Below are 221,743 nucleotides of genomic sequence, written 5' to 3' on the forward strand. Positions count from 1 at the left end.
TTGCGCGCGCAGCCAGGCCATAAACTCACTGGTTTCCTGCTCGACAATGGTTTCCGCCTGCACCGCCGCCGCTTTACGCTGCGCGAGGTTGTGCGAAATGATGCTTTGCAGGTCATCTACGCTGTAAAGATAGGCGTTAGCCAGCTTGCCGACTTCTGGCTCAACGTCGCGCGGGACGGCGATATCCACCAGCAGCATCGGCTGATTACGGCGGGACTTCAGCGCACGCTCCACCATCCCTTTGCCGATAATCGGCAGCGGGCTGGCGGTCGAACTGATAATAATGTCCGCCTCCTTCAGGCGTTCATCGATGTCGCTCAGGGCAACCACCTCTGCCCCCACTTCATCCGCCAGCACCTGCGCGCGTTCGCGGGTGCGGTTAGCGATAATCATCTTTTTCACTTTATGCTCGCGCAGATGGCGCGCCACAAGTTCGATGGTTTCGCCCGCGCCCACCAGCATCACGGTGACGGTAGAAAGGGATTCAAAGATTTGGCGTGCAAGGGTGCAGGCCGCGAAAGCAACAGAAACCGCACTGGCACCAATGTCGGTTTCGGTTCGCACACGCTTCGCCACGGAGAATGACTTCTGGAACATGCGCTCCAGCTCACTGGCCTTCAGATGCCCTTTTTGCGAATCCGCAAAGGCTTTTTTCACCTGACCGAGAATTTGCGGCTCGCCCAGAACCAGCGAATCCAGCCCGCTGGCCACGCGCATCAGATGGCTGACGGCATCGATGTCCTGATGCCAGTACAGGCTGTTGCGCAGCTCGTCTTCATTGAGATTGTGGTAGTCGCATAACCAGCGGATCAGCGCGTCGTGCAGGTTGTCCTGCTCTTCCACGCTTAAATAGAGCTCGGTACGGTTGCACGTGGAGAGCACCACGCCACCCTGCACCATCGGCTGTGCAAGCAGGCTATCCAGCGCCAGGTCGAGCGTATCTGGCGAAAACGTTACGCGTTCTCGCAGCGAAACCGGGGCTGTTTTGTGGTTGATACCGAGTGCTAATAGGGTCATGTTGAGCGGGAGTAGTACCAGCGTTAATAAGGTTAGCAGAACGCATCATACAGGATGCGCGAGATCAATAAAAGAGACAGCCCCCTTTCGGAGTAATAGGTTACACAACGCTTTGAGATAATTTGAACGTAGACGGTAGCCCCCTTCGACGCTAGCATTAACAGTTATAACTGCAACGTATCTCAAGGATTTGTCCTCATTATGACCCGACTGATTCGCCTGCTGCCCCTGGCGGCACTGGTTCTGACCGCGTGTACCGTCACCCAACCAAAAGGCCCGGGCAAAAGCCCTGATTCACCCCAGTGGCGTCAGCACCAGCAGGACGTCCGTAATTTGAGCCAGTACCAGACCCGCGGCGCCTTCGCCTATCTCTCTGATGAGCAAAAAGTGTATGCCCGTTTCTTCTGGCAGCAGACGGGTCAGGACAACTATCGCCTGCTGCTGCTGAACCCGCTGGGCAGCACCGAGCTGGAGCTTATCGCGAAACCGGGCGAAGCGCAGATCACCGATAACAAAGGCCAGCACTACACCGCAACCGATGCCGAAGAGATGATTGGCAAGCTGACCGGAATGCCTATCCCGCTCAACAGCCTGCGCCAGTGGATCCTTGGCCTGCCGGGTGACGCCACCGACTATACGCTTGACGATCAGTATCGTCTGAGCCAGGTGAACTACACCCAGAACGGCAAGACCTGGAAAGTGGTGTACAGCGACTATGACAGCAAGAGTAAACCGTCGCTGCCATCCAACATGGAACTGACCCAGGGCAGCCAGCGCATCAAGCTGAAAATGGACAACTGGATCGTTAAATGATGACCCACTGGCCCTCTCCGGCAAAACTGAATCTGTTTTTATACATTACCGGCCAGCGCGCTGACGGCTATCACACCCTGCAGACGCTGTTTCAGTTTATTGACTATGGCGACACAATTTCTATCGAACTGCGCCAGGACGGGCAGATTTGCCTCCTGACGCCGGTCGACGGCGTGGCGCATGAGGACAACCTGATTGTGCGCGCTGCGCGTCTGCTGATGAACGCTGCAGCGGAATCGGGTCGTCTGCCTGCGGGAAGCGGTGCGGACATCCATATCGAGAAGCGTCTGCCGATGGGCGGCGGCCTGGGCGGCGGCTCATCCAACGCCGCTACCGTGCTGGTTGCCCTGAACCACCTTTGGGGCTGCGGGCTGTCGCAGGACGAACTGGCCGTCTTAGGCTTGAGGCTGGGTGCGGATGTCCCGGTGTTTGTGCGCGGTCATGCGGCCTTTGCTGAGGGCGTGGGCGAAATCCTCTCCCCGGTCAACCCGCCGGAAAAATGGTATCTGGTTGCTCACCCCGGCGTGAGCATTCCGACCCCGGTCATCTTTAAAGATCCTGACCTGAAAAGAAATACCCCGATTCGGTCAATAGAAACGTTATTAAATTGTGAATTCAGCAACGATTGCGAGGATATCGCAAGAAAACGTTTTCGCGAGGTTGATGCGGTGCTTTCCTGGCTGTTAGAATACGCGCCGTCGCGCCTGACTGGTACAGGGGCCTGTGTCTTTGCTGAATTTGACACCGAATCCGCCGCTCGTCAGGTGCTTGAGCAAGCGCCGGTTTGGCTGCATGGTTTTGTAGCGCGTGGGATGAACATTTCCCCCCTACAGCAGGCCATTCTGGCGCAGACTGAGTTTCGGTGACAACGTCACCCTGTTCCAGACGTTGCATCGCGCTCTTTAATACACCGCCTGGATAGCCTTTGCCTGGCCCGCACAGTTTACGGCGAACGCTATCCACCACTGGACGCATGCCTGAGGTTCTTCTCGTGCCTGATATGAAGCTTTTTGCTGGTAACGCCACCCCGGAACTAGCACAACGTATTGCCAACCGCCTGTACACTTCCCTCGGCGACGCCGCTGTAGGTCGCTTTAGCGACGGCGAAGTCAGCGTACAAATTAACGAAAATGTACGCGGTGGTGATATTTTCATCATCCAGTCCACCTGTGCTCCAACGAACGACAACCTGATGGAACTGGTTGTTATGGTCGACGCCCTGCGTCGCGCTTCCGCAGGCCGTATCACTGCTGTAATCCCTTACTTCGGCTATGCCCGCCAGGACCGTCGCGTCCGTTCCGCGCGTGTGCCAATTACCGCGAAAGTTGTCGCTGACTTCCTGTCCAGCGTTGGCGTTGACCGCGTACTGACCGTTGACCTGCACGCAGAGCAGATCCAGGGCTTCTTCGACGTCCCGGTTGATAACGTATTCGGCAGCCCAATCCTGCTGGAAGACATGCTGCAGCTGAACCTGGATAACCCAATCGTGGTTTCTCCGGACATCGGCGGCGTGGTACGTGCCCGTGCTATCGCTAAGCTGCTGAACGACACCGACATGGCGATCATCGACAAACGTCGTCCGCGCGCTAACGTTTCTCAGGTGATGCACATCATCGGTGACGTGGCTGGCCGCGACTGCGTGCTGGTTGACGATATGATCGATACCGGCGGTACGCTGTGTAAAGCGGCTGAAGCGCTGAAAGAGCGTGGTGCCAAGCGCGTATTCGCTTACGCGACCCACCCGATCTTCTCCGGCAATGCCGTAAACAACCTGCGCAACTCCGTCATTGACGAAGTTGTAGTATGCGATACCATCCCACTGAGCGACGAGATCAAGGCACTGCCAAACGTGCGTACCCTGACCCTGTCCGGGATGCTGGCCGAAGCGATTCGTCGTATCAGCAACGAAGAATCCATCTCTGCAATGTTCGAACACTAATCGAACACGGCCGAAAAACCCGCTGCGGCGGGTTTTTTTGTTTCTGGGTTTTATTTGTATGATTAATGCCTCCTTCACCTGCCATTCACATAACAGATGATGCGCATACGGATGATAGATAATTGTGAAAAACGTAGCCTCCTCACATGTTCTGCCCTTTCGCGCCCTCATCGACGCCTGCTGGAAAGAGAAGTACACCTCGTCACGTTTTATCCGTGACCTGATTGCCGGGATCACCGTCGGCATTATCGCGATTCCGCTGGCGATGGCGCTGGCGATTGGCAGCGGCGTTGCGCCGCAGTACGGCCTGTACACCTCAGCCGTGGCCGGGATCGTCATCGCTCTGACCGGCGGCTCGCGCTTCAGCGTCTCCGGCCCGACTGCCGCCTTTGTGGTGATCCTCTACCCGGTTTCACAGCAGTTTGGTCTGGCAGGCCTGCTGGTCGCCACCCTGATGTCCGGCGTCTTTTTGATTCTGTTTGGTCTGGCCCGCTTTGGGCGGCTGATTGAGTACATCCCCCTTTCCGTCACGCTGGGGTTCACCTCGGGGATTGGGATCACCATCGGAACCATGCAGATCAAGGATTTCCTCGGCCTGCAAATGCCCCATGTTCCGGAGCACTATTTACAGAAAGTGGGTGCGCTGTTTATGGCGCTTCCGACGGCCAACCTGGGCGATGCCGCCATCGGGATTGTGACGCTGGGCACGCTGATCGTCTGGCCTCGTCTGGGCATTCGACTGCCGGGCCATCTGCCCGCGCTGCTGCTGGGCTGTGCGGTGATGGCCATCGTCAATATGTTCGGCGGCCATGTCGCCACTATCGGCTCGCAGTTCCACTATGTTCTGGCGGACGGTTCGCAGGGGAGCGGCATTCCGCAGCTGCTGCCGCAGCTGGTGCTGCCGTGGGATATGCCCGGATCCAGCTTTACCTTAAGCTGGGATTCCCTGCGCGCCCTGCTGCCCGCCGCGTTCTCGATGGCGATGCTGGGGGCGATTGAATCCCTGCTCTGCGCCGTCGTTCTGGACGGGATGACCGGCACCAAGCACAAAGCCAACAGCGAACTGGTTGGTCAGGGGTTAGGCAACCTCATCGCGCCATTCTTTGGCGGTATTACCGCCACGGCAGCCATCGCCCGTTCTGCGGCCAACGTGCGCGCGGGGGCAACGTCACCCGTTTCGGCAGTTATCCATTCCCTGCTGGTGATACTCGCCCTGCTGATCCTCGCCCCACTGCTCTCCTGGCTACCGCTTTCCGCCATGGCCGCCCTGCTGCTGATGGTGGCCTGGAACATGAGTGAGGCACACAAGGTGGTAAACCTGCTGCGTCGGGCGCCGAAAGACGACATCATCGTGATGCTGATCTGCATGTCGCTGACCGTGCTGTTCGATATGGTTATCGCCATCAGCGTCGGGATCGTGCTGGCTTCCCTGCTGTTTATGCGCCGTATTGCGCAAATGACGCGCCTCTCCCCAGTTAACGTGGAGGTGCCTGACGATGTGCTGGTTCTGCGCGTGATTGGCCCGCTGTTCTTCGCCGCGGCGGAAGGTCTGTTCAGCGACCTGGAGTCTCGCATCGCGGGCAAACGGGTTGTGGTGCTGAAATGGGATGCCGTACCGGTGCTGGATGCGGGCGGCCTGGACGCCTTCCAGCGCTTTGTGAAACGTCTGCCTGAAGGCTGTGAGCTTCGGGTGAGTAACCTCGAATTCCAGCCCCTGCGCACCATGGCGCGTGCAGGCGTGCAGCCGATCCCTGGCCGCCTTGCTTTTTATCCTAACCGTGAAGCCGCGTTAGCGGATCTGTGAATTGCCTGATGCAGAGAAACGTCTCTGCATCATCACCCCGATCGCCTGCTGGAGCCATGCAAGCACGGCAGGCGTCATCCAGGTTCCCTTCATCAGATGCGGCTCCTGCTGCATGGCAGTGCGAAACTTTTGCTGGGTCTCCGGGTTGGTGCCCGCGTACGACTGGAACAGCGCCAGCCAGTTTTCGGCAAGCTTTTGGGCATTGTCAGAGGCGGGGTCGAGATTTTCCCGCTGCGCCTGATGCAGCTTCGCCACCAGCGGCGGCCACTCCATCATGCGATCAAAGTAGTGCTTCCGCGTAAAGGCCATCTCTTCGGGAGTAAGGTACTTCTCCCATATGCTGAGCTTGGATTCCGCAAACGCGCGCGTAATGTAATCCGTCATCTCCGGCGTGATGCCGGTTTGCGCCTGCATCTGTGGCTCTAAGCTGTGCATCTCGTTCAGCCGGGTAAGAAACTCCGGTTTGCCCGCCGTGTCCTGCTCCAGGCGCTCCATCCAGCGCATCGCCAGGTTCTTCGCCCTCTCGTCCGTAACGGGTATATGGTGCTCCAGCAGCGCATTGGCCTCTGCCACCAGCCCTGACCAGATGGCCGCCAGCGCATCCTTCTGCACCGCAAACGGCAGCTGCTGTAACTCTTCTTTGCTAAACCAGCGATCGTACATATTCATTAACTCCAGAGTCTGTAGCCAGGATTCCAGGTCCGGCGTCGCATCGTCGAGAAGCCCGGTACGCAGTTCGACCAGCCGGTCGCGCAGCGTATGTATGCTGCGCAGCTGTTTATCCAGCAACGTGATTTGCGCATCGAGTAACTCGGTTAACGACAGCGACTCCTGTTCCAGGAAATCCCTGATTTCAGCAAGTTCCAGCCCCGCTTTTGCCAGCGCCTGGATCATATGCAGGCGCTGAACATCCGCCAGGTTGTAAAGCCGGTAACCTGCCGCGCTTCTGGCAGAAGGCAGCAACACTCCTGTTTGCTCATAGTGATGCAATGTGCGTACGGTGATACCGGCCCGTTTCGCCAGTTCACCCACCTGAATCAACATAACTGCTCCTTTTCTTTGCCAGTGCCGCCACTCTGGCGCCTTACGTTACGTGAGGGTCAACCCTTGATGCAAAAAAAAAACGACTCCCAGGGAGTCGTTTCGGTATTCTTTCGTCATGGCACTAGCTGTGCTTATGCTGATCTCGACGGCAGCGTTTATCGTAGTGGCGCACCCACCAGTATTTATCGCAGACTTCCTCATGTCCGCTCACGCGCGCCCCGGCGAGCCACAATACCGCACCGAGGAAGATGCTCAGTACCGCGCCATGCGCGAAGTATTGCGGAAGATCAAGCTGCGGCAGCTGGTTTAATATGGAATAACCTACGCCGACGACCATCACAAACAGCCCCAAACCCATCAGCACGTTACCGAGTAGCGAAGCGTTTTTGCGTTTCATGTGTCACCTCCGGAACTTTGGGTTGTCAGGGGAAAAGCCCCTAATCCTTGTGTGTAAAGTATAGACAACGCTCCTTTTATGAGTTGCGTGAATGATCACAATTACAGATAACGCCCAAACAAAAGTTTACAAATAACACGTTGAACAGCTTGAAATTCTAATTGTTCAGGTAAGTAATTATTCGTATTTCGCTGCGACGATCGCAGAATTTTGTCAAGCGGCGCGCCAGACAGTAAACTACGCGCCAGATCTGGAACCCATTAGGAATTGAATCGTGACGATTAAACTGATTGTCGGCCTCGCCAACCCGGGCGCAGAATATGCGGCTACCCGCCACAATGCCGGGGCATGGTACGTCGATCTGCTGGCCGAGCGGTTACGTGCTCCCCTGCGTGAAGAACCTAAATTCTTCGGGTATACCTCACGTATCAACTTTGCTGGCGCGGATGTTCGCCTGCTGGTCCCCACCACCTTTATGAATCTGAGTGGTAAAGCCGTGGCGGCGATGGCAACGTTTTATCGCATCAATCCGGATGAAATTCTGGTCGCCCACGATGAGCTGGATCTTCCCCCTGGCGTGGCAAAATTCAAGCTGGGCGGCGGGCACGGCGGCCACAACGGTCTTAAAGACATCATCAGCAAGCTGGGCAATAACCCGAATTTCCACCGTTTGCGCGTGGGAATCGGCCATCCGGGCGATAAAAACAAAGTTGTCGGTTTCGTGCTCGGTAAGCCACCGGTTTCTGAGCAGAAACTGATTGATGAGGCGGTAGACGAAGCGGCGCGCTGCACGGAAATCTGGCTGCAAGACGGCTTAACCAAAGCGACAAACCGCTTACACGCTTTCAAAGCGCAATAATCCGCCCGATACGGCTTTTTTACCGCGCGTCATGCGGGTTACGTGTATAATAGGCGTAGTTATTTACTTTTCATCAATCGGTTATCGTTAACGGATTGATTATCAAGATATTAAGGTGATTTAGAAATGGGATTCAAATGCGGTATCGTCGGTCTGCCAAACGTGGGCAAATCCACCCTGTTTAACGCGCTTACCAAAGCGGGTATCGAAGCGGCGAACTTCCCGTTCTGTACCATCGAACCGAACACCGGCGTGGTGCCAATGCCGGACCCGCGTCTGGACCAGCTCGCGGAAATCGTGAAGCCGCAGCGCATTCTGCCAACCACCATGGAATTCGTGGACATCGCGGGCCTGGTAAAAGGCGCATCCAAAGGCGAAGGTCTGGGTAACCAGTTCCTGACCAACATTCGTGAAACCGAAGCGATCGGCCACGTTGTGCGCTGCTTCGAGAACGACAACATCATTCACATAGCGGGTAAAGTAAATCCGGCTGAAGATATTGATGTCATCAACACCGAGCTGGCGCTGTCGGATCTTGATACCTGCGAGCGTGCGATCCACCGTATCTCCAAGAAAGCCAAAGGTGGCGATAAAGATGCCAAAGCCGAGTTGGCAGTGCTGGAAAAATGTCTGCCACAGCTGGAAAACGCGGGCATGCTGCGCTCTCTGGATCTGAGCAAAGACGAGAAAGAGCTCATCCGCTACCTGAGCTTCCTGACGCTGAAGCCAACCATGTACATTGCCAACGTGAACGAAGATGGTTTTGAAAATAACCCGTACCTCGATCAGGTGCGTGCTATCGCCGAGAAAGAAGGTTCTGTCGTGGTTCCGGTTTGTGCCGCAGTAGAAGCCGATATCGCCGAACTGGATGACGAAGAGCGTGACGAGTTTATGGCAGAACTGGGCCTGGAAGAGCCGGGGCTGAATCGCGTTATCCGTGCTGGTTATGCCCTGCTCAACCTGCAGACTTACTTCACCGCTGGCGTGAAAGAAGTGCGTGCCTGGACCATCCCTGTGGGTGCGACAGCGCCTCAGGCTGCGGGTAAAATCCACACTGACTTCGAGAAAGGCTTTATTCGTGCGCAGACCATCGCGTTTGAAGATTTCATCACCTACAAGGGTGAGCAAGGCGCGAAAGAAGCCGGCAAGATGCGTGCGGAAGGGAAAGAATACATCGTTAAAGATGGCGATGTGATGAACTTCCTGTTCAACGTCTGAGTCGTCTTGAATGAAAAAAAACCACGCCCTGGCGTGGTTTTTTTATTGCGGGGTCAAAACACATTGTCTAAGAGTTCTGTTTTCATGCTGGGTTCAAAAGGAATGATTTCAGCCGTCGCGAGCTTTAACCTCTGAAAAGGATCCTCGCGTAATCGCTCTTCAAGAGAGGCAAGACTCTCACATTTCGCGAGAATGACCCCACCGTTTCTCGGCACCCGTCTTCCGGATGCGAGGAAAATCTCCTCTGCATACCCTTTTTTTAGCCACTCGACATGCGCTGGTATTGCTGCGTCAATCTCTTCGAGTGGTTTCATATAGGTTAAAATGACAATATAAACCGTGCTCATCCTTTGCCTCTCAGCTGTGTTTTTAGCCGTTTGTTGGAATTGCTTATGCAGTTCCTCTGTTGCCATCGGGTATCGTTATCATTTTGGGCACATTTGATCTTAATATGCAGGGCCCGATCGAGACAACGCGTTATTCTTCATATTCCACGAATAGAACCAGTCATGCCAACCGTTTTGCTTTTCCACATAGCTACAGGCCACAACCACTTCCTTTGATTGGTTGAAAGTTAAGTAATAGAAAATAGCGCCTTCGGGAGATGCAGACCAAAATAGTTTTTCGCCCTGAGCATTGAAGATGCTCAAAACGGTTGGTAATGGCTTTGGTTCGCTTAACGCAAAGACTAACTGGCGTGTTGAGTCGACCATTGCAGAGTCTAAAAATGGCATACTAACCCGTATGTTACTTTCACCACACGCCCACTGAAGCAGGTCATTTTCTTTAATACAAATGAGATTTTCAATCATCGGTAAACCTCAACTTTTAAAGTTCGATCTGTTTCAAATCACCTTCAAAAAGCCCCACAAGATATACCCGGTATCGGGCTGGCTGCACTTCTTTATACGTTAATACAGTAGAAAACGCCTTTACACACTTTGAACATGTGTTTTTCGAAACATATAATTGGCTTTCATCGTAGATATACTTCTTAGGTTCACTAACAAACTTCACACCTCTCATTTTCTTAACCAAAAAGTCTTTTACCTCTTCAGAGAGCGAGTCAAATTCATATGAGTTTACGATAGAATAGATTATTACTCCCACGCATTCAGGGCATGCTATTTCTTCGCCAGAATCTAAAAAGTCATTATCTATGCCATCCAGGACTAGTACCTTCTTTTTCAGTCGATTAGTTATTTTCATTTTCTATAACCTTTTAATTTTATTAATGAATAAGATAAGAACCGAATGAGCGATTTTATTAATCAATAATGTAATTCAGTCAAACATTCCATTCGATATAAATTCCACAGTCGAAGCTTCTTTCATTAGACTGTACAATAATGCTTCCCCACTCATGATGCCACTGAGTTCCGTATGGAGGCGTGCTAATTTTAAGTTTAGGGCGTGAGGTTATTTCACTCTCTACCCATGCTGTCAAGCGCTGTTCTTCTTCAGATAAATTACGCAAATTGGCTCTTTTATCCCAATCCCATAAAGTTTTATAAAAATTTCCATTCTTACTGGTAAGGAATATGGAGGGAGAAAAAGAAAACACAGAAGGCCTCAGTTCTAATATGAAAGTTTGATCTTTCCACTCGATATTATCAATAGAGAAATAATAAGAGCCTATTGTATTTAACGGAGAGAATAGCGTGTAAAATTCGGAATTTTTAAAAGTCTCAACATCCTTTAACTCGAGGGGGTAATTGTTAATAGCGACAAAGCCACTATTAACATCAAAATTCATTTCTAACATATCTAAATCACCTTGTCTGGAAGTAAGTACATTATATTCCAGGCTAAATATATCCCATGATTAAATGATTTTATCTCATATGAGACAGAAACCCGCCCCCATTCAAAGCGCCACCTAATCATGTCTGTTTCCGTGGTATCAGGCGTGTCCAGATTGAGTGATTCTTTTAGCCAATCAGACAAGCTTTTCACTGATTCATTTTGCATGTGAATATTAGTTCGCGCATTCCAGTCATTTAATGCGTAATAATACTGACTGTTTTTATCAACAAGATGAAGCATAAAAGGAAAACCATAGCACACCGGGCGTATAGTAACTTGAAATTCTTTGTCGAAAAACGCTACTGAGTCAACAAGGTAGTGATTCGCATGGTTTTATTTACAGCTTTTCGCTTGATTAATTTGTGGTATAAACCACTCTTACAAAAGCCTTCTTCAGTATCAATTCCCAAAGGAAGATCATCAAATGTCCGATCACCGGTAATCAGATTTAAATTGAATTCAATCATGTTCCCCTGCTTTACTTTTGACTGTCTAACAAGATCTTAATGATATAGTCGACTTAACATGATAACAACCATATGACGATAATTTTCCGTGTAAAATTACATTTGTTATAACATTTACAATAATATCCACATAGCAATAAAGTCTTATTGCCAATGGTGCAATAAGTCAATCCACATTTCTTTTTCCCCAGCGATAACTTTTATGCCATCTTTATTTTGTTTTACATACTGCATGTATGTTTCATAAATAGCTCTTATCATCACCGTTTTTTCAGAGCGAGATCCTTCAATCAAAGTCATTATTTTTTCTAAATAAATTGATGAATTCACTCTTTCGTTGAAAAAAACAATGAGGTAATCGAGTACTTCATTATATGAATCGTAATTCATGACAGGCTTCTCTGAGCTCTTATTTCGATTAGTTTAGCACATCCAATATTAGCTTTAAATTTAAAAAACACCTTCTTTAAGAGGAAGATTTTTTATTCCACCCCAGGGATCGTCTAGCAAAAACTTAGCTGCTACAGTTTCTTTTGTCGGTACGAGCGTGAAATTATAATAAATTTCATCTCCTTCACAAACTTCATAAAACAGTGAATAAATTTTATCATTTAATCCTAAGCTTAAATCAAATTTTTCAGTTGCTGAAGCTATTTGTAATTTATGTTGTTCCGTAACATAAAATGGCACAACGATGCAGCGCTGAGAATTCTCATCTAAATTGAAAGATTGTTCTACTTTAATATTCACGTTTGCGCCGAATGCATCATCTGGCAATGGATCAAATATTACATAATCCTTATGAAGTACAGCACCTTGTGAAATATTTCCTTTCCCCCACTGACTCAGTTTCTCATCATAGTCTCGGGATCGTAACAATATTTGACTATGCGAAATCAGTAGATTAACTATTTGTATGTTTTTATTGTTCATTACCTTACCTCGATTTTTATTCTCGTTACACCTGACTGCTCTGATAAAAACGTTACCAATATTACACCCTGCACCACAGTTACTGCTCTTTGATATCCGTCATCTCTTGCCAGTTTTGCTTATAAAAATTTATTGCCATATATTGAACAACTGCCTCCATATCTCCTGTTCCTCATGAGCAAGGACTCTATAATCTTGAGTCTTTCGTCTATATACCATAAAGCATGAGTCTATAGATCGAATAGAAACCGTTTTTTCTTTTCGACAACCCTCTAAAATAGATTGCATATCCTGGAGGCAATTATAATCAAGAATATATTTTTGAAAGAATAATTCCAGAAAATCCAATGCTTCATTATAAGATTGCAAATTTATCATAGTTCCTCTGAGAAAATATCAATCTTGTCGTAATTAATAACTCTATTTTCAGCATGCAGCTGTTGAACACTACCCTAGTCGTATTCAGGGTATGAACTGTGAAGCTACAGACAACATTTACTTCCTTTGACTTTTTCAATTTTAAGTAAAAAAAAGCCTTCAGCCGGTAAAACAAAAGTATTTTTTCTTCCTGTACTTTGAAGATTATCAAAATGGTTGATTAGTGCTCTCCAGGATTTATTTTATGAGGGATTATCTTTCCTCTATATGGTATGTATTTCTATTACTCCAGTAAATAATTTTATATTTACCAAATTTGATGTTTTGTTCTTTATAATACTCTATTACTTCAGATGGATACCAACCATGTCCAAATAAAAAAAGAGCACCTTCGTCAACTAACAGTCTTATTATTCTTTGTTTATTCTGTTCGTCAATTACAGGTATAACCATAAACTCATCTTTTAATGAAAAACCTATCGCCTGCATTTTGTTAATTAAACCACTTCCCGAAACACGTATTTTTACACTAGTCCCAGCCACATCAAAAACAACAATTGAATTATCTGGCATCTTATTCAACTTGTATTTATCCTTACTAATTGTAGTGAATACATTGCTAACATTTAATGGCGTCTTAAGAAAGAGCTTCTTCTGTTACCAATCCATTAACAAAGTTGGAAAATGAATTTGTCAGATATCTTTGAAGTTTTATGTGACTCTCTTGCACAGTCAAATACTCATCAAAAGAATCTGTAGCAAAGTATACAATTGAGTAATTATCTAAATCCAGACAGAAGAAATTCCCTCCCCAATCATTTGCGAAGGGAAAAAGGTTTTTTGGGATCACTTGCCTATCCAACATGCTGACATAGCAACCATCAATTAAAGATCTAGGGTCATCATTTGTCTGACTATTATAAATAAACGGTTTAAACCCAGCCACATCTACTGGTTCTAAATCTTCATCATCGGCCCACCAACTTTTCTCAGGAGTGCCACCATTAAATTGCAGATAATGTGAAATGAAATCATCAGGAAGAATAATAGATAATTCTTCTTCATTTTTAGCAATATCTGCACGTCCAATCTTTTTTTCACAGTTACTGAAATGATTCATATATTATTTGGCCAGATGATCAAAAAAATCGCGAATTTATTTAAGGTGCTTATGAGCTGTTGCTGTATGAAAATTAGCTTAGGAAGCCCGCCTCCCCTGAAGATCAAATATTTATCAGAACATTGTCGACAAGCTCAAAGCCTGAAACCCCCATTATTGTGTAATTTGGATATTCAGCAACAGATAAACGCCTGATTTCGACCTCCCCATCATATAAGCCGCCAGCATAATTAAATATTTTTAATTCTTTTTTTTCTTCAGTAAGATTAGCGTGGCCAATAATTTTCCAAATGCCTTTGCTAATATTCTGATTGCCAGTGAAAACAACCTTCATCTCTTTGCCAAACTTTTCAAAAGATAAAGGTCTCAGTGAACTGTTATCTTCAAGCTCCTCCGTATTCTGTATTGATATAATGCAGAAACCTATTGCTTGCTTAAACTTTTCTTTTGGAGCAAATACAATCTGGCAAATAGCAAATTTCCCATTACTCATCGGAATGACAAAGATGTCACCCTCTTTGTATTTTACTTTCATAAGCTATTACCTTTCAGAATTGATAACGCATCTTTCAATACTTTTCCACCCCAATCACTGTTATGACCCGCAATATCATATGTGCCAGCATTTAGGTTATAAGGACTATATGATCTGATTTTATTTATGAGATTTGTTAAGGAGATCATTGATTTAGCTCCACCATTAAGAACCATAATCCTTTGTACCAGGAATTTAATTTCGCTTTGGTCAAATTATTATCAAATATAGACAACTGTTCCAAATGTGATTTACCCGGTGTATTCGCATGGCTATTCAAACGTGCTGGAGCTTCCCCACGTCCTCCAAAGATAATATTCTTTTCATCGTGAAGGGTTATCGTCCCGCTCTTCCCACCCCAGGTTATTGCGGCAATCGTAATCCAGGCAGAGAGACCAGCGGTGGAGCGCTGGTGTGGAAGGGGAAGATTATATCATTAAAAATTGCGATGTGATGAACTACTTTTTAATATTTGATTTGTTTTGAAAAAAATTCACGATTTGACGTGGATTTTTCAATGTTCTGAACTAGATGATTAATAAATCAAACATTATAGCCTAAATATGCTATTACTTTCTTTATCCATGTCCAGACTTCCTAACGCTCCAAGATCTAAAGAATAAATCTCATCAGTACCTTTACGCAAATTCAAAAAGTATCCCAAATCACCATCTTGACCAATCAATAAAACGTCAGGCTCCACCGATTCAATTGTGTATGTATTATTTCTTTCAAGCAAGTCAAAACAATTGAAAACATAAAGCTGGCCACCATTTGCTCGTTGAATTTCATAAGAGTAGCTATCTTTGACGTTCTCAATCATAAAGCGCTTATATTCAGAAGGTAAAGACGTGTGTATAATCTTTTCAACTTCATTTAACTGATCAATTAAATCTTGCTTTTCCATATCGGCTTACCTATAAATGAATAAATCCTATATTAAGATAAATATTATCTCCATTAGGTTCGCATTTATTGATGAATTAGTTGTAATTATTAATAAGGGCAATTATTGTTTCTTTCCTGAAACTAACCAGCCATTAATTGCATAATAAAAAATGGAATAAAAACCCAATTTTTCTTATCAATGCTCTATATATTCAGCGCAATGGTTAAAGATTGATAGAATCTTTATTTATAAACACCAAGCTCTTCAGATCTTGAAATTAATTCATCTTGTAAGGAGCCTTGTATTTCATCGCCGTCATATTCAAGCTTAAAATCCCCATCAATATTTGGAGGGAAACGTGAACCATCGATTGTTCCGAGAACAGTAGAAGTTGTATCTACAATGACCAACCTAAGGAAATTGAAAATTTTCTCCTGTTCTTCTGGGGATAGTTTATGAATTACACTTCTTGCCCGCGAATAAGGTTCTTCATCACCATTTGACTTGGATAAATCAGATAGATTATCAATATAATAATTTAGCGTATCGCCTAAAAGCTCGGCAAGTAATGATCTCACAACTAACTCATCTTTATTCACATTATCTCCTACAATTAGTTTTACCTTTAGGTTTTGATTTTCTCATTTCAGAATACATTGCTTTATTTTTTGCGAGTAATTCCTAAAAAAACGCTGTTTGCAATGTCTTGATAAACTCGCCTCAATTCTAGGATGTCTCTAGCAAGCAGTTCCCTCGCATTAGCAAATGGTTTGCCAGTTGAAGGATTAATTTTCTTCGTGAAACAATACCGACACCTTCTTTTGATATAGTATGGCTTTCTTAAGGTACTAAAATTGACGGGCCAGTTTTAGGGTCATAACCTTCTACAAGATCTTTCATAGTAGCTTTTTGCCCCGCTTGATGAGCATCAAGTCCTGTGTTACCTCGCTAAACTATATCTCTCAAATCTGTGTAGACGTAGGTCAGCGGCACGTCTCCATGCAGTTCCTGCAGCAGGCTGAACCCTTCCCAGATAAACCAGGTGGTCACCGGCTTACAGGTGGGCTGTCCGCCCAGCACCTGGCGGCTCGTTGCCGGGTAAAACATCCCGACAATGCAGAAGCCCGAGGAGGTCGTACTCGCTGCGGGTGGTCAGCAAGTACGGGGACTATCCTGAGGTTGGGGTTATTCGTCGCAAGTATAATAACCGATTATTGAGGTTAAGAGTAAGCAAAGTGCAAAAAAGCAAGCAATGTGCGTGCAGAAGGAAAAAGAAAATTGTTAAAAATGACTATGTGATGAACTACTTGTATTATTCTATTTTTTCATTCAAAGATAAACTCCCTCTTCTAATGAGTTTTCAGTAATCGTTGCTTTTGCAAAGGAAATTAGAATATTTGAATCTTGCTTTTTATATTTAACTTCGTAACTGCCAGGTTCTAAAGTAATAAACTCACCTGAAATGGCATCTGAGTCGTCAGGCTCAAGATCTCCGCCAGTGACATCTTCTCCCGCCCCAATGAAAACCTTTCCAGAAGGTACGTTTAAAAATAGCGACCCGGTACATTCATCAACATCTCTTTTAATATGGACTTTATAGGTTCCATCATCTCCAAGATTGAGAAATAACACATTACCTTTATTTATTTCTTCAACTTCATCTTCTGGAAGGCTCCACCAATCTACATCATCGTTAAGTCTATGTTTTAGTGACATTAAATCATAAATCACAATTGTTGCTGTATTTATTTGGACATGTATTATTGCATGCATAATTTTCAATACTTAATCTTTTATGAAATAATTAAAAACACTATTATGTCAAGTTATAATCTGTAGTATCAATCCCAACTCACATTTCAGCGTTATATTTTTTGAGGATTCCAGTCAGAGTAATCAGCTACACGGATTTCATTAAGAACGAGATCCAGTGGAACATGTGCAATGCTATCTGCGATTTCATCATAAGGCGCTGGCAACTCAAATGAAAAACCAAAGTCGTCATTTATAATAATGAAACCATTAAAAATGCGTTGTTTATTAGTCAAGTCGATTATTTGCCTCATCGTTTGACCTGTTTGTAATATGTTATTATACCTCCCCTTATAGCTTACATTACAACCAATCGAAATGATCGTTCCATCTTCAAGGGTAGCGATTGTGATAGTGTCATCTACAATATATGCAAGCCTTTTCTCATCATCAGGCAAAAAATAATCAAAGTAATTTACCTTAAACCCGGTATATAACTCATTCATATATTTACTTATATTTTCACCCAAAAAAACGTTACCTAGCGCTCTCCCTGATAAAATATCAGCATTAAAATCAATCATTTACACCCTTCCATTCGGAAAAAGAATTAAATTATAGTAAATTCCATCTCCTTCACAATTCAGCACAATGGTTAAAGATTAACATGATGCATCTACCATTGCACACTCAAAAAAAATGGTATGTTGGAAATATATTTTTACCCTTTAGAGATTACAATGCTCCTATGATCTGTCTCATTTTTTATCCATAACATTTCATCTTGAGGTAACGATCCATCACTACAGAAATCAACAAGTTCACCTTGCCAATCATCAGGAACATATTTGTGATAATGCATACTTTCGAGATATTGGGAATATAGTCTTTTATTATCAAAGTCTATAAACAAATCTGGCATTAGATCATATATATCCCACCAGGTGGTTTTTTGCGAAAGCCTATTATAAAACTCCGCAGCTATATCATCTTTATTATATAAATAAGCATCTTTAATTAAACCATCAATGAATATCTTTGCGTTTTCTTCATTTACAACTGGTATGTTATATCTTTCCTTATGGATATCCTGTAGGTTTATTTCCATCCCACTTTTCACAAAATCTTCTACCCATTTTGCTCTGTCTAAAACCCACATTTCTTTAAAGGCCACGAACCAATAAAATCTTCCTTCGTTCTTTATTATCACAAGGAGTTCTTCATCTTTATTAATATTCATATTATAACCTATTTTACACTCCCCGAGACTGGAATCGCTACTTCTTCAAGCCATTCAGCCCATATTGATGGTAATTCATACGATCTAACTGGCGTTGTCGGCTCCACACGCTTAGGAGTTAATCTCCCTTGATGTAACGGATTAGTACGATAACCAACCAGAGGTATTACACTTCCTTCTTTTAAATCCGCCATCCGCTTAGGGACTTTAAAGGAGAAGATATTTGCCTCGCTCATGTAGATATTTTTAAAAGTTACAATATGACCCTTTTACCACATGAATTATCCGTAATACTTGGCGGAAATAACAAATTATTTTTTCCAATAAAGTATCCTCTGGTTAAGAAAATAATCCGCATGATTAATAGAGGCATCCGCCAAGGTACGGTATGAGAGATACCAAGTTTTCAACTTACAACGAGCAAACCGTAAATCTATTGTCCTGCCATAGTTTTGCCTTTAAGAATCGAGTGCTCTACAGCGGTTTGAAAATCCAAACCTAATGCCCCCGACAGTGATCTAACATTAATGCCTTAAATCGAATATATTAAATTAAAACGCATTCGAGCTTCATTTTTTCAAGGCTGATGTCATATTCATTGCCAACCACCTTAAATATCTCGTCTTCATTCACAAAAAAACCTCTGTACACTATAGAGGAAATTATTTGTCTAAACATATCTGAAGAAACATGTCTTCTTAAACTTTTTAGATCTGTCAAATTATTTCTAACAATATAATACGAATAATTCATTAGAATGAAATTTGATATTAGTAAATTCTTCGTGGATTGATACTTGTCAAAACACTGTTCCAAGGCTCTATAAATTGTTTTTTTAGATTTCTCATAAGTATTAATAAAACTATCAGGATCGCAAAGGTAGCAGTTTTTATCATTAAAAGACAGGTGATTTCTATCGTTGTTCGCAACAAACAAAAAATTCAACACTGATGATTGATAATGTTTTATAGACTTAATATCTTCAAAGTTTTTCTTTTTTTTAAATTGTACATAAAATTGCTCAAGCAAAGACAATATTGAGACATTACCATGCTGAGAAGTATTTATACAAATCCCATCTTTAGTAATGCATAGCAAATTATAAGAGTCATCATCCATGCCCATTTCAAAACACAAAAATCTTAAAAAAAAGCTTTTTGCTTTTATAGCGTAATCTTCTTCGTTATCTTTTAAAGAAAATAGTTGATAGATATAAAACAAGATAAAGATATCTTTATCTATACGCTGTCGGTTATCTATTTGAAAAAGATAACCTAATCGAGAAAGGAAAACTTCAAATGCATACTTACCATCTTCACTTAGGCCTAACTTGTTTAACGCACGCTGAAACATAACTTTAGGAAAGCAAGTTTGCCAACGACTCAACTCTACATGCTTCCCATTTACTTTTTTAAAACAAACGGGGAAAAGGTCCGGTTCATCCTGAAAATAGATATATTTTCCAAAACTTTCAATCTCTGCTCTCGCATTAGTGAAGTGTTCAATTTTATGTATAAACATTTCAAAAATCATTACGTAATCCTCTTACCACATTTCTTCCAATTACCTTTAGCATCTTTCTTTTCAATCTGGAATGAAGTGATTTTATCATTAAAACGAGGAAGGATATTTTTAACCAGGGTTAAATCCTGGTCGGCTATCATGATTAACCCATATGGCTTTATCACCTCGATTATTTGGGACCAATCCACCTTTACCACCGCGCTCAGAAGCTGATGCAATCGCTTCATCTTTACTCGTATAGCGTATAACTTCCTCTTGTTTTAATCCCAGAAGGTCTATTCGCGTAAGACTATTTGCACCATACAGGTAAAGATTTTTCTCCCCCGCCAGCCCTATCGGGTCCTTCTGCGCAAACCGTCCGCAGTCCGGGTCGTAATACCGGAACAGATTGTCGTGCAACCATCTCACAATGCAGGTGTTGACCCTGCATCCGCAGGTTCTGGGAATATCCTGATCCCTGCGTCTCGCTTTCCCGCAACAGCTTGCCCCAGGCGCTGTTCACCCCTTCCCAGCGCACCTGCCCTTCGATATCCGTCATCCGCTCTGGCGTGCCGTTGGACTGGCAGTGGAACCAGAAGATCTCCGGCGCTTCCACGCCGTCAATTCGCGCCAGCGGGTCGTAGCTGTCCTGGTCGCTGTAGACATAGGTCAGAGGCACATCTCCGTGCAGCTCCTGCAGCAGACGGAACCCTTCCCAGACAAACCGGCTTGCCGGTTAGCTGTCCGCCTTGCATTTGGCGTCGCATTTTGCTGATGCGTGGTCCGAGCGGGTCGTAGCGGAAGCTGACCTGCATCTGCGACCTGTTGCGATCCCGCGGCTGGCTGATAACCTCCGTCAGGCGGTGTTCGCCGTCGTACCGGTAGTGCCAGCGGATCTGGCCGTTATCCTTCTCTACGGTACGGCCGTGGATGTCATAGCGCGAGCGAATACCGTTCAGTTGCGTGACCCGGTTATGGGCAATCTTCTCTCCAGCGCCCTCTAACGGATTACCAGCCGCATCCCAGCGCCACTGCTCCTGACCGGGCAGCGTGCCGTCCTTAACGAGCAGGCGACCGGCGCTGTCGTACTGCCAGCGATACCAGTTAAACGGGTTATCGTCCCGTACTTCCCGCACCAGGTTATTACGATAATCGTACTCCAAGCGGCGAGACCAGCGGCGCGGCGACGGGCGCTGGGCATTGCCGGTAAAGTTGTCCCATCGATAAAGATAACATCGTTAAAGATGGCGACGTAATGAACTTATTGTTTAACGTTTGATTTGTTTTGAATGAAAAAAAACCAAGCTTTGGGATGGTTTTTTTCAATATGGGGGACTCATTACGCCCCCCGAATACTACTTATAATTGAAGTAGTTTATAACTTATAATTTTATCCGCAATTTCTTCTGCGCTAAGTTCTTCATAATAAATATAATTAGCTGCCTGAGGATCTGCGACACTTCTACAAAGGAGGTCGATGTCATTATCAGCTTCTTCTTCTGTCCCTTCGCTGTGTTGGATTTTCCTTATTAGCTCGATAAGCACTTGTCTTTGCATATTATACCTCAAAAATGATAAGCACGATCTTAAATGTCAAGGTGATATCTTGTTGTAACGATTACTTGATTATCAATCCCGCCTCCATGTTGGATAGGGGTTCTCTGGTGTATGACATAAGATCTATTTTTCCCGCTCCACTGTGTATCATGCGCTACTGGAGCTTTTCCGCCCCGCATTCCAGAAACGACAGAGCGTGGGCTTTTGTCAAGGCATTTCGAATTGGTTGCTTAATTAAGCGAACTGCTCATCATTATTAAAATCATGTTCTATATATGTCATTTTCCCTATAATAATTTACTTCATCGATAAACCATTTATTCCCATGACCTCCACTATTTTTATTCTTCACAATATAGTTCAAAGAACTGACTAACATCCATCCTTTCAAAGAAAAAGTTTCTACTGCTAAAGGCATTTCCAGATCCTCTTCATCAAGATATATTTCGTCATTCTCCAAACTTTGGATATAATCCCAAGGAATATAAAAGAAGTGAGTACCTTCAGGCCGTGCTTCCCATGTGTTTATATTAGTATAAATCCATTCACCAGGCTCTAACTGAGAAAGACTTGCTATTAATTCATCTATAGATGTATATGTATTCATTATACCCTCACAATTATCTGCATCGAGAACCACCCTCCCCAAGTTTTTCTTCCACCATATACTTTCGGGTGATAATCCAGATGCTTAGAGTTATGATCTGGCCCATTAACCAATTGTAACAACCCACCAACTCGCTCATGATGATGCCAAGTTGTTTCCCAACCAGAACCTGTTGGAGCTGTTCTTAGGAACGCGCCACGCTTACCTGTCGAAACCTTTTCAAATATTCCCGGGAATTTTTCCTCAAGGGAAGCTCTATATGATGGGTCATTATTCATTTTATAATATAATTGTCTGTTCGCTTCCTGGAAGTGTTTTCCGTCACTCATTCTAAACATGTTTTTAGGTAAATTTTTTTAATATTGACTTTATAGGTGCCATCATCCCCAAGATTGAGAAATAATACATTCCCTTTATTTACCTCTTCTACTTCATCTTCTGGAAGACTCCACCAATCTACGTCTTCATTAATTCTATGCTTTAATGACATCAAATCATAAATAACTAAAGTGGTAGTATCTGTTTGTATGCTTATGATTTTTCTCATTGCGTTAGCAAAGGCCAGAAATACCTTCCCGGACTAGCCTATTAGTTAACAAAGCTTTCTATAGATTTTATAATGCTTTTACAGAATTGAATCGACTCTTCACCGACTGGTATATTCTCAGTCGGCGATTCAATTGGCACTCCATGCTGATCATATATTTTATTTCTGACAGGATTTTTAAAATAATGCTGTGGTAAAATATCCACTTCGCTCGTTTCGATAGTTTTAAACGTTACTAAATAACCGTTTTTCCAACATGAATTATCAGTAATAATTGGTGGCAATAGCAAATTATCTTTTGCCAATACAGCATCTTCTTGAAGCGAAGATGTAAAATAGTCATATATATATATAACTATAGCATTTTTGAATGGGCCAACATCTATTTTACCCAGGGCGACCATACCATAGCCTAATCGACCATCATTTAACTGAAAGTAAAAAACATCGCCTTCTTTTGGCCACTTTTTTTGCTTTTCATTTCCTGACACTACTGTAAGTCTGTCGGCCATTTTACATTAACCCCATTGTTTTTAAGCCAGTTTCCACCCCACAAAACAGCATCCGAGTATAACTTTCTTGTAGGACTTATGCCTATTGATAGAATATTCAAAATGGGAATTATTGTGAATAACTGCTTATTCTATGCTCCGTGCATGACCGCGATTTAGCGGTTCTTCAGTGATTCTAAATCCTAAATACACATGGGTATTATTCCCACCTTTTGCCTTTCTTTTAATCCAGTCAGCAAATGACATGTTTCTCACTGACCGTTTAGGGCTTCCATTTTTGCAAGCGGTTAAACCTATAGGATTCCCCCAGCGCATTCGGCGCATACTGGTTAAGATTTATCCCCCCGCCAGCCCTATCGGGTCCTGATGCGTAAACCGTCCGCAGTCCAGGTCGTAATACCTGAACAGATTGTCGTGCAACTCTCTCACAATGCAGGTGTTGCCCCTGCATCCGCTCGTTCTGGGAATATCCTGATCCCTGCATCTCGCTCTCCCGGAGCAGCTTGCCCCAGGCGGTGTTCGCCATCGTACTGGTAGTGCCGGATCTGGCCGTTATCCTTCTCCACGGTACGGCCGTGGATGTCATAGCGCCAGCGAATACCGTTCAGTTGCGTGACCCGGTTATGGGCAATCTTCTCTCCAGCGACCTCTAACGGGTTACCAGCCGCATCCCAGCGCACCTGCCCTTCGATATCCGTCATCCCCTCCGGCGTGCCGCTGGGCTGGCAGTGGAACCAGAAGATCTCCGGGACATCAACGCCGTCAATACGCGCCAGCGGGTCGTAGCTGTCATGGTCGCTTTAGACGTAAATCACCGGCACGTCTCCATGCAGCTCATGCAGCAGGCGGAACCCTTCCCAGAAAAACCGGGTAGTGAGGGGCTTGCCGATTTGCTGTCCGCCCAGCCTCTGCTGGCGCGTTTTGCTAATGCAGCGTCCGAGCGGGTCGTAGCGGATACTGACCTGCGTCTGCGGCCTGTTGCGATTCCGCGGCTGGCTGATCACTTCCTTCAGGCGGTTGTACGTGACCTTCTCTGCAGATCCTTCAAGCAGGCAACCGTCCCGCTCTTACCGTGCCAGGTTATTGCGGTAGTCGTATTACAGGTAACTTTAATACCCACGGGAGGGTTAACTTCGCTGATCATAAACATTGTACATTGTAGAGAGAGATGCCTCGACGATACGGTAAATCAGGAAAGCCGTAATCGCTGTGACCATACTGAATATCCCCCCTCTGTCGTAGTTGGATTGCTTCAACTCGCGGTCATCTCGCTGCGTAAATGACTAACAATTGCAGTGGGGATAATACTTTACTAAAAGTTGATAACTCACACGTAAAAAAATCAATAATAAAAATTCAAATGGCGTGCATAAAACATATATGCATTTATTAGCTCTACATCTTTATTCTCGTCAATCCCAACGCTCGTCCAGATAAGGTGTGATACCTTCAATTGTAAGAAAGTTTGATTGACAATGGAAATTTAATTTTTCATCTGTTATAGATATTTTACTATAATTTTCTGTTGAAATAATTACAGGAGAGCAAACAAAACCCACCTTCATTCCTTTAACATCAAGTTCAACTACATCCCCAAATGTCAACACAATACAAAGGGTATTGAATTCACTCTCTTCCCATTTTTTTGGGTAGCAAGATGGGATTTTTCTTGTAAAAAATCGACATGAAATATCAGAAAACCTTTCGAAGGTAAAACCATCGAACTCGACTAATTCCATGCTTAACTCCCCATCAAACATGAAATTAATTTTTTCTTTCCCTATTGCGTTGTCAAACCACATTTATTAACTCTCGAAATTATAATGACCATGACTACCCGGAACGCTACCTGTATTCAAATTTTGTGGCGGCCTAACAGTGAAATGAGGTTCAGCACCATGACCTGAGGTTGCTTTATCATGCCCTAAACTATGTTCCTGGATAAAAACAGGCTTGTTATTTGAGTCCCTAAATTCATATTGTCGAGTTTTTATCGGTAAACCTTTTGTATTTAGTATTTTGTTGCCTTCCCCATCTAACAGATCTGGTCTGGAATGGGCATTCTTCTCTCCAACGCCCTCTAACGGGTTACCGGCCGTATCCCAGCGCATTGCTCCTGGCCCGGCAGCGTGCCGTCCTGAACCAGAAGACGCCCGGCATTGACGATGAAGACATCCAGGCGATGCAGGCGGCCGAGACGGTCGTACTCGCTGCGGGTGGTCAGCAGTCATAGGGGCGACAGTTCTCACGGGGGAGTTCGTCGCTGTTATACTGACAGTCTGTCGAGAACATGGTGAACAAGGAACGAAGGAAGCAGGAAAATGCGTGCCAGAGAAGAAGATTACATAGTGAATGGGACGTAATGCTTCACTTCTTATTTAACGTTTGATTTGTTTTGAATGGTATAAATTACTGTTCTTACGCCTTCTTACGCAGATAGAACTCAAGATATTTTTTAGGTCTATCCTGAAAAGCACGCTCTTTGCCGTAGTTATAAGCATCGTTAAAATATTTATACGCTTCATCGAATTGATTCAACTCGTAACAGACCATACCCAAGTCGATTAACGGTGCAGTGTCTATATCCGATCCACGTGTCCGTAAAGCCGTCTCTCCCCATTTCTTTGCCTCAACGTAATCCGCAAGATCAAAATATGCGCTGTACATGCATGCAGAGATCCAGTTGGCAAATTCTGATTCGGACTTTGGTTCAGGAAGAGCTTGCCAGGCCTTTTGGTATTGTTCTAAAGCCTCGGCGTATTTTTGGCTGTCGTGTAACTCGTTTCCTTTTTCAATAGTATTTGTTATAGATATTTTCATACTCAAGCGCCTGTCCTTTTAATTAAAAATCCTTTTCTAAGCAACAATCGAATTCAATAAAATGCATTGCTAAATTATCATTTTATATTATGAAATTATTACATTGCAATCGATCATCTTATAGCAAATCTTTTTAAGTATCAATGACTCTATAACATCCCAATCACCTCCACCGAGGCCAGCGCCTATTCTTGGCATTTGTACTGAAAGGCGATTTACTAAAGCAAAGTCAGATAACTTTTCAAGACAAACTTCCAGGGATGCATAACATACGTATTGATTTTTGTCATTGACATTTTTCTTAATACCATCTTGTGCATACATATTAGCAATAAATATCTGTTCTTTAGCATCAACCAAGACAAAATCAACCGTACCTAATTCTGGGATGTTATTTCCATTGAAGCTATTGAGATAGTATTCCTTTGCAGAAGGATATTTATTTGAAAGAGACAGAACAAAGCCTTTACCCCATTTCCCTTTATTATTCACAATGTGAGCAATAACTATGGATTTTTTCAAAGGTTCCACAGCATTTCCAGACAAGAGCTTTATTTGTTTTTTTTCTTGCAATGAACTCGTTGATGTTTTCCAGAAAGTTTCAAATTCCTCATTCGAAATTTCTTCAGTATCACTTAAGTCCAGATCGTTTTTTTTACCATCATACAGCAGAAAACCAACTTTCTCGTTTTTATCTAGCAAAGAGGAAGATGCATAACAATCGCCATCTATAATATTTATTTGCCGTGTGGCCACCTCCCCTATGAATTCATTGAGAATAATTCCTTCACCTGCAATAAAATCAACGTTACCTTTATAGTATTTTTTCACATCAACCACAACTCCTCGCACTTTTAACAATTCTTTCGGAGACATCAAGATCTTTTGTGTTTAAGATAAAGAATGTATTTTTCCGGGGTTCAATTACATCCAGGCCAGTAACATCTAGGTCAACAAAATGGCTTATACATTTTTATTTTCTCGCTTAGGATGGCAACTGTCCAATTTATATTGGAAACACTATAATATAGTCATATAAGTAACTTCAATTGAATCATATATTTTACCAGTTCTCCACTTACAATTCATGAGGGTCTAAGCAATAGTGGCAGAGAATTGTTCCTGTTAGGTTATGAGGGTCATAAGCAGCATCAACATGTCCCCACTCCCTTGATACAGGAAGAACAATAGTAGATTTAGTTTTGAACCATTCCCTTAAACATCGGGTGACTTTCCCTTCGGGTCTATTCTGTTTTCCCATCAATAATTTTTCTGGGGCGAAGCGCCAACTACGAATTATTGAGTTAGGATCATTGGGAACCAAGAAGTCAATTATTAGATATATATCTCCGAACTCATGGTCACCTTTAAGGATAGTTCTGTATGAGACTGTTTTATTGTCTTTTTTTTCAGGCCACCCCTCCCACCTTACATTTGTATTATTAAACAACTCTGTCTTAGTAACTCTTGGTCCTAATAGAACCCTTTTATTAAATTTAAGAACACCAGTTTCTGCGTCAAAATTCATTTTACATCCCAATATCAAATGGAAGACCAATAGGTCCCAGAACTTTTTTATAATTCGAAAGGAAGAATTGGGTACCGCCACCGCTTCCTAACATTTCAGTATCTGGTGACAAAGCTTGTCCCGTACCAGCAATAGCATCTCGTTTGACTCTATACATCTGAATCTTACTTCTAAACCCATATTTTTCATGAGGTAGAACTTGTAAACTTTCCCATAATTTTTGTCGACTACCATTAGCAGCTTCTAAAGTGGTTTTGTCGAAATAAAATCCTGACTGCCCAGGTGCTCCACCATAAACAATATCGCCTTCTTTAAGCATTGTGTTTGACCAAGAATAACGGCCTTGATAAATCCCTCTTCCTTGCCACTGCCTACCAAATGCCGCCTGGTTATGGTCATTTTATCGAGTCGGTGCACACTTCGCTTTCAATCCTAATGGATCAACCCAATTCAACGGATTAGTGGCGTAAACGTAAGTATTTATATCGCCATTAAAACCTATCGGGTCATCGGAACGATTCGGACGCCATCATACTTTTTAACACGTTAAATAATAAAAAGCCGGGAAGATTTGATGCTCTTCCCGCCCAATTATTATTGAATATTATTCATAAACTCTTGCAGCCATTAAAATATCTGCAATAAATGTCCAGTTAACATTTTCTGGAACAGGTAATTTTTGATTTAAATAATATCCATCCATATCTTCAACCCAAGATGCCATCGATTCAAAATATGAGGGTAAGTCTTTGCTCTCCCACTCACTTAGATTATTTCTGGAATTTGAAGATAAATTCTCAAGAAATTTAATAAAATCGTCTCTAGTATTTATTCCTTTAGTATTCATAACAATATTACTCCAGTACTTTTTTATTCCATCACCCAATTTGAGAATAATCGACTTACCATCTGTTTTTGTTGTCATTTTCCACATCAGATCAGCAACTTCACTAGGTGAGGCCCATTTAAATGGAACTCGTTTCCTTTTTCTACAAGAGATGTAACTTTTTCATCAAATTTATCGAAACCGTTTTTCATATGCTTATTCATTATCAATCGAAAAGAGACCTCCTTGCCTATATAAAAGTGGTTTTAAGCGAAAAATGTTGTCAGAAGTAAGGAGGGTTCTAAAAGTGTTAGTTTTTATTATTAACCTAGCCAAAAAAGAATTGCTTAAAAACTTCTGCCTCAACATCCTTAAGCTTGCTTTTTAGCATTAAATCGATATCTTCCAGAAAGTCCTCTCTGAAATTAAAATCATCATCTGTAGCATCACCATCATATTTACTTTGTTCTATCTCAATGGCAGAACAAAAAGCATCCAAAAAGTCGGCTAACGAATTGGAAATAAAAAAATTTCTTTTTTGAATACTACCATAAACAGGAGATGTGATATTTTGGGTATCACAAAAAAGAACATCTCCATTTCGTTCAGCAAAGATTATATATTCATCGCGCCAGGTCGTGTCATTTTGAACTCGCCAGCCTGATAACATTTTATTAAGCTCTTGGGGCTCAACAATCTGTATAATGAATGCACCATCAAATGTTGGGTGGTCATTTAAAATCAAATGGCTATAAAAAAAATCGAATTTCACCATTTAAATTTACAGGAAAAGAAGTTTCATTTTCATCGTCTGCATAGTCTATCTCTCCCATATTTAAATCATTCATTTTGAATTTGTTGACAAAGTCATGGATAGTATTTTTTATACGCATTATTCCTCTTTAAGAGTTAACATTATTGGCTACTCTGAAAATTACTATATCCATAGTTGAAAATGTACTCATAATCCAAAGAAGTTCTTCGCGCCATTAAAAAAGAAAAACAAAGAATCAATAATGTCACGACACCCTTCAATATTAAGGTAGTTTATTGCCCTTTCTTTTACGATTTGAGTCTATTTCGTAGAAATAATCTTCACAGAAAACGTCTAAAGCATTTTCCAGTGGAACAAGTTTCAACCCCCGGAATCCTTTACTGTCCATAACTTCCTTGACCTCTTGTTTAACAATGATAAAACCACCTAACAATGTGTCGTTCAACGAAAGTATATCATTTTCTAGCGCATCATCCTTGAATTCTATTTTAAAAGGTATGGTATCTCCGAACTTATCCTCTTCGAGAATAGATTTATCCTTATCTATAACATCGCCGCTTGGAAAATATACATATTTAAAATCATCCCGAAGAACTTGACCATTCCCAATCGAAACTGGTGTTATATCTCGGCCAAAAAAAACATTGTGCTTATAATTTTCAAAAATTGAAAATAAAGACTTATCCATCAAGTGTCCAAAGTCTTTTTTATAATAGTCAAATTTCAAAGCCCCAACATTTTTATTGCACAACAAATAAATATGGTCTGGGCATGCATCGTCTGTTATTCGATAAGGGAAGGAAAAGGCAGAGCCTTCTATTTCCCAGTTTTCATTAACCTGTAATCTTTCATCAACCATGCCCTGTAAATTTCTTGGCATGAGTGATGATTCAAAGTCATTCATGATCACATAATAGGACATTAATTCATTCCACTGATTTTTTTGTGGGAACATGACCCATCCAAATTTTATTCTTCATATCAATCTAGCCCCGCCTTATAACTATCCTCGCCCCTTTAGCATCTAATCTTCCAGAAATATATCGTTACTCAACACGAGCAATGCGCCGACGGAGAATGTCACTATAGTTATGATGATTACTGCTATGGAAGATATCCATACCTTTCCCTGCATCTTGTTTCATCGCTGATGCGCTACCTGGAAAATTAATACCATTAAACGCAGAGTTCATGTCTTTTCCGATGCCAATATCATTGAAGAATGATTGCTCCTCTTTCCACACCTCAACGGGTATAACATGGTGAGCAGAATTCGCTCCGGCGTGCCGTTCGGCTGGAAGTGGAACCAGAAAATCTCCGGGGCATCAACGCCGTCAATACGCGCCAGCGGGTCGTAGCTGTCCTGATCGCTGTAAACGTAGGTCAGCGGCACATCCCCGTGCACTTCCTGCAGCAGCCGGAACCCTTCCCAGACAAACCGGGTGGTAACCGGCTTACCGGTTGGCTGTCCGCCCAGCATCTGGCGGCGCGTTTTGCTGATGCGGCGACCGAGCGGATCGTAGCGGAAACTGGCCTGCGTCTGCGGTTTGTTGCGGTCCCGCGGCTGGCTGATGACTTCCGTCAGGCGGTGTTCGCCATCGTACCGGTAGTGCCGGATCTGGCCGTTATCCTTCTCTACGGTACGGCCGTGGATGTCATAGCGCCAGCGAATACCGTTCAGTTGCGTGACCCGGTTATGGGCAATCTTCTCTCCAGCGCCCTCTAACGGGTTACCAGCCGCATCCCAGCGCCACTGCTCTTGACCGGGCAGCATGCCGTACTTAACGAGCAGGCGCCCGGCTCTGTCGTACTGCCAGCGGTACCAGTTAAACGGGTTACCGTTCCGTACTTCCCGCACCAGGTTATTACGGTAGTCGTAATCCCAGCGGCGGGACCAGCGGCGCGGCGACGGGCATTGGGCATTGCCGGTAAAGATGTCCCGTCGATAAAGATTACATCGTTAAAGATGGCGACGTGATGAACTTCCTGTTCAACGTCTGAGTCGTCTTGAATGAAAAAAACCACGCCCTGGGGTGTTTTTTTTATTGCGGGGTCAAAACACATTGTCTAAGAGTTCTGTCTTCATACTGGGTTCAAAGGGAATGATCTCAACAGTCGCAAGCTTTAATCTCTGAAAAGGATCCTCGCGTAAGAGCTCTTCAAGAGAAGCAAGACTCTCGCATTTAGCGAGAATGACACTACCGTTTCTTGGGATCCCTCTACCGGATGTCAGGAAAATCCCCTCTGCGTACCCCTTTTTAAGCCACTCCACATGAGCAAGTATCGCTTCGTCGATTTCTTCGAGTGGTTTTATATAGGGCTAAAATAACTTCGTAAACTGTGCTCATCCTTTGCCTCTCAGTTTGTCTTATCGCAAGTAATAATTAAATCTTCCGTTGGTTTTACAGAGATGAATCCACTTATAGCATATGATTACATTATAATTCTTAGCGGAGCTTTAAGTCTTAAAAAGGGATCACTACGAGATATTACTATATGCCTCAACATAATAATACCATAACATACAATAAAACTGACAAGATATTACTTCTTAAATTTTTTTATTTAACTTAATCACTAAAAATAAAGTTATCTTCTGCCAGATTATTTTTTTTTCTGTATTCTTTTTCCCACTCAAAGTATCCGTCAGGTTCATCTGGAGAAACTCCCTTTGTCCAATATTGATCACCATAAGCAATTAACATTGCCCAATGATACTCACTTTCATGACTGCGCAAAGCGACAGACATGTAATCATTTTCCTTAATACGAACAAGTGGAGAGGCTAATACTATACGTTCAGCCTCACTCTCTGTTTTATTCGCATATTTAACAATAATCGCTTTAATCAACTCAACCCAACTATAGTAATTAAAAATAACACTTTCATTAGAATTACTGAATTGGATACCATCGATAATATTCATTGACCTTTACACCTTTTTTTTACTTTATAACGATCAAACACGGCTGCTGCTTTATTTGAGAAAATAGCAAGCTGTGAACCTATGGGCTTAGCCTTTCCTCCTTTTTTTACAGTACCTGGGTTTGCTAACATTGGTCCACTTACAGCATCATAACTATGTGCAAGTGTGTTGGCTCTACCCTGAGTTACAAATTTAGCCCATTCATTATCAGCAGACTCAAATACTTTTATATTTAGTTTATCGAGTTCTGAATTCGGTATATCAAATTGCGTTATAGTTGGATGTCCTCTCAGCTCTGCCCATTTAATAGCCTGTGATTTATCAGTAGTTACGTAAAAACCACCTTGATTAGAAGGATTAAAATCTAATCCATGCCTCCCCATAGAAGGATTAATCTCGCCCCGAATATCACCAGCATGATAGAAAGTCGTTGATGATAAGCCAAGAGGATCAATATATTTCAGCGCATTCGGCGCATACTGGTAAAGGTTTATCCCCCCCGCCAGCCCTATCGGGTCCTGCTGCGTAAACCGTCCGCAGTCCGGGTCGTAATACCGGAACAGATTGTAGTGCAGCCCTGTCTCACGGTCCAGGTATTGCCCCTGCATGCGCAGGTTCTGAGAATATCCTGATATCTGCGTCTCGCTTTCCCGCAGCAGCTTGCCCCAGGCGCCGTTCACCCCTTCCCAGCGCACCTGCCCTTCGATATCCGTCATCCGCTCCGGCGTGCCGTTCGGCTGGCAGTGGAACCAGAAAATCTCCGGAGCATCAACGCCGTCAATACGCGCCAGCGGGTCGTAGCTGTCCTGGTCGCTGTAGACGTAGGTCAGCGGTACGTCTCCGTGCAGTTCCTGCAGCAGGCGGAACCCTTCCCAGACAAACCGGGTGGTCACCGGTTTGCCGGTTGGCTGACCGCCCAGCATCTGCTGGCGCGTTTTGCTGATGCGGCGTCCGAGCGGGTCGTAGCGGAAGCTGACCTGCATCTGCGGCCTGTTGCGATCCCGCGGCTGGCTGATAACCTCCGTCAGGCGGTGTTCGCCGTCGTACCGGTAGTGCCAGCGCGTCTGGCCGTTATCCTTCTCCACGGTGCGGCCGTGGATGTCATAACGCCAGCGAATGCCGTTCAGCTGCGTCAGGCGGTTGTGCGTGACCTTCTCAGCAGAACCTTCCAGCGGGTTACCGGCTGCATCCCAGCGCCACTGCTCCTGGCCAGGCAGCGTGCCGTCCTGAACGAGCAGGCGCCCGGCGCTGTCGTACTGCCAGCGGTACCAGCTGAACGGGTTATCGTCCCGCTCTTCTCGCACCAGGTTATTGCGGTAGTCGTAATCCCAGCGGCGGGACCAGCGGCGCGGCGACGGGCGCTGGGCATTTCCGGTAAAGACGTCCCGGCGGTGCAGTCGGCCGAGGCGGTCGTACTCGCTGCGGGTGGTCAACAGCCCCTGGGTGCGGCTGGTCTCACGGTGGAGTTCGTCGCGAGTAAAATCGGAGACCGACAGCTTGTCGAGAGCAATGCTGAGCAGATGCCCGCTACCGTAGTAGAACTGCTTCAGCTCGCGGCCATCGGGCAGCGTGACGGAGGTGCGGTTGCCCAGCGCGTCATACTCCCACGCCAGCTCACCGTGCTCGCCCGCTTCGCGCGTCACGCGACCGAGCGCGTCATACTCAAAGGCAAGCTCCTGCTCTGCCTCGGTGGTCCACACGTCGGCTGAAAGCGCAGGATGCAGCCCAATCCGGCTTAACAGCCCGGACGGAGTGTAGTGGTAGCGGGTCTGCCCTTCCGGCGTGGTGCGGGCGACCAGCTGGCCGCTCGCGCTCCAGGCGAAGGCGTGGGTGATAGCCTCCGGATGACCGGCTGCAAAGGTGCGAGCAATCGTGCGCCCGCAGGCATCATAGCGATACTGCGAGGCCACGCCATCGAGCCCCACCTCTTCCAGCAGCAGCGAGTCTGGCCCCCAGCGGAACTGATACGCTTCGCCGTTCTCGTTTTCCAGGGCAATCAGACGCCCGCGGCTGTCCCAGCTGCGGCGCACCTCTTCACCCTGCGTATTTCGGGTGGCGGTTAAGCGCCCCGCCTCGTCGTATCTGAACTCACTTTCTTTCCCGTCGGCGCCCGCATGCTTCACCGGCAGGCCACGTTCGTTCCATTTGAGCGATTCCGTCCAGCCTTCCGGGCGGTCGAGCTGTACCGGACGCCCTGCGGCGTCGTAGCGGTAGCGCGTCTCTTCACCGTCGGCGGCTGTCTCAGCCACCAGCCAGCCCAGCGGATGATAGCGATAGCGGGTAATACGCCCGGAACAGTCCGTCGAACGGACAATCTGCCCGGCCTCGTTGTACTCCTGGTAGCGGCTGTTGCCAGCGGCATCGACCTCTTCCACGACCTGGCCGAACGCGTCCCGGCGCAGCTGCGTCGTCTGCCCCATCGGGTTCACCACGCGCTTGAGCCCGTGATGTTCGTCGTACCAGAACCGGGTGGCGCTGCCGTCGGCTTCGATAATGGCCGCGGGAAGCGCGCGGTGCTCCAGCCAGGTGGTGGTGCGGGTATTGCCGTCGGCATCGGTCTCCTGCACCCGGTTGCCCATCTCGTCGTAGACGAAGGTGACGGCGTTGCCGAGCGGATCGATGCGACGCGTGAGAAGCTCGTTATCATCCCACTCGTAGCGCCAGTTTTCACCGCGCTCGTCTACGTAGCGGACAATCAGATTCTGCGCGTTCCAGTAGTGGCGGCGCGTCTGACCGTCGTAGTGCTCGACGGTCGTCAGCCCGGCGGCTAAATCATAGCTAAAGCGGCAGCCGTCGCCGGTGCTGGTGCGGTTTTCCACCACGCGCCAGTGGTCGAATTTTTGCCAGCGGTATTCGCTCTCCAGCCCGCCCGGCATCCGGTGCCAGACCATCAGGCCGTGGTCGTTATAGCGGTATTCACGCGTCACCACGCCGGAGGCATCCGTCGCGCTCGCCAGCTGGCCGCGCGCGTCGTAGCCCCACAGCATCAGCGGCCAGGTCTGGTTGCCGTCGAAATGGCTGGCTGCGGTCACGCGCTGCGGGAAACGTTCATCGTCATAGCGCAGGGTGACGTCGATGGCCCGCGGCTCATCATGGATACCAACCAGCCTGCCGTGCTCGTCCCACGCCGTCAGCAGCGCGTTGCCGTATTCATCGCTAAGGGAGGCCAGACGCAGGATAGAAGGATTCATGCGGGTCGGTTTGTACAGACGCCACACCGCGCCGTCATCGTCGGCAATCGCCACGTCGCCGCTCTCATTGCGGCGGATAATGATGCCTTCGCTGATGCTGTAAAACGCGCGGTCGACAGGCGGCAGTTCGAAGCTCAGCTCGCGCCCGGTTTCGTCGAACCAGGTGGCGTTGTCTTCTTCCAGCGCCAGATAGCTGTCAAAGGTGGTTGCCCAGCCCAGACCGAACAGCCCTTCGCGGGTGGTCAGGCTGTTGTAGCTGCGCTGCCAGCGAAGCGGGAAGCGCCCCGGCAGCGAGAAATCGAGTTCGTCGTCATCGTTCAGCACCTTCACGCCGGTGGCGGCGTGGACCGGGTGCGAGGAGCCAAACACGGCGTTGACCGCCATATCCGCCAGCATCCCGCCGCCGGCCGCGGCCAGCGCGCAGGGCATGTTTTTCAGGATCTTGCCCGGACGCCCGCGCAGCAGGGAGAGCGCAATCATCCCCAGCGCCAGACCCGGCGTTTTACCGCTTTTGATATCGCGGACCGTGAGCGTGTCCCCGCCGATGATCACGTTCGGGGAGACGTCGTCGGAAACGGTGCCTTCGCAGGTGGTGCGATCTTTCGCACGCACCGCGGGCTGGCCATTGATGAAGACGCTTTTGGAGCCTTCCGCCAGATACTGTGGCCCGGAGTGCTTTTCACACGCCACCTTGTCTTCTTCCAGCGGCGAGGTTCCCGCGGCGGCAGAGGCGACACTCGGCTGCCACATTTCGCTGCCAAACTGTCCGGCGGCGGAAAGCAACATGCCCGCGTAATCGGCAAAGCTGCCCGGTGACTGCGGCTCAGGGGACGGGGTATCGGCGGGCGTGAGCGTGCCTGCCGCGCGTGCGGCGGGGATTGCGTTGGTCAGAACGTTATTTGAACCGGTGGTGATTTTACCCGCAGGCGACGGCGGGAAAAGCGCATTGCCTAACCCTTCCGCGGCGTTGCTGATATCGTCGGTGATCCCCGCCACGTTCGCCAGCACGCCGCCAACGATGCCGCTTAACAGACAGCTGGACCCAATCGCCGCCACGCCCGCTGCGGCGGCTCCGGCACCGAGGAGTGGCGCGGCGGCCGTAGCCGCCAGCCCCACTGCCGCACCGATCACCGCATAGGCGGCACCTTCCGCCACAATGCTGGTGATATCAGCAAAAATGCTGGAGTGAATAATCTCGTCGCCCTTACGGGCCGCGTTGTTATCGCTCATGCCTTACACATTCCGGTTGTCGTTTAGCGTCAAACTCTGCTTAAGCGCGCTCCAGCGCACCTCGTCCTCTTCGGTAAAGGCTCTTAATGCCGAGAGGGTAAAAATCATCAATACCGGTTTGCTCGGCGTCTGCACGGCCAGCTGTTTTTGCCACAGGCGCTGTCCGTTACGGTCAAAGGTGGTCTCGACTTCCAGTCCGCTAATTTTTCCGTCAGGCCCGGCGTTTACGTTCCGGAATTCGCTCTGGGCGATCTCACCCATCTGAGGACGCAACACATCCCACTGGCGGTGAAACTCTTGTTCGTAGTCGCTGCCATCGGGAATCACGCCGCGGCTGACCACCACGGACAGCCCGCTTTCGTCATCGCGAATAATGTTCATGCTGTTATCCTGCCAGGCAGCAGGAAAAAGGGAAAATGAACCTTCCTGGAGGGTGTATTTCATAAGTGAACTCGGGATGATTAATATTGAGAGAAACAAAAAGGCCAATCCATGTTGGCCCTTTGGCTGGCTGTTTTATTATTTACGCCATTGACCTGATTGTTCGACTAAAACATGGCTGCCTTTGCTGACAACCAATTTCACGGGTGCATACGTCACGGTATAAGCGATCTCGCCATTCTTGTAGGTTGAGCCGATTATTTTACCTGCGGGGTCGTGTAACGTTTTCCCCTTTAAGGAGATCGTACTGTTATCGCTTTTGCGCACGCCGAGATAGACCATCTGATCACATTCGCTATCAAAATGACCGCACTTATTTATAAGAGAAATAGCGAACCTTTCGGTGTCCAGTTTTCTGGTTTCAGCGTTTTGAACCGAAGCGGCTTTACGTAACGTATAACGCTGCGGAGCATAATAATTTCCTTTTTGAGGAGGAGTAACTAAACGCCATTCCATCTCACTCCCCTTTATTTCCATAACAGCCCGTCCGCCTGCGCCGCCAAACGATGAGTTGAACTCAACGTTCGCACGGTTTCCCGCGATCGTACCGCTAAGATTTCGCTCATCATCTTCCGGGCAGTCGATGCGGTTTCCTCTCTGGGAGATATAGCAATAAGACCCGGTGATACGGTTGCCTGATTCAGCTAACTGCAGGGTTAACGTCGAGTCGTTGCCAACCCCGCCTGCCCAAACCCCGTCAAACGCAGGTCTCGATTGGCTGTTCGCTGCAAACTGCATCGTATTGAACCTGGCGGCCCATTGCTGAATATCGGCATTAATCGGCTGACTATTATCAGAGGACTGGTAATGGATAACGTTTGATTCTGGAACCACCCAGGCCGCGAAGATTTTGCCGTCAGGATTGATAACCAGCGCTGAGGCATTTTCCTGGTAGAGATCCTTTAGCCAGCCCTCAACAAACAATCCTCCACCTGGAGTGGTATGCGGTTCACCGAAGACATCAAAGTTATCAATAAAGGCCTGGTAATGATTTCCCAGCGTTTTCCTGAGAATGTCCGTCACTTCGCTATCATTAACGATGCGACTTACCGTATCGAGCTTATTGTACTGCGATAATTCAAGTGCCGTAGAGGTTTCAACGACGCCAGCCAATAAAGCCGCGCACAATGCGGATGCTAAAAGTTTATTGGGCATAATTTACTCTGAAGAACCATTATCGTAATTCATTGTTATTTTCACAACGTTGCCGCCATTCATCTCAAAAGAGAGTACTTTTTTACCCAACGCATAGGAAACCCACTGGGTCCCGGAATCATTTTCAACAAGGCCATTGCCGTATGCGTTGTTCAGCTCTCTGGTTGTTGAACCCACATGGACACCCCGCGGCGTTGCGAAGTCTTCGGCAGTCAGCGTAATCTGCGACACGATATAATCATCAACGCTTCGTTCAGCTTTATCCCACCAGAGATTTGAACTGAATATTTCTAACCCAGCCCTTTGATGCTGGTAGAATTTATAGTTCGTTCCGTCAAAAGGAACCTCACCGACAAAGTTGCCTTCCCACGGCACATCAATTTTACCGGCACTATCAGGAGACCATCGGTCGCCCAATGCGACAGGCTGGTCTTTGATCTGCACAGAAAAATCCCGTTTTGTCAGAACGGGAGGAATCACCTGAGCCAAAACCACATTGCTGCCGAGACAGGTAAACATCAGGGCAGAAAAAAGAAATGTCGGCGTGTGTTTTTTCACGTTAATCGTCATTTATTGAATGTGTATTGCAATTATCATCCAGAAGAAACCGCCAGGACAGGAGTGCAGTATTTCTTAGTCTGCGCTAATGACGACAGAACCCAGACAGTGAGGATTTTTCACGGTGAAACTGAAGCTCACCTTTTGTCCATTCATATCTTTTCGGGCTGTATAGCTGGTCACTTCGTTCTCCGAACGGCCGCGCGGATAATCAGTTAACCTCAACTGCGGATAGCGCTTTTTAACGGTATCAAGCGTTATGCATTGACCTGAGGAGGGTGAAAAATTCAGTAAAGGCGCCATGCCGTCGTTATCTTTGCTTAAACGTAACTCAATTGCGGTTATGTTCGTCCCATCAGCGAGTTTGATATCGTCGGCATTGTAGAAATTGATATATTCATTTTGCCTGGTCATCTTAAACGATAACGGCGCATTACTAAGGGTTGTAACGGATAAAGTCTTAAGCGATGCACTCATCCCGGAAATGAACATCCAAAGATCCTTTTTCTGAGCGTCTCCTTCAGCCATTCCCGTCGTTAATAATGCGATAAGTACCGCACCGGCCTTACTCATCTTTTGGCGTAAATTTCGCCTGCACCGCCGCATCAATATCCCCTTTATGCCCCGATCCCGGCGCCGTCGTGCCCGGCTTGGTTCCCGACGTGTTCAGATGCAGCTTACCGCCCGTGGTGATATAACCATCCCCTTCGACAAAGAAGTTAAACTCTTTGCCGATTAGGTTAATCTTGCCGTTCGCGTTGAGTTCAATGGCGCTCTCACCAGAGACCAGCCGCAGCTTCGTCCCGGAAGCAATGACGTACTGCTCCACCGCCGCATCCAGCTTGCCTTTCCCCGTCAGGATCTCGGTGCCACCTTTCACAGCCTGGGTCTGATTCGCTTCCACGCGATGCAGTTCATTTTTCTTCACGTAATGGCTGCGCGCTCCGCCGACGCTGTGCGTTTCATCATTTTTAACGCTGGTGTCCATGTTACGCTCGGCCTGGATCCATACCTGCTCTGCGCCAGCCTTGTCCTCAAACCGCAGGGCGTTGGCATTGTCCACGGAACCGTCTTTTGTGCGGCTCATAAAGCCCATCTGCGTCGCCGCAGCCGGCAGCGCCCACGGCGGCATGCTCGCGTCGTTGTACACGCGCCCGGTAATGATCGGACGGTCCGGGTCGCCGTTGATAAAGTCCACCACCACCTCATCGCCCACGCGCGGGATTTGCACCCCGCCGTAGCCCTGGCCCGCCCACGCGCTCGACACGCGCACCCAGCAGGAACTGGTGTCATCGCCCTTCGCCAGACGGTCCCAGTGGAACTTCACCTTCACCCGGCCGTATTTGTCCGTCCAGATACTCTCGCCCTTCGGCCCCACCACTTTCGCCGTCTGCGGGCCGTAGGTGCGCGGCCACGCCGTGCTCTGCGCCGGACGGTAGGCCACCGACGCAGGAATGACCGTGAAATCGGTCCGGTGAATGGTCTCCCCCTCGCCGCTGGCATAGCGGTTCTCTTCGAGGTGGTAACCCGCGGCAGTGACCAGATACTCTCCGTTGTCGCTGAAGAACGGCGCGTTGGTTAAGGTGAAGGTGTGCCCGGGCGCAATCCCCGCCGCCGTCGCGGTGGCCTGAATCTGCTGATGCTCCACCTGCCAGCGCTCCTGACGGATACGGGCATAGAACTCCCCGTGCCCCTTGTCCACAAAGCGACCCGGCCAGTCGTACACGTCGATGCTGCCTGGCTTCGGCGACGCCGGGTTCTGCTGGGCCTGGAACAGCCACGCGTTCGGCTTGCGGAAGTCATAGTCGTCGAGGCTGTAAATCCCCGGCGTCACGCTGTCCTCCAGCGCCCACTGGCTGATGCCCTCTTCATCCGTACTGCCGCCGGACGGCGTCTGGTGGTAAGGAATAACCTCATAGCCGCTGAACGGCTGGTACTGCGTGGCGGCGTCGGTGAGCACCAGGGTGTGCTTGTCCGCATCGTGTCTGAAGTGATAGGCGATCCCCTCCAGCTCCATCAGGCGGCTGATGAAGTCCAGGCTCGACTCCTGATACTGCACGCAGTAGTCCCACACCCGGTAGCTGCCGGTGAGTTTGTCCTCAACGTTGACCTGATGCTCACCCAGCAGGGTTTTCACAATCTGCGGCACCGTCTGCCCCTGGAAGATACGCAGGTTGCGGTCGCGCTTCATTGGCCACAGGTCCGGCTCCACCGTCAGCTGGTACACCGCATAGCGGGTCCCCGTCAGCTCAACGGCGCTGACCGCCACCCGGGTAATCTTGCCGTTTATATAGCGGGGCGTCAGCAGGCTCTGCGTCGGGATGGTCACCGTGACCGGCTGGCCCAGCAGCTTACTGCGGTCAATGCGCGCGTCCGTGCCGAGCACGGTCAGCGTCAGCGCGAACGACTCGGACATCGCCTCGCGGCCCGTCAGTTTCCAGAACAGAAGCCCCTCCACCGGGAGCTGAACGGTAATTCGGTTGAGCATAATCTTTATTCCACTATGGACTAATCTCGGTGTTCATTGAGATATTTTTTAAATCGTGCTTATTTAAGCCATAAACCTGAAAACATAAGGACGCTCCCCAGGGAAACTACGCTTTTAGCAACGATAAGTAAGCAAGGCGCAACGACGCGTGTTATAGACGATATTGCTTCATAATTTTCAGCATTGTATTTTTTGTGCCCTCCTGTAATCCCGGAAAAGATCGTGCAGAGCAGCACAACGGTAACTTTTAGTCCCCATACGCACAGGAAAGACATGGAAAAGATAATCGAATAGTGTTTCGCCGTTGCGACGGAGAATAATGACATTGACTGAGCGAGCCATTTCAACGTAAAACCAATAACAACCGTAACCACTAGCACCAGAACGAACATCAACCCAGCAAGGAACCATTGTTTTTTACTGAATAAGTCTTTTCCATTCCAGATATAAACCAAAGTGATGAAAATGAAAAATATACAACCAATCCATTTCACCTTTCATTCTCCACTATTTTTATTTGTGACCATACAAACAGTAAAACAAATCAACCAGGACCTGGATGTTCACATCTTATCAGATATAAAAACAAAAAATTAATCAATTGCGATATCTTTTTTGTCTTTTCAAATACTCCAAATCTTGTTCATGCGGAAGAATAATCTTTAATCCTTGTCCCATCTGCGAAGCTATATAATTAGCATTAGATAAATGTTCAGCAAGTTCGGCATCTGTTGTATCAAATTCTTTGGACGCGAGTGCTCCTAAGTTCAATGCATGTAATTTACTTTTATCTTTTTCAGCACCGATTAAAAGAGATTTAATATAATCCAACTGACACTTCACCATAACATATAGTGAAAAATCAGGTTTTATTTCCAATCGTTGATTGATTATATCAATGGCATCATTAATGTAATCCAGACCGGTATAGCTTTCTTTATTCTTGTGCAATCTTACACCGATTTCATCTTGAAAAATACTCTATCCTTCCATCTTTTTGCTGGCGAGGTCGTTTTTTAACCGAAAATATAGGGTGCGAGAAAACAACATTACCTAATAGTTGTATTTTATTGCTGAGCAATTCAATATATTTTCAGTGCTGGCTAGGTGAGTTTTTTCTCACATATAACTTCACATTAACACAACATTTTCTGTTCAACTGAATGGCACGCTACAATAGCCGTGCCATAGGAATTATTCAATTATAATAAATTGTCCTCAGGTGCTCTATCGAATAACTCACCTGCCATTGTGGCGATACGTTCGTGTTGCACGAGTTTATCTTTCCAGTCCTGCGGAATACCGGAATAACCATATAATGCCCCCGCGATTTGACCCGCCGTCGCTGCAACGCTGTCAGCATCATCGGCAAGGTTAGCTGCCAGTAGAATGGCATCACGGAAATTATCAGTATTCCATACGGACCACATCGCGGCCTCAAGCGTATCGATAACATAACCACTTGAACGAATCTGATTGCGAGTTTTTTGCTTATATTCACCCGCGTTGATAATCATTACGCGTGGCTGAAGCGGCATAACGTGCGGAGAAAAAACAAAATCTTTATTGCTACCGTTAATCATATGCACAAGCAAATAACTTAAATACTGTGTGCTATTTATTGCTTCCGCGGCACCGTGTGTTGCGATACTCTGTTTTTTAGCTTCATAAAACGCTTTGCTTAATGACTTTCTAAAAAAAATAGAGACAGGGGCTTGTCTGATAATGGAAGCATTACCTGCAGTTTCTGCCGCAGTATTGCCGCTCCATCCCGGGCCAATTGTTAAATATTGCTCTAAAGCAAATCGCGTTGTATTACCTATATCAAAACAGACGCCATTAGAACTGTTATAACCATGCTGATACCATGCCAAAAGCTTATTCCTGAAGCAGGTAGTATCAGCATCACCTTTCTCAAGAAGCGTTTCCGCAAGACATAATGCCATGGATGTATCATCCGTCCATTCACCTGCGCGGAGTCGAAATGGCCCACCACCTATCATATCTTTGACATGTGCTTTGTCACGAGGTAAAAATTCGAGCGTCGTACCTACAGCATCTCCAACAGCAAGACCTATAAGCGCACCGACAGCACGATCCCGTGATTCCGCGAGTGAGATGTTACATTGTGGTGTTAAGTCCCATTGTTTTTGTGCATCGCAATCAAAAGATGATTCTAATAGTTTATCATTATATTTATACTGCATCTTCTGCTGGACTGAAAGACTGCTAACAGGTAAGTACTTACGATATATATCTACATATTTTAACAATACATTCAAATTAGCATGTAAGTCTATCACCATTCACCCATAATAAAATATTTTTAATATCAAACCCTAAAATTCACCAGGATATTTCATTTTAAGATTATGTTGTTTCATTTTGTAATTGGCATCAACCTCATGCGGCAGTCTAACCTTTAACCCTCGGCGGATTTGATCCACAATAAACCAGGCATCCGACAACCTTTCAAAAAACAACTCATCAGAATTATCAAACTCCTTTGCTGCATACATACCGAAAGTCATTTTCCATAATTTTGCTTTATCCTTTTCCTTGCCTTCGATTAAATCCCGTAGAAATATTAATTGTTGTACAATAGAATCGTACATTTGTAAAAGTGGGGAGTGGGGGTTGAGATGTTTTACCTCAGCATATCTCTTTTCTGCTAAAGTTAATGCTTTTTCAACATAATTTAGAGCTGTCATGTTATTCATTATATGGAGTCCAAATATCACGCTTAGTGGTAAACCATTGTATCCCACCGCCTTCTGTCTGGAAAGGTTTGTCTGGTACAGACCAGGTGTCCAAGGCTGGTGTGGCACTACTTCGAAGCATCTCAACTTTTTGTTGCGCTTGATAAGCTTTTACTTCTTTAGGAACAATTAACCCCGTATCCCTGACCTGTCCCTCTGGGTTAATGCCTAGTTTTGTGGCAGGGGTCGATTCGTCAAGAGAATACCAGTTTCCTTGCCAATTCCCTGGGGATTGATTCTGATAAGCTATTTTGCCTTTATTGATTGTTTCAATTGTCACTCTCTGTTCAAGATCTATACCGCTGCGATAAGCTGGTATTTTACTTTCTTCAACACCCTGAGAACGCATAAAATCATCAACAATTTTTTGATTTGCACGGATATTAATATCTCTATTAAGATCGCCCGTGCGTCCAAATTTTTCATTAAGTTCAGCTCTTCGGGCCGAAATATTTGGCTTAACCGGTTCGAGAACAGGCTTACCAGCCCGCCACGCATCAAACCTTGCCCCGCCTTTCATGCCAGCCCCGCCGCCAATAACCGAGCCGATCAGCATCCCCCATTTCTGACCGTCGCTACCTTCGCCAAACAGCATTCCCCCCGCATAACTACCGACTGTCCCACCGCCCATCGCACCGAGGGTACTCAGAAGTGCGATTGCCGGACTGGCCAGCACCGCCATGGCTCCGGCACCAACGGCGAGCATCGTCCAGTTCACCCATTCCGGGATTTCAGGACTTATTTCATCGGTCTGAACTTTGTTTCCACCGATAATAACATTACGCGATCCCTGACTAATCTCAGCGCTGCATGTCAATTTATCGCCTGTGCGAGAGGCGGGAAAGTTGTTGATGTAAACTTTTATCGAACCTTCCGCAACCCGTTGCAGGCTACCGCTGTGCTCATCACACTCTCCGGCTGACAGGTGAGCGCGGATCGCCTTTCGGCTGTTGATAAAAACATTGGGTGAACCTTCTTTTAGCGTACCGGTAGTATGGCGTGGAGCCCATGACATACTGCCGAGGAGCTCACCCAACCCACCCGCAGCGCATGCCCCAGCCGCAACGGCAGAAACAGCAACCAGCGCGGTCCCTCCGGTGACGACAACGGCAGCTGCGCCCAGAATGGCCCCGCCCACCAATCCTGCAATCATCCAGCCTTTTGAGGCTGTATGTGCAATCTCATCATCTACGCGAGCAGCCTGACATTCGGACATGGCTATTCGGCTCGCTGTGCCATCAGATACTTACGGATCCGGTCGGCTGTATCAAGCGGGTCAGAACCAGACACCTGGCGGCATACGGAAAGCTGTGAAAGTAGGTGATGTGATTTGTCTGCGAAAGTCGTCCACAGCGCGTAACGAAGGGGTTGGCTCCCCGGAACGGGTGCAATACTGAGTGGTTTACCCTGTTTTTCAAAAAGCAAATATTGCCCCTCTTTCGCCCGCTGAAGCGAAAGATGTCCATACAGTTCCTGAATGTTTTCAAAGACACTCAATTCCTTACTCTCACTATCAAGCGCAAAAAATGGCCCCTGGCTGTCGGCAGCGAGCATTTCTCTAGTTTCAGTCTGAGCCGGTTTGTGGAACTTAATACTGCGGATAATTTCCTGATATTGATTATGATAATAATCGCTAAACTCGCCCGGGCAAGTACCGATATAACACACCATCTTTTGGCCGCCAGGATGGTCACCGAGCAAAATAACGGTCTGCCTCTGGAAAATGATCGCATTATCATTTTTGAATTGATAAAAAAGCTCAACTGCCGGGAGACCATCAACAGAGGTCATCTGCGAGGATTCGAGACGAAAGTCGGGCACCGTAATTTCCAGTTCACGTACCAAACGAGTTGCCGCATCATGGACTTTATCTTCGTTTTTAGCACTCGCACGAGAAACAACAAAAGTAAACTCGCTGGCTCCGTTATCACTCAGGGTAAATAAATTCATGGTTCTGTCTTTAAATACATCGGGTAAGGCAAGGGATGCTTCCTGAAGAATATATTCAGCCATTCGGGTTACTCTTATTTATTGCCATTAATAACAAAAAAACTATCCACTTCCTGCTGGATTTCACCCTGAAGGGATGCGCCAGGCGGATCGATGACATTTTGTCCATCATCAGGGTTCAAATGTAATTCGCCGGAAAGCGTATTAATTTGCGCGTTCTGTTTCGCAGTAAAGTTAAAATTATTACCAATGATATGGACGCTGCCGTCTTTTGATAGCTCGATGGCGCTTTCACCACATTCCAGTCTCAGCGTATTTCCTGCGGAAAGTATAAAATTATTAACGACTTTATCGTTTCGACTGTTCCCCGTCAGGCATACCACATCGCCTTTAATCCCTGATTTCTGATTTTTCGCTACCCGTAAGGTTTCATCTTCGCCAACGAACTGGGTTCGATTTTTTTCAGTAGAATGTGTTTCGTCGTTTTTGACGTTAATATCCAGATTGCGCTCGGCCTGGATCCACACCTGCTCTGCACCCGCTTTATCCTCAAACCGCAGGGCGTTGGCATTGTCCACGGAACCGTCTTTTGTGCGGCTCATAAAGCCCATCTGCGTCGCCGCAGCCGGCAGCGCCCACGGCGGCATGCTCGCGTCGTTGTACACGCGCCCGGTAATAATCGGCCGGTCCGGGTCGCCGTTGATAAAGTCCACCACCACCTCATCGCCGACGCGCGGGATTTGCACCCCGCCGTAGCCCTGGCCCGCCCACGCGCTCGACACGCGCACCCAGCAGGAACTGGTGTCATCGCCCTTCGCCAGACGGTCCCAGTGGAACTTCACCTTCACCCGGCCGTATTTGTCCGTCCAGATACTCTCGCCCTTCGGCCCCACCACTTTCGCCGTCTGCGGGCCGTAGGTGCGCGGCCACGCCGTGGTCTGCGCCGGACGGTAGGCCACTGACGCAGGAATGACCGTAAAATCGGTCCGGTGAATGGTCTCCCCCTCGCCGCTGGCATAGCGGTTCTCTTCGAGGTGGTAACCCGCGGCCGTGACCAGATACTCGCCGTTGTCGCTGAAGAATGGCGCGTTGGTTAACGTGAAGGTGTGCCCCGGCGCAATCCCCGCCGCCGTGGCGGTGGCCTGAATCTGCTGATGCTCCACCTGCCAGCGCTCCTGACGGATACGGGCATAGAACTCCCCGTGCCCCTTGTCCACAAAGCGACCCGGCCAGTCGTACACGTCGATGCTGCCCGGCTTCGGCGATGCCGGGTTCTGCTGGGCCTGGAACAGCCACGCGTTCGGCTTGCGGAAGTCATAGTCGTCGAGGCTGTAAATCCCCGGCGTCACGCTGTCCTCCAGCGCCCACTGGCTGATGCCCTCTTCGTCCGTACTGCCGCCGGACGGCGTCTGGTGGTAAGGAATAACCTCATAGCCGCTGAACGGCTGGTATTGCGTGGCGGCATCGGTCAGCACCAGGGTGTGCTTGTCCGCCTCATGGCGGAAGTGATACGCAATCCCCTCCAGCTCCATCAGGCGGCTGATGAAGTCCAGGCTCGACTCCTGATACTGCACGCAGTAGTCCCACACCCGGTAGCTGCCGGTGAGTTTGTCCTCAACGTTGACCTGATGCTCACCCAGCAGGGTTTTCACAATCTGCGGCACCGTCTGGCCCTGGAAAATACGCAGGTTGCGGTCGCGCTTCATTGGCCACAGGTCCGGCTCCACCGTCAGCTGGTACACCGCATAGCGGGTGCCCGTCAGCTCAACGGCGCTGACCGCCACCCGGGTAATCTTGCCGTTAATATAGCGGGACGTCAGCAGATTCTGCGTCGGGATGGTCACCGTGACCGGCTGGCCCAGCAGCTTACTGCGGTCAATGCGCGCGTCCGTGCCGAGCACGGTCAGCGTCAGCGCAAACGACTCGGACATCGCCTCGCGGCCCGTCAGTTTCCAGAACAGAAGCCCCTCCACCGGGAGCTGAACGGTAATTCGGTTGAGCATAATCTTTATTCCATCTAGCTTATGCGATGCAGAAAAGGGGTTCGCATCTGTGATAAAGCGTCATTCAAGAAAGGGGCTTTTCCCTCTTGATCATCCAAAAAACAAGAGAGTAGATTTTCAGTGACTCTGATGTGACAAATAAACCTACATTCAACCAGATGTTTGAAAAATCAAACATACTTACTAAAAGAGGGAACAATGAGACCGAACATCTGAATGAAATCAAGCGAAATAATTCCTGAGCGAGGGCAAGTTTAACCGCTCCGATCTTTCGCTTGAAGAATAAACAGGCCGAAGTACACAAAGAGAGTAATAAAAGTAAGTCAAGCACAAAAAAAAGCATGACCAAAATGCTGAAACCATCACCTGCATAATAATGCAACGAATCACTAAACGCTTTTGCGTCAGAAATGAATGGAATTCTGTGCTGGCGAACTGAATTCACGCAATAAAGCAATATTGCGAGAAGATCCATACCTCCCCAGAAATACCATAGATGGCTATTTAAATGAGCGAGCTTGTTTTGTGTACGCCCGTTATTGTTATTTAAAAAAATGGGGGAGCACATATTGGCTTCAACTCAACCCTCCGGGTTAGGAATAAATTCAAAACGCACAAACAGGAGAGACAATCTTCTCGTACTCCTTTGAATGAAGCCTAAGACTTCGAAGATCGCACACTTCCATAGTCTCCCCTGTTTATATTCCTACGGATTCACCAGCCAGGTGCCCGGCTTGGTAATATCCAGCGTCTGGCCACGCGTTCTTCCGTTGCCCTGCAGTTCAATCTTCGCCTCACCGGCCGGCAGCTTGAGCGATGCATAGCCGTTGGTTCCCGGGCGCAGCGCTTTTGGCTCGCCGTTCACTTTCAGCGTTTCGCCGTCGAGGATGCGGATATAGACCAACGCAACAGGGCTCGCGGCAGGCGGTGGCGTCTGCTGTGCCGTCGCCGGTTCGCTCACCTTCGCCGTTTCTGGCTTCACGTCTGGGGCGTTCGCGGCGGTTTCGGTTGGACGCGTCTCTGCTGGTGCCTGCGCAGCCTGCTCTGGCGCATCTTTGCCGCTGCTGAACAGCATCGCGCCAGCGACAACGCCGACCAGCACGCCTGCGGCAACCATGCCCGGGATCCTGTAGCGACGCCAGTCGAGCAGCGACGCCGGCTGTTCTTCCTCCACCGGTACCAGCATGGTGCCGGGCTTTTTCGCCGTCAGCACATCGTTAATCCCGGCGACCGGCATCTCTATCAGCGCGGCGAACTCGTCGATTGACTGCGGACGATCCTCCATGTGCAGCGCCAGCGCGCGGTCAATGGCCTGCAGCAGCGGAATGGAATAGCCCTGCGGCATGATTTCCACCAGCGGTTTGCAGGTATCCTGAATAGAACGCACCACGCTGACCGGCGGCGGAGAACCCACAATCAGGGTACGCAGCACGGCGCCGAGGGCGTAAATGTCCGTCCACGGGCCCTGCTCGCTTTCGTTGTCATCGGTGTACTGCTCAATCGGCGCAAAGCCCGGACGCAGCATTGTTTCCGTTTCGTCGGAAAGGTTACCGATGGTGCGGCGCGCGGAGCCGAAATCGAGCAGCACCGGCAGGCCGTTATCCTGGATCTGGATGTTATCCAGAGAGATGTCGCGGTGCAGGTAGCCTTCGTCGTGGATGGTCTTGATCGCGCCAAACAGCATCGGCAGCGTGCGGCGGATCCAGGCTTCGTTGATCAGCTCCGGCTTTTCTTCACGCAGGCGCGAAAGCGTGGTGCCGCTGTAAAACAGCGTCCCCATGTAGGCCGTGTCGTTTTGCACCCAGAAGCGCAGGACGTGCAGCAGGTTCGGGTGGTTAAAACGCGCCAGCAGACGCGCTTCCTGAATAAAGCTGTTCAGGCCCGCGGAAAATGCTTTGCCAAAGCGCTCGCTGCGCAGCACCAGGGTCATGTCGTCGCCGCGTACGGCGAGCGAGGAAGGCATAAATTCTTTGATAGCGATAGTGCGTTCGAGCTGGTGATCCCACGCGCGATAGACAATGCCAAAACCGCCGCCGCCGATCACCTCTTTGATTTCAAACTCGTTGAAGCGGTACCCGACCGGGAGCGCGTTTGGGACAGTCCGATTGTTATCATTATCCGTCATCTTTTACAGTTCTCTTGATGATTATTACGCGGCAAACTGACAGTGAAACTCGCCCTGCTCGCAGGTGACGTGCAGACGTCGGTACTGTTCGTCGCTGCGGCTGGCGGTAAGTAAGATCTGGCTCATCTGAGGCAGCAGGGTGTTGGTCAGAATAGCATCCACCATGCGGCCGCCGGACTCCACCTCGGTGCAGCGCTGAACAATCTGTTCCACCACGCTGTCGTCAAACTCAGAAATAATGCTGTGATTCTCCTCCAGACGACGCTGAATACGCTTAAGCTGCAGGCGAACAATCTGCCCCAGCATCTCGTCGCTGAGCGGGTAGTACGGCACCACCAGCAGACGGCCCAGCAGCGCCGGTGGGAACACCTCCAGCAGCGGCTGGCGCAGCGCGCCGCTTAAGGCCTCAGGCTCCGGCATGAGGTCCGGATCGGCGCACATGGCGCTAATCAGCTCGGTGCCGACGTTGGAGGTCAGAATAATAATGGTGTTGCGGAAATCAATATGGCGCCCCTCGCCGTCTTCCATCCAGCCTTTGTCAAAGACCTGGAAGAAGATCTCGTGGACGTCCGGGTGCGCTTTCTCAATTTCGTCCAGCAGCACGACGCTGTATGGACGGCGGCGGACGGCCTCGGTTAATACCCCGCCTTCACCATACCCTACGTACCCCGGAGGCGCACCTTTTAAGGTGGAGACGGTGTGCGCTTCCTGGAACTCGCTCATGTTGATGGTGATGACGTTCTGCTCGCCGCCGTACAGAGATTCGGCGAGCGCCAGCGCGGTTTCGGTTTTACCGACGCCGGACGGACCGCACAGCATAAAGACGCCCACCGGCTTGTTCGGGTCGTCCAGCTTCGCCCGCGAGGTTTTCACGCGGCGGGCAATCAGGTCCAGACCGTGACGCTGGCCGATAACGCGCTGGTTCAGCGTGTCGGCAAGGTTGAGTACCGCGTCGATCTCGTTTTTCACCATCCGGCCCAGCGGGATCCCGGTCCAGTCAGAGACCACCGCGGCAACCACGTTTTCATCCACAGCTGCAAACAGCAGCGGTTCATCGCCCTGAAGGGCGTTCAGCGCCTGCTGCTGCTCCGCCAGCTGGCCGCGCAGCTCGGCGCTATCTTCATCACCCGCCGCGAACAGCGCCGCGCGCAGGCGAATAATTTCCTGCACCAGGCTGCGTTCTTCTTCCCAGCGCAGGGCCAGGGCTTCGCGTTTTGTTTCATACGCGTCGCGTTCGGCGCGTAACGTCGTCACGCGCTCGGCGTCACCGGCCCCCACGCGCGCTTCGCGTTCAGCAATCTCAATTTCCACGTCCAGCGCGGCAAGGTGGCGCAGGCAGTCTTCCAGCTGCGCAGGCGGCGCGCTCTGGCTCACCGCGACGCGGGCGCAGGCGGTGTCGAGCAGGGCCACGGCTTTGTCCGGCAGCTGACGCGCCGGGATGTAGCGGTGGGACAGCTTCACCGCCGCGCTGACCGCTTCGTCGAGCAGCAACACCTGGTGGTGCGTCTCCAGCGGCGACACGGTGCTGCGCAGCATCAGAATGGCTTTCGCTTCGTCCGGCTCGTGAACCTGCACCGTCTGGAAACGACGGGTCAGCGCCGGATCTTTCTCAATGTACTTTTTGTATTCTGCCCAGGTGGTGGCGCCGATGGTGCGCAGCTGGCCGCGCGCCAGGGCTGGCTTCAGCAGGTTCGCCGCATCGCCGGTCCCCTGCTGGCCGCCTGCGCCAATCAGGGTGTGGATCTCATCGATAAACAAAATGATCGGCGTGGCGCTGGACTGGACTTCGTTAATGAGCGCCTGCAGACGGGCTTCAAACTCGCCTTTCATGCCTGCACCGGCCTGAAGCATGCCGATATCCAGCAGCCACAGCTGAATGTTCTGCAGCGGCTCCGGCACGTCGCCGTCGGCGATACGCAGCGCCAGCCCTTCCACCACCGCCGTTTTCCCGACTCCGGCCTCCCCGGTCAGCAGCGGGTTGTTCTGACGACGGCGCATCAGGATATCGACCATCTGGCGGATCTCCTCGTCGCGCCCGACAACCGGGTCAATCTTCCCGTCGCGGGCGCGGGCGGTCAGGTCCTGACCGTACTGGGCCAGCGTCCCCTGTGCAGCCGGTACCGCACCCGCCGGTGCGTCGACGGCTGCAGCGGCCTGCTGTGTTTCTTTACTGTTGGCGCAGATGGTATCGAACTGCTCAATCAATACCTCGACGTTAAGGCGGGTAAACTGCGCCGAAATGCTTTTCAGCACGTTAGCCAGATTCCAGGTTTTCAGCATGCCGATCAGCAAATGGCCGCCGCGAATGCGGCTGACGCCAAACTTCAGCGAGCCGAAGACCCAGGCGCGCTCCACGGCGCTGTCGATATGCTCGGAGAGATCGGAAACGGAACTCGCCCCGCGCGGAAGCACATCCAGCGCGGCAACGATATCGCGCGTCAGCTGCTGCTCGTCGAGGGCAAAGTGGCGGATGACCTGCTGCAGATCGCCATCCTGCTGCTGCATCAGCTGATGCAGCCAGTGCACCAGCTCAACATAGGGGTTGCCGCGCAGCTTGCAGAACGCAGTGGCGCTTTCCAGAGAGGTAAATAACAGCGTATCCAGTTTGCCGAAAAGCACGGCACGGCTAATTTCTGACATGTTAGTTTCCATTAACAATGATTCGGTATACGGAAGGATTACCGCTCTGCGCGATACACCAGATCGCCGCGCGGGACAGGCTGCGGCTGAAGGCCCAGCCAGGTGTTATAGCCTAATCGCCCATGACTGCCGAGCGTGGCGCCCTGCACCGCGTCTTTGCGCAGGATCACCCGCGTTTCCCATTCAAACTCCACTCCAGCGTACTGACGCACCCAGTCGCGCAGCTCGGTGACCCACGCTTCACCCGGCAGAAAGCGGTTGTACTCCTCCGCGCTCAGCGGGCCAATCTCGATGCGAAACTTATGCTGCACGTCGCGGACGGCGACGCCGAGAAAGGCGGACTCACCCATGCGCGGCATGCGGCGTCCTGCTCCCAGCTGCGCCTGCTCGCGCGTGGAGAGCGGCATCCACTGCGGCACGTTGCTGACCAGTTTGACCGGCGCCTTAAAATAGCTGCGCAGGATCTTCTCCAGCCCTTCCGGATCCCGCCCGTGACGGGTCAGGTGCCCGGCGTGGGTAAAGCGCGCGTGTGAGCTCAGGCTGCCGTTGTCCATCTGACCCGGCTGGCCCATACCAATCAGCGACGCCAGATAGCCCTCAAAGCGCTTGTTATCGGCGCGGTCCAGCGAGACGGTGGGCTGCGCATCCGCCCAGGCGCGGTAAAACAGCAGCGCCAGACGATGGTGGAACAGATCGGCAAACGCGCTCAGGCTGGTGTCCTGATGATGATAAATACGCTCGCGGGCGTACTCGGTCATGTGGACCGGCAGCGGGCCGTTCGGGCCAAACAGGCCGAAGCTGAGGATAGAGACCTCATGCAGCCCGCTCTCTTCCCGCTGACGCACCCTGGCCAGCGTCGACGGGGCAAAACTCATCGACGGCTGCTGGCCGATGCGCAGCGGTTCAAATTTTGGCAGCGGCGCGCGGCCCAGCGGATAGCGCTCGCCGCCCTGGGCATCAATGCGCCTTAACAGCTGAAACAGATCGTAGCGCCAGGGCGTCTCGCGGACGCCGTGCCAGAACGCGTCCGGCAGCTTCGTCAGGCGATGCACGCGCAGCGGTGCAGTGGCGGCGTCACTCATATCAGCGCCCTTTTACCCATGCGCGGCGCCCAGTAGCCAATCTCGCCGCGCTGCTGACTCTTCAGGGTGAACTCGGTGAAGCTGTTGATGGAGACCAGACGGGCAAAGAGGCGCTCCATCACGCTGCCGAAGAGCCACGGACTGGCCCCCGAAAAGGCTCGCTCATCCACCGTCAGGGTAATGCCGATCCCGCGGGCGAACACCACCGGGCCGGGTTCAGGCACGCGGCGGTGAACCGGCTCCAGCACGCAGTGGCGAACGCCCTCCACCTGACGCGCCACGGGCGTTTCGGCCAGGTTGGCGTACAGTCCTAACAGCTGGCGCAGCGCGGCAGCCCCCTCCTCATTGTTACTGTCCATCAGGCTGAGGTAGTTCATCTGCAGCTGGCTGATAAGCCGCCAGGTGCTGAACCCTTCCGCCAGCGCCGGACGCGGCGGCGTCGGCCCTTTACGCAGGGTGAGGGATTTCACCGGCATGGAGTCCGCCATAATGAACTCCCCGAGCTCCTGCTGCAGCATCAGCGGCAGGTCACGGCTGGTGCAGAGCACCTCGGCAGAGATATAGCGCAGATTTTCCTGCCACGGCGCGTGCTGTTCATCCACCAGCGAGACGAAGACCTCCGAGCCGATATAGCCGGTACGGGTGCCGTAGCGCAGGGCGTGCTCGGACAGCACGCGCTGCTCGCGTCGCAGGGAAAAATAGGCCCCGTAGTTGCCCGCATCGCCGCTCCAGGTGCTCCAGAACGGACGAAACGTCTGGTCATCACGCTGGCCGTCCGCGCTGCCATAGATTTTTTTTACCGCGTAGATTTCATAATCCAGCGGACGGATGTTATCGACCACCAGATGGTATTCATGCTGGCCGTCATTTAGCTTCTGCCGCGCCGCAACTTTCGGGAACAGGTTGATGACCGGCGTGCAGTGCAGCGCCAGATGGCTGGCATCGACCACGCGCTCCAGCTGTTCATCCGACTTATCCAGCAGGATGAAGATGTCGAAGGCTTTTTCACCTTCACAGCGCTGGATGAGCGTGCTCAGACCGCTGAGGCTAATGAAGCGGAAACGGGCCGGAAACGCGAAATACTCCTGCAGCAGGCGATAGCCGTCAAAGTTGCGCAGATCGTCCGGAAGCAGCGCCTGGTCAGGCTCGAATCCCTCCTGGCGCAGCGCATCCGTCGCCAGCAGCTGTCGCTGCGGCTGCGGGCTGACCGTCTGACAGACGACCCCGGCGTGGTGCTCCATCACCAGTTCCAGCAGCTTCAGCGCCTCGATATCCGGACCGGCGAGGAAAAACTCAAGACGGTCAAAATCCAGATGCCCGAGATGTTGCGGGCCGTCGCAGGCGATGCGGATCCGCAGGGCGCTGCCGATCCCCCGCTGGCTCAGACCCAGCTGTGCGAGCGGCAAATCGGCGGGGACTCCGCCCAGCTCGACCTTGTCGATTTTCAGCGGCAGCAGGTTGACCTCGTGCGCCGTGGTATAGCTGCAGGTCACGCCGGTTTTTTTCAGCGCCAGGCTGTCCATCATGGTGCCGCGCGGCACGATGAAGCCCTTGCTCAGGTCGCCCCGGCTGCTGTCGGGCTGAATCTCCGCAATCGCCATCGACGGCGTGGGCGCAAGATAGTTCGGCGCAATCATCTCCAGCAGACGCTGGGAGAAGCGCGGAAACTCCGCGTCCATTTTCATCTGCACGCGGGAGGTCAGGAAGGCGAACCCTTCCATCAGACGTTCGGTATACGGGTCCGCCACGTCGATGCCGCGCATGCCCAGCCGTCCGGCGACTTTCGGGTAGCGTTCGGCAAACTCGGCCCCCATTTCGCGCAGGTAGGCCAGCTCGCGGTTGTAGTATTCGAGCAGTTTACTTTCCATGATTACCCCGCATCTTTCAGTTCAAAATGGCCGTTTTCCAGATCGACATCGGTGCGAAACAGAAACTCCAGCGGGTACGGCACGCACCATAAACGCCCTTTGATCTCGATGGAGAGCACGTTGTGCAGATCCAGCGAGGAGGTATCCGACACGCAGCGGACCTGCAGCCCCTGCGGCAAAATGCGTGGTTCAAAATTGATGATGGCCTCGGTGAGCTTGCGCTGAATGTCGTGCCATTCGATGTCCGACATTCTTTTCCCGGCCAGGGGCGCGACGCCGAAGTTAACCACCGAGCGGCTCACGTGCGGTAGCGCGCTTAAATCGCCGGAGGCATCGTGGTTGATGGTATTAAACAGCCACTGCAAATCGCGCAGCACATTGCGGCGCAGTGCGGCGTGGGTGATCAGATTGCTGTTGGCCGACTCACGCTTTTTTTCCGGGTCGTTATCAGTGAGGCGATCGAGCAGCGAGGGCTGCATTTTGTCGCGCGCCCCCACCTTCTCCTGCTTGCTGCGGGCTTGCCAGCCGCTGCGCAGCAGATCGCCTTCGCCAGCGGGATTACTCATCGGCTCCATCCGTCGCAAACGTCACGAGGCTTAAGGACAGCAGCGGGCTTTCGCTTTGCTCGCTCAGCCAGGCCTTCTGGCCCTGGCCTTCATAGAGCGTGCCGTCAGTATCGAGCGGGTGCCAGTCGGTGGTCCGCCCGAGTTTAACCGCGTCAGAGGCATCGGCCGCAAACGGGTAACGCGCCGGGATCTGGCACACCTGCTCCGTCCCGTCCGTCAGGCGCACCAGCGCGTGACGCCAGACCAGGTCGGTCACGCTGGCAGGCGCCTGGAAACGGATCTCCGCGATAGCGTTAAACGGCAGCCAGAAATAGCGCCCGTTGACGATGGTTTCGCACACCGGGCCGAGACGGGCATCGCCGTCCATCAGCCAGTCAAAGGCCTGCGTCTCCTCGTTTTCGAGGGTAATCTGGCCGGGGGTGGCCTGCGCCTGTTCAAGGGCTTCCAGACGCAGCGCCTGCGCGCGCTCGCCCTCCTCGCTCAGCGCCGCCGCAAGGGTGGTTAGCCACGACCACTGGGTTTCAGGCATCGCCGGACGCGCCTGTCCCGCCATCACCTGCGCGCGCTGCAGCTCGCCCTGAATGGACTGCTCCAGCAGCGTGACGGTGGGTTTCGCCTGTGGCTTCAGCGCCAGCCAGCTTTTCAGCTGGGTCAGTGCGCGCGTCCAGTTGCCGCTAAGGGTTAAAAACTGCACGAACGCGGCGCGGAGGTCGGCATCCGCCGGACGAGCTTTGATGTCTGCTTCCAGACGCGCGAGCGCGTCGTTGAGCGACTCACCCGCCAGGTGTTGATAGAGCGTATTCATCGCCATTCCTTAATTTGCCGCGCGCCATGCGCCAACGGCCGGATCGCGCAGCTGAGGACGCAGGGTGTCAATCAGCACGATATTCAGCGGGGTGCCGGGTGCCACCCAGGCGCTCCAGGTTTTTTTCACCGCCGCGATACGCGCCTGCAGTTTTGCATCGTCGCTGGCGGTTTCACGGGAGATCTCCACCGCGACGGTGCCGTTGCTCTTCCAGCTGTTCAGGGCGCTGTCGTAAGGCAGGATCATCCAGCTCTGGTCGCTGTTTGGGGTGCTGAATACCATGCGCTCTTTGTTGACGGAGGTGATCAGCGCGTTTTCCGGGTCGGCGCTCTGATTCAGCCCGGTGACCGGGAAGCCATGAATGTACGTTACCGCCATCTCTTTCTGCCCGCCGTTGCGGGACTGCGACACAACGGTGTGTCCGCTCAGCCAGCTGCCATTCCCGCAGCGGGTGGTGTCAGAATCCGGAATGAAGAGCGCCGGTGCAGAGGCGCCCCCTTCCCAGAAGGTGCGCAGGTGGCAGCCGTCCTGCAGGGTAAACTCCTGCCACGGCGTACGGTCGGCGGCAACGGTGCGGGAAGCCACGTTCTGATCGGGCGGCAGTAACGCGCCGCTGGCTGGGGTGGCGGTGACGGTCGCAGCAGGCGCGGCCTGCTCCTGTTTCACCACCAGCGCCCAGTCCTGCGCTTTGCCAGCCGTGCCCTGCGCCAGCGTGGTTCCCGCCGGATCGTTGAGCGTCCAGCTGAGTTTATTGACTTTACTGCACTGGTGTTCCAGCAGCGCGCCAAGACGCGGCACAAAGTTCTCCAGCACGGAGACGTCTTTCTTGCCGTTCGCCACAATGCGCAGCGCCACCTCAGGCTTACACCAGCTCTGCGGCGTGTTGTCTTTGATGTTGTCGATCCAGATATCCAGCTTCTGCGCAGGAGACTGCACGATGCGGAAATTTTCAGCCTGCGCGGTAGAGGTCGCCGCCAGAAGTGCCAAACCCGATAGCCAAAGTTTCATATCGTTCCTTGTGTGTCTAATCAGTTCCGCAGGGAAGAAATTGTGCTGCGTCAGAGAGAGTGTGCAGCAAAGTGGTGTCCTGAGGGTTGCCCATCCATACCGCCAGGGCAGTATAGTTATCCTGGGCATTCCCCTCCTGTTCGCCATTCTTTTGAATGATTTGGTTCATTAAGGTCAGCCACTCCTGCGGCGTATTCACCATATGCAGCGACTGCTTCATTTGCTCTTCGCTGACGCCGTGCCAGAACCCGTCGGTGCAGAGTAAAAAGGCATCGCCGTCTTCAACCTGCACCACGTCGCTGTAGCTCGCTTCCGGCCCGCCGTTTTCAATTCCCAGCGCCAGATAGAGCAGATTGCTGTTCAGGTTGTCGGTCTGGTGCCCGGCATCTTTCATCTGCTGCACCAGGCTGTGGTCGGTGGTCACATGCCACAGCCATCCCCGGCGGAACAGGTACAGGCGGCTGTCTCCGGCATGGGCCCAGTAGGCCAGCCCGTAATCACGGTCAATGAACAGGCTAACCAGCGTCGTGCCCATCCGGCGATAGTCCTGAACGGCCTGCTGTTCGCTGAGAATAGTGCGATTCGCCGTCTGCACGTAGTCGCGAATATGCTGCGCATTAAGATGTTTGTCGCCATCAAAGCGGGAGATAATGCTATTGCGGGCCAGCGCGGCGGCCACTTCGCCGCCCGGCAGCCCCGCGATGCCGTCGCAGACGACAAAGCAGGCTGAACGTTCCCCAATGGTTTCTCCCGTCTGATCCTGGTTGCTGGCGCGCGTCCCCTGGCGGGAGAGAGAAGCCGTTGCGATATTCATTTGTCTTCCGATCCGCTCTGTGAGTCTTTGTACTGATTGACCTCCATGTCATACGCATGAAGGAAGGCCTCGCCGAACAGGGTGTGGAAGTCGTCCTCAATCTCGCCCGCCGTCTCGCCATAGCTGCGAACAAAGTAGTCCCACAGGGCGGCTTTGCGGCTGCCCGGCAGCGCCAGACGCGAGGTCATGCCGTTCTGCTTCGCCTGCTCTTCCAGCTGTTCCGGGTTAAAGGACTGCAGCATCGCGGCAATGATGGCGCGGATGCCGGAGATCATGCCCAGCTGGTGCGCCTGCAGGTCGATCAGCGCGTCGCGCACGGATTTGGTCGGCGGCATAAAGCCCGGCATCGGGGTGCCGAACATCTGGATTAACACGGTTTTGCCGGTCGGCAACAGCTTGAACGGGTTGTTGGCATCGTCCAGCACCATGGTCATGTCGGCTTTTACGCCGCGCTTGAGGATAGAGCGCGAGGAGAGTAGCGCCACGGTCCCCTGAGAGAACATACCGAGGATCTGCCCCAGCTGACGCATATTTTCACGGTCAAACTGCGGAACGGGCTGCATTTCGCTGAGCCCCATCCCCTCCAGCAGCGCCTCCAGCAGCTCGCCCTGCAGCACTTCGCCCTTCTCACCGCTGTTTGCCGTGGCGGTTGGGGCGGCGGCGTTATTGACCGGATCGATGCGCAGGCGGCCCTTCGGTGCCTGAGCGCTGCTGCGCGCAACGGCCTGTGGCGTCGGCATGGTGAAGCCAGCGTAATCCGGTCGCGCGGGCTCCTCTTCAGCACGCGGTTCCTCCTGCGGCTCAGGGGCGAACAGCGGAGAATCGGCCAGCGCGTCCTCTTCCTGCTCAGGTTCCGGCACGGGGGCTGGCTTCTCGTTAATCACGTCATCCGGATGGGTTAACGGCGCGCCGCCCATCAGCCCGAGCGGGTCGTCATTACGCGCGGCTGGCGCGCTGGACTTACCGCCAAACAGGGCCAGCGGATCGAGCTCATCCGTCCCCTCTTCGTTCGGGGCTGGCTGGGTCTCAACCGGTGGCACCAGCGTGGAAGGCGTAACGTCGTCAAAAATGCTCTCTTTTTTAAACAGCGCTTCGTCGCTGAACAGCGAGTCCGGATCGACATGCTTACGTTCGAGCGTGGGATCGCTGTCGTTGAACATCGCCAGCGGATCTTCGGCGTTACGCTCCGGGGCTGCAGGCTGGGAGAACGGATCGTGCGATGCCGCAGGCTGCGGTTTTGTACGGTTGCTGGAGATGCTGTCGGAGATGGAAAACTCCTGCATCAGGCTATCCCAGATCTCCGTTGGCACGGCGGTCGGCTCGGCTTTCCCACGGGGTGCGGCACTCGCCGGTTTCGGCTGCTGCGCAGGCGCAGGAGCCACGGTCGGACGCGCCTGCTGGTGCAGGCTGGCCGCCATGCGGCTCACGGGCTGGGTATCGTGGATCAGTTCGGTCACTTCGATACGGTAGTCATCAATACCGAGAATGTCGCCATCCTGCAGCTCAACCTGACGCCCTCGCTCCAGCGGAATGTCATTTAATACTACGCGGGTGACGCTGCCGCGGTTGGTGACGCGGCATTCGCCCTGAGCGTCAACGTGAACAATGGCCTGCAGACGAGAGATGGTGCGGTCATTGTCCGGCAATACCAGATTGTTATCCGTACCGCGCCCAATGGTGCCGCCCGGGGCGTAAAAATCACAGCTGCTTTGCGGCGGCTGATGACCGGGTTTCGTAGAAATAATCGTGAATCGCATGGCGTATTCCTGCTGGTATGATTAGCGCTCAAACGCTGCCGCTCTCGGGGCGAGAACGGCGGCGTTTGGGGTTAACACATTCTATTCAGTCTGCGTAAGCTTAAACTGGCCTGAGGGACCTTCTTGTAAGGTGAAGCGGGCCGCATAGCGAATTGAATCGTTTTTCCCTGACACCTTCAGAGCAACATCATATTCTCCGGCTTGCCACGCAATCCCCTGCCACTGGTGACACTGTTGGGTCGTTAACGTCACTTCAGGGCTAAACGTTGACGGCGGCGATACCGCTTTCCATTCATTTCCCGCGCGTTTCATTATGGTGGGCGAATGGCTGGTGACAGGCGCGTCTAACCCGGAGTTAGCGGGAATAGCAAAGCAGGGTTCGTTGTTCTTTAGCGTAACCGAAAGCGACTGATATTGTGCAGGATGAGATACGCAGGCACTCACCGTTAATGCGATTGCTACAACACTGAGTAACTGTTTCATAACCATACCCGCCGGTCTTTAGGATTTTGAATAAACAACGATAATACCTGCAGGTATTTATCCTTCAGGTCGGGGCCGATTATTCCCTCAAACCCAGCAATGTTCCGGAAATCACCCAGGCCGTAATTTATCAAATAATAAAAATCTGAAATGATAGAAGCCTGCTGCTCCATACCAAAGTCCGATAGTTTTTTATCGGGGGGCAGAGAATAATTATAACTTGCTGCCCAACTGAATGCACCTCGGGTTCGAACATTCATTCCAATCTGATGCTGCAATACATGCACCATTTCGTGAATAAACCAGTGTTTATATCGCGGAACCTCTATTGAGAAGTCATCCCGATAATGCGGCTCGCGAAAATAGAGCTCACCATTGGGGGTCATCGCGACATCAGTCGACTGCATATTAAACGGCAAATAGCTTTTATTATGGACTTTAACTTCTGAATACTTTATTGCGTCACTAAAAACCGAGCGCGCCAGTGCTATTTCGCCAATGGTGAGAGGACGGGCGCCTCCTTCCTGCAAACTTGCCATGCTATCTTCCTTCCCGGTTGATAATGACCGGGGAAAACTCCCCGGCCACATACGCAATTATGCTTCTTTGTTTTCTTTGATGTTCCAGCCAGCACTGCTTTCAGCACCTTTACCACCCGACGTGGTCTGCTCCCAGTACTGCTGTTTCACTTTCGCAGCCTGGAATGCATAGGTCACACCAACGGTATCGCCGTTGTCAGCACCGGTATACTGAACAGAGGTCACCAGCACATCTTCCAGCGTGATGCGGGAGTATTCCACCTGCTGGCCGCCCGCTTTACAAACGGACAGCTCAACTTTAGTCAGGTGTTTACCGCTTGCGCAGTGTTTCAGGATAGCGGTGGTGGATTTGTCGATCAGCGCGTTAACGTGCAGGTCGTTAAAGTTAACTTTACCGGCACCGCCGCCACCGCCAACGCTCATATTACCTGGCTGGGAAGCGCCCCAGGAGAAGGAGGTAATATCAGTCCAGCCGGTGTGGTTAGAATCTTTAGATTCGCCCGTAACACCCTCGACCTTCAGAAACATATCAATAGCCATAATATCTACTCTTCGTGGATGAACAATATTGCTTTCGAAAAAGCACTTATATGGCAAACAGGAAAGCATGGGGCTGAATAAAACCGTCCATATTTTACCTCTGCCTCACATCAAATGACCCGTGTCATTTGACAGTCTTACATTCCCCCTGAATGAACGGAAAGAATGTGAAGTCTTTTACTACTGCGGGTTATCCTGAATCCAGGTACGTTCAGGATCGCCTAAGATGACCTGCGGAACCAGTTTGTTCAGCTCATCGCTATGATAAAGACGTAAACAGTTTAAGGTTACGCCTTTGACATCGGGTTTTCGCTCTGAATGAAAAACGTTAATTTGATTTTTATATTTTCCGATGAGGGCATCCACTTTATCAGTGCCATTTTCGGCATCAAAAAGTATCCACTCAATGAATGCACTTGCACTGCGGGCCGCATCAGCAGAAAACTGGCTGCCTTTATCTGCCACCTGCGCAAGGCATCGCGCCAGAACTAAATCTTTTAAAACCTGCCGGTATGTTTGCTGATGATAAAAATCAGGATAGTTATTCCCGGCACACACATAAGAGGTCATAAATACGAGGAAAAAACAGAAACGTTTCACCTTAATATCCTTTGCCATAGGATCCGCAGCGCATCAGTCCGCGTAAAATACTAATTTTTCTCTTTCCGTTTTTCTGCGACAACGTATATCCCTATCGCTAATGCATTAAGTCCAGCGCATAGAAATGCATGCATTGCGATTCGCGGGAAATCTGCCGGCCAGTCAAAGATAAACAAATAGTAGCCGGATACCGTCACAAACAGCATGAATGAAATTATTAGCAACGTATAAATGGCTAAATAGCTGATGAATTTTCGTATTAACGCTGTCAGAGTCAAATTCATTAGCTATCTCATATTCACCGAAATGTAGCCGGCCCAATGGGCCGGCTACATTTATCACGCGTCTTTCGTCTTCAGCGACGGCAGTTTAGATACCAGACGCAGGGAAACGGTCAGACCTTCCAGCTGGTAGTGCGGACGCAGGAAGAACTTCGCGGCGTAGTAGCCCGGGTTGTCCTCAATCTCCTGCACCTGCACTTCCGCAGCCGCCAGCGGTTTGCGGGACTTGGTCTCCTGGGAGGAGTTCGCCGGGTCACCGTCCACATAGTTCATGACCCAGTCGTTCAGCCAGCGCTCCATCTCTTCGCGCTCGCGGAAGGAGCCGATTTTGTCGCGCACGATGCACTTCAGGTAGTGGGCAAAACGGCAGCAGGCGAACAGGTACGGCAGACGAGAAGCCAGACGCGCGTTGGCGGTGGCATCCGGGTCGTGGTACTCGGCCGGTTTTTGCAGGGACTGCGCGCCGATGAAGGCAGCAAAGTCGGAGTTTTTGCGGTGAACCAGCGGCATAAAGCCGTTTTTCGCCAGCTCGGCTTCACGACGATCGCTGATGGCGATCTCGGTCGGGCACTTCATGTCCACGCCGCCGTCATCGCTCGGGAAGGTGTGGCACGGCAGGTTTTCCACCGCCCCGCCGGACTCCACGCCGCGAATTGAGGTGCACCAGCCGTACTCTTTAAAGGAGCGGTTGATGTTGGCTGCCATCGCATAGGCCGCGTTCGCCCAGGCGTAGCTGTTGTGGTTCGCGCCGTCGGTCTGCTCTTCAAAGTCAAAGCTGTCGACCGGGTTGGTGCGAATGCCGTACGGCAGGCGCGACAGGAAGCGCGGCATCACCAGGCCCAGATAGCGGGCATCTTCGGATTCACGCAGTGAACGCCAGGCGGCGTATTCGGTGTTCTGGAAGATCTTGGTCAGGTCTCGCGGGTTGGCCAGCTCCTGCCAGGACTCCATCTGCATCACGCCCGGTGCGGTACCGGTAATGAACGGACAGTGTGCCGCAGAACCGATGCGCGCCATTTCGCCCAGCAGCTCAACGTCCTGCGGGCTGTGGTCGAAGTAGTAGTCGCCGACGATGCAGCCAAACGGCTCGCCGCCGAACTGACCGTACTCCTGCTCGTAGATTTTCTTGAAGATCGGGCTCTGGTCCCAGCCCACGCCCTTGTAGCGCTTCAGGGTGCGGCCCAGCTCCTGCTTGGAGATGCTCATAAAGCGGATCTTCAGCATCTCGTCGGTTTCAGTGTTGTTCACCAGGTAGCTCAGACCGCGCCAGGCGCTCTCCAGCTTCTGAAACTCTTCGTGGTGAATGATCTGGTTCACCTGCTGCGACAGCTGCTCATCGATACCGGCAATCAGGTTCTGAATGGTGCGGTAGGTATCGTTCGAGAAGGTGACGGTATTTTCCAGCGCCTGCTGCGCCAGGGTTTTGACCGCGCTTTCGACGGCGGAACGCGCCTGGTCGGTTTTCGGGCGGAACTCTTTGTTCAGCAGCGCGCTGAATTCATCCTGGCTGAACGCCTGACCCGCCTGCTGCTCGTGTTGTTGAGTCTGGTTGCTCATCGATTATTCCTCGCTACCTTTCGCGCTTTCGTCATTTTTCGGCAACTGGCTCAGGGATTTGAGCAGCGTCGGATCCTGCAGAATTTTTGCGATCAGCTCTTCCGCACCGTTTTTACCGTCCATATAGGTCAGCAGGTTGGAGAGCTGGGTGCGCGCTTCCAGCAGCTTGTTCAGCGGCTCAACCTTGCGGGCCACCGCGTCCGGCAGGAAGTCGTCCATGCTGTCGAAGGTCAGATCCACGTTGAGCTTACCTTCGCCGGTCAGGGTGTTGTCCACCTGGAACGCCACGCGCGGCTTCAGCGCCTTCATGCGTTCGTCAAAGTTGTCGATGTCGATTTCGAGGAATTTACGCTCGTCGACGGCCGGCAGGTTTTCCACCGGTTTGCCGACCAGATCGGCCATAACGCCCATCACAAACGGCAGCTGAATTTTACGTTCTGCACCGTAGATCTCTACGTCATACTCGATCTGCACGCGGGGGGCACGGTTACGTGCGATGAATTTCTGCCCACTGTTACTCATTGCCATGATGTTCTCCATCAAAGATGCGCGGTGAAGGTGAAACGCCAGGCTCCATGCCTGACGTCATAATGCCTGGACGCGCTATTCGCGGCGCCCAAAGATGTTTTCCAGTTGGTTAACGCCGTCTGGCGCCAGGTCGCGAATAATGTCCATAAAGTTAAGTTCTGACAGCCGCTGCACCCGTTCAATCATCAGCGGTGCGGGGTGGCTTGGTTCGTACTGCGCAAAATACTGCTTCGCTTTTTCCAGCATCAGCTGGGCGTCGGCGCGGCTGGTGACCTGCACGCTGCGCCAGTCGGTCACCGGCTGAACGGGCTGCGTAGCCGTCGGCTGCTGCTCAGCCTGGGGTTCAGCCTGCGCATCACGGTTCGGCAGCAGCTTGCTGATGTCGGTCACCTGACAGGCGCTGGCCACCAGCCCCACGGTTTTCAGCAGTTGCTCCATCTCCGGCACGCCGCTTTCACCGAGATGCCCGATGAGCAGCTCGCGAATGGCCAGCAGACGTTCGTTAATGACGATGACCGCGGCGGTCCCCGGCTGGTCGCCGCGAGCCAGCTCGTCAATCAGCCGCGGGCGCCCGCCGGGATAGTCCGGGCATTCGGTTTTACTGCCGTCCAGCAGCGCCTGGGCATCCCGCAGCGAAATTTCATCGCCGTTTGAACGCAGCAGCGAGGCGTTGCGTACCGCGACCGTCAGGTCAGATTTATCACTCAGCCCGGCGAGAGCGTTGATGCGGTAGAACGGGTCGGTTTCACCGTACTCTTCGAGCAGCGGATAGAGCGGCTCCCAGTAGCGGGCGATCGCCTCCTGCACCAGCAGCAATCCGTCCGCGTAGCCCGCCAGCCCGCGACGGCGGGTCCAGGCATGGGTTAACGCCAGCAGGACGCGAAGATCTTTGGTGCGGGTCAGCAGGCTGGTGGCGTATTTTTCGACCGTGTTCCAGTCAGCAGGCTCCGCCGGGATGATGGTGTCGCCAAACTGCTGTTCCGCTTTCCCAAGGCTTGCCTGGTTCATCGCCTGGAAGTCAGCGTCGTACTCCAGGTTTTCGCCGCAGGGGTTGTCGGGGCTTATGGGCGCGAGAAATTCTTCGATATTCATGAGATCCCTGCTTATTCAAACATAGGCGGATAGAGACCGTGACGGCCCGGACGGGCGCCCCCTGCCGGATCGAACAGCAGGGTGAAAAGCTGCCCGGTAAAGTTGCCGCTGTGCACGTGGGTGTAGAGCGGGTATCCGTCGCAGCGGTTGGTCCACCAGTAGCTGGTCTGACGCAGCGGGTCAAAGCACTCTGCCGCCTGAGGCCAGCCCAGCGTGCTCTGGCCGTCCTCGTCGTAGCCAATCACATCCAGGATGTCGGAGCGCTTTTGCGGCTCGACCGGCTGCGGCGCCGGAATGGACATCAGCATCTCGTCGAGCTGCGAGGCGGAAAAACTGTTGCGCACCGCGTGCAGCCCCAGACGACCAATCTGCTGATACCAGCTTTCGGCCTGGCTGAGCAGGCTGGTCGACCACTCTGACGGGGCGAAGCTCAGCTGAATGCAAACCGGGTATTGTCGGCCGACGCTGTCGCGCCCGGGCAGCAGACAGCCCATCTGGATCATCTGGCTGCCCAGCATGGGCGGTACCACAAAATTCCAGACGGGTGCTTTCTGAAACGGGCGCTCGCCGCTGCGCTGCTCTTCCTGCTGCCAGGCCAGCAGACCGACCTGGAACCAGTGCGACCACTGGCGCTGTAAGGTGTCAGGAAAGCGGCGCTGCAAAAAATCTCCGGCGCTGGGTAACTTGCCATACCAGCTGTAGCGGTTCATCGCAGGGGTATTCGTCATACGGCTGTCCTTGCGGTTATGGGCATGAGAAACGGGGAAGCTGGAACGGGTTGCGAATGCTGTTTGGCGCAAACTCCAGCGTGACCTGATGTCCGTCGACATTGAAGGTGGCCTGACGGCTAAGGCTACCCGCCCCCGGGCTGGTGCTCGCTTTATCAAAGAAGCGGTTCAGCGCCCAGGAACCGTTGGTCACCAGCGTCGCCGTGCTGCCGTTCGCCAGACCCAGCTGCATGCGGACCTGGTTGGTGCCGCCCGGCCCCGGCCAGTTCATGATCTGCACCGCCTGCGGCCCGTGGCTGTAGCGCAGCAGCTGACCGTCCACGTCCAGGGTCAGGTTCAGAATGGTGTTATCCATTCGCACGGTGCGAACCGTCACCTTGAAGGACGGCGTGGTTGCGCCGTTAGCAAAGAAGGCGTCGCGAATCGACTGGGCCTGCTGGAACGGTCTCAGCAGCCCTTCGCTTCCCGGCAGCGTTTTCCCGTCGATGCCCGGCATAAAGCGCCAGTTGGCCTGGGTGGTGTCCACTTTGCTGGTCAGGTTATCGCGAAAGAAGGTATCCATCAGCCCGGTCCCCGGCGCAAACATGCGCGCGAGATCGTCAGGGGTGACCTCGGTGCTGGCGCTGCGCACCAGCGGGTAGCGACCGGCAATCGCCTGACGGCAGAACCCGCCCACCTCAACGTTAATGCGCTTACGCACGTTTTCCAGATCGCGACGCTGGGTGTCGCTGCTGGCGCCCACCGCCATGTTGCTGAACATGGTTTGCAGCCCGCCCGGCAGACGACCGGCGCTGGCCTGCAGGCGGCTGATCGCCTCCCCGCCCGGCGCCGGCATGCCGCTGTTGGCGGCATCCTGCACGGCGGTCAGGTAGCGATACAGCTCATCCACCTGCTTGAGAAAATCGTCAAACACGATGGTCTTCCCGCCCTTCTCCAGCGGCTGGGCCAGCTCAATCATCGGCGCGTAATGGTCGGTCACCAGCTGCTCCGGCGCCTGGGTAACCGCGGCGGCCTGCGTTGGCGCGTTGTCATTATTGCTGAACAGCGCTTCCAGCGTGCGGGTGGCGCGGCTGCTTTGCGCCTGCGCTTTACCCGCATCTTCCGGCGCTGGCGTATCGCGGGAGAGCGTCAGGACCTGGCTCAGGTTCTGCACCAGGCGGCGCAGCGGCGAGTTGGCGCCGGAAAGCAGGCGCGCGGTGTTGATGCGCTGGGAAAGGTCGGCGCTGTTATTCAGCTGAATGTCAGCGAGAAAGCGATCCCAGTTAGCGATAAAGTCGCGCATATAGAGATGGCGCACGGCGTTATCGATCTGCTGTTTATCTTCCTGCGCCGTGGCGGCCCCCAGCACCCAGGCGTCGTCCTCGTGCAGGGCGGTGGTAACGCTGTCAATCTGGCCGTTAAAGCTTTTCCAGTAGCCGTCCGGCGTATACAGACCCGGAACGCCTTCGCTCACCGGCTTGCCGCTTTTGCGGGAAAATACCAGCTCGCTCTGCGGTCCGCCCAGGTCGGAAAGGGAGACCGGCTTCAGGTTGTCGTCATGTTCCAGCAGGCGCTTCAGGCGGCCGTAGACGCGGGTTGAAAGCGGCTGCTGGCCGATCATCGCTCTTTCGCGCGCCACCAGGGACTCGTCCTGCGCGTACGGCGAGGCCTGAATTTTCGGCTCCAGCAGCTGCGTCAGGTGCCATTCAAGCTGCTGCAGCTGCGCCTTCGTGACGTTCTGCGGCAGGTTACGCTGCAGGTTGAGCATTACCCACGAATGCAGGAATTTGCCGTCGTAGTGCTTCGGCTGATAGAGCATCTGATAGGCTTTCAGCGCCTCGTAGCTGTATTCCACATCGCTGCCGCTGTCGTTGCGAAGCCAGGTGGTGATGTGCATGGCGACGGCAGGGAGCAGCATCTGATCCAGCGCTTTCTGATACAGGGACTGAGAGGCGTCGCTGACGTCATCCCCGCGATAAAGCCCCATACGGCGGGAGACCGGCGGATCGTTCACGTCAAACGCGTCGCTTTTCGGCAGATCCACCAGGCTATTCAGCAGCGGCAGCAGTTCGAACAGGTCACGCTGGGTCTGGTTCTGTAAGGCCTTGCTCTGCTGGTCGAGCAGCGGAACCTTCGCATCCACTTCTTCCAGGTAGGCCTTGTTTTTGGCATAGCTGGTGAGCCACAGTCCACCCAGGATCACCAGCAGGGCCAGCAGCGCCGCATAGCCAGACCAGATCACGGCCCGGTTGCGCAGCTCCCACCAGCGGTTTTCTCCGGCGATCCCGGCTTCCTGGAAGATGACGTTTTGCAGCAGGTTCTTGATGAAGAAACTCTGGCCTTTTGCGCCCGGGATTGGCGATTCTTTGCTGACCGAATCCCAGTTATCGCTCTCTGCCCCTTCCGGCAGCGACAGCGCGCGGTTCAGTTCGCCCATCACGCGGTCGAACGGCATGCCTTCCTGCGTCCCGCTGGCGAAGTAGATCCCGCGCGGAGAGAACTCGGTTTCGAAGTTCGAGCGGGCGAAGACCGTGCTCAGGTAATCCGCCAGCAGCGGACGCAGCGCGGCGAACTCCTGCGGGAAAAGATATGCTTCGGCGCGGGTCTTCGCGTCATGCTCTTTGAGCATGGTTTCCGGCAGCCCGGCGTCGAGGCGCTGCTGCAGCAGAGAAAACTCCTGCTGGAAGTTGCCCATCAGATCGTAATCGGCGTGTTTGGTTTGTTCCCACGGCAGCGTGAAGCCCCAGATCTGGTCGCGCTGCGCTTTATCGTAGTCGGCAAACCAGGCGCGGAAGCCTTTAAGCAGGTCGGCCTTGGTCACCATCACGTAGACCGGGAAGCGAATCCCCAGCTGTTCATGCAGCTCGGACAGACGCTGACGCAGGTTCACCGCCTGCTGGCGGGACGCCTCGGCTGACTGGGTGAGCAGGTCAGAAATGCTGATGGTGACGATCACACCGTTGATCGGCTGGCGGCGGCGATACTTGCGCAGTAACCCCATGAACTGCAGCCATTCCCCGGCGTCCTGCACCTGCTCGCTCTCCTGGGTGGTATAGCGACCAGCGGTGTCCAGCAGCACGGCCTCGTTGGTAAACCACCAGTCGCAGTTGCGCGTGCCGCCAATGCCGCGCAGGGCGGTCTTACCGAAACGGTCGGCCAGCGGGAACTGCAGCCCGGAGTTGACCAGCGCCGTGGTTTTACCGGAACCCGGCGCGCCGATAATGACGTACCACGGCAGCTGATAGAGATATTGCGTGCTGAAGCGCTGCGTCCACTGAGCGCCCTGTCCCGCCTTGCTGAAGTGCGCTTTTTTCAGCATCTGCGCGGCTTCATCAAAACGGCTGGCGAGGATCTGCTCCTCGTTGTTCAGTCGCTTCTGCGGATCCGCCGCTTCCGGGCTGGTGGTGTTCTCATTGAGCTTGTCCATCAGCTTGCGGTTCAGCCAGGCGTTATAAAGACGCGGCAGAATGTGGCCCTGCGCCCACAGCAGATAGACCACGGCGATACTGATGATGCGGTTCTGTTCAGATTCAAGCGGCCGGGTGTCCACGATGGACAACAGCGGGCCAATCATCCAGATCACCGCCGCCAGCGCCGTGACGCCGAGGAAGCTCCACAGAATGCGGTTAGTCAGTATGGAAAGAAGAGTCGTCAGCATTCCTTAGTTTCCTTGCGGCAATCCGTTCAGCTCGGCCTGGGTATTTTCAGGCGACACCAGCAGAGTAATTTCCACACGGCGGTTACGGGCGCGGTTTTCAGGCGTCGTGTTCGGCGCTACCGGGTTAATCTCTCCCCGCCCTTCCGCTTTCACGCGGCCAGGCTGAGAGAGGCTTCCCTGCAGCATTTTCTGTACCGAGCGGGCGCGTTCCAGAGAGAGTTCATAGTTAGAGGCAAAGCGCGCGCTGCGGATCGGCACGTTGTCGCTGTAGCCCACCACCAGAATTTTGCCGCTCACGTTATTCATTGCCTGCGCGATGCGGTGGATGACCGGTTCATAGCGGTCGCGCACGACGGTCGAGGCAGAGGCAAACAGCCCGTCGCCTTTCAGGATAACCACGCTGCGATCCGCTTCGTCTTTCACCGCGACGAGGCCAGCCTCGATCTCCGGTTTCAGGAAGCCGCGCAGGTTCAGCACTGCCGGAAGCTGACGCGCCGGTTGCTGAATAGTGGTTTCCGGCAGCTGGGACTGGTAAATCTTCGCCAGCACCGGGTTGGTGCTGTCGCCAAGACGCCAGTTGAGCACGATATAAAACAGACAGGCGATAAACCCGGCCAGCGCCACGCAGGCCCAGAGAGGAACCATCGGCCGCCAGAGCTTGCGCAGCACCGGGCGATCTTCCGGATGGGGAGAAAGCGGCGCCGGATAGCTGCCGCGCACGCCGCGGATCATCTGCCACAGCCGCTGCTTGATGGTCTCAAGCTGGGTGCGGCCATTGTCCAGCACCCGATAGCGTCCTTCGAAGCCGAGCAGCAGGCAGTAGTTGATCATCTCCAGCAGCAGAATGTGCTCGCGCGGGTTTTGCGACAGGCGCGCCAGCAGCTGGAAGAACTTCTCGCCGCCCCAGGTTTCGTTATGGAACGTCACCAGCAGGCCGTTGCTCGACCAGACCCCGCTGCTGCCCCAGGGGGTGAGCGCGGCGGCTTCATCAAGCGCCGTACACAGGCAGTAACGTGCCCCGACGATCACTTCGTAAGGCAGCCCCGCCTGCTGACAGCGGACTTCGAAACGGCGAATTTCATCGATCAGGCGCTGGCGTAACGCCACCTGATCGTCGTGCGATACCGAATGACGGATCTGCGGAATCGCATTGAGCAGCGGATTGGCGGCCGCCACCAGCTGATTGTTGCTACTGGCCCCGGTGAACGCGGCATCGCTGCCGGTATCCTGTCGTTCCTGCATATTAAGCGCTCGCTTTATTATTCTGTCGGGCTACGGATGGCCCAAAACTCCATATCCAGCCCCGGGAACTCCCCCGCAAGGTGCAGGGCGAATGCGCCGGACTTATCCATCTCGTGCCACAGCTCGCTGCCCTTTTCGAGTTCAAAGTAGCTGTAGCCGGCATGCCACGGGATCTGCGGCGGTGCAACCGGCATGGCGCGCAGCATAATGCCCGGCAGCTGAAGCTGAACCAGATCGCGGATTTTCGACACCGGTGCGACCTTCATCTGCGCCGGGAAATGGGTTTGCAGGTGTTCGCCCGGCACGTTGGCTTTGACCGCCAGCACGAAGCCGAACTCACGCACCATGCTGGTTTCAGGCACCGTGGCGATGTTGAGGCCGTGAGAGCGCTCGTTAAGCGGCAGCTGGATAGCGTGGTCTTCCATCACCAGCGACAGCCCCTGACGCAGCATCAGCATCAGCTTGCTGAAGCAGTTCGCCAGATCGTCATGATCGTAAATCGGCAGCACGCTTTCGGCGGTACGCTGCGACGTCCAGGTGGCGAGCTCGGTGGCAAACGGCAGCCAGCTGCGCCAGAGGGTTTCCGGATGCAGCAGCGGGAGGGTTTTTAAATGAGACACCTCGCCCAGATGACGGTTAACCAGCGACAGCAGCGTAAACTCGATCATTTCAGAGGTGTTAAAGCGGCCGGGCTGGCGCAAACGGCCGCCAATCTGCTGGCTGCGCTGCACCAGTAAGCCGTGCAGATCGTTGATCATGCTGTAGATCTGCGGGCTGTTATTGGCATTGAGCATCGGCGGGATGTAGCTGTTGTCGAGCCGCACGTGGTTGTCATTACGCTTCTCGGTCACAAACGCCACGCCGATGGCGGTCCACTCCGCCGTGAGGTCTTTTTCGAGCATCAGGGTCAGACGCAGGCGGCCAAACTGGACGGTAGCATCCCCCACCGACATGGCGTTATCGTCCTCCACCTCCTGCTCGAACGCGATAAAGCGCGCCAGCGAGGATGGCTCTTCGCTGAAAATCACCTCTTCTCTCTCGCCACGACGAACCGGCAGTGCGAGCACCACCTTTTCGTTGGTGAGATTGTCAGGAATTTTCAGCGGTAAAGGACCGTTGCGCCCGTTGCGCACCTGGAAAAAGGTGCCGTCCGGCAGCAGCCCACTGCAGTAGCTCAGGGCAATGCATCCCTGACGAAGCATCGCTTCATCCAGTTCAACGTCGAGAAAGCCCCAGAGATACGATCGCTGCAGCGCGCCCCATTCACGAACATGGTTGAGCAGATAGCTTTCAGTCCGCTGAAAATGGTGTGGACGCAGGAACATGCCTTCGGTCCAGACGACCTTTTCTGCTTTCGTCATGATGATGTGTTTCCTGTTTAGAAGCGCGTTACTGGCTGATGACCCGAATGCCGTTCACGTCGAGAAAAACGTTGGCCTGAAGTTCATCGGCGGACCATTTCCAGAACTGGTAGATATGATTTTCGCCAGGCACGGGCAGAGGGAGTGAAACGCGCCATTTTTTGCCATCCAGCACCTGGTACTCCGCCATCACGCCGATGTAGCGAGCCTCCGGCGAGCTTTGCCCGCTGAGAGTTTTTGACAGCTGTCCCGGCATCAGGAAGAACACATCGCTGTTCAGCAGATTCGCGCCAAGCGTGGCTGACGCGTTGTTCTGCAGGGAGTAGAAGTCGCTGGACATGAAATCCGCATCGGATTTCAGCAACAACACCCGAACCTTAAGCGGCGCAGATTCATTGATTTGTGGATGAGCCTGAAACTGCAGATTGTAGCGGGAGGGGTCGCTGTGTGAAGACGACGAACAACCACCGATCAGCGCGAAAATCATCGCGTAAAAGAATAACCACAGCCTATGAAAATTTTTATTATTCATAAAAATGCGCTCATGAAAGCCGTTTAGTTCAGGATCCAGGTACCGTTAGCGCTGTCTTTGCAGGCTTTGCTGTTGCCGTCGACATCGACACAGGTCGCTTTTTTACGCGTCTTATGGCGAATGGCCTGTTTACGCACGGCGGCATCGTACTGGTCGGCCTTGATAACGGCGCGCATCGGAACGTAACCAATCAGCTGCTCGTTGCCTTCATCGGCAAGCGCCATCCAGTAGTGTTCAACCTGACCCAGCACCACGTACGTTTTTCCGGTATCAAGAGTGCGGATAACTTTACCGCCGAAGTCAGGACGGCTCATCAGAGAGGCCGGATACATGGCACGATACGGCTCGTTAACCGGCGTGAACTCCGTCGGCGGAGTCACAGCGTGACGGTGGGTTAAGGTGACGCCGTTGACCTGGCTGGTCTCGATCGTATCGTCGTTAATCACAGGTTTCTGCGGTGCTTTACAGCCCGCCACCGCCATTACAAACAGAAGTGAAAACAGTACGCGCATTTTCATATGCTTTTCCGTAGCGATATTTCGATGATGGAGATAAGGGGATGAAGTTTGACTTAAGTGCTATTGTTAAAATAGCCAGGATATTTTCGGGGCGTTACTACTTTAAGGGCATAGCTACCGCACGAGCCTTTCAGAATAAGGCCCAGTGTCTTCCTGACATATTTTGACAAACGGTAAACAAGTTTACATGAGCTTCGTATCAATTCAATATTTACCGCCGCGTAACTGTTGGTAAATGAAGCAGTCGGAAAATTATAGGATTAATCCTATGATAAAAAACGATATGGCCCACCCTTTCTTATTTCTTCACCACAAAACGACATAACATCATGTTTTATCTATTAAAAAATACAAAAGAGAACCGCTTTCATTAACGCAATCACGCTATTATCGCCACTACCATAATTAGTAGAATTCGCGTTTTTTTGATGTCAAATGAATATATCCCTGATGAATTATTTGTTGCACTAACAGGGTATCTTTAATATTGAAGACGCTTCATCGCCTGGGTGAGAATATTTCACTTATGCAGAAAAATGTTAATTTCATGCCGCAAAAAAAGCGTATATTTTAGGCCGTAATAATTCCACTGCCAGGTATACCTTATATCTATTATTCATTAAGCCTGAGTAAACCTTCCTGTCATTTCCTCAAATGAAAAATGCCTCCGGCAGCCCGCCAGCCGCGAATCGTGGCGATATCTCCAGCGCAACAGCTTCAGTCGATGTTTTACTGGCGCTACATACTTTCCTGCTCACTGCCATCTATCTCGCCTACCGGCCGATAGATAAGATTTATTATTAAAATGATAAATATTCGTTATAATTTCTTTAAATATTTAAACACCAGACCAGATAAATTACTGTAATAAAAAGAGTTTGCGTTAAGGCATTTTCCCGTTCCGTATGTGCGTTGCCATCCGGCCGTCATTGCTTTCACCTATTGCTCTCGTCAGTGATTTATTGGCTCAGGCGTTGTGTGATCGAACAAATCAGGAGTGGGTATGAACAAGAAAAGACGCTCGGTGCCAGGCATCAGACACTATGACGGCCCTGCCGGCGGCTGGGGCGCACTGAAAGCGACGGCGATTGCGGTACGCACCCAAATGGATACCTTTGACGCCCCGGCGACGCTGCTGCGCACCAACCAGCCTGACGGCTTTGACTGCCCGGGCTGCGCGTGGCCTGATAAAGAACACAAATCGACGTTCCAGTTCTGCGAGAACGGCGCCAAAGCGGTGACCTGGGAAGCGACCAGCAAACGCGTCACCCCCGCGTTTCTGGCTGCAAACACTGTCTCCTCGCTGCTGGCAAAATCGGACTTTGAGCTGGAAGGCTACGGGCGGCTGACGCATCCCCTGCGCTATGACCGTGCGAGCGACACCTTCCGCCCCGTCGACTGGGACGAGGCGTTTCAACACATCGGCGAAGTACTGCGCGGGCTCGAACCGGACCAGGTCGAGTTCTATACCTCCGGACGCGCCTCTAACGAAGCGGCGTATCTGTTCCAGCTGTTCGCCCGCGAATACGGCACCAACAACTTCCCCGACTGCTCAAATATGTGTCACGAGGCCACCAGCGTCGGTTTGCCCCGTTCGATTGGCATCGGGAAAGGGACCGTCTCGCTGGACGATTTCGACAAGACGGAGCTGGTGATCTCCATCGGCCATAACCCCGGTACGAACCATCCGCGAATGATGGGGACCCTCCATGAGCTGGCCCGCCGCAACGTGCCGATTATCGTCTTTAACCCGCTGCGCGAGCGCGCGCTGGAACGTTTTGCGGACCCGCAAAGCGTGATTGAAATGGCGACCTACGGCTCCACGGATATCGCTTCGACCTATTTCCAGGTGAAGGCCGGAGGCGATGCCGCCGCGCTGAAAGGGATTGCCAAACACCTGCTTGAAATGGAGGCCGCACGCGGCGACGTGCTCGATCGCGCGTTTATTGCCGAACACACCCAAGGCTTTGAGGACTTTGCCGCCGATATCGCGCAAACCCGCTGGGACGAGATCGAACGCGAGTCGGGTCTCAGTCAGGCGGCGCTCAAAAAGGTGGCCGAGGCCTATGCGAAATCGAATGCCACCATCATCACCTACGGGATGGGCATTACCCAGCACAACAAAGGGACGGCCAACGTCCGCCTGATTGCGGACCTGCTGCTGATGCGCGGGAATATCGGCAAGCCCGGCGCGGGAATATGCCCGCTGCGCGGCCACTCAAACGTGCAGGGGAACCGTACCGTCGGGATTAGCGAGAAACCCACGCCGGCCTTCCTGAACCGTCTGAAGGAGGTTTTCGGCTTTGAGCCACCGTCTCACCACGGCCATGACGCGGTGCAGGCCACCCAGGCGATGATCGACGGCCGCGCGAAGGCGCTCATCTGCCTCGGCGGTAATTTTGCGGTGGCGATGCCCGACCATGAACGCGGGTTCCCGGCCATGGGCTCCCTGGATTTGAGCGTCCACGTCGGCACCAAGCTCAACCGTACCCATCTGCTGGTGGGCAAAGAGACCTTTATTTTCCCGTGTCTTGGCCGTACCGAGCTGGATGTTCAGGCCACCGGCCGCCAGTCCATTACCGTTGAAGACTCGATGTCGATGGTGCATGCCTCATCCGGCAAGCTCAAACCCGCCTCTCCGTTGCTTCGGTCAGAACCCGCTATCGTCGCGGGCATGGCGAAAGCCACCCTGCCGGATACCCGCGTGGACTGGATGACGCTGGTTGAGGATTACGACCGCATCCGCGATCTGATCGAGCAGACCATTCCGGGGTTTGAGAACTATAACGCGCGGATCCGCGTTCCCGGCGGCTTCCGTATGCCGCTGCCGCCAACGCAACGTCTCTGGCCAACGGCGACGGGAAAAGCGATGTTCTCGGTCTTCGACGGTGTTCACGAGAACGCCAGCGGTGAAGGTGAGCACGTCCTGCGCCTGATCACGCTGCGCAGCCACGACCAGTACAACACCACCATTTACGCGCTGGATGACCGTTACCGCGGCGTGTTTGGCCGCCGCGACGTGCTGTTTATGAACGAAGAGGATATGGCGCAGTCAGGGCTGGAGCACGGCGACCGCGTGGATATCGAAACCGCCCTGCCCGGCAACGGACAGCGTCTGGAAGACATTACCGTGGTGGCGTACAACATCGCGCCGGGGACCGTCGGGGCCTATTATCCGGAGGCCAACGTGCTGGTCCCGCTTGATTATCTGGATAAGGACAGCGGCACGCCGTCGTATAAATCCGTTCCGGTTCGCATCACCCTGCGCTCAAAAGAGATCCGCATGCTGTAAGCCGATCGCGCAGAGAAAACGATGGATATTAAACAGTTAAAATATTTAATCGCGCTCGACGAGACCCGCCATTTTGGCAAGGCGGCCTCGCAGTGCAACATCACCCAGCCGACTCTTTCCATGCGCATCCGCAGCCTGGAAGAGGAGCTCGGGCTGGTACTGATTGTGCGCGGGCAGCGCTTTGAAGGGTTTACGCCGGAGGGTGAACGCATCCTCGCGTGGGCCCGCGCGCTGCTGGCTGCACATGACGGGCTACAGGCAGAAGCCGCGCTGTGCAAAGGTCAGGTGGTGGGTGAACTCCGTCTGGGGATGGTGCCGCTGGCGAGCGTGGATCCGATGATCTTTATCCGTCTGCTGACGGAAAAATACCCGGAGCTGACCTACAGCCTCTATTCCATGTCCTCCGCGCAGATTGCCGACGGCGTCAGCCGCAATCAGCTTGAGCTGGGGATTTGCTATCTCAACAGCATCGACACCAGCCTGTTCGATATTATCCAGCTTCCCAAAACGAAGATGGGCCTACTGCACGACGTCCGCCATTTCCAGCTCGGCCAGGAGACATTGACCTGGCGCGATCTGACGGATTTTCCGCTGGGGTTCCTGACCAAAGGGATGCATTACCGGGCGCATATGGAGGCCAGCTTTAAGTCTGCTGGCATTGAACCGAGGTCCGTTTTCGAGAGCGACTCCACGTTCCAGATCATTCAGGCGGTGCAAAGCGGCGTGTGCTGTGCCGTGATGCCGCTGAACAACGGGCTGGAAGAGTTGAACAGCCATTTCAGGATTGTCCCCATCGCCGACGCGGATATCGAGGCCCCTGTCGGCCTGATTATGCGCCGACAGAAACCCGTCTCCTCGCTGGCGCTGCGCTGTTTTACCGACGCGCAGGAGATCTATCACGCCAGCAATGAGGCGTAGGCCTGACGCGTCACCACGCTAAAACCGCGGATCAGCACCGCGTCGCAAACGGCCCGGTGCTCCGGCGAACTCACCAGCGCGTGGAGCGCATCGCGAAGGGCGTTCAGGGTCTCAGGCGAGGTGCGGGGCGAGGTAATGAGCGGCAGCCCTGGCGTCAGAGGGGTATGGTCAATGACCGCCAGACCCGTCAGGCTTTCCGGTTCGTGACGCTGCAGCAGTGCCCAGGTGACACAGTCGATGGCCGCGATATCCCCTGCCCCGCGTTTGACATCAATCAGCGACTGGCGATGGCTGCCGCTGAAGGACGTTTGCGCGAAAAACGGCTCCTGAGCCACCAGAGGCGCCACTTTTTTTCGCAGCGCATTGTAGCCGGACTGCGAGTCCGCAGAGTTACAGACCGCCCGTCGGCCGTGAAAATCCGCCAGCGTGAGGTGGCGATCCTCCTCGCGCACCACCAGAAAGCTGCGGTAGTGGAACCCTTTGCAGCCCGGGGCCGCGTAGTGAAAACAGCCGACGACCTGCACGTCCGAAAGCTGCGTGACGAGCGGATAACCGCAGGTCTGGCTGAGGACAAGCGCAGGCTGTCGCCAGTGGGTCAGCAGATCGGACTCCGGCCAGCCAGGGACATCTTCGACGGGCACACCGCGCGCGGCCAGCAGCCCCTTTACCGCCAGCCAGAGCGCGCGGGTGTCGGCGCGATCCACCGCATACATGGGAAACGCCAGCAGGTTACTCATATCCCTCCTCCTGTTGTTTTCCGGGGTGAACGGTGACGTCGACGGGCCTGGCCCAGAACTTGCGCAGCCATTCACCGTAGCCCCTGACGAGAAAACCGCGGTTTCGCTCCCGGTACGCCTCCCGGTTTTGCTGGTAGATCGCCTTCAGCCCGTACCACGGCACGCCCGGTAAATCATGATGTACTGAATGGTAGTTGAGATTTAAAAACAGTATCCGCCAGAACAGCCCGGCCTCGTTAATGACGGAGCGTGCCAGCGGATCGTCCGCTGCGCGATGTTCGAGAAACGATCGCACCTTGGTCAGCGCCAGCGCCGGATAGCTGACCGCCAGCACGAACCAGACGGGGGAAAAACCGACGTGCGTCATCCAGGCGAAAAGCGCCACCAGCAGCGTGATGTGAACCAGCCACATCGTCATCGCCCGCAGGTGAAAATGACGAAACGCCGCCCCGGCGCTGCCCAGCGTCTGGACGATATCCAGCAGCGGCGCCAGCAGAAGCCGACCGGCAAAGGTATTCCGGGCCCGGATCAGGCGCTTCTGCCAGGGGGAAAAGCGCGCCCAGCTCGCCTCGGTGAAATAGTACGACTCCGGGTCATCCACCGGATGGGTCAGGCTATCGTACCGATGGTGAGCCAGATGGGAATCCCGGTAGAGGCCATACGGGTACCATACCGCCAGCGGGAGCGTGCCGAACAGCTGGTTAAGCCAGGCAAAACGGGTGGGATGCCCGTGGATCAGCTCATGCTGCAGGGACATGTACCAGGCGGTAAACCCGATGAGCAGCAGCGTGGCGGGCAGCAGGCCGAGCGTTTGCCAGAACGCCAGCGTGGCAAACCAGCCCGCATAAATCGTGAACATTAACAGCCAGGTGGGCAGTTCGCTTCGCCATAAGAAACCCGACGCGAGGCGGTGAATTTGATTGCGTTGTTGCGGATGTAAATAGAGGGAGCTTCGTTTACCCATTCCTTCAGACGCCGTTTCGCCAGAGACAGAGCCCTGACGATCGGGGATTACGTCTGAAATCACAAACAACTTAAATCGCTTTGCTTTGCCAGAAACGTGAAGTGCGTGCACGCTTGACTTATTCAGTATTAAAGGTACTTTTCAGGACATGAAGAAGATCCTGATTATCGTTCCCGACGGCGGCATGCTGTTTGAAGCCGCCGGTATCGCCGACATTCTGATGCAGGCCAACCGGCTGCATCCGGAAGGGCTGGCGCATCCCCGCTACCGGATTATCATCGCCACCACGCAGCCTCACCAGGTGATCCACGGCCAGTCCGGTCTGAACCTGCTGGCGGACTATCGCCTGCCGGAGCTGGATCCGCGTGAACCGCTGGACACGATTATCATCACCGGACGCGGCCTGAACGAGCAGGAGAGCACGGCGGTGGTGGACTGGCTGCACCTCGCTGCGCCGCACGCCCGGCGGGTAACCTCTATCTGCGGCGGCGCGATGCTGCTGGCCCAGACCGGCTTGCTGGACGGTCGGCGCGCCACCACCCACTGGCGGCTGCTGGAGACCCTGCAAGCCCAGTACCCGTCAATCCAGGTCGAAGGCGGCCCGCTGTACATTCAGGATGGCCCCATCTGGACCTCCGGCGGCGTGAGTTCCGGGTTCGACCTGACCCTGGCGCTGGTGGAGGACGACTACGGATTTACCCTCGCCCGCGACGTGGCGCAGGATATGGTGATGTACCTGCGACGTCCCGGCGGACAGCTGCAGTTCAGCCGCTACAGCTTGCAGCAGCCGGGCACCGCAGGGCCGATAGGCGAAGTGCAAAGCTGGATCCTGCAGAACCTCACCGCCGATCTGTGCGTGGAGAACCTGGCCGAGAAAGCGGCGATGAGCCCGCGTAACTTCACCCGCGTGTTTACCCGCGAGGCCGGGGTCTCGCCTGCCCGCTACGTGACCGAAGCGCGACTGGCCGCCGCCCGCCAGCTGCTTGAGCAAACCCGCGATCCCCTTGAGCGCGTTGCGGAGCAAAGCGGGTTTGGCACCAGCATTAACTTGCGCCGCATCTTTGAGAAACAGCTTCACCTCACGCCCGGCGAATACCGCCAGCGCTTTCACTGCCGCAAGATGGCGTAATCTGATCCTTTTTTGTCGTTTACGCCAAGCGGCCCGACGCCTACAGTGACTCCAGACAACAGAGATAAGGAGTGCACCATGGTTAAGGTCGGTATTAACGGTTTCGGCCGTATCGGACGTAATGTCCTGCGCGCGGCGCTGGGCAACCCGGATCTGCAGATTGTGGCCATTAACGATCTGACGGACAGTAAAACCCTCGCCCATCTGCTGAAGCATGATTCCCTTCTGGGCAAACTGCCCGCGCCCGTTGAAGCGGGTGACGGTGCGTTGCAGGTAGACGGCCAGCGGATCGTGGTATTTAGCGAACGCGACCCGGCGAATATCCCGTGGCGTGATGCCGGGGTAGACGTGGTGATTGAGGCCACCGGCTTCTTTACCGAGCGGGAGAAAGCGGCGGTGCATATCACCCACGGCGGCGCTAAGCGCGTCATCATTTCCGCCCCCGGGAAGAACGACGACCTGACGATTGTGATGGGCGTCAACCATGACCAGTACGATCCCGCCCGGCACGCGGTGGTGAGCAACGGGAGCTGCACCACCAACGGTCTGGCACCGGCCGCTCAGGTGCTGCATCAGCAGTTCGGGATTGAGCATGGCCTGATGAACACGACGCACGCCTACACCAACAGCCAGGCGCTGCACGATCAGCCAGAGAAAGATCTGCGCGGCGCCCGCGCGGCGGCGCTGTCGATTGTGCCCTACTCCAGCGGCGCGGCGAAAGCGCTGGGGAAAGTGATCCCCTCCCTGGACGGCAAGCTGACCGGGTACTCCCTGCGCGTGCCGGTGCCGGTGGTGTCGATTGTCGATTTAACCGTGACGCTGAGCCGCAACGTGACCGCCGAAGAGGTGAATGACGCGTTCCGCAACGCGGCCGCCAGCGGGCCTCTGAAAGGCATTCTGGGCTATAGCGATGAACCGCTGGTCTCCAGCGATTACCAGGGTGACCCGCGCTCCTCGATTATCGACGGGCTTTCCACGCTGGTGATTGGCGGGAATATGGTGAAGATCCTGGCGTGGTATGACAACGAATGGGGCTTCTCTAACCGCCTGGTGGATCTGGCGGTATTGATGGATAAGAAAGGGCTGTAAACCTGAGGCCGGGTGGCACGAACGCTCACCCGGCTACAAAATCACTCCGCTTTCACTTTCACACCCATAAACACAATCACCATCGCCGTCACCAGCAGCAAACCGCTGCCCGCGAACACGCCGCTGGCACCGTTAAGATCAAATACCGCCCCACCTCCGGCCGCACCGGCGCTTATCGCCAGCTGGATTGAGGCCACCAGCAGCCCCCCTGCACTTTCGGCTTCATCCGGAACGGTGGTCGCAAGCCAGGTTGACCAGCCCACCGGAACCAGACCAAATGCAAAGCCCCACAGCGCGACCAGCAGCCCGTCCAGCATCGCCAGATGACCAAAGGCGACCATCATGAGCGCGAGAACGCCCATCGCAAACGGCACCAGCGCCAGCGTCAGGCGCAGATTACGTGCCAGCAGATGCCCGGCCACGGAGGTGCCCACAAAGTTGGCGATGCCAAAGCCCAGCAGGATCAGTGAAATGGTTTCCACGCTCGCCTGCCCCACCGTCTCCAGGAACGGACGCAGGTAGGTAAAGAAGGCGAAATGGCCGCTGAAGATCAGAATGGTCGCCAGCATGCCGCCGATCATCCCTGGACGACGCAGCACGCGGAACAGCGTACTCAGGCTACCGCTGCTCTCCGGCTTCATGGACGGCAGCACCCAGAGCTGCCACAGCAGCGCCAGCATGCTCGGCAGAATGCAGAGTACAAAGACGTTGCGCCAGCCGATCAGGCTGCCCAGATAGCTGCCCAGCGGGGCCGCGACCACCGTGGCAATTGATACGCTGGAAAAGATTACCGCCAGCGCTTTCGGCACTTTATCCGCCGGAACCAGACGCATCGTTGTCGCCGTCGACATGGCCCAGAATCCCCCGATGGCTATCCCCAGCAGCAGACGCCCCATGAGCAGGACGTGCAGGTTGGGCGCAAAGGCCACCAGCAGGCTGGAGATAATTTGCAGCACCGAGAAAAACATCAGTACCCAGCGGCGGTCGATACGCCTGGTTGCCGGGGTGATCAACAACCCGGTGACCAGCGCCACCAGCGCGGTGGCGGTGACAGCCTGTCCGGCCATCCCCTCGGTCACGCCCAGGCTCGCGGCCATGGGTGTTAACAAGCTGGCGGGCAGAAATTCTGCCGTAATCAAACCAAATACCCCCAGCCCCAGTGAATAGACGGCCCGCCAGGCGGGTTTTGCAGGCGCTACCGCCTCGCTCGCCGCGACACATGAACTCATCTGTTGATCTCCCGTTATAAAAATGTGACTACTGTCGCAAAAGAATAGAAGGTTCACCCTGGACGATCTATGACATATAATCTCCACTTATTGATTATTCGTCCGGAGTTGCGCCATGTCCGTACAGTCACCCGATTTGATCAGCGAACTTTTACGGGGCATGCGCCTGTCAGGCGTGAAATACCGGCGGATTGAAGCCAGTGCGCCCTTTGGCGTCGCGTTTCATCAGGCTCCCGGCCGGGCACAGTTCCATTTTGTGAGCCACGGTAGCGCCCTGCTGCGCATGGAGAGCGGCGCAACGTTCGAACTGAGCGGTGGCGACGCCCTCTTTATTCCCGGCGGGAATTCCCACGCTTTGCTCTCTGACGAGCAAGCCACCCTTACCCCGGTCAACGCCTTCCCGAGCGAGCCTATCTGCAGCTCGGTCTGCGCCATTACCTGCGAGCCCTGCCCGGAGAGCGAGAACACCCTCATTTTTAGCGGGTGCATGGATTTTGAGCTGGGCGGGATGCAGCCGCTGATCAAGGCGATGCCGGAAGTGATGATGGTTAGCCGGCTGATGTCCACCTGGCCGGAAATTCATCCGCTGCTGGCGGCGATGGAGCGGGAATCCGCGGCGCGTCAGGCCGGGTATGCCGGGATCCTTGCGCGGCTGGCCGATGTGGTGGCGGCGTTAATTGTGCGGGGCTGGGTTGAAGGCGGCTGTGGCAAAGCCACCGGCTGGGTGCAGGTGCTGCGCGACCCGCGCCTGAGCCGGGCCATTTACGCCATGCACCAGCAGCCAGGCCTGAACTGGAGCGTGGCGGATCTGGCAAAAGAAGCCGGGACTTCCCGATCCGTTTTCGCGGAACGGTTTCTCGCGGCGACGGGAACCACCCCGGCAAAATATCTCAGCGAGCTGAGAATGCGGCTGGCCATTCAGTATATTCGTCATGAAAACCAGCCCATTGAAACGGTCGCGCTGCGGCTGGGATACGGCTCTCTGGCGGCATTTAGCCGGGCGTTTAAGCGCATCATTGGCCATGCGCCGGGCACGCTGCGGGAAGCCAGCCAGACCGCGGAAGAGGTCTGAAAGCGCGGCGATATTTAACGCGAAGCGGGCAATATTCGTCTAAGGTTTTCAGGTGATTGACAACAGCGGTCACGCTGTTTAGTGAAGACAGGAGACGAACTGATGATAAGACCTCGTACACTACGCCCCGCGTTTTTGCCCCTTGCGTTAGGCGGCGCGCTGCTCGGCGTAACGACACTGGGCTATGCCGACGATAACCCCGCAACCCAGACAACCTCACCCGATATTTTACTTGGCCCTCTGTTTAACGATGTGCAGAGCGCCAAACTGTTTCCCGATCAGAAAACCTTTGCGGATGCCGTCCCCAAAAGCGACCCGCTGATGATTCTGGCGGACTACCGGATGCAGCATACGCAGTCCAGCTTTGACTTACGCCACTTTGTCGAGATGAACTTTACGCTCCCTGCGGAAGGGGAAAAATACGTTCCGCCTGCTGGACAAAGTTTACGTGAGCACATCGACGATCTCTGGCCCGTACTGACGCGCACTACCGATAAAGCCAGCAACAAATGGGATTCCCTTCTCCCGTTACCGAAGCCCTACGTTGTGCCCGGCGGACGTTTCCGCGAGGTCTACTACTGGGACAGCTATTTCACCATGCTGGGACTGGCAGAGAGCGATCATTGGGACAAAATCAGCGACATGGTGGATAACTTTGCGTATGAGATCGACACCTTCGGCCACATTCCCAACGGCAACCGCAGCTATTACCTGAGCCGCTCCCAGCCGCCGTTTTTCTCACTGATGGTTGAACTGCTGGCGACCCATGACAGCGACGCGCTGAAGAAGTATCGTCCGCAGATGGAGAAAGAGTATGCCTACTGGATGGACGGCGTCGACGCCCTTCAGCCGGGCCAGGCCAACAAACGCGTGGTGAAGCTGGATGACGGCGCTGTCCTCAACCGCTACTGGGACGACCGCGATACGCCGCGCCCGGAGTCCTGGCTTGACGATGTGAATACCGCGAAAAGTAACCCTAACCGACCGGCAACCGAGATCTACCGTGATTTACGGTCCGCCGCGGCTTCGGGCTGGGACTTTAGCTCCCGCTGGATGGACGATCCGCAAAAACTTGGCACCATCCGGACCACAAGCATTGTGCCCGTGGACCTGAACGCCCTGATGTTCAAGATGGAAAAACTGCTGGCCCGGGCAAGCCAGGAGAGCGGCGATGCCGCCAGCGCAAGCAAGTATGAGACGCTGGCCACCGCGCGCCAGAAAGCCATCGAGAGCCACCTGTGGAATGATAAAGAGGGCTGGTACGCCGATTACGACCTGAAGAGCAAGAAGGTACGCAATCAGCTCACGGCGGCGGCCCTGTTCCCGCTTTACGTCAAGGCGGCGGCGCAGGATCGTGCCGAAAAAGTCGCCGCGGCAACCTCCTCTCGTCTGTTGAAGCCGGGCGGGATAGCGACCACCACCGTCAACAGCGGCCAGCAGTGGGATGCGCCAAACGGCTGGGCTCCGCTGCAATGGGTGGCGGCGGAAGGGTTGCAGAATTACGGGCAAGAGAAGGTCTCGATGGATGTGACCTGGCGCTTCCTGAAGAACGTTCAGCATACTTATGACCGGGAAAAGAAACTGGTCGAGAAGTATGACGTGTCGACCACCGGTACGGGCGGCGGCGGCGGCGAATATCCGCTGCAGGACGGCTTCGGCTGGAGCAACGGCGTGACGCTGAAGATGCTGGACCGGGTCTGCCCGAAAGAGAAACCGTGCGACAGCGTGCCGGAGAATCGGCCTGCGGCGAATGACGAGGTGGCGCCGGTGAAAGCCTCGGCGCAGTAAGGGAGTATTGCCGGGTGGCGGCTACGCCTTACCCGGCCTACTTTTTGCCCTCACAGGGCCTTGCTCAGAAACTGTAACTTGCCCCAAGCTGATACGTTCTGTCCCGCCCAATCCAGCAGTTGGTCGCGTCGTAGCAGGTCAGCGTCTCTTTGTTGGTGATGTTCTGCGCGCTGGCTTTAAGCGTTAGCCCGGCCAGCGAAGGCAGAATTTCGCCCATCCGGTAGGATGCCGACAAATCGTACTGCGTGCTGCCGCCCAGTTTACCCGCATCGTTAGCCGGTGAGATTTCCATTGGCCCGGTGTAGCGTGCGCCCGCGCCCAGCATCAGCCCTTTCAGCGGCGTGTTTTCAAAGGTGTAATCCCCCCAAAGGTTGAAGGCATTCTCCGGCACCTGCGTTGGACGTTTACCTTTGTACTTGTCATCTTCCGTATTGATCGCGTGGGTGTAGGCGTAGTTGGCAATCAGCGTCAGGTTGTCCGTCGGGCGGCTGATGGCAGACAGTTCCGCCCCTTTGGATTCCACTTCCCCGGTCTGACGATAGTTCAGGAAGCCCGGATCGGAGGTGACGACATTTTTCTGACGGATGTTGAACACCGAGGCGGTAAAGGTAGTGGCGTAGTCGGCCAGCAGATATTTCACGCCGCCCTCCACCTGCTTGCTGGTGGTCGGTTTGACGTCTTTCGCCACGAGCGTGCCCTGCGGCGACACCGGCGCAAAACCTTCGGAATAGCTGATAAACGGCGAAATCCCGTTATCAAAGGCGTAAAGCGCGCCCAGACGTTTGGTGACGCGATCCTGAGAGACCCAGTCCTTATCACCGTTTTGCAGATAATTGGTGGTGACGGAGCGATAATCATCGTAACGCAGGCTGGCCAGCAGATTTAACCCGCCAAACTCCACCTGATCCTGCAGGTAATAGCCGTTCTGCTGATAGCTCAGACGGTTTTTCTGAGCGGTATACAGCCCTAATGCGCTTTCGCTGATTTGCGAATAGTCAGGATTGCGCATATCCATGCCCGGCGTGGTCGACGCGTAACGGTAGTGGAAATGGGAGTTCAGCTTCTGATAGTCAAACCCGGCCAGCAGATGGTGTTGCCAGTCACCGAGCGCCACGGTTTTGGTCACCTGGTTATCGATGTTGAAGCTCTGCAGATCTTCATCGGTGGTGTAGGCAAAACGGTTGAGCTGATAAACCTCGCTTCCCGTGCCCGTTGCATAGACGCTGCGCTGGTGCGTGTCGACGTCGAAATAGCGCGCCTTCTGGTTAAAGCCCCAGCCGCTGTCAAACTCATGCTCAAAGCTGTAGCCCAGCATCCACTGACGCTGCTTAAACCCGCTCCACTCATCACCGGCGTAATCGCGCTTGCCCGCGTATGTCGAGCGCAGGTAGGCGATCGGAAGCGGGTTAGACGGCGTCAGGCTCGGGGAGTTCTGCGCCAGCGCATCCAGGGTGAGGCGGGTTTTGCTGTCGGGTTGCCAGGTGACGGACGGGGCAACCAGGTAGTTTTCATACCGGGTGGTGTGCGGCTGATCGTCATTTTCCGTCGCTTTCCCCAGCAGGCGGTAGTTCCAGTCGCTGTTGGCAATCTGCCCGGTTGAGTCGAGATAGCCCTCTTTCAGGTTGCGGTTGCCGGTGTTAAAACCGAATTCGGTTCGCGCTTCCCGCTGCGGCTTTTTACTCTGGATATTCACCAGCCCGCCCGGCGAGCCGCCGCCGTAGAGAACCGATGAGGGGCCTTTCAGGATATCAACGCTGTCAATCAACAGCGGATCGATGCGCGCTTTGGTATTGCCGGTGACGTTATAGGGTAACTGCAGCCCGTTGTAGAACTCCTGGTCGACGGTAAAGCCACGAATTTTATATTCGCTCATGTAGGAGGTATTTCCCCGCACTTCGGTTGAAACGCCCGGCGCATAGCGAAGGATTTCATTCACGGAATTCGCATGGCGCTTGTCAATTTCCGGCGCAGAGAGGGTCGTGATGACCTGCGGCGTTTTACTTTCAGCTACGGCCGATTTCGTGGCGCTGTTCGTCCAGGCCGGCAGCGCGCTGCCCTGCTCTGCGCCCGTTACGACGATAGTGGATTCTTCGGCGAATGCCGGAGCGTGCAGTGCGAGCGTGATGGCGCCTGCCAGGGCGCAAAGCGTAAAACGAGAGGGAGTCATAATGTCGTCTTGTTGTTAGATGCAATACGGAACGACAATTATTATCATTTACATTAACAAATCAATACTCAGGTAAAAAAACGGCCCTCCGCAGAGAGCCGTTTACGTTATCTTATGCTCGTCGCAGTAACCTGAATACGCCCAGCACCACAATGGCACCCACGACAGCGACCAGAAAACTGTGCAGGTCAAAACCACTTATGTTGCCTCCGAAGCCAAACATCGTCGCCAGCCAGCCGCCCACAACCGCACCAACGACCCCGAGTACACAGGTCAAAATAAAGCCGCCGCCATCGTTTCCCGGCATGATCAATTTCGCGATAGCGCCAGCAATAAGACCAAAGATAATCCAGGCGATGATACCCATAGCGATGCCCTCTTGCAGGTTTAACGCATGTGCAGAAAACCATCTGCACAGCTAACTTAAGTATAGGTCATCGCCGGAAAATCATTTTCTTGTCACCGACTTATCTTTGCCTGAACAGGCAAAAAAAACTCACCGGTTTGTATTAAGTTTCATTGCAGATTGCCGATAACGCTAAGACAGTCTGTCATCTATCAAGGAGCCATCCGGCGTGAGTCATTACAGTGAGCAGTTCCTCAAGCAAAATCCGCTGGCTGTATTAGGGGTATTACGCGACCTGCAAAAAGGTGAAGTGCCGCTGCGCATCAGCTGGTCGAATAATCAGTTCATCAGTAAGATCCTTGACGCCTCGCAGGAGCGGCTGGTGATTGATTTAGGCAGTCAGGAGTATGAAAACCGCGCGGCGCTGAAGGCGGAGAATATCGCCGTGATGGCCGAAACGCAGGGCGCAAAAGTAGAGTTTGTCCTGTCGCGACTGGAACTGAGCGAATACCAGGGGCTGCCGGCCTTTGTGACCCCGCTTCCCACTAATCTTTGGTTTGTCCAGCGTCGTGAATATTTCCGCATCAGCGCCCCGCTTCACCCTGCCTACTTCTGCAAGGCTAAAATGCCGGACAAAAAAGAGATTCGCTTCCGTCTCTTCGATCTGTCGCTGGGCGGTATGGGCGCGCTGATGGATACGCCGAAGCCTGACGGACTGGTAGAGGGCATGCGGTTCACGCAAATCGAGCTGGATATGGGGGGCTGGGGGCGCTTTTATTTCGATGCACAGCTGATTGCCATCAGCGAACGCACCGTCGTGGACAGCAAAAATGAAACGATCACCACGCCGCGTCTGAGCTTCCGTTTCCTCAACGTCGGACCTGGCGCTGAGCGCGAACTGCAGCGCATTATCTACTCCCTGGAGCGGGAGGCGCGCGAACGCGCAAATAAAGTTCTGTAAAAAAACATCGGGCAGCGTGACCGCCGCCCGTCTGCGGTATTACATGGCATCCATCGCTTTCTGCACTTTCCAGATATAACGAGGCGCCTGTGGTGCCGGGTGATTTTTCACCACATGCTCAAAGAATTCGTCTTTGTCCATGCCGTTAATCTCTTCTATCGCCTCTTTGCGGTCAGAGGAGAAGGTTCTCAGCAACGCGCCGGCGCCGTTAACGTAAGACACCACCAGCGCGTACTGCATGACCTCCGGATCCTGAATCCCCTTCAGCACGCCATGCTCCATGATGCTCAGATAGGCCGTGCCCATTGAAATGTTGCGCTCCGGGTTCTTCAGCTCGCTGGTCGACGGCTGGCCGCTCCAGCCCATGTAGCGGTATACCTCTTTCCCCGCCGTTGACGCTTTAAGCTGCATCAGCCCCACCGCGTTCGACTTGCTGACAAGCGTGGGGTTACCGCCGGACTCCACCGCAATGATCGCCGTGATGAGACGCGGACTGACGCCCCAGGCTTTCCCGGCTTGTTCACTGATCGGCATCCACTGCATCGCCCGCTTCACCGGCACTTCCGGGTTCCAGGGCGGGTTTTGATAATCATGTTTTGAACTACAGCCAGCGAGCAACACAATCAAAAAAGCAAACCATCTCAATTTCACGTCATCTATCCTTATAGCCGGTCATCGCGGTGCGCCGCCCCTTGAAGCAGGCGGCGTATACGCGGCATGATATAGACAATTAGTTTCTCATTCAGCAAGGAATTGCCATGTCTCAGATTCATCTCATCGCGCCGTCGGGCTACTGCATCAACCAGGACGCGGCGCAGCGGGGCGTTCAGCGTTTGCTGGAATCGGGCCACCAGGTAGAAAATCAGACGATTATCCCCCGCCGCCAGCAGCGTTTTGCCGGTACCGAAGCGCAGCGGCTGAATGATATCAACAGCCTGGTGAACCTGAAGGGTGAAAACCGGATAGTGCTGGCGGTGCGCGGCGGATATGGCGCGAGCCGGCTGCTGGAGAGCATTGACTGGCAGGGCCTGGCGGAGCGTCAGCAGCAGGATCCGCTGCTGATATGCGGCCACAGCGATTTCACCGTCATCCAGCTTGGGCTGCTAGCGCTGCATAACGTCATCACCTTCAGCGGCCCGATGCTGGCCGGTAACTTCGGCGCGCCGGAGCTGGAAGCGTTCACCGTGGAACATTTCTGGCGCGCGCTGCGTAATCCCACCTACAGCGTCGAGTGGCAGGGGAATGGACCGCACTGGGAATGCGAAGGTCAGCTCTGGGGCGGCAACCTGGCGATGCTGGTTTCGCTCATCGGCACCCCGTGGATGCCGAACATTGAAAACGGCATTCTGGTGCTGGAAGATATCAACGAACATCCGTTCCGCGTCGAACGCATGCTGTTGCAGCTCTATCATGCCGGTATTCTTGAGCGCCAGTCCGCGATTGTGCTGGGCAGCTTCAGCGGCGCTGCCCCGAATGACTATGACGCGGGTTACTCCCTGGAAACCATGGTTGAGTTCATTCGCTCGCGGCTGGATATTCCGGTGATCGCCGGTCTGGACTTCGGTCATGAGCAGCGCACCGTGACCCTGGCGCTGGGGGCGCACGCCTCCCTGCTCCATAATGATTCCGGCTCCCGGCTGACCATCAGCGGCCATCCTGTCATAAAGGCATAAAAAAGCCGTTATACCCCCTTAATAAAACGCTGTTGCCGTCGTTAATATGTTAGGGTTTTAGTAACAGCGTTAACATTGAGGTGGGAGTAAGAGAACATTGGATGCCGCAGCGATAATCAGCCTTTTCATTCTGGGTTCGGTCCTTGTAACCAGCAGTATTTTATTAAGTTCATTTTCATCGCGTCTCGGCATACCTATTCTTGTTATTTTCCTCGCCATCGGCATGCTGGCCGGCATTGATGGCATTGGCGGTATCCCTTTCGATAACTACCCTTTCGCCTACATGGTGAGTAACCTGGCGCTGGCGGTGATCCTGCTGGACGGCGGGATGCGCACTCAGGCGAGCTCCTTCCGCGTGGCCTTAGGGCCCGCGCTGTCGCTCGCGACGGTCGGCGTGTTGATTACCTCCGGCCTCACCGGAATGATGGCCGCGTGGCTTTTCCATCTGAATATCATGGAAGGGTTGCTGATAGGCGCCATCGTGGGCTCAACCGATGCGGCAGCGGTGTTTTCCCTGCTCGGCGGTAAAGGGCTTAACGAACGCGTTGGCTCCACGCTTGAGATTGAATCCGGCAGCAACGACCCGATGGCGGTGTTTCTCACCATCACGCTGATTGAGATGATCCAGCAGCACGAGACGGGGCTCAGCTGGATGTTTGCGTGGCATATCCTGCAGCAGTTCGGGCTGGGGATTGTTATTGGCCTGGCGGGGGGATACCTCTTACAGCAGATGATCAACCGCATCTCGCTGCCCGCGGGGCTTTACCCGCTTCTGGCCTTGAGCGGCGGTATTCTCATTTTTGCCGTTACCACGGCGCTGGACGGCAGCGGCATTCTCGCCGTCTACCTCTGCGGGTTCCTGATGGGCAACCGCCCTATTCGCAACCGCCATGCCATTTTACAGAACTTCGACGGCCTGGCATGGCTGGCGCAGATCGGCATGTTCCTGGTGCTCGGTCTTCTGGTTACCCCATCGGACCTGCTGCCCATCGCCGTTCCGGCGCTGCTGTTGTCTGCGTGGATGATCTTCTTCGCCCGTCCGCTGTCGGTATTTGCAGGCCTGCTGCCGTTTCGCGGCTTCAACCTGCGCGAGCGCGTCTTTATCAGCTGGGTGGGTCTGCGCGGCGCGGTTCCGATTATTCTTGCGGTCTTTCCGATGATGGCCGGTCTGGATAACGCCCGGCTGTTCTTTAACGTGGCTTTCTTCGTGGTGCTGATTTCGCTGCTGTTCCAGGGAACGTCCCTCGGGTGGGCGGCGAAAAAAGCCAAAGTCGTGGTCCCTCCCGTGGGCTGGCCGGTTTCCCGCGTGGGGCTCGACATTCATCCGGAAAACCCGTGGGAGCAGTTCGTCTATCAGCTGAGCGCCGACAAATGGTGCGTGGGCGCTTCGCTGCGCGATTTGCACATGCCGGCCGAAACGCGCATTGCCGCCCTGTTCCGCGACAATGTCCTGTTGCACCCTACCGGCAGCACACGCCTGCGCGAAGGGGATATTCTCTGCGTGATTGGCCGCGAGCGTGACCTGCCCGCGCTGGGCAAGCTGTTCAGCCAGTCGCCGCCGGTGGCGCTGGACCAGCGTTTCTTCGGCGATTTTATTCTGGAAGCCAGCGCCAGGTTTGCCGATGTGGCGCTGATTTACGGCCTGGATGAAGGTGCTGAAGACGGAGATAGCCAGCAAACGCTGGGCGAAATCATCCAGCAGCGGCTTGGCGCTGCCCCGGTCGTGGGCGATCAGGTAGAGTTTGCCGGGATGCTCTGGACGGTAGCAGAGAAAGAAGATAACGCGGTAAGGAAAGTCGGTTTGAGGCCGATGGAAGAGGAAGCGGAGTAGCGGTTTTTTTGCCGGGTGGCGGCTTCGCCTTACCCGGCAAAAAAAACCTCGAGCGTAGGCCGGGTAAGCGTTAGCGCCACCCGGCAAACATACGTTACACCGTCACAACCGGCACCCTCGGTGCCAGGGCACACATCAGTTCATACCCTACCGTGCCCGCCGCGGCCGCCACGTCATCAATTTTGATTTCGTTACCCCACAGCTCGACCGGGGAACCGATACCCGCCTGCGGGCATGGCGTCAGGTCAACGGCCAGCATATCCATAGATACGGTGCCTACCGTTCCCGTGCGGACTCCATCTACCCACACAGGCGTACCGGTCGGCGCAATGCGCGGGTAGCCGTCGGCATAGCCACCCGCCACGATACCAATCCGCTGCTCGCCCTTTGCCCGATAGCGGCTACCGTAGCCCACCGTGTCGCCAGCTTTCAGGGTCTGCACGCCAATGATTTCACTGCGCAGGGTCATTACCGGCTTCAGGCCGCTGTTGGCGATATCCTGCCACTGCCCCGAGGGCGACGCGCCGTACAGAACGATCCCCGGACGCACCCAGTTGTAATGCGCCTCGGGATGCCACAGCGTGGCCGCCGAGTTGGACAGCGAGCGCGGGCAGTCCAGCCCTTCTGCGGCCTGCTCGATGCGGACCATGGCATCGGCGATACCGTCCGGTTTTTCCGCGTCGGCAAAGTGTGCCATCAGCGTCATTTCACCCACGTTCTTCAGGGCGCGCAGCTGCTGCCAGACCGTATGCACCCGCTCAGGCTGGAAGCCCAGGCGGTTCATGCCGCTGTTGACCTTGAGATAGATATCCAGCGGCGCGTGGAGCTTCGCATCCTGAATCGCTTTGATCTGCCAGTTGCTGTGAACGCTGGTGGTCAGCCGGTACTTATCCAGCAGCGGCAGATCGTCGGCGTGGAAGAAGCCCTCCAGCAGCAGTATGGGCCCTTTCCAGCCGCGCTCGCGCAGCAGAATGGCCTCTTCAAGATTGAGTAACGCAAAGCCATCGGTGGCGCTCAGCGCGCTCCAGATACGGTCAATGCCGTGGCCGTAGGCATTCGCTTTCACCACCGACCACACGCGTGCGCCAGGTGCTGCCCGGCGAACAATCTGCAGGTTATCCTTCAGGGCCTGCAGGTTCAGCTGAGCGAGAACAGGACGGGACATGACAACTCCTTAGTTATGCGCGCCGTGCAGGTGCTGTGGACGCGACGGCGTAAACCCCGATTGATAGCGCGCGACACTGAGATCGTCAAACGGAATGGCCGGCGTGCGTCCGGAAATCAGGTCGCTCAGCAGCTGCCCGGAGCCGCAGGCCATCGTCCAGCCAAGCGTACCGTGCCCGGTATTGGTCCACAGGTTTTTGAACGGCGTGCGCCCGACAATCGGCGTGCCGTCCGGCGTCATCGGACGCAGGCCGGTCCAGAAGGTCGCCTGCTCGACAAAGCCACCGCGCGGGAAGAGGTCCCCTACCACCATCTCCAGCGTTTCACGACGCGGTTTCAGCAGTTCGGTGTTGAAGCCGACAATCTCCGCCATGCCGCCTACGCGGATGCGGTTATCGAAGCGGGTAATGGCGATTTTGTAGGTTTCATCCAGAATGGTAGAAACCGGTGCGCCGCTCTCCTCTTTTACCGGAATGGTCAGCGAGTAGCCTTTTAGCGGGTAGACCGGAATATCGAGAATGCCTTTCAGCATGGCGGTGGAGTACGAACCAAACGCCATGACGTAGGCATCCGCTTTGATCACCTCTTCGCCACACTTCACGCCGTAAATTTTTTCCCCTTCCGACAGCAGCTTGTCGACAGAGGTGTTGTACCGGAATTTCACCCCCGCCTGCTCGCACATCTGCGCCAGACGCTGCGTAAAGAGCTGGCAGTCGCCGGTTTCGTCATTCGGCAGGCGCAGGCCGCCCGTCAGCTTATGCGCCACTTCCGCCAGCGCAGGTTCAACCTGACCAAGCTGGCTGGCTTCCAGCAGCTGATACGGTACGCCAGCATCTTCCAGCACGGCGATATCGCGGGTGGCGTTTTCATACTGTTGTTCGGTGCGGAACAGCTGGAGCGTTCCGCCCTGACGGCCTTCGTACTCAATCCCGGTTGAGGCGCGCAGCGCTTTCAGGCAGTCGCGGCTGTATTCCGCCAGGCGCACCATGCGCCCTTTGTTCTCCATGTAGTGGCGGGTGTCGCAGTTGCGCAGCATCTGCCACATCCACTTCAGCTGGAACTGCGTGCCGTCAAGGCTGATGGCCAGCGGCGCGTGGCGCTGGAACATCCATTTAATCGCTTTCAGCGGAACGCCCGGTGCTGCCCACGGTGCCGCATAGCCCGGAGAGATTTGCCCGGCGTTCGCCGCGCTGGTTTCCAGCGCGGGGCCTGACTCACGATCGATAACGGTGACGTCATGTCCCGCCTGACTTAAATACCAGGCGCTGGTTACCCCAACGACACCACTTCCCAGTATGACAACACGCATAGCCACTCCATTATGTGCAAAAGAACAATCTTCTAATTACAGATTGATAACCTAGTTGAAAATATTATTCAACATACGACTTTTTTATGGTGACTTACCTCACACATCCCCCAGCATCAGGGGATAGTGCTAATTTGGCATCTCCTGCTGCGCGTTATTTTTAACCAGCATAAAATGCTGAGAGACACCGTTTTATTGCCGTATCAAAAACGCGAAATCGCAAAGAAAAAATTTCTGCCTCAGCACGCTTTTTAACACGTTGATCTATGCTTGAAAGGAGGCTCTCCAGACAGAGAGAGCACCCACAACGAGGGCGCGCTAATGGCTACTATTGATTCCCTGAACAAGGACAACACACGTCTGAGCGATGGACCCGACTGGACCTTCGAGCTGCTGGATGTTTACCTCGCCGAGATCGACCGGGTCGCAAAACTGTATCGCCTGGATACCTATCCCCATCAGATTGAAGTCATTACGTCCGAACAGATGATGGACGCCTACTCCAGCGTCGGGATGCCGATCAACTACCCGCACTGGTCGTTTGGTAAGAAATTTATCGAAACGGAGCGGCTGTATAAGCACGGGCAGCAGGGTCTGGCGTATGAGATCGTCATTAACTCCAATCCGTGTATCGCCTATTTAATGGAAGAGAACACCATTACCATGCAGGCGCTGGTGATGGCGCACGCCTGCTACGGGCATAACTCCTTTTTCAAGAATAACTATCTGTTCCGCAGCTGGACGGATGCCAGCTCCATCGTCGATTACCTGATCTTCGCCCGTAAATACATTACCGACTGCGAAGAGCGCTACGGCGTGGACGAAGTGGAAAAACTGCTCGACTCCTGTCACGCGCTGATGAACTACGGCGTTGACCGCTACAAACGTCCGCAGAAAATCTCCCTGCAGGAGGAGAAGGCCCGGCAGAAAAGCCGCGAAGAGTATCTGCAAAGCCAGGTGAACATGCTGTGGCGCACCCTGCCGAAGCGTGAGGAAGAAAAAACGATCGCCGAAGCGCGGCGTTATCCGTCCGAGCCACAGGAAAACCTGCTCTATTTTATGGAGAAGAACGCCCCGCTGCTGGAGCCGTGGCAGCGTGAGATCCTGCGCATCGTGCGCAAGGTGAGCCAGTATTTCTACCCGCAAAAACAGACGCAGGTGATGAACGAAGGCTGGGCGACCTTCTGGCACTACACCATTCTCAACCACCTGTACGACGAGGGGAAAGTCACCGAGCGGTTCATGATGGAGTTCCTCCACAGCCATACCAACGTGGTGTTCCAGCCGCCCTATAACAGCCCGTGGTACAGCGGGATTAACCCCTATGCCCTTGGCTTCGCCATGTTCCAGGACATTAAGCGTATCTGTCAGTCGCCGACGGAAGAAGACAAGTACTGGTTCCCGGATATCGCCGGATCTGACTGGCTGGAAACGCTGCACTTTGCGATGCGCGACTTTAAGGATGAGAGCTTCATCAGCCAGTTTATGTCGCCGAAGATCATGCGTGACTTCCGCTTCTTCACCGTGCTGGACGACGACCGCAACAACTATCTGGAGATCTCCGCAATCCACAACGAGGAGGGTTACCGTGAGATCCGCTCTCGCCTCTCTTCCCAGTACAACCTGAGCAATCTTGAACCCAACATTCAGGTGTGGAACGTGGATTTGCGCGGTGACCGCTCCCTGACGCTGCGCTATATCCCGCACAATCGCGCGCCGCTGGATAAAGGGCGTAAAGAGGTGCTGAAGCACGTGCATCGCCTTTGGGGCTTTGATGTTCAGCTGGAGCAGCAGAATGAAGACGGGAGCGTCGAGCTGCTTGAACGCTGCCCGGCGCGGTTGAATACGCTTTAGTCCAGCCTTTTTTGCCCGGTGGCGCTACGCTTACCGGGCCTACAAGACCCGTAGGTCGGGTAAGGCGTAGCCGCCACCCGACGAAAAAAAACCTCTCACACGAGAGGTTTTTTATTTCAGCGGCTCTGAATCGCCAAATCACCCGGCAGCGTTTTCTGCATACGGTGCCAGATTTCACCGGAATCGTGACCGTAGCGGCGCACCGTCTCATACACCTGATCGTGCAGACCTTCGGAGCACAGCTTGCTCAGCTTATGGTAAAAGCCCAGCGCCAGGCTGCGGGCTTCGGGATTGGCAAAGTAGTGGCGGCCAATGCGGGTGTAGAGTCCCTTCATACCGTTGAGGATCAGACCATACACCGGGTTGCCGGAGGCAAACGCCAGCCCACGGAAGACGTTGTAATCGAGGGTGGCGAACGCGTCGGCGTGATCTTCCACCTCGTTGGCACTGGCCAGCACCGCAAGCGCATCTTCCGGATGCTGGCGGAAAGCCGTACGAATAAAGATCGTCGCGATGTTGGTGCGAACGGAGAGCAGATTATCAATGAGCTGCGGCACGCTTTCATGATCGAGACGCGCCAGCGTTTCAAGAATGTTCAGCCCGGAGGTTTCCCAGAAGTTGTTCACTTTTGTTGGCTTGCCGTGCTGGATCGTCAACCAGCCATCGCGCGCCAGTCGCTGAAGCACTTCACGCAGCGTGGTGCGAGTGACGCCAATCAGTTCAGAGAGTTCGCGTTCAGCCGGAAGAATGGACCCCGCAGGGAAACGATTATTCCAGATGCTTTCAATGATGTACTCTTCCGCGAAACCCGCCGGGCTCTGCGCCTTAATGACCATAGTGAGATTTCCATTACACAGCTTTAGCAAATTGGACTCATCATACCAGAGGCGTGCAGTGGCAGGTAGCGCGGCAAAGAGAGAAAAGAGGGATCGCCGTTTCATTTTTGTGAAATTTACAATGCAGTCTTATCCGCGTCTGGACCGTGAATTTTGCGTATACTGATGTTTTGTCTTACTTGACGGGGAAGGACGTCTGTCGTGGAAATTTCTTTTGGGCGCGCTCTGTGGCGCAATTTTTTAGGCCAGTCTCCTGACTGGTACAAACTGATACTGCTGGTGTTCCTGGTCGTTAACCCTCTCCTCTTTTACGTGAACCCGTTCGTTGCCGGGTGGCTGCTGGTCGCGGAGTTTATCTTCACCCTGGCGATGGCGCTGAAATGCTATCCCCTGTTGCCGGGCGGATTGCTGGCGTTTGAAGCGGTAGTGATTGGCATGACCTCAGCCGAGCATGTCAAAGCAGAGCTGGCTTCAAATCTTGAAGTGCTTCTGCTGCTGATGTTTATGGTGGCGGGCATCTACTTTATGAAACAGCTGCTGCTGTTTATCTTTACGCGCCTGCTGCTCAGCATTCCGTCGAAAACGGTTCTCTCGCTGGCGTTTTGCCTTGCGGCGGCCTTCCTGTCAGCCTTCCTGGACGCGCTGACGGTCGTCGCGGTGGTGATAAGCGTCGCGGTGGGGTTTTACGGTATTTATCACCGCGTGGCCTCCTCTCGTCCGGGTGAGGATCTGCAGGATGACAGCCATGTCGATGCGCATAACCGCGAGGTACTGGAACAGTTTCGCGCCTTCCTGCGCAGCCTGATGATGCATGCCGGGGTGGGTACCGCCCTGGGGGGCGTGATGACGATGGTGGGCGAGCCGCAAAACCTGATCATTGCGAAAGCGGCGGGCTGGCACTTCGGTGATTTCTTCCTGAGAATGGCCCCGGTGAGCGTGCCGGTGCTGATCTGCGGTCTGGCGACCTGTTTGCTGGTGGAGAAGTTTCGCCTCTTTGGTTACGGGGCACAACTCCCGGAGCCGGTACGTCAGGAACTGCATAAATTCGATCTGCAGAGCCGACGCCAGCGGACGCGCCAGGAGACGCTGCGCCTGATTGCACAGGGGATCATCGGCGTCTGGCTTATCGCCGCGCTGGCGTTCCATCTTGCTGAAGTGGGGCTGATTGGTCTGTCCGTGATTATTCTCGCCACGACCTTTACCGGCGTGACGGATGAGCATGCCATCGGCAAAGCCTTTACCGAAGCGCTGCCGTTTACCGCCCTGCTGGCGGTGTTTTTTGCGGTCGTGGCGGTGATAATCGACCAGCACCTGTTCGCGCCGATTATTGCCTTTGTCTTACGGGCATCGCCGGATGCTCAGCTGTCGCTGTTTTACCTGTTTAACGGCCTGCTCTCGTCAATCTCAGATAACGTCTTTGTCGGGACGGTTTACATTAACGAGGCTAAGACCGCGATGGAGCAAGGCGTGATCAGCGCCGGACAGTTTGAACTGCTGGCCGTGGCGATCAACACCGGTACCAACCTGCCGTCGGTGGCGACACCCAATGGCCAGGCCGCCTTCCTGTTCCTGCTGACCTCCGCCCTTGCGCCACTCATACGTCTTTCTTATGGAAGAATGGTCTGGATGGCCCTGCCCTATACGCTGGTGCTCACGATCGTGGGATTGCTTTGCGTCAAAATTACCCTTATTCCCTGTACGCAATGGTTGATACAAGCGGGTATACTTGCGGCGCAGTAAACACTGCAACTCGGGCAGTTCGCTGCCCGTTTGCCTTTTCGCACGATAAACATCCAATTACGTTTTATTTCGCCAGGTACAGGTGGCGCGAAAAACGAATTCGTTTACACTGCGCTTTCTAAGCATGTTCCAGGGAAATGATTATGTTGAGATTTTTAAACCAGTGCTCCCGCGGTCGCGGAGCGTGGTTGTTAATGGCCCTGACCGCCTTTGCGCTGGAAATGGTCGCGCTGTGGTTCCAGCACGTAATGGGACTCAAACCTTGCGTGCTCTGTATTTACGAACGCTGCGCGCTGTTCGGCATTATGGGGGCTGGCCTGGTCGGCGCGATTGCGCCAAAGTCGCCGCTTCGCTATGCCGGGATCGCGATCTGGCTGTACAGCGCCTGGAAAGGCATTGAACTCTCCTGGCAGCACACGATGATGCAGCTGCATCCGTCACCGTTTATGACCTGCGATTTTGCCGCCCGCTTCCCGAGCTGGCTGCCGCTGGACAAATGGCTGCCGCAGGTGTTCGTTGCATCCGGTGACTGCTCCGTTCGCCAGTGGGAATTCCTGACGCTGGAGATGCCGCAGTGGCTGGTGGGCATTTTTGCCGCCTACTTCGTCGTGGCGCTGCTGGTGTTGATCGCTCAGCCGTTCAAACCGAAGAAACGCGATTTGTTCGGACGCTAATTCGCCCGGCGGCGCTTCGCTTGCGCGGGCCTACGGTTTTGTAGGTCGGGTAAGCGCAGCGCCATCCGACACAACAGCGCACAATAAAAAACCCGCTTCGGCGGGTTTTTTAATCTCAACGGGTCGGGTGGTTCATGATGTGATCTTCCCAGTCCCGCACCTCGGACTCTTTCACCGCAATGTGGCGCACGGAGATACGTTCGCCGTGCATCGCCGCTTTTGAACCGGTCAGCAGGGGGTGCCAGTCAGGCAGACCTTTCCCCTCCGCCAGCAGGCGATACGCGCAGGTATGCGGCAGCCATTCAAAGGTGGGCAGATTCTCACGGGTTAATTTAATGCAGTCTGGCTCGAACTCGAAGCGGCGCTCGTAGTTGCGGCACTGGCAGGTTTTGATGTTCAGCTGCTTGCAGGCCACGTTGGTGAAGTAGATTTCGTCCGTGTCTTCATCCATCAGCTTGTGCAGGCAGCACTGACCGCAGCCGTCGCATAAGGATTCCCATTCCGCGTCGGTCATGTCGTCAAGAGTTTTGCTTTGCCAGAAAGGGATGTCGTTCATCAGGATGTCCACACGTCAAAAGAAAGCGCACCTTATAACGAGTCTGGCACGTCGTTGCAAGTTTTGCCGCCCTTTTCAGGCGGCAAAAGGAGGTTACAGCACGCGGGTTTTCAGCGACAGGCCGTTAAAACCAACTTCAAGTTCATCACCGCTCGCGAGCGGACCAACGCCTTCCGGCGTGCCGGTCAGGATCACATCACCCGGCTTGAGGGTAAAGAAGCGGCTCATATAGGCGATCAGCGGCACAATCTTATGGATCATGTCTGCCGTGGTGCCCTGCTGGCGGATTTCACCGTTAACCTTCAGGCTGAGCGGCGTGTCCTGCGGATTACCGGTAAATTCGCTCACCGGCACAAACGCCGAAATCGGGCAGGAATTATCAAACCCTTTGGCTTTTTCCCACGGCTGCCCCGCTTTCTTCATTTTACCCTGCACGTCGCGTAGCGTCAGATCCAGCGCCACGCCGTATCCGGCGATCGCTTTCTGCACATGCTCTTCGGAGGCCTGACGCAGCGTTGCGCCGATCAGCACGGCGAGTTCCACTTCGTGGTGCACCGAGCCGAGCCCCTGCGGCAGGGCCAGCGGCTGGCGAATATCGCAAAGCGCCGTTTCAGGCTTAATGAACAGAACCGGCTCTTCTGGCGTCGCACTGCCCATCTCCTGAATATGTTTTGCATAGTTGCTGCCCACGCAAACCACTTTGCTGACGGGATAATCCAGTAATGCACCTTGCCAGTTATGATGTTGATACATGGTCGACCCCTAAACGGTTGATGTGTTGTGCTCAAAAACAGTTGAGACTATTTTTTACCGTTCGCCTCAAGATGTTGTTTTAATAAATTCTCGGGTGGCGGCGGAAGCTGTAAATAATAGCCCTGCTCGGCTAATGCCGTTTTCACTTTCTCCAGATCGGCATTCACCAGTTTCTTGCGACCATCAAGCGGCAGCAGCATCGCCATCTGCGGTCGGCCAAAGCTCTTCATTAATTCTTCAGGCACGCGTGAAAAATCGTCTTTCTTTTCGACATAAAGATAGGTCTGGTCACGGGTTGTACTTCTGTAGATCACACAAAACATGTTTTTACTCTGAATTAATGGGTGGTTGCTTGCCTCAATATACTCCTGACTATAACATGCCTGATACTCTTCGGAATATCGCAGCGAGTGGTTGCGGTTAATAGCAAATTGAGTAAGGCCAGGATGTCAAACACGCCCATCGAGCTTAAAGGCAGTAGCTTCACCTTATCAGTGGTACATTTGCATGATGCAAAACCCGAGGTTATTCGTCAGGCGTTAGAAGACAAAATCGCCCAGGCTCCCGCCTTCCTGAAGCACGCCCCTGTTGTTATCAACGTCAGCGGTCTTGAAGCGCCGGTTAACTGGAAACGTCTCCAGCAGGCCGTCTCCTCGACCGGACTGCGTATTGTCGGCATCAGCGGCTGCAAAGATACTGAACTGAAAGCGGAAATTGACCGTGCGGGGCTGCCGCTTCTGAATGAAGGCAAAGAAAAAGCCCCGCGTGCGGCACCCGTTGCCGTCGAAACGCCCCCTCCTGCGGCGCAAAACGTTACAAACATCACAAAAACGCGAATGATTGATGTGCCGGTTCGTTCCGGTCAGCGCATTTATGCACCAAACTGTGATCTGATTGTTACAAGCCACGTCAGTGCTGGCGCTGAGCTGATTGCAGATGGCAATATTCACGTTTACGGTATGATGCGTGGACGTGCGCTCGCAGGTGCAAGTGGCGATCGGGACGCGCAAATATTTTGTACTCACCTGACGGCGGAACTGGTGTCCATCGCAGGTGAATATTGGCTGAGCGACAAGATCCCAGCCGAATTTTATGGCAAAGCGGCTCGCCTGCTTCTGGCAGACGACGCGTTGACCGTTCAACCGTTGAATTGATCCCTTTTTAACAAGGAATTTCTATGGCACGCATTATTGTTGTTACTTCGGGTAAAGGAGGCGTTGGCAAGACCACCTCCAGCGCGGCCATCGCTACTGGTTTGGCCCAGAAGGGAAAGAAAACCGTCGTTATCGACTTCGATATCGGCCTGCGTAACCTCGACCTCATCATGGGATGTGAGCGTCGCGTCGTGTATGACTTTGTGAACGTCATTCAGGGCGATGCCACGCTGAACCAGGCGCTGATTAAAGACAAGCGCACCGAGAACCTCTACATTCTCCCGGCTTCTCAGACGCGTGACAAAGACGCCCTGACCCGTGAAGGGGTAGAAAAGGTGCTCGACGAGCTGAAAAAAATGGAGTTCGACTTCATCGTCTGTGACTCCCCTGCCGGCATCGAAACCGGTGCTCTGATGGCGCTCTACTTCGCTGATGAAGCAATCATCACCACCAACCCTGAAGTTTCATCCGTGCGTGACTCAGACCGCATTCTCGGGATCCTCGCCTCTAAATCCCGTCGTGCGGAAAATGGCGAAGACCCGATTAAAGAACACCTGCTGCTCACCCGCTACAACCCGGGCCGCGTGAACAAAGGTGACATGCTGAGCATGGAAGACGTGCTGGAGATCCTGCGCATTAAGCTGGTGGGCGTTATCCCGGAAGATCAGTCCGTGTTACGCGCCTCTAACCAGGGCGAGCCAGTGATCCTTGATACAATGGCAGATGCAGGTAAAGCTTACGCCGATACCGTTGACCGTCTGCTGGGAGAAGAACGTCCTTTCCGCTTCATTGAAGAAGAGAAGAAAGGTTTCCTCAAACGCCTGTTCGGAGGATAAGTTATGGCATTACTGGACTTTTTTCTCTCGCGGAAAAAGAACACCGCCAACATCGCAAAAGAACGTCTGCAAATTATCGTTGCGGAACGTCGTCGTAGCGACGCCGAGCCTCACTACCTGCCGCAGCTGCGCAAGGACATCCTGGAAGTGATCTGCAAATACGTGCAGATTGACCCGGAAATGGTCACCGTTCAGCTGGAGCAAAAAGACGGGGATATTTCGATTCTGGAGCTGAACGTGACGCTTCCGGAAGCGGAAGAGTCACGTCCGTAGGTTTGTGATTTCGTCGCCCCGGTAAGCGCAGCGCCACCGGGGAAATATGCCGGGTTTATCACCCGGCATATTTTTTATCGCGGATAACCTTCCAGCAGCGTATTCAGGCGATCGGCCATCAATTCCCCGCGCCATCCCGCCATCATTTCCGGCAAGCTATTCTGCGGCTTCAGCTTCCAGTGCCAGTTAAGCAGCTGGTTAATCTGACGGCGTGAAGCGAGCAGCTCCGCGCTCAGCTTGCTTTCCGTCGCCACCGCCTGCACCAGCGCTTTGATGTCCTTAAACGCTTTGCGATAGCCCGGCATATCCATCAGGTTCAGCAGCGGTTCCGGCAGCGCCTCTTCCGGTAACGCCTGCGCTTTTGCGACCAGCGCCAGCAGGGTTTTGCCGTGGAAACGGATTTCACTGCCCGAAAGCCCAATGCTGTCCAGCTCGCCGAGGCTGCCCGGCATATAGCGCGCAACCGCCCAGAGATGCTCTTCGCGAACCACAAAGTTAACGGCCAGATCGCGCTCGCGCGCTTTACGCAAGCGCCAGTCTGCCAGCAGCTGCAGGCACGCCAGCTGACGCGTACGCAGCTGCCAGGCGTTGCTGATGTCGCGCCAGGCCTCTTTCGGATCCACCACTTCCTGACGACGCAGCTGGGTCATACGGCACTCGTCCAGCGCGGCGGACAGCCAGCCGGATGCCTCGGCTTCTTTCATCAGCTGTCCGGCGATCGGCAGCAGGTAAAACACGTCAGCCGCCGCATACTCCAACTGGCGCGCGGTAAGCGGACGCGCCAGCCAGTCGGTACGGGATTCGCTTTTATCCAGCGTCAGGCCCGTATACTCCTCCACCATGGCGGCAAAGCCCCAGGAGAGCGGTCGCCCGCTGAACGCCGCAAGGATCTGCGTATCAATCAGCGGCTGAGGCATGATGCCAAAGGTGTTCAGAAAGACTTCCAGATCTTCACTGCCTGCGTGCAGGTATTTCGTGACGGCGGTATCGAGCAGCAGATCGCGCATCGGCGTCCAGTCGGTAATGCCGAGAGGGTCGATCAGCGACACGTGTTTACCGTCGTACATCTGAATCAACCCCAGCTGCGGATAGTACGTCCGGGTACGGACAAACTCGGTATCCAGGGCAATGGCAGGAAAGTCGCGCGTCACTTCGCACAGCGAAGCCAGCTCGTCGTTGGTCGTGATCATCTGGTAATTCAAATCGGATTCTCTTTTGTTTGCGCCCATAAAAAACGCCGGCTTAACCGGCGTCTGGACGATTAACGTGAAGCTCAGGCCTTATTGTCTACTTTGGCACGGGCTTCGTCACGTAATTCTCGTCGTAATATCTTCCCGACGTTGGATTTCGGCAGCTCGTCGCGGAATTCCACCAGCTTCGGCACTTTATAGCCCGTCAGCTGACGACGACAAAACGTTATCAGCGCTTCCTCGGTGAGAGAAGGATCTTTCTTGACCACAAATATCTTCACCGCTTCACCGCTGCTGCCGGAAGGCACGCCGACCGCTGCCACTTCGAGTACGCCGCTGTGCTGCATGACCACGTCTTCGATCTCATTCGGATAGACGTTGAAGCCAGAGACCAGGATCATATCTTTCTTGCGATCGACAATGCGCAGGAAGCCCTCGTCATCCATCACCGCGATATCCCCGGTATGCAGCCAGCCGTCTTTGATGATTTCGTCGGTGGCGTCGGGACGCTGCCAGTAGCCCAGCATGACCTGTGGACCTTTGACACACAGCTCACCCGGCTCACCCGGCGCGACTTCGTTATCGTTATCATCGACCAGTTTCGCTTCAGTAGAAGGAACGGGCAGTCCAATGCTTCCGCTGTGGTAGTCGATGTCATGCGGGTTAACGCTGACCAGCGGCGCGCACTCCGTCAGGCCATAGCCCTCCAGCAGATACTGGCCGGTAAGCTTCACCCAGCGCTCGGCCACCGCCTGCTGAACCGGCATGCCGCCGCCCGCAGAGAGATGGAGCGTGGAGAAGTCCAGCTGCTGGAACTCTTTGTTATTAAGCAGCGCGTTAAACAGGGTATTTACCCCGGTCATGGCGGTGAACGGGTATTTTGCCAGCTCTTTCACCAGCCCCGGTATATCACGCGGGTTAGTAATCAGCACGTTTTGACCGCCGAGCTCAATAAACAGCAGGCAGTTCATGGTCAGTGCGAAAATGTGGTACAGCGGCAGCGCCGTAATGACCAGCTCTTTGCCGGGATGCAGCAGCGGCCCGTAGGTTGCATTGACCTGCTCAAGGTTCGCCAGCATGTTGCGGTGGGTCAGCATTGCGCCTTTCGCCACGCCGGTGGTACCGCCGGTATACTGCAGGAACGCGAGATCTTCTGAGACCACTTCCGGCTTAACGTACTGCATACGATAGCCCGCATGCAGCGCGCGGCGGAAGGAGATAGCGTCCGGCAGATGGTATTTTGGCACCAGACGTTTGACGTATTTGACGACAAAGTTAACCAGCGTGCCTTTGGCGGTGGAGAGCTGGTCCCCCATGCGCGTCAGGATGACGTGTTTCACCTGGGTTTTGTCGACAACTTTTTCCAGCGTATGGGCAAAGTTGGACACAATGACAATCGCAACCGCGCCGCTGTCGTTAAGCTGATGCTCCAGCTCGCGCGGGGTGTACAGCGGGTTGACGTTGACGACAATCATCCCGGCACGCAGGATACCGAACAGCGCCACCGGGTATTGCAGCAGGTTCGGCATCATTAGCGCGACGCGATCCCCTTTTTGCAGCCCCAGACCTTCCTGCAGGTACGCCGCAAACGCCCGGCTGCGCTCCTCCAGCTTACGGAACGTCATCACCTCGCCCATATTCACAAATGCGGGCTGGTCCGCGTAGCGCCTTACCGAGTGTTCAAATAATTCCACCAGGGATTGATAACGGTCAGGATTGATCTCAGCAGGAACATCTGCGGGATAACGGTTAAGCCAAACCTTCTTCAATGCATCACCTCTGAAATGAGTGTTCGTCGTCATCACAACCCCGATAATAAACAGTTTGTTAACATTATATTAACTCAGCGTACCAGTTTATTAATTGTTCAGATTTAAGGTTGCGAAGCGCGTCACTCTTTTTTTTCGTTTTATCCGTAAAAAAACAGAGACAGCGGCTGAGCCGCTGTCTCTTTTCTAACAATAACAGTGAGTTACTCAGTTACGATCGTCTGTACCTGTGCAGGCCCCGGGTTATACCAGCCCCAGCCCGGGTAGCCGTAACGATAAGGATGTGGACCCCACATCCACGGATCGATCGGCTGAGGCGGCATGATCACCTGCTGTGCCAGCCGCCAGCGCTTGTAGCCGTTGACCTGCATGGTCATAAATTTATACGGCGTGCTGCCGATTTTGCCCTGTACGGCGCCGGTAATCGGCCCGACAACGGTCACCAGCTGTCCGCGGAAATCGACCGGGTCCAGGAACCCACTGACGTCCGCATAGATACGTCCCCGGGAGGCCTCGCCCAGTACAGGCCGAGCGCCGCTGTCGAGCGGTACCGTGGCGATCTCCAGACGGGTTTTCCCCTGCTGGTTCTGCACGTCGATCACTTTCCCACCAAAGCGGGCTTCCTGGCCGACGTACAGCTCAGGTGCATTCATCACCCGAACCAGATCCTGCTGTGGCGTCGGGCTGCTGCCCTTAATCGCATCAGGAACGGAAACGCATCCGCTCAGTGCTATGGCAACCGCGCCTGCCATAATAAGGCGTACTACTTTAGTCTGAACCGCCATGATGCGACTCCTTTTTCTCAGTTCCTGTTACTGAGATTCACTCGCGGCCCGGAAGTTTCTTCCACGCGACGGTGTTTCGCAAATAAACCGGTTCCGCGTGTTCAACGGCCACGGTTTTGCCTGCTGCGAGCAGCTGGCTGGCAATCGGAAGCATATCTTCCGCAGCCGGCAGAAGCATGTTGCCGTCCACCAGCGTCAGCCCGGTGCCGTTCGCCATCTCAGGCCACGCCTGCCAGCCCGTACCGACGGTCGCCCACTCGCCGGACAGCTGCTTCAGCCGTTCCGTCACCGCTTCCGGCTTAAGCACGGCTTCCGTCTCTTCACCGTGCCACACGCCCTGCTCGTCGCGGGTGTATTCGGCCCAGTAGACTTCGCCCATGCGGGCATCAATCGCTGCCAGGACGCGCGTTGCCCCGGTCATGCGCCATGCGCCCTGTGCCATGGTGGCGAGGGTAGAGACGCCGATCATCGGCAGTTCGGCGCCCAGCGCCAGCCCCTGCGCAATGCCAATCCCGATGCGTACGCCCGTAAAGCTGCCGGGGCCGCGGCCAAAGGCCAGCGCGTCGAGGTCGGTTAAGGAGGTGTTGCCCTGGGTTAAAATGGCTTTTACCAGGGGGAGAATGCGTTGGGTGTGTTCCCGTGGGCACTCTTCGAAATGGGCAGAAACAGCACCGTCGTTCAACAGAGCAACAGAGCAAGCCTCTGTCGCGGTATCAATAGCCAGAATTCGCATCAGTCGTCGCGCTCTCGCAAGGGTCAGTCACAAAATGGCGCGCATCTTAGCACACTCCGGGGTAAATTACTCCGCCGTTGGGTTTGCCAGGAAACGCACCGCGCGTTTTATGTCCCGCGTCCGGGGTGCGGGCGGCAGGCTTGCAAGGAAGGTTGCCCCGTAAGGACGCATCACCAGCCGGTTATCGCAGATGACCAGCACGCCGCGATCGGTGACGTCACGGATTAAGCGCCCTACCCCTTGCTTAAGCGTAATGACCGCATCCGGCAGCTGAACCTCGTCAAACGGATCGCCGCCGCGCAGGCGGCAGTCTTCCATCCGCGCCTTCAGCAGCGGATCGTCCGGGGAGGTAAACGGCAGCTTATCAATGATCACCAGCGAAAGCGTGTCGCCGCGCACGTCCACCCCTTCCCAGAAGCTGCTGGTTGCGACCAGCAGGGCGTTACCGGCGCTAACGAACTGCTGCAGCAGCTGGCCTTTGCTGGTTTCGCCCTGCAGCAGCACCGGTAGCGTCATGGTGGCGCGGAACTGCTCGGCGAGGTCGCGCATCATGGCGTGGGAGGTGCAGAGCATAAAGCAGCGGCCGTTATTGGCCTCGATCATCGGCTTCAGCATCGCCGCCAGCAGCCGGGCCGCACCCGGCTGGTTGGGAAGCGGCAGATTGCGCGGCACGCAGAGCAGCGCCTGCTTTTCGTAATCGAACGGGCTGGGCAGAAGCAGCGATTCCGCCTGCTCGATGCCGAGGCGCTCGGTGAAGTGGTGCAGGTCGTCATTCACCGACAGGGTTGCCGACGTGAAGATCCAGCTGCCCGGCTTTTGCGCCATCACCTCTTTAAATTTATCCGCCACCGTCAGCGGGGTGAGCGCCAGGGTAAAGTGGCGCGAATTGCATTCGTACCAGTAGCTGTAACCCGGCTGGTTAATCTCTTTCAGCCGCTTCAGCCGCCCGCGATAGAGCGTGGCGCGTTCGAAGGCCGCATCCAGCAGCGCGGAGCGGCCGAGCGACAGTTTCGCCACGTCGTAGCAGAGCTCAAGCGCGTCATCGAGCAGCAGCAGCGCGCGCTGGATGTTTTTGTCCGCCAGCAGCTCGCGCAGGTTACCGCGATAGCCCGGCTCGCCGAGCTGTAAACGGAAATCCTGCGCGCTCTGCGCCAGACGGTCGGCGCACTTCTGCAGCTGCTGGGTATCTTTGAGTTCGGTCCGGTAAGCAATGGTGAAATCTTTCGCCAGATCCTGCAGCTGGCGGCTGGAGAGCGACTGCCCAAAATACTGGCTGGCGATGTCCGGAAGCTGGTGGGCTTCGTCGAAGATCATCACGTCCGCTTCCGGGATCAGCTCACCAAAGCCGCTGTCCTTGACGACCATATCCGCGAGAAACAGATGGTGGTTCACCACAACAACATCCGCATCCATCGCCGTTTTGCGCGCTTTCACCACAAAGCAGTCTTTATACAGCGGGCAGTCGCTGCCGAGGCAGTTGTCGTTAGTGCTGGTCACCAGCGGCCAGGCGGGAGAGTCTTCCGGCACGCTCGCGCAGGTGCTGATATCGCCCTCTTCGGTCTGGTTCGCCCAGGCGCGAAGGATAATGACGTCGCTCAGGGTTTGCACCGGCAGATCGCCGCCCGCCAGCGCCTGCTGCTCAAGGCGTTCCAGGCAGAGATAGTTGGAGCGTCCCTTCAGCAGGGCCAGACGGCCTTTATATTTCAGCGCCTTTGCCACCGTGGGCAAATCGCGGCTGTAGAGCTGGTCCTGCAGCGCTTTCGAACCGGTCGAGATAATCACCTTTTTTTTCGCCCGCAGCGCTGGCGCAAGGTAAGCATAGGTTTTACCCGTGCCGGTACCCGCTTCGACCACCAGCGGCTGAGCCTTATCGATGGCGCGTGCAACGGCGTGCGCCATCTGTCGCTGAGGCTCACGGGGTTTGAAGCCGGGGATAGCCTGCGCTAATTGACCTTCAGGGGAAAAATCGTCTGCCACGGTGCTCTCTCACTGTATTTTTGCACAGGGATTATGTCAGCCCATCCTCTCCTGTGCCACCCCAAATAGTGACGACACGAGAACAATATGGCAGTCTTGCCGCCTGACGACGAAAAATAACGAGGAAACGTTTATGACAATTGTGCGCATTGATGCCGAAGCCCGCTGGTCTGATGTGGTGATCCACAACCAGACGCTCTACTACACCGGCGTCCCGGCGAACCTTGACGCGGATGCGTTTGAGCAGACGGCCAATACCCTGGCGCAGATTGACGCGGTGCTGGAAAAACAGGGCAGCGACAAATCCCGCATTCTGGATGCGACGATTTTCCTGGCGAACAAAGATGACTTCGCGGCAATGAACAAAGCCTGGGATGCGTGGGTGGTGGCGGGTCACGCGCCTGTACGCTGCACCGTACAGGCCACGCTGATGAAGCCGGAATACAAGGTTGAGATTAAGATTATCGCGGCGGTTTAAGCCCGATCACTCTTCATCTTCATCCTCGAAACGCGCCACGATCCGCTCGCCGGTATGCGTGGCGCGCAGCTCTTCCGCCACCTGGGAAATCGCCTGTCCGCTGCTCATCCCCTGGGACATCAGTTCCTGAATTCGCTCAACCGCTTTCTGCTGCTGTTCATGGCTCAGAGAAGGTAAACCTGCAAACATCGTCAACTCCTGCTAAATTATTCGCGCTAATTATTTCACGCTGCCCGGTAGTATGCCACACATGAACATGCGCTTCCCCACTGTTATTACCCTGCCCTGGCGGACAGACGCCGCTGAATACTGGTTTGCCCGCCTGAGCCATCTTCCGTTTGCGATGCTGCTGCACTCCGGCCATGCGGACCATCCCTACAGCCGCTTTGATATTCTGGTCGCCGATCCGCTGAAGACGCTGACAACCGATGACCTGTCGCTGACGGACGATCCGCTGGCGCAGCTTCAGCACGATATTAACGCGCTGGGCTTATCCGCTACGCCAAACCCGGACCTTCCCTTTCAGGGAGGCGCGCTGGGCCTGTTTGGTTACGACCTGGGCCGCCGTTTCGAAACGCTGCCCGAGCGTGCGCAGGCTGATATTTCCCTGCCAGACATGGCCGTGGGGCTGTATGACTGGGCGTTAATCGTCGATCACCAGAAAAAAACGGTTTCCCTGCTGAGCCATCGTGACGTCCAGGCGCGTCTGGACTGGCTTGAGGCGCAACAGGCTGCACCCGCAGAGACGTTCACGCTGACCTCCGGCTGGCGCTCGAACATGAGCGCCGCGGAGTATGGCGAAAAATTCTCGCGCGTTCAGGCGTATCTGCAAAGCGGCGACTGCTACCAGGTTAACCTCGCCCAGCGCTTCCAGGCGACCTATCGGGGAGATGAGTGGCAGGCGTTTACCCGTCTTAATGCCAGCAACAAGGCGCCGTTCAGCGCGTTTGTCCGTCTGGACCAGGGGGCGATCCTCAGCCTGTCGCCCGAGCGCTTTATTCACCTGGCCGAGGGGACCATTCAAACCCGTCCGATTAAAGGCACGCTGCCACGCCTTGCCGATCCCGACGCCGACCGTCAGCAGGCGGAAAAGCTGGCCGCCTCGCCAAAAGACCGCGCTGAAAACCTGATGATTGTCGATCTGATGCGCAACGACATTGGCCGGGTGGCCGTGCCGGGCAGCGTCCGCGTGCCGGAACTGTTTGTCGTCGAGCCTTTCCCTGCGGTGCATCATCTGGTCAGCACCATTACCGCGCAGTTGCCAGACTCGCGCACGGCCTGCGACCTGCTGCGCGCCGCGTTCCCGGGCGGCTCCATCACCGGTGCGCCGAAGGTGCGGGCAATGGAGATCATTGATGAACTGGAGCCCCACCGGCGCAATGCCTGGTGCGGCAGCATCGGCTATATCAGCCTGTGCGGCACGCTGGATACCAGCATTACCATCCGCACGCTGACCGCCTGCAACGGAAACCTTTACTGTTCAGCCGGGGGCGGGATTGTTGCCGATAGTCAGGTCGATGCGGAATATCAGGAAACCTTTGATAAAGTTAACCGTATCCTGAAACTACTGGAGTAATCACGGGTGGAAAAAGAGAACCTGACGCTGGATGACTTTTTATCGCGTTTTCAGCTACTAAGACCGCAGGTCAACCGCGAAGCGCTGAATCAGCGTCAGGCGGCCGTGCTGATCCCGGTCGTGCGTCGCGCGAAGCCGGGCCTGCTGCTCACCCAGCGTTCCGCCCATTTACGTAAGCATGCCGGTCAGGTCGCTTTTCCGGGGGGCGCGGTAGACAGCTCCGACGCCTCGCTGATTGCCGCCGCGCTGCGCGAAGCGCAGGAAGAGGTGGCCATTCCGCCGGAGGCCGTTGAGATCATCGGCGTGCTGCCGCCCGTCGACAGCGTCACCGGTTTCCAGGTCACGCCGGTGGTGGGCATTATCCCGCCGGGTCTGCAGTATCACGCCAGCGTTGATGAAGTCTCTGCGGTGTTTGAAATGCCGCTGGATGAAGCCCTTCGACTGAGTCGTTACCACCCGCTGGATATTCAGCGTCGCGGGCATGACCATCGGGTCTGGTTGTCCTGGTATCAGCATTATTTTGTCTGGGGCATGACGGCGGGCATCATTCGTGAACTGGCGCTGCAGATCGGCCTGAAACCTTGACTATACTTTACATTCCGCCCTCTTCTGCCAGGTTTGCGATCTGCGTCGCGCTATTAGCAAAACCCATCGTTAACCATTAGTTTAATTCATGTGAATAGTTAAGCCGAGGTCGGTGTTCCCTCTTACACTATGCGCAGTTATAACATCGTTACTGGAACCCCGGTAACCCTGTCAGGAGTGTGAAAGTGATTAGTATATTCGACATGTTCAAAGTGGGAATTGGCCCTTCGTCTTCCCATACTGTTGGCCCAATGAAGGCCGGTAAACAGTTCGTCGATGATCTGGTCGAAAAAGGATTACTGGAAAGCGTTACCCGTGTCGCCGTGGATGTTTACGGCTCGCTGTCATTAACGGGTAAAGGCCACCACACCGATATCGCCATTATTATGGGTCTGGCAGGCAATATGCCGGATACCGTTGATATTGATGCCATTCCGGCATTCATCCGCGACGTGGAAACACGCGGCCGCCTGCTGCTGGCAAACGGCCAGCAGGAAGTCGATTTCCCGCAGGATGACGGCATGCGTTTTCGCAGCGACAACCTGCCGCTGCATGAAAACGGCATGACCATTCACGCTTACAGCGGTGAAAAAGAGATCTACAGCAAAACGTATTACTCCATCGGCGGTGGTTTCATCGTGGATGAAGAGCATTTTGGCAAAGACAGCGTCGGCGACGTCAGCGTACCGTACCCGTTCAAATCGGCGACCGAGATGCTGGGCTACTGCAAACAGACCGGTCTTTCCCTCTCCGGCATGGTGATGCAGAACGAACTGGCCCTGCACAGCAAACAAGAGATTGAAGACTATTTTGCCAACGTCTGGCAAACCATGCGCGCCTGTATCGATCGCGGGATGAACACCGAAGGCGTTCTGCCGGGTCCGCTGCGCGTGCCGCGTCGTGCCTCTGCTCTGCGCCGTATGCTGGTAACCACGGACAAATTCTCCAACGACCCGATGAACGTGGTCGACTGGGTGAATATGTTTGCGCTTGCGGTTAACGAAGAGAACGCCGCCGGGGGCCGCGTCGTGACGGCGCCAACCAACGGCGCGTGCGGCATTGTTCCTGCGGTGCTGGCGTATTACGACCACTTTATTGAGCCCGTGACGCCGGACATCTATATCCGTTACTTCCTGGCGGCAGGTGCCATCGGCGCGCTGTACAAGATGAATGCCTCTATCTCCGGTGCGGAAGTGGGCTGTCAGGGTGAAGTCGGCGTGGCCTGCTCCATGGCGGCGGCGGGTCTGGCAGAGCTGTTGGGTGCAAGCCCTGAGCAGGTCTGCGTGGCGGCTGAAATCGGTATGGAACATAACCTCGGTCTGACCTGCGACCCGGTCGCGGGCCAGGTGCAGGTGCCGTGCATTGAGCGTAACGCGATTGCCTCGGTGAAAGCCATCAACGCCTCTCGTATGGCGATGCGCCGTACCAGCGAACCTCGCGTATCGCTGGATAAGGTGATTGAAACCATGTACGAAACGGGCAAAGACATGAACGCGAAATACCGCGAGACGTCCCGTGGTGGCCTGGCCATTAAGGTGCAGTGCGACTAATACTGCCTTTCGCCCATCTGCAACGGATGGGCGAATTTCCCTCTTCTTCCTCGTCTCCTTCTGCTTTCCCCACTACACTTTGACTGTTGCGTCCGGCTTTTGTGGCTGGTGGCTTACCAGGCGACCGTTCATGCAAACTGCACAAACGATCATTAAAAATTATCGCCGAAAACGCGTTATCGTCTGCGTGACGGTTGCGCTCCTCACGCTCATCCTGACGCTAGGCATTCGCTTTATCTCCCAGCGCAACGTTAACCAACAGCGGATCCTCGATTTTACCAGCCATACCGTTCGCGCCCTTGATAACGTTCTGCTTTCCCTGGAAAACCACCGCAACGTGCTGCAGCCGCTGGTGGGGCAGCCCTGCCTGCAGGTGCAACTGGCGCTGCGGCAGCAGGCAGCCATTTTGCAGACGGTACGCTCCATTGCCCTGATCGAAGACGGTATCCTGTACTGTTCGAGTATTTTCGGCAGCCGCAGCGAGCCTGTGCGTGACGTCCTTCAGGAGCTCCCTGCCAGCACGGCGAAGCTGATTTTATCGACCGACCAGTGGCTGCTTAAGGGCAGCCCTGTTTTGATCCAGTGGTATCCCGTCTCTCAGGACGGTGAAGATGGCGTCGTCGAGATTATCAATATCGACCTGATCGCCAGAATGATCCTTGAGCCCCAGCGTCCGCTCATCAGTGACGTGGTGCTGACAGTCGGCAATCGCTTTTTACGCTACGGTCAACGCGTCACCGACAGCCTGACGTTTGATGAGGAAAGCGCCCTTTTCCAGCAGTCTTCAACCCAAAATCCTTTCACGATTACGGTCGGCGGACCTGGCCCCGGAGAGTTAGCCTTAAAAAGCCTGCCCGCCCAGCTGCCGCTGGGACTGATGCTCAGCCTGCTGCTGGGCTATCTCGCCTGGCTGGCGACGGCAAACCGGATGAGCTTTACGTGGGAGATCGATATGGGCATTGTGGCGCGGGAATTTGAGCTTTTCTGCCAGCCGCTGGTGAATGCCCGCACCCAGGCGTGCACTGGCGTGGAGATCCTGCTGCGCTGGAATAATCCCCGTCAGGGTTGGATCACCCCGGAGGTGTTTATCCCTCTGGCAGAAGAACATAACCAGATTGTCCCCCTGACCCGCTACGTCATCGCTGAAACGGTGCGCCAGATAGGCTACTTCCCGTCCAGCCCCGGTTTTCACATCGGCATTAACGTCGCCGCCAGCCATTTCCGCCACGCAGTATTGATACAGGATCTGAACCGTCTCTGGTTCAGCGCCTGTCCGCGCCAACAGCTGGTAATTGAACTCACGGAACGGGATGCGCTGCTGGACGCGGATTATCGCATCGTGCGCGAACTGCATCGCAAAGGCGTGAAGCTTGCTATCGACGATTTCGGCACCGGGAACAGCTCCCTCTCCTGGCTTGAAAAGCTGCACCCGGACGTCCTGAAGATTGATCAGTCTTTTACGACCGCCATCGGCACCGATGCCGTGAATTCAACAGTGACGGATATGATTATTGCGCTGGGCCAGCGGCTGAATATCGAACTGGTGGCGGAAGGGGTTGAGACAGAGGAGCAGGCGCGCTATTTACGCCGTCACGGCGTACCTGTGCTGCAGGGATTTTTCTATGCGCGGCCGATGCCGCTGCGGGACTTTCCAGACTGGCTGGCGGGAAGTGCTCCCCCGCCAGCGCGTCATAACGGGCACATCGTGCCCTTAATGCCGCTGCGTTAAGCAGACTTACTCATCTTCATCGTGGGCAGATTGTTCTTTAACAATGCGGACCATATCAACGCGATAGTCGTTGGCTTCGACAATGGTAATGTGCAGCGGCGGCAGCTCAATCACATCGCCGACGCGCGGGATCTGCCCGTTCACGGCGATAACCAGACCGGCAACGGTCGCGATGTCTTCTTCATCGTTGACCACGTTTTCCAGCCCCAGCGTGTGCGAGAGCGCGTGCAGGTCGGTCGTACCTTTAACCAGCCAGCCTTCGCCGTCGGCAACAATTTCCGGCGTTTCGTCTTCATCCGGGAATTCACCGGCAATCGCTTCCAGCACGTCCAGCGGCGTCACCAGCCCCTGCACCACGCCAAACTCGTTGGTAACGATAACAAAGCTACCGCGCGCGCGGCGCAGCACACCGAGCAGGTTGATCGGATCCAGCGTTTCCGGCACCACAATCGCAGGCGATGCGGCAGCAACGGCTTCGACGTTAACGCCTTCTTCCAGAGCGACAAGCATCTCTTTTGCCCTGACCACGCCGATGATCTCATCCAGCTCGCCGCGACACACCGGGAACAGGCTGTGCGGTGAAGAGAGCAGCTGCTGGCGAATTTCATCCACGCTCAGGTTAGCATCGACCCAGCTGATCTCCCCGCGCGGCGTCATGATGCCGCGCAGCGAACGGGAGGCCAGAGAGAGCACGCCGTTAATCATGTAGCGTTCCTGTTCCACAAACGCCCCTTCCGGCACCGGAACCGGGTTGTGGTTTTCGGAATCAGACTGAACGTTCACCTGACGACGACCGCCCATCAAACGCAGAATGGCATCCGCGGTACGGGCGCGCAGCGGCTGATTTGACTGCTGCTTAATAAAGTTACGACGCGCAATCTGGTTGAACAGCTCGATCAGGATCGAGAAGCCAATCGCAGCGTACAGGTAGCCTTTCGGAATATGGAAGCCAAAGCCTTCCGCCACCAGGCTCAGACCAATCATCAGCAGGAAGCTCAGACACAGCACCACCACCGTCGGATGCTGGTTCACGAAACGCGTCAGCGGTTTCGACGCCAGCAGCATAACCGCCATCGCAATAACCACCGCCGCCATCATGACCGGCAGGTGGTTCACCATGCCGACCGCCGTGATCACCGCATCCAGCGAGAAGACCGCATCCAGCACCACGATCTGCAGCACCACTACCCAGAAGCTGGCATACCCTTTACCGTGACCATCATCGTGCTGCCGGTTTTCCAGCCGCTCATGGAGTTCTGTCGTCGCTTTGAAGAGCAGGAATATCCCCCCGATCAGCATGATCAAATCACGGCCGGAGAAGGTGTAATCCATGACGGAGAACAACGGTTTGGTCAGCGTGACCATCCACGAGATAACGGAGAGCAGACCCAGTCGCATGACCAGCGCCAGCGAGAGACCAATCAGACGCGCTTTATCACGCTGTTTTGGCGGCAGCTTATCCGCAAGGATGGCGATAAACACCAGGTTATCGATGCCGAGAACAAGCTCCAGCACCACCAGCGTGAGCAATCCTACCCAGATTGACGGGTCCATTAAGAATTCCATGACAAGCTCCTGCTAAAGGAACGACGAAACGGTGCCCCACTCAACGTGGGCAAAACAGAGGCAGACAGAGTCGATACGTGGCGAGGATCGCCGGTGAAAAAGGCGCGAAATGGCCTGAAAGATGACTGACGTCGGTGACGGTCCATATAGTGGGCTGTAGCCCTATACTCCTGAACAATTAAACGGAGGCTAAACATATCAGACACAATGCATTTTTAGCAAAGATTTACGTTCCTTTGCAAAGATCTGTAACACAGTGGCTGTACCCTTAAGATAAATCTGTCGCGCGTGGCTAAATTACGGATCTTCATCACATAAATTATTTTTTCACTATCTAAAATAATTCGCGGAAGTCTTAGTTTTTTGAACTCTAACCCTTATCTGAATCGATTCGGTTCGCCAATACGATTCTCAGTACGACTGCCCGGCAGGCGTATTAATGATAATAAAAGGAGGTAGCAAGTGACCATTGCTATTGTCATAGGCACACATGGTTGGGCTGCTGAGCAGCTACTCAAAACGGCAGAGATGCTGTTGGGCGAGCAGGAAAACGTCGGCTGGATCGATTTCGTTCCCGGTGAAAACGCCGAGACGCTGATTGAGAAGTACAACGCTCAACTCGCGAAGCTGGATACCAGCAAGGGCGTGCTGTTTCTCGTTGATACATGGGGCGGCAGCCCGTTCAATGCTGCCAGCCGCATTGTCGTCGATAAAGAGCACTATGAAGTTGTCGCCGGGGTCAATATCCCCATGCTGGTGGAAACCTTCATGGCGCGCGACGACAATCCGTCTTTCGACGAGCTGGTGGCCCTGGCCGTTGAAACGGGCCGTGAAGGGGTGAAAGCCCTGAAAGCACAGCCGGTGGAAAAACCTGCCCCTGCGCCCGCAGCGGCACCGAAAGCGGCAGCGCCGGCAAAACCGATGGGTCCGAATGATTACATGGTGATTGGCCTTGCGCGTATTGATGACCGCCTCATCCACGGTCAGGTTGCCACGCGCTGGACCAAAGAGACCAACGTTCAACGCATTATCGTGGTCAGCGACGAAGTGGCCGCCGACACCGTTCGTAAAACCCTTCTGACTCAGGTTGCTCCGCCTGGCGTTACCGCGCACGTCGTGGATGTCGCCAAGATGATCCGCGTTTACAACAACCCGAAATATGCGGGCGAACGCGTAATGCTCCTGTTCACTAACCCGACAGACGTTGAGCGCATTGTTGAAGGCGGCGTGAAAATCACCTCCGTTAACATTGGTGGTATGGCCTTCCGTCAGGGCAAAACGCAGGTCAACAACGCCATTTCAGTTGATGCGAAAGATATCGAGGCATTCAACAAGCTGAATGCGCGCGGTATTGAGCTGGAAGCCCGTAAGGTTTCCACGGATCAAAAACTGAAAATGATGGATTTGATCGGCAAAGTTGGGAAATAAGCCCGCGCCGGTTCTCACATAAAGTTTATGTAATAGGAGAAGTGCAATGGAGATTACCACTCTTCAGATTGTACTGGTGTTCGTCGTCGCATGTATTGCGGGTATGGAATCCGTACTTGATGAATTTCAGTTCCACCGCCCTCTGGTGGCCTGTACGCTGATTGGGGCCGTTCTGGGTGACATGAAAACCGGTATCATCATCGGTGGTACCCTGGAAATGATCGCCCTGGGCTGGATGAACATCGGTGCGGCAGTTGCGCCTGATGCCGCGCTGGCCTCTATCATTTCGACCGTTCTGGTTATTGCCGGTCACCAGAGTATTGGTGCAGGTATCGCCCTGGCGATCCCGCTGGCAGCCGCAGGCCAGGTTCTGACCATCATTGTTCGTACTATCACCGTAGCCTTCCAGCACGCAGCGGATAAGGCCGCCGAAAACGGCAACCTCACGGCACTGTCGTGGATCCACGTTTCTTCCCTGTTCCTGCAGGCGATGCGTATCGCGATCCCGGCGGTTATCGTTGCGATCTCCGTCGGTACCAGTGAAGTCCAGAGCATGCTGAACGCCATTCCTGAAGTGGTCACCGGCGGTCTGAACATCGCGGGCGGCATGATCGTGGTCGTTGGTTATGCGATGGTCATCAACATGATGCGCGCAGGCTACCTGATGCCGTTCTTCTACCTCGGCTTCGTGACCGCGGCATTCACCAACTTCAACCTGGTTGCACTGGGTGTGATTGGTGCGGTAATGGCGATTCTCTACATCCAGCTCAGCCCGAAATATAACCGCGTCGCGGGTGCCCCAGCGCAGGCTGCTGGTAACAACGATCTCGATAACGAACTGGACTAACAGGTGAGCGACATGGTTGATATGACAAAAACTACCACCGAGAAAAAACTCACTCCGGGTGATATTCGTGGCGTGTTCATCCGTTCTAACCTGTTTCAGGGTTCATGGAACTTCGAACGTATGCAGGCGCTGGGTTTCTGCTTCTCCATGGTACCGGCAATCAAACGCCTGTATCCGGAAAATAACGAAGCGCGCCGTCAGGCCATCAAGCGTCACCTGGAATTCTTTAACACCCATCCTTACGTTGCGGCGCCCGTTCTGGGCGTAACGCTGGCGATGGAAGAGCAGCGTGCGAACGGTGCAGAGATTGACGATGGTGCCATCAACGGTATCAAAGTCGGCCTGATGGGCCCGCTGGCCGGCGTCGGTGACCCGATCTTCTGGGGTACCGTTCGTCCGGTGTTCGCGGCGCTGGGTGCCGGTATCGCGATGAGCGGCAGCCTGCTTGGCCCTCTGCTGTTCTTCATCCTGTTCAACGCCGTGCGTCTGCTGACCCGTTACTACGGCGTGGCCTACGGCTACCGTAAAGGGGTGGACATCGTTAAGGACATGGGCGGCGGCTTCCTGCAGAAACTGACTGAGGGGGCGTCAATCCTCGGCCTGTTTGTCATGGGGGCACTGGTTAACAAGTGGACGCACGTGAACATCCCGCTGGTGGTATCGACCATCACCGGACAGGATGGTCAGACCCGCGTCACCACCGTGCAGACGATTCTGGACCAGCTGATGCCGGGCCTGGTCCCGCTGCTGTTGACCTTCGCCTGTATGTGGCTGCTGCGTAAGAAAGTGAACCCGCTGTGGATCATCGTTGGCTTCTTCGTCATCGGTATCGCGGGTTACGCCGTCGGCCTGCTGGGTCTGTAATGCAATAACGTTAGACGCCGGGGGCTTGCCCCCGGTTTTTTATTGGTTATCTGGAGGAAGAATGACTGCCACGGACATCGTACTGGTTTTATTTATTATTGCCCTTCTGGCTTATGCGATCTATGACGAGTTCATCATGCCGCGCCGTCACGGCGAGACGCTGCTCTCCCTTCCCCTGCTACGACGCGGGCGCGTGGATGCCTTTATCTTCGTGGGCCTCATCGCCATTCTTATTTACAATAACGTCACCAGCCATGGTGCATTATTAACCACATGGTTATTATGTGCGCTGGCATTAACGGCGATTTATCTGTTCTGGATCCGCATACCAAAAATCATTTTTAAATCCCACGGATTCTTCTTCGCCAATGTATGGATAGAATATAACCGTATTAAAGAGATGAATTTATCCGAGGACGGCGTGCTGGTGATGCAATTAGAACAACGCCGCCTGCTTATTCGGGTGAAGAATATTGATGACCTGGAAAAGATATACAAGTTACTCGTTAAAACTCAATGAGTTATCTATATAGCAATGGCTATAACTTGTCTTTATTTTGCGCAGGCAATATAGCCAAAGCTATATCCCCACCGCTAATTTGAATGCTATTTGTTAACGATATTTTCACGCTTAAAGACAAATGAAAATCGTTATCAACAAACGATTTAAATAATGCCTTTTCATTGTTGTTTTATATTCTCAAAATATGTTAAGGTTGCGCCCGTCGTTGGGGAGTAGCCGATTTCCTGTTCGCAGGAAATGTACGTGTCAACATACTCGTTGAAAAACGTGGCACGTACGGATCGCTTACCGCATGTCTTATGTGCGTTGCGATCAGGCGAGACCATAGATACATCAACTGCTGTTTACTGGGGGCAGTGATGTGTCATATGGATATCCCCGGTCTGGACGCTGTTATGAATATCTCCGCTACGATCCTTCTCGCTTTTGGCATGTCCATGGACGCGTTTGCTGCTTCCATCGGAAAAGGCGCCACGCTCCACAAACCTAAATTCTCAGAAGCCCTGCGTACCGGCCTGATTTTTGGTGCTATCGAAACGCTGACCCCGCTTCTCGGCTGGGGACTTGGCATGCTCGCCAGCCAGTTCGTGCTGGAGTGGAACCACTGGATTGCCTTCGTCCTGCTGGTGTTTCTCGGTGGCCGAATGGTCATTGAAGGTTTTCGCGGCGGCGATGATGAAGACGAGGAGCCGCAGCACCGCCACGGCTTCTGGCTGCTGGTCACCACGGCTATTGCCACCAGCCTTGATGCGATGGCCGTCGGCGTCGGTCTGGCATTTTTGCAGGTCAATATTATCGCCACCGCGCTGGCTATTGGCTGTGCAACCCTGATTATGTCCACGCTGGGCATGATGGTCGGACGGTTTATCGGCCCGCTGCTGGGTAAACGCGCCGAGATCCTCGGGGGGATTGTGCTGATTGGCATTGGCGCCCAGATCCTCTGGGCACACTTCGCCGGTTAATCTTCGCGCTGCCAGACGTGGATGCTGAAGTCCGTCTGGCAGCGAAATGTTGAGTGTGCCGCTAACGTTTCCCATACCTCAGGTTTTGCCCGCCACGCGAACGGCGTCATCTGCAATAACGCGACGGCCTCTTCCCCTTTCAGCGTCATTTCGTACGCCACCGATTCCGCCTGCTTTAGGGTAAAACCGGCCAGCTGTTCAGAATGAGGGGCATGGAGACGCACTTCGTCGTAGATCAGCCCTTTCAGCTCCATCAGATGACGCGGACCTGGCGTCACGGTGACCACCCATCCGCCCGGTTTAACGACGCGCGCCAGCTCCTCCGCCTTACACGGCGCGTAGATGCGGATAACCGCGTCCATGCTGGCATCGTCAAACGGCAGCCGGTGGCTGGACGCCACGCAGAACGTCACGTTGGTATAACGTTTTGCCGCCGCGCGAATGGCCACTTTCGACACGTCCAGACCGAATGTCTGTGCGCCCTTCTCACGAGCGACCTCCGCAAACCGTGCGGTGTAGTACCCTTCCCCACAGCCGATATCGAGCATGGCGGTGGCGGAAGCAGGCAGAATGTCATTCAGCCTCTGCGCGACGGTCTCCCGCAGCGGCAGATAGTGCCCGGCATCGAGAAACGCGCGGCGCGCCCGCATCATCTCTGCACTGTCGCCAGGATCGCGCGAGCGCTTATGCTGCACCGGCAGAAGATTCACGTAGCCTTCTTTTGCCTGGTCAAACTGATGCCCCTGCGGACAGGTATAACGTTTATCTGAGTAGGTCAGGGGGGCGTGACAAAGGGGACAGCTGAAGGACATGGCTACTCCGGAGCATAATCAAAGGGCGAAGTGTACCGCTATTCGCCCCTGTTATAAACGCCCGGTTAGCGCATGACGATAAGGTGATCGGACCCCGCCGGTAATCCGTCAGGTTTGATATTCTCCAGACGCAGCACGTTACCCATAATCTCGCTGAAGACAGGCGCGGAGACGGCACCGCCGTAGTAGGCCCCGTTTTGCGGATCGTTAATCACCACCACCAGCGCAAAAAGCGGATTGCTGGCAGGCGCAACGCCCGCGGTGTAGGCGACGTATTTATCGACATACTTCCCGCTATCGTCAATTTTCTTCGCCGTGCCGGTTTTCACCGCCACCCGGTAATCACGCACGGCAGCCTTGACGCCACCGCCGCCCGGCAGCGCAACGCTCTCCATCATGTGCTCCACTTCGTGCGCAATCTCTTCCGGCATGACGCGGTGCCCGATAACGGGGGGATCGATGCGGGTGATGGAGAGAGGACGCTCAAGCCCGAACCCGCCAATCGTGGCGTAGACGTGGGCCAGCTGGAGCGGCGTGACCATCAGCCCGTAGCCGAAGGCAAAGGTCGCGCGATCGAGCTGGCTCCAGTATTTACGCTGTGGCAACAGCCCTGAACTTTCCCCCGTTAAGCCAAGCCCCGTATTGGTGCCAAAACCAAAGTTTCGATAGGTATCAATAAGGTGCTGAACGGGCATCGCCAGAGAAAGCCGGGAAACGCCGGTGTCGCTCGATTTTTGCAGGATCCCGGTCATCGTCAGCTCAGGGTAATAGCCCACGTCGCGAATGCGATGCCCGTCAAGGGTATACGGATGGGTGTCAATCACGCTGTCCGGCTGGACCAGGCCCTGCTGCAGGGCCGTCATCAGCACCAGCGGCTTGACGGTCGAACCGGGTTCGAACGTATCGCTGATCGCGCGGTTGCGGAAATCATTTATCGTCGCGCCTTCCCGATTATTGGGATTGAAATCCGGATAGCTCGCCATCGCGAGTATTTCCCCGGTTGGGATATTAATTAATACCGATGCCCCCGACTCGGCCTTGTTCCAGGCCACGGCATTGTCGAGCGCATCTTCGGTGATGGTTTGCAGCCGCTCGTCAATACTTAACTGAATGTTATGCGCCGGTGAGGGCGCAATTTCTGTCAGGTTTTCAACCACGCGCCCGTAGCGATCTTCCCTCACCTGACGCACGCCCGGCTTGCCGGTGAGTTGGGCGTTGAAGCTCTTTTCCACACCTTCAATGCCCTGCCCGTCAATATTGGTGAAACCAATCAGGTTCGCTGCCACATGGCCAGCAGGATAAAAACGGCGGGACTCGTCGCGTAAATTGATGCCGGGCAGATTCAGTTTATCGATCCACTTTGCCTGTGCCGGATCGACCTGGCGGGCAAGGTAAATAAAACGACCCTGCGGGTTGGCGTTGATGCGTGCCGAGAGCGTGCCGAGGGAGAGATGCAGCGCGCTGGCCAGCGCCTGCCAGCGCTCATCAAGGCTGACGCCCCCTTTTGCCAGCACCGTCTTAGGATCGGCCCAGACGGCCTGGACAGGCACGCTCACCGCCAGAGGGCGGCCCTCGCGATCCATTATCATGCCGCGCGGCGCATCAATCGCCAGCTGGCGGAGGGATCGCATATCTTCCTGCTTCACCAGATTGTCAGGCTTAATGATTTGCAGCCAGGCAACGCGGCCCAGCAGAAAAGCCAGACTACAAAAAATAGCTAAACAGAGCAGCACAAAACGCGCCGGCGTGAAATTTCCGACGGTCGCTATCGATTTCTTCTTCACCTGAACCCCAGGACTGTAAAACAACGCACTGATTTAACGGGAAAAGATGGGTTTAGGGTGGCAAAACAGTGCTACTAACCTCGCAGCTTTGCAACAAGTTACTAACAAGACCGTGGATGGTAATATTTTGAAAGATAAGGGACATAAAAAAGCCCCGCGACAGGCGAGGCTTTATGTCTGAGAGTGAAGTGCCGGGCACTTCAGTCAGCAGCGGTTCGATCAGATAGCAGTTACGTTAACTGCAGCTGGGCCTTTCTGGCCGTCCTGAATTTCGAACTCAACGTTCTGGCCTTCAGCCAGAGTTTTGAAGCCGTTACCCTGGATTGCAGAGAAGTGTACGAACACGTCTTTGCTGCCGTCAGCAGGAGTAATGAAACCAAAACCTTTAGACTCGTTGAACCACTTAACTTGACCTTTAATCTTTGCCATTTTGCAAAATTCCTTAGAGTGTTTTCTTAGCCCGCAGGCATTAACTGAGATAAAACTGAGACATTACTGCATGAGGCACTAATATAAGGTTCGGCAGAGAAGCGGTATTCAACGACAACGTGTTTACTCAGGACTTCTTTACTGAAAATGCCACACATAAACAGAACTGTACCTCGTTTGACCCAAAACGTGTTATCACACACTATGTTTAATATGGCAAGCCATTTTTAAACATGTCTCGATCCGCCGCACAAATTCGAACAGTGCCTGTCAGGTTTTGCACAATTATGCGCATCGCGTACAGACAGCCCTGCTGCGTAACAAAGACCCAGCATTGCTTGCACAACCGCTGTAATCTAAGACTTTTTTAACATAGCTCATTCATTACGAACCGTCCAGCAACCAGGAAAAGAAATCTTTCCTCCTGATTGAGTTAGAACAATTTGTGAAAAGTTATGCTTAAATCATTGTAACGCGACCAAATTGTTTCAGAGAAAAAACACTGTTAAAAACCCGCTTCCATCTGTATTAAAATGCACCAGCGAATAAACAGCGTTATGCACCAAAATAATGAAATTTTTATGACTCTGCATCAAAAGAAGGCAAGCAAAACGTTTCGATAAAAATAAAACATTCCTGCGCGCGTTTACATCAACAATATATGCAACAATTTATCGCTTCGTTTAGAAGGATAAATATTCACCAATTTTCAGTATTCTGAAAGAATGGTTAACTGGTGCTAAATTATCGAGTGCGTGAGTTAACTCCTGCACAGGTTCATCTAAAGCTTCATCTGCCAGTTCAAACACGCCCCAGTGAATAGGGAACGCCAGAGGTGAGCCCAGCTGCTGCCACAATGCCACCGCTGATTGCGGATCCATATGATGAACAGCCATGAACCATCGTGGGGCATAGGCACCAATCGGCAACGCGGCGGCATCTATCTGGCCCAGGCGTTCAGGAATCAACAACAGCTCAGGCGAATAGCCGGTATCACCGCTGAACCAGAAACGGTGATGCCGTCCTTCCATCACCCAGCCGCACCATAAGGAACGATTGCGGTTCCATGGCGTGCGCATGCTCCAGTGCTGTGCTGGCACGGCGGTCAGCGTCATCCCCTGCCAGGTGAAACTCTGCCACCAGTCGAGTTCGACCACGCGTTTTGCTCCCCGGCGACGAAACCAGTCGGCCAGGCCCAACGGAACGAAACAACAGACGTCGGGAAAGCGCTTGAGGATTCTGCGAATGGTTGCGTCATCAAGATGATCGTAATGATTATGGGAGATGACAACCGCATCAAGCTGATGAAGTTGCTCGACAGACAGTACGGGAGGCGTTTTGCGCTGGGGTCCCAGGAAAGGCAGCGGAGAAGCACGTCGTGAAAACACCGGATCGGTAAGGATGATATTGCCGTCCAGCTGCAGCAACACACTCGCGTGTCCGAGCCACCACACCCCATCTTCATGAGATGCCGCAAGCTCAACCGGTTGCCACCACTGGCGGATGAAATCGTCATAACCCAGCGCGGGCGGCTTCGGTAAACCGGCCTCTTTGCGCGCTTTACGCCAACGGTCAAGGTCACCGGGTTGATGTCCGACAGGAAGGGTATTACGAAAACCGTTCGGGGTATGATGTTTCAGGGAGGGGTCATACCAGGGATTTTTCCAGACCACAGCCACCTCCCAGGACAAAAAAGATTAACGCTCAGCCACCAGGCGGATAAAGTCGTCTTCGTCTTTGTTATCTTCAGCGACCGCGTCTTTCGGCGCGTCTTTCTCTTCCGGTTCGTTAGCCTCGCAAAGACGGCGTAGCAATGCATTCTGGCGTTTTTGCTGATCGAGCAGCGCTTCCAGCAGTTCGATCTGCTCATTTGTACGCGAACTGGCCCGATTCACGAAAAACCAGATGACCAGCCCCACAAGCAGAACCACCAAAGAAATCATCAGGGATGCCATATTCAGCAGCCCTGAATTCAGTAACTCACCCATTTCACCACCTCAATAAAAACGTCTATTTTACCACTGGCGTGAAGGAAGGAAATCACGTTGAGAAAAAATGTGTATTACCACGGAATAAATTTGTTGATTGCGCAAACGCCGCTAAAAAACTGTACATCCTGATCGCACATCACATTGATCGTCTGCGTCCATAACACCACGCACGCTATCAGTACGATAATCAGAATTACCCAGCGTATTTTTTTCACTCCACACTCCGTCTAAGGACCTGATGTAACGAGATTATCACGCTTATCTTAAACAAGGGCTAACTGCGCCTCCATCGCGGTTTTTAAGAATGCTGCACTTGTTTCATTGCGTAAACACGTTACGCTAGCATTACGATAACAACGATAAAAGAGGTAATAATGCGATTCATCATTCGAACAATTATTGCACTGGCCCTTGTCTGGATTGGCCTTCTGTTAACGGGCTATGGTGTGCTTGTGGGGAGCACAGAAAACGCAGCCGGGTTAGGCATTCAGTGTAAATACCTAACCGCACAAGGAATGAGCACCGCCCAGTATCTGCATACTGACAGCGGGATCATTGGCTTAACCCAATGTCCTGTACTGCGTAAAACATCCGTCGTGATTGATAACGGCTAATCAGCCAGGTTCATGAGGCATAAAAAACGCCGCATCAGATGCGGCGTTTTTTTATTTCAGCAGGGATTAAAACGGGTAGTCGTGATAGCCCATCTGTTCAGAAATTTTACGTGCGGCAGTGTGCAGAATAGTCACATACTCATGCAGACGCTCTTCGGAGAAGCGTAAGGTTGGGAAAGAGATGCTTAAGCCCGCAATCACCACCCCAAAGCGGTCAAATACCGGGACGCCGATACAGCGCAGCCCCTCTTCCTGCTCTTCGTTATCTTCGCCATACCCTTGCTCGCGCACGCGGTCGAGCACCGTCAGCAGCGCTTCCGTACTGGTAATGGTTCGTTCCGTGCTGCGCTTGTATTCCACGCCTTCGAGGATCTGCTCCACTTCCTCGCGATCGCGCCACGCCAGCAGAACCTTACCAATCGCGGTACTGTAGAGCGGGTTGCGGCGCCCAATGCGCGAATACATGCGCAGATTGTACATGGAGTCGATTTTATGGATGTAAACGATGCTGTCTTCATCCAGCGCACCGAGATGAATGGTCTCTTTGGTCAGGCGAGAGATTTCACGCATCTGAATGTCCGCGCTGCGGATCAGGTCAACATTTTGTAGCGCACGCGCACCTAATTCAAACAGCTTCAGCGTCAGAGAATATTTTTCAGATTCGCCTTCCTGCGCAACGTAACCCAATGACTTCATGGTTTGCAAAAAGCGATAAACGGTGCTTTTTGACATCATCACGCGCTGTGACAGCTCTGTAATACCTATTTCACGCTCTTCTCCAAGCGCCTGTAAGATGCCAAACACCTTCAGCACGGAAGAAACAGAATCTGGTTGTTTATCCAAATCCGCAATAGCCATTTACCACCTCATAGCGAGTGTTTTATAAAAATCAGAACTGGTTTTTATTATAAGTTCCCGTCATGTCAGCTGCAATCAATCCGCGTTTACTTCGTTACAAATCTGCGACATATCGCGGCTGTAACAATGCTAAAATAGTTACCCTGAGAATAATTTCACGCTGAGCTTTTTACTCCTGATGGACAAGAATCTTTCCGATGGCCTGCCATTACCCCAGCGGTATGGCGCAATAGCGACCATCATTATCGGTATCTCCATGGCCGTCCTTGACGGCGCGATTGCGAACGTTGCCCTGCCAACCATCGCCAGCGACCTGCATGCCTCACCCGCCAGTTCGATTTGGATTGTTAACGCCTACCAGATTGCGATTGTGGTTTCACTGCTCTCGTTCTCTTTCCTGGGCGATATGTTCGGTTACCGCCGGGTGTATCAGTGTGGCCTGGTGGTTTTCACGTTTACCTCCCTGTTCTGCGCCCTTTCAGATTCACTGCATACCCTGACGCTTGCGCGCATCGCCCAAGGTTTTGGCGGCGCGGCGTTGATGAGCGTAAACACGGCGCTGATCCGCTTGATTTATCCCCAGCGCCATCTGGGGCGCGGGATGGGGATAAACTCGTTTATTGTGGCCGTCTCTTCAGCCGCCGGGCCAACCATTGCGGCGGCGATCCTTTCCGTCGCGTCATGGCAATGGCTGTTCGCCATTAACGTGCCGCTGGGTATCCTCGCGATCTTCTTTGCCCTGCGCTTTCTTCCCGCTAACGGTCCCAAAATCAGCATGCCGCGCTTCGACGTGACGAGTGCGGTGATGAATGCCCTGACCTTCGGCCTGCTGATTACGGCGCTGAGCGGCTTTGCGCAAGGACAATCGCTGATGCTTACCGGCGCGGAGCTCATCGCCCTGCTGGCGATCGGCTTCTTCTTTGTTCGCCGCCAGCTCACCCTCCCCGCGCCTTTGCTGCCCGTTGATCTGCTGCGAATTCCCCTCTTTTCGCTCTCCATTTGCACGTCCGTCTGCTCGTTTTGCGCCCAGATGCTGGCTCTGGTTTCTCTGCCCTTCTTTCTGCAGAGCGTGGTAGGCCGGTCAGAAGTGGAGACCGGACTGCTGCTCACCCCCTGGCCGCTGGCGACCATGGTGATGGCCCCGCTGGCAGGTTACTTAATTGAACGCGTTCATGCCGGTTTACTCGGGGCGCTGGGGCTGGCGGTGATGGCGACAGGCCTTTTCGCACTGGCATTGCTGCCCTCGTCGCCTTCCGATCTGGACATTATCTGGCGCATGATCCTCTGCGGCGCGGGGTTTGGGCTGTTCCAGTCCCCCAATAACCACACCATTATCACCTCAGCACCGCGCCATCGCAGCGGAGGGGCCAGCGGCATGTTGGGAACCGCGCGTCTGCTTGGGCAAAGCACCGGTGCAGCGCTGGTCGCCCTGATGTTTAACCTCGCAGGCCAGAACGGCAACCATGTTGCCCTCCTCACCGCCGGTGTACTTGCCACCCTCGCGGCTATCGTCAGCGGCCTGCGGGTGACCCAGCCCAGGGTTCAGGCATAAAAAAAGCCGGGCGGAGTGTTCTCCTGCCCGGCTTATTGTGTTTTGTTGCGTTACTTCAGGTATTCCCCACTGCGCAGCGCTTCAATACGTTTATCCAGCGGCGGGTGAGACATAAACAGCTCGCTCAGCGATTTGGATTTACCGTTAATGCAGAAGGCCATCATGCTGTTCGCTTCCTGCGGCTCGTAGGAGGTTTTCAGACGCTGCAGCGCGGCAATCATCTTCTCGCGACCAACCAGCTTCGCAGAACCGGCATCCGCGTGGAATTCACGGTGGCGGGAGAACCACATCGTGATGATGCTCGCCAGAATACCGAATACCAGTTCCAGCACCATCGACACGGCAAAATAGATCAGCGGGTTGCCGTTGCTCTCTTCGCCTTCGTCACGGTTGCCGCCCATGAAGCCAGCGGCAATCTGCGCCAGAATGCGGGAGATAAAGATCACGAAGGTGTTTACCACGCCCTGAATCAGGGTCATGGTCACCATGTCACCGTTTGCGATATGGCTGATTTCGTGGGCGATAACCGCTTCGGCTTCGTCACGGCTCATGTTCTGCAGCAGTCCGGTGCTAACAGCGACCAGTGACGCATCGCGGCGGGCACCCGTGGCGAACGCGTTGATGTCCGGAGCATGGTAAATGGCCACCTGCGGCATGGCGATCCCGGCCTGACGGGATTGCTGAGCCACCGTATTCATCAGCCACTGTTCCATATCGTTACGCGGCTGTTCAATAACCTCACCCCCTACCGATTTCAATGCCATCCACTTCGACATCAGCAGGGAGATGAACGAGCCACCAAAACCAAACAGCAGCGCCATAATCAACAGACCCTGAACGCTGCTCGACTGAATTCCTGTCAGGCTTAGCACAAGCCCGAAAACCACCATCACCGCCAGGTTGGTGAGCAGGAAGAGCGCGATTCGCATCATAATTTTCTTTTTACCTCAGTTTAACAAAACGCACTATGCGATTACCCACATCGTATGGGTATTGCGGCTATTTTCAAGCATCCGGCGGGCGTAAGTCACCAGAAAGACACAACTTTACACAATTGAAAATCTGGCTGACGGAAGGATGAAGAACAAAAAGAAACAGGCACAATCTCTTGTGCCTGTTGGGAGGTTATTTTGCCGGAGCGGGCTGTACGGCAGGTTTCTCTTTTTCCTGATTCGCCAGGTCGAGCGCGATATGCACCGTCTCGTCGAGATACGGATCCGGCTCCTGGTAATCTTTTGGCAGATCGTCCAGTTTCTTGAGCAGAGGTTTACCTTCACGCTTGAAGCGATCGTTGATACGCGCCAGGCGGGTTGCATCGTCTTCGTTGTTCTCTTTTTCACGCTGCGCGTAGTTCAGAGAAACAATATTCCGCTTATCCTTCAGAGCATTGAATCGCGCAATGTCCTTCATGATGTACTGGAACTCCGGATCTTTCGCGATGCGGTCGTTATGCGCCTTCAGCAGCTCAGGGCCAAATTGCGTCATATCACCCGCTTTCACGTAGGTCGCGGCATTGATGCTGTCCCACGGCAACGCGTTATCTTCAAACTTCTCGCCGGTTTCCGTCTCCTGGGTGCCTGTCGGCATGATAATGTCCGGCGTGACACCCTTACGCTGCGTACTGCCGCCGTTTACGCGGTAGAATTTCTGAATGGTGTACTGAACCGAGCCCAGTGCAGGCCATTCCGGACGCAGCATCTGATCGTAAATCCGATTCAGAGAGCGGTACTGCTGAACGGTGCCTTTACCGAAGGTTGGCTCACCGACGATCAGCGCGCGGCCATAGTCCTGCATGGCTGCGGCAAAGATCTCAGACGCGGAAGCGCTGAAGCGGTCAACGAGAACAACCAGCGGGCCTTTGTAGTAGACCACACCGTCATTGTCCGCATCTTCGCGCACTTTACCGTTGTTATCGCGCACCTGAACAACCGGGCCAGATGGGATGAACAGGCCAGAGAGTGAAACCGCTTCCGTCAGCGCCCCGCCGCCGTTACTGCGCAGGTCGATGATGATGCTGCTGACGTTCTGCTTTTCAAGTTTCTGCAGCTGAACTTTTACATCGTCAGTCAACCCGACGTAGAAGCCAGGAATATCCAGGACACCCACCTTCTCTTTACCCACGGTTTTCACCGACATTTTCACCGCGCGGTCTTCCAGACGGATACGCTCACGGGTCAGGGTAACGATACGGGTTTTGGTGCCTTTTCCGGCTGGCAGAATTTCCAGACGAACCTTGCTGCCCTTCGGACCTTTGATCAGCGCAACCACGTCATCAAGACGCCAGCCGATCACATCGACCATGTTCTGGCCGGTTTGTCCCACACCCACAATGCGATCGCCTACGCTAATGGCTTTGCTTTTGGATGCCGGGCCACCCGCGACCATCGAATTGATCACCGTATAATCATCGTCCATCTGCAGCACCGCGCCGATACCTTCCAGAGACAGGCTCATTTCGGTATTAAACTGCTCGGTGTTGCGAGGTGAGAGATAGTTTGTGTGCGGATCGATTTCGTGCGCAAAGGCCGTCATGGCCAGTGAGAAAACATCCTCACTGTTGGTCTGTGCCAGGCGACGAATGGCAAATTTGTAACGACGCGTCAGCGTGTCACGGATCTCTTTTTCGTCTTTGCCGGTGAGCTTAAGGCTCAGCTCGTCGTATTTCACTTTGCCGTCCCACAGCGCATTCAGCTCGGCTTCATCTTTTGGCCAGGGCGCTTTGCTGCGGTCCAGATTGAAGGTGTCGTTGCCGGTGAAGTCCATCGGACGTTCCAGCACTTTCAGCGCGTACTGATAGCGTTCGAAGCGGCGCTTTTGCGACAGGTTGTAGAGATCGTAGAAGAGATCCAGCTTGCCTGAACGCAACTCGTCACCCACCTCGGATTTCCGCTTAGCGAACTGCTCGACATCGCTGGCGAGCAAAACGTTATGGCTGTAATCCAGCAAGTTCAGATAGCGGTCAAAGATTTTGGCCGAAAAGGCCTGATCGAGATCGAACTGACGATAGTGCGAACGGGTGAAACGTGAGGTCACGCGCTCGCTCACCGTCGCGTGCTGCGTCTCTTCCTTGAGTACCGGAATTTGATCAACACGCGTGATATCGTCCACTGCAAAGGCGTGACCTGTTATAGCAAACAGGCCCGCCAGCGCGGTGAGCTTAAAAAAAGTGTTCATGCCAGGCTTGGCCTCCGTTTCAGAACAACAAGTGTTCTGCGCGTACAATCATTGACATGCCAGAAGTCAGCTGTACACGAACGCCATCTTTGGTGATTTCCAGTACGGTGGCGTCCATAGCATTGTTACCCGCTTTTACCTTCAGTGCCTGACCCACGCTCAGGGCGTTGATGTCAGAAACCGGCGTATGGCGCGGCTCTTCACGAGGGGCACGCGGGGCTTTTGCTGCTGGTTTGTCTGCACGCGGTTTGCGATCGTTATTATCGTGACGACGCGGCGCAGGGCGTGGTTTACGCTCACGACGAGGCGCTTCTTCCTGGCCGTTTGCCGCGGCGGCTTCGCGTTTTTTCGCTTGCTGTTCTGCACGTTGTGCCTGAACGCGTGCTTTGGCTTCTTCCAGCTGCTTGCGCGCGTGCTCAACGTGCTGCTCGTCCAGCTCACCGCAAGGGTTGCCGTCGAGATCCACGCGGGTCGCGCCAGGTTTGATACCGTACAGGTAACGCCAGCTCGAAGTATAAAGACGTAAGGCGGAACGCAGCTGAGTTTTGCTGAGGTTCATTTCCCCTTCAACACGCGCCACCAGATCCTGAAAAATACCGACTTTCAGGGGACGAGCTTCGCCTTCCGCGCTGAAGCACTGCGGGAAACGCTCGGCCAGAAATGCGATAACTTCTTTACTGCTATTCAACTTAGGTTGATTTTCCATGAAATTTCCTGATTACAACGGACGTTGCCAACAAGCGCAGGCATGAACAGGCGTCATTATAATGACGCTATCCGTAAATGCTACGTTATCCGTTGATTATCCTGCGACGCTCGCAAAGAATTTTTGATAATCGGTTGCTGCGAGTACGTTTTCCAGATTCGCCACCAGCTCGCGCAGCCCCTGTTCGTCCTCGGTTGTAAAGCGACTGAAGACCGTACTGTCGATGTCCAGAACGCCAATAATCTGATTTTTGACCACCAGCGGCAGAACGATTTCAGAATTACTGGCGGCATCACAGGCGATGTGCCCGTCAAACGCATGAACGTCTTCCACACGCTGGACCTGATTCTCGGCCACCGCCGTGCCGCATACGCCACGCCCTACCGGAATACGCACGCAGGCCAGTTTGCCCTGGAACGGACCGAGCACCAGCGTTTCACCTTCCAGAAGGTAAAAGCCCGCCCAGTTCACGTCAGAGAGACGTTCAAACAGCAATGCGCTAGTATTTGCCAGAGTGGCTAAGAAGCTGGTCTCACCCGCCATCAATGCCTTAAAATCGCGGTTCAGATCCGCGTAGAATTCTGTTTTGTTCATTATTCAATCACTTAGTTGTCTTACAAAATTACCGCATAGCCTATTAAAATAAGCATTAAATGCGCTCATGCTCAAGATGAATCCGTTCATGAGTTATTATAACTTTCAACAATACTTATTTGTGCGCAGCTGATGGCCTTAAAAACAACCAAAATTACGCCGACGAGAAAGATAACTGTCCATACGGTAAGCGAAGCTTTGCCTCGTGCACATTATCAGCGTTGCCCCCAGTGCGATACGCTTTTTATGTTGCCGAAGATGAAATCGCACCAAAGTGCCTTCTGTCCCCGCTGTGACGCCAAAATTCGCGATGGCCGCGACTGGTCGTTGACCCGCCTCGCCGCCATGGCCGTTACCATGCTGCTGCTGATGCCCTTCGCCTGGAGTGAGCCGCTGCTAAAACTCTACCTGCTCGGCGTGCGCATTGACGCCAACGTGCTGCAGGGCATCTGGCAGATGACCCGTCAGGGCGATCCCATCACCGCCGCGATGGTGCTGTTCTGCACCGTCGGCGCACCGCTGGTGCTGGTTGCCGCCATTGCCTATCTCTGGTTTGGCAACATTCTTGGCATGAACCTTCGCCCGGTGCTGCTGATGCTGGACAAGCTCAAAGAGTGGGTGATGCTGGATATTTATCTGGTGGGCGTGGGGGTTGCGTCAATAAAGGTGCAGGACTACGCCTTTTTGCAGCCCGGCGTCGGACTCTTTGCCTTCATCTGTCTGGTATTGCTGAGCATCCTGACGCTGATCCACCTGAACGTTGAGCAGCTTTGGGAGCGATTCTACCCTCAGCGCCCCGCCACGCGTCCCGATGAAAATCTGCGCGTCTGTCTGGGTTGCCACTATACCGGGTTACCCGACACGCGCGGACGCTGCCCGCGGTGCCACATTCCGTTGAGACTGCGGCGCAATAACAGCCTGCAAAAATGCTGGGCGGCGCTGATCGCCTCCCTGGTGTTCCTGATCCCCGCCAATATGCTGCCGATTTCCATCATTTACGTGAATGGTGGACGTCAGGAGGATACTATCCTCTCCGGGATTATCTCCCTTGCGCACAGCAATGTCGGGGTGGCGGCAATCGTCTTTATTGCCAGTATCCTGGTTCCCTTTACCAAAGTGGTGGTGATGATTACCCTGCTCATCAGCATTCACTTAAAGTGTGAACAAGGTTTACGGACCCGCATTTTGCTTCTGCGATTCGTCACCTGGATTGGCCGCTGGTCAATGTTAGATCTGTTCGTGATTTCGCTGATGATGTCGCTCATCAATCGCGATCAGTTACTTGCTTTTACAATGGGACCCGCGGCTTTTTATTTCGGCTCTGCGGTGATATTGACTATTCTTGCTGTGGAATGGCTGGATAGCCGCTTACTTTGGGATGCACATGAGTCAGGAAACCCCCGCTTCGCCGACTGAAGCGAGAATTAAAACAAAACGCCGCATTTCGCCATTCTGGTTGCTGCCCGTCATCGCCCTGATGATTGCAGGCTGGCTTATCTGGACAAGCTATGAGGATCGCGGCAGTACCGTCACCATTGATTTCCAGACCGCCGACGGCATCGTCGCCGGGCGAACCCCCGTTCGCTTCCAGGGGGTTGAAGTGGGTACGGTTCAGGATATCTCCCTTGGAAAAGGGCTGAACAAGATTCAGGTGCGGGTCAGTATCAAATCTGACATGCAGGATGCCCTGCGCAGCGAAACGCAGTTCTGGCTGGTGACGCCAAAAGCCTCGCTGGCCGGTGTTTCCGGTCTGGATGCGCTCGTCGGCGGTAACTATATCGGCATGATGCCCGGCAAAGGCGAACCGCAGGATCACTTTGTGGCTCTGGATACGCAGCCCAAATACCGCCTCAATAACGGCGATTTGATGATTCATCTCCAGGCGCCGGACCTCGGTTCCCTGAACAGCGGCTCCCTGGTCTATTTTCGTAAGATCCCGGTTGGCCGCGTGTATGACTACGCGATTAACCCGAATAAACAGGGCGTCACCATTGATGTGCTGATCGAACGTCGCTTCACCAATCTGGTGAAAAAAGGCAGCCGCTTCTGGAACGTGTCCGGCGTGGATGCCGACCTCAGCCTGAGCGGTGCGAAAGTGAAGCTGGAGAGTCTGGCCGCACTGGTGAACGGCGCCATCGCCTTTGACTCCCCGGAAAACTCAAGCCCTGCCACCGCTGATGACACGTTCGGATTATACGCCGATCTGGCGCACAGCCAGCGCGGCGTGATCGTCAAACTCGCCCTTCCCGATGCTAAAGGACTAAAAGCGGGTTCAACGCCACTGATGTATCAGGGTCTGCAGGTCGGCCAGCTCACCAAAATGACGCTCAACCCGGGCGGTTCGGTCACCGGCGAAATGACGGTCGATCCGAGCGTGGTCGATCTCCTGCGTGAGAAAACACGCATCGAAATGCGCAGTCCAAAGCTCTCTCTTAACGATGCCAGCCTCAGCACGCTGCTGACCGGCAATACCTTTGAGCTGATCCCCGGGGAAGGTCAGCCCAGCAATAGCTTCGTGATTGCCCCGGCGGATAAAGCCCTGCTGCAAAAGCCGGGCGTCGTGACGGTTACGCTCAATGCGCCAGAAAGCTATGGCATTGAAGCCGGTCAGCCGTTGATTTTACACGGCGTGCAGGTGGGACAGGTGCTGGAGCGCAAGCTCTCCGCGGATGGGGTGCAATTCTCCGTCGCCATCGATCCGCAATACAGAGACCTGGTACATGGCGACAGTAAATTCGTGGTGAACAGTCGCGTCGACGTGAAGGTAGGACTGGACGGCGTGGAGTTTCTCGGCGCCAGCGCCAGCGAATGGGTGAACGGCGGCATCCGTATTTTGCCGGGGGATAAAGGCCCCGTGCGCGACAGCTACCCGCTGTATGCCAACCTTGAGAAAGCGATTGAAAACAGCCTGAGCGATCTTCCTACCACCACGCTGACGTTAAGCGCCGAGACCCTGCCGGACGTTCAGGCGGGCTCCGTGGTGCTGTATCGCAAGTTTGAAGTCGGGGAAGTGATCACCGTTCGCCCGCGTGCCGACGCCTTTGATATCGAACTGCACATCAAGCCGGAGTACCGCAAGCTGCTGACGCCGAACAGCGTCTTCTGGGCTGAAGGCGGCGCGAAAGTGCAGCTGAACGGTAACGGACTGACCGTACAGGCCTCTCCGCTGTCACGCGCGCTGCGCGGGGCGATTAGCTTCGATAACCTCAGCGGAGCGGGCGCGAACCTGCGTAAAGGCGATAAGCGAATTCTCTTCCCGTCCGAGACCGCCGCACGCGCCGTGGGCGGGCAGATTACCCTGCACGCGTTTGACGCCGGCAAGCTGGCGGAAGGCATGCCCATCCGCTACCTGGGCATTGATATCGGGCAGATCCAGAAGCTGACGCTGATCACCTCGCGCAACGAGGTGCAGGCTACCGCCGTGCTCTACCCGGAATATGTGCAGACCTTTGCGCGCGCGGGTTCGCGCTTCTCGGTGGTGACACCGCAGATCTCGGCCGCAGGCGTTGAGCATCTCGACACCATTTTGCAGCCGTACATCAACGTTGAGCCCGGCCAGGGCAATGCCCGTCGTGATTTCGAGCTGCAGGAAGCCACGATCACCGACTCGCGCTACCTTGGTGGCCTGAGCATCGTGGTGGAAGTGCCGGAAGCCGGCTCGCTGAGCATCGGCACGCCGGTCCTGTTCCGCGGCATTGAGGTCGGTACGGTCACGGGCCTGACGCTCGGGACCCTCTCCGACCGCGTGATGGTGGCGCTACGCATCAGCGAACGCTACCAGCACCTGGTGCGTAATAACTCGGTGTTCTGGCTGGCATCCGGCTACTCGCTGGACTTCGGCCTGACGGGAGGCGTGGTGAAAACCGGGACCTTCAACCAGTTCATTCGCGGTGGTATTGCGTTTGCCACACCGCCGGGGACGCCGCTGGCGCCGAAAGCGCAGCCGGGTAAACATTTCCTGCTGCTCGAAAGCGAACCGAAAGAGTGGCGCGAATGGGGAACCGCCCTGCCGCGTTAATCTGCAAGGCTCCGGTGTCAACGCACCGGAGCCTTTATGTTACACTGCGCACCTGAACTTTTCCCTGTGGTGTGCCCGTGGCTCAAAACTCCGTATTTCTTCCTGAACAATTCCTGGCGCAGATGCGCGAGGCGCTTCCTTCTCACCTGTCGTTAGACGATTTTATCGCCGCCTGCCAACGTCCGTTACGCCGCAGTATTCGCGTCAACACGCTGAAAATCAGCGTCGAGGATTTTCTGGCGCTGGTCGCGCCCTACAGCTGGCAGCTTACGCCGGTACCGTGGTGCGCTGAGGGGTTCTGGATCGAGCGCGATGACGAAAACGCCGTGCCGTTGGGAAGCACCGCTGAACATCTGAGCGGCCTGTTCTATATCCAGGAAGCCAGCTCGATGCTGCCGGTGGCTGCTCTGTTTGCAGAGGGCAATGCGCCCGAGCGCGTGATGGATGTGGCCGCGGCGCCTGGCTCAAAAACCACACAGATTGCCGCCCGTATGGGTAACCGCGGCGCGATCCTCGCCAACGAGTTTTCCGCCAGCCGCGTGAAGGTATTGCATGCCAACATCAGCCGCTGCGGTATTCATAACGTTGCCCTGACGCACTTCGACGGCCGCGTGTTTGGCGCTGCCCTGCCGGAAGCCTTCGACGCCATTCTGCTGGACGCTCCCTGCTCCGGCGAAGGGGTGGTGCGTAAAGATCCCGATGCGTTAAAGAACTGGTCGGTGGAAAGCAACCTTGAGATCGCCGCCACGCAGCGGGAGCTGATCGAGAGCGCATTCCATGCCCTTCGCCCAGGCGGCACGCTGGTCTATTCAACGTGCACCTTAAACCGCGATGAAAACGAAGACGTCTGCCTGTGGCTGAAAGCGCAATACCCGGATGCGGTCGAATTCCTGCCGCTTAACGATCTGTTTGTCTCAGCACAGGAGGCGATTACGCCGGAGGGTTTCCTCCACGTATTCCCGCAGATTTACGACTGCGAAGGCTTCTTTGTGGCACGTCTGCGTAAAACGCAGGCGGTTGCTCCCCTGCCCGCCCCCAAATTCAAGGTCGGCACCTTCCCGTTTGCCCCCCTCAAAGGGCGCGATGCAGCACAGCTTGTCGCCGCCGCCGAAAAAATTGGCCTGGTCTGGGATGAGAGCCTGCACCTCTGGATGCGTGATAAAGAGGTATGGCTGTTCCCGGCTGAGATCGAACCGCTCATCGGAAAGGTCCGTTTTTCCCGAATCGGGATCCGCCTGGCGGAAGTGCATAATAAAGGCTATCGCTGGCAGCATGAGGCCGTCATCGCCCTTGCCGGGCACGAGAATGCCTTTGCCCTGACGCATCAGGAAGCCGAAGAGTGGTACCGTGGTCGCGATGTCTATCCTGACAGCACGCCATCAGGCGATGAAGTGATCGTGACGTATCAGGGATACCCGCTCGGGCTGGCAAAAAAAGTCGGTTCACGACTGAAAAACAGCTATCCGCGCGAGCTGGTTCGGGATGGACGACTGTTTACCGGTAACGATCGCACGGCCTGAAAAAAAGCGCATTTTTTTACTGGCGATTTTGCTCTCCTTGTCTACGATCAAAAATGGGTGGCCGTACTGGTCATACCAGATTTTGACAACCGACCCGGAGAGCACTATGACGAAAACCAGCGTGCGTATTGGCGCTTTTGAGATCGACGACGCAGAACTGCGCGGCGAAGCGCAAGGCGATCGAACGTTAAGTATTCCCTGCAAATCCGACCCGGATTTGTGCATGCAGCTCGATGCATGGGATGCAGACACCAGCGTCCCGGCAATACTTGATGGCGAACATTCTGTCCTTTACCGTGAGCATTACGATAGTAAAACCGATGCCTGGGTCATGCGTCTTGCCTGACCTAAAGAGAACCCGCCCGAAGGCGGGTTATTTATTACTGCAGCTGCGCCAGCGTAAAGTAACCGTCAAATACGGCGCCCGTATCAATGTAGTGGAGATTGTCAAAATCATACCTTCTGTCGACGGGCGTATGTCCGAACCAGAAATGATCCGCACCGCTGATGCCCTGCCCTTTACCCACCATAAACCCCATCAACCGATCGCGATCCCATAAAACGCGCTGGGCGCTCACCTGTTTTTGCCAGCGGTATTCCGCTGCCGGATAATCCGCATGAGCAATCACGTTCAGACCGTTCGCACAGGTTATCTCGATGATATGCGGTAAATCGTGACAGGCCTCGAGCAACGATAGCGCAAGCTGTTGCTGGTCCCGTTCAAGTTGCCTGAACCATATTCCGCCATTCATTGTCCAGAGTGAAAAATCGTTATTATCCAGACTGTCGAGCGCCATTTGCTCATGGTTGCCCCGGACGGCAAGAAACCATTTTTCATTGATAAGCTGTAATGATTTAACGCTGTCCGGACCGCGATCGATCATATCCCCAACGGAAATAAGCAAATCCTCATACGGATTAAAATGACGGCGTTTAAGCTCATCCATAAGCCGCTGATAACAGCCATGTATATCGCTGACCACCCAGACGTGACGCCACATTCCACCTTCAATTCGCTGATACATAGCCCCTCCTTTTAACAGTATAGCCGCCACAGAAAGGGCAACAGCCGGGCGTGGTCCTCACGAAGTGAAACAAACGGTAAACCAAACAGAAATAAAGATCCGTGCGCTATTAATCCCTTTTTCCTGGCTCTTTAGAATAAGGGTATAAAAAAAGAGGGGTCTTCACGTGTCTAATACGCACCTGCATAACGATGTTTTCTATCCGCATCGCACAAATATTATTTCTGAGCTGGTGAACGGCAAACGCGTGCCGGGGCCGATCTGGCGCAAGCGCGAATATCGCCTGAAGTTCCTGTTACGTTCGCTGGTGTTCTGGTCTTCTACCCATCGCATGCTGGAGGCGCTTTCTGGTCGCGACGATTTCGACAGACTTCTGGCCTCTCAAATTACATTGCCGAGCAAAACCCACCGGCAGTACCTGATGCGCGGTTTGACGGCTAACGATCGCGCCGACGCGATCGTTAGCCATTATTACTGGATTGATAGCCTGAAAGAGAGCGGCCTCGCCCTGGCACTGACCAGCCCACAGGAGAAGCCCGTTGCGCAGTTCCATGCAAAAGACGGAGTTATCTATACGGTTAATGCGTCCTCTGCGGGGAAAGCCGAGCGTGAAGGCGAAAGCACGCTTTGGCTTCGCGACAACGAGGATACGCTGCTGGCCAGCCTGACCTTTAGCGTCGCGCGCAGCAATGGGCAACAGGTCATGGTCATCGGTGGGCTTCAGGGCCCCCGCCGCAGCGTAACGCGTGACGTTATTAAACAGGCCACCCGCGCCTGCCACGGTTTGTTCCCTAAGCGCGTGTTGATGGAAGTGCTTTTCCAGCTGGCTGCACAGTCCTCCGTCCGGGCGATTTTTGCCGTCAGCGATGAGGGCCACGTATTCCGTGCGCTGCGCTATCGCCTCAGCAAAGGCCGCCATTTCCACGCCAGCTATGATGAATTTTGGGCCTCTCTGGACGGTAAAAAGCTCTCAGCCTTCTGCTGGCAGCTGCCGCTACAGATGGCGCGTAAATCGCTTGAAGAGATTGCCAGTAAAAAACGCGCTGAATACCGCCGTCGTTTTGAGCTGCTTGATGAAATTGAGGCGTCGGTTAAATCGCACTTTTAGACCCCGCACGCGCTTTGTTGAATTGCAATAGAAAAATTAACAAGGCAGGCAAACGGGCTGAATTTAGCTATGCCGTGTTGTGAATTACAAAAAAGTTCTTAAGGGATGCTCTGTATCGTAAAGGTAGCGTTCGAAACGATTTCTTTTACACCACAATTAACCTTTTATCATTCAAATACTTAAGCATTAAAAACCCGTCAAATACGGGTTTTTAATGCTTACCAATACATCCATTCGGTCTGAATGTCGTTGTGCGCTGAGTTCCAAAATATTATCGAACTGAAGAACAAGCAGAGAGCTTTAATTCAGTTACATGCTTTTGCATAAAGTTCATTAAATGCTTTAATCTGAGATCGAACTTCATCGACCAGAAATTTATCATCAGTTGCGTAAGCTATCGGTCGTCGTGAATACTTGAAGCCCAGAACCAAATGATATGGTTCGGCAGCAATAAAACGAGCACCTATTTTTCGGCCTAGTTGAGTCTCACCAGAGAGAATACCGCAAACATAGAGATGCCCTTCAGAATGATGTAATGACATTTCCGTAAAAGAAACTGGCTTGGTTGTATCTAAGTCGCTGTCACAGAAACCAATCATCATTTTCCTTGTTTGCTTATCTTCAAAATTTTTTGCAAGCTGCTCTTTGAACACATTGCAACTATCAGGATTTCCTGCCCCGCGCTTAAAGAATTCAATCACTGCTGGTTTTACAGCTTCAAAATTGTATTGTTCTTGAGCATGACTGCACTGGGCCACAGTTAAGAGTATAAACAGGAGTAAATTCTTTGTTTTCATGGACGCCATTCCCTAAAAATATCTCTTAACATATCGGCAGATTTTGGATTTACCCAACTTATTTTATCCAAATGTTCGAACCCCGCTCCGCGGAGAAAGAAAACCTGGACCGCTAACTCCTGACGGTCTTCCCCGGGCGTTCGAGAGATAAGGGGTTCGCCCGGGTTGAAATTCGGACCTAACTCGCCACCTTTCCATGAGAGCAGAAGCCTCGCGAACAGACCCTATGAAAAGGAGCGCGGAGAGGAATTTGCTCAATGCTTGCTCGGCCACAAAAATTTAACAATGACCAAAAAATACCTGGACGTACGCGGTGCAGATTATGTTATGGTTTAGACAGGATATGGAATATTCGAGTAATTCTCGGGGCATTTCGTGTAAAGACCGAAAAACCCTTGAAAAACAAAAAGATAAAAAGAGACCGAATACGATTCCTGTATTCGGTCCAGGGAAATGGCTCTTGGGAGAGAGCCGTGCGCTAAAAGTTGGCATTAATGCAGGCTAAGTCGCCTTGCCTTTTAAGAATAGATGACGACGCCAGGTTTTCCAGTCCACAGCTAAAGCGGTCGGAAAAAAAGCGCCAGAGCATCATAAAATGTGAAAAACCGCAGTGCTTTCGCAAGCATCTGCGGTTTTTTATTGGAAACCTGAACGTTAGCAGAGCTTGTCGGCGCGCTCGATAAACGGGGCCAGGCTCATTTTCTGTCCCGGATTCTCCGGGTCATCGATCTGAATGATGCTAATCGGCTGGCCGCTGCTCTTTCCGCTGGCCACCTGCTGCTCGGCGGTTTCATTTAACGGGTATTGCACCAGCGTGCTCGGGTTGATGGCATACAACGCATGGCCCGGACGGCAGGTCAGCATCACCTCTTCGCGGTTGAACGCCCATTTATCCTTACCCACTTCAAAACGGCTGACGGTGATAACCTGCGGTGCGGCAAACGCGCTCCCCGTGCAGGCCAGCAATATGAGAGAAAGTACTGTCTTTTTCATATGATATTTAACCTTGTCAGAAGGGTTCCCAGGTGGCGAACAGACTGACCGTTGCCAGTACCAGCGCCCCCAGCACCACTTCTGCCTGTGTCATCCTGATAAAAATCTGTTGTGCTCGCCCGGTCTCCGGACGAAACCGTGGCACCAGAAAATACCGATTTGCCAGCGCAATTACCACCATCAACGCCACCAGCGCACATTTGAACAACAAAAACTGCACGTAGTCAGCCTGCCAGGGAATATGGACGCCCAGTATCATGAGTGCATTGATCGCTCCGCTGAGCAGCACGCCCGCGACCGCATAATGGCCCACGCGCGAGAAGCGCATCATGGTATAGATGGCGGCATTCTGCCAGCGCCCTTTCGCCAGACGCATGCAGAACAGCAGGGGCAGTAATCCGCCAAGCCAGGTAGCAGCACAGATCAGGTGAAAAGCGTGATTAAGGCGCTGCAGCGCCCCCATCGGACCGTCGTTCATCGCCGCGTGCCCTACCCCCGCCAGCAGGATAAGCTGCCCCATGGCGAGCAGCAGCAGCCGCGAACCCTTCAGCGGCGCGAGCCATGCTGCAGCGACCGTCATCGCAGCGAGAATCATTTGCCACAGCCAGACGCCGCCAAACTGTGTCCTCATTACGCCGGACCAGACCTGTGGGGCAAATACATCGCCCCAACCGTTACCCATCTGCCCGCCCTGAAGCATAAACATCAGGAGTGCAGCCGCCAGGCTCACAAAAGCCGCCACTTTCTGCTGCAGCTGGAAACGTCGGGACATCAGCCGCTGGAGAGAGGAAGGCGCAAACCAGACGCTGTAAAGCGCGTTGCCAAAAATCAGCATCAGCGCCCCGAAATGGATAAAGCGAAACCCGATATAACACAGCGCCAGCATGCTATTTCACGCTAAAGTGATAGCTACCTTTGGTTTTATGACCGTCTACCGAGACGACATGCCAGTCTACCTGGTACGTCCCTGGCGTCAGCGTCTGGTCCAGCGGAACGGTGAGCTGCGCCTTGTTCTTTTCGTCGCGCGTGGCGGTTCCCGTTTTGATGACCTGCTTTTGCGCATCCGTCACCACCACACCGCTAAATCCCGGTTCGATGCCTTCTGAAAAATTCAGCGTAAGTGCCTGCGGAGCGCTCACCACGCTGTCCGCTGTCGGGATCGGCTGCTTAAGGTGCGCATGCGCCAGCACGGAGGGGGTCATCATTGTAGAGGCCAGAAAAACCAGTGCGCATACCGCGCGGGAAGCGGAGAAACCCATCGCAATCATTCCTTTTTGTTATGTCTGTATGCTAAAGAATAACGCTGTATAATAAACGAGTCGAGGATCATCCTGCCTCCGCTTGTCATCGTCGTGCAATCGCGGTAACGTTGCCGCCGCATAAAAAGGAGAAGGTAATGAAGATCAATCTGGCCGCCCTTCCACAGGACGAGATGGATAAAGTGAATGTCGATCTCGCTGCCGCTGGCGTCGCGTTTAAAGAGCGTTACAACATGCCTGTCGTGGCTGAAGTCGTTGAACGGGAACAGCCCGCCCATCTGCGCGACTGGTTTCGCGAAAGACTCATCGCCCACCGTCTCGCCTCGGTCAACCTCTCCCGTTTACCGTACGAACCTAAAGTTAAATAAGCTTAACGAGCCGTTACACTTCCTTACGCTGAATCTGGCAGGATAAGAAAACCCTGATAAATTTAGGTGTATTCTTAAATCCCTGCGACTCAGTGTATAAGGAAGTCACGATGTCACATTGGAATATAGCGGCGGCCCAGTATAGCGGGCAGCATCAGAGTGTCGATGACCATATCACGCACCACCTGCGCTTCATCGCCGAAGCAGCACGGCAAGGGTGCGATCTGCTGGTGTTTCCTGAACTGTCATTAACAGGCTCGGGAACGACGACGTTACCTCTCCCACCCGGCGACGTCCAGCTGGAACCGCTGCTCGACGCGGCGCATCGTTACCGAATAACCGTGATTGCCGGGCTCCCCGTGGAGCGGGATGGTCAGCGCCAGAAAGGTCTCGCGCTCTTCACCCCCGCTCGTCAACGCATCCTTCGCTACCCGCAAGGTGGCGGAGCCAGCCTGGTGCCGGGAGAGAAACAGCTTAGCATTATTGATGCGCATGCCGATTCCCCCAATCTCGATCCCAGAGCGTCGCTGTTTACCAGCTGTCAGTCAGTGGAGGATAACCGCTGGCGGCAGTCCATCAGTACCCTGCAGCGCTTCGCGCATAAATATGCCATAGCGGTGCTGATGGCGAACGCCTGCGGCGGTAGCGCGCTGTGGGATGAAAAAGGCCAGCTGATCGTTCGCGCGGATAAGGGCGAGCTGCTGTTGACCGGCACGCTCGGCGGAGAGGGTTGGCAAGGCGATATCATTCCTTTAGGCTAGGCGTTTTAAGCTCAGGAGTGTTCAATGCTGCGCGTCATCGATACCGAAACTTGCGATCTTCAGGGCGGAATTGTGGAAGTGGCCTCTGTCGACGTGGTTGATGGTAAAATCGTCAACCCAATGAGCCATCTGGTGCGTCCTGACCGCCCCATCAGCCCTCAGGCGATGGCTATCCATCGCATTACCGAATCGATGGTGGCGGACAAGCCGTGGATCGAAGAGATCATTCCCCACTATTACGGTAGCCCCTGGTACGTCGCGCATAATGCCAGTTTTGACCGCCGGGTGCTCCCTGAAATGCCGGGGGAATGGATTTGTACCATGAAGCTGGCGCGTCGCCTCTGGCCGGGCATTAAATACAGCAACATGGCGCTGTACAAGTCCCGCAAGCTCAGCGTCCGCACGCCTGAGGGGCTTCATCATCACCGCGCCCTGTACGACTGCTATATCACCGCCGCGCTACTCATCGATATTATGAACACCTCGGGCTGGACGCCGGACGATATGGCAACGATTACCGGACGCCCCGCACTGCTGACCACGTTTACCTTTGGTAAATACCGGGGCAGAGCGGTGTCGGATATTGCGGATAAAGACCCGGGCTATTTGCGCTGGCTGTATAACAACCTTGACAAAATGAGCCCGGAACTGCGCCTGACGCTAAAGCACTATTTGGGCGAAGCTTAACGCTCTGCACGGCCTGGCAGCGTCTCCTGCGCCAGGCCAATCAGGAAGGCGTATTCCAGCGCCACCCCTTCATACGATTTAAATCGTCCCGATTTCCCGCCGTGTCCGGAATCCATGTCGGTACACAGCAGCAGCAGGTTGTCGTCGGTTTTCAGCTCCCGCAGTTTCGCCACCCATTTTGCCGGCTCCCAGTACTGCACCTGAGAATCATGCAGACCGGTGGTGACCAGCATGTGGGGATAGGCTTTCGCCTCGACGTTATCGTAAGGGCTGTACGTTTTCATATAGCGGTAGTAAATCTCATCCTGCGGATTCCCCCACTCTTCAAACTCCCCGGTCGTCAGCGGAATGGATTCATCGAGCATGGTCGTCACCACATCGACAAACGGCACCTGCGCGACAATCCCCTTAAAGCGATCGGGACGCTGGTTGATAACCGCCCCCATCAGCATGCCGCCCGCGCTGCCGCCCATGCCAAAGCAGAGTTGCGGATCGCCATAGCCCTGCTCAATCAGCGCATCGCAGACGTCGAGGTAGTCATTGAAGGTGTTTTTCTTTTTCAGGAATTTCCCGTCCTCATACCAGTGCTGCCCCAGCTCACCGCCGCCGCGAATATGGGCGATGGCGAAGACAAAGCCGCGGTCGAGCAGGCTTAACCGGCTGCTGCTAAAATCGGCGTCCATGCTTGAGCCATAAGAGCCGTAGCCGTACACCAGGATCGGGTTTTTGCCTTTCTGAAAATGGGCTTTGTGATAGACGAGCGAGACGGGGACCTCAACGCCATCCCGGGCGGTGACCCACAGGTGCTCGCTGCGGTAGTTTTCAGACTCAAACCCTTTAACCTCGGTCTGCTTTATCACCTGACGCTGCCCGGTATCCATGTCCAGCTCAAACAGGGTGTCCGGTGTGGTCATGGATGAGTAGCCGTAGCGCAGCCGCGATGATTCGGGTTCAGGATTGAACCCAATCCACGTCACATAGGCCGGGTCGTCGAACGCGATCCCCACCACTTCCCGCGTTTTGCGGTTGATTTGCCGGATGCTGGTCAGCCCGCGCTGGCGCTCCTCCACCACCAGCCAGTCGGTGAACAGGGTAAACCCTTCCAGCATCACCTGATCCCGCGCGGGGATAAGCACCTCCCACTTGCGCTCATCGCGTACTTTGGTTTTATAGAGGCCAAAGTTTTTACCCTCGCGATTCGAGCGCAGATAAAAGCTGTGCTGGAAGTGATCCAGGCTGTACTCATGATCCTTTCGGCGCGGCAGAAAACAGAGCGGCTGGGCGTCCGGCAGTTCGGCATCCAGCAGCAGGACTTCCGACGTCGTGGCGCTGGCCAGGAAGATAATGACATAGTGGCGCGAAGAGGTTTTATGCAGGCTGACATAAAACGTTTCGTCTTTCTCTTCGTAGACCAGCTCGTCGTCAGCGGAGTCCGTTCCGATGGTATGCCGCCATACCTGATAGGGCAGCAGCGTAGAGGCGTGCTTTTTGACGTAGTACACCGTCTCGGAATCATTCGCCCAGACAAAATCCGGGGAGACGTTTTCCAGCATTTCCGGATACCAGTTGCCGGTGTCCAGGTTGCGAAAACGCAGGCCGTACTGGCGACGGGAGAGATAATCCTCCGCCAGCGCCATCACCGCGTTATCCGGCGAAATGGACATGCCGCCCAGAGTATAAAACTCGCTGTGGGCCGCGCGTTGGTTGGCATCCAGCAGAATATCCCACGCATCCCATTCGGCGCTCAGGACCGACTGACGCTGGTAGATGGGATACTCGTTGCCGGGCTCATAAATATGGCGATAGCGATAGCCATTTTTGGTCCAGGGCGCGGAGATATCGCGCTGGGGAATACGCTGCACCATTTCATTCAGCAACTGGTCCTGAAGCGTCTGCTGGCTGGACATGACCTTGCGGCCATAGTCGTTTTCCTCGTGCAGGTAGTCGAGCACCTCTGGCCGGGAGCGTGAATCGTCCCGTAGCCAGTAATAGTTGTCTATACGCGTATCGCCATGCGTGGTGATCGCATAAGGTATACGTCGGGCTTTCGGTGGCATGTCATCATTCTTTTTCGTTTTACACCCTATAAGGTTGGCAAAACCCACGCATGATGCAAGCGAAACAGGGTCGCAACGGCGAGAACTATCCCTGTAACGCCTGTTTTTGTTCCCGGATATCCCGCTCAATGCCCTCACGCACGTCCTGCGGGATCTTCAGCGCGTCGCCAAGCGCATTCAGGTAGCTGCGCTCCATAAAGTGATCGATATCGATGGCGGCACAGCTGAGGAAATAGAGTTCAAGCGCCTCTTCCTCATTTTTCACGCTTTGCGCCAGACGCTGCGGATCCAGGGGCTGTTCGATGGCCTGCGCCACCAGCGCTCTGCCCTTCTCTTCGACGCCGGCTTCGCGCAGCTGCTGTTCGATCGCCAGCCGTTCCTTATCGTCGATATGTCCGTCACTTTTCGCGGCAAAAACCAGCGCAAGAATGAGCCTTTCGGTACGCAGATCCAGCGGCGAGGTGTGCTCGCCGTAGTGCGGTTCATCACTGTGCGCGGTCCGGACCCTGTCCTTGTATTTATTCCACAGGACGGTGCCCGCAATGGCGCCCCCACCGGCGAGCAGCGCGCCTGTCCCATACTTTGCCAGCAGCTTGCGCGAGGATTTATTCGCGACCAGCAGGCCTGCCAGCCCGCCGAGCGCCCCGGGCACCAGTAGTTTGCTGAGATCCCGCTCGCCGGAAGACGACGTTTTCTGCCCTAACAGTGATTGCAATTGATTTAGCCAGCCAGACATGGTTTCCCTCACTTAACGGTGAACATGTTCCACAGCGTAAGCGAGCAGGCGTCAGGAAATGTCTGGGCGGGCTAAAGAAGCGCAAATTTCTTCTCCCCTCACCTGGCCGTGCACAAGACAGACGCAAACGTTTTCGTTTATACTGCCCGCAACTTTTTCAGGGGGATTGTTATGATTCGTTTAGGAACCGCGCTGCGACCTGCGGCGACGCGAGTGATGCTGTTGGGATCGGGCGAGCTGGGAAAAGAGGTCGCCATTGAGTGCCAGCGTTTAGGCGTGGAAGTCATTGCCGTAGACCGCTACGCCGATGCACCCGCCATGCACGTCGCCCATCGTTCTTATGTGATTAACATGCTGAACGGCGATGCCCTTCGTGAGCTGATTTCACGCGAGAAGCCTGATTTCGTTGTACCGGAAATTGAAGCCATCGCCACCGACACGCTGATTGCGCTTGAGCAGGAAGGCCAGCGCGTGGTGCCCTGCGCGAAAGCCGCAAAGCTGACCATGAACCGAGAAGGCATTCGTCGTCTGGCGGCAGAAGAGCTCGGGTTGCCCACATCGAGCTATCGTTTTGCTGGCGATAAGGCCGCATTCCTGCAGGCCGTTGAGGAGATTGGGTACCCGTGCATCGTTAAGCCGGTGATGAGCTCCTCCGGTAAAGGACAGAGCTTTATCCGCGGCAGCAGCACGGTGGACAAGGCGTGGGAGTACGCCCAGCAGGGTGGCCGCGCAGGCGCCGGTCGCGTGATCGTTGAAGGGGTGGTGAAGTTTGATTTCGAGATCACCCTGCTGACCGTCAGCGCCGTTGACGGCGTCCATTTCTGCGACCCGATTGGCCACCGCCAGGAAGATGGCGATTACCGCGAATCCTGGCAGCCGCAGCAGATGAGCGCCCTGGCGCTGGAGCGTGCGCAGGCGATCGCCCGTAAAACCGTCCTGGCGCTGGGCGGCTATGGCCTGTTTGGCGTGGAGCTGTTTGTGTGCGGCGATGAGGTGATCTTCAGCGAAGTCTCCCCTCGCCCGCATGACACCGGCATGGTCACGCTGATTTCGCAGGATCTCTCCGAGTTCGCCCTGCACGTGCGCGCCTTCCTCGGCCTGCCCGTCGGCGGTATCCGTCAGTACGGCCCGGCCGCCTCGGCGGTGATCCTGCCGCAGCTAACCAGCCAGAACGTTACGTTTGATAACGTCGACGCGGCGGTGGGTGCCGGGTTGCAGGTCCGTTTGTTCGGCAAGCCGGAGATCGACGGAACCCGTCGTCTTGGCGTGGCGTTAGCCACAGGAGATAACGTTGATGACGCCGTGGCGAGAGCGAAAGCGGCCGCAGCAAGCGTTAAGGTAACGGGATAAAAAAACGGGCCGAAAGGCCCGTTTTTCATGCGGCGAATGACTTACTGCTTCGCGCCTTCTACTGCTTCGCGAGCCAGTTTGGTGATGCGATCCCAGTCGCCCGCTTCCAGCGCATCCGCCGGAACCAGCCATGAGCCACCGATGCACAGCACGCTTTTCAGCGCCAGGTAGTCACGGTAGTTGGCAGGAGAGATACCGCCCGTCGGGCAGAAGCGTACCTGAGAGAATGGACCGGCAATGGCCTGCAGCGCTTTGGTGCCGCCGTTCGCTTCCGCCGGGAAGAATTTAAACTCTTTCAGACCGTAGTCCATGCCCAGCATCAGTTCAGAAACGGTGCTGATGCCCGGGATCAGCGGAATGGTACCTTCGGTCGCGGCTTTCAGCAGCGACTCGGTCAGGCCCGGGCTGATGGCAAACTGTGCGCCCGCTTCGGTCACTTCAGCCAGCTGTTTTGCGTTCGTTACGGTACCCGCACCGATAATGGCGTCCGGCACTTCTTTGGCAATCGCGCGAATGGCATCCATCGCGCAGGCGGTACGCAGGGTCACTTCCAGAACGCGAACGCCGCCCGCAACCAGCGCTTTCGCCATCGGTACAGCGTGCTCCAGCTTGTTTACCACGATAACCGGCACGACAGGGCCAGTGGTCAGGATTGCTTCTGCACTTGTTTTCCAGTTTTTCATCAGAGTCTTCTCTCGCCAGATCGTTAAAATCAAGTCGTCTTAAAACGTAATACAGGTTGCGCCCTGCTCAGCACCGGAGAGGTTCTCACGCAGTGCGCCAAACATTTCGCGTCCTGTTCCCACGCGCGACGCGCTCAGGTCAGGAATATGGGGCTGACGTGCCGCCAGCTCGGCGTCATCCACCAGCAGGGTTAACTCGCCTGTCTGACCGTTAACGCGGATCATGTCACCGTCACGCACTTTCGCCAGCAGGCCGCCGTCGTACGCTTCCGGCGTCACGTGGATAGCTGATGGCACTTTACCTGAGGCGCCAGAGAGGCGTCCATCGGTCACCAGTGCAATTTTGAAACGGCGGTCCAATAATACACCAAGTGGTGGCATAAGTTTATGTAATTCTGGCATCCCATTGGCTTTAGGCCCCTGATGACGCACCACTACCACGCAGTCTTTGTCGAGCAGACCGGCGTCAAAGGCAGGTAATACGTCGTGCTGGCTTTCAAATACCACCGCTGGCGCTTCGATAATCTGGTTCTCTTCCGGTACGGCAGAGGTCTTCATTACCGCGCGACCGAGGTTACCGCTCAGCACCTTTGTGCCACCGTGAGGAGAGAACGGTTTGTCGATGGTGGCGATAACCTGCGCATCAAGAGATGCGGTCGCCCCTTCGCGCCAGTCCAGCTCGCCGTTGTTCAGCCATGGCTCCTGGGTGTAGCGCTGCAGGCCAAAGCCCGCTACGGTGTTAACATCTTCATGCAGCAGACCGCCCTTCAGCAGCTCGCGCATGAGCAGCGGTACGCCGCCTGCGGCCTGGAAGTGGTTGATGTCCGCCGGACCGTTTGGATACAGGCGCGCCATCAACGGCACCACGGAAGAGATCTCGGAGAAGTCATCCCAGTTAATCAGAATGCCCGCCGCACGCGCCATGGCCACCAGGTGCATGGTGTGGTTGGTCGAACCGCCGGTGGCCAGCAGCGCGACAATCCCGTTGACGATAACCTTTTCGTCGACCATTTTGCCCATCGGCATCCATTCGTTGCCGTTTCCGGTCAGACGCGTGACCTGACGGGCCGCGGCCTCGGTCAGCGCCTTGCGCAGCGGTGCATCCGGCTGGATAAAGGACGAGCCCGGAAGCTGCATCCCCATAAACTCCACCACCATCTGGTTCGTGTTCGCGGTACCGTAGAACGTACAGGTGCCCGGCGCGTGGTAGGATGCAGCTTCCGCTTCCAGCAGCGCCTGACGATCTGCTTTTCCTTCCGCGTACAGCTGGCGAATGCGCACTTTTTCTTTGTTCGGCAGGCCGCTTGCCATTGGGCCCGACGGCACGAAGATCGCAGGCAGATGACCAAACGACAGCGCGGCCATCACCAGGCCCGGAACAATCTTGTCGCACACGCCGAGATAGAGCGCGCCATCAAACATGTTGTGTGACAGGCCCACCGCCGCGGACATGGCAATGACTTCACGGCTCAGCAGGGAGAGTTCCATACCGTCCTGACCCTGCGTCACGCCGTCGCACATGGCGGGTACCCCACCCGCCACCTGGCCGACCGCATTCACGCTGTGCAGCGCTTTACGGATGATATCCGGGTAAACCTCATAGGGCTGGTGCGCGGAAAGCATATCGTTATAAGCGGTAATGATGGCGATATTGTTACGCAACATGCTTTTCAGCGACGCTTTATCGTCAGGCTGGCAGGCGGCGAAGCCGTGCGCCAGGTTACCGCAGGCCAGCTGGGAACGGTGAACGGTGTTGCTCTTCGCCTGTTCAATCCGGGCGAGGTAGGCCGAACGGGTCTCTTTCGAGCGCTCAATAATGCGCTGTGTTACGCGTAACAATGTCGGATTCATAAAAGCTCCTCTCATTTATCTGTCCGGGCTCGGGAGTTTACAAAGTCGCTGGCAGTTGTTAACAACGCTGAAACGCTTGCTGTCCGGAGCTCAGGGGCAAAATCACTTCCGGCAGTGTAATAAAAAAAGCTCCGCGGGTGAATCCACGCGGAGCTTAAAAGTTGAAAATTGTGCCACGAGCTGTGTTAGATCATGTTACCGGTAAAATAACACTTTCGGGCTAGCGGATTATCTTACTCAAACTCGTTCCAGGAGCGGCCATCACGGGTGATCATTGCCACCGACGCGACAGGTCCCCATGTGCCCGCCTGATACGGTTTTGGCGCATCCTGATCGGCAGCCCAGGCTTCGGTGATGGAGTCGACCCATTTCCACGCCTCTTCCACCTCATCGCGACGCACGAACAGCGCCTGGATACCGCGCATGGTTTCCAGCAGCAGACGCTCGTACGCATCGGCCAGGTGCGTCTGGTTAAAGGTTTCGGAGTAGCTCAGATCCAGCTTGGTGGTCTGCAGGTTGTGTTTGTGATCCAGGCCCGGCACTTTGTTCAGGATCTGGATGTCCACACCCTCGTCCGGCTGCAGACGAATGGTCAGTTTGTTTTGCGGCAGCTCCTGCCAGGACTCTTTGAACAGGTTCAGTTCCGGGTTCTTAAAGTAGACAACCACTTCGGAACATTTCGCAGGCAGACGCTTACCGGTGCGCAGGTAGAACGGAACCCCCGCCCAGCGCCAGTCGTCGATGTCCACGCGGATGGCCACGAACGTCTCGGTGTTGCTGGACTTGTTCGCGCCCTCTTCTTCCAGGTAGCCAGGCACCTTTTTGCCTTGCGCAAACCCGGCGGTGTACTGGCCGCGAACGGTTTTCTCGCGCACGTTGGAGCGGTCGATGCGGCGCAGCGACTTCAGCACTTTCACTTTGGCGTCACGGATGCTGTCCGCCGTCAGGTCAGACGGAGGAGACATGGCAATCATGCACAAAATCTGCAGCAGGTGGTTCTGGATCATGTCACGCATCTGACCGGCCTGGTCAAAGTAACCCCAGCGACCTTCAATCCCCACCTCTTCCGCCACGGTGATTTCCACGTGGTCGATGGTGCGGTTGTCCCAGTTGTTCACAAACAGGGAGTTAGCAAAACGCAGCGCCAGCAGGTTCAGCACCGTCTCTTTACCGAGATAGTGGTCGATACGGTAGACCTGGCACTCTTCAAAGAACTCGCCCACCTGGTCGTTGATTTCACGCGAGGTTGCCAGGGACGTACCCAACGGCTTCTCCATCACGACGCGCGCCGGTTTGGCGTTCAGTTTGGCTTCGCCCAGGCCCTTGCAGATGGCGCCGAAGGTGCTTGGCGGCATGGCGAAATAGTTAATGGTGACACGGTTTTTCTGATCCAGCATCGCGCCCAAGCGAGCGAACGCGCTGACGTCATTCACGTCAAGGTTGCAGAAATCGAGACGACCGCTCAGGGTATCCCACAAACTTTCATCAATTTTTTCCTTCATGAAAGTTTCGAGCGCCTCGCGGACGACTTTGGTATAAGCGTCCTTGTCCCAGTCGGCGCGCCCAACACCCAGGATACGCGTATCCGGATGAATTTGGCCCGCTTTCTCCAGTTGATACAGGGAAGGCAGCAATTTTCGGCGTGCAAGATCGCCTTTCGCGCCGAAAATGACCAGGTCACATGCCTGGGCTGTTTGCGTTACCGCCATGTCATTCTCCTCAGTTGGATCACCTGGTACTTCTGCCAGGTATCGTTGTAATTTTATTACAATGCACTGTACTGCTTTTACGTCATTCCCGAAACCATTAGCGCTTATCGTCGCGTGCGATACCGCGATTTTTCACCCATCGGATGATTTCGACGGCTTAATGACGCAACAACCGTCGTTTCTTTGCGCAACAGGGTCATAGCAAAACCCGACATCGATCAAGTAATGAAAAAAAACAACAACATTATCTCGTCGATTGTTACCCTTAATGGAAGCCACAGGGGTAATATCGGCTAAATAGAATCACGATTTCATCAATTAATGAAATCGTTTACACCCATGAGCGTCCTGTTAACATGAACATGCTGGAAAAAATCCAGTTTCAACTGGAACACCTTAGCAAATCCGAGCGAAAAGTGGCCGAGGTCATTCTCGCCTCTCCCGCTCAGGCGATTCATTCAAGCATCGCCGCTCTGGCACAGGAAGCGGGTGTTAGCGAACCCACGGTCAATCGCTTCTGCCGCAGCCTGGAAACGCGCGGCTTTCCTGATTTTAAACTGCATCTGGCACAAAGTCTGGCTAACGGCACCCCTTATGTTAATCGTAATGTGGATGAAGACGACAGCGTTGATGCCTATACCGCGAAAATTTTTGAGTCGGCCATGGCTTCGCTTGACCACGTCCGTCAGTCTCTGGACATGAGTTCCGTGAATCGCGCAGTGGATTTACTCACCCAGGCCAAGCGAATTGCCTTCTTTGGGCTCGGGTCGTCGGCGGCCGTCGCGCATGACGCCATGAACAAATTTTTCCGCTTTAACGTCCCGGTGATTTATTCCGATGACATTGTCCTGCAACGCATGAGCTGTATGAATTGCAGTGAAGATGACGTCGTGGTACTGATTTCGCATACTGGCCGCACTAAGAGTCAGGTAGAACTGGCGCAGCTGGCCCGTGAAAACGATGCCATGGTGATTGCGCTGACCACGGCGGGCACACCGCTGGCCCGTGAGGCGACGCTGGCGATCACTCTCGACGTGCCGGAAGACACCGACATTTATATGCCAATGGTCTCCCGACTGGCCCAGCTCACCGTGATTGACGTGCTGGCGACCGGTTTTACCTTACGCCGGGGGGCAAAATTCCGGGATAACTTGAAGCGGGTCAAGGAAGCGCTGAAGGAATCGCGTTTTGATAAAGAATTGCTTATAAAGAGCGATGTTCGATAGTTGATAACGAAGACGTCACGAATAATGACGAAGTAACGATTTACGGCATTCGGTCCCCTCTCCACTGCCTTGCAGCAGATGAAGGCCGATTCAATGTTCACGCAACACCAAAGTTGTTTCAGTCAACGGAGTATTACATGTCCAGAAGGCTTCGCAGAACCAAGATCGTAACCACCTTAGGCCCGGCCACCGATCGCGATAATAATCTCGAGAAAATTATCGCCGCTGGTGCCAACGTGGTGCGTATGAACTTCTCTCACGGTACGCCAGAAGACCATAAATTACGTGCCGATAAAGTGCGTGAAATCGCAGCTAAACTGGGCCGTCACGTTGCGATCCTCGGCGATTTGCAGGGTCCAAAAATCCGCGTTTCGACCTTTAAAGAGGGTAAAGTTTTCCTCAATATCGGCGACAAATTCCTGCTGGATGCCAGCCTGGGCAAAGGCGAAGGCGATAAAGAGAAAGTCGGTATCGACTATAAAGGCCTCCCGGCTGACGTCGTACCTGGCGATATCCTGCTGCTTGACGACGGTCGCGTACAGCTGAAAGTGCTGGAAGTTCAGGGCATGAAAGTGTTCACCGAAGTCACCGTCGGCGGCCCACTCTCCAACAATAAAGGCATCAACAAGCTGGGCGGCGGCCTCTCTGCGGAAGCGCTTACTGATAAAGATAAAGCGGATATTGTGACTGCTGCGCTGATCGGTGTTGACTACCTGGCTGTCTCCTTCCCGCGCTGCGGCGAAGATCTGAACTATGCGCGTCGTCTGGCGCGTGATGCAGGCTGCGATGCCAAAATCGTCGCCAAAGTTGAGCGTGCGGAAGCCGTTTGCGATCAGGATGCTATGGACGACGTGATCCTTGCCTCTGACGTGGTGATGGTTGCGCGTGGCGACCTGGGTGTGGAAATCGGCGACCCTGAGCTGGTGGGGATTCAGAAAGCCCTGATTCGTCGCGCACGTCAGCTGAACCGCGCGGTGATCACCGCCACTCAGATGATGGAATCGATGATCACCAACCCGATGCCAACCCGTGCAGAAGTGATGGACGTGGCCAACGCCGTGCTGGACGGTACCGATGCGGTAATGCTCTCTGCGGAAACCGCTGCGGGCCAGTATCCGGCAGAAACCGTGGCCGCCATGGCACGTGTTTGCCTGGGTGCTGAAAAGATCCCAAGCATCAACGTCTCTAAACACCGTCTGGACGTGCAGTTCGACAACGTTGAAGAAGCGATTGCGATGTCTGCAATGTATGCGGCAAACCATCTGAAGGGCGTTACCGCGATCATCACTATGACCGAATCTGGCCGCACCGCGCTAATGACCTCTCGTATCAGCTCGGGTCTGCCGATCTTCGCCATGTCCCGTCACGAACGTACGCTGAACCTGACGGCGCTGTACCGCGGCGTGACGCCGGTACACTTCGACAGCACCAATGACGGCGTGGCCGCGGCGCACGATGCCGTAAACCTGCTGCGCGACAAAGGCTATCTGGTCTCTGGTGATATCGTCATTGTGACCCAGGGCGATGTGATGAGCACCATCGGCTCAACCAACACCACGCGCGTTATGACCGTCGAGTAATAACGTCTCTGTTAAAAAGCCCTCTCCAGATGGAGAGGGCTTTTTTTTATTTCGTTGGATAAAGCTCTTTGCGTTTATACGGCTCTTTTTCGCCCGGCTTACGCGTTTTAAGCAGCTTCAGGATCCACGTGTACTGCTCGGCATGCGGCCCTACCAGGATCTCCACCTCTTCGTTCATCCGACGGGCAATGGTGTGGTCGTCAGCGGTCAGCAGATCGTCCATCGGCGGACGAACCTCAATGCTCAGGCGATGTGTTTTACCGTCATAGACCGGGAATAGCGGGATCACGCGGGCACGACACACTTTCATCAGGCGGCCAATCGCAGGCAGCGTCGCTTTATAGGTTGCAAAGAAATCGACAAACTCGCTGTGCTCGAGGCCGTGGTCCTGATCCGGCAGATAGTAGCCCCAGTACCCCTGGCGTACCGACTGAATGAACGGCTTAATGCCATCGTTGCGCGCATGCAGGCGTCCGCCAAAACGACGACGCACCGTATTCCAGACAAAGTCGAAGATTTTATTGCCCTGGTTATGGAACATTGCCGCCATCTTCTGGCCCTGAGAGGCCATCAGCATCGCCGGAATATCAACGCCCCAGCCGTGTGGGACAAGGAAAATGACTTTCTCGTCATTGCGGCGCATCTCCTCAATGATATCCAGCCCTTTCCAGTCTACGCGATCGACAATTTTCTCCGGCCCTTTCAGCGCCAGCTCCGCCATCATCGCCATGGCCTGCGGTGCGGTGGTATACATCTCATCAATGATTGCCTCGCGCTCGGCGTCGCTCTTTTCAGGAAAACAGTAATAGAGATTGATCTGCGCGCGACGGCGGGCACTCTTGCCTAAGCGCCCGGCAAGACAGCCAATTTTACCCAGGACAGGATCGCGGACGGAAGCCGGCAGCAACGCTATCCCCGCAAAGGCGTAGACAGCGAGCCAGGCGCCCCAGTTGCGCGGATGGCGGAAGGATTTTTCAAACTCAGGAATGTATTCAATATTGTTTTTTTGGGTTTCCATGCTGGATCCAGGGTCTGATGACGCAAAATTAATTCAGATAGTGTAGCGAGGCAGTCGTCCGCGCACAAAAGAAAAAGCCGGCGTCAGGGTGCGCCGGCTTTTTTAACAAAAACAGAGGGCTTAGTCTAAGCTCAGCTGCGGCAACACCTCTTTCACCTGCGCCAGGTAATCCGTACGATCTTTACCCGTCAGGCCTTCGGTGCGCGGCAGTTTCGCCGTCAGCGGGTTCACGGCCTGCTGGTTGATCCACACTTCGTAGTGCAGGTGCGGGCCGGTAGAGCGACCGGTATTACCGGAGATCGCAATACGGTCACCACGCTTCACCTTCTGTCCTGGTTTAACCAGCAGCTTACGCAGGTGCATATAGCGGGTCGTATACGTGCGACCATGACGTACCGCAACATAATATCCGGCTGCGCCGCTACGTTTGGCCACCACCACTTCGCCATCCCCAACCGCGAGTACCGGTGTACCCTGCGGCATAGCAAAGTCAACACCACGGTGCGGTGCGACGCGTCCGGTGACAGGGTTCAGACGACGCGGGTTAAAGTTGGAGGAGACGCGGAACTGTTTCGCCGTCGGGAAGCGCAGGAAGCCTTTCGCAAGGCCCGTACCGGTGCGGTCGTAGAACTTGCCGTCTTCGGCACGGATCGCGTAGTAATCTTTGCCTTCGGAGCGCAGACGCACGCCCAGCAGCTGGCTTTGCTCGCGCTTGCCGTCCAGCATTTCGCGGGACATCAGGACGGAAAACTCATCGCCTTTTTTCAGCTTGCGGAAATCCATCTGCCACTGCATGGCTTTGATCACCGAACTGATTTCAGCGCTGGTCAACCCTGCGTCGCGCGCACTGGAGACAAAGCTTGCGCCCACGGTGCCTTTGAGAACGCTGTTGACCCAGTCGCCCTTCTGCATTTCGCTGGTCATTTTGAAACCGGTTGCCGTGCGATCGTAGGTGCGGGTTTCACGGCGGGACATTTCCCAGGTCAGACGCTGGAGATCGCCATCGGCCGTTAACGTCCAGGAGAGCTGTTGCCCAATTTTCAGGTTGCGAAGATCTTTATCTGCCGCCGCCAGCTGGCTGATATTGCCCATGTCGATGCCGTACTGGTTCAGCACGCTGCTCAGCGTGTCACCGGTAGAAACTACATATTCGTGGATACCCGCTTCGTTCTCGGTTTTATCGTCCAGTTCATCCTGTGGAATGGCTTCATCTTCCTGAGCCGACTGGTCGATAGGCTCACTGGCTTCAGGCAGCAAAGAGCGGATTTCGCTCTTTTCAAGCTCGATGGTTTTGATGATAGGGGCAGAACTCGGGTGGTAAACATAGGGCCGCCAGACGGCGACCGCTAAGGTGAGTACTGTAAGCGACCCCAGCATGACGCGGTGGGGTCGAGGCAGATTGTTAAATGCCAGGGCGACAGAGCGGGCTATCTGTTGCACGTATTCACTTCCTCGTTAATCTCCTTTCAGGCAGCTCGCATACTGGTTCGCCAGTTGGCTGAGGAACTGCGAATAGCTCGCTTTGCTCAACTGGATATTCGTTCCTAGCGGGTCAAGGGTCCCCATGCGCACGGATGTCCCCCTGGCCACGGCTTCTACGACCGCTGGCCTGAACTGTGGCTCAGCAAAAACGCATGTCGCTTTTTGCTCAACCAGCTGTGTTCTGATTTCATGTAAACGCTGCGCACCAGGTTGAATTTCAGGGTTGACGGTAAAGTGCCCCAGCGGGGTCAAACCGTAGTGTTTTTCGTAATAGCCGTAGGCGTCATGAAAAACGAAATACCCTCTTCCTTTCAACGGTGCGAGCTCATTACCTACCTGCTTATCGGTTGCGGCTAATTGTGCCTCAAAATCTTTCAGGTTGGCGTCTAGTTTGGCTCGACTTTGCGGCATAAGTTCCACTAATTTGTCATGGATTGCAACCGCTGAAAGCCGCGCTATCTCTGGGGATAACCAAAGATGCATGTTGTACTCGCCGTGATGGTGATCTCCATCACCTTTTTCACCGTCGGCAGCATGATGGTCATGTTCATCGCCGTCGTCATCCGTCCCTTTCATGAGTAACGGTTTCACGCCAGGGAGAGCGGCAATCGCGACCTGTTTTTCGCCCGCCACCTGTTTTGCTGACTTCTGCATAAACGCTTCCATTTCCGGACCAATCCAGACAACTAAGTCCGCGTTTTGTAAGCGTTTTACGTCTGAAGGGCGCAGGGAGTAGTCATGCTCGGATGCACCATCCGGGAGCAGAACCTGAGTTTCTGTTACCCCGTCAGCAATGGCTGACGCGATAAACCCGAGTGGTTTAAGCGAAGCAACAACCGCAGCGTTAACATCTTGTGCGGTTGTGCCCCAAAGGGCAGCGGATAATGCTGCGAAAAGAAGCGTATTTTTATGTAACATAATGCGACTAATCATCGTAGTGAATGCGTGGAATGTGATATTATAACATTCGTTGACTTCTTCAAGCTTAAAATGACATGACGACATTGGTTTCTCTTGAAAATATTTCGGTCTCATTTGGCCAGCGCCGCGTCCTTTCTGACGTGTCGCTCGATCTGAAGCCCGGCAAAATTCTGACGCTGCTCGGCCCCAATGGCGCAGGCAAATCCACCCTGGTTCGCGTGGTGCTGGGTCTGGTCGCACCCGATGAAGGCGTGATCAAGCGTGAGGAAAAATTGCGTATCGGCTATGTGCCGCAAAAGCTTCACCTTGACGCCACGCTGCCGCTGACGGTGAGCCGTTTCCTGCGCCTGCGCCCCGGCACGCGGAAAGCCGATATTCTTCCGGCGCTGAAGCGCGTGCAGGCAGGCCATCTTGTCGATGCGCCGCTGCAAAAACTGTCCGGCGGTGAAACGCAGCGCGTATTACTTGCCCGTGCGTTGCTCAGCAGCCCGCAGCTGCTGGTGCTGGATGAGCCGACTCAGGGGGTCGACGTCAACGGCCAGGTCGCGCTGTACGATCTTATTGACCAGCTGCGTCAGGAACTGAACTGCGCGGTACTGATGGTATCCCACGACCTGCATCTGGTGATGGCAAAAACTGATGAAGTGCTGTGTCTCAACCACCATATCTGCTGCTCCGGTACGCCTGAAGTGGTCTCCATGCACCCGGAATTTATCTCCATGTTCGGCCCTCGCGGCGCTGAACAGCTCGGCATCTATCGCCATCATCATAATCATCGCCATGATTTGCAGGGACGAATCGTTCTGCGTCGGGGAAATGGACACTCATGATTGAACTGTTACTGCCCGGCTGGCTGGCCGGGATTATGCTTGCCTGCGCCGCGGGTCCACTCGGCTCGTTTGTGGTGTGGCGCAGAATGTCTTACTTCGGCGATACCCTGGCGCACGCGTCCCTGCTGGGCGTGGCTTTTGGCCTGCTGCTGAACGTCAACCCGTTCTATGCGGTGATTGTCGTCACGCTGCTGCTGGCGGCCGGTCTGGTCTGGCTGGAAAAGCGCCCTCACCTCGCCATCGATACCCTGCTTGGCATCATGGCGCACAGTGCCCTGTCGCTGGGCCTGGTGGTGGTCAGCCTGATGTCGAATATCCGCGTGGATCTGATGGCTTACCTGTTCGGTGACCTGCTGGCCGTCACGCCAGACGATCTCATCGCTATCGCCATTGGCGTTGTGGTGGTGCTCGGGATTCTGCTCTGGCAGTGGCGTAACCTGCTGGCGATGACCGTCAGCCCCGATCTGGCGTTCGTCGATGGCGTGAAGCTGCAGCGCGTTAAGCTGCTGCTGATGCTGGTAACGGCGTTAACCATTGGCGTGGCGATGAAGTTTGTCGGCGCGCTGATTATTACGTCGCTGCTGATCATCCCTGCGGCTACGGCGCGTCGTTTTGCCCGTACGCCGGAGCAGATGGCCGGTGTCGCCGTAATTATCGGGATGATTGCGGTAACGGGTGGGCTAACCTTCTCGGCGTTCTATGACACGCCTGCGGGGCCGTCCGTGGTGCTGAGTGCGGCGGTGCTGTTTATCTTCAGTATGATGAAGAAGACCGCGCAGTAGCGGGTATGTCCCCGGTGGCGCTTCGCTTACCGGGGCTATAAATTATCGCTGCTTACGGCATTGCCGGTGGCGTAATGCCGAAATGATTCCACGCCCGCACCGTGGCCATACGCCCACGCGGGGTGCGCTGCAGGAAGCCCTGCTGGATCAGATACGGTTCAAGCACGTCCTCAATGGTTTCACGCTCTTCCCCGATTGCTGCCGCCAGGTTATCCAGCCCGACCGGGCCACCAAAGAACTTGTCCAGCACCGCCAGCAGCAGCTTGCGGTCCATGTAGTCAAAACCTTCGGCATCAACGTTCAGCATATCCAGCGCCTGCGCGGCGATCTCAGCGGAGATCGAACCGTTGTGCTTCACCTCAGCAAAGTCACGCACGCGGCGCAGCAGGCGGTTGGCGATACGCGGCGTACCGCGGGAACGCTTCGCCACTTCAAACGCCCCCTCTTCGCTCATCTCCAGCCCCATATAGCGGGCGCTGCGGCCAACGATGTGCTGGAGATCGGCCACCTGGTAAAACTCCAGACGCTGCACGATACCGAAGCGGTCGCGCAGTGGAGAGGTCAACGACCCGGCTCGCGTCGTGGCGCCTATCAGGGTAAACGGCGGCAGATCGATTTTGATGGAGCGTGCAGCCGGACCTTCACCGATCATGATATCCAGCTGATAATCTTCCATCGCCGGATAGAGCACCTCTTCCACCACCGGTGACAGGCGGTGGATCTCATCGATAAACAGCACGTCATGCGGTTCGAGGTTGGTCAGCATGGCCGCCAAATCGCCCGCCTTCTCCAGCACCGGGCCGGAGGTGGTGCGCAGGTTAACGCCCATTTCATTAGCGACGATATTCGCCAGCGTGGTTTTGCCTAAACCCGGCGGGCCAAAAATCAGCAGGTGATCGAGCGCATCGCCGCGCAGCTTTGCCGCCTGGATAAAAATCTCCATCTGGGAACGAACCTGCGGCTGGCCAATGTACTCATCAAGCAGTTTTGGGCGAATCGCGCGATCCACCACATCCTCTGCCTGAACAGTGCCTGCCGAAACCAGGCGGTCTGCTTCAATCATCCTTTACCTCACAATGCAGCGCGCAGCGCTTCACGAATCAGGGTTTCACTGCTGGCGTCCGGTTTGGCAATTTTACTTACCATGCGGCTGGCCTCCTGAGGTTTATAGCCCAGTGCCACCAGCGCGGCAACCGCTTCCTGCTCCGCGTCATCATCCGCCGCAGGCGCACCTGGCGAGGTCAGTACCAGATCGGCCGCCGGCGTGAAGAGATCGCCATGCAGGCCTTTAAAGCGGTCTTTCATCTCGACAATCAGGCGTTCTGCCGTTTTCTTACCGATGCCAGGAAGCTTAATCAGCGCCGCAGGATCTTCACGCTCAACGGCATTCACAAACTGTGGTGCAGACATGCCGGATAAGATCGCCAGCGCCAGCTTCGGCCCGACGCCGTTGGTTTTAATCAGCTCGCGGAACAGGGTGCGTTCCTGTTTGTTGTTGAAGCCGTACAGCAGCTGAGCATCTTCACGCACCACAAACTGGGTAAAGACAATCGCCTCTTTGCCCGCGTCCGGCAGCTCGTAGAAGCAGGTCATCGGCATATGGACTTCATAGCCCACGCCACCCACTTCCAGCAGCACTAACGGGGGTTGTTTTTCAATGATGATGCCTCTGAGTCTGCCTATCACGTGACGCTCCTGCGTTCTGGAAGAAATTAACTGCCGACATAATAAAAAAAGGCTGGATAAACATCCAGCCTGATTTGTCATTATCGTAACCTGCCTCGCGCCAGATTGAGCCGCGATTCGCTCATTTGCATCGCGTTCTGGCTGACGTGACAGTGGGTAATCGCAATCGCCAGCGCATCGGCGGCGTCGGCCTGCGGGTTCGCAGGGAGCTTGAGCAGGGTCCGCACCATGTGCTGCACCTGACTTTTCTCCGCGCTACCGATGCCCACCACCGTCTGCTTAACCTGCCTTGCCGCGTATTCGAATACCGGCAAATCCTGGTTCACCGCAGCGACAATGGCCACCCCGCGCGCCTGACCGAGCTTTAGCGCCGAATCGGCGTTTTTCGCCATAAAGACCTGCTCGATGGCGAAATAGTCCGGCTGAAACTGGGTGATGATCTCCGACACGCCCGCATAGATGAGCTTCAGGCGCGACGGCAGATCGTCCACTTTGGTGCGAATACAGCCACTGCCCAGGTAGGTTAACTGGCGTCCCACCTGACGGATAACGCCATAACCGGTGACGCGTGAGCCTGGGTCAATCCCGAGAATAATCGACATCACGCGTCTCCTGTAACGGGTTTACACGCTCTCATCAGAGAGTCGCTGCAACCTCATCAGAGATTTCACCGTTGTGATACACTTCCTGCACGTCGTCGCAGTCTTCGAGCATGTCGATCAGACGCAGCAGTTTTGGTGCCGTTTCTGCATCCATGTCCGCTTTGGTGGACGGGATCATGGAGACTTCAGCGTTGTCCGCTTTCAGGCCCGCCGCTTCCAGCGCATCGCGCACGGCACCCATCTCTTCCCAGGCGGTATAAACGTCGATAGCGCCGTCGTCGAAGGTCACTACGTCTTCCGCACCGGCTTCCAGCGCCGCTTCCATGATCGCATCTTCGTCGCCTTTCTCGAAGGAGATGACGCCTTTTTTGCTGAACAGGTAAGCAACAGAACCGTCAGTGCCCAGGTTGCCACCGGTTTTGGTGAACGCGTGGCGCACTTCCGCAACGGTACGGTTACGGTTGTCGGACAGGCACTCAACCATCACCGCCGTACCGCCAGGACCGTAACCTTCATAAATGATGGTTTCCATGTTCGCGTCTTCATCACCGCCCACGCCACGTGCGATAGCACGGTTCAGGGTGTCACGCGTCATGTTGTTAGACAGCGCTTTATCCACCGCCGCACGCAGACGTGGGTTAGAGGCCGGATCGCCGCCGCCCAGACGCGCTGCCGTCACCAGCTCGCGAATGATTTTGGTAAAGATCTTACCGCGCTTGGCATCCTGTGCCGCTTTGCGGTGTTTGGTGTTGGCCCACTTACTATGACCTGCCATAAAAAGTTCTCCAAAAATCGCGCCTTTTCAGGCTGCGTTAATTACAAATTCTTCAATCGCCTGCCGGTTGCTCCACGACTTGGTCAGTGCGGCGGCATCCGCCGCATTCACCCAGCGGTAGGTCAGGTGTTCGGTAAACACGATCTCCCGTTCATGGGGGAGCGCGAGACAGAACCACGATTCCGTATTGCGCTCGGTACCCGGCGCGTAGCGATGACGTAAATGGCTAAAAATTTCGAACTCCACCGTGCGCTGACAGTCCTTCAGGGTCAGTTGCTCGCGGGCAACGTCAATGGCGACCTCTTCCTTTACTTCACGCGCGGCGGCCTGCGGCGCGGTTTCCCCCTCTTCCAGACTGCCGGTAACCGACTGCCAGAATTCAGGGTCATCGCGCCGCTGCAACATCAGCACCCGCTTCGTGTCTTCTGCATAAATGACCACCAGGACCGAAACGGGGAGCTTATATGTCATATCAGTTTTTCTCTTCCTTCTTCACCACCTCAATGCCCAGCTCAGCCAGTGCGGCCGGGTTGGCAAAGCTTGGCGCTTCGGTCATCAGACACGCTGCAGCAGTGGTTTTCGGGAAAGCGATAACATCACGGATGTTATCGGTGCCGGTCAACAGCATGGTCAGACGGTCAAGACCGAAGGCCAGACCCGCGTGCGGAGGCGTACCGTATTTCAGCGCGTCCAGCAGGAAGCCGAATTTCTCGCGCTGCTCCTGCTCGTTGATGCCCAGGATGCCGAACACGGTCTGCTGCATTTCACCGCTGTGAATACGCACGGAACCACCGCCCACTTCGTAGCCGTTGATGACCATATCGTAGGCGTTGGCGACGGCCTCTTCCGGTGCCGCTTTCAGCTCGGCAGCCGTCATGTCTTTCGGCGAGGTGAACGGGTGGTGCATCGCGGTCAGGCCGCCTTCACCGTCGTCTTCAAACATTGGGAAGTCGATAACCCACAGCGGCGCCCATTTGCTCTCGTCGGTCAGATTCAGGTCTTTACCGAGCTTCAGACGCAGCGCGCCCATCGCATCCGCAACGACTTTCTTGTTATCTGCACCGAAGAAGATCATGTCGCCGTCCTGCGCGCCGGTGCGCTCCAGGATCGCTTCCACGATGTCCGCGTTCAGGAATTTCGCCACCGGGCTGGTGATACCTTCCAGACCTTTCGCACGCTCGGTCACTTTAATATAGGCCAGACCTTTCGCGCCGTAGATCTTGATGAAGTTGCCGTAGTCGTCGATCTGCTTACGGCTCAGAGCCGCTCCGCCCGGCACACGCAGCGCGGCTACGCGGCCTTTGGCGTCGTTAGCCGGACCCGCGAAGACCGCGAACTCCACGTTTTTAACCAGATCAGCTACGTCCACCAGTTCCATCGGGTTACGCAGGTCTGGTTTGTCAGAGCCGTAGCGACGCTCGGCTTCCGCGAAGGTCATGATTGGGAAATCGCCCAGCTCAACGCCTTTAACGTCATTCCACAGGCTACGCACCAGGGCTTCCATCACTTCACGCACCTGCTCGGCGGTCATGAAGGAGGTTTCCACATCGATCTGGGTAAATTCAGGCTGGCGGTCAGCACGCAGGTCTTCGTCGCGGAAGCATTTCACGATCTGATAGTAGCGATCGAAGCCGGACATCATCAGCAGCTGTTTGAACAGCTGTGGAGACTGTGGCAGCGCGTAGAATTTGCCTTTATGGACGCGGGATGGCACCAGGTAATCGCGCGCGCCTTCCGGCGTGGCTTTGGTCAGCATCGGGGTTTCGATATCGAGGAAACCGTGGTCATCCATAAAGCGACGCACCAGGCTGGTGATTTTCGCACGGGTTTTCAGGCGCTGGGCCATCTCCGGACGACGCAGATCCAGGTAGCGGTATTTCAGACGCGCTTCTTCAGTGTTGACGTGGTTGGAGTCCAGCGGCAGCGCTTCAGCACGGTTGATGATCGTCAGATCGGACGCCAGCACTTCAATGGCACCCGTCGCCATGTCGGCGTTAACGTTTTTCTCGTCACGCGCACGCACGGTGCCGGTGACCTGAATGCAGAACTCATTACGCAGCTCAGAGGCCAGCTTCAACGCATCTGCGCGATCCGGATCGAAGAACACCTGAACGATACCTTCGCGGTCGCGCATATCGATGAAGATAAGGCTACCAAGATCACGACGACGATTGACCCAACCACACAGGGTGACCTGCTGTCCGACGTGGGACTGACGCAGCTGCCCGCAATATTCTGTACGCATGAGATATCCCTTAATTAGCCGCAGGCTAAATGTCGCCTGGTATGCAGGCTACTATGTCGCAGCTTTCTGTATGTCACAACTGGATGAAAAAAGGCGGCTATTATACTGGAAATTCCGCCGGACGATAAGAGCGAACCACGGCCAGGCGGTCGTTTGCTGCACTCTTATTGCGCATTCTCACAAAAATTAACAAAATTATGCGACCAATAACAGGCCATCGCGTCGTATGGTGTGTGGAAGTGATTCATTTAACGGGAGTAACGATGTTAACCCTTGATGCCAGCAAAACCGCGCTTGTGGTGATTGATTTACAGGAAGGCATTTTGCCCTTCGCCGGTGGCCCGCATACCGCGGACGATGTGGTCAGCCGCGCCGCCCGCCTGGCGGAAAAATGCCGTGCCAGCGGTGCCCCGGTTGTCATGGTGCGCGTCGGCTGGTCTGCGGATTACGCCGAAGCGTTAAAACAGCCCGTTGATGCGCAGACTCCCGCCCGCGCCCTGCCGGAAAACTGGTGGACGTACCCGGTATCGCTCGGCAAACGCGACGGCGACATCGAAGTGACCAAACGTCAGTGGGGCGCCTTCTACGGGACCGATCTCGAGCTGCAGCTCCGCCGTCGCGGCATTGACACGATCATCCTGTGCGGTATTTCCACCAACATCGGCGTGGAGTCGACTGCCCGCAACGCGTGGGAACTGGGCTTTAATCTGGTGATTGCCGAAGATGCGTGTAGCGCGGCCTCGGCGGAACAGCACCAGGGCAGCATGACGCACATCTTCCCGCGCATCGGTCGCGTGCGCAGCACGGACGAGATCCTCAGCGCGTTATGATGTATGTGGGCCTGCCCCAGTGGTCGCACCCGAAATGGGTTCGTCTGGGCATCACCAGCCTTGAGGAGTATGCCCGACACTTCAACTGCGTCGAGGGTAACACCACCCTGTATGCACTCCCCAAAGCGGAGATTGTTGCGCGCTGGCGGGAGCAAACAACCGACGACTTCCGCTTCTGCTTCAAGTTTCCGGCGACCATTTCTCACCAGGCCGCGCTGCGAAACTGCGGTGAGTTGACCGACGAATTCTTTGGCCGGATGGCGCCTCTGGCAAACCGCATCGGCCAGTACTGGCTGCAGCTTCCGGCCACGTTTGCTCCGCGCGACCTGCCTGCGCTCTGGCAGTTCCTGGATGCCCTGCCCCGGGAATTTACCTACGGCGTGGAGGTTCGACACCAGGACTTCTTTGCGAAAGGCGAAGCGGAAAAAGCGCTCAACCGCGGCCTGCTTGAGCGTTCAGTTAACCGTGTGATCCTCGATAGCCGTCCGGTGCACAGCGCGATACCGCATAACGAGGCCATCGTTGAAGCTCAGCGTAAAAAACCGAAAGTGCCGGTCCACGCCATCGTGACCGCGCAAAACCCAATGGTCAGGTTTATCGGCAGCGATAACATGCCGCAAAACCAGGCGATGTTCGCCGTCTGGCTGGAAAAACTGGCCTCGTGGGAACACACCACCACGCCGTATCTCTTTTTGCACACGCCCGATATTGCCCAGGCCCCCGAACTGGTCGATGCTCTGTGGCAGGCCTTGCAGGCTGCGGTGCCGTCCGTGGGCAGCGCCCCTTCCATCCCACAACAATCTTCTCTTTTCTGATATCACCCCCTATCATAGGGAAGTGCCATCTGCCAAAAACAGGGAGTTTGTATGGTCAGCGCGCTGTACGCGGTGTTAGGTGCATTACTGCTGATTAAGTTTTCATTTGACGTTGTGCGCCTCAGAACGCTCTACCGCGTTTCTTACGGTGACGGCGGCTTTTCCGAGCTGCAAAGCGCTATCCGCATTCACGGCAATGCGGTCGAATACATCCCCGCGGCCCTCATCCTGCTGCTGTTTATGGAGATGAATGGCGCAGAAACCTGGATGGTGCACATCTGTGGCCTGCTGCTTATCGCTGGCCGCCTGATGCATTATTACGGCTTTCACCACCGCTTAATCCGCTGGCGTCGTTCCGGCATGAGTGCAACCTGGTGTTCGCTTTTGCTGATGGTGCTGGCTAACCTGTGGTATATGCCGTGGGAGTTGGTTTTCTCCCTCCATTAGCGCACAATACGCCACTTTATTTTTCCCGGATTTTTACGTTATGTCAGATCGCGACACGCTTTTTTCCGCGCCTATCGCCAGCCTGGGCGACTGGACCTTCGATGAACGGGTAGCCGAAGTCTTCCCGGATATGATCCAGCGCTCTGTTCCCGGTTATTCCAATATTATCTCTATGATCGGCATGCTGGCTGAGCGCTTCGTTCAACCCGGCACGCAGGTCTATGACCTGGGCTGCTCGCTCGGCGCGGCAACGCTGTCGGTACGTCGTAACGTTCATCACGAAGGCTGCCGAATCATTGCCGTGGATAACTCTCCGGCCATGGTGGAACGCTGCCGTCGCCATATTGACGCCTACAAAGCCCCTGTTCCGGTTGACGTGGTGGAAGGCGATATCCGTGAGATCGAGATCGAAAACGCCTCGATGGTGGTGCTGAATTTCACCCTGCAGTTCCTGGTGCCGGAAGACCGCCAGCTGCTGCTGGACAAAATCTATCAGGGGCTGAATCCTGGCGGCGCGCTGGTGCTCTCGGAGAAATTCAGCTTTGAAGATGCCGAGGTTGGCGAGCTGCTGTTCAATATGCACCACGATTTCAAACGGGCGAACGGCTACAGCGAGCTGGAGATCAGCCAGAAGCGCAGCATGCTCGAAAACGTGATGCTGACGGACTCCGTAGAAACCCACAAGGCGCGCCTGCGTCAGGCCGGATTTGAGCATAGCGAACTGTGGTTCCAGTGCTTCAACTTTGGGTCTCTGGTGGCGCTGAAAGCGGGGACACCCGCATGATCGCGTTCAGCAACTTCTATCAGCTGATTGCCAAAAATCACCTCTCCCACTGGCTGGAGACGCTGCCTGCGCAGATTGCCGCCTGGCAGCGGGATCAGCAGCACGGCCTGTTAAAGCAGTGGGCAAATGCGGTGGAGTTTCTGCCGGAACTGACCCCGCATCGTCTGGATCTCCTGCACAGCGTCACCGCAGAGAGTGAAGAACCGCTTCCGCCAGGGCAGATCAACCGTATCGAAACGCTGATGCGCAACCTGATGCCGTGGCGTAAAGGGCCGTTCTCGCTGTACGGCGTGAACATCAATACCGAATGGCGCTCAGACTGGAAATGGGATCGCGTTCTGCCGCACCTTTCCGACCTGACCGGGCGCACCATTCTGGACGTGGGCTGCGGTAGCGGCTATCACATGTGGCGCATGATTGGCGCGGGCGCGCATCTGGTGGTCGGTATCGACCCGATGCAGCTGTTCCTGTGTCAGTTTGAAGCGGTACGTAAGCTGCTGGGTAACGACCAGCGCGCGCACTTGCTGCCGCTGGGTATTGAGCAGCTGCCCGCACTGAAAGCCTTTGATACCGTGTTCTCCATGGGCGTGTTGTATCACCGCCGTTCCCCACTGGAGCACCTGTGGCAACTGAAAGATCAGCTGGTCAGCGGCGGCGAGCTGGTGCTGGAAACGCTGGTGATCGAAGGCGATGAACATGCCGTTCTGGTACCGGGCGATCGCTACGCGCAGATGCGCAACGTTTACTTCATCCCTTCCGCGCTGGCCCTGAAGAACTGGCTGGAGAAATGCGGATTTGTGGATGTGCGAATTGCCGATGTCAGCGTGACCTCTATCGAAGAGCAGCGCCGGACCGAGTGGATGATCACCGAATCGCTTGAGCAGTTCCTCGACCCGGCCGATCACAGCAAAACCATTGAAGGCTATCCGGCCCCGATGCGAGCGGTGTTGATTGCGACGAAGCCGTAGCCTGTTAGCCGGGTGGCGGCTGCGCCTTACCCGGCCTACTCCCGATTTTCCAGGTCCGGTAAGCGAAGCGCTACCGGGCGCAGGAGAAAAAAAGGCCCCTGTGTAATTTGCAGGGGCCTGGTACAAGCAAGCATCATATTGGGCGACATGATGCGCGGTAAAAATCGGTACGTTGCTACACGTGATGGCGCTCAATCAGCGACTTCATTTCCGCAACCGACTCTCCCTCTACGCCGTAGCGTGAATACTCATCCGCTTCAGCATCCGTCGACATTGACAATCCTGTATTGCGATAACGCATGGGTGACGGCATCCATTTGCCTGCCGAGCTGTGCAGCTCTTCTACCCCGGCGTTTAAAAACCGTTCCAGATTGCTGGCACGAACTCCCGCGCCCGCCATTATTATTGGAACACCGGAATGTGCTTTTAGTTCCGTAATTAATTGCAGTCCTTTTTCAGCGGACGGCTGTTGACCCGATGTCAGAATGCGCGCCACGCCAAGTTCTCCAAGCGTTTCAAAGGCCTGAAGCGGATCTCTACACATATCAAATGCGCGATGAAAAGTGACGGCGAGCCCCTGCGCGGCGCTCATGACCTGACGCATGCGCGGGAGGTCGATATTGCCGTCTTCATCCAGCAGGCCGGTGACCAGCCCGGGGAACCCCAGGTCGTGCACGAGGGCGATATCATCAAGCATGGCACCGAACTCGCCCGCCGTGTAACAAAAATCACCGCCGCGTGGACGAATAATCGGGTGAACGGGAATCGTGACGGCCTGACGGGCAGCCTTCAGCACGCCGTAAGAAGGCGTCAGCCCGCCCTCTTTGGGTGCCGCACACAGTTCAATGCGGTCAGCTCCGTAATTTTGCGCGGTGACGACACACTCCACGCTGTAACAGCAAATCTCCAGCAGCGCCATGTAATCCTCCTTAAATTCCACCAAACGAACCATCATGACACGCCGTCTGTTTTCAGTCCCGGCGGGAACTCACATCTCTTGCGCCTCACTGGCAACGATTTGCTCAATGGTCCAGGGATGAAACTTCACCGTGACCTGCCCGTCCGTGACGGCCAGCGTCGGGTTGGGTAACCGCTCGCGTTCGCCTTTGGGCGAACTGGTCTTCACAAAAATCCCCGGCTGGCTTAAGCCTTCGTCAGCTAACAGGGCCAGCGCGCGCGCGTTTAATGTCTCCGGCTCACCCGGCAGGACAATTTCAATGTGCTCCCACCCTTCGTGCGGATAGCGCTTCTCGCCCGGCCACGGCAGTTCAACCACGGTGAATTGCCAGTGGGCCACGTTCACCGGCTCACGCAGCCTGAACAGGCAGATGGGGCGACCGTTAATGATATTCTCGGACAGTAACTCGCCGCACTGTTCGAACCCGCGACGCCAGCGCTCTGCGGTAGCATTCTGATGGCAGCGCAAAGAGATGTGATCGGCCTCGAGCGGCGCAATATCCAGACCCAGACGGGTGGCAAGTTCTGTGAACGCCTGGGTGAAGCGCGGTAAATCTGCGGAAATATCATGCAGTTCGTCAATGGATTGCCAGTTCGCCATAAGTCACTCTCTTTTCGTGTCGCAAAGCCGCTAATTTACTCTGTTGCTCTGTTTTGACCAACCGCAGAATCCGGCTTTTTACGACTGCATGTTTATGCACACCTTCTTAGCCTGGATTCTGAGCAATCTTCAGGCCCCGCGATGCTGACGGCAGAAGGCATTTGCAGTATACTCCCGCCCTAAATTCTCTAACTGGCGCGGGTGGTTGTGAGCCCGCATCAAAAAAGTAAGGTATCCAGGTGAATATTCAGGCTCTTCTCTCCGAAAAAGTCAGTCAGGCACTGATTGCCGCAGGCGCGCCTGCGGATTGCGAACCGCAGGTTCGTCAGTCAGCAAAAGTACAGTTTGGCGACTATCAGGCTAATGGCGTGATGGCAGTGGCTAAAAAACTGGGTATGCCGCCGCGACAGCTCGCTGAGCAGGTACTGACGCATCTGGATCTCGCCGGCATTGCCAGCAAAACCGAAATCGCCGGCCCGGGCTTTATCAACATCTTCCTTGAGCCTGCCTTCCTGGCAAGCCACGTTGACGCGGCGCTGAAATCCGATCGTCTGGGTGTTTCCCAGCCGGAAGCGCAGACCGTCGTGATCGACTACTCTGCCCCGAACGTGGCGAAAGAGATGCACGTTGGCCACCTGCGCTCCACCATCATCGGTGACGCCGCGGTGCGTACGCTCGAGTTCCTCGGTCACAAGGTGATCCGCGCGAACCACGTGGGCGATTGGGGTACCCAGTTCGGGATGCTGATTGCTTACCTGGAAAAACAGCAGCAGGAAAACGCGGGCGAAATGGCGCTGGCGGACCTGGAAGGGTTTTATCGCGAAGCCAAAAAGCACTATGACGAAGATGAAGCCTTTGCCGAGCGCGCGCGCAGCTACGTGGTAAAACTGCAGGGCGGCGATCAATACTTCCTCGAGATGTGGCGCAAGCTGGTTGACATCACCATGTCTCAGAACCAGCTTACCTATAACCGTCTGAACGTCACCCTGACCCGTGACGACGTGATGGGTGAAAGCCTGTATAACCCAATGCTGCCCGGCATTGTGGCGGACCTGAAAGCGAAAAACCTGGCGGTGGAGAGCGAAGGCGCAACGGTGGTGTTCCTTGATGAGTACAAAAACAAGGAAGGCGAACCGATGGGCGTGATCATCCAGAAAAAGGATGGCGGCTACCTCTACACCACGACCGACATTGCCTGTGCGAAATACCGTTATGAAACGCTGCACGCCGACCGCGTGCTGTACTACATCGACTCCCGTCAGCACCAGCACCTGATGCAGGCGTGGACCATCGTGCGTAAAGCCGGTTACGTACCGGACAGCGTTCCGCTGGAACACCACATGTTCGGCATGATGCTGGGTAAAGACGGCAAGCCGTTCAAAACCCGCGCGGGCGGGACCGTGAAGCTCTCCGACCTGCTGGACGAAGCGCTGGAACGCGCCCGTCGTCTGGTGGCTGAGAAGAATCCGGACATGCCGGCCGACGAGCTGGAAAAACTGGCGAACGCCGTGGGTATCGGTGCGGTGAAATACGCGGATCTCTCCAAGAACCGTACCACCGACTACATCTTCGACTGGGATAACATGCTGGCGTTTGAGGGCAACACGGCGCCGTACATGCAGTACGCTTACACCCGCGTGCTGTCGGTCTTCCGCAAAGCCAATATCGACGAAAGCGTGCTGGCGAATGCCACCGTAACCATCACGGAAGATCGTGAAGCGCAGCTGGCGGCGCGTCTGCTGCAGTTCGAAGAGACGCTGACCGTGGTCGCGCGTGACGGCACGCCGCACGTAATGTGTGCTTATCTGTACGATCTGGCGGGTCTGTTCTCCGGCTTCTACGAGCACTGCCCTATTCTCTCTGCGGAGAATGAATCGGTCCGCAACAGCCGCCTGAAGCTGGCGCAGCTGACGGCGAAGACCCTGAAGCTGGGTCTGGATACTCTGGGTATCGAAACCGTAGAACGTATGTAATACAAAAAACCCGGCAATCGCCGGGTTTTGTTTTTTTGCAGTCCTGACAATTCAACCGTCAGCGGTAGTTCACGATGACAGAATTACTCTGCACCTTCAGCGCCGGGATCAAACGTCCCCCGCCCGGCACTTCCCAGATGAAACGCAAAGGTTCAATAGCCGGCACGCCGTTGAACGCCTGCGTTGTTCCATTTTCGCCGTCGATTTCCGTGCAGCGCGTCTGAGAGCAGAGGCGCACCCGCAGGCCCGCTGGCGTTGGGCCAATCAGCCGGTAGTTCCAGACCACCAGACCCATCAGACCGGAAACCTCTTCAGCAGGCGCCAGCGGGTTAGATGACATGGCAACACCGCGGTTGCTGAGGGTCACCCCTATGCTGCTCGCCTGCCAGGTGCCTCCCCCGGCAGCCTGCGCCGCCAGCGGGAAGAACAGCATCCAAAGCCATTTACGCATTATTTTCCTCCAATCGTCGCGGTCATGCGGATATGACGGTTATCCGACAGCTCGAGATTCGACAGCACGACCAGCTGGCTCAGGCTGCGGCGCAGGAAGCGGGACAGCAGCGGACGCAGCGCGTGGTTCACCAGCAGCACCGGCGGCGCGCCGAGCATCTCCTGACGCGCCAGCGCCTCCTGGGTTTGCGCCAGCAGGCGATCCGCCAGGCCCGGCTCCAGGCCGCCTCCGCCCTGCAGAGCCTGCAGCAGCAGACGCTCAAGCGGCGTATCGAGGCCAATAACCTGCACCTCTCCGGTTCCCGGGAACCACTGCTGGGTAATGGCCCGGCCCAGCGCCACGCGCACCACCGCCGTCAGCTCGTGCGGATCGCTTTGTATTGGCGCGTGTTCGGCAAGGGTTTCCAGAATGGTGCGCATATCGCGGATCGGCACCTTCTCGTCGAGCAGGTTTTGCAGCACCTTATGCAGCGTGGTTAAGGTCAGCACACCCGGAACCAGATCTTCCGTCAGCTTCGGCATCTCCTGCGTGACGCGGTCCAGAAGCTGCTGCGCTTCCTGACGGCCAAACAGCTCCGCCGAGAATTGCCCAATCAGGTGGTTAAGGTGGGTTGCCACCACGGTACTGGCTTCAACAACCGTGTAACCCTGGATCTGCGCCTGCTCTTTTAGCGCGCTTTCAATCCAGATCGCGGCCAGACCAAAGGCCGGATCGATGGTTTGCTCGCCCGGCAGCGTGCCTGCGGCGGTGCCGGGGTTAATCGCCAGCCAGCGGCCCGGATAGGCATCACCGCTGCCAATTTCAACGCCTTTCATCAGGATGCGATAGCGCGCGGGCGGCAGGTCCATATTGTCGCGGATGTGTACCACCGGCGGCAGGAAGCCCATGTCCTGGGCGAATTTTTTACGGATACTGCGGATACGGCCGAGCAGCTCGCCGTCCTGCTGGAAATCGACCATCGGGATCAGGCGATACCCGACTTCCATTCCCAGAGAATCCTCCAGCTGAACGTCGTTCCAGGTCGCTTCGACGGCCTGATTATTCTCCGGCATTTTGACCGGAACAGGTTCCGCTGCCGGTTTGGTTTCACGGCCACGCATCCACCAGGCAAGGCCCAGCAGCGCCGCCGTAAACAGCAGGAAGACGAGGTTTGGCATACCCGGCACCAGGCCGAGCAACCCGAGCACCGCCGCGGCCAGCAGCATCACGCGCGGGTTACTGAACAGCTGGCCCACCATCTGCTCGCCAACGTCCTGATCGGTGCTCACGCGGGTCACGATGACACCCGCCGCAGTGGAGATCACCAGCGCCGGGATCTGCGCGACCAGACCGTCACCGATGGTCAGCAGCGTATAGCTTTCCGCCGCGTGGCCCATGTCCATCCCGTGCTGCAATACGCCCACCAGCAGGCCGCCGACCACGTTAATCACCATGATCAGAATGCCCGCGATGGCGTCACCGCGCACAAACTTACTCGCACCGTCCATGGAGCCGTAGAAGTCCGCTTCCTGCGTCACTTCCGCACGGCGCTTTTTGGCTTCATCTTCGGCGATTAGCCCGGCGTTCAGGTCGGCGTCGATCGCCATCTGCTTGCCCGGCATCCCGTCCAGCACAAAGCGCGCGCCCACTTCTGCAATACGCCCTGCACCCTTGGTGATGACCATAAAGTTGATGATCACGAGGATGACGAACACCACGATACCGATAGCGAAATTACCGCCCACCAGGAAGTGGCCGAACGCTTCCACCACTTTACCTGCCGCTGCCGCCCCGGTGTGGCCTTCCATCAGGATGATACGCGTGGACGCCACGTTCAGCGCCAGTCGCAGCAGGGTGGTAAACAGCAGAATGGTCGGGAACGCGGCGAACTCCAGGGTACGCTGGGTGAACATCGCCACCAGCAGCACCATAATGGACAGCGCGATATTGAAAGTGAAAAGCAGGTCGAGGATGAACGCCGGGAGCGGCAGTACCATCATCGACAGAATTAGCAGGATCAGAATCGGCCCGGCCAGGATCTGCCATTGGGTCGATTTCAGGTTGCCGGGCAGGCGCAACATTGCCACCAGATTAGCCATCAGTGTCCTTCTCGTTCATAAAATCCAGCGCGGCAGGCACCGGAAGGTTCTCAGGTTTCACAGGCCGTTGACCGCCGGCCAGACGCCAGCGCTTCAACTGCCATACCCAGGCCAGCACTTCCGCCACGGCGGCGTAGAGTTGTCCCGGGATCTGTTGTCCAATATCCGCATGGCGGTACAGGGCACGCGCCAGCGGAGGGGCTTCGAGGATCGGCACGCGGTGTTCGGTGCCAATTTCACGGATACGCAGCGCGATCAGTCCCGCCCCTTTCGCCACCACTTTCGGCGCGCTCATTTTGTTTTCGTCATAGCGCAGCGCAACGGAATAGTGTGTCGGGTTGGTAACGATGACGTCGGCCTTTGGCACATCGTCCATCATGCGGCGACGGGCGGCGGCACGCTGCATCTGGCGGATGCGCCCCTTCACGTGCGGGTCACCTTCCATCTGCTTATATTCGTCACGGATATCCTGACGCGACATCCGCAGCTTCTTGAAGTGGGTATAGAGCTGGAAGATCACGTCAAAACCCACCATCGGGATAATGCTGAGCACCACCAGCAGCGCGCAGAGCCCGACCAGATTCAGCGCGTTGCTCATCGCGGTGAGCGGCGATTCGCTGATAAGACGCATCATTTCCGGCCAGTGGTACCAGAGGTAAAACCCCGCGGAGCTGCCCATCAGCACCGATTTGAGAATGGCTTTGAGCAGCTCGGCCGCAGTCTGGGCAGAGAACATTTTCGCAATACCCGGCAGCGGGTTGAGTTTGGAAAATTTCGGCTGCAGCGATTTGGCGCTGAAGACCAGACCGCCGAGCATCACCGGCGAGACCAGCGCGACCAGCACAACCCCGGTAATGAGGGGCAGCAGCGCAACCATGGCCCCTTTAATCAGCTGAATAATCTGGCTGAGGATCAGATTCGGATCGTTGACCATACTGTGGTCAAAACGGAGGCCGGTTGAGAGCATGCCCGCCAGCTTGCGGGCGAGCGACTCCCCGCCCCACCAGATAATGCAGACGCCTACGATAAGGATCAGCAGGGAGGTCAATTCTCGGGATCGGGGGATCTGCCCTTCCTCACGCGCCTTTTCTAGTCGGTGGGGTGTGGGGGCTTCCGTTTTGTCGTCGTTCTCTTCTGCCACTGTGCACGCTCAGCCCATTACGTCACGGGTATCATGCCAGCGCAGCGGAAATCCAATGGCGGGAAAAGCCCGTTTATTCGGGCTCTTTTCGGTGATTTTGTCGCAAACCGCCCCAGGCGGCGTTAACCCCCTGAAGCGGAATGGACCATCAGAAGCCGAGGCTGTCCAGCAGGTCGTCCACCTGATCCTGGCTTGCCACCACGCCCGCCTTGCTGGCGTCGAGCTGTGGACCATTGAGCAGGCTTTCGTTCTCGCGTTTTGGACGGGCGGCCGGTTCCGGGATGTTCTCCAGCAGCACCATCAGCAGCTGGCGCTCAATCTCCTGGATCACATCCATCATGCGCTTAATCACCTGACCGGTCAGGTCCTGGAAATCCTGCGCCATCATGATGTCCAGCAGCTGGGCGTTGGTGAAGCTGGTGTGGCCAGGCACATCCCCCAGGAACTGACGGGTGTCGGTCACCAGTTCGCGGGCATCCGCCAGCTCGATTGGGTTCTCAAACCACTCGTCCCAGCGTTTGGTCAGCGCTTTCGCACCCTTTTCCATCGCATCCTGGTGCGGTTGTGACGCTTCAACGCTGTTCAGCGCACGTTCCGCGGCCTGAGCGGTCATCTGCACGACGTAGTCCAGACGATCGCGTGCATCAGGAATCGCTTCCGCCGCTTCGGCAATTGCCTGATCCAGACCCAGCTCACGCAGGCTGTCACGCAACATGCGCGTCAGGCTGCCGATGCGGACGATAATGTCGCTCGGCGAGTGTTCTTCAACGGGTTTCATAGCAGGTTGCATCATAACCAACACCTCACATGCCGAGTTTCTCGAAGATCTTACCGAGCTTCTCTTCCAGGGTCGCCGCCGTGAATGGCTTCACCACGTAGCCGCTTGCGCCCGCCTGTGCAGCGGCAATGATGTTCTCTTTTTTCGCTTCTGCCGTGACCATCAGCACCGGCATGGACGCCATTCCCGCATCAGCACGAATGGTTTTCAGCAGTTCCAGACCGTCCATGTTTGGCATGTTCCAGTCGGAGATCACAAAACCAAACCCGCCCGCCTGCAGCTTGTTCAGCGCATCCACGCCGTCTTCTGCTTCTTCAACGTTATTGAAGCCCAGCTCTTTCAGCAGGTTGCGCACAATGCGACGCATGGTGGAAAAGTCATCCACAACCAAAAACTTAAGCTCTTTATCCGCCATAAAATAATACTCCTGAGTCAAATACGTATTGCCTGTCCGGCACTGATTTTCGCCAGCATCTGCTGGCTTACCTGGCTAAGATCGACCACTTCGCTCACGCCACCCATATTGATGGCCTCGCGCGGCATGCCGAACACCACACAACTTGCTTCATTCTGCGCAATCGTCCAGGCGCCAGCCTGGTGCATTGCAAGCATTCCGGCGGCCCCGTCGTTGCCCATCCCCGTCAGGATCACCCCAACGGCGTTGCGCCCCGCATGTTTCGCCACCGAATGAAACAGCACATCCACCGACGGACGGTGCCGGTTGACCGGCGGTCCGTCATGAATTTTGATTTGATAGTTAGCGCCGCTGCGCGCCAGTTCCATATGCTTGTCGCCAGGGGCGATATAGGCATGTCCCGGCAGCACGCGCTCGCCGTCTTCCGCCTCTTTCACGCTGATCTGGCACAGCTTGTTCAGGCGTTCGGCGAACGAACGGGTAAAGCCTGGCGGCATATGCTGCGTGATCAGAATACCCGGACTTGAGAGCGGCAATGGCTGGAGTACATGACGAATTGCCTCTGTTCCTCCGGTTGACGCGCCAATGACCAGCAGTTTTTCCGAGCTGAGTAAGGGACCGGCCTTCAGGGTCGCAGGCGCGGCCATCGGCGTATGGGCGGCAAGCTTTGCCCGCGACGCGGTGCGGATCTTCTCGGCGATCATCTCGCTGTACGCCAGCATCCCCTCGCGAATGCCGAGCTGCGGCTTGGTGACAAAATCCACCGCTCCCAGCTCCAGCGCGCGCAGGGTGATTTCCGATCCTTTCCCGGTCAGGGAGGAGACCATCACCACCGGCATGGGCCGCAGCCGCATTAATTTTTCGAGGAAATCTATGCCATCCATGCGCGGCATCTCGACATCCAGCGTTAGCACGTCGGGGTTATATTTTTTAATTAAATCCCGCGCTACGAGCGGATCGGGGGCGGTTGCCACCATCTCCATGTCGCTGTGGCTATTGATAATTTCAGTCATGATCTGACGCATCAGCGCTGAATCATCGACGGACAATACCCTGATTTTACTCATGCTTTTTCCTTACTCAGCGCATATACCGTTTGCCCACGCAGGCTAAACTCACGCACGAGGTTGCTGAAGTTTTCCGAGTGCCCGGCAAACAGTAAACCGTCAGGCTTGAGCAACGGAACAAACCGACGCAAAATGTCCTGTTGCGTCGTTTTATCAAAATAGATCATGACGTTACGGCAAAAAATGGCGTCGAACGGCCCCGGCACGTTGTACTGCTTATCCAGCAGGTTAACGGGCGCGAATTCGACGCAGTTCGCCAGCTCCTGGCGTACGCGTACCAGGCCTTCATGCGGGCCCGTGCCGCGCATGAAATAACGCTGCAGCTGCTGCGGCGACAGCGTTTTCAGTTCATCCTGGCGATAAACGCCGTTACGCGCCTTCTCCAGCACTTCGGTATCGATATCGCTGGCGTAGACCTTCCAGCGTCCCGGCGCCATCCCCAGCGTATCGGCAAGGGTGATCGCCAGCGAGTACGGCTCTTCACCCGTCGAGGCGGCCGCACTCCAGACGCGATACTCCCCGGTGCGACGGCGCGCATGCTCGGCCAGGACCGGGAAGTGGTGAGCTTCACGGAAAAACGCCGTCAGGTTGGTGGTTAACGAGTTAATAAAAGCCTGCCACTCGGCGCTGTTCTGGTTCGCCTCGAGCATGCTCAGATAGCGGCCAAAATCATCCAGCCCCAGCGTACGCAAGCGCCGCACCAGACGGTTGTAGACCATGTCCCGCTTATGATCCGCAAGCACGATCCCCGCACGCTGATAGATTAACTGACATATCCGACGAAAATGCGCGTCGGACAGCGCGAGGCGCTGTGTCATCTGCAACAATAATGACGTTTGCCCAGGGGGCATTGGTGATGTCATAGCGCCTTCTTAATTACATTCAGGATACAACTGGCACGGCCTGCGACCGCCCGACTTCTGTTACTGCTTCAACGTGCTCTTTCACATTAAATACCGCGACCAGCCCGGTCAGACGATCCGCCTGGCTGGCCAGCTGATCGGTTGCCGCTGCCGCTTCCTCAACTAACGAGGCGTTCTGTTGCGTCACCTGATCCATCTGGGTGACCGCCTGAGCAACCTGCTCAATCCCGCGACGCTGTTCATCCGACGCCGAGGCAATCTCGCCCATGATGTCGTTCACCCGCGTCACGGAGGTGACGATTTCGTGCATGGTTTGTGCCGCCGTATCCACCAGGGCAGAGCCTTGCTGAACCCGTGACACCGATTCTTCAATCAGCACCTTAATTTCTTTCGCCGCGTTGGCGCTGCGGCTCGCCAGGTTACGCACTTCACCCGCCACCACCGCAAACCCGCGCCCCTGCTCCCCGGCACGCGCCGCTTCAACGGCAGCATTCAGCGCCAGTATGTTGGTCTGGAACGCGATACCGTCAATCACGCTAATGATGTCACCAATTTTCTGTGAACTGGTGGCGATCTCCTGCATGGTGCTGGCGACGTGGGACGCCTGGTCGCCGCCCTTCTTCGCCGTCATCGCCGCCTGTTTTGACAGGTCAGACGCCTGACGCGCGTTATCGGCGTTCTGGCTAACCGTCGCGGTCAGCTGCTCCATGCTGGCTGCCGTCTGCGCCAGCGAGGCCGCCTGCTGCTCGGTGCGGGATGAGAGATCGTTGTTACCCGCCGCAATCTCTGAGATCCCGGTGTGCATGGCATAACTGCCCTGACGCACGTCGGATACCGTTTCCCTCAGCGATCCCTGCATCGCCTTCAGGCTGGCAAAAATCGCCGAAATTTCGTTTTTGCCGAACACCGCAACCGGACGCGCCAGGTCGCCTTTCGCAATGCTGTCGAAGTGGCTGCTGATAATCGCCAGCGGCTGCACAATCATTTTGCGTGACCAGAGCAGCGCGGCGCCGGTCAGCAAGCCCGCCAGAATCACCATCACGCCGAAGATGACGCCCGACATGTGATAGCTGGTGCGGCTTGCTTCACCGGCGCGCAGAACAGACTGATTGATATCCTGCTGCCATGCGTCAAAGCTGCCGTCAAACGCCGCCTGTGAGGCCTGAACCGGCGCGGTCATAAAGTCCGACAGCTGGTTGTTCTCAAGCCACGTTGCCTGATGGTCGAGATCGCTGTACCACTGTTCAAAGTGGGTCTTCATGGCGGCCTTCAGCGCTTTCTCTTTCTCGCTGCCGGTGGCCTGTGCCGCAAAGGCCTTAAACTGTGCGTCAGCCTGTTTCAGGCTGTCGCGCGCTGTGGCCATCAGCGCCTTAATGTCATCCGGCGGATAACTTAGCGCGGTTAAGGTTCCCGCCTTGTTCAGCGCAGTGCTTGCCTGCAACAGCACGGCACGGGTTTGTGCCAGTGCGGAGCGCTGCTGATTACTCGCCTCAACGTCCTGCAAATTCTGATAGCCATCGCGAAACGCCCAAAAAGACAACCCGTTACTGCCAACCTGCAACACACCGCAAAGGATCAGAATCAAAAACAGTGTGGTCGAGATACGAATACGATTTAACATCCACGCTCCCATCAAGCGGCAAGCAGCCGCGGTTTAATTGTCAGTCAAAATGTTTCCCAGTTTTCATCTTGTCCGGTCGTCGCGGTACGCGTACGGTTGGCAGCCGGTTCAGCGGCTGGCGCACGGTACGTCGCCTGCGGGGTGACCGTGTTTCCAGCGAGTGAAGCGAGACGAAACGCCGAGACGGCCATCTTCAGACGGCTCGCCTGGTCTTCCAGCGCAGCGGCCGCCGCAGCGGACTCCTGCACCAGGGCGGCGTTTTGCTGTGTCACGCGATCCATTTCCGATACCGCCAGGGCAACCTGGTCGATACCACGACTCTGCTCATCAGACGCAGAGGCGATTTCACCCATGATGTCCGTCACGCGGGTGACGGCATTCACGATGTCATTCATGGTCTCCCCGGCGCTTTCCACCAGCACGGAGCCGGTATCGACGCGGGAGACGGAATCTTCAATCAGCGATTTGATCTCTTTTGCCGCGTTGGCGCTGCGGCTGGCCAGGTTGCGCACTTCCCCGGCCACCACGGCAAACCCGCGTCCCTGTTCGCCCGCGCGCGCCGCTTCCACGGCGGCGTTCAGCGCCAGAATGTTGGTCTGGAAGGCAATGCCGTCGATAACGCTGATGATGTCGGCGATTTTCTTCGAGCTCTCGGCGATGTCGTGCATGGTTTTCACTACGCCATCCACCACGCGGCCGCCGCGCTGCGCCGTCTCGGAGGCGCTTTCCGCCAGCTGAGACGCCTGGCGAGCGTTATCGGCGTTCTGCTTCACGGTCGCGGTGAGCTGCTCCATGCTGGCCGCCGTCTCTTCCAGGGCGGACGCCTGCTGTTCAGTGCGCGAAGAGAGGTCGTTATTGCCCATCGCAATTTCGCTGGTGCCGGTATAGATGGCATCCGTGCCGCTACGCACGTTGGCGACGGTATCGATAAGCGAACGCTGCATATGGTCAACGCTGGTTGCCAGCTCGGTGATCTCATTGCGCCCGGACACGGTCAGCGTTTTGGTCAGGTCACCGCCGGCAATGTCACGAATATGGGCGATGACGCGACCGAGAGGGTTCAGCAGGATATGGCGAATGCCGTACCAGACCGCGATCAGCACAATGACCAGCGCCAGCGCCAGCACCGCCATCTGCCATTTCGCAAAGCGGTAGTCATTCTGGCTTTCAGCAAACGCGGAGTGATACAGATCGCCACTGACCTTTGCATATTCCCCCAGCGCCGCGCCGAGGGCGTTTTGCATCCCCTGCGTCGGCTGCGCGAAATAGGCGTCCATGTTGCCGCTCTCCAGGAACTGAATCAGCTCTGCCAGACCGGCATGATAGGCGTTGTATTTTTCGTCGATATTCTGGCTCACCTGCTCCATCGCAGGCTGCGGGGTGATTTTCTTAAAGGCCTCGTAATGCTTTGCGGCATCCGCAAGTGTCGCCCGGGCATTTTTCAGCAGATCGGTTTTCGCGCTGCTCTGCTGATTATTGGGATCCATCATCATGCGCGCGGACGAGCGGCTCAGGTTGATACGCGTTTGCAGCATCAGATCCCACGTTGAGGTGAGTTCACTCTGCTGCAGGCGGAGATCGTTCGAGGCCGCGAAGCTGTCCTGGTTTTGTTTTAATGACGAGAAAAAAAGCCCGCCGGAGATAAGCTGAAGTAGTGCGAAAATGACCAGCACCATCATAAGCATTGTGACAACGCGGATACGGTTCAACATACAACACCTTCTCGTAGATTTATTAACGGTGTTATCGGCACAGCCAACAGGAACTTTACATTTGAGAAAGGGAAAAGCGCGGGGTTAGAAAGCCACGTCGACAATCAGCGTATCGGTGTAGGTTCCGGCGGGTGGCGTGGCCTGATTAGTCAGCACTTTCGCGGTGTAGTTGTAGGTACGCAGTAAACCGTCGGCACTGACCTGCGACGACGTCGCGCTGGTCCAGCGTTCGCTGCCGCTGCCGCCCCAGCGGTTACCCGTGGCTTCTTTATAGATGTCATAACTGAGGTAGTTACTGCCGCTTACCATCCGGCGCACGTTATTCAGCGCGTTAGCACCGTTGTTAATGCCGATGGTATACGTACTGCCTTTGGTACAGGTGACGGCTATCGCCTGTGAGACGGTGGGGAAACTTTGTACCAGCGGCGCGCTGTTGAAGTTGACGTCCGGCGTGGTCATGGCGCTGCAGTCGTTGGTGACGGTCATATCCAACAGGATGGTGGTTGTTGAGGTTCCCGTCTGGGCATTCGTACAAAGGCTTCCAACACCGAAGGCACAGACGCTGTAGCTGATGCTGAAGGTCAACTGCACCTGGTAGGGACCGGCAGTGACGTTTTGTCCAGCGACGGTGCGAAAATAGAGCGGAATGTTATACTGCCTTGTCCCCAGCAGCCCCAGCAAGGTATTCCCGCTCCAGGTATACGTTTTACTTATCTGCACCTCGCTGCTGCTCGCACAAGCCGATAATCCGCACAGCCGGGTGGGGATTACGTCCGTAATGGCGGCATTATCCGTACGTTTCATGGTCGCGCGACTGTTGCCCGAGACTGACGCCGCGGTGTAGCTCAGGGTCACCGAATCGTTGGTCAGAACGTTGAGCACGGTATCACACGCCACAACAAGCCTGCCGGTGGTTTCAACCTCCCCGGTTCCGCTGAGCGCGAACGAGGTGACGCTGCCAAACGACGCATTAACCGTACTGACGGTACACGCCGCCCAGCCGCCGCCGAAGAACAGCAACAGCATCAACAGCAGCAGGCGCGTCATGGCGCCTCCCGACACACCAGCGGACCGTAGGTTTGCAGCTTGTGCTCCGGGTTGGCTCCCACGGTCAGGGTGACCTTGCAGCGTTTTCCGTCAGGCGCGATCACCTCCAGCGGATTCACATCGCTAAGGTTTTCCAGCCAGGCAATACCGTCATACCCCACCACCGCATTGCTGCGCGAGGCACGCCGGACCTGGCTTCCCACCGGCAGCGCCTGGCCGCGCGCATCGTGGAGGATGACGCTTGCCACCCTCTCCTGCTCCATCGGGAAATCGACCAGATAGCCGCTGTGACGCCGAATCGCAATTCGCCGCTCGGTCTCTTTCAGCCGGGTGTCCGCCGGCAGGTTCAGGGTATCAATGCGGTAGCTTGCCGGGTAATACGCCGACACCCCGCTGACCAGCAGGTAACCGTTGTTATTCGTTTTGCCAACGGGCTGGTTCTCATAGCTGACGGGCACGTCCGGATGACCGTCGGTACTGATGACCACAAACGCATCGTTGATCTTATTCGCCGCGAACAGCTCGCCGTCCATCAGAACAATCGCGCCCATCGCCTCGCCCCACCAGGTCATCATGTCCCTTTCGCCGTAGCCGCCGCCCTGCAGTTCAATATTGTTATTACGCCAGCCCAGCGTGCCCTGCTGATAGTCACTGGATTTTGACTGGTTGGCCCAGGCCATGTTCCAGCTAAAGCCGCCGTCAGACGGCATGGAATGGTTGTAGTTAATGCGCTGGGTGTTGCCCGCATCCGGGGTGTTTTCGACGGTGAACGCGGCGCTGTCGCGTGCCCCCAGCGGCACCTGCAGCGACAGCGCGACCGTCCAGTCTCCCCGCTGCTGGTCCCGGCTCCCGGCGAGGTAAATACTGCTCGCGCCCCACAAATTACGGCTCCATGAGAGATTAAGCAGCTCGGTTTTTTGACTGTCAAAACTCTCCACGCCAATCCAGGCTGCGCCGATGTTGCCGTACTGTCCCAGGTTGAAGGTCAGAGAATACTGGTCCGTATTGCGGCTGAAGCTGGCGATGGGTTTATCGTTATCGTCATACACCATAGGCTGGTCGTACAGGGCCAGATTGCCAAAGCCGCGATCCCGACGCGTGTGCTGGGTGGCCACGCTGAACTCGCTGGTGCTGTACTGGTAACCCCAGTTGATTTGCCCGCCCGCCTCCCCGCGCATGCGGCTTTGCGAGTAAGAGGTATTCACCACGCCAAACTGGCCGAGTTTAATCACCGTCCCAGCCCCGCCCAGCGCCAGTTCCTGCGCCCCTTCGGCATGCCCTTCCAGCGTCAGCCAGTCCGTCATCCCGTAGCGATACGAACCGCTGCCTGCCGCCGGGCCGTAGTCAAAATTCTTGATACCGTAATTACGCCGCAGGCTGCCCAGCGTCACGGCGCCGTCGCTCAGCCCTTTTTTGAGCAGGTCGCTGGAGACGTAAAACGGCAGCGTGGTGCTGACCTGGCGCCCTAATGCATCCGTCGTGACCAGTACCGCATCCCCGGCGCCGTTGATATAGGGCAGATTGGTCAGGGTGAAGGGGCCCGGCTGAAGCTGGGTTGAGCCGGACCGATAGCCGTTGATAAAGAGATCCACCGAGGTGGGTACCGCCGCTTCCCCCGCGAATTCGGGCAGCGGCCACGTCACCAGGTCAGGGCGCAGGGAGAAATCTCGCCCGACGCTGATCCCTCCCATCCGCACGCTGGAGCTCCAGCTCAGGGCATCGCTGATCACGTCCCCGACGCTCCAGCTCATTGCGTCATCCTCGTTAGTGAACAGCAGGGTCGTGTCATAGCGGACATACCCCTCCTGCTGACCGTCGTTACCGGTGAAATTTTCCCGGGCATAGCCGGTGGAGGAAAACGAGCCGTTCTCATTGAAATAGCGGAATTCATGCCAGAGGGACGCCTGTCCGCCGATATGCTCCGTGTGGTTGGTGTAGAGATCGTAATTGAGCAGCGCGCCGCGCCCGAAGTGCGGTTTGGCCTGCGCCGTTTGCGCGCCGAACGGCGTCACGCGGGATGCGACCCAGTCCCGGGGAACGGTCAGCAGCAGACGTTGCCCGGCGCTGTCGTACTCCACCCGAACCTGAGAAAGCGATGAGAGATTCACCTCTCCGGCAGGAACATGTTCCGGGGGCAGCCCCGCGCGCAGCAGGTCAGCGCTGGAGATAAAGAAAGCGCCTTTGCGCTGCGTCACGGGCACGACCAGACCGGTATCGTAGTGGTTGAGCACGAGGGCAAGCTGGAAGACCGCTTCATCATGTATCGCCTGTGCCTGGGGCGGCGGCGGAAGGCTGTCATCGCCGGGCTCAGCCCAGGTCGCGTAACTGACGCAAAGCAGTATCATCATCGCCGGCTTCAGTTGACGGGCGTCGACTGCCATTGTGCGTCCCTGGCATTAATCTGCGCGCTCATCCGCTCTGGCTGACGAACGCCTGCGGGTACCGGCCAGCTGCGGGTGCTGCCGGGAAGTACGTAACCCAGCAATCCCTCCGCGACCGTGCGTTTCTGCCCTCCCTGCTCCAGCGCCACCTGGCTCAGCCTGACATGGACATCCCCCCGATTCCGGACCTCCAGTACCGGCTGCCCATCCGCTCGCGTCACCCGCCAGCTCAGGTTCCGGGTCTCCACCAGCGCGTGATGCGCCCCCTCTTTTATTGTCGGGATCCCCTGGCCATACACAAACAGCGGAATGGAGTAACGCATCTGCAACTTGAGGCCGATGGCGGGTTCGGCTTTAGCATCAGGCTGAGGAATTTCATCCACGATAATGCGGTAGGCTTGTTCGACGCCTGCGGGAACGGGGGCCTGCTTAATAAGACGGATAAGCTGCTTGCTGCCTGTGCCAATGGTGACGATGGGCGGGCTGGCGACCACATCCTGCTGCGCGGTGTAGCGTTCGTGTCCGTCCTCCTGCTTCCAGCGCACAATACGCACCTGCATCGTGGTGGCGCTGTTTCCCTGGTTCTGGATCCACAGCTCCGTGGCGTTGGCGTCTGCCGCAAGCCACGGGTCGATCGGCCAGAGCAGAATGGTGGCTGCCGCCTGCGCCTGACCGATTGCCACAGCCATTCCCAACGCGCCCGCCAGACAAACAGGTCTGAAAACTGGCTTCATCAACACTCTCCCTTTATTACCATGACAAGGTCACGGTGAGCTGATCGGAATACGTTCCTGCCGGGCTAAATCCGGTCAGTAGCGCCACGCCAAAAAGCGGCAGCGCGATGTTATTGCTGTTGCTATAGGTCACCGGTATCGCCTGGTTGACGCCAATTTCGCTGTTCGCGGCCAGCGAGCTGCTGCTGTAAAGCCGGTATCCCACCACGTCGGCGCCGTTCGAGCGCTTCATGCGGCGAACGGTTGAATAATTCTGGCCGCCATTAATGCTCATGCTCAGCGCCACGCCTGGCGTGCAGGCGATAGATAAGGCCCCGTTTGGCAAAAAACTGGTGCTGACCGGTGCGCTCTCGACGCCGTTATGGGTGCCAAAATCCAGCGTCCCGAGAAGCCCTCCGCTGCCGGTCGTCACCACACATCCCGGGACGATGGTCGCGCTGACTTTAAAGGACTGTGACGTCACCGCCTCCGCCGCGGGCGCCATCAGCAATCCGACGATCAGCGCGAAAAAAGGCTGCACGTGTCCCTCTGCGCATATGCGCAGACCAGTAAGAGTTGCCTTCATGGCGGTTCAGGACTAATAGGTGACGCTGACGTTAATCGTGTCGGTGTAGGTGCCCGGGACGACCGTCACGCTGTTACCGCCGCCGGTAATACGTCCGTAGAGGGTGTAACTGTCCACCCCTCCGGCCGTAGAGGCGATCGGCAGCGCGGTGTTATTGGCAATCACGCTGTTAAACCCGCTGTCGCTGTACAGGCTGTATGCCACGCCCTGTGCCGCGTTGGCGGTGTTAACCAGATAGCGCGCAGGGGTTCCCGGGGTGCCGACAACGGTGCCGGGTGCGGTGGAGTTGGTGTTGCCGGTGATCGCCACCGTATAGCTGGCGGTCGTACATTGAATAGTGAAGGTGTTTCCGCCGCTGGCGCCGGTGAGCTGCGTGGTCAGAGTGGAAAACGTTGCGGGATGGGTGCCGAAATCCAGTGTCCCGAAGTTAATGCCGTTTTGCGTGGGCGATCCGTTTATCAGACAACCGTTCGTGAGCGTCAGCGTCGCGCCGATGGTGCCGCTACTGGTGACGGCCAGCGCCTGATGGACCGTTGTCGCAGTCAGTAAGGTGCCTGCGCAGATCAAAAGGAGTTTTCTTTTCATTTACCACCCTCCAGAAGACGTCTCCGTTCCCTTGCCACGTTTTATTTTTGTCGTTCAAGATGTTAGCCCCGCTTAATGTTCCTCTGAGGGGGGTTATTGAGAATTTAGTTTACGGATATCGCTTCGACCACCTGCCCCATAACGCATAAGCACTTTGTCTTATTGACTTCTTATTGCCTTAAATAACAGAGAGTTAAATTATTTTTTTCAGCATTTTCATACTATCAGGAGAGAATATATCCATTAAAGTGTGATGCAGATCACAATATATCGTCAGAGCAATAACAACAAAATTAATAAAACTTAAAAAGGAGTTGTATCCCCCTACGCTTTGCGTCAATTTATGTGCCGAATAATTTCCCGCGTCGTAATAAAAAATTTATATGTATCGGTGCGGGCTACATCTGAAGCGCATAGAGGGTCTTTTTTCGTGGCAAGTGCAAACAAACTCACACTCTTCATCGTGATATTCATGCTGGCGGGTATTCTTTCAGGGGCAGCAATTCATGAATATGCATCTGCGGATGCCATCAAAGCCTGGTCGGATAATATTACCCTTCTGACCGATATTTTCCTGCGACTGATCAAAATGGTCATTGCGCCGCTGGTCTTCAGTACGCTCACCGTCGGCATTATGAAGCTGGGCGAAACCTCCACCATTGGCCGCGTGGGCGGCAAAGCGATGGTATGGTTTATCAGCTCATCCGTGCTCTCAATTCTGGTCGGCCTGTTTATCGTCACGCTGGAGCATCCGGGCAGCGGACTGAACCTGACCGTCCCGACCGAGGCGGTGGATACCGGTCTGGCCGTTGGGGGCATGACGCTGAAAGCGTTCCTGTCTCACACCATTCCGACCAGCATCGCGGGGGCGATGTCGAACAATGAGATCCTGCAGATTGTGGTGTTCTCAATGTTCTTCGGCATTGGCGGCGCGTCGCTGGGGCAGAAATTCAACGCCCCGCTGGTGGCCGCGCTGGACGTGGTTTCTCATATTATGCTGAAGGTCACAGGCTACGTAATGTACGTTGCGCCGCTGGCCATTTTCGCGGCAATCTCCTCCGTCATCGCCACGCAGGGCCTGGGCATTCTGTTGAACTATGCCTCCTTTATTGGCGGCTACTATGTTGCCATTCTTCTCACCTGCATGGTGCTGCTGGCCGTGGGTTACATGGTGCTGAAAAAAGAGGTGTTCCGCCTGGTCAGCATGCTGAAAGATCCGGTTCTGGTGGCGTTTACCACCAGCAGTTCTGAAGCGGCCTACCCTAAAACGCTGGAGCAGCTGGAGCGTTTTGGCTGCTCGCGCAACATCGCCTCTTTCGTACTGCCGATTGGCTACTCCTTCAACCTGGTGGGGTCGATGGTGTACTGCTCATTCGCCTCGATGTTTATCGCGCAGGCGTACAACATTCATCTGAGCTTCTCTGAGGTGACGGTGCTGATGCTGACCCTGATGCTGGCCTCAAAAGGGATTGCGGGCGTACCGCGCTCCTCGCTGGTGGTGCTGGCCGCGACGATCCCAAGCTTTAACATTCCGGTCGCCGGTATTCTGCTGCTGATGGGGATCGACCACTTCCTGGATATGGGCCGTTCCGCAATTAACGTTCTGGGTAATGGTATTGCGACCGCCATGCTGTCGCAGAATGAAGGCGCGCGGGACGCGGAAGCTGAAGCTGAACTGGTAAAGCAGGAAGCGTAATGGCATGAAAAAGCCGGGTGGCGGCTTTGCCTTACCCGGCCTACAAATGGCTCGAACACGTAGGCCGGGTAAGCGTCAGCGCCACCCGGCTTTGTTTTAGGCTACGTGACTCGCGGCGATATCCAACAGCGCCATCTCATCGCTGTTCAGCAGCTTCTCAATGTTCACCAGAATCAGCATACGCTCGCCGAGCGCGCCCAGACCGGTCAGGTATTCGGTCGACAGCGTGACCGCAAACTCTGGCGCAGGACGAATCTGATCAGAGGTCAGGGAAAGCACGTCAGACACGCCATCCACCACGATCCCCACCACGCGCTGCCCCAGATTCAGGACGATCACCACGGTGTTGTCGTTGTAGTCAACGTCGCCCTGGCTGAACTTCACGCGCAGATCCACGATGGGCACAATGACGCCACGCAGGTTGGTGACACCTTTAATAAACGCAGGCGTGTTAGCGATGCGGGTAACCTGGTCGTAACCACGGATTTCCTGCACTTTCAGGATATCGATGCCGTACTCTTCATCGCCTAAAGTGAATACCAGAAATTCCTGTCCTGATGGCTCGCCCGCCAGTTTCGTTACATTACTCATACCGGTCATGTTATTACCTTCTACTTAATCAGGCGGCTGTGTACGCCACACGTTGTTCACGATTTAATCCCTGAAGCGCCGACACGTCGACGATCAGCGCCACGCTACCATCACCCAGAATGGTGGCGGCAGAAATACCCGGCACTTTGCGGTAGTTGCTTTCGAGGTTCTTCACCACCACCTGGTGCTGACCAATCAGCTGATCGACCAGCAATGCGTAGCGGCGGCCCGCGCTTTGCAGGATCACCACGATACCCTGCGTGGCCTCGGTCTTCGCCCCGTCCACTTCGAACACTTTCCACAGTTCCACCAGCGGCAGGTACTCACCGCGAACCTCGAGTACGCGCTCGCCGCCCGCCAGCGGATGCAGATCTTCCTCACGCGGCTGGAGGGATTCCATCACGGCGTTCAGCGGGAGGATAAAGACTTCGTCCGCCACTTTGACGGACATGCCGTCGAGGATCGCCAGCGTCAGCGGCAGCAGGATGCGAATGGTCGTGCCGGAACCCTGTTTGGACTGGATCTCAACGTGGCCGCCCATCTCCTGGATGTTACGTTTCACCACGTCCATGCCCACGCCGCGCCCGGAGACGTCGGTCACCTGCTCTGCGGTAGAGAAGCCCGGTGCGAAGATCAGCATGCCCACTTCTTCGTCGGTCATGTTTTCATTGACCGCCATTCCCTGCGAAATCGCTTTTGCCAGGATGCGCTCGCGGTTCAGACCGGCGCCGTCATCGGTCACTTCAATGCAGATGTTTCCGCCCTGATGTTCCGCAGACAGGATCAGATTCCCGACCGGGGATTTCCCTGCGGCAATGCGGTTTTCCGGCAGTTCAATACCGTGGTCGAGGCTGTTACGCACCAGGTGCGTTAACGGGTCAATGATGCGCTCGATCAGGCTTTTATCCAGTTCGGTTGAGCTGCCCATCAGGGTCAGTTCAATCTGCTTGTTCAGCTTGCTGGCGAGATCGCGAACCAGACGCGGGAAGCGGCTGAAGACATATTCCATCGGCATCATACGGATGGACATGACCGATTCCTGCAGATCGCGGGCGTTACGCTGCAGCTGGCCCATGCTGGTAATCAAATCCCCGTGGGTGACCGGGTCGAGTTCGTTTGAACGTTGCGCCAGCATCGACTGGGTGATCACCAGTTCGCCCACCAGGTTAATCAGCTGATCAACCTTCTCAACGGCGACACGGATGCTGGTTGACTCGCTGGAGCGCGCGGCAGGTTTTTCACCACGGCCCGGTGCAGCAGCCTCTTTTGGCACCGCCTTGAGCGCCGGAGCCGCAGGCGCCACAGCCGGTGCGGCAGCCTGAGCGACAACAGCCACCTCTTCCACAGCCGCAGGAACGTCAACCGCGACCGTTTCGGTTTCGAAGGCGATTTGATCGGCTTCAATCACAAAGCACAGCACCGCCACGATATCGTCCTGGCCAATACCGTCATCAAGCGTCGCGGCCAGGCTGTCTTTGCCTTTAACCACGTTGCTTAATTTCGCCAGGTTACCCAGCTCTTCTTCCAGCAGGTTAACTTCATTCTCTTTCAGGCGAGACAGTACCACGCGCAGTTTGCCCGCCGGTGCGTCGGCAGGGGCAGACGCCTGCGCGGCAACCGTATCCACAACGCTCAGTTTTGCGGCAGGAACCACGGCTGCGGAAACCTCACCTTTGGCTTCCAGCGCGAGCTGGCGCAGCGCATTGCAGATGTATTCAAAGCTGGCGGCATCAGGCTCTGCCGAACTTTTATAGGCGTCGAGCTGTTCCTGCATAATATCTTTGGTTTCCAAAAACAGGTTGATAATGTCGGTATTGAGCTGCATCTCACCGCGTCGTGCTTCATCAAGCAGGTTTTCCATTAAATGGGTCGTTTCCTGCAGGATGGTAAATCCAAACGTTCCGGCTCCGCCTTTAATGGAATGCGCCGCACGGAAGATGGCATTGAGCTGCTCGGAATCCGGTGCTTCGGGCACCAAATCGAGCAAGTGTTGCTCCATATCGGCCAACAATTCGTCGGCTTCATCAAAGAATGTCTGGTAAAAATCGCTAATATCCATGCTCACGCTATCACCTCGGATTGGCTGGTGGCGATGTTGGAACGGCAGCCGAAGGAACGGCCCCAGGCTGTTTTAAATCGTCCAGTGACTCATTCTGACTTTCGGCGTTTTCATGCAGGATGGCCTGCTCCGCCTGCTGGTTCAGCACTAAAAGACTGATACGACGGTTGATGGCATCATCCGGCCCGCGGTCGGAAACGCGCATGGTTGCGGCCATGCCGACTACGCGCAGTACCTTGCCATCATCAAGCCCACCTGCCACCAGCTCGCGGCGCGAGGCGTTGGCACGGTCGGCAGAAAGTTCCCAGTTGCTGTATCCCTTCTCCCCACTGGCGTAGGGGAAATCATCCGTGTGGCCTGACAGGCTGATTCGGTTAGGAATGCCGTTCAGCACCGGTGCAATGGCACGCAGAATATCGCGCATGTACGGTTCGACTTCCGCACTCCCGGTTTTAAACATCGGGCGGTTCTGGCTGTCGATAATCTGGATACGCAGCCCTTCCTGCACCAGGTCAATCTTCAGATGCGGTCGCAGCGCGCGCAGCTTCGGATCCGCTTCAATCAGCTGATCGAGATCGCCACGCAGTTTCTTCAGGCGCGCCTGTTCCATCTTTCGTTTCAGCTCGTCGATGTTCGGCTCTTTTTTCACCTCACCCTTCTGCTGGGTGTAATCATCGCCGCCGCCCGGGATCGGGCTTTCGCTGTTAGAGATACGCGGCCCGCCGGCCACCGCCGTTGCCAGCGGCGTGCGGAAATATTCGGCAATCTGGATCAGTTCTTTTGGGCTGGAGATGGAGATCAGCCACATCACCAGAAAGAACGCCATCATTGCGGTCATAAAATCGGCGTACGCGATTTTCCACGAGCCGTGCGCGCCATGCCCACCGCCCTTGTGCTTGCGTTTTTTTACGATGACGATCGGATGGGACTGGTTTTTCATGCGTCCTCAGTTGTCGTCTGTTGGTTTGGGTTTTTCACCGCACGCACGTGTTCTTCAAGCTCGATAAACGACGGACGCTCGCTGGAGTAAAGCGTTTTACGGCCAAACTCAACCGCGATCGGTGGCGCATAACCGTTGAGGTTAGAGAGCAGCGTGATCTTCACGCACTGCATCATTTTGGTGGTTTCCGCGCTCTTCTGGCGCAGCACGCTGGCCAGCGGAGAGATAAAGCCGTACGCCAGCAAAATACCGAGGAAGGTGCCCACCATCGCATGGGCAATCAGCGCGCCGAGCTCGGCTGCCGGACGGTCTGCTGAGGCGAGGGCGTGAACCACCCCCATAACCGCAGCAACGATACCAAATGCCGGAAGCGAGTCGCCGACCAGCGCCAGGCTGTTGGCCGGCACTTCCGATTCGCTTTCATGGGTTTCAATCTCTTCATCCATCAGCGCTTCGATTTCGAAGGTATTCATGTTGCCGCTGATGATCAGTCGCAGATAGTCGACGATGAAATCCAGCATCATGGCATCAGCAAGAATGCGCGGATAGCTGGCAAAAATTTCGCTCTCTTTCGGGTTTTCAATATCCCGCTCAAGCGAGAACATGCCCTGCTGACGCGACTTCGCCATCAGGCGATAGAGCAGTGCCAGCAGATCCATATACATGCTTTTGGTGTATTTTGAGCGACGGAACAGCAACGGAATTGCCTTCAGCGTGCCCTTGATCGATTTACCGTTGTTGCCAACGATAAAAGCCCCTACCCCTGCGCCGCCGATGATAATAAGTTCAGCCGGTTGATAGAGTGCTCCAAGGTGCCCGCCGGTCATCATGTAACCGCCGAAAACTGTACCGAGAACTACCAGGTAACCTAATAAGATAAGCACGACATCATCCTTCCGCTAGTGACTATGGCAAGGACGTCCAGCTCGCAGCGTTGACCGTTCGCGGGGTAAAAAAAAGCAGCGGTAATCGCTTACCGCTGCTGGAATCTTTCCCACACGTTCGGGTTAAACAGCTTGTTCGATCTGTTCATCCAGCAGTTGTGGAATAATATCGGCAGCATCCCGGGAAAGTTTACGTCTTTTTACTGCACGGGAAGGAGGCTGACATAAACTACAGGCGAAGCTGCCTGCAGGTTGGTGAGCATGGGTAATAAAATTGCCGTTGCAGCAGTTGCAGCGCGACAGCTCAAGCATTCCGCTCTCAACAAAACGCACCAGCGTCCATGCGCGGGTCAGCGCCAGCAGAGGACCTTCTTCCTGCTGTGGGCATTGTTCAAGGTAAAGTTTGTAGGCTTTGATCACGGCGTCAACGCCGCTACACAAACCGGTTTTGAGAAGATACTGCCAGGCATTACAGAACATGGAAGCGTGAATATTCTGCTCCCACGTCATAAACCAGTCGGTAGAAAACGGCAGCATGCCTTTCGGCGGGGGACTACCACGTAACTCTTTGTACAGTTTGATGAGACGACCACGGCTCAACTGCGTCTCGCTTTCCAGCATTTGTAAACGAGCACCCAGCGTAATCAGCTCCATGGCCAACTGTATGTCACGCGCTTCCTGAACAATGCTTTTCTCGCTCATTGCTAGGCCCTTTTCTTACGGGCTACGTCATCAGGCTGGCTGATTTCGTTAAGCAAGCGAGTAGAGAGAAGAATACCGGTATGGATCTGTTGAAGATCGTCTACACGGGACTCCTGCGTCAGACGCGTTATAGTCTGAGAGTCATCGAAACGGAACTGGCAAACCAGTTGATTCGTTTCAGCCAGTTTAACCATCTGCGGGAGGGTTAAACCACCCAGCATGGTTGCCATCTCTTCGTTAATACCCAGACGAAACATCGCGGACGCCTTGTCCTGACTAATCAAACGCTGCGCGAGCAGTAAATACGACAAATTGATGTCATAGATATGTTTTAGCAACTCGGATGTATGCATTGTTCCCATCCCGAATAACCAACTATTATTTTTATGCGGAAAGACCGCACCCCGTGATGTCGCCGGGAAATCACCCGGTATAAAAAAGAAAAGGCTAAATGCATAGTTGAATTTAGGTTTGTATTCATCGAAACGCGTAAGAGAGGAAACGCAAATGCGTCTCTTACATGTTTTATCATTTCTTACAAATAACTAAGATTTTTCCTAATCCGACGCAAACTCTACTCGTCAGTTTTGACACATACAATCCAGCCATCCTCAAATTTAAAAAAAATGTGATCTACGTCACACAATTTAAGTGAATATGACCCATAAATCCATCAGTATGACTTGTAATTTGTTCAATTATTAACCAATCGACACTGTTTTGTATTCTTAATTGACGAATACTCATGCAGAAGGGGGATCAGAACTGGCATGCAACGTGCTTTTCCTCGGGTGGACGTCGCGCGGAAACATTTACATCATTCACCCCTCCGGGAAACATTTTTCTTACTGTGAAAAAACATAGAGTTATGCAGGCAGCCCAAAAAAGATGTTTCAGGGCGTGATCATTCGAAATGATTTTGTAACGCATCAAAACGATTCAACAGTCAAGGCATAAAATTGTGTGATTTACGTTAAGTTGTTAATTTTTTTCATTTAGGCGCATTTTTCAGTTATTCTTCTTATAAGAATAATTAATGAATAATTATGATAAGCTTCACACTAATGTCGTAATCAGCCCTTGCAGAACCCGGAAAATCGCGGTAAAGGTGATCAAACGCTGTCAGTCAGACACCCAAGGAGTGCGCCATGAGTTACTCCCATCTACTTGTTTCTGTTGCCGTTTCCCCAGAAAGCCATCAACTCGTCGCCCGGGCAGTTTCCATTGCCAGACCCCACAATGCCCGCATCAGCCTCATCACGCTTGCGGCCGAACCCGAGATGTATAATCAGCTGGCTGCCCCCATGCTGGAGGATATTCGTGAGGTGCTTCAGGAGGAAACGCAGCAATTTCTGCGCGAGCTGGTCGAAAAGGCACACTATCCTGTCTATGAAACCGTAATTGCGACAGGAGAACTTAATGCCCATATTCTCGACATGTGTCGTAAACAGAATATTGATTTAGTGATATGCGGGAATCATAACCACAGCTTTTTATCGCGCGCGGCCTGCGCGGCGAAATCCATTGTCGCATCAAGTCAGGTTGACGTGTTATTAGTGCCGCTTGGGGGGCGTTAACCCCCCAGGGAAATATCAGGCAAGTTTAGGGAAAGTTGCGATCTTTTTTTGTAAATCGCCTTCATGGCTTTGTGGGGCGATATCGCGGAGATCCTGAATAAAACGCGCCTGCCAGTGGTTAATATCGTTCTTCCGGATCGTCTCCATCATTTCAGCATGGCGGGAAATACGTTCCGTGAGCGGCATGGTCAGCGCGCGGTTCAGGGCATTCGCCACGTCATCGCGATCGTAAGGGTTCACAATCAGCGCCGAGGTAAGCTCATTTGCGGCCCCGGCAAACTGGGATAGCACCAGAACACCCGGATCGGCGGGGTCCTGCGCTGCCACATACTCTTTCGCGACCAGGTTCATCCCGTCGCGCAGCGGCGTCACCAGGCCGACGTCCGCGTAGCGGAAGACCTTCATCAGGATCTTGCGGTCGAAGTGCTGATTCAGATAAAACAGCGGCGTCCAGCCCAGCTGCCCGTAACGGCCATTAATGCGCCCGGCTTCTGTCTCCAGCTGATGGCGAATATCCTGATAGGCCTGAACCTCACCGCGCGACGTCGGCGCAATCTGGGTATAACGGATTTTACCGTGATGCTCCGGATATTTATCCAGCAGCGTTTCATACGCCAGGAAGCGTTCCGGCAGCCCTTTAGAATAATCAAGACGCTCGACCGAGAAGATATTTTTCACGTGCTTGAGTTCATTCTTAAGCTGCGCCAGCTTCGGCGGCAGCGGGCCGGAGGCCTGCTCCGCGATTTCGTCAGGTTCAATCCCTATTGGATACACTTCGGTGTGGAACGTTTTTCCCCACGCCGTATGGGTTTTCCCGCCTTTGGTCACCAGACGCGCTTTCCCTGACACGGAGTCAAGGAATGCCAGGCGGTCATTTTCCGTCTGGAAGCCCAGCAAATCGTAGTCACACAGCGCTTCCAGCAGCTCTTCATGCGGCGGCAGCGCGGTAAAAATTTCCGGCGTCGGGAACGGGATGTGCAGGAAGAAGCCAATCCGGTTATTCACTCCCCTCTTTCGCAGCTCTCTGGCGAACGGCAGCAGGTGATAATCGTGGATCCATAAAATATCGTCTTCCTCTATCAATGGCAGCAGTTTATCCGCCAGCAGCGCATTCACGCGCGCGTAGCCTTCGAAGGATTCACGCTGGAATTTGACCAGGTCAAGACGATAGTGAAACGCCGGCCACAGGACGGCATTCGAGAACTGCGAGTAATACTCGTCGTAGTCTTTCTCTTTCAGTGCAAACGACGCCCACGTGATGTTCCCGCGCGTCACTTTTGTGAGCGGTTTCTCTTCTTCACTGATTTCTCCGCTCCAGCCAAACCACAGCCCGCCAGCGGCTTTCAAGGCACCTAACACCCCTACCGCCAGGCCACCCGCACTGGCTTTTTTATCATCAGGCGGTGCGATTCGGTTAGAGACGACGACTAAGCGACCCATAATGGTTTCCCCCTTTGTTTTGCGCTATTTGTTGTTGTTGCTGGTTAGCGATATCAGATACCCACTGCCAGACGCTGGCGACATCCGCCAGCCGCCATTCGGCGACAGTGTCACCAGGCCCTACCTTAACGGCGATCCCTCCGGCCTGATTAACCACACGGAACCCGGCCTCGTCGGTCAGGTCATCCCCTAAGAAAACAGGCGTCCGGCCCTTAAATGGCGCCTCCGCCATAAAGGCGGCGATGGCAGCGCCTTTATTAATCCCCTTCGGCTTTAACTCCACCACGCATTTGCCCGGCTGCAGCGCCAGCTGTGGATGCGCATCCGCAACCGTCTGAGCAAGCGCGAGCACGGCATCTCCGTGCTGCGGTGCCTGGCGATAATGCAGGGCAAAGGCCATGCCTTTGGCTTCCAGCTCGGTGCCAGGCAGGTCGGCCAGCGCAGCAGAGAGCCGCTTCTGGAGCGTTTGCGTAAGTGCGTCGGGGAGTGAAACGATATGCGTTTGATCATGGATGTCGCGGCGCTCCGCTCCGTGTACACCGGCCAGCGGAAAGTGGTATGGACTGGCGAGCAGATCCAGCTCGGCCATTGAGCGCCCTGATATCAATGCCAGTGCTCCCTCATTCATGAGCGAGAGCTGATGCAAATCCTGTAACACCGCCTCCGGAATAGACACCTGATCGGGGTGCGGTTTTATCCCGGCGAGCGTGCCGTCGAGATCAAAAAAGAAAGCATAATGTCCGGGCAGTACAGGCGGTGCGGTTAACAAGTCAGCCACCCTTTTCCTCCTTACGGTTGACGAGAGGTAAACGCCTTTACCTCTTTCATAGCCATGTAAGTATAGACGGTGTGACGTCGCCCGCCTTTGGACACCCGCCCCGCCAGTTTTACTGGCGGGGCGGTGAAGGGGTCAACTATGGTTATAAGTTGAGCAATAAAAGAGGTGCCAAACGGTTACACGGTACGCTTCGCTTTTTGCTTGTAACGGTCGAAAATCACCGCTGCCAGCAGGATCAGACCACGCACCACGTACTGCGAGAACGGCGAAATATTCAGCAGGTTCATGGCGTTCTCTACCGTGCCCAAAATCAGGATACCGGCCACCACATATGAGATTTTTCCGATGCCGCCCTTGAGGGAAACGCCCCCTAACACGCAGGCCGAAATAACGATCAGCTCATAACCAATAGAGGTCATTGGCTGGCCGCTGGTCATACGCGACGCCAGAATAATCCCCGCCGCGGCAGAAACGAGCCCCGAGAGCACAAAGATAATAATCTTGGTGCGCACCACCGGCACCCCGGCCAGACGGGCGGCCTCTTCGTTACCGCCAATCGCCAGCGTATTACGGCCAAAGGTGGTCCGGTTAAGCAGGAAGCCGAACAGGATCAGGCAGGCCACGGTCAGCCAGATAGGCGCAGGCAGACCCAGCCAGTTGGCGTAACCCAGCGTAAAGAAACGCTCGTCTTCAATCCCCACCGCTTTACCGTCGGAGATGATATAGGCCAGCCCGCGGACAATTTGCATTGTCGCAAGCGTCGTGATCAGGGCGTTAATCTTCAGGCGCGCGATAACAAAACCGTTCACCAGACCGCTGATGACGCCGAGTAACAGACCGGCAAAAACGCCAATCCACAGGCTCTCCGTCATGTTGATCACCACGGCCGTCGTAACGCCTGCACAGGCAATCACCGACGCCACCGACAGGTCAAAATCGCCGGAGGCCAGACAGAACAGCATCCCGCAGGCCACCATCCCGGACATGGAGATGGCGAGACCCAGCCCCTTCATATTAATGAAGGTGGCAAAGTTGGGGACAAAGATCGCGCAGGCGACGAACAGTGCGGCAAACACCACCAGCATGCCGTACTGATCCCAGATACGCCCAACGCTCAACGCCGACTTCGACTTCGGCACTCCGGATGTAGTAACAGAGGACATCATTAACTCCTTACTCAGGCGACGGCCTGGCTAACTTTAGGCATGGCGAGGTTCAACGCCTGTTGTTCATTCGCCTGTTCATGAAGTAATTCGCCGGCAATTTCGCCTTCACGCATCACCACAATGCGGTCGGCCACGCCCAGCACCTCCGGCAGATCGCTCGAGGCGAAGAGCACCGCCACGCCGCGTTTTGCCAGCTCATAGATCACGTTATAAATCTCGTGTTTTGCCCCCACGTCGATACCGCGCGTCGGCTCATCCAGCAAGATGACCTTCATGTCCTCCGACAGCCAGCGGCCCAGAATGGCCTTCTGCTGCTTTCCGCCTGACAGATTCATGATCAGCTGTTCCGGACCCGGCGTTTTGATATTCAGTGAACGAATATGGTGGTCGGCATTGCTCGACTCCCAGCTATCGTTTATCAGGCAACCTGCGCGAATAAACTTACGGCGGGCGGAAATATTGATGTTGTCGCGTACCGAGTGCACCGGAATAATGCCCTCTGCTTTCCGGTCTTCCGGACAGAGCATCATTCCCGCCCCGATCGCGTGGGCCGGTTTCTGAATGTCTACCCGCTCGCCGTCAATGGAGACCTGCCCATCGGTAATACGGGTACCGCCGAACAGCCCTTTCATCAATTCGCTACGCCCCGCGCCTACCAGACCAAACAGGCCGACGATTTCACCGCTGCGTACGGATAACGAAATCGGCGTTCTGACGCCCGGCGCTTTTACGCTATCGAGGCGCAGACGCTCAGGGCCGTACTGGCGAGGCTGCCAGTGATAGATATCACCCAGATCGCGTCCGACCATCGCCTGAACAAGCTGGTCATGGTTCACCTGCGCCATGTCGGTAAAGGTGCGCACGTAGCGTCCATCTTTAAACACGGTGATGGCATCGCTGAGAGCAAATATCTCTTCCATGCGGTGCGAAACGTACAAAATCGTCCGGCCTTCCTGACGCAATTCGCGGATCACGCGGAACAGATTTTCGATTTCACGCTTCGAGAGCGAACTGGTGGGTTCATCGAAGGCAATTATTCTGGCGTTACGCGCCAGCGCCTTGGCAATTTCAACCATCTGCCACTGGCCGATGGAGAGATATTTCAGCGGCGTCTGGGGATCGACGTCCAGCCCCAGGTGTTTTAGCTGCAGCCCCGCTTCATAATTAAGTAGCGAACGATTCACCACGCCGCCTTTGTGCGGGAGCTGTCCTAAATAGATGTTTTCCGCCACGGTCATCTCAGGGATGAGGTGCAGCTCCTGATAGATAATGGCCACCCCGGCATTGAGCGCCGCCGTGGTATCGGCAAAAGAGACCTCTTCGCCGCGGATCGCCAGCGTGCCGGTTGTTGGCGAGTAGTTGCCGCTGAGGATTTTCAACAGCGTGGATTTTCCCGCACCGTTTTCCCCCATCAGGGCGTGAACCTGGCCGGCATAGCAGTCGAAGCTGATATCGGTCAGCGCGTTCACACCGGGGAAGGTTTTCCCGATGCCGCGAAAAGAGAGATACGGATCAGACTGTCGCATAACGTCTCCGTGATTCCTGTAGTGTGTACGTCAGGCCCCTCACGCAGTATGAGGGGCACAATCACCGCGTATTACTTCCCGCCCAGTCCTTTTTTCGCCAGCTCCTCTTTGAAGTTGTCGCGGGTGATGAGCACCACGTCGGTCACTTCGGTAAATTTCGGCGGTTCAGCCCCTTTGGTGACCCAGTTGTAAAGCATCTCGCTGGATTTATAGCCGTGAACGTCCGGGCTTGGCAGCAGTGAGCCGTAGAAGCCGGTGGCCTGCGCTTTGGACAGCTCGCTGACGGCGTCAACGCCGTTGATGCCAATCCCGATCACGTCAGGTGCCTTGAAGCCCTGACCTTCCGTCGCGCGCACGCCGCCCAGCACGGTGTTATCGTTCATGCCGACCACCAGCCAGTGTTTGACCTCCGGATGCTGAACCAGCATGGAGTTGGCGGCGTCGAAAGCGCCCGGGATATCGTTAGATTTGGTGGGGACTTTGTAGATTTGTTTTTCCGGGAAACCGGCCGCCTTCAGCGCGTCCATTGACCCGGTTGTACGACGACGCGCCGTGTCCAGCTCATCCGCTGTAATAGCCATCACTGCGGTCTCTTTGACGTCCCAGCCGCGTTTTTGCATCTCTTTATAGAGTTCCTGGCCCTGACGTTCGCCGATTTTTGTCGCGGCCATCATGACCAGCGGGACGCTGTCCATCGGCTTGCCTTTGGCGTTCACGAACTGATCGTCAACGGCAATGACCTTCATGTCGTAACCGCGGGCTTTTGCCGCGATGGCCGAGCCCAGCTTTGGATCCGGCGTACAGATAACGAAACCTTTCGCACCGCTGGCCGCCAGGCTGTCGATGGCGTTCAGGGTTTTCTCACCGTCAGGCACGGCGATTTTAATCACTTCAAAACCTAAATCTTTCCCGGCCTTATCGGCGAATTTCCACTCCGTCTGGAACCAGGGCTCTTCGGGCTGTTTTACCAAAAAACCGAGTTTTAAATTCTCAGCAATAGCGGATTGTGACATAACGGCAGCCAGACCGATGGCCGCCAACGCTTTAGTAAATTTGTGCATGGTAAACTCCAGCTTTAGCTTTCTTTTCTGTAGGGAATATGTGCGTGCTTCTTATTTAATCGGACTTAAAACAAGGCATTAGCGCTTACCTCGTTATAAGCGTTATTGCTGGTGATAGTTTTAGCGGGAAATTAATCATCCATAAGAGAGCCCCATCACACCGCAGAATTACAGTAATTGCGTACATAAATTCAGCGAAAAATGACATAAAAAAGGCAGTATTTGTCAGACAAATGAAATGAGGGTAAGCAGGATTATCCATAAGATTAGCTAAGATATCCCTGATGCCCCGGATCGGGCACGAGAACGCCGGACGTCAGAAAAGTGCAGTATGTTTTTCATCAAAAACGCCACACGCACTGAAAATTATTTACTCCACAGAATTTGATTTAGCGCAATTTTATTAATGCACCTGATATGCGGAATAATTAATCCTTGATTCATTTTTTTACGGAGCATTATTCCGGTTTAATATTCCCGAAAGAGTAACAGCATATCTCTTCGATAAAAAATGTTGATTATCAGAGGATTATCTAAACACCGATCTATGGCGAGCTAATTGTATTTCTGTACTATATTAAAGTTTGTAATGTATGGTAAACACAGCCAATTTAAGAGTTTTCTTAGACCAAAGACAAGGGTATGCTTATTTATATCGAACACAGGAAGTGAATTTCGGTCGACTTCGTTTACTGCAGAAAGCGTATTTCTGCTCTTTTTCTTCGTACTTGCCTGGTGCTCAGGTTAAGCAACGGACATCACGTCCCACCGTCAATAAGGATATGAGTATGGCTACCCAAACGATGATGCAAAAACTAAACGCGCAGATGAACCTTGAGTTCTACGCCTCCAACCTGCACCTTCACTTAAGTGCCTGGTGCGCTGAGAATAGCCTCACGGGCTCTGCCACCTTCTTTCGCTCTCAGGCACAAAGTAACGTCACCCATATGATGCGCGTTTTTAACTTCCTGAAAGCTGCCGGGGCAAACCCTGTTGTTAAAGCCCTTGATGGGATAAACGAGAGCTACTCTTGTCTGGAAGAACTGTTTCAGAAAACGCTTGAAGAGTATGAACAACGCTGCAGCACCCTCAACAAACTGGCCGATGAAGCCAAAGCGCAGCAGGACATTACGACGCTGAGATTCTTACGCGATATGGATAAAGAGCAGCAGCAGGATGGCCTGCTGCTGAAGACGCTGGCGGATGAGCTGCATAACGCGCAGCAGGCAGGCTTATGTCCAGAGCAAACCGACCGTCACCTGCTCGACATTGTGGCGGTGCAGCACCACTGAGTTTTTGGCCTGCTTCCGTCCCGGGGAGCAGGTCCCCTTCCCCTCTCCAACCTTCTGCTTTTGCTGAAATTTAACAAATCAGATCTGGCTCCCAATGATTAACCACACAACGTGTGATGATTTATTTAATTACATAATCATTGACGAGGGAGCATCATGATCACCATTGAGTTTGTTGTCATTCTCCTCTGCCTGCTGACGGGTACGCGTTTCGGCGGTATGGGGCTTGGGTTAATCAGCGGTATTGGTCTTTTTATTTTATGTTTCGTCTTTGGTCTGCAGCCGGGTAAACCGCCGGTTGACGTCATGCTGACCATCCTCGCGGTGATTGGCTGTGCCGCTACCCTGCAAACGGCGGGCGGTCTCAACGTGATGATGCAGTTTGCGGAACGTCTGCTGCGCAAACACCCGCAGCACATCACCCTGCTCGCCCCGTTTACCACCTGGATGCTGACCTTTCTGTGCGGCACCGGCCATGTGGTCTACACCATGTTCCCGATTATTGCGGATATCGCCCTGAAAAAAGGGATCCGCCCGGAGCGCCCTATGGCCGTGGCGTCGGTCGCGTCGCAGATGGCGATCACGGCCTCCCCCGTTTCCGTTGCCGTCGTGTCGCTGGTGTCCATCCTGGCGGCCCAGCATGGGATCGGCCACGCGTGGGGAATTCTGGAAATTCTCGCCGTGTCGGTTCCCGCTTCACTTTTCGGCGTGGCTATTGCTGCACTGTGGAGTTTACGCCGCGGGAAAGATTTGGCGGACGACATGGAGTTTCAGGAAAAGCTAAAAGATCCTAAGCAGCGCGAGTTTATCTACGGCGGAACAGAGACGTTAATGAATCAGCGTTTCCCAAAACAGGCCTACTGGTCCACGTGGATTTTCTTTGCCGGCATTGCCGTGGTCGTTCTGCTGGGGGCCTTCCCTGAGCTGCGCCCCGCCTTTGAACTGAAAGGCAAAATGACGGCGCTGTCGATGAACCTTGTCATCCAGATGATGATGTTAATTGCGGGTGCCGTGATGCTGATGGCCTGTAAGGTCAATGCCTCCGCGATTTCAAACGGCGCGGTGTTCAAGGCCGGTATGGTTGCGATCTTCTCGGTATTCGGCGTGGCGTGGATGAGCGATACCTTTTTCCAGGCACATCTCGACGAGTTAAAGCTGGCCCTGGAAGGCGTGGTGAAAAGCCACCCGTGGACATATGCGATTGTGCTGTTTCTGGTGTCAAAACTGGTGAACAGCCAGGCGGCGGCGCTGACGGCGGTGGCGCCGATGGGGTTGATGTTGGGCATCGACCCGAAAATGCTGATCGCCTTTTTCCCGGCGTCCTACGGCTATTTTGTCCTGCCGACCTATCCCAGCGATTTGGCCTGCATCGGCTTTGACCGGTCAGGCACGACCCGCATCGGTAAATTTATCATCAACCACAGCTTTATTTTGCCAGGGCTGATTGGGGTAAGCTGCGCGTGTGCCGCGAGCTACCTGCTGGTCCAGACGTTCTTCTGATAACATCAAAGGGCGACGCATGCCGTCGCCCATTTCCCTGCGTCAGTGGGACTCACCCTGCGGCGTGAATCGCAGCTCGATCAGCGCGATGGCCTTCTGGATCGCACGAAGCGTTACCGGGTCAGCGGCAGCAGGATGGCTGGCAAAATCGATGTTTTTCAGCTGGGTAGACATCTTCTCGCGCACTTCAACCGGCGCAATCACGTCCAGAACATCCAGGATTTGCTTGATAACCAGCTGGCAGGCGACAACGTCAGAGACCAGTTCCTGATCGGCGCTCAGGTTTTGTGACATGGGGTTTCTCCTTATTTAAAGGCCGCCATAGTATCAAAACATGCCTCCTGACATCTTCCCTTCAACGTCTGCAGGTATAAAAAAACCTGCCGAAGCAGGTTTTTTTATCAGAACATGGCGCCCGGCGGCACGTCTTTGAACGTGCGGCAGTAATTGGCCCACATACTTTTCAGGATTTTGCGCAGTTTCACAGTGATGCTCCATCAACTTGTTATACAACTTTATCGTCAATGCGCTTATAATATGACCACCATCACAAAAATCAATGTTTTTGTGATAGAAATCACAATTTAATCAGAGTGGGGTCTGATCGCGTTCACCATCGACCCGTTGCGAAGAGTGAGGGCAGATTGTCCGGCTATTCCAGCCATTGCGGCGGGCATCTGCGGGTACGATAACGTATTTCCATCCACTCAGAGCGAACCATGAAAAGAGTCATTGTAGCCGGCACACTCCTCCTGCTCGCGGGGTGCAGCATTAACCGCCAGGCTGAAGTCAGCAGCCTCGATGCGCCGAACGGCATCGTCCGCCTTAACTACGGTCAGGCAGCCCTGCAAAATGCGTATTCCGATGAGTATGTGAATAACGGTACGGCGGCAAAAGCGTGTCAGAGCATGGGGTATGCCACGGCCTCAGCCTATGGTCAGCCCATTAAAACCTGCACCCTCATTAGCGGCTCGTTGTGTCTGAACGAGAGCGTGACTATCCAGTATAAATGTATGGGTTATGCCGTTAACCCTAAGTCAAACAATCCGTGGTATTAATCCAGACTGCCAGCGCAGGCTGGCATTTTATTTCATTACGAACAAAAACAATTCTCATTAATAAATGATAAAATCGCCAATGCGTTTTATTCCCATTCGTATTTTAAATAAATAAAATAAATATTTTACGTTTTGCAAATAATTAAATAACAAATTATAGTGTCGCTCATTGTGAACCAGAAATAATAACCCGGAGCGCCACCATGCTGAAAACTGAAATGATCGACAAGCTCAACGCACAAATGAATCTTGAGCTGTATTCATCCCTTCTCTACCAGCAGATGAGCGCCTGGTGCAGCTATCACAGCTTTGAAGGCGCTGCCGCGTTTCTGCGTCGTCACGCGCAGGAAGAGATGACCCACATGCAGCGTCTGTTTGATTATCTGACGGATACCGGCAGCCTGCCGCGCATTGAAACCGTGGCATCTCCATTTGCTGAATATAATTCTCTCGATGAACTGTTCCGCGCCACCTACGAGCACGAGCAGCTGATCACCCAGAAAATTAACGAACTGGTTCATGCCGCGATGACCAGCCAGGATTATCCAACCTTCAATTTCCTGCAGTGGTATGTCGCCGAACAGCATGAAGAAGAGAAGCTGTTTAAATCCGTGCTGGATAAATTATCTCTGGTGGGGAAATCAGGCGAAGGTCTTTACTTTATTGATAAAGAACTTTCCACGCTGGATACGCAGAATTAATTTCAGCGCGGTGCGGGTTCCCTGCACCGCGTTAATTTACATACACCCAGCGCAGCTGGTGCAGCGCCAGTCGTGAGGATTCACGGCCTGGTAAAAATAGCGGTAGCTGGCCGTCTCCAGCGCAATACCCATCTCGAAAAACATATCCGTCAACCAGTCGACATTCGCTATGATCCACTCATCTTCCTGTAAGCCTTGTGCAAAGGTCTCATCCTCAGGATCAATAACCGAATAGATTCCCCAGGTGCCCATATCTTTTTCGCGGCGGGACTCCGGAAGTATCAGGGGCTGGTTCTGCCAGTGGATTATCCAGTGGCCATGGCACAACAGGTTGCCTCCACGGCTCCATGCCGCGGTAAAAGGATTCTCCTCCGCCATAAAACCCTCACTTTATTTGATAATTTATATTTATTGTTTACGTTACGCCGAAATGTTGCTCAGCAACATTGCCCTCATGTAGTAGGCGGAAGCCTATAAAGGGTCAGAGGAATATTAATGTGTAAAATATTCATTACACCACTTGTAACGGTGATTTGACGAGTTACAGCTTTTCCCTTACTCTGCGCCGCAGATTTTGTCGCGGTTAAGAAGCGTTGTAGAGGAAAGCGTGAAAAACAGAACTCTGGGAAGTATTTTTATCGTCGCCGGAACGACGATTGGCGCAGGAATGCTGGCCATGCCTCTGGCAGCCGCGGGCGTGGGATTTGGCATGACCCTGCTGCTGTTGGGGACGCTCTGGGCGCTGATGTGCTACACCGCCCTGCTGTTGCTTGAGGTTTACCAGCATGTGCCCGCCGATACCGGTCTGGGTTCCCTCGCGGCGCGCTACCTGGGACGCTACGGCCAGTGGATAACCGGCTTCAGCATGATGTTCCTGATGTACGCCCTGACCGCCGCCTACATCAGCGGGGCCGGGGAGCTGATCGCCTCAAGCGTTAACGACTGGTTTGGCTCTGACATTACCCCGGCGACGGGCGCCATCTTCTTTGCGCTCATCGGCGGCGGCGTGGTCTGTGTGGGAACATCGCTGGTCGATCTGTTTAACCGTTTCCTGTTCAGCGCCAAAATTCTGTTCCTGATTGTCATGCTGGTCCTGCTGGCACCGCATGTTCATCAGGTCAATCTGCTGACGCTGCCGCTGGAAAAAGGGCTGGCGCTTTCCGCCATCCCGGTCATTTTCACCTCGTTTGGCTTCCACAGCAGCGTGCCGAGCATCGTCAGCTATATGAACGGCGATATTCGCAAGCTGCGCCGGGTCTTTGTTATCGGCAGCGCGATCCCGCTGATTGCCTACATTTTCTGGCAGCTAGTGACCCTGGGCAGCATCGACGCTTCAACCTTTATTGGCCTGATGGCACAGCACGCAGGCCTGAACGGTTTTCTGCTGGCGCTGCGCGAGGTCGTCACCTCCCCGCACGTGGAGCTGGCGGTACACCTCTTTGCCGACCTGGCGCTGGCTACCTCGTTTCTGGGCGTGGCGCTTGGCCTGTTTGATTATCTGGCCGACCTGTTCCAGCGCCGCAATACCGCCGCAGGACGATTACAGACCGGGGCCATCACCTTCCTGCCGCCGCTGGCCTTTGCGCTGTTTTATCCACGCGGGTTTGTGATGGCACTGGGGTATGCGGGGGTGGCGCTCTCGGTCCTTGCCCTGCTCCTCCCTTCCCTGCTGGCGTGGAAGAGCCGCCAGCAGCATCCGCAGCAGGGTTACCGCGTGGCGGGGGGAAAACCGCTGCTGTGCATTGTGTTTGGCTGTGGGGTAGTGATTATTCTGGTGCAGGTGTTGATTGCAGCCGGGATGCTGCCGGAAGTGGGTTAATAAAAAAAGGGGCTGTCATCAGCCCCTTTTTTATCAGTGCAAACAGCAGCTCTTGAACTTCTTCCCGCTGCCGCAAGGACACGGATCGTTACGCCCAACCTTCGTGCCGTTCACCATCGGCTTCTTCACCTCCGGCTGCTGCGGATTGTTCACCCAGTAGTTATACAAGCGCAGCGCCGCAGGCTGAATACGTTCAATGCTGGCGGTATATTCTTCTTCGGTCAATTCATCCAGCTGGTCGCCGATCTCTTCGCTACCGTGCAGCGCAATCACATCCAGATCGGCCTTCAGCTCGTCCGGCAAGGCTGACCAGTCCGTCAGCGCCACGCCGCGCATGTAGCCGTAGCACCACTCTTCCACCACGGTATAGCTCTCACCGTCAATGTCGTTATAGCCAAACATCGGTTCAAACTGGTCCGGATATTCGCTCAGGCGCTCGGCAATATCGTTCATATGCTTAAAGCAAAGATCGATAAAACGGTTCATCTCGCGATCGTTTTTCCAGCGCGGAATGTATTTCTCGCCACCCCACACCGCCACCAGCCAGGTATCTGGCTCAACGACAACAGGACCGGAAAGCACTGCGGTAAACATGCCGTCCAGTTCAGACACGTCAAGCACGGACGCATCGTCATGACCGTAAGAGATTAACGTCTCTTCAAGCCACGCCATTTCGCTTTCATTTAATGGGCCTTCAGTCATCGCTGACACTCCTGATAAAAAGGAAACGATCCTAACACATATCTCACGCCTCTCCGGGCTGAAGTTTAGGTCTTTATTGCTGCAAAAACGTGCAAATCGTGACCTTTGCACAACTTATGGGCTTTATTGTTAACGATATGTGATCTCCGCTGTAATTTCTTCTCCTCCCGCAAGGCGGCATAACGCGGCGCTCTATACTCAAACATGTCACAGGCCCGTCAATGGGTTAACCATTCTGGCAACGTTTTTGCTTAATGTTCTTCGCGCGACGCTGCGCAGGGAAACCTCGCCGTATATGCAGGATGCCGTCTGTATCTTGTTCGTTTAGTGCATTTTGTTCTTGCTCGTGTTTCGGATTGGCTGCGCCGTCGGGCGTTCGGGTTTACGCCGTGGTGCAAAAACCTCTTTGCTAAGGAACATAATAATGTCGCTGAAATTTATCAGAACTCCGCTTTCTCTCGTGTTGGCCGGTTGCCTGGTGACGGCGTTTTCCGCCAGGGCAGATATCGTGATTGGCGTGGCCGGGCCGTTCACGGGTCCTAATGCCACCTATGGCGATCAGTACTGGCACGGCGCAACGCAGGCCGCTGAAGACATTAACGCCGCCGGCGGCATTAACGGCGAGAAGATCAAACTGGTTCAGGGGGATGACGCCTGCGAGCCTAAGCAGGCGGTGGCGGTGGCCAACCGCTTAGTCGACCAGGATAAAGTCAACGCCGTGGTCGGTCATTTCTGCTCCTCTTCCACCATGCCCGCCTCCGAGGTTTACAGCGATGCGGGGATCATCGCTATTACCCCCGGTTCAACCAACCCGCTGATTACCGAACGCGGCATGAGCGACATGTTCCGCATGTGCGGCCGCGATGACCAGCAGGGCCAGGTGGCCAGCGACTTCATCATCGACAAGCTGAAAGCCAAACGGGTGGTGATTATTCACGATAAAGACACCTATGGTCAGGGCCTGGCTGACGCCACCAAAGCGGCGCTGGCGAAACGCGGGGTTCAGGATGTGATGTACGAGGGGTTATCCCGCGGTGAAAAAGACTTTAACGCGCTGGTCACTAAGATCGGCGCGCAAAAACCGGACGTCGTGTTCTTCGGGGGCTGTCATCCGGAAGCCGGCCCGCTGGTTCGCCAGATGCGTGAGCAGGGCGTGCAGGCGAAATTCTTCTCCGGGGACTGCATCGTCAACGAGGAGATGGTGACCGCGGCGGGCGGCCCGCAATATACCAATGGCATTTACATGACCTTCGGTAAAGATCCGCGCCTGATCCCGGACGGCAAAGCGGTAATCGAGAAATTCCGCGCCGGTAAATTCGAGCCGGAAGGTTACACGCTTTATTCCTATGCCTCGGTACAGGCGATTGCAGCGGCCTTCAAGGCCACCGGCGGCAAGGATTCTGCCAAAGCCAGCGAGTGGCTGAAGGCCAATTCCGTCGACACGGTGATGGGTAAAAAAGCCTGGGACAGCAAAGGCGATCTGAAGGTCTCTGACTACGTGGTTTACCAGTGGGACGACAAAGGAAAGTATAAGGAAGTGCAGTAACGGGACGGAGTCACGCTCAACGTCGATGGGCTCGCCCGTCGGCGCGTAATAAACATCAGGCTGCGCGGCTCGCGCAGCCTATAAAACGAGCGCGCTAAAATGAGTACATTCTTCCTGCAACAGTTAATCAATGGCTTAACGCTGGGTTCCGTCTACGGCCTGATCGCCATCGGCTACACCATGGTGTACGGCATTATCGGCATGATTAATTTCGCCCACGGCGAAGTGTATATGATTTCCGCCTATCTCTGCGCCATTGGCCTGGCGCTGCTCTCATTCTTCGGCCTGCAGTCCTTCCCGCTGCTGATCCTCGGCACGCTGGTGTTCACCATTGTGGTCACCGGGGTGTACGGCTGGACCATCGAGCGTATCGCCTACAAGCCGCTGCGCAACTCCACGCGCCTGGCACCGCTGATCTCCGCCATCGGGATATCGCTTATCCTGCAAAACTACGCGCAGCTGAGCCAGGGCCCGCGCCAGCAAGGGGTACCGACCATGCTGGACGGCGTGATTCGCCTGCATCTGGGCGAAGGGTTCGTGCAGATAACCTACACCAAAGTGTTTATTCTGGTGGCCTCGTTTGCCGGCATGCTGGTGCTCACCTGGATAATCAACCGTACCCGGCTGGGGCGGATGTGCCGTGCGGTGCAGCAGGATCGCAAAATGGCCTCCATTCTGGGGATTAACACCGACCGGATTATTTCGCTGGTCTTCGTCATCGGCGCGGCGATGGCGGGCCTGGCGGGGGTGCTGATCACCATGAATTACGGCACCTTTGATTTCTACGTCGGGTTCGTGATCGGCATTAAAGCCTTCACGGCGGCGGTACTGGGCGGCATCGGTTCCCTCCCCGGCGCCATGCTCGGTGGCCTTATCCTGGGCGTGGCGGAAGCGCAGTTCTCGGGCATGGTGAACTCGGACTATAAAGATGTCTTCTCGTTTGGCCTGCTGGTGATGATCCTGATTTTCCGCCCTCAGGGGCTGCTCGGGCGCCCGATTGTGGCCAAAGTGTGAGGGAGATAATGATGACATCACACGGTTTTTCACTTAAACGCTGCATTCTGGACGCGATTTTCTCCGGGCTGATTGCGCTGATTATCTTCGGCCCCATTGCAGGCGTGGTGCTGGACGGGTACAGCTTTACCTTCGCCGGGCAGCGCCTGGCCTGGATGGTCGGTATCGTCATGGCGGGGCGTTTTCTGCTGAGCGCTTTTTTAGGTACCGCTGCCGGGGCCCGCTTCCAGGCGCGCTTCGAGGCCGATAGCGCGGGCGTATATGTCCGCCCCCCGGAATATAAAAGCCGCATGCGCTGGATTATTCCTCTGGTGATTACCCTTGCGATTTGCTTTCCGTTTGTCGCCACCAAGTATGTTCTGACCGTCGCCATCCTCGGGCTGATCTACGTGCTTCTCGGTCTGGGGCTGAACATCGTCGTGGGCCTGGCCGGTCTGCTGGATCTGGGGTATGTCGCGTTCTATGCGATTGGTGCGTACGGCCTGGCGCTGGGATACCAGTATCTCGGCCTGGGCTTCTGGAGCATGCTGCCGCTCGCGGCAATCATGGCCGCCGCCGCAGGTGCCCTGCTCGGCTTCCCGGTACTGCGCATGCACGGTGACTATCTGGCCATCGTCACCCTCGGCTTCGGGGAAATCATTCGCCTGATACTGAACAACTGGCTGACCTTCACCGGCGGCCCCAACGGCGTGTCTGCCCCTCCCCCCACCTTTTTCGGTCTTGAGTTTGGGCGACGCGCAAAAGAAGGCGGCGTGCCCTTCCACGAGTTTTTCCACCTGACCTACAACCCGAACATGAAGTTTATCTTTATCTACGCGGTGCTGTTTCTGGTGGTGATGCTGGTGCTTTACATCAAGCACCGCCTGACGCGCATGCCGATTGGTCGGGCGTGGGAAGCCCTGCGCGAAGACGAAATTGCCTGCCGCTCAATGGGGTTAAATCATGTTCTGGTTAAGCTTTCCGCCTTTACGCTGGGCGCGTCCACCGCAGGCATTGCCGGGGTGTTCTTCGCCACCTATCAGGGGTTCGTGAATCCGACCTCCTTTACCTTCTTTGAATCGGCATTGATCCTCGCCATTGTGGTGCTGGGCGGTATGGGCTCGACGCTGGGCGTAGTGCTGGCCGCCTTTGTGCTCACGGTAACGCCGGAGCTGCTGCGCAGTTTTGCCGAGTACCGCGTCCTGCTGTTTGGCATGCTCATGGTGGTGATGATGATCTGGCGTCCACGCGGTTTGATCCGCATTAACCGCAGCGGGTTTGCCGTGCGTAAGGGCGTCGCACCATGAACGAAACGATATTACGCGTTGAGCATCTGATGATGCATTTTGGCGGGATTAAGGCGCTAAACGACGTCAACCTGGACGTGCAGCGCGGCTCCATTACCGCCCTGATTGGCCCCAACGGGGCGGGAAAAACAACCGTGTTTAACTGCCTGACGGGGTTCTACAGAGCCTCCGGCGGCAACATTTTGTTTAATACCCGCCATAAAACGACCAACGTGATTCAGGTCCTCGGGCAAAAATTCCAGCCCGGCGACTGGATTAACCCCGCGCAGTTCGGGCAGCGTCTTTTCTACAAAATGTTCGGCGGAACCCACCTGGTCAACCGTGCCGGGCTGGCGCGCACGTTTCAAAATATCCGCCTTTTTCGCGAGATGTCGGTCGTGGAAAACCTGCTGGTCGCGCAGCATATGCGCGTTAACCGTAATCTGCTCGCCGGGATCTTAAATACACCGGCATACCGGCGTGCGGAAAGCGACGCCCTGGACAGAGCCTTCTACTGGCTGGAAGTGGTGGATCTGGTGGAGTGCGCCAATCGCCTGGCGGGAGAGATGTCATATGGCCAGCAGCGGCGACTGGAAATCGCGCGGGCAATGTGCACCGGGCCGGAAATGATCTGTCTGGATGAACCCGCCGCGGGGCTTAACCCGGTTGAAACGCACAAGCTGAGCGGCATTATTCGCTTTCTGCGGGATCATCACGACATCACGGTATTGCTAATTGAGCATGATATGGGGATGGTGATGGACATTTCGGACGACATTATCGTGCTCGACCACGGCGATGTGATTGCCAGGGGGAAACCCGAGCAGATCCAGCATGATGAAAAGGTCATTGCCGCCTACCTGGGCACGGATGAAAGCGAGGTCACCCTATGAGCGAACCGCTGCTGGCTTTTCGCGATGTGGATGTGTTTTACGGCGTCATTCAGGCGCTGAAGCAGGTCTCTCTTGAGGTGAATAAGGGGGAAACCGTGGCGCTGATTGGCGCAAACGGTGCGGGTAAATCGACATTGCTGATGTCCATCTTCGGCCAGCCCCGTATCCGCAGCGGGCAGATCCTGTTCTGTGGTGAAGACATCAGCCATCAATCCACCCACTACGTTGCGTCCGGCGGCATTGCGCAGGCACCGGAAGGCAGACGTATCTTCCCGGATATGACTGTGGAAGAGAACCTGCTGATGGGGACCATTCCCATCGGCAATCAGTTTGCGGCTGAAGATATGCAAACCATGTTCGACCTTTTCCCTCGCCTTAAGGAGCGACGTAAACAGCGCGCGATGACCATGTCCGGCGGAGAACAGCAGATGCTGGCGATCGCCCGGGCGCTGATGAGCCGTCCAAAGCTGCTGCTGCTGGATGAGCCCAGCCTGGGCTTAGCCCCGATTGTGGTGAAGCAGATCTTCCAGACGCTGCGCGAGCTGGCCCGCAGCGGTATGACCATTTTTCTGGTGGAGCAGAATGCGCACCATGCGTTGAAGCTGTCTGACCGCGGGTATGTGATGGTGAACGGACAGATCCGGCTGAGCGGCAGCGGTGAGGAATTGCTGGGGAATCAGGAGGTGAGGAAGGCGTATTTGGGCGGGGTGTGATTTGATATCTGCCAAATGGGCTGATTCCATGATGGATCACTTCGGCACATACGGGATAGAAAAATTGGAGGATACGTTAGTCGATATCGCCTTATTATTTGGATTGCTTCCGGCAATTCTTACAGGTTTGTTAGTAAGAAAAATAGTAAAAAGAATGTGATTTATGAGCCTTCAGGCTTAGCCTCGAAGGCTTTTTTGACCCGGAAAAGCAAAACCCCGAAAGTTGGATACCCAACTTTTAGGGTTAACTTCATTTCGATGGTGACACGATAACGTCGTTAAATAAAACTGTCGTCGTCATTGCTGTAGTCGTCATCTACATCGTCGTTCTGCCAGATGTCGTTATTACTGCCGAACGGATCGTTCTGGTTGAGGAAACGGGTGTCAGAGACGTTATTAACATCGCCGTATTGATTACCGACAAACGGTTCACCACCGACGGGCATTGTCGGCTCTTCGATGATGTTCACGATCTCTTCCGGCCGCGACTGATGGAACATGCTGGTAAGCATCTCGGCAAGCGCTATGCCACCGGCCACGCCAGCGGCTGTCTGGAGCGCGCCAGCCATAAAACCGCCGCCGCGAGTAGCAGGCGCTGGCGCCCGAGAGTAATCCTGCGCCGGCGGCTGTTGCGGCTGGGCATTCCAGCTGTTGTCAGGCTGCGGGTTACTTTTCCCGCCACCAAACAGGCCGCCGAGGAAGCTGCCGCCCGTCGAGGGTTTGCTTTTTTGCGCGGCTAATTCGCTTTCAAGCTCCTGAACACGGGCCTGCAGGCGTTTCAGCGCCGCTTCCTGAATCAAAATCGACTGCGCCATATAGTAGGGGGCCGCAGGCTGCTGCCTGACAAATTCAGCGATCTGACGCTCCGCATCTGCATCCCGTTGGCTGTTTTGTTGTCCGGCCTGTTTAAGACGCTCGAAAAGGCCGTTGATAAGCTGCTGTTCTTCATATTGCATGACAATAACCTTCCGCTCTCCAGGGTGGATACCAACCAGCTTATCAGCAGCGGCAACCTGTGTCTGGCGAGTGAAATGTTTGTTTAAGATTGGTTGCAGGTTAGCTGAAAATCGCCCTGCTTTCCGGGCTTGATATTAGAGAGTTAGGCTTAACGTTCTGGTATGGCAGCAAATATCCGGGCACAGCACAATCGTGATGACGATGAGATACGCTCACTTCGCGCTAAACTGGAGGCACAAAAAAACCACCTTTCGGTGGTTTCACGACACTGCTTATTGCTTTGATTATTCTTTGTTTCCCATGGTAGCCGGAGTGGGACTTGAACCCACACAGCGCGAACGCCGAGGGATTTTAAATCGTGCGCTTTCTCAAGCAATATCAATGGGATAGCGCGCTTTTTCATAACATCAACGGTTATCCCCTCCTTTATCATTCAGTTACTTACAGTAAGAGAATAGCCAATATTACGTATCCATTGACCATATCTCTGATCCGATTTACTGTGTATGCATCCAGCATAAAAAGGATTGTTTTATGGCAACCGCAAAAGAGTCGAATGCAGGAGCAATGCCTGAGTTAACTGATTTTGCTATCAATTACTGCGCGCTCACTGAGCATGTTCTGTTACACGCAAAATTCACAGACACTATGGCTTCTGTCCCGTCATGGCCGTCTGTGCAATTCCCTGATCAAACGATCTGTTTATCCCGTAGGCAAGCTGAAAATCTCCTGCGTGAACTAAAGAAAGCCGTCGATTACATAGATGCTGGAATTGAGCATCCTTCCATTAAATTCATCGACTAAAAGGTGTGTTTATGTTCGTTGAACTGGTTTATGACAAGCGTAATGTTGGGGGGCTCGAAGGGGCCAGAGAGATCATTCTGGCCGAGCTGACGAAGCGGGTGCACCAGATTTTCCCTGATGCCGAAGTGAAGGTGAAGCCGATGCAGGCGAACGGCCTGAATAGCGATGCAAGCAAAAGCGATCGGGAAAAACTGAACCGCATGCTGGAGGAAATGTTTGAAGACTCCGATTTGTGGTTGGTTTCTGAGTTACCGACCGTTCGTCAAGTTGGCCTATAAATCTTGTTCGGATCGTATTCCCGGATTTTGCTCGGGCATGAACACTCAGAAACCATCCGCTGTCCATCGTATGCAAGAATGGGCGGCGTTTTCTCAGCTTCCAGACTGCAACGCTTCGACCTGTTTCTTTAAATCTTCAATTTGGTCCATCAATGCCAAGATAGCTTCGTGATGCAGAGCGGCGGCCACACCAGCTGTATCCGGGAAAAGAACGTCTTTCACCACTTCTCCATCTGGCAGAGTAAGGCTAAAGCCGTTAGTCTTTACAGCGTCAGGGAATACCTCCTGAATCTCCTGAGCGATCATTCCAATACCAAATTCACCACTATCTTTGCGATACCACGTCACTCCTCTGATTTTCCTCATTTTTTCGAATGGATTCTCAATACGGTTAACATCGCGCTTGATACGAATATCAGAAGCACTGGTCCATGATCCATTGTTAGCGAATGCCGAACCTCCATAGTTAAATGAGAAAGATGCGGTTAAATTTCCGGAAGATGATAAATGTCCAATCTGGTATGAAATATCCGATGTAAGCCCGCTATAAAAACACCCTGCAGCTACACCTGGATAAACATACCTGT

The 221,743-nt window shown here is 54.6% G+C and carries 221 protein-coding genes, 9 pseudogenes and 1 riboswitch (1 of these 231 running past the window's edge); of the genes and pseudogenes, 67 read left to right on the top strand and 163 right to left on the bottom strand.

The window, feature by feature from the left end:
* On the bottom strand, positions 1–1,017 hold the 5' portion of the coding sequence (gene hemA / locus ACHH0Z_RS07330) for a glutamyl-tRNA reductase (protein ID WP_045410414.1). Its footprint begins 240 nt before the window's first position; 1,017 of the gene's 1,257 nt are visible here — the first part of the coding sequence; the start codon lies at positions 1,015–1,017; the stop codon falls past the left edge of the window.
* Positions 1,018–1,218: 201 nt separating this feature from the next.
* On the opposite strand from hemA, the gene lolB reads away from it, so the two are divergent.
* The 4 genes from lolB (at position 1,219) to dauA (ending at position 5,573) form a co-directional block, all read left to right on the top strand.
* Positions 1,219–1,830, top strand: a complete 612-nt coding sequence (gene lolB, locus ACHH0Z_RS07335; RefSeq protein WP_008499511.1) for a lipoprotein insertase outer membrane protein LolB — start codon at positions 1,219–1,221, stop codon at positions 1,828–1,830.
* On the top strand, positions 1,827–2,696 hold the full coding sequence (gene ispE, locus ACHH0Z_RS07340; protein WP_023292210.1) for a 4-(cytidine 5'-diphospho)-2-C-methyl-D-erythritol kinase: 870 nt from the start codon (positions 1,827–1,829) through the stop codon (positions 2,694–2,696). The genes lolB and ispE overlap by 4 nt, the downstream gene beginning before the upstream one ends.
* 125 nt (positions 2,697–2,821) lie before the next feature.
* Positions 2,822–3,769 carry a ribose-phosphate diphosphokinase gene (prs, locus tag ACHH0Z_RS07345; RefSeq protein ID WP_003856663.1) on the top strand — a complete coding sequence of 316 codons (948 nt, stop codon included), beginning with the start codon at positions 2,822–2,824 and terminating at the stop codon, positions 3,767–3,769.
* 124 nt (positions 3,770–3,893) lie between these two features.
* The gene (gene dauA, locus ACHH0Z_RS07350; protein WP_023292209.1) at positions 3,894–5,573 is read left to right on the top strand and encodes a C4-dicarboxylic acid transporter DauA; all 1,680 of its coding nucleotides are present in this window, start codon (positions 3,894–3,896) and stop codon (positions 5,571–5,573) included.
* Here dauA and ACHH0Z_RS07355 read toward each other — a convergent pair.
* Both ACHH0Z_RS07355 and ychH read right to left on the bottom strand, forming a co-directional pair.
* A complete protein-coding gene (locus ACHH0Z_RS07355; protein ID WP_045410417.1) occupies positions 5,559–6,617 on the bottom strand; it encodes a MerR family transcriptional regulator in 1,059 nt (352 codons plus the stop codon). The genes dauA and ACHH0Z_RS07355 overlap by 15 nt on opposite strands.
* A 121-nt stretch (positions 6,618–6,738) precedes the next feature.
* The gene (gene ychH / locus ACHH0Z_RS07360) at positions 6,739–7,014 is read right to left on the bottom strand and encodes a stress-induced protein YchH (protein WP_008499505.1); all 276 of its coding nucleotides are present in this window, start codon (positions 7,012–7,014) and stop codon (positions 6,739–6,741) included.
* A 274-nt stretch (positions 7,015–7,288) separates the two neighbouring features.
* On the opposite strand from ychH, the gene pth reads away from it, so the two are divergent.
* Both pth and ychF read left to right on the top strand, forming a co-directional pair.
* Positions 7,289–7,873 (top strand): aminoacyl-tRNA hydrolase, encoded by a 585-nt coding sequence (pth, locus tag ACHH0Z_RS07365; RefSeq protein WP_045410420.1) that lies wholly within the window; start codon positions 7,289–7,291, stop codon positions 7,871–7,873.
* Between the two features lie 126 nt (positions 7,874–7,999).
* Positions 8,000–9,091: a redox-regulated ATPase YchF gene (gene ychF, locus ACHH0Z_RS07370; protein WP_045410422.1), complete on the top strand. Its 1,092-nt coding sequence runs from the start codon at positions 8,000–8,002 to the stop codon at positions 9,089–9,091.
* Positions 9,092–9,144: 53 nt separating this feature from the next.
* Here ychF and ACHH0Z_RS07375 read toward each other — a convergent pair whose 3' ends face one another.
* The 76 genes and pseudogenes from ACHH0Z_RS07375 to ACHH0Z_RS07750 all read right to left on the bottom strand — a co-directional run bounded on the left by ACHH0Z_RS07375 (position 9,145) and on the right by ACHH0Z_RS07750 (position 73,891).
* Complete coding sequence (locus ACHH0Z_RS07375) at positions 9,145–9,438, bottom strand: YciI family protein (protein ID WP_045410531.1); 294 nt, start codon at positions 9,436–9,438, stop codon at positions 9,145–9,147.
* A gap of 99 nt (positions 9,439–9,537) precedes the next feature.
* A complete protein-coding gene (locus tag ACHH0Z_RS07380) occupies positions 9,538–9,903 on the bottom strand; it encodes a hypothetical protein (RefSeq protein ID WP_045410424.1) in 366 nt (121 codons plus the stop codon).
* A 16-nt stretch (positions 9,904–9,919) separates the two neighbouring features.
* The gene (locus ACHH0Z_RS07385; RefSeq protein WP_045410426.1) at positions 9,920–10,300 is read right to left on the bottom strand and encodes a hypothetical protein; all 381 of its coding nucleotides are present in this window, start codon (positions 10,298–10,300) and stop codon (positions 9,920–9,922) included.
* A 79-nt stretch (positions 10,301–10,379) separates the two neighbouring features.
* Positions 10,380–10,856 (bottom strand): hypothetical protein, encoded by a 477-nt coding sequence (locus tag ACHH0Z_RS07390; RefSeq protein ID WP_045410428.1) that lies wholly within the window; start codon positions 10,854–10,856, stop codon positions 10,380–10,382.
* 340 nt (positions 10,857–11,196) lie between these two features.
* Positions 11,197–11,364: a hypothetical protein gene (locus ACHH0Z_RS07395; RefSeq protein WP_240626588.1), complete on the bottom strand. Its 168-nt coding sequence runs from the start codon at positions 11,362–11,364 to the stop codon at positions 11,197–11,199.
* Positions 11,365–11,508: 144 nt separating this feature from the next.
* Entirely contained in the window at positions 11,509–11,754 is a 246-nt protein-coding gene (locus tag ACHH0Z_RS07400) for a hypothetical protein (RefSeq protein ID WP_024907057.1), read from the bottom strand.
* 60 nt (positions 11,755–11,814) lie between these two features.
* The gene (comJ, locus tag ACHH0Z_RS07405) at positions 11,815–12,297 is read right to left on the bottom strand and encodes a competence protein ComJ (protein ID WP_045410430.1); all 483 of its coding nucleotides are present in this window, start codon (positions 12,295–12,297) and stop codon (positions 11,815–11,817) included.
* 630 nt (positions 12,298–12,927) lie between these two features.
* Positions 12,928–13,248 carry a hypothetical protein gene (locus tag ACHH0Z_RS07410; RefSeq protein WP_045410434.1) on the bottom strand — a complete coding sequence of 107 codons (321 nt, stop codon included), beginning with the start codon at positions 13,246–13,248 and terminating at the stop codon, positions 12,928–12,930.
* Positions 13,249–13,312: 64 nt separating this feature from the next.
* On the bottom strand, positions 13,313–13,795 hold the full coding sequence (locus ACHH0Z_RS07415; protein ID WP_045410436.1) for an SMI1/KNR4 family protein: 483 nt from the start codon (positions 13,793–13,795) through the stop codon (positions 13,313–13,315).
* Between the two features lie 103 nt (positions 13,796–13,898).
* On the bottom strand, positions 13,899–14,330 hold the full coding sequence (locus ACHH0Z_RS07420) for an immunity 26/phosphotriesterase HocA family protein (protein WP_023327664.1): 432 nt from the start codon (positions 14,328–14,330) through the stop codon (positions 13,899–13,901).
* A 550-nt stretch (positions 14,331–14,880) separates the two neighbouring features.
* The gene (locus ACHH0Z_RS07425) at positions 14,881–15,237 is read right to left on the bottom strand and encodes an SMI1/KNR4 family protein (RefSeq protein WP_023327665.1); all 357 of its coding nucleotides are present in this window, start codon (positions 15,235–15,237) and stop codon (positions 14,881–14,883) included.
* Positions 15,238–15,461: 224 nt separating this feature from the next.
* Complete coding sequence (locus ACHH0Z_RS07430) at positions 15,462–15,818, bottom strand: hypothetical protein (protein ID WP_023327666.1); 357 nt, start codon at positions 15,816–15,818, stop codon at positions 15,462–15,464.
* 367 nt (positions 15,819–16,185) lie between these two features.
* Positions 16,186–16,311, bottom strand: a pseudogene (locus tag ACHH0Z_RS07435) (RHS protein); the annotation flags it as partial.
* A gap of 237 nt (positions 16,312–16,548) precedes the next feature.
* Complete coding sequence (locus ACHH0Z_RS07440; RefSeq protein ID WP_045410438.1) at positions 16,549–16,992, bottom strand: DUF6386 family protein; 444 nt, start codon at positions 16,990–16,992, stop codon at positions 16,549–16,551.
* A gap of 92 nt (positions 16,993–17,084) precedes the next feature.
* On the bottom strand, positions 17,085–17,555 hold the full coding sequence (locus ACHH0Z_RS07445; protein ID WP_023327667.1) for a hypothetical protein: 471 nt from the start codon (positions 17,553–17,555) through the stop codon (positions 17,085–17,087).
* A 137-nt stretch (positions 17,556–17,692) separates the two neighbouring features.
* Positions 17,693–18,211: a hypothetical protein gene (locus tag ACHH0Z_RS07450; protein ID WP_023327668.1), complete on the bottom strand. Its 519-nt coding sequence runs from the start codon at positions 18,209–18,211 to the stop codon at positions 17,693–17,695.
* Positions 18,212–18,757: 546 nt separating this feature from the next.
* Complete coding sequence (locus ACHH0Z_RS07455) at positions 18,758–19,744, bottom strand: hypothetical protein (RefSeq protein ID WP_023292194.1); 987 nt, start codon at positions 19,742–19,744, stop codon at positions 18,758–18,760.
* Positions 19,744–20,943 (bottom strand): annotated as a pseudogene (locus tag ACHH0Z_RS07460) (RHS repeat domain-containing protein); the annotation flags it as partial. The pseudogene ACHH0Z_RS07460 and the gene ACHH0Z_RS07455, both read right to left, overlap by 1 nt.
* 130 nt (positions 20,944–21,073) lie before the next feature.
* A complete protein-coding gene (locus ACHH0Z_RS07465; protein WP_044596588.1) occupies positions 21,074–21,271 on the bottom strand; it encodes a hypothetical protein in 198 nt (65 codons plus the stop codon).
* A 29-nt stretch (positions 21,272–21,300) separates the two neighbouring features.
* On the bottom strand, positions 21,301–21,450 hold the full coding sequence (locus ACHH0Z_RS07470) for a hypothetical protein (protein WP_353511637.1): 150 nt from the start codon (positions 21,448–21,450) through the stop codon (positions 21,301–21,303).
* An 83-nt stretch (positions 21,451–21,533) separates the two neighbouring features.
* The gene (locus ACHH0Z_RS07475) at positions 21,534–21,878 is read right to left on the bottom strand and encodes a hypothetical protein (RefSeq protein ID WP_023292190.1); all 345 of its coding nucleotides are present in this window, start codon (positions 21,876–21,878) and stop codon (positions 21,534–21,536) included.
* A complete protein-coding gene (locus ACHH0Z_RS07480) occupies positions 21,878–22,207 on the bottom strand; it encodes a hypothetical protein (RefSeq protein ID WP_127913785.1) in 330 nt (109 codons plus the stop codon). Before ACHH0Z_RS07480 ends, ACHH0Z_RS07475 begins: the two co-directional genes overlap by 1 nt.
* A complete protein-coding gene (locus tag ACHH0Z_RS07485; RefSeq protein ID WP_391524565.1) occupies positions 22,204–22,425 on the bottom strand; it encodes a DUF6386 family protein in 222 nt (73 codons plus the stop codon). The genes ACHH0Z_RS07480 and ACHH0Z_RS07485 overlap by 4 nt, the downstream gene beginning before the upstream one ends.
* A gap of 41 nt (positions 22,426–22,466) precedes the next feature.
* Complete coding sequence (locus ACHH0Z_RS07490; protein ID WP_023325452.1) at positions 22,467–22,937, bottom strand: Imm26 family immunity protein; 471 nt, start codon at positions 22,935–22,937, stop codon at positions 22,467–22,469.
* Positions 22,938–23,241: 304 nt separating this feature from the next.
* Positions 23,242–23,464, bottom strand: a pseudogene (locus tag ACHH0Z_RS07495) (RHS repeat-associated core domain-containing protein); the annotation flags it as partial.
* 144 nt (positions 23,465–23,608) lie between these two features.
* A pseudogene (locus ACHH0Z_RS07500) lies at positions 23,609–23,956 on the bottom strand (RHS repeat protein); the annotation flags it as partial.
* 393 nt (positions 23,957–24,349) lie between these two features.
* On the bottom strand, positions 24,350–24,739 hold the full coding sequence (locus tag ACHH0Z_RS07505) for an Imm50 family immunity protein (protein ID WP_023292188.1): 390 nt from the start codon (positions 24,737–24,739) through the stop codon (positions 24,350–24,352).
* A gap of 3 nt (positions 24,740–24,742) precedes the next feature.
* Positions 24,743–25,208, bottom strand: a pseudogene (locus tag ACHH0Z_RS07510) (HNH/endonuclease VII fold putative polymorphic toxin); the annotation flags it as partial.
* Between the two features lie 147 nt (positions 25,209–25,355).
* A complete protein-coding gene (locus ACHH0Z_RS07515; protein WP_045410442.1) occupies positions 25,356–25,757 on the bottom strand; it encodes a hypothetical protein in 402 nt (133 codons plus the stop codon).
* Between the two features lie 87 nt (positions 25,758–25,844).
* Positions 25,845–26,633, bottom strand: a complete 789-nt coding sequence (locus tag ACHH0Z_RS07520) for an Appr-1-p processing protein (RefSeq protein ID WP_045410532.1) — start codon at positions 26,631–26,633, stop codon at positions 25,845–25,847.
* A 202-nt stretch (positions 26,634–26,835) separates the two neighbouring features.
* A complete protein-coding gene (locus ACHH0Z_RS07525) occupies positions 26,836–27,285 on the bottom strand; it encodes a hypothetical protein (protein ID WP_072050682.1) in 450 nt (149 codons plus the stop codon).
* 1 nt (position 27,286) lies between these two features.
* Positions 27,287–27,604: a hypothetical protein gene (locus tag ACHH0Z_RS07530; RefSeq protein WP_164725111.1), complete on the bottom strand. Its 318-nt coding sequence runs from the start codon at positions 27,602–27,604 to the stop codon at positions 27,287–27,289.
* An 81-nt stretch (positions 27,605–27,685) separates the two neighbouring features.
* A complete protein-coding gene (locus ACHH0Z_RS07535) occupies positions 27,686–27,787 on the bottom strand; it encodes a hypothetical protein (RefSeq protein WP_164725113.1) in 102 nt (33 codons plus the stop codon).
* A gap of 102 nt (positions 27,788–27,889) precedes the next feature.
* The gene (locus ACHH0Z_RS07540) at positions 27,890–28,210 is read right to left on the bottom strand and encodes a hypothetical protein (protein WP_239519696.1); all 321 of its coding nucleotides are present in this window, start codon (positions 28,208–28,210) and stop codon (positions 27,890–27,892) included.
* Between the two features lie 229 nt (positions 28,211–28,439).
* Positions 28,440–28,886, bottom strand: coding sequence for a hypothetical protein (locus ACHH0Z_RS07545; protein WP_395149507.1), 447 nt, complete (start codon positions 28,884–28,886; stop codon positions 28,440–28,442).
* A gap of 262 nt (positions 28,887–29,148) precedes the next feature.
* The gene (locus ACHH0Z_RS07550; protein WP_241772307.1) at positions 29,149–29,841 is read right to left on the bottom strand and encodes an Imm43 family immunity protein; all 693 of its coding nucleotides are present in this window, start codon (positions 29,839–29,841) and stop codon (positions 29,149–29,151) included.
* A gap of 91 nt (positions 29,842–29,932) precedes the next feature.
* Positions 29,933–30,130 carry a hypothetical protein gene (locus ACHH0Z_RS07555; protein ID WP_071788853.1) on the bottom strand — a complete coding sequence of 66 codons (198 nt, stop codon included), beginning with the start codon at positions 30,128–30,130 and terminating at the stop codon, positions 29,933–29,935.
* A 26-nt stretch (positions 30,131–30,156) separates the two neighbouring features.
* Positions 30,157–30,837 (bottom strand): annotated as a pseudogene (locus ACHH0Z_RS07560) (type IV secretion protein Rhs); the annotation flags it as partial.
* 102 nt (positions 30,838–30,939) lie between these two features.
* A pseudogene (locus tag ACHH0Z_RS07565) lies at positions 30,940–31,234 on the bottom strand (YciI family protein).
* A 222-nt stretch (positions 31,235–31,456) separates the two neighbouring features.
* On the bottom strand, positions 31,457–31,813 hold the full coding sequence (locus ACHH0Z_RS07570) for a hypothetical protein (RefSeq protein ID WP_023292183.1): 357 nt from the start codon (positions 31,811–31,813) through the stop codon (positions 31,457–31,459).
* Positions 31,810–36,234 (bottom strand): RHS repeat-associated core domain-containing protein, encoded by a 4,425-nt coding sequence (locus ACHH0Z_RS07575; protein ID WP_045410444.1) that lies wholly within the window; start codon positions 36,232–36,234, stop codon positions 31,810–31,812. The genes ACHH0Z_RS07570 and ACHH0Z_RS07575 overlap by 4 nt, the downstream gene beginning before the upstream one ends.
* Before the next feature lie 3 nt (positions 36,235–36,237).
* Entirely contained in the window at positions 36,238–36,678 is a 441-nt protein-coding gene (locus ACHH0Z_RS07580; RefSeq protein ID WP_045410446.1) for a DcrB-related protein, read from the bottom strand.
* Between the two features lie 75 nt (positions 36,679–36,753).
* Positions 36,754–37,830, bottom strand: a complete 1,077-nt coding sequence (locus ACHH0Z_RS07585; RefSeq protein WP_045410448.1) for a hypothetical protein — start codon at positions 37,828–37,830, stop codon at positions 36,754–36,756.
* Between the two features lie 3 nt (positions 37,831–37,833).
* A complete protein-coding gene (locus tag ACHH0Z_RS07590) occupies positions 37,834–38,388 on the bottom strand; it encodes a hypothetical protein (protein ID WP_239519674.1) in 555 nt (184 codons plus the stop codon).
* A gap of 75 nt (positions 38,389–38,463) precedes the next feature.
* Positions 38,464–38,961 (bottom strand): hypothetical protein, encoded by a 498-nt coding sequence (locus tag ACHH0Z_RS07595; RefSeq protein WP_072204174.1) that lies wholly within the window; start codon positions 38,959–38,961, stop codon positions 38,464–38,466.
* Positions 38,954–40,876 carry a type VI secretion system Vgr family protein gene (locus tag ACHH0Z_RS07600; RefSeq protein WP_163291578.1) on the bottom strand — a complete coding sequence of 641 codons (1,923 nt, stop codon included), beginning with the start codon at positions 40,874–40,876 and terminating at the stop codon, positions 38,954–38,956. The genes ACHH0Z_RS07595 and ACHH0Z_RS07600 overlap by 8 nt, the downstream gene beginning before the upstream one ends.
* Positions 40,877–40,935: 59 nt before the next feature.
* Positions 40,936–41,370: a hypothetical protein gene (locus tag ACHH0Z_RS07605; RefSeq protein ID WP_023325462.1), complete on the bottom strand. Its 435-nt coding sequence runs from the start codon at positions 41,368–41,370 to the stop codon at positions 40,936–40,938.
* Positions 41,371–41,473: 103 nt separating this feature from the next.
* Positions 41,474–41,827, bottom strand: coding sequence for an immunity protein Tsi6 family protein (locus ACHH0Z_RS07610; RefSeq protein ID WP_045410452.1), 354 nt, complete (start codon positions 41,825–41,827; stop codon positions 41,474–41,476).
* 251 nt (positions 41,828–42,078) lie between these two features.
* Positions 42,079–43,182, bottom strand: coding sequence for an ADP-ribosylarginine hydrolase Tri1 (gene tri1, locus ACHH0Z_RS07615; protein WP_065365835.1), 1,104 nt, complete (start codon positions 43,180–43,182; stop codon positions 42,079–42,081).
* Between the two features lie 33 nt (positions 43,183–43,215).
* Positions 43,216–43,596: an immunity protein Tsi6 family protein gene (locus tag ACHH0Z_RS07620; protein ID WP_008503524.1), complete on the bottom strand. Its 381-nt coding sequence runs from the start codon at positions 43,594–43,596 to the stop codon at positions 43,216–43,218.
* Entirely contained in the window at positions 43,589–44,851 is a 1,263-nt protein-coding gene (locus ACHH0Z_RS07625; protein WP_045410453.1) for a polymorphic toxin type 46 domain-containing protein, read from the bottom strand. The genes ACHH0Z_RS07620 and ACHH0Z_RS07625 overlap by 8 nt, the downstream gene beginning before the upstream one ends.
* Positions 44,852–44,853: 2 nt before the next feature.
* Positions 44,854–45,648 carry a DcrB-related protein gene (locus ACHH0Z_RS07630; protein WP_008503526.1) on the bottom strand — a complete coding sequence of 265 codons (795 nt, stop codon included), beginning with the start codon at positions 45,646–45,648 and terminating at the stop codon, positions 44,854–44,856.
* Between the two features lie 11 nt (positions 45,649–45,659).
* Entirely contained in the window at positions 45,660–47,588 is a 1,929-nt protein-coding gene (locus tag ACHH0Z_RS07635) for a type VI secretion system Vgr family protein (RefSeq protein WP_163291579.1), read from the bottom strand.
* A 64-nt stretch (positions 47,589–47,652) separates the two neighbouring features.
* The gene (locus tag ACHH0Z_RS07640; RefSeq protein WP_223825724.1) at positions 47,653–48,063 is read right to left on the bottom strand and encodes a hypothetical protein; all 411 of its coding nucleotides are present in this window, start codon (positions 48,061–48,063) and stop codon (positions 47,653–47,655) included.
* 231 nt (positions 48,064–48,294) lie between these two features.
* The gene (locus ACHH0Z_RS07645) at positions 48,295–49,713 is read right to left on the bottom strand and encodes a serine/threonine-protein kinase (RefSeq protein WP_045410456.1); all 1,419 of its coding nucleotides are present in this window, start codon (positions 49,711–49,713) and stop codon (positions 48,295–48,297) included.
* A 24-nt stretch (positions 49,714–49,737) separates the two neighbouring features.
* Entirely contained in the window at positions 49,738–52,353 is a 2,616-nt protein-coding gene (gene tssH / locus ACHH0Z_RS07650) for a type VI secretion system ATPase TssH (protein ID WP_045410457.1), read from the bottom strand.
* 38 nt (positions 52,354–52,391) lie between these two features.
* A complete protein-coding gene (gene tssG / locus ACHH0Z_RS07655; RefSeq protein WP_045410458.1) occupies positions 52,392–53,435 on the bottom strand; it encodes a type VI secretion system baseplate subunit TssG in 1,044 nt (347 codons plus the stop codon).
* Positions 53,432–55,303 carry a type VI secretion system baseplate subunit TssF gene (gene tssF, locus ACHH0Z_RS07660; RefSeq protein ID WP_045410459.1) on the bottom strand — a complete coding sequence of 624 codons (1,872 nt, stop codon included), beginning with the start codon at positions 55,301–55,303 and terminating at the stop codon, positions 53,432–53,434. The genes tssG and tssF overlap by 4 nt, the downstream gene beginning before the upstream one ends.
* 2 nt (positions 55,304–55,305) lie before the next feature.
* Positions 55,306–55,869: a type VI secretion system baseplate subunit TssE gene (gene tssE / locus ACHH0Z_RS07665; RefSeq protein WP_024909842.1), complete on the bottom strand. Its 564-nt coding sequence runs from the start codon at positions 55,867–55,869 to the stop codon at positions 55,306–55,308.
* Positions 55,862–56,674: a type VI secretion system accessory protein TagJ gene (locus ACHH0Z_RS07670; protein WP_045410460.1), complete on the bottom strand. Its 813-nt coding sequence runs from the start codon at positions 56,672–56,674 to the stop codon at positions 55,862–55,864. Before ACHH0Z_RS07670 ends, tssE begins: the two co-directional genes overlap by 8 nt.
* Positions 56,675–56,683: 9 nt before the next feature.
* A complete protein-coding gene (locus ACHH0Z_RS07675) occupies positions 56,684–57,682 on the bottom strand; it encodes a hypothetical protein (protein ID WP_021240378.1) in 999 nt (332 codons plus the stop codon).
* Positions 57,683–57,698: 16 nt separating this feature from the next.
* Entirely contained in the window at positions 57,699–58,496 is a 798-nt protein-coding gene (locus ACHH0Z_RS07680) for a PP2C family serine/threonine-protein phosphatase (RefSeq protein WP_008502637.1), read from the bottom strand.
* Positions 58,493–60,253 (bottom strand): type VI secretion system-associated FHA domain protein TagH, encoded by a 1,761-nt coding sequence (gene tagH / locus ACHH0Z_RS07685; protein ID WP_021240379.1) that lies wholly within the window; start codon positions 60,251–60,253, stop codon positions 58,493–58,495. The genes ACHH0Z_RS07680 and tagH overlap by 4 nt, the downstream gene beginning before the upstream one ends.
* A gap of 81 nt (positions 60,254–60,334) precedes the next feature.
* The gene (locus tag ACHH0Z_RS07690) at positions 60,335–60,742 is read right to left on the bottom strand and encodes a putative T6SS immunity periplasmic lipoprotein (protein WP_031274939.1); all 408 of its coding nucleotides are present in this window, start codon (positions 60,740–60,742) and stop codon (positions 60,335–60,337) included.
* Positions 60,733–61,275 (bottom strand): hypothetical protein, encoded by a 543-nt coding sequence (locus ACHH0Z_RS07695; protein WP_023293798.1) that lies wholly within the window; start codon positions 61,273–61,275, stop codon positions 60,733–60,735. The genes ACHH0Z_RS07690 and ACHH0Z_RS07695 overlap by 10 nt, the downstream gene beginning before the upstream one ends.
* A gap of 57 nt (positions 61,276–61,332) precedes the next feature.
* Positions 61,333–61,815, bottom strand: a complete 483-nt coding sequence (locus ACHH0Z_RS07700) for a type VI secretion system tube protein Hcp (protein ID WP_008502640.1) — start codon at positions 61,813–61,815, stop codon at positions 61,333–61,335.
* A 180-nt stretch (positions 61,816–61,995) separates the two neighbouring features.
* Entirely contained in the window at positions 61,996–62,433 is a 438-nt protein-coding gene (locus ACHH0Z_RS07705) for a T6SS amidase immunity protein Tai4 family protein (RefSeq protein WP_395149508.1), read from the bottom strand.
* Between the two features lie 320 nt (positions 62,434–62,753).
* Positions 62,754–64,253, bottom strand: coding sequence for a type VI secretion system contractile sheath large subunit (gene tssC / locus ACHH0Z_RS07710; protein ID WP_013096181.1), 1,500 nt, complete (start codon positions 64,251–64,253; stop codon positions 62,754–62,756).
* A 3-nt stretch (positions 64,254–64,256) separates the two neighbouring features.
* Positions 64,257–64,781 (bottom strand): type VI secretion system contractile sheath small subunit, encoded by a 525-nt coding sequence (tssB, locus tag ACHH0Z_RS07715; protein WP_008502644.1) that lies wholly within the window; start codon positions 64,779–64,781, stop codon positions 64,257–64,259.
* Positions 64,782–64,856: 75 nt separating this feature from the next.
* Complete coding sequence (gene tssA, locus ACHH0Z_RS07720) at positions 64,857–65,873, bottom strand: type VI secretion system protein TssA (RefSeq protein WP_021240386.1); 1,017 nt, start codon at positions 65,871–65,873, stop codon at positions 64,857–64,859.
* 11 nt (positions 65,874–65,884) lie between these two features.
* Entirely contained in the window at positions 65,885–66,601 is a 717-nt protein-coding gene (tagF, locus tag ACHH0Z_RS07725) for a type VI secretion system-associated protein TagF (protein WP_008502646.1), read from the bottom strand.
* Positions 66,602–66,617: 16 nt separating this feature from the next.
* Positions 66,618–70,238, bottom strand: a complete 3,621-nt coding sequence (gene tssM, locus ACHH0Z_RS07730) for a type VI secretion system membrane subunit TssM (protein ID WP_045410461.1) — start codon at positions 70,236–70,238, stop codon at positions 66,618–66,620.
* A gap of 3 nt (positions 70,239–70,241) precedes the next feature.
* Positions 70,242–71,480: a DotU family type VI secretion system protein gene (locus ACHH0Z_RS07735; RefSeq protein WP_008502648.1), complete on the bottom strand. Its 1,239-nt coding sequence runs from the start codon at positions 71,478–71,480 to the stop codon at positions 70,242–70,244.
* Between the two features lie 17 nt (positions 71,481–71,497).
* The gene (gene tssK, locus ACHH0Z_RS07740) at positions 71,498–72,841 is read right to left on the bottom strand and encodes a type VI secretion system baseplate subunit TssK (protein ID WP_045410463.1); all 1,344 of its coding nucleotides are present in this window, start codon (positions 72,839–72,841) and stop codon (positions 71,498–71,500) included.
* 28 nt (positions 72,842–72,869) lie between these two features.
* On the bottom strand, positions 72,870–73,373 hold the full coding sequence (gene tssJ, locus ACHH0Z_RS07745) for a type VI secretion system lipoprotein TssJ (protein WP_023344389.1): 504 nt from the start codon (positions 73,371–73,373) through the stop codon (positions 72,870–72,872).
* Positions 73,374–73,396: 23 nt separating this feature from the next.
* A complete protein-coding gene (locus ACHH0Z_RS07750) occupies positions 73,397–73,891 on the bottom strand; it encodes a hypothetical protein (protein WP_039266581.1) in 495 nt (164 codons plus the stop codon).
* 1,003 nt (positions 73,892–74,894) lie between these two features.
* Here ACHH0Z_RS07750 and ACHH0Z_RS07755 point away from each other — a divergent pair.
* Both ACHH0Z_RS07755 and ACHH0Z_RS07760 read left to right on the top strand, forming a co-directional pair.
* Positions 74,895–77,183 carry an FdhF/YdeP family oxidoreductase gene (locus tag ACHH0Z_RS07755; protein ID WP_045410465.1) on the top strand — a complete coding sequence of 763 codons (2,289 nt, stop codon included), beginning with the start codon at positions 74,895–74,897 and terminating at the stop codon, positions 77,181–77,183.
* Positions 77,184–77,204: 21 nt separating this feature from the next.
* A complete protein-coding gene (locus ACHH0Z_RS07760; protein ID WP_023294033.1) occupies positions 77,205–78,101 on the top strand; it encodes a LysR family transcriptional regulator in 897 nt (298 codons plus the stop codon).
* Here ACHH0Z_RS07760 and ACHH0Z_RS07765 read toward each other — a convergent pair.
* Together ACHH0Z_RS07765 and ACHH0Z_RS07770 are read right to left on the bottom strand one after the other, a co-directional pair.
* Complete coding sequence (locus ACHH0Z_RS07765) at positions 78,080–78,838, bottom strand: phosphate/phosphite/phosphonate ABC transporter substrate-binding protein (protein ID WP_045410466.1); 759 nt, start codon at positions 78,836–78,838, stop codon at positions 78,080–78,082. The genes ACHH0Z_RS07760 and ACHH0Z_RS07765 overlap by 22 nt on opposite strands.
* Positions 78,831–79,802 (bottom strand): fatty acid desaturase, encoded by a 972-nt coding sequence (locus ACHH0Z_RS07770; protein WP_045410540.1) that lies wholly within the window; start codon positions 79,800–79,802, stop codon positions 78,831–78,833. Before ACHH0Z_RS07770 ends, ACHH0Z_RS07765 begins: the two co-directional genes overlap by 8 nt.
* A gap of 148 nt (positions 79,803–79,950) precedes the next feature.
* Between ACHH0Z_RS07770 and ACHH0Z_RS07775 the strand changes: the two genes are divergently transcribed.
* Both ACHH0Z_RS07775 and gap read left to right on the top strand, forming a co-directional pair.
* Positions 79,951–80,931, top strand: a complete 981-nt coding sequence (locus ACHH0Z_RS07775) for a GlxA family transcriptional regulator (protein ID WP_045410468.1) — start codon at positions 79,951–79,953, stop codon at positions 80,929–80,931.
* A 78-nt stretch (positions 80,932–81,009) separates the two neighbouring features.
* Positions 81,010–82,020 (top strand): type I glyceraldehyde-3-phosphate dehydrogenase, encoded by a 1,011-nt coding sequence (gene gap, locus ACHH0Z_RS07780; protein ID WP_021240396.1) that lies wholly within the window; start codon positions 81,010–81,012, stop codon positions 82,018–82,020.
* A gap of 41 nt (positions 82,021–82,061) precedes the next feature.
* Here the strand turns inward: gap and ACHH0Z_RS07785 are convergent, their stop codons facing one another.
* Positions 82,062–83,249 (bottom strand): MFS transporter, encoded by a 1,188-nt coding sequence (locus tag ACHH0Z_RS07785; protein ID WP_021240397.1) that lies wholly within the window; start codon positions 83,247–83,249, stop codon positions 82,062–82,064.
* Positions 83,250–83,364: 115 nt separating this feature from the next.
* On the opposite strand from ACHH0Z_RS07785, the gene ACHH0Z_RS07790 reads away from it, so the two are divergent.
* Both ACHH0Z_RS07790 and ACHH0Z_RS07795 read left to right on the top strand, forming a co-directional pair.
* Complete coding sequence (locus tag ACHH0Z_RS07790) at positions 83,365–84,321, top strand: AraC family transcriptional regulator (RefSeq protein WP_045410469.1); 957 nt, start codon at positions 83,365–83,367, stop codon at positions 84,319–84,321.
* A gap of 102 nt (positions 84,322–84,423) precedes the next feature.
* Complete coding sequence (locus ACHH0Z_RS07795) at positions 84,424–86,109, top strand: alpha,alpha-trehalase (RefSeq protein WP_021240398.1); 1,686 nt, start codon at positions 84,424–84,426, stop codon at positions 86,107–86,109.
* Between the two features lie 64 nt (positions 86,110–86,173).
* On the opposite strand, the gene ACHH0Z_RS07800 is transcribed toward ACHH0Z_RS07795, so the two are convergent.
* Both ACHH0Z_RS07800 and ACHH0Z_RS07805 read right to left on the bottom strand, forming a co-directional pair.
* Positions 86,174–88,276 (bottom strand): TonB-dependent siderophore receptor, encoded by a 2,103-nt coding sequence (locus tag ACHH0Z_RS07800; protein ID WP_045410471.1) that lies wholly within the window; start codon positions 88,274–88,276, stop codon positions 86,174–86,176.
* Between the two features lie 112 nt (positions 88,277–88,388).
* Positions 88,389–88,643, bottom strand: a complete 255-nt coding sequence (locus tag ACHH0Z_RS07805) for a GlsB/YeaQ/YmgE family stress response membrane protein (protein WP_023293926.1) — start codon at positions 88,641–88,643, stop codon at positions 88,389–88,391.
* A gap of 208 nt (positions 88,644–88,851) precedes the next feature.
* Here ACHH0Z_RS07805 and ACHH0Z_RS07810 point away from each other — a divergent pair, with 208 nt between their 5' ends.
* Positions 88,852–89,583, top strand: coding sequence for a flagellar brake protein (locus ACHH0Z_RS07810; RefSeq protein WP_008502663.1), 732 nt, complete (start codon positions 88,852–88,854; stop codon positions 89,581–89,583).
* 39 nt (positions 89,584–89,622) lie between these two features.
* On the opposite strand, the gene emtA is transcribed toward ACHH0Z_RS07810, so the two are convergent.
* The gene (gene emtA, locus ACHH0Z_RS07815; RefSeq protein WP_045410473.1) at positions 89,623–90,234 is read right to left on the bottom strand and encodes a membrane-bound lytic murein transglycosylase EmtA; all 612 of its coding nucleotides are present in this window, start codon (positions 90,232–90,234) and stop codon (positions 89,623–89,625) included.
* 107 nt (positions 90,235–90,341) lie between these two features.
* On the opposite strand from emtA, the gene ldcA reads away from it, so the two are divergent.
* Both ldcA and ACHH0Z_RS07825 read left to right on the top strand, forming a co-directional pair.
* Entirely contained in the window at positions 90,342–91,256 is a 915-nt protein-coding gene (ldcA, locus tag ACHH0Z_RS07820; RefSeq protein ID WP_045352240.1) for a muramoyltetrapeptide carboxypeptidase, read from the top strand.
* A gap of 97 nt (positions 91,257–91,353) precedes the next feature.
* Positions 91,354–93,087 carry a potassium/proton antiporter gene (locus tag ACHH0Z_RS07825; protein WP_045410475.1) on the top strand — a complete coding sequence of 578 codons (1,734 nt, stop codon included), beginning with the start codon at positions 91,354–91,356 and terminating at the stop codon, positions 93,085–93,087.
* A 94-nt stretch (positions 93,088–93,181) separates the two neighbouring features.
* On the opposite strand, the gene dadX is transcribed toward ACHH0Z_RS07825, so the two are convergent.
* Both dadX and ACHH0Z_RS07835 read right to left on the bottom strand, forming a co-directional pair.
* Positions 93,182–94,252, bottom strand: coding sequence for a catabolic alanine racemase DadX (gene dadX, locus ACHH0Z_RS07830; protein WP_008500515.1), 1,071 nt, complete (start codon positions 94,250–94,252; stop codon positions 93,182–93,184).
* A 9-nt stretch (positions 94,253–94,261) separates the two neighbouring features.
* On the bottom strand, positions 94,262–95,560 hold the full coding sequence (locus tag ACHH0Z_RS07835; RefSeq protein ID WP_008500514.1) for a D-amino acid dehydrogenase: 1,299 nt from the start codon (positions 95,558–95,560) through the stop codon (positions 94,262–94,264).
* Positions 95,561–95,881: 321 nt separating this feature from the next.
* On the opposite strand from ACHH0Z_RS07835, the gene ACHH0Z_RS07840 reads away from it, so the two are divergent.
* Positions 95,882–97,414, top strand: a complete 1,533-nt coding sequence (locus ACHH0Z_RS07840; RefSeq protein ID WP_023293929.1) for a SpoVR family protein — start codon at positions 95,882–95,884, stop codon at positions 97,412–97,414.
* 116 nt (positions 97,415–97,530) lie between these two features.
* Here the strand turns inward: ACHH0Z_RS07840 and fadR are convergent, their stop codons facing one another.
* Complete coding sequence (gene fadR / locus ACHH0Z_RS07845; protein WP_008500512.1) at positions 97,531–98,250, bottom strand: fatty acid metabolism transcriptional regulator FadR; 720 nt, start codon at positions 98,248–98,250, stop codon at positions 97,531–97,533.
* Between the two features lie 201 nt (positions 98,251–98,451).
* Between fadR and nhaB the strand changes: the two genes are divergently transcribed.
* Complete coding sequence (gene nhaB / locus ACHH0Z_RS07850) at positions 98,452–99,990, top strand: Na(+)/H(+) antiporter NhaB (RefSeq protein ID WP_023325493.1); 1,539 nt, start codon at positions 98,452–98,454, stop codon at positions 99,988–99,990.
* Between the two features lie 143 nt (positions 99,991–100,133).
* On the top strand, positions 100,134–100,664 hold the full coding sequence (gene dsbB / locus ACHH0Z_RS07855) for a disulfide bond formation protein DsbB (RefSeq protein ID WP_028015880.1): 531 nt from the start codon (positions 100,134–100,136) through the stop codon (positions 100,662–100,664).
* A gap of 115 nt (positions 100,665–100,779) precedes the next feature.
* Here dsbB and ACHH0Z_RS07860 read toward each other — a convergent pair whose 3' ends face one another.
* The 3 genes from ACHH0Z_RS07860 to ACHH0Z_RS07870 form a co-directional block, all read right to left on the bottom strand.
* Entirely contained in the window at positions 100,780–101,220 is a 441-nt protein-coding gene (locus ACHH0Z_RS07860) for a YcgN family cysteine cluster protein (protein WP_008500509.1), read from the bottom strand.
* A 93-nt stretch (positions 101,221–101,313) separates the two neighbouring features.
* A complete protein-coding gene (locus tag ACHH0Z_RS07865) occupies positions 101,314–101,973 on the bottom strand; it encodes a fumarylacetoacetate hydrolase family protein (protein ID WP_008500508.1) in 660 nt (219 codons plus the stop codon).
* A gap of 47 nt (positions 101,974–102,020) precedes the next feature.
* On the bottom strand, positions 102,021–102,296 hold the full coding sequence (locus ACHH0Z_RS07870) for a YcgL domain-containing protein (RefSeq protein ID WP_008500507.1): 276 nt from the start codon (positions 102,294–102,296) through the stop codon (positions 102,021–102,023).
* Between the two features lie 123 nt (positions 102,297–102,419).
* On the opposite strand from ACHH0Z_RS07870, the gene minC reads away from it, so the two are divergent.
* Genes minC through minE form a run of 3 tightly spaced genes read left to right on the top strand, consistent with a single transcriptional unit; the run spans position 102,420 to position 104,236 of the window.
* Complete coding sequence (gene minC / locus ACHH0Z_RS07875) at positions 102,420–103,127, top strand: septum site-determining protein MinC (RefSeq protein ID WP_008500506.1); 708 nt, start codon at positions 102,420–102,422, stop codon at positions 103,125–103,127.
* Between the two features lie 23 nt (positions 103,128–103,150).
* Positions 103,151–103,963: a septum site-determining protein MinD gene (gene minD, locus ACHH0Z_RS07880; RefSeq protein WP_008500505.1), complete on the top strand. Its 813-nt coding sequence runs from the start codon at positions 103,151–103,153 to the stop codon at positions 103,961–103,963.
* Positions 103,964–103,966: 3 nt separating this feature from the next.
* On the top strand, positions 103,967–104,236 hold the full coding sequence (gene minE, locus ACHH0Z_RS07885) for a cell division topological specificity factor MinE (protein ID WP_008500504.1): 270 nt from the start codon (positions 103,967–103,969) through the stop codon (positions 104,234–104,236).
* Positions 104,237–104,310: 74 nt separating this feature from the next.
* Here the strand turns inward: minE and rnd are convergent, their stop codons facing one another.
* The 5 genes from rnd to ACHH0Z_RS07910 form a co-directional block, all read right to left on the bottom strand.
* Positions 104,311–105,426: a ribonuclease D gene (gene rnd / locus ACHH0Z_RS07890; RefSeq protein WP_127913786.1), complete on the bottom strand. Its 1,116-nt coding sequence runs from the start codon at positions 105,424–105,426 to the stop codon at positions 104,311–104,313.
* Between the two features lie 83 nt (positions 105,427–105,509).
* Positions 105,510–107,195, bottom strand: a complete 1,686-nt coding sequence (gene fadD / locus ACHH0Z_RS07895; RefSeq protein WP_014884268.1) for a long-chain-fatty-acid--CoA ligase FadD — start codon at positions 107,193–107,195, stop codon at positions 105,510–105,512.
* Between the two features lie 203 nt (positions 107,196–107,398).
* Entirely contained in the window at positions 107,399–107,980 is a 582-nt protein-coding gene (locus ACHH0Z_RS07900) for a Slp family lipoprotein (protein ID WP_023293933.1), read from the bottom strand.
* Between the two features lie 37 nt (positions 107,981–108,017).
* Positions 108,018–108,713, bottom strand: a complete 696-nt coding sequence (gene tsaB / locus ACHH0Z_RS07905) for a tRNA (adenosine(37)-N6)-threonylcarbamoyltransferase complex dimerization subunit type 1 TsaB (RefSeq protein ID WP_008500500.1) — start codon at positions 108,711–108,713, stop codon at positions 108,018–108,020.
* Between the two features lie 66 nt (positions 108,714–108,779).
* Entirely contained in the window at positions 108,780–110,690 is a 1,911-nt protein-coding gene (locus ACHH0Z_RS07910; RefSeq protein WP_045352245.1) for an ATP-dependent DNA helicase, read from the bottom strand.
* A 133-nt stretch (positions 110,691–110,823) separates the two neighbouring features.
* Here ACHH0Z_RS07910 and ACHH0Z_RS07915 point away from each other — a divergent pair, with 133 nt between their 5' ends.
* Complete coding sequence (locus ACHH0Z_RS07915; RefSeq protein ID WP_008500498.1) at positions 110,824–111,168, top strand: RidA family protein; 345 nt, start codon at positions 110,824–110,826, stop codon at positions 111,166–111,168.
* 6 nt (positions 111,169–111,174) lie between these two features.
* Here ACHH0Z_RS07915 and ACHH0Z_RS07920 read toward each other — a convergent pair whose 3' ends face one another.
* On the bottom strand, positions 111,175–111,357 hold the full coding sequence (locus tag ACHH0Z_RS07920) for a YoaH family protein (protein WP_008500497.1): 183 nt from the start codon (positions 111,355–111,357) through the stop codon (positions 111,175–111,177).
* 61 nt (positions 111,358–111,418) lie between these two features.
* Between ACHH0Z_RS07920 and pabB the strand changes: the two genes are divergently transcribed.
* From pabB to ACHH0Z_RS07940, 4 genes are all read left to right on the top strand, one after another.
* Positions 111,419–112,744, top strand: coding sequence for an aminodeoxychorismate synthase component 1 (pabB, locus tag ACHH0Z_RS07925; RefSeq protein ID WP_045410478.1), 1,326 nt, complete (start codon positions 111,419–111,421; stop codon positions 112,742–112,744).
* A gap of 6 nt (positions 112,745–112,750) precedes the next feature.
* Complete coding sequence (locus tag ACHH0Z_RS07930; RefSeq protein WP_008500495.1) at positions 112,751–113,329, top strand: CoA pyrophosphatase; 579 nt, start codon at positions 112,751–112,753, stop codon at positions 113,327–113,329.
* 185 nt (positions 113,330–113,514) lie between these two features.
* Entirely contained in the window at positions 113,515–114,879 is a 1,365-nt protein-coding gene (sdaA, locus tag ACHH0Z_RS07935; RefSeq protein ID WP_008500494.1) for an L-serine ammonia-lyase, read from the top strand.
* A gap of 130 nt (positions 114,880–115,009) precedes the next feature.
* Entirely contained in the window at positions 115,010–116,608 is a 1,599-nt protein-coding gene (locus tag ACHH0Z_RS07940) for a cyclic diguanylate phosphodiesterase (protein WP_045410479.1), read from the top strand.
* 6 nt (positions 116,609–116,614) lie between these two features.
* Here the strand turns inward: ACHH0Z_RS07940 and yoaE are convergent, their stop codons facing one another.
* Both yoaE and ACHH0Z_RS07950 read right to left on the bottom strand, forming a co-directional pair.
* A complete protein-coding gene (gene yoaE / locus ACHH0Z_RS07945; RefSeq protein WP_395149509.1) occupies positions 116,615–118,174 on the bottom strand; it encodes a CNNM family cation transport protein YoaE in 1,560 nt (519 codons plus the stop codon).
* Positions 118,162–118,371, bottom strand: a complete 210-nt coding sequence (locus ACHH0Z_RS07950; protein ID WP_395149510.1) for a protein YoaL — start codon at positions 118,369–118,371, stop codon at positions 118,162–118,164. Before ACHH0Z_RS07950 ends, yoaE begins: the two co-directional genes overlap by 13 nt.
* A 265-nt stretch (positions 118,372–118,636) precedes the next feature.
* On the opposite strand from ACHH0Z_RS07950, the gene manX reads away from it, so the two are divergent.
* The 5 genes from manX (at position 118,637) to mntP (ending at position 122,798) form a co-directional block, all read left to right on the top strand.
* Positions 118,637–119,602, top strand: a complete 966-nt coding sequence (manX, locus tag ACHH0Z_RS07955; RefSeq protein WP_008500491.1) for a PTS mannose transporter subunit IIAB — start codon at positions 118,637–118,639, stop codon at positions 119,600–119,602.
* A 46-nt stretch (positions 119,603–119,648) separates the two neighbouring features.
* Complete coding sequence (manY, locus tag ACHH0Z_RS07960; protein ID WP_008500490.1) at positions 119,649–120,449, top strand: PTS mannose transporter subunit IIC; 801 nt, start codon at positions 119,649–119,651, stop codon at positions 120,447–120,449.
* Positions 120,450–120,461: 12 nt separating this feature from the next.
* Positions 120,462–121,313: a PTS mannose transporter subunit IID gene (locus ACHH0Z_RS07965; protein WP_006810994.1), complete on the top strand. Its 852-nt coding sequence runs from the start codon at positions 120,462–120,464 to the stop codon at positions 121,311–121,313.
* Positions 121,314–121,374: 61 nt separating this feature from the next.
* The gene (locus ACHH0Z_RS07970; RefSeq protein WP_045410481.1) at positions 121,375–121,833 is read left to right on the top strand and encodes a DUF986 family protein; all 459 of its coding nucleotides are present in this window, start codon (positions 121,375–121,377) and stop codon (positions 121,831–121,833) included.
* A gap of 198 nt (positions 121,834–122,031) precedes the next feature.
* Positions 122,032–122,221: riboswitch (yybP-ykoY riboswitch) on the top strand.
* A gap of 10 nt (positions 122,222–122,231) precedes the next feature.
* The gene (mntP, locus tag ACHH0Z_RS07975) at positions 122,232–122,798 is read left to right on the top strand and encodes a manganese efflux pump MntP (RefSeq protein WP_023293941.1); all 567 of its coding nucleotides are present in this window, start codon (positions 122,232–122,234) and stop codon (positions 122,796–122,798) included.
* Here mntP and rlmA read toward each other — a convergent pair.
* The 7 genes and pseudogenes from rlmA to mgrB form a co-directional block, all read right to left on the bottom strand.
* Positions 122,795–123,610 carry a 23S rRNA (guanine(745)-N(1))-methyltransferase gene (gene rlmA / locus ACHH0Z_RS07980; RefSeq protein ID WP_045410483.1) on the bottom strand — a complete coding sequence of 272 codons (816 nt, stop codon included), beginning with the start codon at positions 123,608–123,610 and terminating at the stop codon, positions 122,795–122,797. The genes mntP and rlmA overlap by 4 nt on opposite strands.
* 65 nt (positions 123,611–123,675) lie before the next feature.
* Positions 123,676–125,394, bottom strand: coding sequence for a peptidoglycan glycosyltransferase FtsI (ftsI, locus tag ACHH0Z_RS07985; RefSeq protein WP_045410484.1), 1,719 nt, complete (start codon positions 125,392–125,394; stop codon positions 123,676–123,678).
* A gap of 219 nt (positions 125,395–125,613) precedes the next feature.
* Positions 125,614–125,823, bottom strand: coding sequence for a transcription antiterminator/RNA stability regulator CspE (cspE, locus tag ACHH0Z_RS07990; RefSeq protein WP_001062678.1), 210 nt, complete (start codon positions 125,821–125,823; stop codon positions 125,614–125,616).
* Between the two features lie 13 nt (positions 125,824–125,836).
* Positions 125,837–125,981: pseudogene (locus ACHH0Z_RS07995) on the bottom strand (DUF2627 domain-containing protein).
* Between the two features lie 525 nt (positions 125,982–126,506).
* Positions 126,507–127,496 carry an MBL fold metallo-hydrolase gene (locus ACHH0Z_RS08000; RefSeq protein ID WP_084832266.1) on the bottom strand — a complete coding sequence of 330 codons (990 nt, stop codon included), beginning with the start codon at positions 127,494–127,496 and terminating at the stop codon, positions 126,507–126,509.
* A 24-nt stretch (positions 127,497–127,520) separates the two neighbouring features.
* Positions 127,521–127,811, bottom strand: a complete 291-nt coding sequence (locus tag ACHH0Z_RS08005) for a YebO family protein (protein ID WP_008500484.1) — start codon at positions 127,809–127,811, stop codon at positions 127,521–127,523.
* A gap of 74 nt (positions 127,812–127,885) precedes the next feature.
* Complete coding sequence (mgrB, locus tag ACHH0Z_RS08010; protein ID WP_006175995.1) at positions 127,886–128,029, bottom strand: PhoP/PhoQ regulator MgrB; 144 nt, start codon at positions 128,027–128,029, stop codon at positions 127,886–127,888.
* A gap of 159 nt (positions 128,030–128,188) precedes the next feature.
* Here mgrB and ACHH0Z_RS08015 point away from each other — a divergent pair, with 159 nt between their 5' ends.
* Complete coding sequence (locus ACHH0Z_RS08015) at positions 128,189–128,428, top strand: YobH family protein (protein WP_008500483.1); 240 nt, start codon at positions 128,189–128,191, stop codon at positions 128,426–128,428.
* A gap of 66 nt (positions 128,429–128,494) precedes the next feature.
* Here ACHH0Z_RS08015 and kdgR read toward each other — a convergent pair whose 3' ends face one another.
* Entirely contained in the window at positions 128,495–129,286 is a 792-nt protein-coding gene (gene kdgR / locus ACHH0Z_RS08020; protein ID WP_008500482.1) for a DNA-binding transcriptional regulator KdgR, read from the bottom strand.
* Positions 129,287–129,464: 178 nt separating this feature from the next.
* On the opposite strand from kdgR, the gene ACHH0Z_RS08025 reads away from it, so the two are divergent.
* Positions 129,465–130,838, top strand: coding sequence for an MFS transporter (locus ACHH0Z_RS08025; protein ID WP_032675029.1), 1,374 nt, complete (start codon positions 129,465–129,467; stop codon positions 130,836–130,838).
* A gap of 50 nt (positions 130,839–130,888) precedes the next feature.
* Here the strand turns inward: ACHH0Z_RS08025 and htpX are convergent, their stop codons facing one another.
* The 4 genes from htpX to ACHH0Z_RS08045 form a co-directional block, all read right to left on the bottom strand.
* Entirely contained in the window at positions 130,889–131,770 is an 882-nt protein-coding gene (gene htpX / locus ACHH0Z_RS08030; RefSeq protein WP_014884290.1) for a protease HtpX, read from the bottom strand.
* A 193-nt stretch (positions 131,771–131,963) separates the two neighbouring features.
* Positions 131,964–134,012, bottom strand: a complete 2,049-nt coding sequence (gene prc, locus ACHH0Z_RS08035) for a carboxy terminal-processing peptidase (RefSeq protein ID WP_025910096.1) — start codon at positions 134,010–134,012, stop codon at positions 131,964–131,966.
* A 19-nt stretch (positions 134,013–134,031) separates the two neighbouring features.
* The gene (gene proQ / locus ACHH0Z_RS08040) at positions 134,032–134,718 is read right to left on the bottom strand and encodes an RNA chaperone ProQ (protein WP_014884292.1); all 687 of its coding nucleotides are present in this window, start codon (positions 134,716–134,718) and stop codon (positions 134,032–134,034) included.
* 96 nt (positions 134,719–134,814) lie between these two features.
* On the bottom strand, positions 134,815–135,312 hold the full coding sequence (locus ACHH0Z_RS08045; protein WP_008500476.1) for a GAF domain-containing protein: 498 nt from the start codon (positions 135,310–135,312) through the stop codon (positions 134,815–134,817).
* A gap of 132 nt (positions 135,313–135,444) precedes the next feature.
* Here ACHH0Z_RS08045 and yebS point away from each other — a divergent pair, with 132 nt between their 5' ends.
* From yebS to ACHH0Z_RS08065, 4 genes are all read left to right on the top strand, one after another.
* Positions 135,445–136,728 carry a membrane integrity lipid transport subunit YebS gene (gene yebS, locus ACHH0Z_RS08050; protein WP_021240425.1) on the top strand — a complete coding sequence of 428 codons (1,284 nt, stop codon included), beginning with the start codon at positions 135,445–135,447 and terminating at the stop codon, positions 136,726–136,728.
* Positions 136,697–139,330: a PqiB family protein gene (locus tag ACHH0Z_RS08055; protein ID WP_025910088.1), complete on the top strand. Its 2,634-nt coding sequence runs from the start codon at positions 136,697–136,699 to the stop codon at positions 139,328–139,330. The genes yebS and ACHH0Z_RS08055 overlap by 32 nt, the downstream gene beginning before the upstream one ends.
* Before the next feature lie 77 nt (positions 139,331–139,407).
* On the top strand, positions 139,408–140,850 hold the full coding sequence (gene rsmF / locus ACHH0Z_RS08060; protein WP_032675030.1) for a 16S rRNA (cytosine(1407)-C(5))-methyltransferase RsmF: 1,443 nt from the start codon (positions 139,408–139,410) through the stop codon (positions 140,848–140,850).
* A 106-nt stretch (positions 140,851–140,956) separates the two neighbouring features.
* Entirely contained in the window at positions 140,957–141,196 is a 240-nt protein-coding gene (locus tag ACHH0Z_RS08065; RefSeq protein ID WP_008500472.1) for a YebV family protein, read from the top strand.
* Between the two features lie 34 nt (positions 141,197–141,230).
* Here the strand turns inward: ACHH0Z_RS08065 and pphA are convergent, their stop codons facing one another.
* On the bottom strand, positions 141,231–141,875 hold the full coding sequence (pphA, locus tag ACHH0Z_RS08070; RefSeq protein ID WP_045410488.1) for a protein-serine/threonine phosphatase: 645 nt from the start codon (positions 141,873–141,875) through the stop codon (positions 141,231–141,233).
* Positions 141,876–142,041: 166 nt separating this feature from the next.
* Here pphA and ACHH0Z_RS08075 point away from each other — a divergent pair, with 166 nt between their 5' ends.
* Positions 142,042–142,983 carry a VirK/YbjX family protein gene (locus tag ACHH0Z_RS08075; protein ID WP_021240429.1) on the top strand — a complete coding sequence of 314 codons (942 nt, stop codon included), beginning with the start codon at positions 142,042–142,044 and terminating at the stop codon, positions 142,981–142,983.
* Between the two features lie 305 nt (positions 142,984–143,288).
* On the opposite strand, the gene ACHH0Z_RS08080 is transcribed toward ACHH0Z_RS08075, so the two are convergent.
* From ACHH0Z_RS08080 to yobA, 4 genes are all read right to left on the bottom strand, one after another.
* Positions 143,289–143,780, bottom strand: a complete 492-nt coding sequence (locus ACHH0Z_RS08080) for a hypothetical protein (RefSeq protein WP_023293949.1) — start codon at positions 143,778–143,780, stop codon at positions 143,289–143,291.
* A gap of 654 nt (positions 143,781–144,434) precedes the next feature.
* Positions 144,435–144,773: a YebY family protein gene (locus ACHH0Z_RS08085; protein ID WP_032652385.1), complete on the bottom strand. Its 339-nt coding sequence runs from the start codon at positions 144,771–144,773 to the stop codon at positions 144,435–144,437.
* Positions 144,774–144,789: 16 nt separating this feature from the next.
* Complete coding sequence (gene copD, locus ACHH0Z_RS08090; RefSeq protein WP_045410490.1) at positions 144,790–145,659, bottom strand: copper homeostasis membrane protein CopD; 870 nt, start codon at positions 145,657–145,659, stop codon at positions 144,790–144,792.
* Between the two features lies 1 nt (position 145,660).
* Positions 145,661–146,032 carry a CopC domain-containing protein YobA gene (yobA, locus tag ACHH0Z_RS08095; protein ID WP_045410491.1) on the bottom strand — a complete coding sequence of 124 codons (372 nt, stop codon included), beginning with the start codon at positions 146,030–146,032 and terminating at the stop codon, positions 145,661–145,663.
* Between the two features lie 137 nt (positions 146,033–146,169).
* On the opposite strand from yobA, the gene ACHH0Z_RS08100 reads away from it, so the two are divergent.
* The 3 genes from ACHH0Z_RS08100 (at position 146,170) to exoX (ending at position 147,848) form a co-directional block, all read left to right on the top strand.
* Entirely contained in the window at positions 146,170–146,400 is a 231-nt protein-coding gene (locus tag ACHH0Z_RS08100) for a DNA polymerase III subunit theta (RefSeq protein WP_008500465.1), read from the top strand.
* 110 nt (positions 146,401–146,510) lie between these two features.
* Positions 146,511–147,161: a carbon-nitrogen hydrolase family protein gene (locus ACHH0Z_RS08105; RefSeq protein WP_045410493.1), complete on the top strand. Its 651-nt coding sequence runs from the start codon at positions 146,511–146,513 to the stop codon at positions 147,159–147,161.
* 24 nt (positions 147,162–147,185) lie between these two features.
* Complete coding sequence (gene exoX / locus ACHH0Z_RS08110; protein ID WP_008500463.1) at positions 147,186–147,848, top strand: exodeoxyribonuclease X; 663 nt, start codon at positions 147,186–147,188, stop codon at positions 147,846–147,848.
* Here the strand turns inward: exoX and ptrB are convergent.
* Together ptrB and ACHH0Z_RS08120 are read right to left on the bottom strand one after the other, a co-directional pair.
* On the bottom strand, positions 147,845–149,905 hold the full coding sequence (gene ptrB, locus ACHH0Z_RS08115; RefSeq protein WP_045410494.1) for an oligopeptidase B: 2,061 nt from the start codon (positions 149,903–149,905) through the stop codon (positions 147,845–147,847). The two genes, exoX and ptrB, sit on opposite strands and share 4 nt — an antisense overlap.
* Before the next feature lie 85 nt (positions 149,906–149,990).
* Complete coding sequence (locus tag ACHH0Z_RS08120) at positions 149,991–150,641, bottom strand: tellurite resistance TerB family protein (protein WP_021240435.1); 651 nt, start codon at positions 150,639–150,641, stop codon at positions 149,991–149,993.
* Positions 150,642–150,812: 171 nt separating this feature from the next.
* Between ACHH0Z_RS08120 and purT the strand changes: the two genes are divergently transcribed.
* Positions 150,813–151,991, top strand: a complete 1,179-nt coding sequence (purT, locus tag ACHH0Z_RS08125; RefSeq protein WP_045410495.1) for a formate-dependent phosphoribosylglycinamide formyltransferase — start codon at positions 150,813–150,815, stop codon at positions 151,989–151,991.
* Positions 151,992–152,032: 41 nt separating this feature from the next.
* On the opposite strand, the gene kdgA is transcribed toward purT, so the two are convergent.
* The 3 genes from kdgA to zwf form a co-directional block, all read right to left on the bottom strand.
* Positions 152,033–152,674, bottom strand: coding sequence for a bifunctional 4-hydroxy-2-oxoglutarate aldolase/2-dehydro-3-deoxy-phosphogluconate aldolase (gene kdgA, locus ACHH0Z_RS08130; RefSeq protein WP_008500459.1), 642 nt, complete (start codon positions 152,672–152,674; stop codon positions 152,033–152,035).
* A 39-nt stretch (positions 152,675–152,713) separates the two neighbouring features.
* Complete coding sequence (edd, locus tag ACHH0Z_RS08135) at positions 152,714–154,525, bottom strand: phosphogluconate dehydratase (protein WP_023325516.1); 1,812 nt, start codon at positions 154,523–154,525, stop codon at positions 152,714–152,716.
* Between the two features lie 233 nt (positions 154,526–154,758).
* A complete protein-coding gene (gene zwf / locus ACHH0Z_RS08140) occupies positions 154,759–156,234 on the bottom strand; it encodes a glucose-6-phosphate dehydrogenase (protein WP_008500457.1) in 1,476 nt (491 codons plus the stop codon).
* A gap of 356 nt (positions 156,235–156,590) precedes the next feature.
* Between zwf and ACHH0Z_RS08145 the strand changes: the two genes are divergently transcribed.
* Positions 156,591–157,460 (top strand): MurR/RpiR family transcriptional regulator, encoded by an 870-nt coding sequence (locus ACHH0Z_RS08145; protein WP_008500456.1) that lies wholly within the window; start codon positions 156,591–156,593, stop codon positions 157,458–157,460.
* A 137-nt stretch (positions 157,461–157,597) separates the two neighbouring features.
* Entirely contained in the window at positions 157,598–159,040 is a 1,443-nt protein-coding gene (gene pyk, locus ACHH0Z_RS08150; RefSeq protein ID WP_045410497.1) for a pyruvate kinase, read from the top strand.
* 46 nt (positions 159,041–159,086) lie between these two features.
* Here the strand turns inward: pyk and lpxM are convergent, their stop codons facing one another.
* The 3 genes from lpxM to znuA form a co-directional block, all read right to left on the bottom strand.
* On the bottom strand, positions 159,087–160,058 hold the full coding sequence (gene lpxM, locus ACHH0Z_RS08155; protein WP_045410499.1) for a lauroyl-Kdo(2)-lipid IV(A) myristoyltransferase: 972 nt from the start codon (positions 160,056–160,058) through the stop codon (positions 159,087–159,089).
* Between the two features lie 120 nt (positions 160,059–160,178).
* A complete protein-coding gene (gene mepM / locus ACHH0Z_RS08160) occupies positions 160,179–161,498 on the bottom strand; it encodes a murein DD-endopeptidase MepM (RefSeq protein WP_008500453.1) in 1,320 nt (439 codons plus the stop codon).
* Positions 161,499–161,513: 15 nt separating this feature from the next.
* Positions 161,514–162,458, bottom strand: a complete 945-nt coding sequence (gene znuA / locus ACHH0Z_RS08165; RefSeq protein WP_032635773.1) for a zinc ABC transporter substrate-binding protein ZnuA — start codon at positions 162,456–162,458, stop codon at positions 161,514–161,516.
* A 77-nt stretch (positions 162,459–162,535) separates the two neighbouring features.
* On the opposite strand from znuA, the gene znuC reads away from it, so the two are divergent.
* The gene (znuC, locus tag ACHH0Z_RS08170; protein WP_008500451.1) at positions 162,536–163,291 is read left to right on the top strand and encodes a zinc ABC transporter ATP-binding protein ZnuC; all 756 of its coding nucleotides are present in this window, start codon (positions 162,536–162,538) and stop codon (positions 163,289–163,291) included.
* Positions 163,288–164,073 carry a zinc ABC transporter permease subunit ZnuB gene (znuB, locus tag ACHH0Z_RS08175; protein WP_021240439.1) on the top strand — a complete coding sequence of 262 codons (786 nt, stop codon included), beginning with the start codon at positions 163,288–163,290 and terminating at the stop codon, positions 164,071–164,073. Before znuC ends, znuB begins: the two co-directional genes overlap by 4 nt.
* A 52-nt stretch (positions 164,074–164,125) precedes the next feature.
* On the opposite strand, the gene ruvB is transcribed toward znuB, so the two are convergent.
* The 6 genes from ruvB to aspS all read right to left on the bottom strand — a co-directional run bounded on the left by ruvB (position 164,126) and on the right by aspS (position 169,381).
* Complete coding sequence (gene ruvB / locus ACHH0Z_RS08180) at positions 164,126–165,136, bottom strand: Holliday junction branch migration DNA helicase RuvB (protein ID WP_008500449.1); 1,011 nt, start codon at positions 165,134–165,136, stop codon at positions 164,126–164,128.
* An 8-nt stretch (positions 165,137–165,144) separates the two neighbouring features.
* Complete coding sequence (gene ruvA, locus ACHH0Z_RS08185) at positions 165,145–165,759, bottom strand: Holliday junction branch migration protein RuvA (protein WP_008500448.1); 615 nt, start codon at positions 165,757–165,759, stop codon at positions 165,145–165,147.
* A gap of 80 nt (positions 165,760–165,839) precedes the next feature.
* Positions 165,840–166,361, bottom strand: coding sequence for a crossover junction endodeoxyribonuclease RuvC (gene ruvC / locus ACHH0Z_RS08190; protein ID WP_003859749.1), 522 nt, complete (start codon positions 166,359–166,361; stop codon positions 165,840–165,842).
* Positions 166,362–166,395: 34 nt separating this feature from the next.
* Positions 166,396–167,136 (bottom strand): YebC/PmpR family DNA-binding transcriptional regulator, encoded by a 741-nt coding sequence (locus ACHH0Z_RS08195; protein WP_008500447.1) that lies wholly within the window; start codon positions 167,134–167,136, stop codon positions 166,396–166,398.
* 27 nt (positions 167,137–167,163) lie between these two features.
* A complete protein-coding gene (nudB, locus tag ACHH0Z_RS08200) occupies positions 167,164–167,607 on the bottom strand; it encodes a dihydroneopterin triphosphate diphosphatase (protein ID WP_008500446.1) in 444 nt (147 codons plus the stop codon).
* Position 167,608: 1 nt separating this feature from the next.
* Positions 167,609–169,381 carry an aspartate--tRNA ligase gene (gene aspS, locus ACHH0Z_RS08205; protein ID WP_008500445.1) on the bottom strand — a complete coding sequence of 591 codons (1,773 nt, stop codon included), beginning with the start codon at positions 169,379–169,381 and terminating at the stop codon, positions 167,609–167,611.
* 263 nt (positions 169,382–169,644) lie between these two features.
* On the opposite strand from aspS, the gene ACHH0Z_RS08210 reads away from it, so the two are divergent.
* From ACHH0Z_RS08210 to cmoB, 5 genes are read left to right on the top strand one after another with little or no spacing between them, the layout of a single operon-like run.
* Positions 169,645–170,211 (top strand): hydrolase, encoded by a 567-nt coding sequence (locus tag ACHH0Z_RS08210; protein ID WP_023325521.1) that lies wholly within the window; start codon positions 169,645–169,647, stop codon positions 170,209–170,211.
* The gene (locus tag ACHH0Z_RS08215; RefSeq protein WP_023293959.1) at positions 170,208–171,026 is read left to right on the top strand and encodes a DUF72 domain-containing protein; all 819 of its coding nucleotides are present in this window, start codon (positions 170,208–170,210) and stop codon (positions 171,024–171,026) included. The genes ACHH0Z_RS08210 and ACHH0Z_RS08215 overlap by 4 nt, the downstream gene beginning before the upstream one ends.
* 51 nt (positions 171,027–171,077) lie before the next feature.
* Complete coding sequence (locus tag ACHH0Z_RS08220) at positions 171,078–171,473, top strand: MAPEG family protein (RefSeq protein ID WP_021240443.1); 396 nt, start codon at positions 171,078–171,080, stop codon at positions 171,471–171,473.
* Between the two features lie 40 nt (positions 171,474–171,513).
* The gene (gene cmoA / locus ACHH0Z_RS08225; RefSeq protein ID WP_045410500.1) at positions 171,514–172,257 is read left to right on the top strand and encodes a carboxy-S-adenosyl-L-methionine synthase CmoA; all 744 of its coding nucleotides are present in this window, start codon (positions 171,514–171,516) and stop codon (positions 172,255–172,257) included.
* Positions 172,254–173,225, top strand: a complete 972-nt coding sequence (gene cmoB, locus ACHH0Z_RS08230; protein ID WP_021240445.1) for a tRNA 5-methoxyuridine(34)/uridine 5-oxyacetic acid(34) synthase CmoB — start codon at positions 172,254–172,256, stop codon at positions 173,223–173,225. The genes cmoA and cmoB overlap by 4 nt, the downstream gene beginning before the upstream one ends.
* A gap of 175 nt (positions 173,226–173,400) precedes the next feature.
* Here cmoB and cutC read toward each other — a convergent pair whose 3' ends face one another.
* Together cutC and ACHH0Z_RS08240 are read right to left on the bottom strand one after the other, a co-directional pair.
* Positions 173,401–174,144: a copper homeostasis protein CutC gene (cutC, locus tag ACHH0Z_RS08235; protein WP_045410501.1), complete on the bottom strand. Its 744-nt coding sequence runs from the start codon at positions 174,142–174,144 to the stop codon at positions 173,401–173,403.
* 69 nt (positions 174,145–174,213) lie between these two features.
* Complete coding sequence (locus tag ACHH0Z_RS08240; protein WP_039266608.1) at positions 174,214–174,783, bottom strand: VOC family protein; 570 nt, start codon at positions 174,781–174,783, stop codon at positions 174,214–174,216.
* A gap of 239 nt (positions 174,784–175,022) precedes the next feature.
* Between ACHH0Z_RS08240 and argS the strand changes: the two genes are divergently transcribed.
* Positions 175,023–176,756: an arginine--tRNA ligase gene (argS, locus tag ACHH0Z_RS08245; RefSeq protein ID WP_008500436.1), complete on the top strand. Its 1,734-nt coding sequence runs from the start codon at positions 175,023–175,025 to the stop codon at positions 176,754–176,756.
* 58 nt (positions 176,757–176,814) lie between these two features.
* On the opposite strand, the gene ACHH0Z_RS08250 is transcribed toward argS, so the two are convergent.
* The 14 genes from ACHH0Z_RS08250 to ACHH0Z_RS08315 all read right to left on the bottom strand — a co-directional run bounded on the left by ACHH0Z_RS08250 (position 176,815) and on the right by ACHH0Z_RS08315 (position 192,194).
* Positions 176,815–177,207, bottom strand: coding sequence for a flagellar protein FlhE (locus ACHH0Z_RS08250; RefSeq protein WP_023325526.1), 393 nt, complete (start codon positions 177,205–177,207; stop codon positions 176,815–176,817).
* Positions 177,207–179,285, bottom strand: coding sequence for a flagellar biosynthesis protein FlhA (gene flhA, locus ACHH0Z_RS08255; RefSeq protein WP_008500434.1), 2,079 nt, complete (start codon positions 179,283–179,285; stop codon positions 177,207–177,209). The genes ACHH0Z_RS08250 and flhA overlap by 1 nt, the downstream gene beginning before the upstream one ends.
* Positions 179,278–180,426, bottom strand: coding sequence for a flagellar biosynthesis protein FlhB (gene flhB, locus ACHH0Z_RS08260; RefSeq protein ID WP_045347100.1), 1,149 nt, complete (start codon positions 180,424–180,426; stop codon positions 179,278–179,280). Before flhB ends, flhA begins: the two co-directional genes overlap by 8 nt.
* Positions 180,427–180,574: 148 nt before the next feature.
* Positions 180,575–181,219, bottom strand: a complete 645-nt coding sequence (gene cheZ / locus ACHH0Z_RS08265) for a protein phosphatase CheZ (RefSeq protein ID WP_008500432.1) — start codon at positions 181,217–181,219, stop codon at positions 180,575–180,577.
* 10 nt (positions 181,220–181,229) lie between these two features.
* Entirely contained in the window at positions 181,230–181,619 is a 390-nt protein-coding gene (gene cheY, locus ACHH0Z_RS08270; protein ID WP_008500431.1) for a chemotaxis response regulator CheY, read from the bottom strand.
* 17 nt (positions 181,620–181,636) lie between these two features.
* Entirely contained in the window at positions 181,637–182,686 is a 1,050-nt protein-coding gene (locus tag ACHH0Z_RS08275) for a chemotaxis response regulator protein-glutamate methylesterase (protein ID WP_008500430.1), read from the bottom strand.
* Positions 182,683–183,549 (bottom strand): protein-glutamate O-methyltransferase CheR, encoded by an 867-nt coding sequence (gene cheR / locus ACHH0Z_RS08280; RefSeq protein ID WP_008500429.1) that lies wholly within the window; start codon positions 183,547–183,549, stop codon positions 182,683–182,685. Before cheR ends, ACHH0Z_RS08275 begins: the two co-directional genes overlap by 4 nt.
* A gap of 19 nt (positions 183,550–183,568) precedes the next feature.
* Entirely contained in the window at positions 183,569–185,170 is a 1,602-nt protein-coding gene (gene tap, locus ACHH0Z_RS08285) for a methyl-accepting chemotaxis protein IV (RefSeq protein ID WP_023344434.1), read from the bottom strand.
* Between the two features lie 44 nt (positions 185,171–185,214).
* On the bottom strand, positions 185,215–186,882 hold the full coding sequence (tar, locus tag ACHH0Z_RS08290; protein WP_023344435.1) for a methyl-accepting chemotaxis protein II: 1,668 nt from the start codon (positions 186,880–186,882) through the stop codon (positions 185,215–185,217).
* A gap of 84 nt (positions 186,883–186,966) precedes the next feature.
* On the bottom strand, positions 186,967–187,929 hold the full coding sequence (locus tag ACHH0Z_RS08295) for a spore coat U domain-containing protein (protein WP_045410502.1): 963 nt from the start codon (positions 187,927–187,929) through the stop codon (positions 186,967–186,969).
* Complete coding sequence (locus tag ACHH0Z_RS08300; protein ID WP_045410503.1) at positions 187,926–190,310, bottom strand: fimbria/pilus outer membrane usher protein; 2,385 nt, start codon at positions 190,308–190,310, stop codon at positions 187,926–187,928. The genes ACHH0Z_RS08295 and ACHH0Z_RS08300 overlap by 4 nt, the downstream gene beginning before the upstream one ends.
* On the bottom strand, positions 190,286–191,044 hold the full coding sequence (locus ACHH0Z_RS08305; protein ID WP_045410504.1) for a molecular chaperone: 759 nt from the start codon (positions 191,042–191,044) through the stop codon (positions 190,286–190,288). Before ACHH0Z_RS08305 ends, ACHH0Z_RS08300 begins: the two co-directional genes overlap by 25 nt.
* 16 nt (positions 191,045–191,060) lie before the next feature.
* Positions 191,061–191,609, bottom strand: coding sequence for a spore coat U domain-containing protein (locus tag ACHH0Z_RS08310; RefSeq protein WP_045410505.1), 549 nt, complete (start codon positions 191,607–191,609; stop codon positions 191,061–191,063).
* A gap of 12 nt (positions 191,610–191,621) precedes the next feature.
* A complete protein-coding gene (locus tag ACHH0Z_RS08315) occupies positions 191,622–192,194 on the bottom strand; it encodes a spore coat protein U domain-containing protein (RefSeq protein WP_008500422.1) in 573 nt (190 codons plus the stop codon).
* A gap of 430 nt (positions 192,195–192,624) precedes the next feature.
* Between ACHH0Z_RS08315 and ACHH0Z_RS08320 the strand changes: the two genes are divergently transcribed.
* Positions 192,625–193,890: a dicarboxylate/amino acid:cation symporter gene (locus tag ACHH0Z_RS08320; protein WP_008500421.1), complete on the top strand. Its 1,266-nt coding sequence runs from the start codon at positions 192,625–192,627 to the stop codon at positions 193,888–193,890.
* Between the two features lie 96 nt (positions 193,891–193,986).
* Here ACHH0Z_RS08320 and cheW read toward each other — a convergent pair whose 3' ends face one another.
* The 6 genes from cheW to flhD all read right to left on the bottom strand — a co-directional run bounded on the left by cheW (position 193,987) and on the right by flhD (position 199,419).
* A complete protein-coding gene (cheW, locus tag ACHH0Z_RS08325; RefSeq protein ID WP_008500420.1) occupies positions 193,987–194,490 on the bottom strand; it encodes a chemotaxis protein CheW in 504 nt (167 codons plus the stop codon).
* Positions 194,491–194,509: 19 nt separating this feature from the next.
* Positions 194,510–196,546, bottom strand: coding sequence for a chemotaxis protein CheA (gene cheA / locus ACHH0Z_RS08330; RefSeq protein ID WP_045410506.1), 2,037 nt, complete (start codon positions 196,544–196,546; stop codon positions 194,510–194,512).
* Positions 196,547–196,550: 4 nt separating this feature from the next.
* Positions 196,551–197,480, bottom strand: a complete 930-nt coding sequence (gene motB / locus ACHH0Z_RS08335) for a flagellar motor protein MotB (RefSeq protein WP_008500418.1) — start codon at positions 197,478–197,480, stop codon at positions 196,551–196,553.
* Complete coding sequence (gene motA / locus ACHH0Z_RS08340) at positions 197,477–198,364, bottom strand: flagellar motor stator protein MotA (protein ID WP_008500417.1); 888 nt, start codon at positions 198,362–198,364, stop codon at positions 197,477–197,479. Before motA ends, motB begins: the two co-directional genes overlap by 4 nt.
* Positions 198,365–198,487: 123 nt before the next feature.
* A complete protein-coding gene (gene flhC / locus ACHH0Z_RS08345) occupies positions 198,488–199,066 on the bottom strand; it encodes a flagellar transcriptional regulator FlhC (protein WP_008500416.1) in 579 nt (192 codons plus the stop codon).
* 2 nt (positions 199,067–199,068) lie between these two features.
* Entirely contained in the window at positions 199,069–199,419 is a 351-nt protein-coding gene (gene flhD, locus ACHH0Z_RS08350; RefSeq protein ID WP_008500415.1) for a flagellar transcriptional regulator FlhD, read from the bottom strand.
* Between the two features lie 795 nt (positions 199,420–200,214).
* Between flhD and uspC the strand changes: the two genes are divergently transcribed.
* Positions 200,215–200,643, top strand: a complete 429-nt coding sequence (uspC, locus tag ACHH0Z_RS08355) for a universal stress protein UspC (RefSeq protein WP_008500414.1) — start codon at positions 200,215–200,217, stop codon at positions 200,641–200,643.
* A gap of 15 nt (positions 200,644–200,658) precedes the next feature.
* Here uspC and otsA read toward each other — a convergent pair whose 3' ends face one another.
* The 5 genes from otsA to araF all read right to left on the bottom strand — a co-directional run bounded on the left by otsA (position 200,659) and on the right by araF (position 206,614).
* Positions 200,659–202,083: an alpha,alpha-trehalose-phosphate synthase gene (gene otsA / locus ACHH0Z_RS08360; protein WP_008500413.1), complete on the bottom strand. Its 1,425-nt coding sequence runs from the start codon at positions 202,081–202,083 to the stop codon at positions 200,659–200,661.
* A complete protein-coding gene (gene otsB, locus ACHH0Z_RS08365) occupies positions 202,058–202,861 on the bottom strand; it encodes a trehalose-phosphatase (RefSeq protein WP_032652519.1) in 804 nt (267 codons plus the stop codon). The genes otsA and otsB overlap by 26 nt, the downstream gene beginning before the upstream one ends.
* A gap of 176 nt (positions 202,862–203,037) precedes the next feature.
* Complete coding sequence (gene araH, locus ACHH0Z_RS08370; protein WP_171843394.1) at positions 203,038–204,027, bottom strand: L-arabinose ABC transporter permease AraH; 990 nt, start codon at positions 204,025–204,027, stop codon at positions 203,038–203,040.
* 11 nt (positions 204,028–204,038) lie between these two features.
* Positions 204,039–205,553, bottom strand: a complete 1,515-nt coding sequence (gene araG / locus ACHH0Z_RS08375; RefSeq protein WP_395149511.1) for an L-arabinose ABC transporter ATP-binding protein AraG — start codon at positions 205,551–205,553, stop codon at positions 204,039–204,041.
* A gap of 71 nt (positions 205,554–205,624) precedes the next feature.
* On the bottom strand, positions 205,625–206,614 hold the full coding sequence (gene araF, locus ACHH0Z_RS08380) for an arabinose ABC transporter substrate-binding protein AraF (protein ID WP_008500409.1): 990 nt from the start codon (positions 206,612–206,614) through the stop codon (positions 205,625–205,627).
* A 788-nt stretch (positions 206,615–207,402) separates the two neighbouring features.
* Here araF and ACHH0Z_RS08385 point away from each other — a divergent pair.
* A complete protein-coding gene (locus ACHH0Z_RS08385) occupies positions 207,403–207,906 on the top strand; it encodes a non-heme ferritin-like protein (RefSeq protein WP_008500408.1) in 504 nt (167 codons plus the stop codon).
* Between the two features lie 156 nt (positions 207,907–208,062).
* On the top strand, positions 208,063–209,406 hold the full coding sequence (locus tag ACHH0Z_RS08390) for an anaerobic C4-dicarboxylate transporter (RefSeq protein WP_008500406.1): 1,344 nt from the start codon (positions 208,063–208,065) through the stop codon (positions 209,404–209,406).
* A 42-nt stretch (positions 209,407–209,448) separates the two neighbouring features.
* Here ACHH0Z_RS08390 and ACHH0Z_RS08395 read toward each other — a convergent pair whose 3' ends face one another.
* Together ACHH0Z_RS08395 and azuC are read right to left on the bottom strand one after the other, a co-directional pair.
* Complete coding sequence (locus ACHH0Z_RS08395; protein WP_008500405.1) at positions 209,449–209,700, bottom strand: DUF2766 family protein; 252 nt, start codon at positions 209,698–209,700, stop codon at positions 209,449–209,451.
* Between the two features lie 107 nt (positions 209,701–209,807).
* Complete coding sequence (gene azuC / locus ACHH0Z_RS08400; protein WP_014884364.1) at positions 209,808–209,891, bottom strand: stress response protein AzuC; 84 nt, start codon at positions 209,889–209,891, stop codon at positions 209,808–209,810.
* Between the two features lie 234 nt (positions 209,892–210,125).
* Here azuC and yecR point away from each other — a divergent pair, with 234 nt between their 5' ends.
* Positions 210,126–210,464, top strand: a complete 339-nt coding sequence (gene yecR, locus ACHH0Z_RS08405; protein ID WP_021240460.1) for a YecR family lipoprotein — start codon at positions 210,126–210,128, stop codon at positions 210,462–210,464.
* 203 nt (positions 210,465–210,667) lie between these two features.
* Positions 210,668–211,165: a non-heme ferritin gene (gene ftnA, locus ACHH0Z_RS08410; RefSeq protein WP_008500403.1), complete on the top strand. Its 498-nt coding sequence runs from the start codon at positions 210,668–210,670 to the stop codon at positions 211,163–211,165.
* A 36-nt stretch (positions 211,166–211,201) separates the two neighbouring features.
* On the opposite strand, the gene ACHH0Z_RS08415 is transcribed toward ftnA, so the two are convergent.
* Entirely contained in the window at positions 211,202–211,543 is a 342-nt protein-coding gene (locus tag ACHH0Z_RS08415) for a hypothetical protein (protein WP_045354288.1), read from the bottom strand.
* Positions 211,544–211,772: 229 nt separating this feature from the next.
* On the opposite strand from ACHH0Z_RS08415, the gene tyrP reads away from it, so the two are divergent.
* On the top strand, positions 211,773–212,984 hold the full coding sequence (gene tyrP / locus ACHH0Z_RS08420; protein WP_395149512.1) for a tyrosine transporter TyrP: 1,212 nt from the start codon (positions 211,773–211,775) through the stop codon (positions 212,982–212,984).
* A 33-nt stretch (positions 212,985–213,017) separates the two neighbouring features.
* Here tyrP and ACHH0Z_RS08425 read toward each other — a convergent pair whose 3' ends face one another.
* A complete protein-coding gene (locus ACHH0Z_RS08425; RefSeq protein ID WP_008500399.1) occupies positions 213,018–213,686 on the bottom strand; it encodes a YecA family protein in 669 nt (222 codons plus the stop codon).
* 424 nt (positions 213,687–214,110) lie between these two features.
* On the opposite strand from ACHH0Z_RS08425, the gene ACHH0Z_RS08430 reads away from it, so the two are divergent.
* The 5 genes from ACHH0Z_RS08430 (at position 214,111) to ACHH0Z_RS08450 (ending at position 219,117) form a co-directional block, all read left to right on the top strand.
* Positions 214,111–215,232, top strand: a complete 1,122-nt coding sequence (locus ACHH0Z_RS08430) for a branched-chain amino acid ABC transporter substrate-binding protein (protein WP_023312277.1) — start codon at positions 214,111–214,113, stop codon at positions 215,230–215,232.
* A 99-nt stretch (positions 215,233–215,331) separates the two neighbouring features.
* A complete protein-coding gene (locus ACHH0Z_RS08435; RefSeq protein WP_008500397.1) occupies positions 215,332–216,246 on the top strand; it encodes a branched-chain amino acid ABC transporter permease in 915 nt (304 codons plus the stop codon).
* 11 nt (positions 216,247–216,257) lie between these two features.
* Complete coding sequence (livM, locus tag ACHH0Z_RS08440; protein WP_025912272.1) at positions 216,258–217,532, top strand: high-affinity branched-chain amino acid ABC transporter permease LivM; 1,275 nt, start codon at positions 216,258–216,260, stop codon at positions 217,530–217,532.
* On the top strand, positions 217,529–218,404 hold the full coding sequence (locus tag ACHH0Z_RS08445; RefSeq protein WP_045410507.1) for an ATP-binding cassette domain-containing protein: 876 nt from the start codon (positions 217,529–217,531) through the stop codon (positions 218,402–218,404). Before livM ends, ACHH0Z_RS08445 begins: the two co-directional genes overlap by 4 nt.
* Positions 218,401–219,117 carry an ABC transporter ATP-binding protein gene (locus ACHH0Z_RS08450; protein WP_045410509.1) on the top strand — a complete coding sequence of 239 codons (717 nt, stop codon included), beginning with the start codon at positions 218,401–218,403 and terminating at the stop codon, positions 219,115–219,117. Before ACHH0Z_RS08445 ends, ACHH0Z_RS08450 begins: the two co-directional genes overlap by 4 nt.
* Before the next feature lie 278 nt (positions 219,118–219,395).
* Here ACHH0Z_RS08450 and ACHH0Z_RS08455 read toward each other — a convergent pair whose 3' ends face one another.
* Entirely contained in the window at positions 219,396–220,073 is a 678-nt protein-coding gene (locus ACHH0Z_RS08455; protein ID WP_045410510.1) for a DUF2076 domain-containing protein, read from the bottom strand.
* A 151-nt stretch (positions 220,074–220,224) separates the two neighbouring features.
* Here ACHH0Z_RS08455 and ACHH0Z_RS08460 point away from each other — a divergent pair.
* From ACHH0Z_RS08460 to ACHH0Z_RS08470, 3 genes and pseudogenes are all read left to right on the top strand, one after another.
* Positions 220,225–220,464, top strand: a pseudogene (locus tag ACHH0Z_RS08460) (hypothetical protein); the annotation flags it as partial.
* 144 nt (positions 220,465–220,608) lie between these two features.
* Positions 220,609–220,878, top strand: coding sequence for a hypothetical protein (locus ACHH0Z_RS08465; protein ID WP_052672947.1), 270 nt, complete (start codon positions 220,609–220,611; stop codon positions 220,876–220,878).
* Positions 220,879–220,889: 11 nt separating this feature from the next.
* The gene (locus tag ACHH0Z_RS08470; protein WP_116311765.1) at positions 220,890–221,156 is read left to right on the top strand and encodes a DinI family protein; all 267 of its coding nucleotides are present in this window, start codon (positions 220,890–220,892) and stop codon (positions 221,154–221,156) included.
* A gap of 93 nt (positions 221,157–221,249) precedes the next feature.
* On the opposite strand, the gene ACHH0Z_RS08475 is transcribed toward ACHH0Z_RS08470, so the two are convergent.
* On the bottom strand, positions 221,250–221,743 hold a 494-nt coding region (locus ACHH0Z_RS08475), incomplete at its 5' end, for a tail fiber domain-containing protein (protein ID WP_395149513.1).

The sequence above is a fragment of the Enterobacter cloacae complex sp. 2024EL-00227 genome (assembly GCF_043945315.1).
GTDB lineage: Bacteria > Pseudomonadota > Gammaproteobacteria > Enterobacterales > Enterobacteriaceae > Enterobacter > Enterobacter roggenkampii.

What these genes read in the sequence shown, in the direction of transcription:
- lolB (WP_008499511.1), top strand. Translation starts at nt 1,219, where the DNA reads ATGACCCGACTGATTCGCCTGCTGCCCCTGGCGGCACTGGTTCTGACC.
- ispE (WP_023292210.1), top strand. Translation starts at nt 1,827, where the DNA reads ATGATGACCCACTGGCCCTCTCCGGCAAAACTGAATCTGTTTTTATAC.
- ACHH0Z_RS07355 (WP_045410417.1), bottom strand. Translation starts at nt 6,617, where the DNA reads ATGTTGATTCAGGTGGGTGAACTGGCGAAACGGGCCGGTATCACCGTA.
- ychH (WP_008499505.1), bottom strand. Translation starts at nt 7,014, where the DNA reads ATGAAACGCAAAAACGCTTCGCTACTCGGTAACGTGCTGATGGGTTTG.
- ychF (WP_045410422.1), top strand. Translation starts at nt 8,000, where the DNA reads ATGGGATTCAAATGCGGTATCGTCGGTCTGCCAAACGTGGGCAAATCC.
- ACHH0Z_RS07375 (WP_045410531.1), bottom strand. Translation starts at nt 9,438, where the DNA reads ATGAGCACGGTTTATATTGTCATTTTAACCTATATGAAACCACTCGAA.
- ACHH0Z_RS07380 (WP_045410424.1), bottom strand. Translation starts at nt 9,903, where the DNA reads ATGATTGAAAATCTCATTTGTATTAAAGAAAATGACCTGCTTCAGTGG.
- ACHH0Z_RS07385 (WP_045410426.1), bottom strand. Translation starts at nt 10,300, where the DNA reads ATGAAAATAACTAATCGACTGAAAAAGAAGGTACTAGTCCTGGATGGC.
- ACHH0Z_RS07390 (WP_045410428.1), bottom strand. Translation starts at nt 10,856, where the DNA reads ATGTTAGAAATGAATTTTGATGTTAATAGTGGCTTTGTCGCTATTAAC.
- ACHH0Z_RS07395 (WP_240626588.1), bottom strand. Translation starts at nt 11,364, where the DNA reads ATGATTGAATTCAATTTAAATCTGATTACCGGTGATCGGACATTTGAT.
- ACHH0Z_RS07400 (WP_024907057.1), bottom strand. Translation starts at nt 11,754, where the DNA reads ATGAATTACGATTCATATAATGAAGTACTCGATTACCTCATTGTTTTT.
- comJ (WP_045410430.1), bottom strand. Translation starts at nt 12,297, where the DNA reads ATGAACAATAAAAACATACAAATAGTTAATCTACTGATTTCGCATAGT.
- ACHH0Z_RS07410 (WP_045410434.1), bottom strand. Translation starts at nt 13,248, where the DNA reads ATGCCAGATAATTCAATTGTTGTTTTTGATGTGGCTGGGACTAGTGTA.
- ACHH0Z_RS07415 (WP_045410436.1), bottom strand. Translation starts at nt 13,795, where the DNA reads ATGAATCATTTCAGTAACTGTGAAAAAAAGATTGGACGTGCAGATATT.
- ACHH0Z_RS07420 (WP_023327664.1), bottom strand. Translation starts at nt 14,330, where the DNA reads ATGAAAGTAAAATACAAAGAGGGTGACATCTTTGTCATTCCGATGAGT.
- ACHH0Z_RS07425 (WP_023327665.1), bottom strand. Translation starts at nt 15,237, where the DNA reads ATGGAAAAGCAAGATTTAATTGATCAGTTAAATGAAGTTGAAAAGATT.
- ACHH0Z_RS07440 (WP_045410438.1), bottom strand. Translation starts at nt 16,992, where the DNA reads ATGCATGCAATAATACATGTCCAAATAAATACAGCAACAATTGTGATT.
- ACHH0Z_RS07445 (WP_023327667.1), bottom strand. Translation starts at nt 17,555, where the DNA reads ATGATTGATTTTAATGCTGATATTTTATCAGGGAGAGCGCTAGGTAAC.
- ACHH0Z_RS07450 (WP_023327668.1), bottom strand. Translation starts at nt 18,211, where the DNA reads ATGAATATTAATAAAGATGAAGAACTCCTTGTGATAATAAAGAACGAA.
- ACHH0Z_RS07455 (WP_023292194.1), bottom strand. Translation starts at nt 19,744, where the DNA reads ATGATTTTTGAAATGTTTATACATAAAATTGAACACTTCACTAATGCG.
- ACHH0Z_RS07465 (WP_044596588.1), bottom strand. Translation starts at nt 21,271, where the DNA reads ATGCAAAGACAAGTGCTTATCGAGCTAATAAGGAAAATCCAACACAGC.
- ACHH0Z_RS07470 (WP_353511637.1), bottom strand. Translation starts at nt 21,450, where the DNA reads ATGCGGGGCGGAAAAGCTCCAGTAGCGCATGATACACAGTGGAGCGGG.
- ACHH0Z_RS07475 (WP_023292190.1), bottom strand. Translation starts at nt 21,878, where the DNA reads ATGAATACATATACATCTATAGATGAATTAATAGCAAGTCTTTCTCAG.
- ACHH0Z_RS07480 (WP_127913785.1), bottom strand. Translation starts at nt 22,207, where the DNA reads ATGAGTGACGGAAAACACTTCCAGGAAGCGAACAGACAATTATATTAT.
- ACHH0Z_RS07485 (WP_391524565.1), bottom strand. Translation starts at nt 22,425, where the DNA reads ATGAGAAAAATCATAAGCATACAAACAGATACTACCACTTTAGTTATT.
- ACHH0Z_RS07490 (WP_023325452.1), bottom strand. Translation starts at nt 22,937, where the DNA reads ATGGCCGACAGACTTACAGTAGTGTCAGGAAATGAAAAGCAAAAAAAG.
- ACHH0Z_RS07505 (WP_023292188.1), bottom strand. Translation starts at nt 24,739, where the DNA reads ATGTGGTTTGACAACGCAATAGGGAAAGAAAAAATTAATTTCATGTTT.
- ACHH0Z_RS07515 (WP_045410442.1), bottom strand. Translation starts at nt 25,757, where the DNA reads ATGAAAATATCTATAACAAATACTATTGAAAAAGGAAACGAGTTACAC.
- ACHH0Z_RS07520 (WP_045410532.1), bottom strand. Translation starts at nt 26,633, where the DNA reads ATGTCTCCGAAAGAATTGTTAAAAGTGCGAGGAGTTGTGGTTGATGTG.
- ACHH0Z_RS07525 (WP_072050682.1), bottom strand. Translation starts at nt 27,285, where the DNA reads ATGAATTTTGACGCAGAAACTGGTGTTCTTAAATTTAATAAAAGGGTT.
- ACHH0Z_RS07530 (WP_164725111.1), bottom strand. Translation starts at nt 27,604, where the DNA reads ATGCTTAAAGAAGGCGATATTGTTTATGGTGGAGCACCTGGGCAGTCA.
- ACHH0Z_RS07540 (WP_239519696.1), bottom strand. Translation starts at nt 28,210, where the DNA reads ATGACAACAAAAACAGATGGTAAGTCGATTATTCTCAAATTGGGTGAT.
- ACHH0Z_RS07545 (WP_395149507.1), bottom strand. Translation starts at nt 28,886, where the DNA reads ATGGTGAAATTCGATTTTTTTTATAGCCATTTGATTTTAAATGACCAC.
- ACHH0Z_RS07550 (WP_241772307.1), bottom strand. Translation starts at nt 29,841, where the DNA reads ATGTTCCCACAAAAAAATCAGTGGAATGAATTAATGTCCTATTATGTG.
- ACHH0Z_RS07570 (WP_023292183.1), bottom strand. Translation starts at nt 31,813, where the DNA reads ATGAATATTATCGATGGTATCCAATTCAGTAATTCTAATGAAAGTGTT.
- ACHH0Z_RS07575 (WP_045410444.1), bottom strand. Translation starts at nt 36,234, where the DNA reads ATGAGCGATAACAACGCGGCCCGTAAGGGCGACGAGATTATTCACTCC.
- ACHH0Z_RS07580 (WP_045410446.1), bottom strand. Translation starts at nt 36,678, where the DNA reads ATGAAATACACCCTCCAGGAAGGTTCATTTTCCCTTTTTCCTGCTGCC.
- ACHH0Z_RS07585 (WP_045410448.1), bottom strand. Translation starts at nt 37,830, where the DNA reads ATGCCCAATAAACTTTTAGCATCCGCATTGTGCGCGGCTTTATTGGCT.
- ACHH0Z_RS07595 (WP_072204174.1), bottom strand. Translation starts at nt 38,961, where the DNA reads ATGAGTAAGGCCGGTGCGGTACTTATCGCATTATTAACGACGGGAATG.
- ACHH0Z_RS07600 (WP_163291578.1), bottom strand. Translation starts at nt 40,876, where the DNA reads ATGCTCAACCGAATTACCGTTCAGCTCCCGGTGGAGGGGCTTCTGTTC.
- tri1 (WP_065365835.1), bottom strand. Translation starts at nt 43,182, where the DNA reads ATGGTGATAGACTTACATGCTAATTTGAATGTATTGTTAAAATATGTA.
- ACHH0Z_RS07620 (WP_008503524.1), bottom strand. Translation starts at nt 43,596, where the DNA reads ATGAATAACATGACAGCTCTAAATTATGTTGAAAAAGCATTAACTTTA.
- ACHH0Z_RS07625 (WP_045410453.1), bottom strand. Translation starts at nt 44,851, where the DNA reads ATGTCCGAATGTCAGGCTGCTCGCGTAGATGATGAGATTGCACATACA.
- ACHH0Z_RS07630 (WP_008503526.1), bottom strand. Translation starts at nt 45,648, where the DNA reads ATGGCTGAATATATTCTTCAGGAAGCATCCCTTGCCTTACCCGATGTA.
- ACHH0Z_RS07635 (WP_163291579.1), bottom strand. Translation starts at nt 47,588, where the DNA reads ATGCTCAACCGAATTACCGTTCAGCTCCCGGTGGAGGGGCTTCTGTTC.
- ACHH0Z_RS07640 (WP_223825724.1), bottom strand. Translation starts at nt 48,063, where the DNA reads ATGGATCTTCTCGCAATATTGCTTTATTGCGTGAATTCAGTTCGCCAG.
- ACHH0Z_RS07645 (WP_045410456.1), bottom strand. Translation starts at nt 49,713, where the DNA reads ATGACGGATAATGATAACAATCGGACTGTCCCAAACGCGCTCCCGGTC.
- tssH (WP_045410457.1), bottom strand. Translation starts at nt 52,353, where the DNA reads ATGTCAGAAATTAGCCGTGCCGTGCTTTTCGGCAAACTGGATACGCTG.
- tssG (WP_045410458.1), bottom strand. Translation starts at nt 53,435, where the DNA reads ATGAGTGACGCCGCCACTGCACCGCTGCGCGTGCATCGCCTGACGAAG.
- tssF (WP_045410459.1), bottom strand. Translation starts at nt 55,303, where the DNA reads ATGGAAAGTAAACTGCTCGAATACTACAACCGCGAGCTGGCCTACCTG.
- tssE (WP_024909842.1), bottom strand. Translation starts at nt 55,869, where the DNA reads ATGAGTAATCCCGCTGGCGAAGGCGATCTGCTGCGCAGCGGCTGGCAA.
- ACHH0Z_RS07670 (WP_045410460.1), bottom strand. Translation starts at nt 56,674, where the DNA reads ATGAATACGCTCTATCAACACCTGGCGGGTGAGTCGCTCAACGACGCG.
- ACHH0Z_RS07675 (WP_021240378.1), bottom strand. Translation starts at nt 57,682, where the DNA reads ATGAAACTTTGGCTATCGGGTTTGGCACTTCTGGCGGCGACCTCTACC.
- ACHH0Z_RS07680 (WP_008502637.1), bottom strand. Translation starts at nt 58,496, where the DNA reads ATGAATATCGCAACGGCTTCTCTCTCCCGCCAGGGGACGCGCGCCAGC.
- tagH (WP_021240379.1), bottom strand. Translation starts at nt 60,253, where the DNA reads ATGCGATTCACGATTATTTCTACGAAACCCGGTCATCAGCCGCCGCAA.
- ACHH0Z_RS07690 (WP_031274939.1), bottom strand. Translation starts at nt 60,742, where the DNA reads ATGGTTATGAAACAGTTACTCAGTGTTGTAGCAATCGCATTAACGGTG.
- ACHH0Z_RS07695 (WP_023293798.1), bottom strand. Translation starts at nt 61,275, where the DNA reads ATGGCAAGTTTGCAGGAAGGAGGCGCCCGTCCTCTCACCATTGGCGAA.
- ACHH0Z_RS07700 (WP_008502640.1), bottom strand. Translation starts at nt 61,815, where the DNA reads ATGGCTATTGATATGTTTCTGAAGGTCGAGGGTGTTACGGGCGAATCT.
- ACHH0Z_RS07705 (WP_395149508.1), bottom strand. Translation starts at nt 62,433, where the DNA reads ATGGCAAAGGATATTAAGGTGAAACGTTTCTGTTTTTTCCTCGTATTT.
- tssC (WP_013096181.1), bottom strand. Translation starts at nt 64,253, where the DNA reads ATGAGCAACCAGACTCAACAACACGAGCAGCAGGCGGGTCAGGCGTTC.
- tssB (WP_008502644.1), bottom strand. Translation starts at nt 64,781, where the DNA reads ATGGCAATGAGTAACAGTGGGCAGAAATTCATCGCACGTAACCGTGCC.
- tssA (WP_021240386.1), bottom strand. Translation starts at nt 65,873, where the DNA reads ATGAATATCGAAGAATTTCTCGCGCCCATAAGCCCCGACAACCCCTGC.
- tagF (WP_008502646.1), bottom strand. Translation starts at nt 66,601, where the DNA reads ATGACGAATACCCCTGCGATGAACCGCTACAGCTGGTATGGCAAGTTA.
- tssM (WP_045410461.1), bottom strand. Translation starts at nt 70,238, where the DNA reads ATGCTGACGACTCTTCTTTCCATACTGACTAACCGCATTCTGTGGAGC.
- ACHH0Z_RS07735 (WP_008502648.1), bottom strand. Translation starts at nt 71,480, where the DNA reads ATGCAGGAACGACAGGATACCGGCAGCGATGCCGCGTTCACCGGGGCC.
- tssK (WP_045410463.1), bottom strand. Translation starts at nt 72,841, where the DNA reads ATGACGAAAGCAGAAAAGGTCGTCTGGACCGAAGGCATGTTCCTGCGT.
- tssJ (WP_023344389.1), bottom strand. Translation starts at nt 73,373, where the DNA reads ATGAATAATAAAAATTTTCATAGGCTGTGGTTATTCTTTTACGCGATG.
- ACHH0Z_RS07750 (WP_039266581.1), bottom strand. Translation starts at nt 73,891, where the DNA reads ATGAAAATGCGCGTACTGTTTTCACTTCTGTTTGTAATGGCGGTGGCG.
- ACHH0Z_RS07755 (WP_045410465.1), top strand. Translation starts at nt 74,895, where the DNA reads ATGAACAAGAAAAGACGCTCGGTGCCAGGCATCAGACACTATGACGGC.
- ACHH0Z_RS07760 (WP_023294033.1), top strand. Translation starts at nt 77,205, where the DNA reads ATGGATATTAAACAGTTAAAATATTTAATCGCGCTCGACGAGACCCGC.
- ACHH0Z_RS07765 (WP_045410466.1), bottom strand. Translation starts at nt 78,838, where the DNA reads ATGAGTAACCTGCTGGCGTTTCCCATGTATGCGGTGGATCGCGCCGAC.
- ACHH0Z_RS07770 (WP_045410540.1), bottom strand. Translation starts at nt 79,802, where the DNA reads ATGGGTAAACGAAGCTCCCTCTATTTACATCCGCAACAACGCAATCAA.
- ACHH0Z_RS07775 (WP_045410468.1), top strand. Translation starts at nt 79,951, where the DNA reads ATGAAGAAGATCCTGATTATCGTTCCCGACGGCGGCATGCTGTTTGAA.
- gap (WP_021240396.1), top strand. Translation starts at nt 81,010, where the DNA reads ATGGTTAAGGTCGGTATTAACGGTTTCGGCCGTATCGGACGTAATGTC.
- ACHH0Z_RS07785 (WP_021240397.1), bottom strand. Translation starts at nt 83,249, where the DNA reads ATGAGTTCATGTGTCGCGGCGAGCGAGGCGGTAGCGCCTGCAAAACCC.
- ACHH0Z_RS07790 (WP_045410469.1), top strand. Translation starts at nt 83,365, where the DNA reads ATGTCCGTACAGTCACCCGATTTGATCAGCGAACTTTTACGGGGCATG.
- ACHH0Z_RS07795 (WP_021240398.1), top strand. Translation starts at nt 84,424, where the DNA reads ATGATAAGACCTCGTACACTACGCCCCGCGTTTTTGCCCCTTGCGTTA.
- ACHH0Z_RS07800 (WP_045410471.1), bottom strand. Translation starts at nt 88,276, where the DNA reads ATGACTCCCTCTCGTTTTACGCTTTGCGCCCTGGCAGGCGCCATCACG.
- ACHH0Z_RS07805 (WP_023293926.1), bottom strand. Translation starts at nt 88,643, where the DNA reads ATGGGTATCATCGCCTGGATTATCTTTGGTCTTATTGCTGGCGCTATC.
- ldcA (WP_045352240.1), top strand. Translation starts at nt 90,342, where the DNA reads ATGTCTCAGATTCATCTCATCGCGCCGTCGGGCTACTGCATCAACCAG.
- dadX (WP_008500515.1), bottom strand. Translation starts at nt 94,252, where the DNA reads ATGTCCCGTCCTGTTCTCGCTCAGCTGAACCTGCAGGCCCTGAAGGAT.
- ACHH0Z_RS07835 (WP_008500514.1), bottom strand. Translation starts at nt 95,560, where the DNA reads ATGCGTGTTGTCATACTGGGAAGTGGTGTCGTTGGGGTAACCAGCGCC.
- ACHH0Z_RS07840 (WP_023293929.1), top strand. Translation starts at nt 95,882, where the DNA reads ATGGCTACTATTGATTCCCTGAACAAGGACAACACACGTCTGAGCGAT.
- fadR (WP_008500512.1), bottom strand. Translation starts at nt 98,250, where the DNA reads ATGGTCATTAAGGCGCAGAGCCCGGCGGGTTTCGCGGAAGAGTACATC.
- dsbB (WP_028015880.1), top strand. Translation starts at nt 100,134, where the DNA reads ATGTTGAGATTTTTAAACCAGTGCTCCCGCGGTCGCGGAGCGTGGTTG.
- ACHH0Z_RS07860 (WP_008500509.1), bottom strand. Translation starts at nt 101,220, where the DNA reads ATGAACGACATCCCTTTCTGGCAAAGCAAAACTCTTGACGACATGACC.
- ACHH0Z_RS07865 (WP_008500508.1), bottom strand. Translation starts at nt 101,973, where the DNA reads ATGTATCAACATCATAACTGGCAAGGTGCATTACTGGATTATCCCGTC.
- ACHH0Z_RS07870 (WP_008500507.1), bottom strand. Translation starts at nt 102,296, where the DNA reads ATGTTTTGTGTGATCTACAGAAGTACAACCCGTGACCAGACCTATCTT.
- minC (WP_008500506.1), top strand. Translation starts at nt 102,420, where the DNA reads ATGTCAAACACGCCCATCGAGCTTAAAGGCAGTAGCTTCACCTTATCA.
- minD (WP_008500505.1), top strand. Translation starts at nt 103,151, where the DNA reads ATGGCACGCATTATTGTTGTTACTTCGGGTAAAGGAGGCGTTGGCAAG.
- minE (WP_008500504.1), top strand. Translation starts at nt 103,967, where the DNA reads ATGGCATTACTGGACTTTTTTCTCTCGCGGAAAAAGAACACCGCCAAC.
- rnd (WP_127913786.1), bottom strand. Translation starts at nt 105,426, where the DNA reads ATGATCACGACCAACGACGAGCTGGCTTCGCTGTGCGAAGTGACGCGC.
- ACHH0Z_RS07900 (WP_023293933.1), bottom strand. Translation starts at nt 107,980, where the DNA reads ATGGCGGTTCAGACTAAAGTAGTACGCCTTATTATGGCAGGCGCGGTT.
- tsaB (WP_008500500.1), bottom strand. Translation starts at nt 108,713, where the DNA reads ATGCGAATTCTGGCTATTGATACCGCGACAGAGGCTTGCTCTGTTGCT.
- ACHH0Z_RS07915 (WP_008500498.1), top strand. Translation starts at nt 110,824, where the DNA reads ATGACAATTGTGCGCATTGATGCCGAAGCCCGCTGGTCTGATGTGGTG.
- ACHH0Z_RS07920 (WP_008500497.1), bottom strand. Translation starts at nt 111,357, where the DNA reads ATGTTTGCAGGTTTACCTTCTCTGAGCCATGAACAGCAGCAGAAAGCG.
- pabB (WP_045410478.1), top strand. Translation starts at nt 111,419, where the DNA reads ATGAACATGCGCTTCCCCACTGTTATTACCCTGCCCTGGCGGACAGAC.
- ACHH0Z_RS07940 (WP_045410479.1), top strand. Translation starts at nt 115,010, where the DNA reads ATGCAAACTGCACAAACGATCATTAAAAATTATCGCCGAAAACGCGTT.
- yoaE (WP_395149509.1), bottom strand. Translation starts at nt 118,174, where the DNA reads ATGGAATTCTTAATGGACCCGTCAATCTGGGTAGGATTGCTCACGCTG.
- ACHH0Z_RS07950 (WP_395149510.1), bottom strand. Translation starts at nt 118,371, where the DNA reads ATGTTTAGCCTCCGTTTAATTGTTCAGGAGTATAGGGCTACAGCCCAC.
- manY (WP_008500490.1), top strand. Translation starts at nt 119,649, where the DNA reads ATGGAGATTACCACTCTTCAGATTGTACTGGTGTTCGTCGTCGCATGT.
- ACHH0Z_RS07965 (WP_006810994.1), top strand. Translation starts at nt 120,462, where the DNA reads ATGGTTGATATGACAAAAACTACCACCGAGAAAAAACTCACTCCGGGT.
- ACHH0Z_RS07970 (WP_045410481.1), top strand. Translation starts at nt 121,375, where the DNA reads ATGACTGCCACGGACATCGTACTGGTTTTATTTATTATTGCCCTTCTG.
- mntP (WP_023293941.1), top strand. Translation starts at nt 122,232, where the DNA reads ATGAATATCTCCGCTACGATCCTTCTCGCTTTTGGCATGTCCATGGAC.
- rlmA (WP_045410483.1), bottom strand. Translation starts at nt 123,610, where the DNA reads ATGTCCTTCAGCTGTCCCCTTTGTCACGCCCCCCTGACCTACTCAGAT.
- cspE (WP_001062678.1), bottom strand. Translation starts at nt 125,823, where the DNA reads ATGGCAAAGATTAAAGGTCAAGTTAAGTGGTTCAACGAGTCTAAAGGT.
- ACHH0Z_RS08005 (WP_008500484.1), bottom strand. Translation starts at nt 127,811, where the DNA reads ATGGGTGAGTTACTGAATTCAGGGCTGCTGAATATGGCATCCCTGATG.
- ACHH0Z_RS08015 (WP_008500483.1), top strand. Translation starts at nt 128,189, where the DNA reads ATGCGATTCATCATTCGAACAATTATTGCACTGGCCCTTGTCTGGATT.
- kdgR (WP_008500482.1), bottom strand. Translation starts at nt 129,286, where the DNA reads ATGGCTATTGCGGATTTGGATAAACAACCAGATTCTGTTTCTTCCGTG.
- ACHH0Z_RS08025 (WP_032675029.1), top strand. Translation starts at nt 129,465, where the DNA reads ATGGACAAGAATCTTTCCGATGGCCTGCCATTACCCCAGCGGTATGGC.
- htpX (WP_014884290.1), bottom strand. Translation starts at nt 131,770, where the DNA reads ATGATGCGAATCGCGCTCTTCCTGCTCACCAACCTGGCGGTGATGGTG.
- prc (WP_025910096.1), bottom strand. Translation starts at nt 134,012, where the DNA reads ATGAACACTTTTTTTAAGCTCACCGCGCTGGCGGGCCTGTTTGCTATA.
- proQ (WP_014884292.1), bottom strand. Translation starts at nt 134,718, where the DNA reads ATGGAAAATCAACCTAAGTTGAATAGCAGTAAAGAAGTTATCGCATTT.
- ACHH0Z_RS08045 (WP_008500476.1), bottom strand. Translation starts at nt 135,312, where the DNA reads ATGAACAAAACAGAATTCTACGCGGATCTGAACCGCGATTTTAAGGCA.
- yebS (WP_021240425.1), top strand. Translation starts at nt 135,445, where the DNA reads ATGGCCTTAAAAACAACCAAAATTACGCCGACGAGAAAGATAACTGTC.
- ACHH0Z_RS08055 (WP_025910088.1), top strand. Translation starts at nt 136,697, where the DNA reads ATGAGTCAGGAAACCCCCGCTTCGCCGACTGAAGCGAGAATTAAAACA.
- ACHH0Z_RS08065 (WP_008500472.1), top strand. Translation starts at nt 140,957, where the DNA reads ATGACGAAAACCAGCGTGCGTATTGGCGCTTTTGAGATCGACGACGCA.
- pphA (WP_045410488.1), bottom strand. Translation starts at nt 141,875, where the DNA reads ATGTATCAGCGAATTGAAGGTGGAATGTGGCGTCACGTCTGGGTGGTC.
- ACHH0Z_RS08080 (WP_023293949.1), bottom strand. Translation starts at nt 143,780, where the DNA reads ATGAAAACAAAGAATTTACTCCTGTTTATACTCTTAACTGTGGCCCAG.
- ACHH0Z_RS08085 (WP_032652385.1), bottom strand. Translation starts at nt 144,773, where the DNA reads ATGAAAAAGACAGTACTTTCTCTCATATTGCTGGCCTGCACGGGGAGC.
- copD (WP_045410490.1), bottom strand. Translation starts at nt 145,659, where the DNA reads ATGCTGGCGCTGTGTTATATCGGGTTTCGCTTTATCCATTTCGGGGCG.
- yobA (WP_045410491.1), bottom strand. Translation starts at nt 146,032, where the DNA reads ATGGGTTTCTCCGCTTCCCGCGCGGTATGCGCACTGGTTTTTCTGGCC.
- ACHH0Z_RS08100 (WP_008500465.1), top strand. Translation starts at nt 146,170, where the DNA reads ATGAAGATCAATCTGGCCGCCCTTCCACAGGACGAGATGGATAAAGTG.
- ACHH0Z_RS08105 (WP_045410493.1), top strand. Translation starts at nt 146,511, where the DNA reads ATGTCACATTGGAATATAGCGGCGGCCCAGTATAGCGGGCAGCATCAG.
- exoX (WP_008500463.1), top strand. Translation starts at nt 147,186, where the DNA reads ATGCTGCGCGTCATCGATACCGAAACTTGCGATCTTCAGGGCGGAATT.
- ptrB (WP_045410494.1), bottom strand. Translation starts at nt 149,905, where the DNA reads ATGCCACCGAAAGCCCGACGTATACCTTATGCGATCACCACGCATGGC.
- ACHH0Z_RS08120 (WP_021240435.1), bottom strand. Translation starts at nt 150,641, where the DNA reads ATGTCTGGCTGGCTAAATCAATTGCAATCACTGTTAGGGCAGAAAACG.
- purT (WP_045410495.1), top strand. Translation starts at nt 150,813, where the DNA reads ATGATTCGTTTAGGAACCGCGCTGCGACCTGCGGCGACGCGAGTGATG.
- kdgA (WP_008500459.1), bottom strand. Translation starts at nt 152,674, where the DNA reads ATGAAAAACTGGAAAACAAGTGCAGAAGCAATCCTGACCACTGGCCCT.
- edd (WP_023325516.1), bottom strand. Translation starts at nt 154,525, where the DNA reads ATGAATCCGACATTGTTACGCGTAACACAGCGCATTATTGAGCGCTCG.
- zwf (WP_008500457.1), bottom strand. Translation starts at nt 156,234, where the DNA reads ATGGCGGTAACGCAAACAGCCCAGGCATGTGACCTGGTCATTTTCGGC.
- ACHH0Z_RS08145 (WP_008500456.1), top strand. Translation starts at nt 156,591, where the DNA reads ATGAACATGCTGGAAAAAATCCAGTTTCAACTGGAACACCTTAGCAAA.
- pyk (WP_045410497.1), top strand. Translation starts at nt 157,598, where the DNA reads ATGTCCAGAAGGCTTCGCAGAACCAAGATCGTAACCACCTTAGGCCCG.
- lpxM (WP_045410499.1), bottom strand. Translation starts at nt 160,058, where the DNA reads ATGGAAACCCAAAAAAACAATATTGAATACATTCCTGAGTTTGAAAAA.
- znuA (WP_032635773.1), bottom strand. Translation starts at nt 162,458, where the DNA reads ATGTTACATAAAAATACGCTTCTTTTCGCAGCATTATCCGCTGCCCTT.
- znuC (WP_008500451.1), top strand. Translation starts at nt 162,536, where the DNA reads ATGACGACATTGGTTTCTCTTGAAAATATTTCGGTCTCATTTGGCCAG.
- znuB (WP_021240439.1), top strand. Translation starts at nt 163,288, where the DNA reads ATGATTGAACTGTTACTGCCCGGCTGGCTGGCCGGGATTATGCTTGCC.
- ruvB (WP_008500449.1), bottom strand. Translation starts at nt 165,136, where the DNA reads ATGATTGAAGCAGACCGCCTGGTTTCGGCAGGCACTGTTCAGGCAGAG.
- ruvC (WP_003859749.1), bottom strand. Translation starts at nt 166,361, where the DNA reads ATGTCGATTATTCTCGGGATTGACCCAGGCTCACGCGTCACCGGTTAT.
- ACHH0Z_RS08195 (WP_008500447.1), bottom strand. Translation starts at nt 167,136, where the DNA reads ATGGCAGGTCATAGTAAGTGGGCCAACACCAAACACCGCAAAGCGGCA.
- nudB (WP_008500446.1), bottom strand. Translation starts at nt 167,607, where the DNA reads ATGACATATAAGCTCCCCGTTTCGGTCCTGGTGGTCATTTATGCAGAA.
- aspS (WP_008500445.1), bottom strand. Translation starts at nt 169,381, where the DNA reads ATGCGTACAGAATATTGCGGGCAGCTGCGTCAGTCCCACGTCGGACAG.
- ACHH0Z_RS08210 (WP_023325521.1), top strand. Translation starts at nt 169,645, where the DNA reads ATGTTAACCCTTGATGCCAGCAAAACCGCGCTTGTGGTGATTGATTTA.
- ACHH0Z_RS08215 (WP_023293959.1), top strand. Translation starts at nt 170,208, where the DNA reads ATGATGTATGTGGGCCTGCCCCAGTGGTCGCACCCGAAATGGGTTCGT.
- ACHH0Z_RS08220 (WP_021240443.1), top strand. Translation starts at nt 171,078, where the DNA reads ATGGTCAGCGCGCTGTACGCGGTGTTAGGTGCATTACTGCTGATTAAG.
- cmoA (WP_045410500.1), top strand. Translation starts at nt 171,514, where the DNA reads ATGTCAGATCGCGACACGCTTTTTTCCGCGCCTATCGCCAGCCTGGGC.
- cmoB (WP_021240445.1), top strand. Translation starts at nt 172,254, where the DNA reads ATGATCGCGTTCAGCAACTTCTATCAGCTGATTGCCAAAAATCACCTC.
- cutC (WP_045410501.1), bottom strand. Translation starts at nt 174,144, where the DNA reads ATGGCGCTGCTGGAGATTTGCTGTTACAGCGTGGAGTGTGTCGTCACC.
- ACHH0Z_RS08240 (WP_039266608.1), bottom strand. Translation starts at nt 174,783, where the DNA reads ATGGCGAACTGGCAATCCATTGACGAACTGCATGATATTTCCGCAGAT.
- ACHH0Z_RS08250 (WP_023325526.1), bottom strand. Translation starts at nt 177,207, where the DNA reads ATGCGTAAATGGCTTTGGATGCTGTTCTTCCCGCTGGCGGCGCAGGCT.
- flhA (WP_008500434.1), bottom strand. Translation starts at nt 179,285, where the DNA reads ATGGCTAATCTGGTGGCAATGTTGCGCCTGCCCGGCAACCTGAAATCG.
- cheZ (WP_008500432.1), bottom strand. Translation starts at nt 181,219, where the DNA reads ATGATGCAACCTGCTATGAAACCCGTTGAAGAACACTCGCCGAGCGAC.
- cheY (WP_008500431.1), bottom strand. Translation starts at nt 181,619, where the DNA reads ATGGCGGATAAAGAGCTTAAGTTTTTGGTTGTGGATGACTTTTCCACC.
- ACHH0Z_RS08275 (WP_008500430.1), bottom strand. Translation starts at nt 182,686, where the DNA reads ATGAGTAAAATCAGGGTATTGTCCGTCGATGATTCAGCGCTGATGCGT.
- cheR (WP_008500429.1), bottom strand. Translation starts at nt 183,549, where the DNA reads ATGACATCACCAATGCCCCCTGGGCAAACGTCATTATTGTTGCAGATG.
- tap (WP_023344434.1), bottom strand. Translation starts at nt 185,170, where the DNA reads ATGTTAAATCGTATTCGTATCTCGACCACACTGTTTTTGATTCTGATC.
- tar (WP_023344435.1), bottom strand. Translation starts at nt 186,882, where the DNA reads ATGTTGAACCGTATCCGCGTTGTCACAATGCTTATGATGGTGCTGGTC.
- ACHH0Z_RS08295 (WP_045410502.1), bottom strand. Translation starts at nt 187,929, where the DNA reads ATGACGCGCCTGCTGCTGTTGATGCTGTTGCTGTTCTTCGGCGGCGGC.
- ACHH0Z_RS08300 (WP_045410503.1), bottom strand. Translation starts at nt 190,310, where the DNA reads ATGGCAGTCGACGCCCGTCAACTGAAGCCGGCGATGATGATACTGCTT.
- ACHH0Z_RS08305 (WP_045410504.1), bottom strand. Translation starts at nt 191,044, where the DNA reads ATGAAGCCAGTTTTCAGACCTGTTTGTCTGGCGGGCGCGTTGGGAATG.
- ACHH0Z_RS08310 (WP_045410505.1), bottom strand. Translation starts at nt 191,609, where the DNA reads ATGAAGGCAACTCTTACTGGTCTGCGCATATGCGCAGAGGGACACGTG.
- ACHH0Z_RS08315 (WP_008500422.1), bottom strand. Translation starts at nt 192,194, where the DNA reads ATGAAAAGAAAACTCCTTTTGATCTGCGCAGGCACCTTACTGACTGCG.
- cheW (WP_008500420.1), bottom strand. Translation starts at nt 194,490, where the DNA reads ATGACCGGTATGAGTAATGTAACGAAACTGGCGGGCGAGCCATCAGGA.
- motB (WP_008500418.1), bottom strand. Translation starts at nt 197,480, where the DNA reads ATGAAAAACCAGTCCCATCCGATCGTCATCGTAAAAAAACGCAAGCAC.
- flhC (WP_008500416.1), bottom strand. Translation starts at nt 199,066, where the DNA reads ATGAGCGAGAAAAGCATTGTTCAGGAAGCGCGTGACATACAGTTGGCC.
- flhD (WP_008500415.1), bottom strand. Translation starts at nt 199,419, where the DNA reads ATGCATACATCCGAGTTGCTAAAACATATCTATGACATCAATTTGTCG.
- uspC (WP_008500414.1), top strand. Translation starts at nt 200,215, where the DNA reads ATGAGTTACTCCCATCTACTTGTTTCTGTTGCCGTTTCCCCAGAAAGC.
- otsA (WP_008500413.1), bottom strand. Translation starts at nt 202,083, where the DNA reads ATGGGTCGCTTAGTCGTCGTCTCTAACCGAATCGCACCGCCTGATGAT.
- araH (WP_171843394.1), bottom strand. Translation starts at nt 204,027, where the DNA reads ATGATGTCCTCTGTTACTACATCCGGAGTGCCGAAGTCGAAGTCGGCG.
- araG (WP_395149511.1), bottom strand. Translation starts at nt 205,553, where the DNA reads ATGCGACAGTCTGATCCGTATCTCTCTTTTCGCGGCATCGGGAAAACC.
- araF (WP_008500409.1), bottom strand. Translation starts at nt 206,614, where the DNA reads ATGCACAAATTTACTAAAGCGTTGGCGGCCATCGGTCTGGCTGCCGTT.
- ACHH0Z_RS08385 (WP_008500408.1), top strand. Translation starts at nt 207,403, where the DNA reads ATGGCTACCCAAACGATGATGCAAAAACTAAACGCGCAGATGAACCTT.
- ACHH0Z_RS08390 (WP_008500406.1), top strand. Translation starts at nt 208,063, where the DNA reads ATGATCACCATTGAGTTTGTTGTCATTCTCCTCTGCCTGCTGACGGGT.
- ACHH0Z_RS08395 (WP_008500405.1), bottom strand. Translation starts at nt 209,700, where the DNA reads ATGTCACAAAACCTGAGCGCCGATCAGGAACTGGTCTCTGACGTTGTC.
- yecR (WP_021240460.1), top strand. Translation starts at nt 210,126, where the DNA reads ATGAAAAGAGTCATTGTAGCCGGCACACTCCTCCTGCTCGCGGGGTGC.
- ftnA (WP_008500403.1), top strand. Translation starts at nt 210,668, where the DNA reads ATGCTGAAAACTGAAATGATCGACAAGCTCAACGCACAAATGAATCTT.
- ACHH0Z_RS08415 (WP_045354288.1), bottom strand. Translation starts at nt 211,543, where the DNA reads ATGGCGGAGGAGAATCCTTTTACCGCGGCATGGAGCCGTGGAGGCAAC.
- ACHH0Z_RS08425 (WP_008500399.1), bottom strand. Translation starts at nt 213,686, where the DNA reads ATGACTGAAGGCCCATTAAATGAAAGCGAAATGGCGTGGCTTGAAGAG.
- ACHH0Z_RS08430 (WP_023312277.1), top strand. Translation starts at nt 214,111, where the DNA reads ATGTCGCTGAAATTTATCAGAACTCCGCTTTCTCTCGTGTTGGCCGGT.
- ACHH0Z_RS08435 (WP_008500397.1), top strand. Translation starts at nt 215,332, where the DNA reads ATGAGTACATTCTTCCTGCAACAGTTAATCAATGGCTTAACGCTGGGT.
- livM (WP_025912272.1), top strand. Translation starts at nt 216,258, where the DNA reads ATGACATCACACGGTTTTTCACTTAAACGCTGCATTCTGGACGCGATT.
- ACHH0Z_RS08445 (WP_045410507.1), top strand. Translation starts at nt 217,529, where the DNA reads ATGAACGAAACGATATTACGCGTTGAGCATCTGATGATGCATTTTGGC.
- ACHH0Z_RS08450 (WP_045410509.1), top strand. Translation starts at nt 218,401, where the DNA reads ATGAGCGAACCGCTGCTGGCTTTTCGCGATGTGGATGTGTTTTACGGC.
- ACHH0Z_RS08455 (WP_045410510.1), bottom strand. Translation starts at nt 220,073, where the DNA reads ATGCAATATGAAGAACAGCAGCTTATCAACGGCCTTTTCGAGCGTCTT.
- ACHH0Z_RS08465 (WP_052672947.1), top strand. Translation starts at nt 220,609, where the DNA reads ATGGCAACCGCAAAAGAGTCGAATGCAGGAGCAATGCCTGAGTTAACT.
- ACHH0Z_RS08470 (WP_116311765.1), top strand. Translation starts at nt 220,890, where the DNA reads ATGTTCGTTGAACTGGTTTATGACAAGCGTAATGTTGGGGGGCTCGAA.